238 protein-coding genes, 1 tRNA gene, 2 pseudogenes and 2 riboswitches (2 of these 243 only partly in view) are annotated in these 218,482 nt (G+C 65.2%); of the genes and pseudogenes, 119 read left to right on the top strand and 122 right to left on the bottom strand.

The genetic code is table 11. The features are described 5' to 3' along the window. The 6 genes from IPK75_05435 to ruvB form a co-directional block, all read left to right on the top strand. A protein-coding gene (locus IPK75_05435) for an alpha/beta hydrolase (protein ID MBK8197794.1) crosses the window boundary here: on the top strand, window positions 1-717 show its 3' portion. The gene continues 174 nt to the left of window position 1, outside the view; 717 of the gene's 891 nt are visible here — the last part of the coding sequence; its start codon lies beyond the left edge, outside the window; it ends in the stop codon at window positions 715-717. A gap of 124 nt (window positions 718-841) precedes the next feature. Then, the gene (locus IPK75_05430; GenBank protein ID MBK8197793.1) at window positions 842-1,417 is read left to right on the top strand and encodes a fasciclin domain-containing protein; all 576 of its coding nucleotides are present in this window, start codon (window positions 842-844) and stop codon (window positions 1,415-1,417) included. 110 nt (window positions 1,418-1,527) lie between these two features. Continuing rightward, window positions 1,528-2,232: an RNA methyltransferase gene (locus IPK75_05425; GenBank protein MBK8197792.1), complete on the top strand. Its 705-nt coding sequence runs from the start codon at window positions 1,528-1,530 to the stop codon at window positions 2,230-2,232. 45 nt (window positions 2,233-2,277) lie between these two features. Next, window positions 2,278-2,784, top strand: coding sequence for a crossover junction endodeoxyribonuclease RuvC (ruvC, locus tag IPK75_05420; protein MBK8197791.1), 507 nt, complete (start codon window positions 2,278-2,280; stop codon window positions 2,782-2,784). Then, on the top strand, window positions 2,781-3,404 hold the full coding sequence (gene ruvA, locus IPK75_05415) for a Holliday junction branch migration protein RuvA (GenBank protein ID MBK8197790.1): 624 nt from the start codon (window positions 2,781-2,783) through the stop codon (window positions 3,402-3,404). Before ruvC ends, ruvA begins: the two co-directional genes overlap by 4 nt. Further along, a complete protein-coding gene (gene ruvB / locus IPK75_05410; GenBank protein ID MBK8197789.1) occupies window positions 3,401-4,432 on the top strand; it encodes a Holliday junction branch migration DNA helicase RuvB in 1,032 nt (343 codons plus the stop codon). Before ruvA ends, ruvB begins: the two co-directional genes overlap by 4 nt. Before the next feature lie 96 nt (window positions 4,433-4,528). Here ruvB and IPK75_05405 read toward each other — a convergent pair whose 3' ends face one another. Beyond that, window positions 4,529-4,882: a DUF983 domain-containing protein gene (locus IPK75_05405; protein ID MBK8197788.1), complete on the bottom strand. Its 354-nt coding sequence runs from the start codon at window positions 4,880-4,882 to the stop codon at window positions 4,529-4,531. A 76-nt stretch (window positions 4,883-4,958) separates the two neighbouring features. On the opposite strand from IPK75_05405, the gene IPK75_05400 reads away from it, so the two are divergent. Continuing rightward, window positions 4,959-6,092 carry a DUF3137 domain-containing protein gene (locus tag IPK75_05400; GenBank protein ID MBK8197787.1) on the top strand — a complete coding sequence of 378 codons (1,134 nt, stop codon included), beginning with the start codon at window positions 4,959-4,961 and terminating at the stop codon, window positions 6,090-6,092. Between the two features lie 5 nt (window positions 6,093-6,097). Here IPK75_05400 and IPK75_05395 read toward each other — a convergent pair whose 3' ends face one another. After that, the gene (locus IPK75_05395) at window positions 6,098-7,984 is read right to left on the bottom strand and encodes a TIR domain-containing protein (GenBank protein ID MBK8197786.1); all 1,887 of its coding nucleotides are present in this window, start codon (window positions 7,982-7,984) and stop codon (window positions 6,098-6,100) included. 84 nt (window positions 7,985-8,068) lie between these two features. Here IPK75_05395 and IPK75_05390 point away from each other — a divergent pair, with 84 nt between their 5' ends. The 11 genes from IPK75_05390 to IPK75_05340 all read left to right on the top strand — a co-directional run bounded on the left by IPK75_05390 (window position 8,069) and on the right by IPK75_05340 (window position 18,131). After that, window positions 8,069-8,521 (top strand): YbgC/FadM family acyl-CoA thioesterase, encoded by a 453-nt coding sequence (locus IPK75_05390; GenBank protein ID MBK8197785.1) that lies wholly within the window; start codon window positions 8,069-8,071, stop codon window positions 8,519-8,521. Between the two features lie 261 nt (window positions 8,522-8,782). Next, window positions 8,783-9,496, top strand: coding sequence for a MotA/TolQ/ExbB proton channel family protein (locus tag IPK75_05385; protein ID MBK8197784.1), 714 nt, complete (start codon window positions 8,783-8,785; stop codon window positions 9,494-9,496). 6 nt (window positions 9,497-9,502) lie between these two features. Beyond that, window positions 9,503-9,940 carry a biopolymer transporter ExbD gene (locus tag IPK75_05380; protein MBK8197783.1) on the top strand — a complete coding sequence of 146 codons (438 nt, stop codon included), beginning with the start codon at window positions 9,503-9,505 and terminating at the stop codon, window positions 9,938-9,940. A gap of 16 nt (window positions 9,941-9,956) precedes the next feature. After that, entirely contained in the window at window positions 9,957-10,871 is a 915-nt protein-coding gene (locus tag IPK75_05375) for a cell envelope integrity protein TolA (GenBank protein ID MBK8197782.1), read from the top strand. 32 nt (window positions 10,872-10,903) lie between these two features. Next, window positions 10,904-12,259 carry a Tol-Pal system protein TolB gene (gene tolB / locus IPK75_05370; protein ID MBK8197781.1) on the top strand — a complete coding sequence of 452 codons (1,356 nt, stop codon included), beginning with the start codon at window positions 10,904-10,906 and terminating at the stop codon, window positions 12,257-12,259. Window positions 12,260-12,466: 207 nt separating this feature from the next. After that, window positions 12,467-13,006, top strand: coding sequence for a peptidoglycan-associated lipoprotein Pal (gene pal / locus IPK75_05365; GenBank protein ID MBK8197780.1), 540 nt, complete (start codon window positions 12,467-12,469; stop codon window positions 13,004-13,006). Between the two features lie 117 nt (window positions 13,007-13,123). Then, the gene (gene ybgF, locus IPK75_05360; protein MBK8197779.1) at window positions 13,124-14,077 is read left to right on the top strand and encodes a tol-pal system protein YbgF; all 954 of its coding nucleotides are present in this window, start codon (window positions 13,124-13,126) and stop codon (window positions 14,075-14,077) included. Further along, entirely contained in the window at window positions 14,065-15,216 is a 1,152-nt protein-coding gene (tilS, locus tag IPK75_05355; GenBank protein ID MBK8197778.1) for a tRNA lysidine(34) synthetase TilS, read from the top strand. The genes ybgF and tilS overlap by 13 nt, the downstream gene beginning before the upstream one ends. Beyond that, on the top strand, window positions 15,213-17,120 hold the full coding sequence (gene ftsH, locus IPK75_05350) for an ATP-dependent zinc metalloprotease FtsH (GenBank protein ID MBK8197777.1): 1,908 nt from the start codon (window positions 15,213-15,215) through the stop codon (window positions 17,118-17,120). Before tilS ends, ftsH begins: the two co-directional genes overlap by 4 nt. A gap of 51 nt (window positions 17,121-17,171) precedes the next feature. Further along, window positions 17,172-17,759: a hypothetical protein gene (locus tag IPK75_05345; GenBank protein ID MBK8197776.1), complete on the top strand. Its 588-nt coding sequence runs from the start codon at window positions 17,172-17,174 to the stop codon at window positions 17,757-17,759. 3 nt (window positions 17,760-17,762) lie between these two features. Further along, on the top strand, window positions 17,763-18,131 hold the full coding sequence (locus IPK75_05340) for a hypothetical protein (protein MBK8197775.1): 369 nt from the start codon (window positions 17,763-17,765) through the stop codon (window positions 18,129-18,131). A gap of 428 nt (window positions 18,132-18,559) precedes the next feature. Here the strand turns inward: IPK75_05340 and IPK75_05335 are convergent, their stop codons facing one another. Beyond that, on the bottom strand, window positions 18,560-19,114 hold the full coding sequence (locus IPK75_05335; GenBank protein MBK8197774.1) for a hypothetical protein: 555 nt from the start codon (window positions 19,112-19,114) through the stop codon (window positions 18,560-18,562). 481 nt (window positions 19,115-19,595) lie between these two features. Here IPK75_05335 and IPK75_05330 point away from each other — a divergent pair, with 481 nt between their 5' ends. Beyond that, complete coding sequence (locus IPK75_05330; GenBank protein ID MBK8197773.1) at window positions 19,596-19,973, top strand: hypothetical protein; 378 nt, start codon at window positions 19,596-19,598, stop codon at window positions 19,971-19,973. Window positions 19,974-20,150: 177 nt separating this feature from the next. Next, the gene (locus tag IPK75_05325) at window positions 20,151-20,417 is read left to right on the top strand and encodes a hypothetical protein (protein ID MBK8197772.1); all 267 of its coding nucleotides are present in this window, start codon (window positions 20,151-20,153) and stop codon (window positions 20,415-20,417) included. A gap of 40 nt (window positions 20,418-20,457) precedes the next feature. On the opposite strand, the gene purH is transcribed toward IPK75_05325, so the two are convergent. From purH to IPK75_05305, 4 genes are all read right to left on the bottom strand, one after another. Next, entirely contained in the window at window positions 20,458-22,044 is a 1,587-nt protein-coding gene (gene purH, locus IPK75_05320) for a bifunctional phosphoribosylaminoimidazolecarboxamide formyltransferase/IMP cyclohydrolase (GenBank protein MBK8197771.1), read from the bottom strand. A gap of 132 nt (window positions 22,045-22,176) precedes the next feature. Next, window positions 22,177-23,898, bottom strand: a complete 1,722-nt coding sequence (locus IPK75_05315; GenBank protein ID MBK8197770.1) for a heparinase II/III family protein — start codon at window positions 23,896-23,898, stop codon at window positions 22,177-22,179. Between the two features lie 27 nt (window positions 23,899-23,925). After that, window positions 23,926-24,594 carry a ribulose-phosphate 3-epimerase gene (locus tag IPK75_05310; GenBank protein ID MBK8197769.1) on the bottom strand — a complete coding sequence of 223 codons (669 nt, stop codon included), beginning with the start codon at window positions 24,592-24,594 and terminating at the stop codon, window positions 23,926-23,928. A 64-nt stretch (window positions 24,595-24,658) separates the two neighbouring features. Beyond that, a complete protein-coding gene (locus IPK75_05305; protein MBK8197768.1) occupies window positions 24,659-25,567 on the bottom strand; it encodes an AraC family transcriptional regulator in 909 nt (302 codons plus the stop codon). A 101-nt stretch (window positions 25,568-25,668) separates the two neighbouring features. Between IPK75_05305 and IPK75_05300 the strand changes: the two genes are divergently transcribed. Next, entirely contained in the window at window positions 25,669-26,412 is a 744-nt protein-coding gene (locus IPK75_05300) for an SDR family oxidoreductase (GenBank protein MBK8197767.1), read from the top strand. 72 nt (window positions 26,413-26,484) lie between these two features. Here IPK75_05300 and IPK75_05295 read toward each other — a convergent pair whose 3' ends face one another. From IPK75_05295 to htpX, 3 genes are all read right to left on the bottom strand, one after another. Then, on the bottom strand, window positions 26,485-26,973 hold the full coding sequence (locus IPK75_05295; GenBank protein MBK8197766.1) for a hypothetical protein: 489 nt from the start codon (window positions 26,971-26,973) through the stop codon (window positions 26,485-26,487). 99 nt (window positions 26,974-27,072) lie between these two features. After that, window positions 27,073-28,353 carry a methyltransferase domain-containing protein gene (locus IPK75_05290; protein MBK8197765.1) on the bottom strand — a complete coding sequence of 427 codons (1,281 nt, stop codon included), beginning with the start codon at window positions 28,351-28,353 and terminating at the stop codon, window positions 27,073-27,075. A 19-nt stretch (window positions 28,354-28,372) separates the two neighbouring features. Next, window positions 28,373-29,287, bottom strand: a complete 915-nt coding sequence (gene htpX / locus IPK75_05285; GenBank protein ID MBK8197764.1) for a zinc metalloprotease HtpX — start codon at window positions 29,285-29,287, stop codon at window positions 28,373-28,375. Window positions 29,288-29,389: 102 nt separating this feature from the next. Between htpX and IPK75_05280 the strand changes: the two genes are divergently transcribed. After that, window positions 29,390-29,596: a DUF1674 domain-containing protein gene (locus IPK75_05280; GenBank protein MBK8197763.1), complete on the top strand. Its 207-nt coding sequence runs from the start codon at window positions 29,390-29,392 to the stop codon at window positions 29,594-29,596. Between the two features lie 62 nt (window positions 29,597-29,658). On the opposite strand, the gene IPK75_05275 is transcribed toward IPK75_05280, so the two are convergent. Beyond that, entirely contained in the window at window positions 29,659-30,489 is an 831-nt protein-coding gene (locus tag IPK75_05275) for an alpha/beta hydrolase (GenBank protein ID MBK8197762.1), read from the bottom strand. Between the two features lie 237 nt (window positions 30,490-30,726). Between IPK75_05275 and IPK75_05270 the strand changes: the two genes are divergently transcribed. Further along, a complete protein-coding gene (locus IPK75_05270; protein MBK8197761.1) occupies window positions 30,727-31,197 on the top strand; it encodes a MarR family transcriptional regulator in 471 nt (156 codons plus the stop codon). Window positions 31,198-31,210: 13 nt separating this feature from the next. Here IPK75_05270 and IPK75_05265 read toward each other — a convergent pair whose 3' ends face one another. The 3 genes from IPK75_05265 to IPK75_05255 all read right to left on the bottom strand — a co-directional run bounded on the left by IPK75_05265 (window position 31,211) and on the right by IPK75_05255 (window position 34,234). Further along, window positions 31,211-32,233: an aldehyde reductase gene (locus IPK75_05265; protein ID MBK8197760.1), complete on the bottom strand. Its 1,023-nt coding sequence runs from the start codon at window positions 32,231-32,233 to the stop codon at window positions 31,211-31,213. Between the two features lie 106 nt (window positions 32,234-32,339). Then, the gene (locus tag IPK75_05260; GenBank protein ID MBK8197759.1) at window positions 32,340-33,692 is read right to left on the bottom strand and encodes an MFS transporter; all 1,353 of its coding nucleotides are present in this window, start codon (window positions 33,690-33,692) and stop codon (window positions 32,340-32,342) included. Next, window positions 33,689-34,234 carry a hypothetical protein gene (locus tag IPK75_05255; protein ID MBK8197758.1) on the bottom strand — a complete coding sequence of 182 codons (546 nt, stop codon included), beginning with the start codon at window positions 34,232-34,234 and terminating at the stop codon, window positions 33,689-33,691. The genes IPK75_05260 and IPK75_05255 overlap by 4 nt, the downstream gene beginning before the upstream one ends. Before the next feature lie 113 nt (window positions 34,235-34,347). On the opposite strand from IPK75_05255, the gene IPK75_05250 reads away from it, so the two are divergent. Next, window positions 34,348-35,253 (top strand): LysR family transcriptional regulator, encoded by a 906-nt coding sequence (locus IPK75_05250; GenBank protein MBK8197757.1) that lies wholly within the window; start codon window positions 34,348-34,350, stop codon window positions 35,251-35,253. A gap of 3 nt (window positions 35,254-35,256) precedes the next feature. Here the strand turns inward: IPK75_05250 and IPK75_05245 are convergent, their stop codons facing one another. Continuing rightward, window positions 35,257-36,216 carry a DMT family transporter gene (locus IPK75_05245; GenBank protein MBK8197756.1) on the bottom strand — a complete coding sequence of 320 codons (960 nt, stop codon included), beginning with the start codon at window positions 36,214-36,216 and terminating at the stop codon, window positions 35,257-35,259. On the opposite strand from IPK75_05245, the gene IPK75_05240 reads away from it, so the two are divergent. Further along, window positions 36,215-36,499, top strand: coding sequence for a hypothetical protein (locus IPK75_05240; GenBank protein ID MBK8197755.1), 285 nt, complete (start codon window positions 36,215-36,217; stop codon window positions 36,497-36,499). The genes IPK75_05245 and IPK75_05240 overlap by 2 nt on opposite strands. Here the strand turns inward: IPK75_05240 and IPK75_05235 are convergent. The 8 genes from IPK75_05235 to rpmJ all read right to left on the bottom strand — a co-directional run bounded on the left by IPK75_05235 (window position 36,490) and on the right by rpmJ (window position 41,514). Continuing rightward, a complete protein-coding gene (locus IPK75_05235) occupies window positions 36,490-37,374 on the bottom strand; it encodes an SDR family oxidoreductase (GenBank protein MBK8197754.1) in 885 nt (294 codons plus the stop codon). The two genes, IPK75_05240 and IPK75_05235, sit on opposite strands and share 10 nt — an antisense overlap. Before the next feature lie 97 nt (window positions 37,375-37,471). Continuing rightward, the gene (locus tag IPK75_05230; protein ID MBK8197753.1) at window positions 37,472-38,353 is read right to left on the bottom strand and encodes an SDR family NAD(P)-dependent oxidoreductase; all 882 of its coding nucleotides are present in this window, start codon (window positions 38,351-38,353) and stop codon (window positions 37,472-37,474) included. Window positions 38,354-38,379: 26 nt separating this feature from the next. Continuing rightward, window positions 38,380-38,865 (bottom strand): hypothetical protein, encoded by a 486-nt coding sequence (locus tag IPK75_05225; protein ID MBK8197752.1) that lies wholly within the window; start codon window positions 38,863-38,865, stop codon window positions 38,380-38,382. A gap of 38 nt (window positions 38,866-38,903) precedes the next feature. Next, complete coding sequence (locus IPK75_05220; GenBank protein MBK8197751.1) at window positions 38,904-39,170, bottom strand: DUF2312 domain-containing protein; 267 nt, start codon at window positions 39,168-39,170, stop codon at window positions 38,904-38,906. Between the two features lie 41 nt (window positions 39,171-39,211). Further along, the gene (locus tag IPK75_05215) at window positions 39,212-40,156 is read right to left on the bottom strand and encodes an alpha/beta hydrolase (GenBank protein MBK8197750.1); all 945 of its coding nucleotides are present in this window, start codon (window positions 40,154-40,156) and stop codon (window positions 39,212-39,214) included. A 5-nt stretch (window positions 40,157-40,161) separates the two neighbouring features. Beyond that, a complete protein-coding gene (locus IPK75_05210) occupies window positions 40,162-40,695 on the bottom strand; it encodes a tetratricopeptide repeat protein (protein ID MBK8197749.1) in 534 nt (177 codons plus the stop codon). A 53-nt stretch (window positions 40,696-40,748) separates the two neighbouring features. Continuing rightward, the gene (locus IPK75_05205; protein MBK8197748.1) at window positions 40,749-41,357 is read right to left on the bottom strand and encodes an HAD family phosphatase; all 609 of its coding nucleotides are present in this window, start codon (window positions 41,355-41,357) and stop codon (window positions 40,749-40,751) included. Between the two features lie 31 nt (window positions 41,358-41,388). Continuing rightward, on the bottom strand, window positions 41,389-41,514 hold the full coding sequence (gene rpmJ / locus IPK75_05200) for a 50S ribosomal protein L36 (protein ID MBK8197747.1): 126 nt from the start codon (window positions 41,512-41,514) through the stop codon (window positions 41,389-41,391). Between the two features lie 144 nt (window positions 41,515-41,658). On the opposite strand from rpmJ, the gene IPK75_05195 reads away from it, so the two are divergent. Further along, window positions 41,659-42,966, top strand: a complete 1,308-nt coding sequence (locus IPK75_05195) for a lytic murein transglycosylase (protein ID MBK8197746.1) — start codon at window positions 41,659-41,661, stop codon at window positions 42,964-42,966. A 6-nt stretch (window positions 42,967-42,972) separates the two neighbouring features. Here IPK75_05195 and IPK75_05190 read toward each other — a convergent pair whose 3' ends face one another. Further along, a complete protein-coding gene (locus IPK75_05190) occupies window positions 42,973-44,247 on the bottom strand; it encodes an MFS transporter (GenBank protein ID MBK8197745.1) in 1,275 nt (424 codons plus the stop codon). A gap of 97 nt (window positions 44,248-44,344) precedes the next feature. Here IPK75_05190 and IPK75_05185 point away from each other — a divergent pair, with 97 nt between their 5' ends. From IPK75_05185 to IPK75_05175, 3 genes are all read left to right on the top strand, one after another. Continuing rightward, complete coding sequence (locus IPK75_05185; protein MBK8197744.1) at window positions 44,345-44,815, top strand: hypothetical protein; 471 nt, start codon at window positions 44,345-44,347, stop codon at window positions 44,813-44,815. A 3-nt stretch (window positions 44,816-44,818) separates the two neighbouring features. Further along, complete coding sequence (locus IPK75_05180) at window positions 44,819-45,226, top strand: MotA/TolQ/ExbB proton channel family protein (GenBank protein MBK8197743.1); 408 nt, start codon at window positions 44,819-44,821, stop codon at window positions 45,224-45,226. Between the two features lie 72 nt (window positions 45,227-45,298). Beyond that, on the top strand, window positions 45,299-45,835 hold the full coding sequence (locus IPK75_05175) for a hypothetical protein (GenBank protein ID MBK8197742.1): 537 nt from the start codon (window positions 45,299-45,301) through the stop codon (window positions 45,833-45,835). Window positions 45,836-45,947: 112 nt separating this feature from the next. Here IPK75_05175 and IPK75_05170 read toward each other — a convergent pair whose 3' ends face one another. Further along, window positions 45,948-46,667, bottom strand: a complete 720-nt coding sequence (locus tag IPK75_05170) for a M48 family metallopeptidase (GenBank protein MBK8197741.1) — start codon at window positions 46,665-46,667, stop codon at window positions 45,948-45,950. A gap of 53 nt (window positions 46,668-46,720) precedes the next feature. Here IPK75_05170 and IPK75_05165 point away from each other — a divergent pair, with 53 nt between their 5' ends. Continuing rightward, the gene (locus IPK75_05165) at window positions 46,721-48,484 is read left to right on the top strand and encodes a hypothetical protein (GenBank protein ID MBK8197740.1); all 1,764 of its coding nucleotides are present in this window, start codon (window positions 46,721-46,723) and stop codon (window positions 48,482-48,484) included. 88 nt (window positions 48,485-48,572) lie between these two features. After that, window positions 48,573-49,397 carry a YmdB family metallophosphoesterase gene (locus IPK75_05160; GenBank protein MBK8197739.1) on the top strand — a complete coding sequence of 275 codons (825 nt, stop codon included), beginning with the start codon at window positions 48,573-48,575 and terminating at the stop codon, window positions 49,395-49,397. A 7-nt stretch (window positions 49,398-49,404) separates the two neighbouring features. On the opposite strand, the gene IPK75_05155 is transcribed toward IPK75_05160, so the two are convergent. After that, window positions 49,405-50,028 carry a sulfotransferase family protein gene (locus IPK75_05155; protein MBK8197738.1) on the bottom strand — a complete coding sequence of 208 codons (624 nt, stop codon included), beginning with the start codon at window positions 50,026-50,028 and terminating at the stop codon, window positions 49,405-49,407. A gap of 160 nt (window positions 50,029-50,188) precedes the next feature. On the opposite strand from IPK75_05155, the gene IPK75_05150 reads away from it, so the two are divergent. The 3 genes from IPK75_05150 to IPK75_05140 are packed head-to-tail and all read left to right on the top strand — an operon-like array spanning window position 50,189 to window position 51,842. Next, window positions 50,189-50,944, top strand: coding sequence for a YebC/PmpR family DNA-binding transcriptional regulator (locus IPK75_05150; GenBank protein MBK8197737.1), 756 nt, complete (start codon window positions 50,189-50,191; stop codon window positions 50,942-50,944). Window positions 50,945-50,964: 20 nt separating this feature from the next. Beyond that, a complete protein-coding gene (rpiB, locus tag IPK75_05145; GenBank protein MBK8197736.1) occupies window positions 50,965-51,402 on the top strand; it encodes a ribose 5-phosphate isomerase B in 438 nt (145 codons plus the stop codon). A gap of 5 nt (window positions 51,403-51,407) precedes the next feature. Continuing rightward, the gene (locus tag IPK75_05140; GenBank protein MBK8197735.1) at window positions 51,408-51,842 is read left to right on the top strand and encodes a GNAT family N-acetyltransferase; all 435 of its coding nucleotides are present in this window, start codon (window positions 51,408-51,410) and stop codon (window positions 51,840-51,842) included. A 7-nt stretch (window positions 51,843-51,849) separates the two neighbouring features. Here IPK75_05140 and IPK75_05135 read toward each other — a convergent pair whose 3' ends face one another. Both IPK75_05135 and IPK75_05130 read right to left on the bottom strand, forming a co-directional pair. Further along, window positions 51,850-52,968, bottom strand: a complete 1,119-nt coding sequence (locus tag IPK75_05135) for a CoA transferase (GenBank protein MBK8197734.1) — start codon at window positions 52,966-52,968, stop codon at window positions 51,850-51,852. Window positions 52,969-53,097: 129 nt separating this feature from the next. Then, window positions 53,098-54,492, bottom strand: coding sequence for a YdiU family protein (locus IPK75_05130; GenBank protein MBK8197733.1), 1,395 nt, complete (start codon window positions 54,490-54,492; stop codon window positions 53,098-53,100). Window positions 54,493-54,711: 219 nt separating this feature from the next. Here IPK75_05130 and IPK75_05125 point away from each other — a divergent pair, with 219 nt between their 5' ends. Further along, window positions 54,712-57,648 carry a TonB-dependent receptor gene (locus tag IPK75_05125; protein MBK8197732.1) on the top strand — a complete coding sequence of 979 codons (2,937 nt, stop codon included), beginning with the start codon at window positions 54,712-54,714 and terminating at the stop codon, window positions 57,646-57,648. A gap of 127 nt (window positions 57,649-57,775) precedes the next feature. On the opposite strand, the gene IPK75_05120 is transcribed toward IPK75_05125, so the two are convergent. The 11 genes from IPK75_05120 to IPK75_05070 all read right to left on the bottom strand — a co-directional run bounded on the left by IPK75_05120 (window position 57,776) and on the right by IPK75_05070 (window position 71,963). Further along, window positions 57,776-60,136, bottom strand: coding sequence for a TonB-dependent receptor (locus IPK75_05120; protein MBK8197731.1), 2,361 nt, complete (start codon window positions 60,134-60,136; stop codon window positions 57,776-57,778). Window positions 60,137-60,306: 170 nt separating this feature from the next. Next, window positions 60,307-61,266 carry an alpha/beta hydrolase gene (locus IPK75_05115; GenBank protein MBK8197730.1) on the bottom strand — a complete coding sequence of 320 codons (960 nt, stop codon included), beginning with the start codon at window positions 61,264-61,266 and terminating at the stop codon, window positions 60,307-60,309. A gap of 90 nt (window positions 61,267-61,356) precedes the next feature. Beyond that, window positions 61,357-63,210 (bottom strand): AMP-binding protein, encoded by a 1,854-nt coding sequence (locus IPK75_05110; protein ID MBK8197729.1) that lies wholly within the window; start codon window positions 63,208-63,210, stop codon window positions 61,357-61,359. 96 nt (window positions 63,211-63,306) lie between these two features. Next, window positions 63,307-64,647, bottom strand: a complete 1,341-nt coding sequence (glmM, locus tag IPK75_05105) for a phosphoglucosamine mutase (GenBank protein MBK8197728.1) — start codon at window positions 64,645-64,647, stop codon at window positions 63,307-63,309. A gap of 17 nt (window positions 64,648-64,664) precedes the next feature. Further along, the gene (gene cysQ / locus IPK75_05100) at window positions 64,665-65,453 is read right to left on the bottom strand and encodes a 3'(2'),5'-bisphosphate nucleotidase CysQ (protein ID MBK8197727.1); all 789 of its coding nucleotides are present in this window, start codon (window positions 65,451-65,453) and stop codon (window positions 64,665-64,667) included. A gap of 6 nt (window positions 65,454-65,459) precedes the next feature. Then, window positions 65,460-66,260, bottom strand: a complete 801-nt coding sequence (locus tag IPK75_05095; GenBank protein ID MBK8197726.1) for an FKBP-type peptidyl-prolyl cis-trans isomerase — start codon at window positions 66,258-66,260, stop codon at window positions 65,460-65,462. A 225-nt stretch (window positions 66,261-66,485) separates the two neighbouring features. Next, window positions 66,486-67,712 (bottom strand): threonine ammonia-lyase, encoded by a 1,227-nt coding sequence (locus tag IPK75_05090; GenBank protein MBK8197725.1) that lies wholly within the window; start codon window positions 67,710-67,712, stop codon window positions 66,486-66,488. Window positions 67,713-67,791: 79 nt separating this feature from the next. Then, window positions 67,792-68,154: a response regulator gene (locus IPK75_05085; GenBank protein ID MBK8197724.1), complete on the bottom strand. Its 363-nt coding sequence runs from the start codon at window positions 68,152-68,154 to the stop codon at window positions 67,792-67,794. A 15-nt stretch (window positions 68,155-68,169) separates the two neighbouring features. Continuing rightward, complete coding sequence (locus IPK75_05080; protein ID MBK8197723.1) at window positions 68,170-69,213, bottom strand: PAS domain-containing protein; 1,044 nt, start codon at window positions 69,211-69,213, stop codon at window positions 68,170-68,172. 108 nt (window positions 69,214-69,321) lie between these two features. Next, entirely contained in the window at window positions 69,322-71,157 is a 1,836-nt protein-coding gene (locus IPK75_05075) for an ABC transporter ATP-binding protein (GenBank protein MBK8197722.1), read from the bottom strand. Between the two features lie 125 nt (window positions 71,158-71,282). Next, window positions 71,283-71,963, bottom strand: a complete 681-nt coding sequence (locus IPK75_05070) for an OmpW family protein (protein MBK8197721.1) — start codon at window positions 71,961-71,963, stop codon at window positions 71,283-71,285. A 274-nt stretch (window positions 71,964-72,237) separates the two neighbouring features. Between IPK75_05070 and IPK75_05065 the strand changes: the two genes are divergently transcribed. Further along, window positions 72,238-73,371 carry an iron-containing alcohol dehydrogenase gene (locus IPK75_05065; GenBank protein MBK8197720.1) on the top strand — a complete coding sequence of 378 codons (1,134 nt, stop codon included), beginning with the start codon at window positions 72,238-72,240 and terminating at the stop codon, window positions 73,369-73,371. Window positions 73,372-73,385: 14 nt separating this feature from the next. Then, window positions 73,386-74,060, top strand: a complete 675-nt coding sequence (locus IPK75_05060; GenBank protein MBK8197719.1) for a DNA-3-methyladenine glycosylase I — start codon at window positions 73,386-73,388, stop codon at window positions 74,058-74,060. Here IPK75_05060 and IPK75_05055 read toward each other — a convergent pair whose 3' ends face one another. Continuing rightward, window positions 74,061-75,119, bottom strand: coding sequence for a phytase (locus IPK75_05055; GenBank protein ID MBK8197718.1), 1,059 nt, complete (start codon window positions 75,117-75,119; stop codon window positions 74,061-74,063). 147 nt (window positions 75,120-75,266) lie between these two features. On the opposite strand from IPK75_05055, the gene IPK75_05050 reads away from it, so the two are divergent. Next, window positions 75,267-78,110: a TonB-dependent receptor gene (locus tag IPK75_05050; protein MBK8197717.1), complete on the top strand. Its 2,844-nt coding sequence runs from the start codon at window positions 75,267-75,269 to the stop codon at window positions 78,108-78,110. Between the two features lie 58 nt (window positions 78,111-78,168). On the opposite strand, the gene IPK75_05045 is transcribed toward IPK75_05050, so the two are convergent. Beyond that, window positions 78,169-79,038: a CHAD domain-containing protein gene (locus IPK75_05045; protein MBK8197716.1), complete on the bottom strand. Its 870-nt coding sequence runs from the start codon at window positions 79,036-79,038 to the stop codon at window positions 78,169-78,171. A 141-nt stretch (window positions 79,039-79,179) separates the two neighbouring features. On the opposite strand from IPK75_05045, the gene IPK75_05040 reads away from it, so the two are divergent. After that, window positions 79,180-79,602: a hypothetical protein gene (locus tag IPK75_05040; protein MBK8197715.1), complete on the top strand. Its 423-nt coding sequence runs from the start codon at window positions 79,180-79,182 to the stop codon at window positions 79,600-79,602. On the opposite strand, the gene IPK75_05035 is transcribed toward IPK75_05040, so the two are convergent. Continuing rightward, a complete protein-coding gene (locus IPK75_05035) occupies window positions 79,599-79,982 on the bottom strand; it encodes a hypothetical protein (GenBank protein ID MBK8197714.1) in 384 nt (127 codons plus the stop codon). The genes IPK75_05040 and IPK75_05035 overlap by 4 nt on opposite strands. A gap of 200 nt (window positions 79,983-80,182) precedes the next feature. On the opposite strand from IPK75_05035, the gene IPK75_05030 reads away from it, so the two are divergent. Further along, window positions 80,183-81,469 (top strand): polyhydroxyalkanoate depolymerase, encoded by a 1,287-nt coding sequence (locus IPK75_05030; GenBank protein ID MBK8197713.1) that lies wholly within the window; start codon window positions 80,183-80,185, stop codon window positions 81,467-81,469. On the opposite strand, the gene IPK75_05025 is transcribed toward IPK75_05030, so the two are convergent. Further along, a complete protein-coding gene (locus IPK75_05025; GenBank protein MBK8197712.1) occupies window positions 81,466-82,539 on the bottom strand; it encodes a PLP-dependent cysteine synthase family protein in 1,074 nt (357 codons plus the stop codon). The two genes, IPK75_05030 and IPK75_05025, sit on opposite strands and share 4 nt — an antisense overlap. A gap of 113 nt (window positions 82,540-82,652) precedes the next feature. Here IPK75_05025 and IPK75_05020 point away from each other — a divergent pair, with 113 nt between their 5' ends. Further along, the gene (locus tag IPK75_05020) at window positions 82,653-83,111 is read left to right on the top strand and encodes an Lrp/AsnC family transcriptional regulator (GenBank protein MBK8197711.1); all 459 of its coding nucleotides are present in this window, start codon (window positions 82,653-82,655) and stop codon (window positions 83,109-83,111) included. 12 nt (window positions 83,112-83,123) lie between these two features. Here the strand turns inward: IPK75_05020 and IPK75_05015 are convergent, their stop codons facing one another. Next, a complete protein-coding gene (locus IPK75_05015) occupies window positions 83,124-83,945 on the bottom strand; it encodes a ZIP family metal transporter (GenBank protein ID MBK8197710.1) in 822 nt (273 codons plus the stop codon). Window positions 83,946-84,091: 146 nt separating this feature from the next. Between IPK75_05015 and IPK75_05010 the strand changes: the two genes are divergently transcribed. The 5 genes from IPK75_05010 to IPK75_04990 are packed head-to-tail and all read left to right on the top strand — an operon-like array spanning window position 84,092 to window position 88,070. After that, window positions 84,092-84,682: a DUF2796 domain-containing protein gene (locus IPK75_05010; protein ID MBK8197709.1), complete on the top strand. Its 591-nt coding sequence runs from the start codon at window positions 84,092-84,094 to the stop codon at window positions 84,680-84,682. 7 nt (window positions 84,683-84,689) lie between these two features. Continuing rightward, on the top strand, window positions 84,690-85,385 hold the full coding sequence (locus IPK75_05005) for an ABC transporter ATP-binding protein (protein ID MBK8197708.1): 696 nt from the start codon (window positions 84,690-84,692) through the stop codon (window positions 85,383-85,385). Then, window positions 85,382-86,650 carry an ABC transporter permease gene (locus IPK75_05000; GenBank protein ID MBK8197707.1) on the top strand — a complete coding sequence of 423 codons (1,269 nt, stop codon included), beginning with the start codon at window positions 85,382-85,384 and terminating at the stop codon, window positions 86,648-86,650. The genes IPK75_05005 and IPK75_05000 overlap by 4 nt, the downstream gene beginning before the upstream one ends. A 56-nt stretch (window positions 86,651-86,706) precedes the next feature. Next, on the top strand, window positions 86,707-87,438 hold the full coding sequence (locus IPK75_04995; GenBank protein ID MBK8197706.1) for a DUF3299 domain-containing protein: 732 nt from the start codon (window positions 86,707-86,709) through the stop codon (window positions 87,436-87,438). Beyond that, window positions 87,435-88,070 carry an HAD-IA family hydrolase gene (locus tag IPK75_04990; GenBank protein MBK8197705.1) on the top strand — a complete coding sequence of 212 codons (636 nt, stop codon included), beginning with the start codon at window positions 87,435-87,437 and terminating at the stop codon, window positions 88,068-88,070. Before IPK75_04995 ends, IPK75_04990 begins: the two co-directional genes overlap by 4 nt. 1 nt (window position 88,071) lies before the next feature. Here IPK75_04990 and soxR read toward each other — a convergent pair whose 3' ends face one another. Beyond that, on the bottom strand, window positions 88,072-88,521 hold the full coding sequence (gene soxR, locus IPK75_04985) for a redox-sensitive transcriptional activator SoxR (GenBank protein ID MBK8197704.1): 450 nt from the start codon (window positions 88,519-88,521) through the stop codon (window positions 88,072-88,074). A gap of 95 nt (window positions 88,522-88,616) precedes the next feature. Here soxR and IPK75_04980 point away from each other — a divergent pair, with 95 nt between their 5' ends. Continuing rightward, the gene (locus IPK75_04980; GenBank protein MBK8197703.1) at window positions 88,617-89,003 is read left to right on the top strand and encodes a VOC family protein; all 387 of its coding nucleotides are present in this window, start codon (window positions 88,617-88,619) and stop codon (window positions 89,001-89,003) included. A gap of 141 nt (window positions 89,004-89,144) precedes the next feature. Here the strand turns inward: IPK75_04980 and mscL are convergent, their stop codons facing one another. The 6 genes from mscL to IPK75_04950 form a co-directional block, all read right to left on the bottom strand. After that, entirely contained in the window at window positions 89,145-89,555 is a 411-nt protein-coding gene (mscL, locus tag IPK75_04975; protein MBK8197702.1) for a large conductance mechanosensitive channel protein MscL, read from the bottom strand. Window positions 89,556-89,662: 107 nt separating this feature from the next. After that, window positions 89,663-89,962: an integration host factor subunit beta gene (locus IPK75_04970; GenBank protein ID MBK8197701.1), complete on the bottom strand. Its 300-nt coding sequence runs from the start codon at window positions 89,960-89,962 to the stop codon at window positions 89,663-89,665. 97 nt (window positions 89,963-90,059) lie between these two features. After that, window positions 90,060-92,054, bottom strand: a complete 1,995-nt coding sequence (gene rpsA / locus IPK75_04965) for a 30S ribosomal protein S1 (GenBank protein ID MBK8197700.1) — start codon at window positions 92,052-92,054, stop codon at window positions 90,060-90,062. Window positions 92,055-92,185: 131 nt separating this feature from the next. After that, window positions 92,186-92,824, bottom strand: coding sequence for a (d)CMP kinase (locus IPK75_04960; GenBank protein MBK8197699.1), 639 nt, complete (start codon window positions 92,822-92,824; stop codon window positions 92,186-92,188). Between the two features lie 201 nt (window positions 92,825-93,025). Continuing rightward, window positions 93,026-93,808 (bottom strand): SDR family oxidoreductase, encoded by a 783-nt coding sequence (locus IPK75_04955; GenBank protein ID MBK8197698.1) that lies wholly within the window; start codon window positions 93,806-93,808, stop codon window positions 93,026-93,028. A 39-nt stretch (window positions 93,809-93,847) separates the two neighbouring features. Next, on the bottom strand, window positions 93,848-94,930 hold the full coding sequence (locus tag IPK75_04950) for an NADH:flavin oxidoreductase (GenBank protein ID MBK8197697.1): 1,083 nt from the start codon (window positions 94,928-94,930) through the stop codon (window positions 93,848-93,850). A 172-nt stretch (window positions 94,931-95,102) separates the two neighbouring features. Between IPK75_04950 and IPK75_04945 the strand changes: the two genes are divergently transcribed. After that, window positions 95,103-95,717, top strand: coding sequence for a hypothetical protein (locus tag IPK75_04945; GenBank protein ID MBK8197696.1), 615 nt, complete (start codon window positions 95,103-95,105; stop codon window positions 95,715-95,717). Between the two features lie 88 nt (window positions 95,718-95,805). On the opposite strand, the gene IPK75_04940 is transcribed toward IPK75_04945, so the two are convergent. The 3 genes from IPK75_04940 to aroA all read right to left on the bottom strand — a co-directional run bounded on the left by IPK75_04940 (window position 95,806) and on the right by aroA (window position 97,830). Beyond that, window positions 95,806-96,018 (bottom strand): helix-turn-helix transcriptional regulator, encoded by a 213-nt coding sequence (locus tag IPK75_04940; GenBank protein ID MBK8197695.1) that lies wholly within the window; start codon window positions 96,016-96,018, stop codon window positions 95,806-95,808. After that, a complete protein-coding gene (locus IPK75_04935; protein MBK8197694.1) occupies window positions 96,002-96,433 on the bottom strand; it encodes a hypothetical protein in 432 nt (143 codons plus the stop codon). The genes IPK75_04940 and IPK75_04935 overlap by 17 nt, the downstream gene beginning before the upstream one ends. Before the next feature lie 71 nt (window positions 96,434-96,504). After that, complete coding sequence (gene aroA, locus IPK75_04930; GenBank protein MBK8197693.1) at window positions 96,505-97,830, bottom strand: 3-phosphoshikimate 1-carboxyvinyltransferase; 1,326 nt, start codon at window positions 97,828-97,830, stop codon at window positions 96,505-96,507. A 124-nt stretch (window positions 97,831-97,954) separates the two neighbouring features. Here aroA and IPK75_04925 point away from each other — a divergent pair, with 124 nt between their 5' ends. The 4 genes from IPK75_04925 (at window position 97,955) to IPK75_04910 (ending at window position 99,720) form a co-directional block, all read left to right on the top strand. Continuing rightward, a complete protein-coding gene (locus IPK75_04925) occupies window positions 97,955-98,470 on the top strand; it encodes a TIGR02300 family protein (protein MBK8197692.1) in 516 nt (171 codons plus the stop codon). Between the two features lie 57 nt (window positions 98,471-98,527). Continuing rightward, window positions 98,528-98,603: transfer RNA gene (locus tag IPK75_04920), tRNA-Ala, on the top strand. 32 nt (window positions 98,604-98,635) lie between these two features. Next, window positions 98,636-99,301: a methyltransferase gene (locus IPK75_04915; GenBank protein MBK8197691.1), complete on the top strand. Its 666-nt coding sequence runs from the start codon at window positions 98,636-98,638 to the stop codon at window positions 99,299-99,301. A gap of 179 nt (window positions 99,302-99,480) precedes the next feature. Next, window positions 99,481-99,720: a DUF1150 family protein gene (locus tag IPK75_04910; GenBank protein MBK8197690.1), complete on the top strand. Its 240-nt coding sequence runs from the start codon at window positions 99,481-99,483 to the stop codon at window positions 99,718-99,720. A 71-nt stretch (window positions 99,721-99,791) separates the two neighbouring features. On the opposite strand, the gene IPK75_04905 is transcribed toward IPK75_04910, so the two are convergent. Next, entirely contained in the window at window positions 99,792-100,325 is a 534-nt protein-coding gene (locus tag IPK75_04905) for a DUF3617 family protein (protein ID MBK8197689.1), read from the bottom strand. 177 nt (window positions 100,326-100,502) lie between these two features. On the opposite strand from IPK75_04905, the gene IPK75_04900 reads away from it, so the two are divergent. The 8 genes from IPK75_04900 (at window position 100,503) to rpoN (ending at window position 107,469) form a co-directional block, all read left to right on the top strand. Then, window positions 100,503-101,708 (top strand): right-handed parallel beta-helix repeat-containing protein, encoded by a 1,206-nt coding sequence (locus tag IPK75_04900; GenBank protein MBK8197688.1) that lies wholly within the window; start codon window positions 100,503-100,505, stop codon window positions 101,706-101,708. A 3-nt stretch (window positions 101,709-101,711) separates the two neighbouring features. After that, window positions 101,712-102,737, top strand: coding sequence for a hypothetical protein (locus tag IPK75_04895; GenBank protein MBK8197687.1), 1,026 nt, complete (start codon window positions 101,712-101,714; stop codon window positions 102,735-102,737). After that, on the top strand, window positions 102,737-103,201 hold the full coding sequence (locus IPK75_04890; protein ID MBK8197686.1) for a YaiI/YqxD family protein: 465 nt from the start codon (window positions 102,737-102,739) through the stop codon (window positions 103,199-103,201). Before IPK75_04895 ends, IPK75_04890 begins: the two co-directional genes overlap by 1 nt. A gap of 46 nt (window positions 103,202-103,247) precedes the next feature. Beyond that, window positions 103,248-103,862 carry a ribonuclease D gene (locus IPK75_04885; protein MBK8197685.1) on the top strand — a complete coding sequence of 205 codons (615 nt, stop codon included), beginning with the start codon at window positions 103,248-103,250 and terminating at the stop codon, window positions 103,860-103,862. An 84-nt stretch (window positions 103,863-103,946) separates the two neighbouring features. Next, window positions 103,947-104,621 (top strand): hypothetical protein, encoded by a 675-nt coding sequence (locus IPK75_04880; GenBank protein MBK8197684.1) that lies wholly within the window; start codon window positions 103,947-103,949, stop codon window positions 104,619-104,621. Then, window positions 104,608-105,138, top strand: a complete 531-nt coding sequence (locus tag IPK75_04875; GenBank protein MBK8197683.1) for an OstA family protein — start codon at window positions 104,608-104,610, stop codon at window positions 105,136-105,138. The genes IPK75_04880 and IPK75_04875 overlap by 14 nt, the downstream gene beginning before the upstream one ends. 90 nt (window positions 105,139-105,228) lie before the next feature. After that, window positions 105,229-105,963 carry an LPS export ABC transporter ATP-binding protein gene (gene lptB / locus IPK75_04870; protein MBK8197682.1) on the top strand — a complete coding sequence of 245 codons (735 nt, stop codon included), beginning with the start codon at window positions 105,229-105,231 and terminating at the stop codon, window positions 105,961-105,963. An 18-nt stretch (window positions 105,964-105,981) separates the two neighbouring features. Next, the gene (gene rpoN / locus IPK75_04865) at window positions 105,982-107,469 is read left to right on the top strand and encodes an RNA polymerase factor sigma-54 (protein ID MBK8197681.1); all 1,488 of its coding nucleotides are present in this window, start codon (window positions 105,982-105,984) and stop codon (window positions 107,467-107,469) included. Between the two features lie 709 nt (window positions 107,470-108,178). On the opposite strand, the gene IPK75_04860 is transcribed toward rpoN, so the two are convergent. Beyond that, window positions 108,179-109,423, bottom strand: coding sequence for a hypothetical protein (locus IPK75_04860; GenBank protein ID MBK8197680.1), 1,245 nt, complete (start codon window positions 109,421-109,423; stop codon window positions 108,179-108,181). Continuing rightward, window positions 109,420-110,202, bottom strand: a complete 783-nt coding sequence (locus IPK75_04855; protein ID MBK8197679.1) for an enoyl-CoA hydratase/isomerase family protein — start codon at window positions 110,200-110,202, stop codon at window positions 109,420-109,422. Before IPK75_04855 ends, IPK75_04860 begins: the two co-directional genes overlap by 4 nt. A 341-nt stretch (window positions 110,203-110,543) precedes the next feature. Between IPK75_04855 and IPK75_04850 the strand changes: the two genes are divergently transcribed. The 4 genes from IPK75_04850 to IPK75_04835 are packed head-to-tail and all read left to right on the top strand — an operon-like array spanning window position 110,544 to window position 115,035. After that, window positions 110,544-112,625, top strand: coding sequence for a S8 family peptidase (locus tag IPK75_04850; protein MBK8197678.1), 2,082 nt, complete (start codon window positions 110,544-110,546; stop codon window positions 112,623-112,625). Between the two features lies 1 nt (window position 112,626). After that, window positions 112,627-113,259 carry a hypothetical protein gene (locus IPK75_04845; protein ID MBK8197677.1) on the top strand — a complete coding sequence of 211 codons (633 nt, stop codon included), beginning with the start codon at window positions 112,627-112,629 and terminating at the stop codon, window positions 113,257-113,259. Between the two features lie 4 nt (window positions 113,260-113,263). Next, on the top strand, window positions 113,264-113,905 hold the full coding sequence (locus IPK75_04840; protein MBK8197676.1) for a hypothetical protein: 642 nt from the start codon (window positions 113,264-113,266) through the stop codon (window positions 113,903-113,905). Beyond that, window positions 113,905-115,035: a peptidoglycan DD-metalloendopeptidase family protein gene (locus IPK75_04835; protein ID MBK8197675.1), complete on the top strand. Its 1,131-nt coding sequence runs from the start codon at window positions 113,905-113,907 to the stop codon at window positions 115,033-115,035. Before IPK75_04840 ends, IPK75_04835 begins: the two co-directional genes overlap by 1 nt. A gap of 4 nt (window positions 115,036-115,039) precedes the next feature. On the opposite strand, the gene IPK75_04830 is transcribed toward IPK75_04835, so the two are convergent. Continuing rightward, a complete protein-coding gene (locus IPK75_04830; protein ID MBK8197674.1) occupies window positions 115,040-115,384 on the bottom strand; it encodes a P-II family nitrogen regulator in 345 nt (114 codons plus the stop codon). Window positions 115,385-115,446: 62 nt separating this feature from the next. Continuing rightward, window positions 115,447-116,190 (bottom strand): class I SAM-dependent methyltransferase, encoded by a 744-nt coding sequence (locus tag IPK75_04825; protein MBK8197673.1) that lies wholly within the window; start codon window positions 116,188-116,190, stop codon window positions 115,447-115,449. Window positions 116,191-116,233: 43 nt separating this feature from the next. Here IPK75_04825 and gloB point away from each other — a divergent pair, with 43 nt between their 5' ends. From gloB to IPK75_04810, 3 genes are read left to right on the top strand one after another with little or no spacing between them, the layout of a single operon-like run. Next, the gene (gene gloB, locus IPK75_04820) at window positions 116,234-117,004 is read left to right on the top strand and encodes a hydroxyacylglutathione hydrolase (protein MBK8197672.1); all 771 of its coding nucleotides are present in this window, start codon (window positions 116,234-116,236) and stop codon (window positions 117,002-117,004) included. Next, on the top strand, window positions 117,004-117,450 hold the full coding sequence (locus IPK75_04815; GenBank protein ID MBK8197671.1) for a cupin domain-containing protein: 447 nt from the start codon (window positions 117,004-117,006) through the stop codon (window positions 117,448-117,450). Before gloB ends, IPK75_04815 begins: the two co-directional genes overlap by 1 nt. A 54-nt stretch (window positions 117,451-117,504) precedes the next feature. Beyond that, window positions 117,505-117,951, top strand: a complete 447-nt coding sequence (locus IPK75_04810; GenBank protein ID MBK8197670.1) for a hypothetical protein — start codon at window positions 117,505-117,507, stop codon at window positions 117,949-117,951. On the opposite strand, the gene phbB is transcribed toward IPK75_04810, so the two are convergent. Then, entirely contained in the window at window positions 117,948-118,673 is a 726-nt protein-coding gene (phbB, locus tag IPK75_04805) for an acetoacetyl-CoA reductase (GenBank protein MBK8197669.1), read from the bottom strand. The two genes, IPK75_04810 and phbB, sit on opposite strands and share 4 nt — an antisense overlap. Before the next feature lie 149 nt (window positions 118,674-118,822). On the opposite strand from phbB, the gene phaR reads away from it, so the two are divergent. After that, complete coding sequence (phaR, locus tag IPK75_04800) at window positions 118,823-119,401, top strand: polyhydroxyalkanoate synthesis repressor PhaR (GenBank protein MBK8197668.1); 579 nt, start codon at window positions 118,823-118,825, stop codon at window positions 119,399-119,401. Between the two features lie 74 nt (window positions 119,402-119,475). Here the strand turns inward: phaR and IPK75_04795 are convergent, their stop codons facing one another. After that, complete coding sequence (locus tag IPK75_04795) at window positions 119,476-119,946, bottom strand: hypothetical protein (GenBank protein ID MBK8197667.1); 471 nt, start codon at window positions 119,944-119,946, stop codon at window positions 119,476-119,478. A gap of 197 nt (window positions 119,947-120,143) precedes the next feature. After that, window positions 120,144-120,518, bottom strand: coding sequence for a DUF983 domain-containing protein (locus IPK75_04790; GenBank protein ID MBK8197666.1), 375 nt, complete (start codon window positions 120,516-120,518; stop codon window positions 120,144-120,146). A 119-nt stretch (window positions 120,519-120,637) separates the two neighbouring features. Here IPK75_04790 and IPK75_04785 point away from each other — a divergent pair. Further along, window positions 120,638-121,574, top strand: a pseudogene (locus IPK75_04785) (prephenate/arogenate dehydrogenase family protein). Window positions 121,575-121,716: 142 nt separating this feature from the next. Here IPK75_04785 and IPK75_04780 read toward each other — a convergent pair. Both IPK75_04780 and IPK75_04775 read right to left on the bottom strand, forming a co-directional pair. Next, a complete protein-coding gene (locus IPK75_04780; protein ID MBK8197665.1) occupies window positions 121,717-122,289 on the bottom strand; it encodes an ActR/PrrA/RegA family redox response regulator transcription factor in 573 nt (190 codons plus the stop codon). Between the two features lie 57 nt (window positions 122,290-122,346). Beyond that, on the bottom strand, window positions 122,347-123,714 hold the full coding sequence (locus IPK75_04775) for an ActS/PrrB/RegB family redox-sensitive histidine kinase (protein MBK8197664.1): 1,368 nt from the start codon (window positions 123,712-123,714) through the stop codon (window positions 122,347-122,349). 62 nt (window positions 123,715-123,776) lie between these two features. Here IPK75_04775 and IPK75_04770 point away from each other — a divergent pair, with 62 nt between their 5' ends. Further along, window positions 123,777-124,388: an SCO family protein gene (locus IPK75_04770; protein MBK8197663.1), complete on the top strand. Its 612-nt coding sequence runs from the start codon at window positions 123,777-123,779 to the stop codon at window positions 124,386-124,388. Window positions 124,389-124,396: 8 nt separating this feature from the next. On the opposite strand, the gene IPK75_04765 is transcribed toward IPK75_04770, so the two are convergent. Both IPK75_04765 and IPK75_04760 read right to left on the bottom strand, forming a co-directional pair. Beyond that, window positions 124,397-124,957, bottom strand: coding sequence for a DUF1993 domain-containing protein (locus IPK75_04765; protein ID MBK8197662.1), 561 nt, complete (start codon window positions 124,955-124,957; stop codon window positions 124,397-124,399). A gap of 13 nt (window positions 124,958-124,970) precedes the next feature. Continuing rightward, on the bottom strand, window positions 124,971-125,702 hold the full coding sequence (locus IPK75_04760) for a glycosyltransferase family 2 protein (protein MBK8197661.1): 732 nt from the start codon (window positions 125,700-125,702) through the stop codon (window positions 124,971-124,973). Between the two features lie 147 nt (window positions 125,703-125,849). Between IPK75_04760 and IPK75_04755 the strand changes: the two genes are divergently transcribed. After that, entirely contained in the window at window positions 125,850-127,880 is a 2,031-nt protein-coding gene (locus tag IPK75_04755) for a glycosyltransferase family 39 protein (GenBank protein MBK8197660.1), read from the top strand. 5 nt (window positions 127,881-127,885) lie between these two features. On the opposite strand, the gene IPK75_04750 is transcribed toward IPK75_04755, so the two are convergent. The 5 genes from IPK75_04750 to ftsE form a co-directional block, all read right to left on the bottom strand. Next, window positions 127,886-128,449, bottom strand: a complete 564-nt coding sequence (locus IPK75_04750) for an HNH endonuclease (protein MBK8197659.1) — start codon at window positions 128,447-128,449, stop codon at window positions 127,886-127,888. A 140-nt stretch (window positions 128,450-128,589) separates the two neighbouring features. Then, a complete protein-coding gene (locus IPK75_04745) occupies window positions 128,590-129,234 on the bottom strand; it encodes a DNA-3-methyladenine glycosylase 2 family protein (GenBank protein MBK8197658.1) in 645 nt (214 codons plus the stop codon). After that, window positions 129,231-129,974, bottom strand: coding sequence for a 1-acyl-sn-glycerol-3-phosphate acyltransferase (locus tag IPK75_04740; GenBank protein MBK8197657.1), 744 nt, complete (start codon window positions 129,972-129,974; stop codon window positions 129,231-129,233). The genes IPK75_04745 and IPK75_04740 overlap by 4 nt, the downstream gene beginning before the upstream one ends. Window positions 129,975-130,012: 38 nt before the next feature. Beyond that, window positions 130,013-130,885 (bottom strand): cell division protein FtsX, encoded by an 873-nt coding sequence (locus tag IPK75_04735; protein MBK8197656.1) that lies wholly within the window; start codon window positions 130,883-130,885, stop codon window positions 130,013-130,015. After that, window positions 130,882-131,634, bottom strand: coding sequence for a cell division ATP-binding protein FtsE (ftsE, locus tag IPK75_04730; GenBank protein ID MBK8197655.1), 753 nt, complete (start codon window positions 131,632-131,634; stop codon window positions 130,882-130,884). Before ftsE ends, IPK75_04735 begins: the two co-directional genes overlap by 4 nt. A gap of 45 nt (window positions 131,635-131,679) precedes the next feature. Between ftsE and IPK75_04725 the strand changes: the two genes are divergently transcribed. Beyond that, window positions 131,680-132,390 (top strand): zinc-ribbon domain-containing protein, encoded by a 711-nt coding sequence (locus IPK75_04725; GenBank protein ID MBK8197654.1) that lies wholly within the window; start codon window positions 131,680-131,682, stop codon window positions 132,388-132,390. Window positions 132,391-132,419: 29 nt separating this feature from the next. Continuing rightward, on the top strand, window positions 132,420-132,941 hold the full coding sequence (locus IPK75_04720) for a hypoxanthine phosphoribosyltransferase (protein MBK8197653.1): 522 nt from the start codon (window positions 132,420-132,422) through the stop codon (window positions 132,939-132,941). A 12-nt stretch (window positions 132,942-132,953) separates the two neighbouring features. Here IPK75_04720 and IPK75_04715 read toward each other — a convergent pair whose 3' ends face one another. The 6 genes from IPK75_04715 to IPK75_04690 all read right to left on the bottom strand — a co-directional run bounded on the left by IPK75_04715 (window position 132,954) and on the right by IPK75_04690 (window position 137,036). Beyond that, the gene (locus IPK75_04715; GenBank protein ID MBK8197652.1) at window positions 132,954-134,036 is read right to left on the bottom strand and encodes an SMP-30/gluconolactonase/LRE family protein; all 1,083 of its coding nucleotides are present in this window, start codon (window positions 134,034-134,036) and stop codon (window positions 132,954-132,956) included. A gap of 114 nt (window positions 134,037-134,150) precedes the next feature. After that, window positions 134,151-134,543 carry an MAPEG family protein gene (locus IPK75_04710; protein ID MBK8197651.1) on the bottom strand — a complete coding sequence of 131 codons (393 nt, stop codon included), beginning with the start codon at window positions 134,541-134,543 and terminating at the stop codon, window positions 134,151-134,153. 138 nt (window positions 134,544-134,681) lie between these two features. Beyond that, on the bottom strand, window positions 134,682-134,990 hold the full coding sequence (locus tag IPK75_04705) for a DUF1344 domain-containing protein (GenBank protein MBK8197650.1): 309 nt from the start codon (window positions 134,988-134,990) through the stop codon (window positions 134,682-134,684). A 185-nt stretch (window positions 134,991-135,175) separates the two neighbouring features. Continuing rightward, complete coding sequence (locus IPK75_04700; GenBank protein MBK8197649.1) at window positions 135,176-135,649, bottom strand: VOC family protein; 474 nt, start codon at window positions 135,647-135,649, stop codon at window positions 135,176-135,178. Then, the gene (locus IPK75_04695; protein MBK8197648.1) at window positions 135,646-136,104 is read right to left on the bottom strand and encodes a hypothetical protein; all 459 of its coding nucleotides are present in this window, start codon (window positions 136,102-136,104) and stop codon (window positions 135,646-135,648) included. The genes IPK75_04700 and IPK75_04695 overlap by 4 nt, the downstream gene beginning before the upstream one ends. A gap of 47 nt (window positions 136,105-136,151) precedes the next feature. Beyond that, window positions 136,152-137,036, bottom strand: coding sequence for a methylated-DNA--[protein]-cysteine S-methyltransferase (locus tag IPK75_04690; protein ID MBK8197647.1), 885 nt, complete (start codon window positions 137,034-137,036; stop codon window positions 136,152-136,154). Between the two features lie 139 nt (window positions 137,037-137,175). Between IPK75_04690 and IPK75_04685 the strand changes: the two genes are divergently transcribed. Together IPK75_04685 and IPK75_04680 are read left to right on the top strand one after the other, a co-directional pair. Continuing rightward, window positions 137,176-138,123: a glutathione S-transferase gene (locus IPK75_04685; GenBank protein MBK8197646.1), complete on the top strand. Its 948-nt coding sequence runs from the start codon at window positions 137,176-137,178 to the stop codon at window positions 138,121-138,123. 59 nt (window positions 138,124-138,182) lie between these two features. Then, window positions 138,183-139,154 (top strand): cyclase family protein, encoded by a 972-nt coding sequence (locus IPK75_04680; GenBank protein ID MBK8197645.1) that lies wholly within the window; start codon window positions 138,183-138,185, stop codon window positions 139,152-139,154. Here the strand turns inward: IPK75_04680 and IPK75_04675 are convergent. Further along, complete coding sequence (locus IPK75_04675; GenBank protein MBK8197644.1) at window positions 139,151-140,041, bottom strand: alpha/beta hydrolase; 891 nt, start codon at window positions 140,039-140,041, stop codon at window positions 139,151-139,153. The two genes, IPK75_04680 and IPK75_04675, sit on opposite strands and share 4 nt — an antisense overlap. 115 nt (window positions 140,042-140,156) lie before the next feature. Further along, on the bottom strand, window positions 140,157-142,643 hold the full coding sequence (locus tag IPK75_04670; GenBank protein ID MBK8197643.1) for a TonB-dependent receptor: 2,487 nt from the start codon (window positions 142,641-142,643) through the stop codon (window positions 140,157-140,159). A 178-nt stretch (window positions 142,644-142,821) separates the two neighbouring features. Between IPK75_04670 and IPK75_04665 the strand changes: the two genes are divergently transcribed. Further along, a complete protein-coding gene (locus IPK75_04665) occupies window positions 142,822-143,637 on the top strand; it encodes an SDR family oxidoreductase (protein ID MBK8197642.1) in 816 nt (271 codons plus the stop codon). On the opposite strand, the gene IPK75_04660 is transcribed toward IPK75_04665, so the two are convergent. Beyond that, entirely contained in the window at window positions 143,634-146,015 is a 2,382-nt protein-coding gene (locus tag IPK75_04660) for a hypothetical protein (protein MBK8197641.1), read from the bottom strand. The two genes, IPK75_04665 and IPK75_04660, sit on opposite strands and share 4 nt — an antisense overlap. A gap of 149 nt (window positions 146,016-146,164) precedes the next feature. Beyond that, window positions 146,165-147,364, bottom strand: a complete 1,200-nt coding sequence (locus IPK75_04655; protein MBK8197640.1) for a hypothetical protein — start codon at window positions 147,362-147,364, stop codon at window positions 146,165-146,167. A 239-nt stretch (window positions 147,365-147,603) separates the two neighbouring features. On the opposite strand from IPK75_04655, the gene IPK75_04650 reads away from it, so the two are divergent. Together IPK75_04650 and IPK75_04645 are read left to right on the top strand one after the other, a co-directional pair. Further along, complete coding sequence (locus tag IPK75_04650; protein MBK8197639.1) at window positions 147,604-149,304, top strand: acyl-CoA/acyl-ACP dehydrogenase; 1,701 nt, start codon at window positions 147,604-147,606, stop codon at window positions 149,302-149,304. 103 nt (window positions 149,305-149,407) lie between these two features. Further along, window positions 149,408-151,045 (top strand): DUF389 domain-containing protein, encoded by a 1,638-nt coding sequence (locus IPK75_04645; protein MBK8197638.1) that lies wholly within the window; start codon window positions 149,408-149,410, stop codon window positions 151,043-151,045. Here the strand turns inward: IPK75_04645 and IPK75_04640 are convergent. Further along, complete coding sequence (locus IPK75_04640; protein MBK8197637.1) at window positions 151,042-151,929, bottom strand: N-acyl homoserine lactonase family protein; 888 nt, start codon at window positions 151,927-151,929, stop codon at window positions 151,042-151,044. The genes IPK75_04645 and IPK75_04640 overlap by 4 nt on opposite strands. Before the next feature lie 35 nt (window positions 151,930-151,964). Further along, window positions 151,965-152,366, bottom strand: coding sequence for a phosphoribosyl-AMP cyclohydrolase (gene hisI, locus IPK75_04635; GenBank protein ID MBK8197636.1), 402 nt, complete (start codon window positions 152,364-152,366; stop codon window positions 151,965-151,967). 113 nt (window positions 152,367-152,479) lie between these two features. On the opposite strand from hisI, the gene IPK75_04630 reads away from it, so the two are divergent. From IPK75_04630 to IPK75_04600, 7 genes are all read left to right on the top strand, one after another. Then, window positions 152,480-153,310 (top strand): enoyl-CoA hydratase, encoded by an 831-nt coding sequence (locus IPK75_04630; GenBank protein ID MBK8197635.1) that lies wholly within the window; start codon window positions 152,480-152,482, stop codon window positions 153,308-153,310. 5 nt (window positions 153,311-153,315) lie between these two features. Beyond that, a complete protein-coding gene (locus IPK75_04625) occupies window positions 153,316-154,212 on the top strand; it encodes a hydroxymethylglutaryl-CoA lyase (GenBank protein MBK8197634.1) in 897 nt (298 codons plus the stop codon). 71 nt (window positions 154,213-154,283) lie between these two features. Continuing rightward, a complete protein-coding gene (locus tag IPK75_04620) occupies window positions 154,284-154,574 on the top strand; it encodes a hypothetical protein (protein ID MBK8197633.1) in 291 nt (96 codons plus the stop codon). A gap of 70 nt (window positions 154,575-154,644) precedes the next feature. Then, complete coding sequence (locus tag IPK75_04615; protein MBK8197632.1) at window positions 154,645-154,890, top strand: YdcH family protein; 246 nt, start codon at window positions 154,645-154,647, stop codon at window positions 154,888-154,890. A gap of 12 nt (window positions 154,891-154,902) precedes the next feature. Continuing rightward, window positions 154,903-155,040, top strand: a complete 138-nt coding sequence (locus IPK75_04610) for a hypothetical protein (GenBank protein ID MBK8197631.1) — start codon at window positions 154,903-154,905, stop codon at window positions 155,038-155,040. 104 nt (window positions 155,041-155,144) lie between these two features. Further along, window positions 155,145-155,480, top strand: coding sequence for a YkgJ family cysteine cluster protein (locus IPK75_04605; protein MBK8197630.1), 336 nt, complete (start codon window positions 155,145-155,147; stop codon window positions 155,478-155,480). Window positions 155,481-155,532: 52 nt separating this feature from the next. After that, the gene (locus IPK75_04600) at window positions 155,533-156,003 is read left to right on the top strand and encodes a DUF4440 domain-containing protein (protein ID MBK8197629.1); all 471 of its coding nucleotides are present in this window, start codon (window positions 155,533-155,535) and stop codon (window positions 156,001-156,003) included. An 861-nt stretch (window positions 156,004-156,864) separates the two neighbouring features. Here IPK75_04600 and IPK75_04595 read toward each other — a convergent pair. Both IPK75_04595 and IPK75_04590 read right to left on the bottom strand, forming a co-directional pair. Beyond that, window positions 156,865-157,497 (bottom strand): hypothetical protein, encoded by a 633-nt coding sequence (locus tag IPK75_04595; GenBank protein MBK8197628.1) that lies wholly within the window; start codon window positions 157,495-157,497, stop codon window positions 156,865-156,867. Between the two features lie 15 nt (window positions 157,498-157,512). After that, a complete protein-coding gene (locus tag IPK75_04590; GenBank protein ID MBK8197627.1) occupies window positions 157,513-158,550 on the bottom strand; it encodes a hypothetical protein in 1,038 nt (345 codons plus the stop codon). 92 nt (window positions 158,551-158,642) lie between these two features. Between IPK75_04590 and IPK75_04585 the strand changes: the two genes are divergently transcribed. After that, window positions 158,643-159,368, top strand: a complete 726-nt coding sequence (locus IPK75_04585; GenBank protein ID MBK8197626.1) for a hypothetical protein — start codon at window positions 158,643-158,645, stop codon at window positions 159,366-159,368. 32 nt (window positions 159,369-159,400) lie between these two features. On the opposite strand, the gene thiC is transcribed toward IPK75_04585, so the two are convergent. From thiC to IPK75_04570, 3 genes are all read right to left on the bottom strand, one after another. Next, entirely contained in the window at window positions 159,401-161,368 is a 1,968-nt protein-coding gene (gene thiC, locus IPK75_04580; GenBank protein MBK8197625.1) for a phosphomethylpyrimidine synthase ThiC, read from the bottom strand. After that, window positions 161,365-161,928, bottom strand: a complete 564-nt coding sequence (locus IPK75_04575) for a hypothetical protein (GenBank protein MBK8197624.1) — start codon at window positions 161,926-161,928, stop codon at window positions 161,365-161,367. Before IPK75_04575 ends, thiC begins: the two co-directional genes overlap by 4 nt. Window positions 161,929-161,945: 17 nt before the next feature. Then, window positions 161,946-162,044: riboswitch (TPP riboswitch) on the bottom strand. Window positions 162,045-162,100: 56 nt separating this feature from the next. Beyond that, the gene (locus IPK75_04570; protein ID MBK8197623.1) at window positions 162,101-162,859 is read right to left on the bottom strand and encodes an SDR family oxidoreductase; all 759 of its coding nucleotides are present in this window, start codon (window positions 162,857-162,859) and stop codon (window positions 162,101-162,103) included. 106 nt (window positions 162,860-162,965) lie between these two features. On the opposite strand from IPK75_04570, the gene IPK75_04565 reads away from it, so the two are divergent. Together IPK75_04565 and IPK75_04560 are read left to right on the top strand one after the other, a co-directional pair. Further along, window positions 162,966-163,391, top strand: a complete 426-nt coding sequence (locus tag IPK75_04565; protein MBK8197622.1) for a helix-turn-helix transcriptional regulator — start codon at window positions 162,966-162,968, stop codon at window positions 163,389-163,391. A gap of 64 nt (window positions 163,392-163,455) precedes the next feature. Next, a complete protein-coding gene (locus tag IPK75_04560; GenBank protein ID MBK8197621.1) occupies window positions 163,456-163,677 on the top strand; it encodes a hypothetical protein in 222 nt (73 codons plus the stop codon). Between the two features lie 12 nt (window positions 163,678-163,689). Here IPK75_04560 and IPK75_04555 read toward each other — a convergent pair whose 3' ends face one another. The 5 genes from IPK75_04555 to IPK75_04535 all read right to left on the bottom strand — a co-directional run bounded on the left by IPK75_04555 (window position 163,690) and on the right by IPK75_04535 (window position 167,308). Continuing rightward, window positions 163,690-164,823 carry a hypothetical protein gene (locus tag IPK75_04555; GenBank protein MBK8197620.1) on the bottom strand — a complete coding sequence of 378 codons (1,134 nt, stop codon included), beginning with the start codon at window positions 164,821-164,823 and terminating at the stop codon, window positions 163,690-163,692. Between the two features lie 83 nt (window positions 164,824-164,906). Further along, on the bottom strand, window positions 164,907-165,773 hold the full coding sequence (locus IPK75_04550; GenBank protein MBK8197619.1) for a hypothetical protein: 867 nt from the start codon (window positions 165,771-165,773) through the stop codon (window positions 164,907-164,909). A 105-nt stretch (window positions 165,774-165,878) separates the two neighbouring features. Next, a complete protein-coding gene (locus tag IPK75_04545) occupies window positions 165,879-166,220 on the bottom strand; it encodes an ArsC family transcriptional regulator (GenBank protein ID MBK8197618.1) in 342 nt (113 codons plus the stop codon). A 93-nt stretch (window positions 166,221-166,313) separates the two neighbouring features. Next, entirely contained in the window at window positions 166,314-166,553 is a 240-nt protein-coding gene (locus IPK75_04540; protein MBK8197617.1) for a DUF2164 domain-containing protein, read from the bottom strand. Continuing rightward, on the bottom strand, window positions 166,550-167,308 hold the full coding sequence (locus IPK75_04535) for a phosphodiester glycosidase family protein (GenBank protein MBK8197616.1): 759 nt from the start codon (window positions 167,306-167,308) through the stop codon (window positions 166,550-166,552). Before IPK75_04535 ends, IPK75_04540 begins: the two co-directional genes overlap by 4 nt. A gap of 179 nt (window positions 167,309-167,487) precedes the next feature. On the opposite strand from IPK75_04535, the gene IPK75_04530 reads away from it, so the two are divergent. Both IPK75_04530 and IPK75_04525 read left to right on the top strand, forming a co-directional pair. Further along, entirely contained in the window at window positions 167,488-168,081 is a 594-nt protein-coding gene (locus IPK75_04530; protein MBK8197615.1) for a PadR family transcriptional regulator, read from the top strand. A gap of 190 nt (window positions 168,082-168,271) precedes the next feature. Beyond that, window positions 168,272-170,692 carry an EAL domain-containing protein gene (locus IPK75_04525; GenBank protein ID MBK8197614.1) on the top strand — a complete coding sequence of 807 codons (2,421 nt, stop codon included), beginning with the start codon at window positions 168,272-168,274 and terminating at the stop codon, window positions 170,690-170,692. Window positions 170,693-170,698: 6 nt separating this feature from the next. Here IPK75_04525 and rlmN read toward each other — a convergent pair whose 3' ends face one another. Continuing rightward, the gene (gene rlmN / locus IPK75_04520) at window positions 170,699-171,859 is read right to left on the bottom strand and encodes a 23S rRNA (adenine(2503)-C(2))-methyltransferase RlmN (protein ID MBK8197613.1); all 1,161 of its coding nucleotides are present in this window, start codon (window positions 171,857-171,859) and stop codon (window positions 170,699-170,701) included. 190 nt (window positions 171,860-172,049) lie between these two features. Here rlmN and IPK75_04515 point away from each other — a divergent pair, with 190 nt between their 5' ends. Together IPK75_04515 and IPK75_04510 are read left to right on the top strand one after the other, a co-directional pair. Further along, on the top strand, window positions 172,050-172,688 hold the full coding sequence (locus tag IPK75_04515) for an OmpA family protein (GenBank protein ID MBK8197612.1): 639 nt from the start codon (window positions 172,050-172,052) through the stop codon (window positions 172,686-172,688). Between the two features lie 158 nt (window positions 172,689-172,846). Further along, entirely contained in the window at window positions 172,847-173,479 is a 633-nt protein-coding gene (locus IPK75_04510) for a 1-acyl-sn-glycerol-3-phosphate acyltransferase (GenBank protein ID MBK8197611.1), read from the top strand. A 4-nt stretch (window positions 173,480-173,483) separates the two neighbouring features. Here the strand turns inward: IPK75_04510 and IPK75_04505 are convergent, their stop codons facing one another. Continuing rightward, complete coding sequence (locus tag IPK75_04505) at window positions 173,484-173,972, bottom strand: hypothetical protein (GenBank protein ID MBK8197610.1); 489 nt, start codon at window positions 173,970-173,972, stop codon at window positions 173,484-173,486. A gap of 263 nt (window positions 173,973-174,235) precedes the next feature. Between IPK75_04505 and IPK75_04500 the strand changes: the two genes are divergently transcribed. Beyond that, the gene (locus IPK75_04500) at window positions 174,236-174,757 is read left to right on the top strand and encodes a sigma-70 family RNA polymerase sigma factor (protein MBK8197609.1); all 522 of its coding nucleotides are present in this window, start codon (window positions 174,236-174,238) and stop codon (window positions 174,755-174,757) included. 84 nt (window positions 174,758-174,841) lie between these two features. Further along, on the top strand, window positions 174,842-175,516 hold the full coding sequence (locus tag IPK75_04495) for a cupin domain-containing protein (protein MBK8197608.1): 675 nt from the start codon (window positions 174,842-174,844) through the stop codon (window positions 175,514-175,516). A gap of 1 nt (window position 175,517) precedes the next feature. Here the strand turns inward: IPK75_04495 and IPK75_04490 are convergent, their stop codons facing one another. The 3 genes from IPK75_04490 to IPK75_04480 are packed head-to-tail and all read right to left on the bottom strand — an operon-like array spanning window position 175,518 to window position 177,227. Beyond that, on the bottom strand, window positions 175,518-176,036 hold the full coding sequence (locus IPK75_04490) for an RNA methyltransferase (protein MBK8197607.1): 519 nt from the start codon (window positions 176,034-176,036) through the stop codon (window positions 175,518-175,520). Window position 176,037: 1 nt separating this feature from the next. Continuing rightward, a complete protein-coding gene (locus IPK75_04485; protein ID MBK8197606.1) occupies window positions 176,038-176,358 on the bottom strand; it encodes a hypothetical protein in 321 nt (106 codons plus the stop codon). Next, the gene (locus IPK75_04480) at window positions 176,355-177,227 is read right to left on the bottom strand and encodes an isoaspartyl peptidase/L-asparaginase (GenBank protein MBK8197605.1); all 873 of its coding nucleotides are present in this window, start codon (window positions 177,225-177,227) and stop codon (window positions 176,355-176,357) included. The genes IPK75_04485 and IPK75_04480 overlap by 4 nt, the downstream gene beginning before the upstream one ends. A gap of 98 nt (window positions 177,228-177,325) precedes the next feature. On the opposite strand from IPK75_04480, the gene IPK75_04475 reads away from it, so the two are divergent. Continuing rightward, entirely contained in the window at window positions 177,326-178,315 is a 990-nt protein-coding gene (locus tag IPK75_04475) for an NADPH:quinone oxidoreductase family protein (protein MBK8197604.1), read from the top strand. 1 nt (window position 178,316) lies between these two features. Further along, the gene (locus IPK75_04470; protein MBK8197603.1) at window positions 178,317-178,718 is read left to right on the top strand and encodes a DUF1801 domain-containing protein; all 402 of its coding nucleotides are present in this window, start codon (window positions 178,317-178,319) and stop codon (window positions 178,716-178,718) included. A gap of 56 nt (window positions 178,719-178,774) precedes the next feature. Here IPK75_04470 and dnaK read toward each other — a convergent pair whose 3' ends face one another. Next, window positions 178,775-180,667, bottom strand: coding sequence for a molecular chaperone DnaK (dnaK, locus tag IPK75_04465; GenBank protein ID MBK8197602.1), 1,893 nt, complete (start codon window positions 180,665-180,667; stop codon window positions 178,775-178,777). A 348-nt stretch (window positions 180,668-181,015) separates the two neighbouring features. Here dnaK and IPK75_04460 point away from each other — a divergent pair, with 348 nt between their 5' ends. Together IPK75_04460 and IPK75_04455 are read left to right on the top strand one after the other, a co-directional pair. Further along, window positions 181,016-181,852: a sterol desaturase family protein gene (locus IPK75_04460; protein ID MBK8197601.1), complete on the top strand. Its 837-nt coding sequence runs from the start codon at window positions 181,016-181,018 to the stop codon at window positions 181,850-181,852. A 59-nt stretch (window positions 181,853-181,911) separates the two neighbouring features. Then, a complete protein-coding gene (locus tag IPK75_04455) occupies window positions 181,912-182,799 on the top strand; it encodes a hypothetical protein (GenBank protein ID MBK8197600.1) in 888 nt (295 codons plus the stop codon). Here IPK75_04455 and IPK75_04450 read toward each other — a convergent pair. The 5 genes from IPK75_04450 to IPK75_04430 all read right to left on the bottom strand — a co-directional run bounded on the left by IPK75_04450 (window position 182,796) and on the right by IPK75_04430 (window position 187,226). Further along, complete coding sequence (locus IPK75_04450) at window positions 182,796-183,362, bottom strand: nucleotide exchange factor GrpE (GenBank protein MBK8197599.1); 567 nt, start codon at window positions 183,360-183,362, stop codon at window positions 182,796-182,798. The two genes, IPK75_04455 and IPK75_04450, sit on opposite strands and share 4 nt — an antisense overlap. Next, the gene (hrcA, locus tag IPK75_04445; GenBank protein MBK8197598.1) at window positions 183,362-184,450 is read right to left on the bottom strand and encodes a heat-inducible transcriptional repressor HrcA; all 1,089 of its coding nucleotides are present in this window, start codon (window positions 184,448-184,450) and stop codon (window positions 183,362-183,364) included. The genes IPK75_04450 and hrcA overlap by 1 nt, the downstream gene beginning before the upstream one ends. A gap of 42 nt (window positions 184,451-184,492) precedes the next feature. Then, window positions 184,493-185,200, bottom strand: coding sequence for an SdpI family protein (locus tag IPK75_04440; protein MBK8197597.1), 708 nt, complete (start codon window positions 185,198-185,200; stop codon window positions 184,493-184,495). Continuing rightward, window positions 185,197-185,493 (bottom strand): winged helix-turn-helix transcriptional regulator, encoded by a 297-nt coding sequence (locus IPK75_04435; protein ID MBK8197596.1) that lies wholly within the window; start codon window positions 185,491-185,493, stop codon window positions 185,197-185,199. Before IPK75_04435 ends, IPK75_04440 begins: the two co-directional genes overlap by 4 nt. A gap of 62 nt (window positions 185,494-185,555) precedes the next feature. Next, window positions 185,556-187,226 carry a formate--tetrahydrofolate ligase gene (locus IPK75_04430; GenBank protein MBK8197595.1) on the bottom strand — a complete coding sequence of 557 codons (1,671 nt, stop codon included), beginning with the start codon at window positions 187,224-187,226 and terminating at the stop codon, window positions 185,556-185,558. Between the two features lie 101 nt (window positions 187,227-187,327). Between IPK75_04430 and rph the strand changes: the two genes are divergently transcribed. Further along, a complete protein-coding gene (gene rph, locus IPK75_04425) occupies window positions 187,328-188,041 on the top strand; it encodes a ribonuclease PH (GenBank protein ID MBK8197594.1) in 714 nt (237 codons plus the stop codon). Window positions 188,042-188,044: 3 nt separating this feature from the next. On the opposite strand, the gene IPK75_04420 is transcribed toward rph, so the two are convergent. The 5 genes from IPK75_04420 to IPK75_04400 all read right to left on the bottom strand — a co-directional run bounded on the left by IPK75_04420 (window position 188,045) and on the right by IPK75_04400 (window position 190,694). Further along, window positions 188,045-188,542 (bottom strand): CreA family protein, encoded by a 498-nt coding sequence (locus IPK75_04420; GenBank protein MBK8197593.1) that lies wholly within the window; start codon window positions 188,540-188,542, stop codon window positions 188,045-188,047. Between the two features lie 66 nt (window positions 188,543-188,608). Next, window positions 188,609-188,920 (bottom strand): hypothetical protein, encoded by a 312-nt coding sequence (locus IPK75_04415; protein MBK8197592.1) that lies wholly within the window; start codon window positions 188,918-188,920, stop codon window positions 188,609-188,611. Window positions 188,921-189,004: 84 nt separating this feature from the next. Next, the gene (locus IPK75_04410) at window positions 189,005-189,745 is read right to left on the bottom strand and encodes an autoinducer binding domain-containing protein (GenBank protein MBK8197591.1); all 741 of its coding nucleotides are present in this window, start codon (window positions 189,743-189,745) and stop codon (window positions 189,005-189,007) included. Between the two features lie 198 nt (window positions 189,746-189,943). Continuing rightward, the gene (locus IPK75_04405) at window positions 189,944-190,183 is read right to left on the bottom strand and encodes a helix-turn-helix transcriptional regulator (protein MBK8197590.1); all 240 of its coding nucleotides are present in this window, start codon (window positions 190,181-190,183) and stop codon (window positions 189,944-189,946) included. Window positions 190,184-190,199: 16 nt separating this feature from the next. Then, window positions 190,200-190,694, bottom strand: coding sequence for a DUF2975 domain-containing protein (locus IPK75_04400; protein MBK8197589.1), 495 nt, complete (start codon window positions 190,692-190,694; stop codon window positions 190,200-190,202). 162 nt (window positions 190,695-190,856) lie between these two features. Between IPK75_04400 and rdgB the strand changes: the two genes are divergently transcribed. Beyond that, the gene (gene rdgB / locus IPK75_04395) at window positions 190,857-191,474 is read left to right on the top strand and encodes an RdgB/HAM1 family non-canonical purine NTP pyrophosphatase (GenBank protein ID MBK8197588.1); all 618 of its coding nucleotides are present in this window, start codon (window positions 190,857-190,859) and stop codon (window positions 191,472-191,474) included. Continuing rightward, window positions 191,471-192,643, top strand: coding sequence for a radical SAM family heme chaperone HemW (gene hemW, locus IPK75_04390; GenBank protein ID MBK8197587.1), 1,173 nt, complete (start codon window positions 191,471-191,473; stop codon window positions 192,641-192,643). Before rdgB ends, hemW begins: the two co-directional genes overlap by 4 nt. A gap of 3 nt (window positions 192,644-192,646) precedes the next feature. Here the strand turns inward: hemW and IPK75_04385 are convergent, their stop codons facing one another. Continuing rightward, complete coding sequence (locus tag IPK75_04385) at window positions 192,647-193,546, bottom strand: tyrosine recombinase XerC (protein ID MBK8197586.1); 900 nt, start codon at window positions 193,544-193,546, stop codon at window positions 192,647-192,649. Between the two features lie 120 nt (window positions 193,547-193,666). Here IPK75_04385 and opgC point away from each other — a divergent pair, with 120 nt between their 5' ends. Further along, window positions 193,667-194,869 (top strand): OpgC domain-containing protein, encoded by a 1,203-nt coding sequence (gene opgC, locus IPK75_04380; protein MBK8197585.1) that lies wholly within the window; start codon window positions 193,667-193,669, stop codon window positions 194,867-194,869. Here opgC and IPK75_04375 read toward each other — a convergent pair. The 4 genes from IPK75_04375 to IPK75_04360 all read right to left on the bottom strand — a co-directional run bounded on the left by IPK75_04375 (window position 194,866) and on the right by IPK75_04360 (window position 196,140). Beyond that, window positions 194,866-195,336 carry a YcgN family cysteine cluster protein gene (locus IPK75_04375; GenBank protein MBK8197584.1) on the bottom strand — a complete coding sequence of 157 codons (471 nt, stop codon included), beginning with the start codon at window positions 195,334-195,336 and terminating at the stop codon, window positions 194,866-194,868. The genes opgC and IPK75_04375 overlap by 4 nt on opposite strands. Beyond that, complete coding sequence (locus IPK75_04370; protein ID MBK8197583.1) at window positions 195,315-195,593, bottom strand: N-acetyltransferase; 279 nt, start codon at window positions 195,591-195,593, stop codon at window positions 195,315-195,317. The genes IPK75_04375 and IPK75_04370 overlap by 22 nt, the downstream gene beginning before the upstream one ends. After that, complete coding sequence (locus IPK75_04365; protein MBK8197582.1) at window positions 195,590-195,877, bottom strand: N-acetyltransferase; 288 nt, start codon at window positions 195,875-195,877, stop codon at window positions 195,590-195,592. The genes IPK75_04370 and IPK75_04365 overlap by 4 nt, the downstream gene beginning before the upstream one ends. 89 nt (window positions 195,878-195,966) lie before the next feature. Further along, the gene (locus IPK75_04360) at window positions 195,967-196,140 is read right to left on the bottom strand and encodes a CsbD family protein (GenBank protein MBK8197581.1); all 174 of its coding nucleotides are present in this window, start codon (window positions 196,138-196,140) and stop codon (window positions 195,967-195,969) included. 116 nt (window positions 196,141-196,256) lie between these two features. Between IPK75_04360 and mnmC the strand changes: the two genes are divergently transcribed. Continuing rightward, complete coding sequence (mnmC, locus tag IPK75_04355) at window positions 196,257-198,107, top strand: FAD-dependent 5-carboxymethylaminomethyl-2-thiouridine(34) oxidoreductase MnmC (protein ID MBK8197580.1); 1,851 nt, start codon at window positions 196,257-196,259, stop codon at window positions 198,105-198,107. Between the two features lie 6 nt (window positions 198,108-198,113). Here mnmC and IPK75_04350 read toward each other — a convergent pair whose 3' ends face one another. The 4 genes from IPK75_04350 to pspA form a co-directional block, all read right to left on the bottom strand. Then, complete coding sequence (locus tag IPK75_04350) at window positions 198,114-198,299, bottom strand: hypothetical protein (GenBank protein ID MBK8197579.1); 186 nt, start codon at window positions 198,297-198,299, stop codon at window positions 198,114-198,116. Between the two features lie 56 nt (window positions 198,300-198,355). Further along, entirely contained in the window at window positions 198,356-198,772 is a 417-nt protein-coding gene (gene pspC / locus IPK75_04345) for an envelope stress response membrane protein PspC (protein ID MBK8197578.1), read from the bottom strand. A gap of 12 nt (window positions 198,773-198,784) precedes the next feature. Continuing rightward, window positions 198,785-199,051: an envelope stress response membrane protein PspB gene (gene pspB, locus IPK75_04340; protein ID MBK8197577.1), complete on the bottom strand. Its 267-nt coding sequence runs from the start codon at window positions 199,049-199,051 to the stop codon at window positions 198,785-198,787. Between the two features lie 116 nt (window positions 199,052-199,167). Continuing rightward, entirely contained in the window at window positions 199,168-199,848 is a 681-nt protein-coding gene (gene pspA / locus IPK75_04335) for a phage shock protein PspA (protein ID MBK8197576.1), read from the bottom strand. A 367-nt stretch (window positions 199,849-200,215) separates the two neighbouring features. Here pspA and pspF point away from each other — a divergent pair, with 367 nt between their 5' ends. From pspF to IPK75_04315, 4 genes are all read left to right on the top strand, one after another. Beyond that, a complete protein-coding gene (pspF, locus tag IPK75_04330) occupies window positions 200,216-201,256 on the top strand; it encodes a phage shock protein operon transcriptional activator (protein ID MBK8197575.1) in 1,041 nt (346 codons plus the stop codon). A gap of 54 nt (window positions 201,257-201,310) precedes the next feature. Beyond that, a complete protein-coding gene (locus tag IPK75_04325; GenBank protein MBK8197574.1) occupies window positions 201,311-202,066 on the top strand; it encodes a WecB/TagA/CpsF family glycosyltransferase in 756 nt (251 codons plus the stop codon). Window positions 202,067-202,166: 100 nt separating this feature from the next. Beyond that, a complete protein-coding gene (raiA, locus tag IPK75_04320) occupies window positions 202,167-202,757 on the top strand; it encodes a ribosome-associated translation inhibitor RaiA (protein MBK8197573.1) in 591 nt (196 codons plus the stop codon). 21 nt (window positions 202,758-202,778) lie between these two features. Then, complete coding sequence (locus tag IPK75_04315; protein ID MBK8197572.1) at window positions 202,779-203,243, top strand: PTS sugar transporter subunit IIA; 465 nt, start codon at window positions 202,779-202,781, stop codon at window positions 203,241-203,243. A 75-nt stretch (window positions 203,244-203,318) separates the two neighbouring features. On the opposite strand, the gene IPK75_04310 is transcribed toward IPK75_04315, so the two are convergent. The 4 genes from IPK75_04310 to IPK75_04295 form a co-directional block, all read right to left on the bottom strand. Continuing rightward, window positions 203,319-205,502: a M3 family metallopeptidase gene (locus tag IPK75_04310; protein ID MBK8197571.1), complete on the bottom strand. Its 2,184-nt coding sequence runs from the start codon at window positions 205,500-205,502 to the stop codon at window positions 203,319-203,321. A gap of 81 nt (window positions 205,503-205,583) precedes the next feature. Continuing rightward, complete coding sequence (locus IPK75_04305; protein ID MBK8197570.1) at window positions 205,584-206,522, bottom strand: nitronate monooxygenase; 939 nt, start codon at window positions 206,520-206,522, stop codon at window positions 205,584-205,586. Window positions 206,523-206,593: 71 nt separating this feature from the next. Continuing rightward, the gene (locus IPK75_04300) at window positions 206,594-206,941 is read right to left on the bottom strand and encodes a DUF3088 family protein (GenBank protein MBK8197569.1); all 348 of its coding nucleotides are present in this window, start codon (window positions 206,939-206,941) and stop codon (window positions 206,594-206,596) included. Window positions 206,942-206,971: 30 nt separating this feature from the next. Continuing rightward, a complete protein-coding gene (locus tag IPK75_04295) occupies window positions 206,972-207,409 on the bottom strand; it encodes a CBS domain-containing protein (GenBank protein ID MBK8197568.1) in 438 nt (145 codons plus the stop codon). A gap of 191 nt (window positions 207,410-207,600) precedes the next feature. Here IPK75_04295 and IPK75_04290 point away from each other — a divergent pair, with 191 nt between their 5' ends. The 12 genes and pseudogenes from IPK75_04290 to IPK75_04235 form a co-directional block, all read left to right on the top strand. Beyond that, window positions 207,601-208,413 (top strand): enoyl-CoA hydratase/isomerase family protein, encoded by an 813-nt coding sequence (locus tag IPK75_04290; protein ID MBK8197567.1) that lies wholly within the window; start codon window positions 207,601-207,603, stop codon window positions 208,411-208,413. Window positions 208,414-208,417: 4 nt separating this feature from the next. Then, the gene (locus IPK75_04285; GenBank protein MBK8197566.1) at window positions 208,418-208,909 is read left to right on the top strand and encodes a hypothetical protein; all 492 of its coding nucleotides are present in this window, start codon (window positions 208,418-208,420) and stop codon (window positions 208,907-208,909) included. Then, a riboswitch (SAM riboswitch) is annotated at window positions 208,909-208,986 on the top strand. (Overlaps the previous gene by 1 nt.) A gap of 66 nt (window positions 208,987-209,052) precedes the next feature. Next, complete coding sequence (locus IPK75_04280; protein MBK8197565.1) at window positions 209,053-209,985, top strand: homoserine O-succinyltransferase; 933 nt, start codon at window positions 209,053-209,055, stop codon at window positions 209,983-209,985. Window positions 209,986-210,143: 158 nt separating this feature from the next. Further along, window positions 210,144-211,415, top strand: coding sequence for an ammonium transporter (locus tag IPK75_04275; GenBank protein ID MBK8197564.1), 1,272 nt, complete (start codon window positions 210,144-210,146; stop codon window positions 211,413-211,415). 46 nt (window positions 211,416-211,461) lie between these two features. After that, window positions 211,462-212,625, top strand: a complete 1,164-nt coding sequence (locus IPK75_04270) for an acyl-CoA/acyl-ACP dehydrogenase (protein ID MBK8197563.1) — start codon at window positions 211,462-211,464, stop codon at window positions 212,623-212,625. Beyond that, window positions 212,622-213,512 (top strand): lysophospholipid acyltransferase family protein, encoded by an 891-nt coding sequence (locus IPK75_04265; protein ID MBK8197562.1) that lies wholly within the window; start codon window positions 212,622-212,624, stop codon window positions 213,510-213,512. The genes IPK75_04270 and IPK75_04265 overlap by 4 nt, the downstream gene beginning before the upstream one ends. 83 nt (window positions 213,513-213,595) lie before the next feature. Next, window positions 213,596-213,982, top strand: a pseudogene (locus IPK75_04260) (GNAT family N-acetyltransferase). After that, on the top strand, window positions 213,979-215,094 hold the full coding sequence (locus IPK75_04255) for a DUF3667 domain-containing protein (protein ID MBK8197561.1): 1,116 nt from the start codon (window positions 213,979-213,981) through the stop codon (window positions 215,092-215,094). Before IPK75_04260 ends, IPK75_04255 begins: the two are co-directional and overlap by 4 nt. A gap of 35 nt (window positions 215,095-215,129) precedes the next feature. After that, complete coding sequence (locus IPK75_04250; protein ID MBK8197560.1) at window positions 215,130-216,872, top strand: amidohydrolase; 1,743 nt, start codon at window positions 215,130-215,132, stop codon at window positions 216,870-216,872. Next, complete coding sequence (locus IPK75_04245; GenBank protein ID MBK8197559.1) at window positions 216,869-217,216, top strand: MmcQ/YjbR family DNA-binding protein; 348 nt, start codon at window positions 216,869-216,871, stop codon at window positions 217,214-217,216. Before IPK75_04250 ends, IPK75_04245 begins: the two co-directional genes overlap by 4 nt. 30 nt (window positions 217,217-217,246) lie before the next feature. Continuing rightward, the gene (locus tag IPK75_04240; protein MBK8197558.1) at window positions 217,247-218,407 is read left to right on the top strand and encodes an acyl-CoA dehydrogenase family protein; all 1,161 of its coding nucleotides are present in this window, start codon (window positions 217,247-217,249) and stop codon (window positions 218,405-218,407) included. Between the two features lie 74 nt (window positions 218,408-218,481). Next, on the top strand, window position 218,482 holds a 1-nt sliver of the coding sequence (locus IPK75_04235; GenBank protein MBK8197557.1) for a glycosyltransferase family 2 protein. Its footprint extends 1,112 nt past the window's final position; just 1 of its 1,113 coding nucleotides falls inside the window; the start codon is cut by the window's right edge — 1 of its three bases falls inside, at window position 218,482; the stop codon falls past the right edge of the window.

Raw genomic sequence — 218,482 nt, 5'->3', positions numbered from 1 at the left:
CCGCCCGGTTTCGAGGAAAGCCGCGCGCCCGGCGCGATCCTCTACGTGCTCGACGGCGCCCTCGATCAGGACTTCAAGCACATCGCCGGCCTCGGCGAACTCTGCGCCCTGTCCTGGACCTGCGAGACCACGATCATCGTCGGTATACAGACGAAAGACCGCCAGCATGAGCTGACCCCTGCCGCCACCGATCCGCGCTTCCGGAAGGGCTTCCCGCAGGCGGGCGGCGCGGCAGACTTCCGCCGCTTCCTCGCCGAGGAAGTGCGCCCCTTCGTGGAAAAGCGCTACGATCCCGCCCCGCGGAGCGCCGTCATGGGCGAAAGCCTCGCCGGTCTCTTCGTTGTCGATACGCTGCTCGAAGCCCCCGGCCTCTTCGACGATTACATCGCCATTTCGCCGAGCCTCTGGTGGGATGCCGGCCGCGTCTCCGCCGGGGCGCCGGCAAAGCTTGCCGCGCCTGCCGTCTCCGGCCGGCGTCTCTACATGGCGATGGCGAATGAGGGCGGCACGATGGAGCAGGGCATCGCCGCCCTGCGCGCCGCCATCGCGTCGTCCGCGCCGCAAGGCTTCGGCTTCACCTTTTCGGACCGCAGCGCCACCGAAACCCACGCCACCATCTACCACGCCGCCGCGCTCGATGCCCTGCGCACCCTCTACGCCATGCCGCCTTGGGAGGGCGAGACGCCCTGGTGGATGAGCGCCGACGGCGAGCCATGAATGCGCCGCCCCAAAATTGCCTACATAAAATGTAATTCATGAAACTGGCCGGGTGGGACATTCGTTCCAAGTCACTTGGGCGCGCATTCCTTGCGCGCACCTGACTCAAAAAGGACCTGACTCCATGAAGACCTTATTCTTCGCTGCTGCGGCCAGCGCGTTCGCGCTCGCCGCCTGTACGCCCGCCTCCGAACCCGCGCCCGCGCCTGCACCCGTTCCCGTTGAAGAAACGGTGGCCGAGCCGGAAGCCGAGCCGCCTGCCCCTGTGCCGATGACTGTCGTCGATGTCGCGATGGCGAACCCGGACTTCTCGACCCTCGTGTCCGCCATCAGCGCAGCCGGCCTCGCCGAAACGCTGTCCGGCCCCGGTCCGTACACGGTGTTTGCGCCGACCAATGAGGCTTTCGCCGCCCTCCCGGCGGGCGAACTTGACGCGCTGCTCCTGCCCGAGAACAAGGACAAGCTCGTGAAGATCCTGTCCTACCACGTCATTCCGGGCACGGTGATGTCGGCCGACATTCCGCCGGAAGCCGATGCCGGCGCCACCGCCTCGATCAACAACCTCGATCTCTCGGTCCGAATCGCGACGGATGGCACGCCGATGGTCAACCAGGCCAAGATCACCCAGGCCGACATCCCGGCCTCCAACGGCGTCGTCCACGTGATCGACACCGTCATCCTGCCGCGCATGGACGAATAGGTTCCATCAGAGCCTTCCAACAAGTGGGCCGCAATCCGAAAGGGTTGCGGCCCATTCCATTCTGATGTGCATTGCAATTCACTCGGCAGGCGGGCATCAGTCGCGGCAAGATGACAGAAGCCTCCGAAACCCCGACCCCCAAAACGAAGTCGTCAGTGCGCCAGCGTGCTGACGCCATCAAGCATTTCCGTTGCCGGAACCTCATCGCGGTTCTGGAACACCCGGACAATCCAAAAAATATCGCGACGGTGATCCGGAATGTGAACGCTCTTGGGGTCGAGAAAGTCTATGTAATCGACCCGGACAACGTGGTTCCGGACGATTGGCAGGAACTTCGCGAACGGCGGGATTTTTCGAAACTTTCGGCATCCGCTGTGAAGTGGACATTTGTTCGGAAGTTCACGTCGACCGACGAGTGTTTCGACTATCTTGAATCGAAGAACTTCACGTCCATCGTCACGTCGCCGCACGTCAAAGGCAAGAAAAGTGTCTACCTGCACGAAGCCGACTACACGGAGCCGCCGAAACTGGCTGTGTGGTTCGGCAACGAAGGCGCCGGCATAAGTGAGCGAGCCGTCGAGCGCAGCGACATGTGCGTAAGCATTCCGATGTTCGGCCTGATAGAGAGTTTCAATCTTGGGACAAGCTCGGGAATCGTTCTCTACGAAATCACCAAGCAACGCCGGGAATACCAAAGCCGTTACATCAAGCGAAACAAGAAGGGGGAGCGCGCGGAACCGCTTCCAACCGTGTTGCCCCCCAAACCCCGCGCTGCGCGCCCCGGACGCGGGACGGCGCCCGCGAACAAAAAGTGAAACTTCAAGGTGCCGTTAACGCTTCCCCCTGCTAGGGTGGCGGCCATGACGGCAACGATTCGCATCCTCGGCATCGACCCCGGCCTGCGCCATACCGGCTGGGGCATCATCGAACAGTCCGGCATGCGGCTCACCCATGTCGCCCACGGTGTCATTTCTGCCGCCACGGACATTTCGATGGCCGAACGCCTCGCCGAAATCTTCGAATGCGTCGGCGAACTCGCCCGGCATCATGGCCCCCACGCCGCCGGCGTCGAGGAAACCATCGTCAACGCCAACCCGCGCTCCGCCCTCAAACTCGGCCAGGCCCGGGGCGCTGCCATGGCCGCCCTCGCCATGGCCGGAATCCCGGTTTCCGAATTCGCGCCCAGCCAGATCAAGCTCGCCGTCGTCGGCACCGGTTCGGCCGACAAGGACCAGGTCAAGTTCATGGTCCGCCGCCTGCTGCCGCGGGCAGGAGACATGAAGCTCGACGCGGCCGACGCGCTTGCCTGCGCCATCTGCACCGCGCACCACCTGCCGCCCGCCCTTCGCCGGAAGGGCGCCGCATGATCATCGGCCGTCTCACCGGCGACGTCGCCGCCCTCGGGCTCGACCATGTCCTGATCGACGTGAATGGCGTCGGCTATGTCGCGCTCGCCGGCACGCGCCTGCTCGCCCGCCTGCACGCGGGTGACCGCGTCACCGTGCACGTAGAAACCCGCGTCACCGAAAGCTCGATCACCCTGTTCGCCTTCGCCACGGATGAAGAGCGCGCCTGGTTCGTGCGCCTGCAGGATGTGCCGGGCGTCGCCGGCAAGTCCGCCCTCGCTATCCTTGACGGGCTCGCGCCCGCCGAGATCATGGATGCCATCGCCCTCGGCGATGCAGGCGCGTTCACCCGCGCCAAGGGGATCGGCAAGAAGCTCGGCGAGCGCATCGTCACCGAACTTGCCGGCAAGGCGCCGCCCATGGGCCGCTTCGGAAAATTCGAAGCCGCCGCAGTCGCCGGCCTCGCCTCGCAGCCTGTCGCGGCCTCCACCGGACCGCGCGCCGAAGCGATCAGCGCTCTGACGAACCTTGGCTACACCTCGTCCGAAGCCGCCCGCGCCGTCGCGGCCGCCGCCAAGGACGGCGCCGCCGATGACGTCTCCGCCCTCGTCAAGGGCGCGTTGAAAGAGCTCGCACGATGAGCCGCAAGGATTCCCTCGCCGATTCCAATGCCCAGGCGCCGGACGCGCTCGACCGGGCGCTGCGTCCCCAGACGTTCGAGGACTATGTCGGCCAGCGCAAGGCGAAGGCCAACCTGAAAGTCTATGTCGATGCCGCCCGCGGCCGCAGCGAGGCGCTCGACCATGTCCTCCTGTTCGGCCCGCCCGGCCTCGGCAAGACAACGCTCGCGCAGATCCTCGCCCGCGAAATGGGCGTCGGCTTCCGCGCCACCTCCGGCCCGGTCATCGCAAAGCCCGGCGATCTTGCTGCGATCCTGACCAACCTCGAAGCCAACGATGTCCTCTTTATCGACGAGATCCACCGGCTCCCCGCGATCGTCGAGGAAATCCTCTATCCCGCGATGGAGGACTACGCCCTCGACATCGTCATCGGGGAGGGGCCTGCCGCCCGTTCCGTCCGGCTCGATCTCGCGCCCTTCACGCTCGTTGGCGCCACCACCCGTGCCGGCCTCCTCGCGACGCCGCTGCGCGACCGGTTCGGCATCCCGCTGCGCCTTGATTTCTACGAGCCGGAAGAACTCGCCCGCATCGTCATGGCCGCTGCCCGCAAGCTCGGTGCTCCGATCACGGAAGATGGCGCCATCGAGATTGCCACCCGTGCGCGCGGCACGCCCCGCATCGCGCTGCGCCTCCTGCGCCGTGTGCGCGACTTCGCCGACGCCGAAGGCGCGGCCATCGACAAGGCCGCAGCTGACCGCGCGCTGAAGCGCCTCGAGATCGACACCGACGGCCTCGACGCGTTGGACCGGCGCTACCTGCACGCCCTCGTCAAAACCTATGCCGGCGGCCCGGTCGGCGCCGACACGCTCGCCGCTGCGCTCAGTGAAGCGCGCGACGCGGTCGAGGACGTGATCGAGCCTTACCTGATGCAGAAGGGCTATGTCGCCCGCACGCCGCGCGGCCGCGTCGCCGCCCCGCTCGCCTATGAGCGTCTCGGCCTCAAGGCCCCGAACGGTCAGCAAAGCGCTCTGTTCACGGACGAAGACTAGCCACAAGCGCACCGCTCATCCTCGCGAAGGCGGGGACCGTGTCAGGCAAATCCCGCGCGAGATCCCCGCCTTCGCGGGGATGAGCGAAATCCGGGTTCAATCCTTGCTTCGCATTCCCCAGAGCGCCCCGATCAGCGCGCCCTTTATCCGAGGTAGGAGGACAAGCACGGCTCCAATCGCAATCATCCCGAGCCCCGCCAACCGCGCCCAGAGCGGCCAGGCTTCGTGCCTCGCCGAGATGAAAGTCAGTGCCGCCAGCGCTGGCCCCAGCAGCAGCACGGTCAGCCAGGGCGGCCCGTCCTCCGCTTCGATCTCGCCGGTCTTCGCCCCGCAAACGGCGCACGCCGGTGCCTGCTTCAGGTAGCCGGCGAACAGCCGCCCCCGCCCACAATCCGGGCACCGCCCGCGCAGGCCGCGCAGCACGCAAACGAGGGAAGGGGCCAGCGCCATCGCCCCACACTCGCACGCCGCGCGCGGCGCCGCGAGGCGGGATGACGCCGCAGCCGGTCTCTGCTAACCGGGGCAGATGAGCTGGGACTGGGACCAAATCGAAAAGCAGCCGGGTTTCGCCGGCGCGCGTGCCCGCGCCGAGCGCGACGTGCGCCCGGTGCTCGAAGAAATGAAGTCGGACCCGATCGATGCCCGGCGCCAGCAGAAACTGCTCTCGGGCTTCTTCTTCGGCGGATTTGCGTCGTTCATCGTGATGTTCACCGTGGCCGAGACGCTGCTGCCGGATGGCGGCGTCTGGGAAGCGTTGAAGTTCATCCTCTTCCCCGTCCTGTTCTTCTTCAATATCGGGCTCTGCCTGTTCCTTCTGCGGGGCCGGCTGGCGAAACTGTTCGTTGAGGCGCAGGCCCGCCTCGGCCTCAAGGCGAAGGCGATGACGCACATCGCCGCTCCCCTCGGCCTCGCCTATGTGCCCGCGCCGGGCGGCGCGCCGAAAGGTCTCGAATGGCTGGCGAAGCAAAGCTGGGCGCCCGCCGCCCTGCGCCAGGCCACCGATGCGCTCAATGCCGTGGGCGGCATGGACAAAGCCGTTGCCACGGTGCGCGATTGCGGCCTGTTCATCGAGTCGAACGTCTACGTTGTCGGCTCGGCCGAGCAGAAAGCGAAATACAACGAGCTCGCCGCCGGAAACCGTCAGATCGAAGACGGTTTCGAAGGCGAGCGCGGCGGGCTGCACTTCTCGATGTTCGAATGGATCGAGAAGGTCGAGGACGCGCCCGATGTGCCCCACCTCGTCATCGTGCTCGAGGCGCCGTTCGCGCTGCACGGCGTCACCCAGCTCCGCGCGCGCAAGACCAGCTGGCCGCAGGACCCGCAAGGCCGCCCCCTGCAGGAGGTCGACCTCGGCCCGAAGGCGTTCGACGCGCTCTACCGCCTGCGCGCCTCAGACCAGGTCGAGGCACGCGCCCTCTTCAATCCCGCCGTCATCGAGCGGGTGATTGCGCTGGCGCATGGCGGCAAGTTCCGCGCCGTCGCGCAGGGCCGCAACCTGGTGTTCGACTTTTCGGGCGGGCCCAACCGCTTCCAGCTGATCGACCTGCTCACCGGCGTCTGGAACGAGGAAACGATCCTGCAGACCCATACCGACCTCGCCGAAACGCTCGCCCTCGTCGAAGTCCTCGGCCACGCCTTCATGCTGGCCAGGCGTCCGTAGACGGATTACCGGTTGAGCGCCTGCACCAGCGCGCTGTCGCTCCACCGGCCCGCGGAGCGCATCGTGCCATCGCTGTTCCACATCACGCCATAGCCGCCATAGCGGTTGGCACTCCACTGGCCTTCGTAACGGCTCCCATCCGGAAAGGTCATCACGCCATATCCCTGCTGGATATTGGCATTGTACTGGCCAGCATACACGTTGCCGTTCTTCCACTTGTACACGCCGCCGCCGTGATAGCTGCCTTGTGCAAAGCTGCCCTCATAGCGATCGCCTGCGCCGGTGCCAGTTGCCGCCGCGAAATCCATCACACCATACCCGCTGAGCTGGTCGAGGGCCCATTGCCCCCGGTATACCGCGCCCTTGGACGGACCCTTCACCATCCACTGCGCCCCGAGCCCCGAGCGTTTGCCGTTCCCGACCTCTACCTCGTAAGTGGCATCGCCGATATCCTGCCGGGTCAGACCCGTGCCGGACGTGCGGAAGGCGGTGATCTTGGCATCAACCTCCCAGTAGATGCGGTTGGCCTCGGCCGCATTGGCGCGCGCGGTCGTGGCGGCGTTGCGTGCCTCCAGCACGGCAGCGCGCACATCCGCCTGCAGCAGGTCCGGGTTGAACGCCTTCAGGCGCGTCAGTTCGGTCCGCGCGCTGGCGGCGTTCCGGCCATAGGGATAGCGGGCGAGGTAGGCTTCATATCCGTCTACGGATTTTGCGCTGCGCGCAATCTGCCAGGCGCCGTCATCGGCCTGATCGGCGAGCGCCTGGCCCTGCTGCGCGCTCTGGGTCAGCGCGGCCGCATCGCGTTCCGTCTGCAGGCGCTGCGCTGCCTCCAGCTGTTCGCGCAGCGCCCGTTCGCGGTCGGTTTCGCCCGCCGCTTCGGCGGCCGGTGCGGCTTCTTCGGCGGGCGCAGCCGCCCAATCCATCGGGGCTTCCTCCGCGGGTGCGGCCTCGGCCGCCGCTTCCTCGGCGAAATAGGATGCCTCGGCAGCTGGCAGGACCTCGCCGAACCAGCCGAACGGATCCATGAATACGGCGCCCGCGCCGCCCGCCAGCACCAGCGCGCCGGCCGCGATCAGGCCCGTCCGCCAGCCCGGCCCGGCCGCCGCCGGCGCGCTGCCCGCTGCGGCCTTGCGCTGCGCCGCCGAAGCGCGCCGCATCACCTTCACCACATGCGCGTCCAGCGCGGGAAACAGTTTCGACTTCTCGAGCGCGCCGGCCCGGAAAGCGGCCACCGCGTTCGCATCGGCCGTATCGACGGCGGCCCAGTCGGTCAGCTGGCGCAGCCGCTTGCGTGCCTCGGTCGATTGCTCCGCGCCCGGATGATGGGTGAGGAAGTCCTCATAGTCGCGCGGATCGAGGCTCTCGGCAATCGGCGACCAGAGCGCGGCCGGGGGAGGGGTGTTCACCTGCGTCCGCGGGGCCTGCGATCGCGGCGGCGGCAGCGGCGCGACACGGGGCAGCGCCGCCAGCTGCTCGCGCACGAACCCCGGCAGGTCGTCCGGCTTGCCGAGGCGCACGCAGATCCGCCGCAGGTAATCCATCAGTGCGGGGCTGTTGATGTCGCCGTCCCAGCTTTCCAGGTGCGCCGCATGGATCGCCTCGAAGGCCGTCGGCGGCGCCACCGCCTGCAGGCGCGCGGGGAACAGCTTGTCCTTGCCAAGCTCGGCCTCCATCAGCACCCAGGGCGAGGCAACGCTCTCCTCGCACCAGAGCGGCATCACGATCCGGGCTGCCGCCATTTCCCGGGTGATCTGCTCGCGGTAGCTGTCGCCCGCGTCGAGGCCGTAATCCCACCAGACGCTGATCTTGTGCGCGTCAAGGATATAGGCGAGCCGGGCCACGATCGCGCGCCGGTCGGGCAGGTTGCGATAGCTGAGGAAAACGTCGGCCAACGGCTGATCCCCCACGGATTGGAACCGATGTTACCGCCGGGCCTGCCTGTTGGAAAGACGCGCCGCCTCTGATACGCCCGCCCCATGAGCCTGCCGCCCCTCGACGCGCAAAACTTCGACGCCGCCCGCCAGCACTGGCTGGCCGTGCGCGTCTACTACGAGGATACCGACTTCACCGGCATGGTCTACCACGCCAACTACCTGCGTTTCTTCGAGCGCGGCCGCTCCGACCATCTGCGCGATGCGGGTGTCTCCCACCAGTCGCTGCTCGCCCGCGAAGACCCCGCCGCCTTCACGCTCACCAATGTCAACGTCACCTACCGCAAGCCCGGCAAGGTCGACGACCTCCTCCACATCCGTACCCGCTATCTCGGCATGGACGGCCCCCGCATCCGCTTCTCGCAGGCCTGCCTGCGCGGCGGCGAACTCCTCGCCGAAGCGGAGATCACTGCCGTGATGATCCATGCCGACGGGCGCCTGCGCCGGCCCATCAAGGAAATCTCGGAACACCTTGAGGCCTACCGGTGGCAGGGCTGACCCGTCGGGATGCCTGCAACGCAGGCAAGGCTGCCCCCGGAACGCCGGTCAGGGTTAACAATTTGCCACGAAGCCTTAACCCTTGGTGTTTAAGCCATAACTGACTGCGCAAAGCCCGGTACACGCCGTGTTTCTGCCGGATTTGGACTCGAAAGAAGGTCGTGTACACGCGGCCTTTGCGCATTGCCCGGGACCGAATCCTATTACCGCCTAACCCGCGGGCGCCGGGCGCCCTGATGAAGCTTGGGAGACTTTTCGTTCATGGAAAACGAATCCATCGGCACGGTTGCACACAGCGGCGACTTCTCGTTGTTTTCGCTGCTGGGAGATGCCGACCCGGTCGTCAAGGTCGTGCTCGCCATCCTGCTGCTCGCCTCGATCTGGTCCTGGATCGTGATCGGCGAAAAGCTGTTTTCGCTCGGCGCGCTGAAGAAGTCGTCGCGCGCCTTCGAGGAAGCCTTCTGGAACGGCCGCGCCGGCGACTTTGACCTGCGCCCCGGCCAGGGCGCCAAGGATCCCGCCAGCCGCGTCTTCGTCTCCGCCTCGCGCGAATGGCAGGATGCCGGCAAGTCGCTGCCCACGCCGGCTGAGGCCTCGGCCATCGTGATGCGCGCCGAACGCTCGATGCGCGCCGCCGTCGACCGCGAAGTCGGCCGCGCCGGCAACGGCCTCTCCGTCCTCGCTACCATCGGCTCGGCCTCGCCCTTCATCGGCCTCTTCGGCACCGTTTGGGGCATTATGAACGCCTTCCTCAACATCGCCGAAGCGCAGGATACCAGCCTCGGCACCGTCGCCGGCCCGATTGCCGAAGCCCTCTTCGCCACCGGCCTCGGCCTCGTCGCCGCCATCCCGGCGGTCATCTTCTACAACAAGTTCACCTCCGACCTGACCAAGCTCGGCGACCAGCTCGACACCTTCTCCCAGGACGTCCTCGTGCGCCTCTCGCGCCGGGCTTCCGATGCAACGCGGGACTAGGGCGCCATGGGTCTCATCCTCGGTTCCGGCGGAAAAGGTGGGCGGCGCGGCCGGCGCGCCCTGAATGCCGAGATCAACGTCACGCCCTTCGTCGACGTCATGCTCGTGCTGCTCATCGTGTTCATGGTCACCGCGCCGTTGCTGATCCGCGGCGAGGAGGTCAACCTGCCGAAGACCACGTCCGCGCCCCTCAAGTCTGAGGCGAACGACGCGCCCCTGACGCTCTGGGTCCGCGAGGACGGCACGGTCCTCATCCAGCAGACCGAGATCCGGCCCGAAGACCTCGCCGCCCAGCTCTCCGCCATCGTCGGCGAGGGATATGACAAGCAGGTCTACCTCTACGCCGACCAGGACGTGCCCTACGGCGTCGTGATGGAAGTGACCGCCGAAGTCCGCCGTGCGGGCTACACGCGCATGTCCTTCATCACCGAACAGAAGAAGTAAGGAGCCCCGGCGCCCGATGATCCGCGGTTTCACCGTCTCGACGCTCGTCCATGCCAGCGTGCTGGCCATGGCGATGATGTCGTGGCCGTCGCCGTCATCGGACTGTGACCGCGCGATCGAGAAGCTGCGCCGCGAGAACCCCGGCATCCGCTCCATCGAGATCGTCATGCAGTTGCCGGAGTGCGCAACCTCCGCCGAACTGCCGATCGACTTCGAGGATGTCGGCCTCGTCTCCAACGTGTCCGAGCTGCGCAAGTCGCCGGACCCGAAGGAGGAGGCCGTGACCCCGCCGGAGGAGGAGATCGAGCCCCCGGTGGCAGAGCCGCCCGAGGAAGAGGTCGCCGAGCCCGAAGAGGAAGTCCCGCTCCCGCAGGAGAAGCCAGAACCGAAGGTGCCGGAAAAGAAACCCGAGCCGAAAAAAGAGCCGGAAAAGAAGAAGCCTGATCCCCTGATCAAGAAGGACCCGCCCAAGAAGGAGCCGAAGAAGGACGACCTCGACTTCCTCAACGACTTCGACAAGGCCCTCCAGGACCGCCGCGCCGACCGCGCAAAGACGCCTCAGGAGGCCGACGACCGGCCCGCCCTCGGCAATGCCGACCGCGACCGCGAAGGGGCAGGGGACAAGACCGGCAGCACCGCGTCGCTGCAAGCCGCGTTGAAGCGCCAGATCGGCTATTGCTGGCGCCCCAGCGACGACCTTCCGGAGGCGGACCAGATCGATGTCGAGATCCGCCTCTCGCTCAACGCCGACGGCTCGCTCGATGGCAATGCCACGGCCGTCAGCCCCCGCTCGCGTCCGGTCGGGCGCGCCGGCCTCGTCTACGACCGGGCCTTCCTCGCGGTGCGCAAGTGCGCCCCTTACAAGCTGCCCCCAGAATCATATGATGAATGGAAAGACATCGTCGTGACGATTGGTCGGCCCACTGACTGATCGCGCGACACTCAGAAAAGGAGTTTGATGGTATGATGCATTATTTCCGGCACGTCCTCGCCGCAGCGCTGATCGCGCTCGGCCTCGTTGCCCCGGCCTCCGCGCAGCTGCGCGTCCGGGTCGACGAAGGCAATTTCCAGCCCACCCCCATCGCCATCCCGGACTTCCAGGTCACCGGCGCCAACTCCGAGATGGCGAAGCAGATCGTCGATGTCGTCCGCGCCGACCTTGCCTCCACCGGCCTGTTCGACCTGCAGAACCCGGCCTCCTTCATCCAGCGCGACCTCAACATTAATGCCGAGCCACGCTTCGCCGACTGGAAGATCATCAAGACCGAGGGCCTCGTCGTCGGCACCTTCGAGGAACAGGCCGACGGCAAGGTCGCCGTCTCCTTCCGCCTCTGGGACATCTATGGCGGCGAACTGATGCGCATCAACGGCGAGCCCGGCCGCCGGCTTACCACGACGCCGGAGAACTGGCGCCGCATCGCCCACAAGATCGCCGACTCGATCTACACGCGCCTCACCGGCGAGGACCCGTACTTCGACACGCGCATCGTCTACATCGCCGAGACCGGCCCCAAGACCGAGCGCGTCAAACGCCTCGCGATCATGGATTCCGACGGCGCCGGCCAGCAATACCTCACCTCCGGCCGCTCCACGGTGCTCACCCCGCGCTTCTCGCCCTCGGCGCAGGAAATCACCTACATGTCGTATGAAGGCGGCAAGCCGCGCGTCTATCTCTTCAACATCGAGACCGGACGCCAGGAACTGCTCGGCAACTTCCCCGGCATGACCTTCGCTCCGCGCTTCTCGCGTGATGGCCAGTCGGTCCTGCTCAGCCAGGCCCAGCGCGGCAATACCGACATCTACATCATGAACCTGCGCACCCGCGAATCCGACCGCCTGACCGACCATCCGGCGATCGACACCTCGCCCTCGATGTCGCCGGACGGCAAGTCGGTGGTCTTCAACTCCGACCGCGGCGGCACGCCCCAGCTCTACATCATGAACACCGACAAATCGAAGCGCACCTGCCCGGGCGGCGGCAGCGACACCGCCTGCCGCATCACCTTCGGCAAGGGCCGCTACTCGACGCCCGTCTGGTCGCCGCGCGGTGACCTGATCGCCTTCACGAAGCAGGAAGGCGGCAAGTTCTACATCGGCGTCATCGGCACGGACGGGAAGGGCGAACGCCTCCTCACCGAAGCCTATCTCGACGAAGGTCCGGACTGGTCACCCAACGGTCGCGTCATCATCTACTTCCGCGAGGCACGTCCTGGCGCGAGCCCGCAGCTCTGGTCGGTTGACCTCTCTGGCCGCAACGAACGCCGCGTCACAACGCAGACGGACGCATCGGATCCGGCATGGTCTCCGCTGCTGCAATAACTGCACATTACCGGGAATTAAGCAGGCGTACTTTGTTGCGCCTGCTAACCCGTGCACGTAGCCATGATTCTGCCTGATTTGGTGCGCCATGCGATTGTCGTCCCAATTTGGCCGGATTATGGAGTAAGTGTTGGATTGTTCAGGGGTCGGAAAGCATCTTCTCCTAACACGCCAATCGCATCGTCCATTCCTTAGGAGCCCCGACACATGCAAACATTCCTGAAAGTCACTGCTGCCGCCGCGCTTCTCGCCACGGGCGCATGCGCCTCGAAGCCGAAACCGGTCGAAGAAACCAAACCGGCCGAAGTCACCAAGCCGGTCGAAGAAGTCGTTGAAACCGTGAAAACCGATCCGGTGGTCGAATCCTCGATCGCCCCGGGTTCGCTCGAAGATTTCCGCGTCAACGTCGGCGAGCGCGTGTACTTCGACCTCGACCAGTACCGCCTCGACTCGGAAGACCAGGACATCCTGAAACGTCAGGCCGCCTGGCTGGCTTCCTACCCGAACGTCCGCGTCCTGATCGCCGGCAACTGCGACGAGCGCGGCACGCGTGAGTACAACCTCGCCCTCGGCGAGCGCCGTGCCAACGCGGTGAAAGAATACCTCGTCAGCCTTGGCGTCAGCGCTTCGCGCATCGACACGGTGTCCTATGGCAAGGAGCGTCCGGTGGTTGCCGGCTCCAACGACCAGTCCTGGGCCCTGAACCGCAACGGCTGGACGCAGATCGTTTCGGGCGCCACCAGCTAACGTCTGGACTGCCAAAAGCAGATGATTCGGGCAGCCGGGCGCCATAATTTGGCCCCGGCTGTTCCATTTAATGACGTGCTCCCTGCCCAGTTCGCTTATCGCCGGAGGCTTCCCGCCATGCTGAAAACCGCCCTGACGAGTCTTGCCGTTGCCGGCCTGATGGTCATTCCGTCTACCGCGCAGACGGTCACCTATCCGGCGCGCGGCGCGCCGATCTCGAAAGGTGTCACCACCGGTGACCTCTCGGTTCAGGTCGACCAGGCCCGGCAGCAATCGGCAGACATGCTGGTGCAGTTCAACCGGCTCGAGGAACAGGTCGGCACGCTCAGCGGCCGCGTCGAGGCGCTCGAATACGAGCTCGGCCAGGCGCGCGATACCAACAACAACCTGATGAGCGACAACGAGACCCTCGCGCGTGACGCCGCCGCCATGCGCGAGACGCTGGACCGTCAGGCCCGCGCCATCACCGGCCTGCAGGTCATGCTCGGCATAGAGCCAGAGCCGGAGCCCGAAACCTATTCCTCCGCCGATACCTCGCCGCAAACCCCGCAATATTTCGGGCAGGGCGGCGTGCCCGCCAATGGCCGCGGCGTCGACAGCTCGGGCCCGGCCCAGCTGGCGCCCACCGGCTCCAGCCTGCCGGAAGGCTCGCTCGGCACCCTGCCGGCCACGGCGCTTCCGGGTGAAGCCGGCCCGCTCTTCGCCGAAGCGAAGGCCCGCCTGATCCGGCTCGACTATGCCGGCGCCGAAGAGGCCTTCCAGTCTTTCATCGACAAGTTCGGCAAGGATCCGCAAGCCGGCGAGGCCTACTTCTGGCTCGGCGAAGCGCTCCACCAGCAAAAGGCCTACGCCGATGCCGGCGCGGCCTATACCACCATGATCCGTTCGTACCCGGATGATGTGCGCGCGCCGGATGCGCTCGTGCGCCTTGCCCGCGCCATGCGGTTCGTCGGCGAGACTGACAAGGCCTGCACGGCGCTGGACGCGCTGCCGAAGCGCTATCCCGACGCCTCCAAGGTCGTGCGCGATCTCGCCGCGGTCGAGCGGACAAGGTCCGGGTGCAAGAACTAGGACTGACGGCCCGCTTCGACGCCGCGCTTGCGGCGGTCCCTGAAGATATCCGCGCAGGCCCCATTGGCCTTGCCGTCTCCGGCGGCAGCGATTCAATGGCATTGCTTCACCTCGCGCATGACTGGGCACGAGCGCGCGGCGCGGCTCTCGCCGTTTTCACGGTCGACCACAAGCTGCGTCCGGCTGCCGCCGCCGAAGCCGAGGCGGTTGGTGCCGTTTGCCAGGGTCTCGGGCTCAGCCACCGCACGCTGGTGTGGGCCGCACCTGTCCTCCGCCAGTCGGCGGCCCGCCGCGGCCGCCATGCCTTGCTCGCCGGCGCACTGAAAGCTGCGGGCGGCCGCCTGCTGCTCACCGGCCACACTGCCTCCGACCAGGCCGAAACCTTCCTGATGCGGGCCCGGCAAGGCTCAGGCTGGTACGGCCTCGCCGGCATGCGCCGGTTGTCCCTGTCCCCCGTCTGGCCGGAGGGCGACGGCATCTGGATTGCGCGGCCGCTGCTCGGCGAAACGCGGCCGGACCTGCGGGGCTGGCTGGCAGGGCAGGGGGCCGTCTGGGCCGAAGACCCATCGAACGAAGATCCGGCCTTCGAGCGCGTCCGCGTCCGCGCGCTGCTGGCGGCCCATCCGGGCCTCGCCGAACGTATAGCGGCCTGCCAGGGCCACCTCGCCCGCCTGCGCGCGCTCGAGGATGCCTTGCTCGCCCGCTGGATGGACGACGAGGTCGCCCCTTTCCTCGCGCCCGGCCTGCGCGCCCGCTTCAACGGCCTCTCGCCCGAACGTGCCGCCCGCGCCCTCGGCATCCTCATCCAGTGCGTTTCGGGCCGCGAAACACCGGCCCGTTCGGAAAGCCTCGCAAACCTTTCAATCCGTTTGTTGGACCCAGCCAACTTCAAAGGCGCCACCCTTGCCGGAGTCCGGGTGCGCAAGACGGGCGACCGGATGTACCTCACCGACGAGGTCGCGCGCGCCGGCGACCGCCAGACAACCACCCAGATCGCCAGCCGGCTCGCCGCTTTCCGGCGTCTTTTCCTCAATTCTGCGAAAGAAACTGAAAGTCGCAGCGGAAAGGAGTCGTTTTTAAAGGCATTGGTGCCTATCTTCACCGGCGAAACTGTATCTTCTGATCGGGACGATCCATGAACATTCGCAACCTTGCCGTCTGGGGCGCGCTCGCCCTCCTCGTTATCGGGATGGCCGTGATGATGGGCGGCAATCCCGACGTCGCCCGCGCCGAGCCTGCAAGGCTCTCGGAAATCTACAAGATGGCCGAGCAGGGCAAGCTCCAGGATGCGACCCTCGGCGATACGAAGCTCATGGTCACCACGACCGAGGGCAAGAAGCTGATCTCCGAGATCCGCCAGCTCGACATGACGACCGAAGAAGTGCTGCGCGAGAACAACGTGCCCTTCAAGATCGAAGCCGATGTCGGCCGCAACAATGTGGCCTCGGTTCTCCTGTCCCTCCTTCCGATCGTGCTGATCGTGGCCTTCGTGTTCTTCATGATGCGCCAGATGCAGGGCGGCGGCACCCGCGGCGCCATGAGCTTCGGCAAGTCCCGCGCCCGTCTTCTCACCGAGAAGCATGGCCGCGTCACGTTTGACGATGTCGCCGGCGTCGATGAGGCCAAGGAAGAGCTGCAGGAAATTGTCGAGTTCCTGCAGGACCCCTCCAAGTTCCAGCGCCTCGGCGGCAAGATCCCGAAAGGCGCGCTGCTCGTCGGCCCGCCCGGCACCGGTAAGACGCTGCTCGCCCGCGCGGTTGCGGGGGAGGCGGGCGTGCCCTTCTTCACCATCTCCGGCTCGGACTTCGTCGAGATGTTCGTCGGCGTCGGCGCGAGCCGCGTGCGCGACATGTTCGAACAGGCGAAGCGCTCCGCACCCTGCATCATCTTCATCGATGAGATCGATGCCGTCGGCCGTTCGCGCGGCGCCGGCCTTGGCGGCGGCAACGATGAGCGCGAACAGACGCTGAACCAGCTCCTCGTCGAGATGGACGGCTTCGAAGCCAACGAAGGCATCATCATCATGGCGGCAACGAACCGCCCAGACGTGCTCGATCCGGCGCTGCTGCGTCCGGGCCGGTTTGACCGCCAGGTCACCGTGGGCAACCCCGACATCATCGGCCGGGAAAAGATCCTGCGTGTCCACATGCGCAACGTGCCCCTCGCGAAGGACGTTGAAACCAAGACGATCGCGCGGGGCACGCCCGGTTTCTCCGGGGCGGATCTTGCGAACCTCGTCAACGAAGCCGCACTTCTCGCTGCCCGCCGCGGCAAGCGCGTTGTGGCGATGGCCGAGTTCGAGGACGCAAAGGACAAGGTCCTGATGGGTCCGGAACGCCGCTCGATGGTCATGTCGGAAAAGGAAAAGATCCTCACCGCATGGCACGAAGCCGGCCACGCCATCGTGGCGATGAAAGTCCCGGCTGCCGACCCGGTCCACAAGGCGACGATCATTCCGCGTGGCCGCGCCCTCGGCATGGTCATGCAGCTGCCGGAAGACGACAAGCTGTCGATGTCGAAGGTCGAGATGACCTCGCGGCTCGCCATCATCATGGGTGGCCGCGTCGCCGAAGAACTGAAGTTCGGCGATGACAACGTGACCGCAGGCGCCGCCTCCGATATCCAGCAGGCGACCCGTCTCGCCCGCGCGATGGTGACGCGCTGGGGCTATTCGGACATCATCGGCCCGGTCGACTACGGCTCGGACCAGGGCGATGTTTTCCTTGGCCAGCAGCTGATGCAGTCTTCGCACATCTCGGAAGAGACCTCGCGCAAGATCGAGGAAGAAGTCCGCAAGCTGATCGAACAGGGCAAGGAAGACGCCCGCAAGATCATGACCGAATCGCGCGCCGATTGGGAAGCCGTGGCGACCGCCCTGCTCGAATACGAGACGCTGTCGGGCGACGAGATCACGAACCTCCTGAAAGGCACGCCGCCGTCGCGGCCAGACTCGTCGGACGAGGACGCCGGCCCCGCCTCTGCCGTGCCGGTGATCGGCAAGCGCAAGCGCCCGGGCATCGACCCCTCGCCAAATCCGGCCTGACGCGCCGCCCCCATCTTTCCTTTGAAGCCCGGCCCTTCTAGGCTGGGCTTCATGCTTTTCAGACTGGCTGTTGCCCCCGCCTTTGCCCTTGTGATCACCGCCTGCGCGAGCGGGCCGGAGGCGCCTTCTCGATCCGGCTTCGAGACGGCGCTGGCGCCGCTGTGCGGCGAGGCCTTCGAGGGGCGGATCGTGACGACGGACGCGGCCGACGACCCCTGGCGGGCGGAGCGGGTGGTGATGCATGTGCGGGGCTGCGAGCCCGGCCTTTTCGAGATCCCCCTGCATGTCGGCGAGAACCGCTCGCGCACCTGGGTGCTGATGCAGGTGGGCGAGGCATGGGAGCTGCGCCATGACCACCGGCACGACGACGGCGAGCCCGACTCCCTGACCCTGTATGGCGGCTTTTCCGCCTCGCCGCCGGACGCGCTGCGGCAGGAATTCCCGGCCGACGAGGCGACCAAGGCGCTGTTCGATGCCGAGGGCATTCCGGTGTCGAAAACGAATGTCTGGGCCATCGAGATTGATCCGGGTGCCAACGTATTTGCCTATGAGCTGAAGCGGCCGGAGCGACACTTCCGGCTGGAGTTCGACACGTCCCGCCCGGTCGATGCGCCGCCGGCGCCGTGGGGGTGGGACTAGCGCTTGCGCCTGCGGCTGGAGCATGTGCCGGACTCGCCGCGCACGCCGGTGAGCCGGTTCGTGCACCGGGGCGTGGACGCCGGCCATTACAGCGCGACGGTGTTCGACCCGCCGTTCCCGGCGCCGGTCCCGGGGAAGGGGTATCCGCTGTGGACGCTCGAACATCGCGGGCATGAACTCCATTTCGCGAGCCCGGAGGAGATCGCGCATGTGGTCGCGGTCCTCGGACAGCGCGTGCTGCCGAAGCCGAGGGTGCTGGGCGCCGAACAATCGGCGGTGAATTCGCACTGGCTCTCCCGCATGGACAAGGCCTGGCTCAGCTGGAAGGTGCGGCAGGAAATCGTCCGTAAACTGATGGAAGCGCTTCCCTGAGGCATCACCCTGGCAGCACCTCTTCCATTGAGGGGGAGACGGCGAGGGATGGGCTGGCCGGAGGGGCGCTTCAGGCATCACTCTGGCAACGTCTTCTCCGGGGCAGCGTGGCTTCCGGACCGGAGGGGCGCCTGGGGCGTCACTCTGGCGGCACCTTTCCCAAACAGGGGAGAGGGGAGTGCTCCGTGGCCGGTGGGCTGCGAGGGGCATCACCCTGGCAGCACGACTTTCCTCCTTGGGGGGGCAGGAAGGGTGCCTTGGGGGCAAGAAGCGCCGCGCCGGGTCTGCGGACGGCTCATCCTGAGCGGCGTTCGGCAGGCTCGGGATGAGGGCCGTAGGACGCGCCGGGCTGCTGCAGCACGGCGTGGCCCATCCTTCGACTTCGCTCAGGATGAGCGCGGGCCCGTGTTGCGGATCGGACGCGAAAGCTAGGACGTGTCCGGGGCGGTGAGGCGGGCTTCGAGGTGGGTGACGAAGGCGAGGACCGGTGGCGGCAGGCGCGCCGCAAAGTGAGGGCCGAAGGCCGGGCGCCTGAGGCGTGCGGCGGAGGCGGCCCAGCGGCGCGCGAGGCGCCTTGCGATGCGGCGGCGGGCGCGCCAGGCGGCGGCGAGGTTTGACATGCGCGAAAGGAAAAGCGCGTGGGCGAAGTCTGCCGGATCGGGCCGGGCGTGCGGACTGGCTTCGCGCTTCGGGCGCGGCGGCGGCTCTTCGTGCAGGCGGAAGTGGTAGCGGCGGGACGCCGGCGGGCCGGTCTCGGCGCGCGGCAGGTCCGTCCGTTCACGGAGGGGCGCCAGCACTTCCTCGCGGGCGAGCAGATGGATCAGGCGGCGCAGGCTCGCGGCGAAGGCGGCGAGGCCGCCGAGGGCGAGGCGCCGCACGGCGGCCTCATGCCAGCGCGCGGCCTCGCGCAGCGCATAGCCTTTCACGGCCATGAACAGCTGGGCAGCAGCCTCGCAGAGGACAGGAAGGGACGGCGCACTCATCAGCCGCAGAGGATAACCCCGCCAGATGTCCCGCCGGATTCGGATGTGTGCAGAAAGTCTGCCGGCGGCGCCGTCCCGGCCCCGGGCCGCAGGACACGGGTGGCCGGGGCGCGGCGGCAGACGTTGTTTTTTCTGGGCTTTCCGGGCCTCAGGTCTTCGCTTTCAGCGAAACCGGGATGATGACGAATTTTCTTTGGAGTGAGACGGAGGGTGCGGATTTCATTGCGTTCGCGCGTTTCTATGCAACGAGAAGTGCGTTCGCCGCGTCATTCTGGAAAGCAATCGAACTCGTGCTTTGACGAAGCCTCTCGCATTTTTAATGATCCCGATGCGGAATGTCTAAAATCGCGCTATCAGGGAGTAACCCTGATAGCGCGATTCGAAGCGTCTTTCAACTGGTTGATTATAATGGAAAATTCGGTCGATGCGACGCTAGTCGAAAGCGTTTGCATCGCAAAGTCCGTATACATATCTTCTTGGCATGACCCGAGCCGATACGAACCTCTCAAAGATCGACCAACGCTTACGCGAGATCAATCGCAAAATTGAAGCGCTTAAGCAGGAGCAAGCAGAGCTGCGTACAATGCGGGGTGATCTTCATATTACCTTGGCTGCTGCAGGCGACATCGGTCCCGGCACGAAGAACATCAAGAAGCTGCAAACACTCGGGAGAGTTCGATCCGTGCTCTCTGAAGTAAAGCACCCAATGTCCACGACAGGACTTATGTCGATGCTTAAGCAGGCTTCGCCAACCAACTTTCAAGCGGTGACCATTCGCAGTCACCTTAGGCGTCTCAGATTGGAGGGCGAACTCCAGTTCGACGATGAGCAGAAGGTTTGGCTGCCTCCAGAGGAGTAGGATGCAAAAAGAATAAGGCGGGCCGAAACCCGCCTCATCCCCTTCAAGCCCACGTTGCCAGGGCTTGAAACTTGAGAGACCGAAGGTGCCCCAAGCGTTGCAACTTCAGGCTAGCGTTCGGTGTCTCGTTGTTCAAGGCAACAGAGCAAAGAAAGGTGGTCTATGACTGCTTACATTGTGACCTACGACCTGAAGCAGGCAGGTCAGAACTACGCCTGTATTTCGAAGAAGCTCGAAGCTTATCAGGCTCACTGGCATATGCAGGGATCAGTCTGGATTATCCAGACCTCCAAGAGCGCCGCACAGATTCGCGACGAACTGAAGGCATGCCTCGATCAGAACGATACGCTCTTCGTTGCGCGCCTTGAGGGCGAGTCAGCTTGGCACGGCTTCTCGGATAAAGCCGGCGTTTGGCTCAAGTCGAAGCTTGAATCCAAAGTATGACCAACCGGAGCAGCCCGGCCTCGGTTGGGCTGCTTCTACCTCAGTGCCTAAAGTGCCGCATCCCGGTGAACACCATCGCCAATCCGGCCTCGTCCGCCGCCGCGATAACTTCGTCGTCGCGGATGGAGCCGCCGGGTTGGATGATGGCGGTGGCGCCGGCGCTGGCGGCTTGCAGGAGACCGTCCGCGAACGGAAAGAAAGCGTCTGAGGCGGCGACGCAGCCCGCCGTGCGGGGCGTCGCCCAGCCAGCGGTTTCCTGCGCGTCTTCGGCCTTGCGGGCGGCGATGCGGGCCGAGTCGATGCGGCTCATCTGGCCGGCGCCGATGCCGGCGGTGACGCCGTCTTTCGCATAGACAATCGTGTTCGACTTGACGTGCTTGGCGACGCGCCAGGCGAAGAGCAGGTCTTCGAGTTCGCGGGCGGTCGGCGCGCGTTTGGTCACGACTTTCAGGTCTGCTTCGGTGATGCGGCCCGCGTCGCGGTCCTGCAGGAGGAAGCCGCCGGCGACGGTCTTGGCGAAGAGGCCCGCAGCGGCGGGATCGGGCAGGCCTTCGGTGATCAGCAGGCGGAGGTTTTTCTTCTTCGCGAAGACGGCCTCGGCGGCGGCGTCGGCGCCGGGGGCGATGACGACTTCGGTGAAGATTTCGGTGATGACTTTGGCTGTCTGTTCATCGAGCGGGCGGTTCAGCGCGACGATACCGCCAAAGGCGGAGGTGGGGTCGCAGGCCAGCGCGCTCTGGTAGGCGTCGATGATGTTGGCGCCGAGGGCGACGCCGCAGGGGTTGGCGTGCTTGATGATGGCGACGGCGGGGACGGCATTGCCGAGTTCGCCGATCAGCTCATAGGCGGCGTCGGTGTCGTTGATGTTGTTGTAGGAGAGTTCCTTGCCCTGCAGCTGGCGCGCGGTGGCGACGCCGGGGCGCTTCTCGCCGGTGACGTAGAAGGCGGCCTTCTGGTGGGGGTTCTCGCCGTAGCGCAGGGATTGCTGGAGGCGCCCGCCAAGGGCTGCCCAGTCGGGCGCGCTCTCGCCGTTCTGGCGGGCGTACCACTGGGAGATGGCGGCGTCGTAGGCGGCGGTGCGCGCATAGGTCTTGGCGGCGAGACGGCGCAGGGTCGTGTGGGAGACTTCGCCGTCGCGGTCCAGTTCGGCGAGGACGGCCTCGACATCGGAGGTGTCGGTGCAGACGGCGACGAAGGCGTAGTTCTTGGCGGCGGCGCGCAGCATGGCGGGGCCGCCGATGTCGATGTTCTCGATGCAGGTCTCGAAGTCGGCGCCGGAGGCAACGGTGGCCTCGAAGGGGTAGAGGTTGACGTAGATCAGGTCGATCGGGGCGATGCCGTGGGTGCGCGCGTCGGCGACGTGCTGGTCGTTGTCGCGCAGGAAGAGAAGGCCGCCGTGGACCATCGGGTGGAGCGTCTTGACGCGGCCGTCCATCATTTCGGGAAAGCCGGTGAGTTCGGCGACGTCCATGACGGGGAGGCCGGCATCCTTGAGGGCCTTGGAGGTGCCGCCGGTGGAGATGAGGTCGGCGCCGTGGGAGCGCAGGCGTTCGGCCTGGTCGATGAGGCCGGTCTTGTCCGACACGGAGATCAGGGCGCGGCGGATTTTGAGGGGGGCGCCGGACATGGGGAGTCTCCGTGGTTGGCTTCGCGCGGGGCGTATCACGGAAGGCGCGGGGGTCAAGCGGCGCGGATGCCGCGCATTATTCGTGGTCGCGGCGTCTTTCCGAAAACCGGTGCCCACTTTTCGGGCCGCCGCTCACGATTCGCGGACGAAGGCCCAGCGGATGGCGTTGGGGGGCTGGGAGCCGTCGCCGTTGGGGTCTGCGAAGCCGGCGAGGACGATCTGCTCGGGCTGCTCGACGATGCCGCGGGCGAGGTAGACGGTCTTCTCGAGGCGGGCACCCTCGTGGCTGGTGCGGAAGCGCCAGACGGCGCCGCTGTCGCAGAACAGGCGGATGGCGTCCTTGCCCATGTGGGCGGTGACGGTGGGGTGGAGGTGGAAGCGGATCTCGAAGGGGATGTGCTTCTTGTCGTCGTTGGGCGCCTGGGCGACGGGGCGGACGAGGGAGTCCTCGCCGGTCAGGCGGTCGCCCTCGCCGGAGATGAAGATGCGGCGGCGGTGGAGGAGGCCGTAGGCGGCCTTGTAGCCGGCGTGCTGGGCGTCGAGCCAGATCTCGGCGGCTTCCTCGAGGCGCTTGGCGGCGATGCCTTCCGGGCCGATCAGGGCGCGCAGGCGTGTCTCATCATTGACGATGAAGGCGCCGGAATCGCGCCCGCCGAGGATGAGGGTGGAGTGCGCCGAGGTGCGCCGGACGGCGGCTTGCCAGTCGACGTTGACCTCGGCGGAGTAGCCGCAGGAGGTGACGATGCGGGCGGGGCCGTCGGAGAGTTCGAAGCTGAGGGCGCCGGCGCGGGCATGGTCGCCGAACGGGCGGGGCGGGGCCTCGCCGCAGTCGAGCACGAGGCGCAGGCCGCCCTTCTCGACTTTCTGGAAGCCGGACTTCGGCGCGAACATGAACTTGCGGGGCGGGGCGGGCAGGCGGGCGAGGGCGGCCTCGATCACTTCGGGGCGGGACTCGTCGCCGTCATGGAAGGTGTTGAGGGCGCCGTCGCCGGCCTGGAAGAACGCGAGCATGGCGCCCATGCGCGGGATCCACTTGTCCATCCAGTCCGGTACCGGACGCCCGGCGCGGGTGAGGGCGCCCGCGAGCGTCTGCAGGTGGAGGAGGGAGGAGAGGAGGTGGCTGGGGCTGCGGGTGACGTGGCCGCCATCGGGCAGGATCTGCGCGGTGGTCTCGGATTCGAGACGCTCCAGCGCGTCGCCGAGGCCGGAGCCGCCGCGCAGGCAGAGCGCGTTGGCGACGAGGACGACGGCGCCGAGCCAGCGCGACTTGGGGTCGTGCACGGCGCCCATGGTCTCGTGGATGTAGCGCAGCTGGCGCGACAGGGAATCGATGCGGGCGGTGCGGGCTTCGTCGCTGCCGGCTTCGAGCAGGCCGGGGCCGCAGCGCAGCCAGTTCCAGCAGCGGCTGGCGGTCGGCTCGAGGCGCCAGGCAAAGCCGTGGAACTTGCCGAACCTGGCGACCCAGTCATCGGTCAGCGCGATCGCGCGGGCGAGGCCGGCCTCGCCCTGGCCGAGCAGGTCCGGCGCCCAGGCGAAACGGTGGACGCGGTCGGCGAAATGCCGCGACGGCATGTCGGTGGCCCAGGGCGCCTGGCCGGGCTGCAGCACGAGGCGCTGCTGGCCGATGCGCCAGATGTCCTGCATCAGCGCTTCGCCGCGGCGGTCGTCCGGCGGGGCGAGGTTTTCAAGGTGCAGGCTGAACTTGTCGGGGCCGTGGCCGGTGAGCTTCAGTTTCTGGAGCGCGGAGACTTTCGCATCCTCACCGGCGACGCCGCGGAAGCGACGCCAAAGCGCGGCGTCGTCACCGCTCGTCCGTGTGCGGTCTGCCTGGAAGTCTTCGCCGATATCTGACAAGTCCTTGCCGTCCAACTTGTGCGCCGCTCAGACCCGGACCTTGGGGCGCAGGGCGCGGATGTTCTCCGCATAGGCGGACGGGCCGCCCTGGAAGACGGCGGAGCCCGCGACGATTGCCGTGACGCCGGCCGAGATGGCCTTCGGCGCGGTTTCGGCGTTCAGGCCGCCGTCGATCTCGAGGATGATGTCGCGTCCGGTCTGGTCGATCATGCGGCGCAGCTGTTCGGTTTTCTTCAGCTGGCTGGTGATGAAGCTCTGGCCGCCAAAGCCGGGGTTGACCGACATCACGAGCACGAGGTCGATGTCGTCGATCACCGGCTCGATCACGCTGGCGGGCGTGCCGGGGTTGAGGGCAACGCCCGGGCGCATGCCGGCGGCGCGGATGGCCTGCAGCGTGCGGTGCAGGTGCGGGCCGGCTTCGGGATGCACGGTGAGGATGTCGGCGCCGGCCTTGGCGAAAGCGGCGATGAAGGGATCCACCGGCGCAATCATCAGGTGCACGTCGAACGGCTTCTTCGTGTGCGGGCGCAGCTTCTCGATGACGGGCGGTCCGAAGGTCAGGTTCGGCACGAAATGGCCGTCCATCACATCGACGTGGATCATGTCAGCACCCGCCGCATCAATCGCGCGGATTTCCTCGCCCAGCTTGGCAAAATCGGCAGACAGGATGGAGGGAGAAATGAGGACCGGAGACATAGCCAATCCCTAGAGGGAAACGGGGTGATTGTGAAACGTGAAATTCCCGCCGGAGACGGTTTTGTCACGCCGCCGGGGCAGGCGAACGGGCGAAGCGGCCGGGCGGCTGGCCGACATGCCGGCTGAATGCGGTGCTGAAAGTACTGGCCGAACCATATCCGACGCGCCGGGCTACTTCGTCGAGCGACAGGGCGCCGCGCCGCAGCAGATCCTTTGCCAGGGCCATCCGCCAGGCAAGCAGGTATTCCATCGGCCGCAGACCTACCGCACGGGAAAAGCGATCGAAAAAGGCGGAGCGGGAGAGTCCGGCGGTGCGGCACAGTTCCTCCGCCGTCCAGGACCGCTCCGGCGCGCCATGAATCTGGCGCAGGGCGCCGGCCACGCGGGCGTCCGCGAGGCCGCGCAGAAGTCCTGGCGGCGCGCTGGCAACATCGGCGGCGCGCAGCGCTTCCACCAGCAGCACTTCGACGAGCCGGGTAAGGACAAGTTCGCGCCCGGCCCGCGTGGCGGCTGCTTCCTCGCCGAACAGGCTGACTAGCGCCGTGAGCCTTGCGTCGCCGTGGATATGGATGACTGACGGCAGCAGGGAGACCAGCAGCGCGGCGTCAGGCGAGCCGAACATGAAATAGCCGCCCTGCATACGCACGTCCGGCGGGCCGTCCTGCCGGCCATGGCGGACTTCTTCGCCGGGCGAGGGCGACAGGTTCGGGTCGAGCCGTTTTGGCATGGCAGGCTCGAGCCCCGACATCGTGAAGGCGGGTGTGGCCGGCAGCAGCACGAAATCCCCCGCGTTGAGCAGGATCGGGGCAGCGTCCGCGACCGCGAGGCGGCACTGGCCTTCCAGCACCGCACAGAAGCCCGGATGGCCGAAATCCGAATAGCGCACAGCCCAGCGACCGGCGCCGCTGATGCCCTTCGAGAACATCGCCTGGGGCTTGAGGAGTTCGATAACCTGGGTCAGGGGATCGGCCATTCCGGACTCTTGCAAACAAAAACTGGATCATTGATTGATGATCGTCCAGTCTGGCGCCGGTATCTTCGTCTTGTCAACCACAAGGACAGAAGGAACCCGACATGCAAACCATACTGATCACAGGCTGCTCGTCCGGCTACGGACTCCAGACGGCGCGCCATTTCCTGGCGAAGGGCTGGACCGTCGTCGCCACGATGCGCACGCCGCGCGAGGGCCTGTTGCCGCCATCGGAGCGGCTGCGCCTGTTGCCGCTGGACGTGACCCGCGCAGACAGCATCCACGCCGCGCTCGATGCGGCCGGGCCGGTTGACGCGCTGGTGAACAATGCGGGCATCGGCGTGGTCGGCGCGTTCGAGGCAACGCCGATGGCGCATGTCCGCAAGGTGTTCGAGACCAACACGTTCGGCGTGATGGCGATGACGCAGGCGGTGATCCCGCAGATGCGGGCTCGGCGCGCGGGCGTGATCGTGAATGTCACCTCGAGCGTGACGCTGGCGCCGATGCCTCTGGCGGCGGCCTATACGGCGAGCAAGCAGGCGATTGCCGGCTTCACCGGATCGCTGGCGCATGAACTGGCCTATTTCGGTGTGCGCGCCCGCCTCGTCGCACCGGGCTATGCGCCGACGACGCAGTTTGCTCAGAATACGGAGGTTCGGGTGGAAGATCTCATCCCCGAGGCCTATGCCGGATTTGCGCGCCCGGTCTTCGAAGGCTTTGCCCGTCCCGCCATGATGACGACCGAGGCCGATGTGGCCGAAACGGTCTGGCGGGCGGTGAATGACACTTCGGAGCAGATACTCTTCCCGGCCGGGGCGGACGCCGAGGCGCTTGCACGCGGGACCTGAACCCGGCTCCAAAGCAAACAGCCGGCTACACAAGGCAGCCGGCTGTCCGTTTGTCTGGCTTTCGCCCGGCGTTTACCGGGGGATCAGCTTCCAGCCGTCGGCGCCTGCGATGGCGCTGACCGGGGTGCCCGGCTGGATGTAGAGGTCGGCGCCCTGCACGATCTCTTTCACTTCGCCATTGTCGAAGCGAACGATGTAGGCGTAGCCGCGCTGGGTGCCGATGGCCTTGCCGGCTGCGTTGCCGGCGATGCCGCCGACCACCGCGCCGCCGATGGCGCCGGCGGTCTGGGCCTTGTCGCCGCCGCCGAGTTCGGAGCCTGCGAGGCCGCCGAGGACGGCGCCGGTCGCGGTGCCGATGATCGAGCGGTCAGGCTTGATGATCACTTCCCGGGCCGAGGTGACGACGCCGGTGTAAACGGTGGAGGCCTGGCCGACCGAGCGCGAGCTGGTGGTGCCGGTGCCGTACGAGTTTGCACAGCCGGCAAGGGTCAGGGTGAGGGCAGCCAGCGCGCCTGCAATCGCTTTACGCGTGGCCGATTGAGCAGAAAGCTGCATCATCATGTCGAGTTCTTCCTTTCGCATTGCATACCTGCGATGGGCTCATATAGCGATTTGGCGGCTGAATAGGACATGAATTTCCGGAGAGAAATCCATTCAGCTTCAATCCCCGAGCCCCGGAAGGCCCAGCCGGGCGACATAAAAGGCGTCACAATCGCGTGACTCCGACGGCAGGGTGAGGACATCGCCGTCGCCGGTGATGCAGTCCTCGAAGCCGGGGCATTCTGCGGCCGAGACAGGCCGGCGGACCAGTTGTCCGCTGGTTAGCGCGGCATTGACCACATCGCGGCCTTCAGCGGCGAGCGGGCTGCAGACGCAGTAGACCAGCGTGCCGCCGGGGGCGAGGCGGCCGGCGGCTGCGGCGAGGAGGCGCGCCTGGACGGCCGGGAAGCGGGCAACGTCGGCGCCGGTCTTGATCCAGGCCCCTTCGGGGTGGCGGCGAAGGGTGCCGAGCGCCGAACAGGGCGCATCGAGCAGGATCCGGTCGAACCGCGCACCGGACTCCCAGGTCTCGCCATCGGCGGTGACGACCTCGGCGGTGAAGCCGGTGCGGGTGAGGTTTTCGCGCAGTCGTTCAAGCCGGGGCGCGGACCGGTCGAGCGCGGTGACGTGGGCGCCGGTGGCGGCGAGCTGCAACGTCTTGCCGCCCGGGGCGGCGCAAAGGTCGAGCACCCGGTCGCCGGGGCTGGTGCGGAGGAGTTTGGCGGGCAGCGCGGCGGCCTGGTCCTGCACCCACCATGTTCCCTCGGCATAGCCCGGCAGGTCTTCGACTGAGCCGGTGGGCACTTCGACCGAGCCCGAGGCGAGCAGCGTGCCGCCCGTGGCGGCGGCGACCGCTTGCGGTGTGTGCGCCGCGGTCAGATGCAGCGGCGGCTCGGCGCGCTGGGCGGCGGCGAGGGCGCGCGCACCGTCCGTGCCCAGACTTTCGCGCATGGCCTTGGCGAGCCAGTCTGGCCAAAGCGCTTCCGGCGCATGGGTGGTGGCGGGCGAGGCAGTTTCCGACACGCGGCGCAGGGCGGCATTGAGGAAGCTGCCGCCGGAGCGCGAGCCGCGCGACAGCCGGGCGGCATCGACCGTGGCATTGACGGCGGCGTGCGGAGCGACGTCCATGAACCAGACCTGCGCGGCGCCGGCGCGGATCAGCGCCCGGATCTCGATGCCGGTGGCGGCGAGGGGGCGTGACAGGAAAGGCTGCACGGCCGCGTCGATCCAGCCGAGATGGCGCAGGGCCGAGGAGGCGATGGCGCGGGCAAAGCCGCGGTCCGAGCCTTCCAGCCCGTTGAAGCTTTCCGACAGCGACATCGCCTCGTCGAGCGTGCGGCGCTTGTCGATCGTCAGGTGCAGGAGTTCGGCGGCTGCGAACCGGGAGTCGGCGCCGCTCATCGGATGGAGGCAGTCAGGTTCAACCCCATGGACCAGTGGCGCGGCGCGGGGCCGGGCTGTCTTCACGCATCGAAGCGACGCCCATTTCGCTGGCCATGCGGCGCAGCGCTTCGACCCGGTTGGCGGTCGACGGGTGGGTCGAGAAGAAATTGTCGACGCCGCGGCCGTTCAGCGGGTTCGAGATGTACATGTGCGCCATGGCGGGCGTACGCTCCGCATACGGATTGAGTTGGGCGCGGGCGCCGCGCTCGATCTTTTCCAGCGCCGAGGCGAGCCAGAGCGGGTTGCCGCAGATTTCGGCGCCGCGCGCATCGGCTTCGTATTCGCGCGAGCGGCTGATGGCCATCTGCACGAGGCCGGCGGCGAGCGGCGCGAGGATCATGATCGCGAGCCCTGCGATGGGGTTGGAGCGGCCTTCGGAATCGCGCGGACCGAAGAACAGCGCGAAGTTTGCGAGCATGCCGATCGCGCCGGCGAGGGTGGCGGTGACGGTCATGGTCAGCGTGTCGCGGTGCTGCACGTGGGCGAGCTCGTGCGCCATGACGCCGGCGACTTCCTCGCGGGTCAGCGCGCTGAGGAGGCCGGTGGTGGCGCAGACGGCGGCGTTGTGCGGATCGCGGCCGGTGGCGAAGGCGTTCGGCTGGGGCGTGTCGATGACGTAGATTTTCGGCTCCGGCAGGCCGGCGCGGTCTGCCAGGCGCGCGACATCCTGGCGGAAGGCGCGCAGCATCGGGTTCTTCGTGTCTTCCGGAACAGCCTGCGCGCCCTGCATGCGCAGCACGACCTTGTCGGAATTCCACCAGGCGAACACGTTCATGCAGGCCGCCACGGCGAAGGCGATGGCCATGCCGGCAGCGCCGCCGATCAGGTAGCCGATACCGACGAACAGGGCGGTCAGCGCGGCCAGAAGGACGAAGGTCTTGGCAGTGCCCATGGGGCGGAGAACTCCATTCGGTTGCGGTCTTTTGCCTGCCGGGCGGGCATTGCCGCCGGCGCAGATTATATGGGAAACAATAAACAGAACGGGAAGAGCGTGATGGCCGATAACGAGCCTGTGATCTCAGCGCAAGAAGAGATGCGCCGCGCGGCGCTGCCCGAGGCAGCAAGGCGGGCGCTGGAAGAGGCGGACGCGCGCAAGAAGGCGGAGGCCGCGCTGCCGGACGGCGAGCAGGGCGGGCCGAAAGGCATCGAGCCCACGCGCTATGGCGACTGGGAACGCAAGGGAATTGCGTACGATTTCTGAGGAGCAGAGAAAGATCCGGACCGCCCTTTGAGCGGCCCGGATCAGGTACGATCTGGCAGGACCTAGTTCTGGATGAACGTCAGAAGGTCGGCGTTGATCAGGTCGGGGTGTGTGGCGAAGAGGCCGTGCGAAAGGCCTTCATAGACTTTCAGCGAACCATTCGGCAGCAGGGCGGCAGCGCGGCGAGCGGTCTCGTCGACCGGCACGATCTGGTCGTCGCCGCCATGCATCACGAGAACCGGTACCGAGATGGCCTTCAGGTCTTCGGTGAAGTCCGTCTCTGCGAACGCCGTGATCGTGTCGAGCTGCGCCTTGGCGCTGCCCTGCATGCCCTGGCGCCACCAGTTCTGGATCATGCCTTCGCTGACATTCGCGCCTTCGCGGTTGAAGCCGTAGAAGGGGCCCGAGGGGATTTCGCGGTAGAACTCGGCGCGGTTTTTCGCGAGGGCGACCTTGAAGCCTTCGAAGACTTCCAGCGGCACGCCGGTCGGGTTGCTCTCCGTCTGGCCAAGGATCGGTGTGATAGCGCCGATCAGCACGGCTTTCGACACACGGCCCGGCTCGGCGCCGGCCACATACCGGGCGACAACGCCGCCGCCGGTCGAGTGGCCGATATGCACGGCGTTCTTCAGGTCGAGCGCGGCGACGAGGTCAGCCGTGTCGGAGGCGAAGGTGTCCATGTCATGGCCGATGTCGGTCTGGGTCGAGCGGCCCTGGCCGCGGCGGTCGAAGGCAACAACGCGGTAGCCTTCCGAGAGGAAGAACAGCATCTGCGCGTCCCAGTCATCAGCGGTCAGTGGCCAACCGTGGTGGAACACGATGGGCTGGGCGTCTTTCGGGCCCCAGTCCTTGTAGAAGAGCTGGGTGCCGTCTTTGGTGGTGATGGTGGACATCTGAATTTCTCCTTGAGCGGTGGTTTTGAGGGCTGGGTTGGTGGGCGAAAGCTGGCAGGCCGCGATGGCCGAGAGGGCAACGGCGGAGAGCAGGGTCTTCATCATGGGCGGCTCCTTTTGTTTATTGCGATATTCATTATCGCGATAAACGTCAGATAGGCGATTGCGATTTTCTCGTCAATCGTTATTTTTATCGCGATAACGATTTTTTGTTGCCCTGCCCTAAAGGACCTACCGATGCCCAGACCCGACCCCGCCCCGGTGCCGCCGCCGCCGCTCGAGGCGCATATCTGCCGGACAATCTACGCGACCAACCTTGCCATCCAGCGGGTCCACAAGGTCGTCCTCGACGAGCTCGGCATCACCTACCTGCAATACCTCGTGTTCAATCTACTCTGGGACCGGGACAATCAGTCGGTCAGCGAACTGTCCGGCCAGCTGGAGCTGGAACCCAGCACGCTGACCCCGCTGCTGAAGCGGCTGGAGACGGCGGGCTATCTCAGCCGCGTGCGCAATCCGCAGGACGAGCGGCAGGTCCTGATCGGGCTGACGGACAAGGGCCGCGATCTGAGAAACATTGCAGGCTGCGTGGGCACAAACCTGGCGGAGCGCTCAGGGATGACCGGAGAGGAGCTGCAGGCGCTGAATGCAGCCATCCGCGTGCTGCATGACAGGCTGGTCAACTTCGGTTCCGGCAAAGGCGCGTAAAGGCGCCGGGCAATCAGACCACCTTGTGCGCGATCAGACTCTGAGCGCCGGCGATGATGGCTTCTTCGGCGGTGTGCGGTTTCCAGCCGAGGACGCGTTTGGCTTTTTCGCTGGTGGTGTGACGCTCGCGGCCGAGTTCTGGAATCAGCTGCTTGGCAGGCGGGTTGACCATGGCGATCAGCTTCACGGCCCAGTCGGGAAGTTCGCGGGTCGGCACTTTCGAGGCATAGGCCGGGAAGTTGTCGCGCAGGACTTTCGCGACGTCCGAGAACCACATGAACTTGTCGCCGGCGAGGAAACGCTCGCCGGCTGCGCCGGGGTGGGTCATGGCGAGGACATGGGCCGAGGCGACATCGCGCACATCGACGACGACGAAGCCGGTTTTCGGCGTGCCGGGCAGGCGGCCGGACATCAGCTGGGTGAGGATTTCGACCGAGGCGGAGAAGTCTCCGCTCATGACGGGACCCAGCACGGCGACGGGATTGATGACCGAGAGTTCGAGACCCTTGCCCTCGCCGTTGACGTAATCCCAGGCGGCGCGTTCGGCGACGGTCTTTGAGCGGATGTAGGGCGAAACTTCCGGCAGGTCGTTGAGCTGCGTCCAGTGCTCCTCGGTCACCGGGTTGGGCCGCTTGTCGCCCCAGCCATAGGCGCAGGCCGCCATCGAGGAGGTCATCACGACACGCTTGACGCCGGCGGCCTTCGCCGCCTCCAGCACGCGCAGGGCGCCGTCGCGGGCGGGGATGACCAGCTCGTCGGAGTGTTTGGGCACAGTTGTCGGGAAGGGCGAGGCGACGTGGTGGACATAGTCCATGCCCGCGCAGGCTTCGGCCCAGCCGGCGTCCGCAGACAGGTCAGCGGCGCGGATCGGGATGCGGATTTCCTTTCCGGCATAGGCACTGAGCGTCTTGTTGAGGGCGTTGGCCTTGGACGCGGACCGGGCGGTTCCGGCGACTTCATGCCCCGCTTCAACGAGCTGGTGAATGACATGTCCGGCGATGAAGCCGGTCGCGCCGGTAACGAGAACTTTGGCCATTCAACCCTCCCTGAGTTCTGTGAATACTAAACGATCTGTTCTGTGTTCACAAGGGGGCTTGCGCGTCGCCGAGGCTGGATCCTTTTGCGCTTGTTTGACCTGATTGTCAGGCACGCTCGTCCGGCAAGCGGCGGACTGCTGGCTGGCCGAAATAGCTGAGCAGCGCCGCCGCCCCGGTAAAAACGGCGCCGATGGCAAACGACGTGCGATGGGCGACGGGGGCTGTCAGCGCCGCGAACAACAGGCCGGCGAGAATTGCGCCGCCTGTCTGGCCGGTGACGCGCGCCAAGCCCTGCAGCGCGCCGGCGGCGCCGCTCCGGGAGAGAGGCGCCGAGAGGAACATGCTGCGGTTGTTGGCGACCTGGAACACGCCGAACCCTGCACCGCACAGGCCGATTGACAGGACGAGGGGCAACGGGCCGCCGCTGAACGGCGACACCCAAAGCCCCAAAAGTCCCGCGGAGAGAAGCGATCCGCCTACTGAGCAAGCAAGCCGGGTGGGCGCGGCCGAAATCCAGCGGCGCGCCGCCGTCGTCATCAAGGCAACGCTCAGCGGCCAGATCGTGAGCAGGCTGGCAGCAACAGGCGCCGGCAGGCCGAAACCGGATTGAAGGTGAAATGGCAGGGCGATCAGGGCGATGCTTTGCCCCGTGAAGCACGCCGCCGAAGCCATGACCGAGACACGGAAAGGCTGGCCCGCCAGCAGGTCAACCGGCAGGAGCGGTCTTGCGCTCGACCGGTCACGCAGGATGAGCACTGCCAGCGCGGCGGCGCCTGCAGTCAGCAAAGCTGGCCAGAGCAGGCTGGCGCTGCGGATGCTGGCGGCGCCGGCGATCAGACATCCGAACGCGGCCGCATTCAGGCCGAGCCCGGGCAGGTCGATGCGACCCGGCTGACTGTGTGAGGCGGGCAGGGAGCGCGCGCATGCGAGCGCCGTCGCCGCCGCTGGCAGGGTTGCAAGGTAGATCCAGTGCCATGACGCCGCCGACATCAGCATCCCGCCGAATGCGGGCGCAGCGGCGGCGGCCAGTGCGACGGTAAGTGCGTTCCAGCTGATCGCCTCACCGAGGCGCGACTCGGCGACCGCGAACCGGATCAGCGCTATGCCCAGCGCGAGGACGGCCGCGCTGCCCACGCCCTGCGCGAAGCGGGCCGCAACGAGAACCGGAAACGAGCTGGCCATCGCAGAAACGAGCGAGGACATGACAAACAGGGCGAGCCCGCAGGTAAACAGGCGGCGATAACCGAACCGCTCGGCGAGCGCGGCGGCCGGAAGGAGCGACATCACCACGGCGGCCTGATAGGCAGAGACGACCAGGATGGACCGTGCGGGCGTGATCTCGAAATGGGCCGCCATCGATGGCAGGGCCACGATGGTCATGCCTGCGTCCAGTACGACTGTGGCCATCGCTGCCAGCACGGCGAGCACGCCGGCGCGGGGATTGTTGAAGCGGGTCATGGTTCGCCGACCGTCCACACGCCGCCGCGCCGGACATAGCGCGTGAGACGGCCGAACTGCTTGTCCTCGGCGCGCAGGTCGCGTTCGCTGAAGCGCAACAGGGTGGCCGTCGGCGAGAGGCACTCGGTCTGGTGGATATCTCCCGGCAGGTAGACCTGAACCTCGCCGGCCCGAACACGCGCCGCATCGCGCTTGACCAGCCGCACGCCGCCGGACGGCGATATGATGCGGGCGAAGGTCGTCATCTCGACCTCCCCGTCCTGGACCCCGTAGATGACCCAGCTGAGGCCATGATCATGGGGTGTACGGATGGTGCCGGCGCGCTCGACATGGGCTTGCAGGACGAACCCGTGGGCAGGATCGCGGTACAGTTCACGGCTTTCGGGCTGGTCGGCCCTGAGGCTGGCGAGCCAGGGCTCGGCGGGCTCTGCGGCCAGCAATCGGTCAAGCTGGGTCCGGGTTACCTGAACGAGATCGCTCGAAAGCTCCCCCCAGGCTGCGCGGACGGCGGTGGTAAACGTATCAAGAGCAGAATTGGCCACGACATTTCCTTTCATCAGGCTGTGACGCCAAAGATAGCGGGGCAGCCTGACATGGCGGAAGACGCACGGTTTGCAGGGTATCACTGCATGAAACGCCATGTTATGTCCGGGCCATGGCGCTTCCTGATCTGAACCTGCTTGTGACGCTGGATGTTCTCTTGTCGGAGGGCAGCGTGGCAGGGGCAGCCAAGCGGCTGGGTCTGAGCGGATCGGCCATGAGCCGGGCGCTTGCCCGCCTGCGCGTCGCCACGGGGGATCCCTTGCTGGTGAGGGCAGGACGCGGCCTTGTGCCGACGCCGCGCGCGCTGGCCCTGCGGGAAGAAGTACACGATCTGGTGCTCGCGGCAGAAGGCGTCCTGAGTCCCGGCGATGCGCTCGACCTGGCGGCGCTCGACCGGGTGTTCACGCTGCGCACCAGCGACGGCTTTGTCGAAAGCTTCGGTGCTGGCTTGGTGGCGAGGGTGGCCCGCGAGGCTCCCTATGTCCGGCTCAACTTCGTGCAAAAGACCGACAAGGACAGCGCGCCGCTCAGGGAAGGGCGGGTCGACCTCGAGACCGGAGTTGTCGATGCCGCACTTGGGCCCGAGCTGCGCAGCCTCGCCCTGTTCCGCGACCGCCTGATCGGAGTCGTGCGGTCAGGCCATCCGCTGGCGGCTGGTGGCGTCACCGCCCAGCAGTATCGCGCAGGGGCGCATGTGATCGTCTCGCGCAGCGGCGAGGCGCGCGAAGCAACCGATCTGCCGTTCGCACCTGAAAGCGCTCAGCGTCGGGTGGCGACAATCGTCGGCGGCTTTTCTGCGGCGCTTGCACTCGCCCGACATACTGACCTGATCGCGACCGTGCCGAACCGGCATACGGAAGCGCTGCGAGGCGACATGCATGCTTTCGCACTGCCGGTGGCGTCGCGTCCGTTCGTGGTGTCGATGCTGTGGCACCCGCGTATGGATTCCGATCCCGCGCATCGTTGGCTGCGCACGTGCGTGCGCGAGGTGACGGCGCGGCCGTCCGGAAAGCCCTGAAGATCAGATCTTCGGGGGTTGGGGCGGTTTGAGGCGGTTTAGGACGTGCTCGCGCCAGGTGATGTAGAGCGTCGAGAAGACAATGATGCCGGCGCCGGCCCAGACGAAGACGCCCGGCAGCGCGCGGATCATGATCCAGTCCGCGGTCGCGCCCATCGGCAGGCGCAGGTAGTCCATCGGGGAGAGGAACGACGCGTCGCCAACCGACATGCCCTTGATGAAGCAGAATTGCGCCACGACGCCGAAGAACGCCATCGCGGCGATCTGCATCCACTCGGCGCTGCTGGGCACGGCCCAGACGGCGAGCGCGGCGGGGAAGATGAAGATCGAGGACAGGAAGTTTGCCCAGATCAGCAGGGCGAGGGGCTGGTGCACGCCGGTCAGAGACTTCACCAGCACGATGGTGAAGGCGAAGCAGAGCGACGAGAGGATGGCGAACACGCTGCCGACGTTGAAGTGCGCGCCGCCCTCCTGGCCGAGGATCGCGGGCAGTGCGGTCATTACCAGCACGCCGATGAAACCTACGATGACGGCCGTGGAGCGATGGACGCCGACTTTCTCGTGCAGCAGGAACATCGCCAGAAGGGTGACGAACAGGGGCCGCGTGAAGCTGAGGGCGTTGAACTCGGCGAGCGGCAGGCCGAATTTCGGCCAGATGGCGATCAGTCCGAACACGAAGCCGGCCGAGCCGATCAGGCTGCGGCTGAGGAGCGCGCCGAACCGGGCCGTGTGGATGCGCACCTTCAGGAAATGGATCAGCGGGGCGGCAAACAGGAAGGCGAGGAAGCTGCGCCAGAACGCGAGGAAGACCGGGTGGATGTCGCCGGTGATGTCCTTGGCGAGCGCGAGGTGGAGTGTGTAGCCGACGCCGGAGGCGATCATCCAGAGCGCGCCCTGAAGATTGCCGGAGAGGCCGGGCCGACTTATGGAGGAGGAGTCCTGGGGGGACGGGTCACTGCGCATGCCGAAATTTTCACCCGAAGACATTGACGAGATCGACCGGCTCTGGCGCGGCCTGCCGGCCGATCACATGTGGTCGGGCTGGGCGGCGGCCGGCGAGCGGCCGGATACAGTGTTCATCTTCCGTGTGCTGACACATTGGCGGCGGTTTCCCCTGACCCGGACCGAAACAGGCTACGCCCTGAGCGACGATCGCGGCAACCTGTTTCGGGAGGCGGCCACGCTGGAGGAGCTGCTGCGCGCGGTCGAAGCGGTGCCCCGCCGCGCGGAGACCGCTCAGGACTGAGCGGCGGCCTGCTGGGCGAGGCGCATCTGCTCGGCCTGCTCCGGGGTGATGCCAAGCGATTCCAGCACCGGGCTGGCGGCGGTCTCGTCCCAGCTGTGGCGCGGGCCGACGGTCATGCCGCCATCGACGAGGAATTCGCCGCCGGTGATGAAGCCGGCGGCGTCGGACGCGAGGAAGGCGGCCATTTCAGCAATGTCATTGCCGCGGCCGACGCGTCCGGCGGGCTGCATCTTGCCGCCGGCCTGGGCCAGCATTTCGGCCATCTGGTCGGCGACTTCGCGCGGCAGGCCGAGCGAGGCACCGAAGATGGAGGTGGCGATGAAGCCGGGCAGGATCGAGTTGACGCGGATCTTGTATTTCGCGAGTTCGGCTGCGGCGAGTTTCGAGAAGTGGGCAACGCCCTTCTTGGCGACGGAGTAGGTGATCGGCGCATAGCCCGCGCACACGGCGCTGATGGAGGAGGTGTTGATGATCGCGCCGCCTTTTTCCTTCATGTGCGGAATGGCGAACTTGGTGCCCGCGAAGACCTGTTTCAGCAGGAGGTTCATCGTGTGGTCGAAGCCGTCGAGGTCAAGCTCCTCGACCGAGGTGGGCGTGCCGCCATGACCGGCATTGTTCCAGACGATGTCGAGGGAGCCGAAGGCCTTTGGCGCTTCGTCCATGATCGCCTTCAGCTGGTCCATGTTGGTGACGTCGCAATGCACGAAGCGGACCTTGTCCTTGCCGAAGCGGGTCTCGAGCGCCTTTCCCTTTTCGTCCTGGATGTCGCCCGCGATGACTTTCGCGCCGGCGGCGACGAAGACCTCCACGCCGGCGAGCCCTATGCCGCTTGCTGCGCCGGTGATGACGGCTACCTTGCCTTTGAGATCTGCCATGTGTTCCTCCCGTTTTGCGGCGACATGCGCCGCCCTTCCGCGAGGGGCGTCAAGGGCAAAGGTGACGGCGGCGTCAGGATATCGGCCGCCAGGCGGATCAGCGCCGCTGCAGGCCGAAGCGCGAAATGAAGATCTTGTCGAGCAAGCGCTTTGGCAGGTGCGTGGGGATGATGAAGTTGGTCAGCTTCTGCGGCACCGGTGCGTAGCGGGCGCGGGGCCTCGTATCCGACAGCGCAGCCTCGATGACACGCGCGATGCGCCCCGGCTCAAGGCCCGTGCGGCCGCCGTTCAGCATCACTTCCTGGAAGGTCTGCAGCGGTTCGGCCCAGTCGCTGGCATCATACGGACCGCTGGAATTGTCCTTCTCGGCCTTGTCCCAGATGGGTGTCCTCACGGAGCCGGGGCCAATCGCGATGGCGTCGACACCGTAGATGTTGAGTTCGCGGCGCAGCGTGTCGGTCATCGCCTCGTTGGCGTGCTTGGTGGCGGTGTAGGCACCGAGGAAGGGCGCGGCGATGCGGCCACCGACCGAGGTGATGGTGACGATGCGGCCCGGCGCGCCTTCGCGGGCAGCGTCCGAGCCCAGCAGCGGGAGCGCGGCCTGCGTCATGCGGAGCATGCCGAACACGTTGACTGCGAAATGCGCTTCGAAATCCTTCAGTGGCTGGAGGCCGAGCGGTCCCATCTTGGCGATGCCGGCATTGTTGACGAGGCCGGTCAGGCGCCGGTTGCCGAGCGCGGCGGCGACGGCGGCAATCGCCGCGTCGACCTGCTCTTGCTTTGTCACATCAAGGATCAGCGGGCGCAGGTCGCCCTTGGCCTGTCCGGCGAGCGCGGCGCCGTCATCTGCGGAACGCACGCCGGCGAACACAGTCCATCCCTTGGCGGCGAGATGGGTGGCGGCGGCGCGGCCGATGCCGGTGGACGCACCAGTGATGATGACGGAGCGGGCGAGAGCAGGCGCGGATGTGGGGGTCATGCCCCTCTATACGCACGAATGCCCGATCAGTTTTCAGTTTTCTTTCCGCCGCCCTCGATGACGGTCAGGCGCGGCTTGGCCTTGCGCAGGGCGGTGACGTTGCCGGCGCCGGCGAGGCCGGCGGCGGGCACAAGCGCGGGGCGGGTCTTTGCGGGCGGGGGAGGAGGGGGAGGCTCGGATGCCGCCGTGTCTTCCTCACGGGGCGCGGGCGGGCGATGTTTCTGGCCCATGGGCCGGCGTGCCTTGAGGCCCTTCGGTTCCTTGCCGCGCGCCTTCTTGTCGATCTGCTTGAGCTTCAGTTGCTGGAGGCCGGACAGCGCTTCGCCCTCCGCGCCTTTCATGGGGTCTGCGAAGGCAGAGCCGTACTTCTCGATGCGGGCCTCGACCTCTTCAAGAAAGGCCGTTTCCCAGTCAGTGAGCGGCGGGCCAAGGCCCTGGGCGGCAAGATCGGCGGCCCGGCGCAGCTTCCGCAGCGCGGCGCGCTTCTTGCGCTCGTCGACCTCTCTCGGCATGGCCTCAACCTAAGTCGATTTGCCCGGGCTCTGCAATCTCAGGCCTCGCCGAGGGCGATCAGGTAGGTCTCGAGGATCATTTCCTGTTCCTCGCGTTCGGCGCGCTCGATCTTCCGCAGGCGGATCACCTGGCGCAGGGCCTTGGTGTCAAAGCCGATGGCTTTCGCCTCGCCGTAGACTTCCTTGATCTGCTCGGCGACTTCTTTCTTCTCCTCTTCCAGACGCTCGATCTTGGCGACGGTCTGGCGGAGTTTTTCCCGGGTGGTCTCGTCGATCTTGGTGATCTCGACTGTGTCGTCAGCCATGGTGCGTCCTTTCCGGGGTGTCTCTAGCGAAGCGGAGGCTCTTAGCGGGTCTCGGGCACGAGCGCCAGACGGCGTATCGCGTAGGCGACCGCCGCGCCTTCGCCGTGATGCGGCATGTGACCTTCGTCGGGCAGGATGACCAGGTCGACGGCGACCTGCTTCTTCAGTTCGCCGACGTGTAGCTTCGGCGAGATGACGGTGTCCTGGCTGCCGGAGAAGACGACGATCGGCATCTCGAGTTCGGGATAGCGGGCCGACTGAGCTCCGAGTTCGCTGCGCAGGCCGGTCATGTCGCGGGCATTGGACTGGAAGTTCGGCGGGCGGAACAGGAGGCCGATGGCGGAATTTTCGTAATAGCCATCGGGGGCGGGCGCAGGGTCGAAGACGCTGCTGATGCCGGCGCGCACCTGCGTGGGGCCGACCAGGGGCAGCAGCTGGCTGAAGACGTCGCCCAGAACCGGCGGCGCAGCGAGCCGGTTGTACCAGGCAGTGCCACCGGAGCCCCAGTCATGCGTCACCGGGGCGAGCAGAACGAGACCGGATACGAGGTCCGGACGGTCGAGCGCGAGCCGCAAGGCAACCGCGCCGCCGAAGGAATGGCCGACGACGACGGCCTTCTCGCCGGGTGCGAGCGCGTCCAGCACGCCGGCCATCTGGCGGGCCTGTGCGCCGAGCTCGTCGGCGCCCTCGAAGCGCTCGGAATAGCCGTGCCCCGGCCGGTCGGCCATCAGCACGCGCATGTCGCCGGCCAGGCGCGGCGCGAGCGTCCAGCTGAATTCGCGCGCATTGGCGCTGGCCCCGTGGATCATCAGCACGACCGGTCCGGTCGAGCCCTGCCGGAGGACATGCACCCCGTGGCCGTCGACCGGGACGACCGTGCCGGTGGCTGGATAGTCGCGCTCGATCTGCGAAGTATAGCGGATGCTGGTGACGCAGGCGCCCAGTCCGAGCGCCGAGACTGCGGCGGCGGTCACGACCGTGATCATGCGTTTCAAAGCTCCTGGCCTTCTGCCTTTTTGGCGAGGCGGCTGGCGGCCGAGCGTGCCTGCGGCAGCAGCGGATAGATGGCGAGCGCCTCGCGGTAGCTCTCGAGTGCTTCCTTCTCGCCGCCGAGCGCCTCGAGCATCACGCCCATGCCCAGCCAGGCGCCGAAATGGCGTGGCTCGAGTTTCAGCGCTTCGTTGAGGTCGCGAAAGGCTTCGGGATAGTTTTCGGCGTCAAGGAAAAGGCCCGCGCGGCGATGGTAGGCTTCCGGATAGTCCGGCTTCAGCAGGATCACACGGTCGAGCAGTTCATGCGCGGTCTCGGTATCCCCGCTTTCCAGGGCGATCCCGACGCGCTCCATCAGCAGGTCGACAGTCGGCGAGCCGGATTCGAGCCAGGTTGCCCAGATGTCTGCGGCGACGTCGGCGGCCTCGGCCTCCTCGGTTGCGGCTTTCAGGCGGGCGAACATGTCGTCGGTCGGCGCTGCGTGCGCAGCGGGGGTGAGCCAGACCAGGGCAGCAACGAGGGCGTGCTTGAGCATGACAGGCAATATGGAACGATGGGCCGTGCGCGGCAATGCGGCCTAGGCGGTTGTCAGAGCAGGCCGTCGACGATCAGGGCGCGTTCCAGCCCGGCGGCGCCGCGGAAGAGGTGGGTGCGGAAGCCCAGCGCGTCGGCTGTGGCGACATTCTTCGGCGAGTCGTCGATGAACAGCACTTCGTCGGGGGAGGGGCCGCCCATCTTGGCGAGCGTGTAGTGGAAGATCTTCGGATCCGGTTTCACCAGCTTGATCTCGCCCGACACGATGGTCTGGCGAAAGCGGCTGAGGACCGGGAACGCGTCGCGGGTCATCGGCCAGGCCTCGGCCGGCATGTTGGAGAGGGCGTAGAGAGGGCGTTCACGCCCGGCGAGACCTTCGATGAGGCGCTCGACGCCCGCGATGCAGCCGTCAAACATCTCCATCCAGCGCCCGCTCCAGGCGCGGATCTGGTTTTCATATTGTGGGTATTGGGCGATCAGAGGCGCCGCATTTTCGGCAAACGAGGTGCCGGCATCATGGCGCATGTGCCAGTCCATCGTGCAGACGGACGTCAGGAACCGCTCACGCTCGGCGGCATCACTGAAAATCTGGCTGTAAAGGCGCGCCGGCGACCAGTCGAGCACGACGCCGCCAAGATCAAAGAGGGCGATGCGAGCTGCCATTCTGGCGCCTCATTGCCCGTTCATCAAAGGCTCAGCCTTGCTTTGCTTTGAAGCGCGGGTCAGTCTTGTTGATGACGTACACCCGGCCTTTACGGCGAACGATCTTGCAGTCGCGGTGGCGCGACTTCAGCGATTTGAGGGACGAACGGACTTTCATGGGCCTGGCCTGGTACGGTTAGGAATTGGGAAAGCGGAGCGCGTAATGAATCCGATTGGCCGAGTCAAGGACGAGGGCTGTAATGTTCAGCCCCTAAAAGGAGCGACCGACATGGTTATTGCAGGATTAGCCCGCTCCCGCTGGATGCTGACGGCGGCGGTCTGCGGCCTTCTGGCCTCCTGCGCCAATGGACCGCCGAGCGTTCCTTCGCCAAAACCCGGTATCGAGCAGCCGCCAGCGCCCGAAACGGGGCCGATCCGGTACACGTCGTCCGGCCATGCCGGGATGGACGCCTGGCGCGACGACTTCTCGAACCGGGCCATGGCCGCCGGACACAACCGGGCGCTCGTGAAATCCCTGTTAGAAAACATCCGCCCGATGACGCTCTGGCTGGGCGCCGAGGTGCAAACCGCCACCGCGCCGAGCGCGCAGGCCGAATTTGCCAAGCCGATCTGGGACTATCTGAAGGTTCCGATGGGGGCGACCCGCATTTCGACCGGCCAGGCCAAGCTGAATGCCCTGAGCCCGACGCTTGCTGCCATCGAGGCGCGCTACGGCGTCGATCGTCAGGCATTGCTCGCCATCTGGGGCATGGAGACGAGCTATGGCGGGTTCATCGGCACGGACGATGCGCCGAACGCTCTGGCCAACATGGCGGTCGAAGGCCGCCGGCAGAAATTCGCCGAAGATGAGCTCTACGCCCTGATGACGATCGTTGAGAAGGGGTATGCGCGCCGCGACCAGCTGGGTTCCGGCTGGGCCGGGGCGATGGGCCAGACCCAGTTCATGCCCTCGACCTATATTGCCCATGCCGAAGACTTTGATGGCGACGGCAAGAAGGACGTCTGGAAGAGCGAAGCCGATGCGCTGGCCTCGGCCGCCAACTACCTCGCCCATTCCGGCTATGTGAAGGGCCAGCCCTGGGGGCTTGAGGTACGCTTGCCGGACGGGTTTGATTACAGCCTTGCCGATGGCAGCGAACGGCGCATGGAGACCTGGATGGCGGCCGGCCTGACGCCGATCATCGGCGGCAATTTCGAAACCGGCGGGGCTGAGTTCGCAGAACTCTGGGTGCCGTCGGGCCATCTCGGGCCGAAATACCTGCTGTTCAAGAACTTCAACGTCTACAAGACCTACAACCGCGCGGACTCTTACGCTTTCGCGGTCGGCCTTTCGGGCGATGCGATCATGGGCAAGCGCGGTCCGCTGACGCCCTGGCCGACGCAGCTGGTGCCGCTGACGGTGTCGGAAATCCGTACGATGCAGGCTGCCCTGAATGATCGCGGCTTCGATGTCGGCACGGTCGACGGCATTGCAGGGCGTCGCACGAAGCTTGCCGTGCAGGCCTTCCAGAAGACGCAAGGCCTGGTGGCGGACGGCTATCCGACGAAGCAGGTGCTGGAGCTGCTGACATCGCCGGATCCGGTGACGTCCGTGACGGGCGGGAACTGACGCGGGCTAGTCGTCGCCCTCGCGGATCTCGCCGATGCCGTCCTTCATGGCGAAGCGCGAGTAGAAGAACATCGCCACCAGCATGCCCGCGCACAGGATGAAGGGCAGGTGGCGGTCGACATATTCGTACACGAACAATCCGAACAGCGGCGTCACGATATAGCCCATGCCGTTGGCCGAGATGACGAGGCCGGCGACGTTGCCTTGCAGCTGCGGGGGAACGGCGAGCGAGGCGCCGCTTGAAAAACCTGGCCGGGCAAGACCCTGGCCGAGGCCGATCATGAACTGCGACAGGATCAGCGTCGCGTAGTTCTCTGCAAAGATCATCATCACCGCGCCCGCCAGAAGCGGCAGGCAGCCGAACCACATCAGCGTCTTGTTCTTCAGGCGCAGGCGCGGGATCAGCACAAGTTGGGCAAGCAGCACGGCCACGGCGCCGACCGTGAAGGCGGGGCCTGTATAGGCAGCCGCCTCGCGGCCAGACACATTCATCTTGTCCATGACGGCGAAGACGAACACCTGGGTCAGCACGCCGGTGACCAGTGACAGCGCGACGGCATAAATGAGGAAGGGCAGCACTCGCTCGGCGCGCCAGAGGTCCTTGCCGGCGGCTTCCGCTTCGATGCGGACGGCATCGGCGACCGGGGCGCGTGTTTCCGGCAGGCCGAACCAGATGACCGCCGACATGATGCCCGCGAGCACCGCCGTGAACAGGGCAGGCGACAGGATGCCGAACGAGGCGGCCAGCGCCGCAGCAAAGGCCGGGCCGATGACCGTGCCAACGCTGAAGCCCGACGAAAGGAACGCGATCTCGCCCTGGCGTTCTGCCTTACTGGTCCGGTCAGCGACATAGGCCTGCGCAGCCGGGTTCGCGGCCGAGCCGATGAGGCCGAAGAGCGAGCGCGCGAGTGCGAGGCAGACGAAGACGAGGTAGATGTTGGTCATGATGCCAGCGAGGGCCAGCGTACCTGTCAGCCAGAGCAGGAACATCGAAAGGGCGTAGCCGCCGAGCCCGGCTGCCGCGACGCGGCGGCGGCCCCAGAGGTTTGATCGCTTGCCCCAGAAGGGCGAGGTGATCGACCAGAGCAGGGCGGACAGCGAGAACACTGCGCCTGCCATCCAGTCCGGCATCGCCATTTCGCGCGTCAGCTGCGGCAGCACGGCGGCAAGCAGCATCGTGTTGCCGGCGCCAATCGCCATCAACGCAAAGAACAGGAGGATGAAGGCGCTTCGCCGGTCGGGTCTTGGTCGATCGGGAAGTCGTTCGGTCTCGCCAGCCATTCCAGCGTCTTCCCGCCAGCCGCAGCAAATGTCCAGACGCCACGTTGGGGCAGCGATGAAACGCCGCCTTAAGAAGCCTGGGGCAGGGTGGAGAGACGTGACGGTATGGAGAGCGCGCCCCGTGTTGCAGATGGCCGGCCTTGTGATTGTTCTGCTGCTGGTCGGCGGCGGACTCGTCGTCACCGGCGGCCCGGCGACGATGGAGGCGCTGCCGTTCGAACTGGCGCTGATCGGCGGCGCGGCCTTTGGCACTGTCCTGATCGGAAATTCGCCAGACGTGGCGCGTGAAGCCTTCAGCGGGTTTGGCCGCGCCTTTCGCGGCGCGCGCTGGCAGAAGGGCGATTATGCCGACCTGTTCACGCTGCTGGGCGGGCTCATGCGCAAGGCGAAGCGCGGCGGCTTCGTGGCCATCGAGGCCGACATCGAGAAGCCGGGCGAGTCCGAGCTGTTCGCGGCGGCGCCGAAGATCCTGGAAGATGATGCGGCCCGGACGCTGATCTGCGATGTGTTCCGCTTGATGGGCCTCGACCTTGTCGATCCGGCGCGGGCGGATGTCCGCATGGCGTAGGCGATCGACGCGCAGTTCGAGCGGCGCCTGAAGGCGGTCGGTGCGCTGAACACGCTCGCGGATGCGCTGCCGGCGCTCGGGATCGTGGCAGCCGTGCTCGGCATCATCCGCACAATGGGCGCCATCGACCAGGAGCCGGCCATTCTCGGCGCGATGATTGGCGCGGCGCTGCTCGGCACCTTCCTCGGCGTGTTCCTCGCCTATGGGCTCGTGGGTCCGATCGCGGCCCGGTATGCGCAGATCGTGGAAGAGGAGGCAGGCTTCCTCGAAGCGATCCGCGGCGTGATCAGCGGCTTCGGCGAAGGCATGGCCCCGACGCTCGCCATCGAGCTCGCCCGCACGGCGGTGCCGCCCCGCCTGCAGCCGGACCCGGCGCCGGCCTCGCCCGTGAAGCTGCACCGCGCAGCCTGAGCGGCGGGATTTGAAGCCGCCGGCAATCCGGTCTAGCCTCGCCGGCTCTCCCACCTGCAAGGTCGCGCCCGCATGTCCCGCTTCGAAGAACTGATCCAGACCGTCGAGACGTACGAAGCACTGGCGGAAGAGAATTACAGCCGCATCCGGCGGCTTGCCGAGGAAGTCCGCGGCGGCCTCTGTGACTATATCGGCGCGCCGGACGGTATCTGCGTGCACCTGGTGCCGCCGGTGGGCGAATTCGAGCCACGCCCGTATGGCGACGCCGCATTTTCCATTCCGCCGCGGGGGTTCCGTCCGCTCGGGCCGGTGTCATTCGGGCTGGCGGTCAGGGTGTCGAAACAGGCCGACTGGCTGCGCCTGCGCTTCGAATGCCGCAAGACCGGAGACGCCTTCGTCGTGGCGATCGAGGACGGCGCCGAGTACACGTTCACGCTACCGATCCAGGATGGCGATTCCGAGCCGTTTTATGCCCACATCTACCAGCACATCCTCGGCTGGTTTCAGGAGAATATCGAGAGCTACCGGGAAGGCGCGTATGGCAGCCGGGGCATCGGCTTCGATCTGGCAGATGAACTCAGCCCCTCTGAGAATGAGCCTGCATCCTGAGTTCAGATAGTTTGTAATTGAACTCAGCTACCTAGGTGTTTTATTTGGACTCGTCCGTAGCGCGAGTAAATTTATTTTTGCCGCGACGAGGCAAAAATCGTCTTGACACGGATTATTCGCCGGCGGCCTGCAGCTCGGTGCCGTGCAGGCGCAGCCAGGCGCGCTGACGCTGCCAATCCGGGCAGCAACGGGCCACCAGGCCCCAGAACTTTGCCGAATGGTTCATTTCCCGGAGGTGGGCGCATTCATGCGCGGCCACATAGTCCAGAACCTCGGGCGGGGCCATGATCAGGCGCCAGGAGAAGGCGAGCTTGCCGTCCGCCGTACACGAGCCCCAGCGCGAGCGCGTATCCTTGACCGAAATGCCTGTCTGGGTGACCCTCAGGGTCTCGCAATGGCGCTCCACCGAGCGTGTCAGGTCGGCTTTCGCCTGCTTCTTGAGGAAGCGGACGACGCGGGCATGAGTGGTCTCAGGATCCCCGGGAACCGAGAGAATACGGGGGTTTCCAGGGTAAAGCCGGGCAATCCGGCCCTCGCCTTCCAGGGATATGAGGCAATCCTCACCCCGGTACTGGATGATTTCGCCGTCCTCGAATCGCGTTACGTCGGGCAGATGCTGAAGCCGCGTCGAAATCCAGTCGACCCGCTCGGCCGCGAAGGCGGCTGCGGCCTCGATCTGGCGGGACGTCGGGGCAACAGCCACGGCTTCACGGCGGCGTTCGTCGAGGCGGATGATGAGACGGCGCGCCTTCGCGTTAACCTCAAGGCGCACCTTCACGCGGTGGCCGCCGCGGGCACGCAAGGTCATGGTCTGGCCATCATTCAAACGCATGTATACAACACCTGTCAGGTCGCACGCGGCCAACACCATCTGAGGGACCAAATATGAAATATCTGCTCACGGGCATGATCGCGCTTACATTGCTTACGGGCTGTGGGCAGAAAGACAAGGCGGGCGCCGGGGCGTCTCCCGCGTCAGTTGTATTCAGCGCCGCTGATTTGCCGGAAGTCTCGCTCCGTAAAGGGGACCCAGCTACGGCCGGAGCGGCCCTGTCGGCTTTCTCGCTGGCTGAGTCCGGTTCGGGCCGGTTGAGCTTCGCCGGCAGCAAGGTCGATGGCGACAAGGCCGTTTTTAACGATGTCATCCTGTCGATCCCGGCCGACACTTCGGCGCCGGCCGAGTCCGCCTACACGGATGAGGATGTCGCCGAGATGTTCTCGTATATGGACATGGACGGCGACGGCACGGCCGACGATGGCTCGGGCACGACCCTGGAAAGCCTGAAGGCGGAACTGCAGGCGCCGGTTACGCCGGACGTGCCGCCGGTCGTGAAGGCCGCCAAGATGGAGTTCGACGGCCTCGGCATGATCGATGGCGCGGCGAACTTCTCGCTGATGAAGCTCTCGGACATCACGATCACGCCGGCTGAAGGCTCGGAAGAGCAAAGCTCAGGCAAGATCGCCTCGATCGAACTGGTCAACCCGTCGCCGGAAACGGCCGCCTGGGTGGCGAGCCTCCTCGGCAAGGGCGAGCCTGCTCCGTTCCCGGAAGGCAAGGCGCTGTCGTTCGACCGCTGGATGGTCAACGGTGTGAATTTCGACATGTCCGACGCCAGCGGCAAGGGCCTGTTCACGATCGACTCGATGCACATCTCCGACCTGAAGGAAGAGAAGGCCGGCCTGATCGGCCTGTCCAACCTGAAGTTCGACTTCACCGAGGCCGAAGGTACGGACGTGAAAGTCTCGCTCGAAGGCTTCGGCATCAAGGGCATCGACTATGGCCTGTTCAGCGAAGCCGTCAGCGCCGGTGCGGGCGCCGCGACGGATCCGGCCGCTCTCTCGGCCGCCATCCAGTCCGATCCGGCCAATCCGGGCTATGACGTGCTGAGCATTAAGGCGTTCAAGGCCGATGTCGTGGGCGCGAGCGTCGACATGGCATCGCTTGCTTCCTCGGTCACCCGTGACAAGCAGGGCCGCGCCACGAAGGTCGTCACCGAGCCGTTCACGATCACCGTCGGGTCGCGCGACAATGCTGATGGCGAACAGTTCGCCAGTGCGCTGGCGACGATGGGCTACGAGACGCTGACCTTCTCCGGCCAGGGCGAGTCGCTGTATGATCCGGATGCGGACATTGTCACCCTGCCGAAAGGCAAGAACTTCTGGAAACTGAACGACGGCTTCAAGCTCGACTTCTCGGCCAAGTATGCCGGCCAGAAGGCGATTGCCGCTGCGCAGCTCACCACGCTTGAAGAAGAAGCCGATCCGGAAGCGATGCTGAATGCCATGATGGACAGCCTCGTTGTCCACCAGATCGAGTTCGCGCTGGATGACGATGGCATCCTTGACCGTGCCCTGAATGCGTATGCCGCCCAGTCGGGTGAAGACCCGGCCGCCGTGCGCAGCCAGCTGTCCGGCATGTTCGCCATGGCCCCGATGTTCGCGGCCAGCACCGGCATCGACACGGCGGTTGTCACCGAACTTGCCACGGCGCTGTCGAGCTTCGTAACCGAGCCGAAGACGCTGACGATCACGCTCGCACCGAAAACTCCGTTGAAGGCGCAGGCCTTCGTGGATGCGATGAATGCGCCGCAGGATCCAACGAAGAAGCTGACGAAGGAAACGCTCGGCTTCGCGGCTGGCAACAAGTAAGCGGCAGGTCCGGCCATATCAGGGGCGCGGCGGCTTCGGCTTCCGCGCCCTTTTCTTTGCACGCATGAAAAGGCATAGGCTTCTGCCCATGAAACTCGCCTTCTTCGGAGATGTCGTCGGAAAGCCGGGCCGCAGCGCGGTGCAATCGCACCTGCCCGGCCTCAAGGCGCGGCTGCGGCTCGACTTCGTCGTGGTCAACGGCGAGAACGCCGCGGGCGGCTTCGGACTTACAAGCCAGATTGCGGAAGAGTTCTTTGCCGCCGGCGCCGACTGCCTGACGCTTGGCGATCACGCCTGGGACCAGCGCGAGGCGCTGACCTATATCGAGCGCGAACCGCGCCTCCTCCGCCCGCTGAACTATCCTGCGCACGCCAAGGCGCCGGGGAAGGGCGCGCAACTCTTCACCCTCGCGGACGGACGCCGCGTCGGCGTGGTCCAGTTGCAGGGCAATGTGTTCATGCGCCAGTCGCTGGCGTGCCCCTTTGCGGCGGCCGACGCCGCGCTCGACCAGATGCCGCTGGGCGCGGTGGCCGATGCGCTGATCGTCGACATGCATTGTGAGGCGACGAGCGAGAAGATGGCGATGGGCCATCACTGCGACGGGCGCGCGAGCCTCGTGGTTGGCAGCCATACGCATGTGCCGACGGCCGACACGATGATCCTGACCGGCGGCACCGCCTACCAGACCGATGCGGGCATGTGCGGCGATTATGACTCGGTCATCGGCATGCAGAAGGAAGGCTCGCTCTACCGCTTCCAGTCGCAGTTGCCCGGCGAGCGCTACCAACCGGCTCTGGGTGAAGGCACGCTCTGCGGCACGTATGTCGAGACGGATGACCGCACCGGCCTCGCGGTACGCATCGAGCCGATCCGCATGGGTGGCCGGTTGAGCGCGCAGGTGCCGGCCGGCTGATCCGCGTTCAGGTCGCGCCGCGAGCCGCCATGCGGGCCTGGAACTGTTCGGTGGTGTTGTCGTGCGGATACGGCTGCGCCGGAACCGGAACGCCGAGGAAGGCACACAGCGGCGCCCAACCGTCTTTCGGATCGAAGACCAGCAGCTTGCTGGCAGGGATTTCGGACGTCACCTCTTCGAGATTGCGCCGGTAGGCCGCGAGGCAGACTTCATCATCGTCGGCCCGGCCGCCGAACACGCGGTCATTGATCATGGCGCGCGCCATCGCCGCCCAGCCGGGCGGGCCTTCGGCTTCGCCCATGACGCCGCGCTGGATGGTGGACTTGAAACTCTTGAGCCAGGCGTCTTCCGGTCGCTGGGTATGGATGAACTTCGCCGCCGGGTAGGCTGCCGCCAGTTCGCGCCACACGGCCGAGCCTGGCCAGTCGCAGATCGATTGGTAACCCTCGAATACACCCGCCCAGTCCACTGGCCAGCCGTGCGCGGCCTCGGTCCAGACCGGGATGTGCCCGGGGTTCTGGAACACTTCGAACATGTGGTAGCACTTGCCGAAGCCGAGTTGTTCCAGCGCGTTCTTCAGGCTGCTGGTACCCGTGCGGCCAAAGCCGGTGCCGATTACCTTGATGGTCATGTCGCTGCGTCCCGTTGATCCGGCGGGCACACTAGGCCGATTGCGCCGCGACGCAATCTTGCGGGCGGCCGGGCGAGCTTTGTGGCGGGGCCGGGTTGCCCCGCGCCGGGGCGATGGGCTAGAGCGCAGGGCTTCGAACTTCCAGCGTCAGGAGCCTTACATGGCCGGCCACAGCAAATGGGCGAACATCCAGCACCGCAAGGGCAAGCAGGACAAGAAGCGGGCGGTCCTGTTCTCGCGCCTCTCGAAGGAGATCACGGTCGCCTCGAAGATGGGCGGGCCGGATCCCAACATGAACCCGCGCCTGCGCCTCGCGGTCCAGAACGCCAAGGGCGCCTCGGTGCCGAAGGACAATATCCAGCGCGCCATCGACAAGGGCCAGAGCGGCGGCGGCGCCGATTATGCCGACATCCGCTATGAAGGTGTCGGCCCTGGCGGCGTCGGCATCATCATCGAGGCGTCGACCGACAACAAGAACCGCACCGCCACGGATGTGCGCTCGGCATTCACCAAGAGTGGCGGCGCGCTTGGCACGACGGGGTCGGTGTCCTTCAACTACGACCAGCTCGGCGAAATCGAATACCCGGTCAGTGCCGGCACGGCCGATGAAGTGATGGAAGCCGCCATCATGGCCGGCGCCCAGGACGTGGAATCCGACGGGGAAGGGCATTGGATCTATACTGCGCGCGAGGACTTTGCCGCGGTCTCGGCCGCGCTCGCCGAAGCTTTTGGCGGCAAGGTCGAACCGGTCTCTGCCAAGATCATGTGGAAGCCGAAAGTCACCGTGCCCGTGGCCGGCGACAATGCCGATGCACTCATGAAACTGCTGGATGTGCTCGACGAGCTGGATGACGTCCAGAACGTCTATGACAATTCTGAGCTTTCCGAAGAGGAAATGGCGCGCCTCGCGGGATAGGCGTCGCCGGGGAGGGGATCATGAAGATTGCCATCGCGTCAGATCATGCGGCTGTCGCCCTGAAGGCGATGCTTGCCGACTGGCTGCGGGCTGCAGGCCACTCGGTTGAAGATCTGGGTACGGACGGTGAGGCCAGCGTTGATTATCCGGATTTCGGCTACCGGCTTGCCCGCCATGTCGCGGACGGCAAGGCTGAGCGCGGCGTCGCGCTGTGTGGGACCGGAATCGGAATTTCGATTGCGGTCAACCGGAACCCTCTCGTTCGCTGCGCCCTCGTGTCAGAGCCGCTCTCTGCCACCCTGTCGCGCGAGCACAATGATGCCAACGTGATCGCGATGGGCGCGCGCATCATCGGCCCCGAAATGGCGAAGGCCTGCCTTTCCGCGTTTCTGGCGACCCCGTTTGGCGGCGAGCGGCATGCGGGCCGGGTGGCGAAACTGGCACGGCCGCAGGAGTAGCGAGCATGACGCATCTGATTGCCACGGAACAGCCTACGCCCGCCGACATCGACATCCTGCATCCGTTGTTGCGCGAGAGCTACTGGTCGCCGGGTATTCCGCGCGACACCGTAGAACATGCCTGTGCGCATTCGAAATGTGTGATCGCGCGCGATGCAACCGGCGGGCTCATCGGTTTTGCGCGCGCCATTACCGACGGCGCGGTGTTTGCGTGGATCTGTGACGTGATGGTGGTTCCGGAGCGCCGCGGGGAAGGTATCGGCCGCGCCCTTGTGAGCGAGCTCGTCTCACATCCGGAGTTGAAGACTGTCAGGCGGTTCATGCTCGGAACGCTGGATGCACATGGCGTCTATGCCGGGATCGGCTTTGGCCCGATCAAGGCGCCCGAGCGCCTGATGGAAATCCTCCGGCCGGCGCACTACGCGCCGCCGAAGGCTTGACCGCGCTTCAGGCGCCGAGGCCGAGGCTCTCAAGGATGGTTTCGTTGTCTGCACCGAGGTGCGGCGGGGGCAGGCGAAGCTCCGCCGGGGTTTCGGAAAAGACGACGGGGTGGCGCATTGTGCGGTACTCGCCGGCGTCCGGGTGCGTGGCCTTCTCGAAGAAGCCGGTTGCCACGAGGTGCGTGTCGGTCAGCACTTCCGGCAGCGTGTTGTAGCGCATCGCCGGGATGTTCGCCTTGTCCAGCAGTTCCAGCCATTCATCCGTAGACCGAGTGGCTGTGACGTCCTCGATCAGGGCGTAGAGTGCGCCGGTATTCTCGGTGCGCGCGGCATAGGTGCTGAACCGCGGATCCTTGAAGACGTCCGGAATGCCGCCGATCTTGAAGAACTCTTCCCACTGGGCGTCCGAGTACGGAACAAGTCCGATAAATCCGTCGAGGGTGGGGTAGGGGCGCCGGTTCGGATTGACCGAGCGGGTATAGGCGAGCTTGCCGTTGCCGGGCAAGAAGGTCTCGCCGTAGAGGTTCTCCACCATGTTGAAGAAGGTGAAGCATTCCAGCATCGGCACCTGCACGAACTGGCCTTTGCCGCTGCGCGCTTTGTGGAACAGGGCCGCGAGGGTCGCATAGGTGGCAAACAGGCCGGCCGTCTTGTCGGCGACGAGGGACGGGGCATATTCCGGTCGGCCGCCGGAGCGGATGGCGTTGAGGTCGGCAAAACCCGAAGCGCCCTGGATCAGGTCGTCATAGGCCTGACGGTGCGTGTACGGACCACCTTTGCCGAAACCGGCGCAATGGACATAGACGATGTCGCTCTTCAGCGCCTTCACCTGCTCATAGCCGAAGCCCAGTCTCTCCATGCCGGCGAGGCGGACGTTGTGGAAGAACACGTCCGCCGTCTTCAGGAGTTCCGTTAGCGCCGCCTTGCCCTCGGGCGTCTTGGCGTCGAGCGTCATAGAGCGTTTGTTGCGGTTGAGGGCCATGTAGATCGGACCGAGGTCGCCAGTCGGGGAGGCGCCGGCATAGCGCATCGTGTCGCCCTTGCCGGGCGGTTCAATCTTGATCACTTCGGCGCCGAGATCAGCAAGGATCATGGTGGCGAAGGGACCGAGCACAACTGTGCTCATGTCGATGATGCGGATGCCCGATAGCGGTCCCTTCGGCGTGGTCACGTCTTGCTCTCCTGTTCGGTCTGCGGGGCTCTGATGCGCAGGAATGAGGCGCGGATCAAGTGCAAACTAATGACAATAGATTATCTACAGCAAGGCCTGCCGTGCTGCTTCGATATGTGCGGTCTTGGCGGCGAAGGCCGACCAGTCATCCTCGGCGGCAATCGGCGCCCAGAGCGCTTCCACTTCCTCGATGACCAGGCTGACGGGGGCGGGCTCCTGGAAATAAGAGGCAGCGAGGCGGCCCGGGCGGATGGGCGCGCGCGCGTTCAGGGCGGTATGGACGGGGCCGAAGGCGGCAGCGGCATAGAGATGCGCCTGGGGCGAGGCGGCGGCACGCTGGCTGCTTGCTTCGCCGCCGAACCAGTCGAAGAAGGTCTGAGCCCAACCGGCGCCTGACTGGGTCATCCAGCCATAAAAGGCCTGCAGGAACCCGAGGTCACTGGCGGCGTCGCCGGTGGGGACGAGGCCCAGGAGCGCGTGGGTGTGGTCGCTGAAGCTGTCGCGATAGGCCGCTTCATAGGGCACGAGCGCTCTTGCGAGATCGTCGGCGCCGGCAAGCGGCAGCAGCGCCGAGGCCAGCTGCTGCAGTGCCCAGCCGCCTTGCACGGGCTGGCGGCCAAACCGGTAGAGACCCTGCTGGTCGAAATAGGCGGCGGTGAAGTTCGGGTCCGACTGCGCCATGAAGCGCCACGGGCCGAAGTCGAAGGTCTCGCCGGTGATGTTGAAATTGTCGGTGTTCATCACGCCGTGGACAAAACCCGCTGCCATCCACTGTCCGATCATCCGGCCGGTCGCGAGGGCGACGCGTTCCAGCAGCGCGCAGGTCTTGCGGGACATGTCCGGATCGTCAGCCTCAGGGTGGAACTCCGCGACGCAATAGTCGACTAGCCGGGCGAGCGCTTCGCGGTCGTCCAGGTAGGCGGCGCGCTGGAACGTGCCGAACCGGATATGGCTGTGCGACAGCCGGACAAGCACCGATGAGCGCGTCGGCGACGGCTCGTCGCCGCGCTGCAGGGCTTCGCCGGTCTCGACGAGGCTGAATGCCTTCGACGTGTTGACGCCGAGCGCCTCGAGGTAGGACGCCGCGAGGATCTCGCGCACGCCGCCTTTCAGGGTGAGCCGGCCGTCCCCGTTGCGGGACCAGGGGGTCTGGCCCGAGCCTTTGGTGCCGAGGTCCAGCAGGCGCCCGGCGAGATCGCGCAGCTGGGCGAACAGGAACCCGCGCCCGTCGCCGAGATCGGGATTGTACACGCCGAACTGGTGGCCGTGATAGCGCATCGCGAGCGGCTGCGGCAGGTTGCCGGGCAGGGGCCTGAACGCTGCAAAATGTTCCAGCCAGGCTGTCCCCGACAGTTCGCCCAATCCGACCGCTTCGGCCCATCGCTGGTTGCGCCAGCGCAACACTTTTTCTGGAAAGTTTGCAGGGGCCACCGGATCAGCGAAATCCGATGCCATCCGAGAGAATGGGACCGGGCGCATTCCATTTTTGAACTGATCAGTATTTGCAGGTTGTCTCAAGAAATTGGCACCTTCCGTGGCGGCATCTGCGCGGTGTTGAGGTTCTGAAACGGTATGCAGCGGTGCAGCACACAACCCCTCTTTGCGAGACATATCAGACGCTTAAGGATGGTACTCGGTCAAAATCATGACAAGCGGCAAAAGCTTGCGCCAGGCCACAATAGTTTCGGGAGGAAACACATGAAAACTTTCAAAGGAATGCTGTTTTGCGCCTCAGCCATTGCGCTGGGCGGCTCACATCTTGCGTTTGCGCAGGAAGACGAAAGCGAGCGCAAGCTCGGTACGGTGACGGTCACCGGCTCACTGATCCAGGGCACGCCGGAAGATGCCGCGCTGCCGGTTGACGTGCTGTCTGCGGAAGACCTGCGCCTGCAAGGCAACCCGTCCGCGCTGGACATCATCAAGTCACTGCCGGTTTCGAGCGGCGTGCTGGGGGATACCAACCAGTTCGACGGACGGGCCCAGGGCTCGGAAGGCTCCGGCACGGTCAACCTGCGCGGCCTTGGTTCTTCACGCACGCTCGTGCTGCTTGACGGCAAGCGCCTCGCGCCGAACCCCTTCGCCTTTGCCGGCAACGGCTCGGTTGACACCAACATCCTGCCGCTGGCCGCCATCGGCCGGATCGAGATCCTGAAGGACGGCGCGGCCGCGACTTACGGTTCTGACGCTGTGGCAGGCGTCGTCAACTTCATCACGCGCACGGACTTTGACGGCTTCGAAGTCGGCGGCGACTACACGGTCGTTGATGGGTCTGACGGCGACTACAAACTCAACGCCGTGGGTGGCTGGGATACGGACTTCGGAAACTTCCTGCTCGCAGCCGGCTACCAGCACCGGTCCGAACTGGCGACGACCGAGCGCGACTGGGCGCTGAAACCCTTCCTCGACAACCCGCAGGGCGGCTGGTCGCTGGTTGGCAACCCCGGCGCATTCCTGCCTGTCGGCGCGGCGTTCACCCCGGTTCAGGGCGTGACACGTGATCCGGGCTGCGGCGTCATTGGCGGTATCCCGCTGCTCAGCGGGGCGACCCCGGTGTGCAGCTTCCAGTTCACGCCGTTCGACAATATCGTCGAAGAAGACAACCGCTACCAAGTGCTCGGCAAGGCCGACTTTGACCTGAGCGACAAGCATCGCCTGTCGGTGCAGGGCTTCTATTCGGCCACAGAAGTTCCGCGCATTGCCTATTCGCCGTCCTTCCCGCCAGTTGGCGGCGCAAGCTCGCCGACGGCAGACGCCTCGCTGGTGCCCGGCCAGTTCTATGTGCCCGCCACCAACCCCGGCTTTGCCGCATTGGTTGCCCAGAACCCCGGCCTCGTCTCGCCGGCTGCGACGGGCGCCTACCTTATTGCCACGCGCCCGCTGGGCTATGCCGGCAACGCCCTGGAAGGTGGACGCGGTTCTGAACGCAGCTACCGCGAGTATGAGCACTTCCGCATTTCAGCAGACCTGAAAGGCGAACTGACGGACTCGATCAACTACACCCTTTCGGCACTGACCGGTTCGCAAACCGGCCGGCGCACCAACGAAGACACCGTCGTCAACCGCTACGCCCTCGCGCTGCGCGGACTTGGCGGCGACACGTGTAACGTTGCCGCGAACACGCCGGGCCTCAACGGTTGCCTCTGGTTCAACCCGTTCTCCAACGCGATCACGGCCAATGCCGTTACCGGACAGGCGAACCCGAACTCGATCGGGGCCAACTCGATCGAAGTGCTTGATTTCATTCTCGAGGACACGTTCACCGAGCAGGAAATCAAACTGACCGTGCTGGAAGGTGTTCTTGACGGGCAGCTCCCGATTGCCCTGGGCGATGGCAACATCGGCTGGGCCTTCGGCGGTCAGTACCGGAAAGAAGAGTTCGACCGTCAGTACAATGACATTGCCAACCTGGACGTGACGCCGTGCATCGCGACGGTCACGACTGGCGCAACGAACTGTGCCCAACCCGTCGGCGCGCTCGGCTTCCTTGCCGGTTCGCGTCCACTCAGCGCCGAACAGGACATTTACGCCCTGTTTGGAGAGCTGAGCCTGCCCTTCACCGAAAACTTCAACGCCTCGCTTGCGGCGCGTTATGAAGATTACGGCGGCGATATCGGTTCGACCTTCGACCCCAAACTGTCGGTCCGTTGGCAAGTTGCCGAACCGCTGGCCTTCCGCGCCTCGATCGGCACCACGTTCCGTGGTCCGGCCCTGACCCAGGTTGCAACCGGTTCCCTGACTTCGCTGCAAAGCGTCGGCGGCACCTTCCGCGCCGTGGACATCGCGGGCAACCCCGGCCTGAAGCCTGAAAGCGCGCTGACCTATAACGTCGGCGGTATCTTCAAGACGGGTAACTTCAACCTGAACGTCGACTACTGGAGCTTCGACTTTGACGATTCGGTCGTGACCGAGCCAGTGGCCAGCATGGTCGCCGCCATGTTCCCGACCGGGCTGCCGAACAATTGCGGAAACCCGGCGTTTGCTGCCCTGCAAGCCCGCTTCACGTTCACCGGCCCCTGCGCCGTGGCCAACGTGTCGCGCCTGTCTACGCAGTACACGAACGGTCCGAACATCAAGACGTCGGGTATCGACGTCCTGACGGACTACACGTTCGAGGACGTGTTCGGCCGCGGTGTCGATCTCGAACTCGGCGGTAGCGGCAGCTATGTGCTGGAGTATGAAGTTGGCGAAGTGACCGTGGAAGGCATCGCCGTCGGCGCGCCGTTCTCGGCGGTCGGCTTCCTGAACTTCCAGACCATCGCAACGCCGCTGCCGGAACTGAAGTTCGAGGCCTATGCCAACGCATCGACCGAGAACGTCAACGCCCGCCTGACGGCGCGCTATATCGGCGAGTATGAAGACCAGCGGACGGGTCTGTTCACAGTGGGCAACCCGAACTTCCCGACGCCGGGCATCATCCTGCCGCAAGGCCAGACGATCAAGTCGCAGGTCACGTATGACGGCACGGTTGTCATCCAGATGCCCTGGGACTCGACGATGTCCTTCTCGGTCGAGAACATCCTCGACACGAAACCGCCGTTTGCCCGCCTTGAGCTGAACTATGATCCGTACACGGGCGACGCCGTCGGCCGCACGTTCAAGATCGGCTTCACCAAGCGCTTTGGCGCTGGCAGCTAGGCCGGACACTCAGTCCAGACTGGAGGCGGCCCCCGGAAACGGGGGTCGCTTTTTTTGTCCGGAAGTTGGTCAAAGAAAAAGGGCAGGCCCGGGGGCCTGCCCTTTCCTGTTGGTACTTGCCCGAAGCCTAGCCGCGGATCGTGAACTCGATGCCGATCGTGCGGCCCGGTTGCAGCGGCTGGAACGTGCCGGCAGCCGGGTTCGGATCGAACGGGGCGTTCACGCCGTTCGACAGGTTCTGGCCATCCGGAACCGCGCCGGCGAGGGCGCCGCCAAACGGAACCTGCGTGTCACCGCCGGCAACCGCTTCGTCGAGGAGGTTCTTGCCGAACAGCGAAACCGAGAAGCCGTCATACGGCGTGTTCCAGGTGAAGTTCGCATCGACCTGGTCGGCCTCATCGACATAACCGAAGTTGTTGTCGGTGTAGGCGAACTCGTCGCGGTGCTGGAAGCTGACGCGCGAGACGAGCGAGCCGCGTGCACCGAGGTCGAGGTCATGCAGGGCGCCGACGCCATAGGTCGCTTCCGGCACGCGGGGGAGGGCGAGGGCGAGGTCTTCCGGACCCACCGTGCCGTTACCCGAAATGTCGAAAATGACGTTGGTGTATTCCGCGTCCAGCAGGCCGATATTGGCGGTCAGCAGGAGATTGTCGGTGACGGCGTAGCGGCCCTCGACTTCGAAGCCGAGGATTTCGGCATCGGCCGTGTTGACGATCGTCTGTGCCACGCCGGAGGTCGGCGAGGACAGGTTCAGTTCGCGCTGCATGTCCGTGATGTCGTTGAAGAACACAGCGGCGTTGATCTGGCCGCGGCGGTCGTCGGTTTCATACTTGAAGCCGAGTTCGTAGGCGTTGACCTGCTCTTCGTCGAAAGCGCGGCTGCCGCCCGGAGGGAACAGGGCTTCGAAGGCTGCAGCATTGGTGATGCGGAAGTTGTAGCCACCCGAGCGGACGCCCTGGGTGTAGTGGCCGTAGACCTGCATCAGGTCGCTGAAGGCGTACTGGAAGCCGATCTTCGGGTTCAGGTTTTCCCATTTCTGCGAGTCGGAGAAGCCGTTTGGCTCGCCAGGTACGAACGGGTTGGTGCCGGTGGTCGGGCAGGTGCTGTCAACGACCGAGCAGAACGGACGCGGACGCACGTAGGTGATGTCCACGTCTTTCTCTTCCGTACCGTAGCGCAGGCCGAAGATGCCGGTCAGTTTGTCCGTGAACGCATAATCGAGCTGGCCGAACACGCCGTAGACCGTGTGGTCCTGGAAGCCGCCGCCGTTGAACTGCGCCGCAGTCACGGTCGGCAGGTTGCGGCGCTCGGTGTAGCCGATCTCCTGGTTGAAGTAGAAGACGCCGGTCGTGATGTCGGCCTTGCCGAACGTGCCGGCATAGCGCAGCTCGTTCGAGATCTGCTCCTGAACCAGTTCGGTGTCCGAGTGGAACAGGAAGAGCGGCAGGGCGTCGATGTCACCGTTCGAGGTGGAATCGAGGTCGCGGTAGCCGAAGATGTTGGTGATGCGGCCATTGCCGAAGTTCACATCATAGTCGGTGCGAAGCGACGCGAAGATCGTGTCGTTCTTGTAGCTGCCGACATTGTCGACGGCGATGTCGAAGCTGTCGCGGTCGTAGACGCCGGAGTTGCGGGCGGCAGGGCCGTCCGTCTGTGTGCTGAAGGCTTCGATCTTGCCGAGGAAGGTCAGGTCTTCCGTCGCCATGTACTCGAGCGCGCCGCGCAGGATGAAGGTCTGGGCTTCGCCGATGTTGTCGTTGGTGAACTTGTTGAGGAAGTAGCCTTCGTCATAGTTGTAATAGGCGCCGAGCTTGCCGTTCAGCTTGCCTTCGACGATCGGGCCGGAAATGCCGGCTTGCAGGGTCGAGGACGGGCCGCCGCGATCATCATCGATCGGGCCTTCGTATGTTGCCTTGGCTTTGTACTGGAACGTGTCGGTCGGGTTGCCGGTGTTCAGCAGGATCGCGCCGCCGGTGGTGTTGCGGCCGAACAGCAGGCCTTGCGGGCCGCGCAGGATCTCGACGCTGTCGAGGTCAAACAGGTCAAGCACGACGCCGTTGTTCACGCCGAGGTAAACGCCGTCAACGAACACGCCGACGGTCGGGTCGATGGACGGAATCGAGGAGTTGATGCCGAGGCCGCGGATCGAGAAGTTGGCGGTGCCGCGTGCGGTGCCGACGTCTTCAAGCTGGATGTTCGGGGCCGAGTAGGAAAGGCTGGAGACGTCGCGAACCTGAAGGGCTTCGAGCGTCTCGGCGTTGAACGCCGTGATGGCAACCGGAACCGACTGGACGTTCTCGACGTCCGCTTTCTTGGTGGCGGTGACGGTGATCGTGCCGAGGACGCGGTCGATGGCCGACTCGCGCTCGGCGGTGGCTTCCGGCGTTTCAACGGTGACAGTGTCCGTGCCGGTTTCTTGGGCGTAGGCGGGCACAAATGCGATCATTGCCGCCGATGCCGACGACAGCAGGAGTTTGCTGAATTTCATTACTGGGAGTTTCCTCTACTCGGTTTCTGCGGGGACGGTGGATCCCCGAGGCCGCACATAGAGTGGTTTTGGCCTTATTGAATATTAATAAGGCCGACCCTTGAAAGTTTACAGATTTGTGTTGCCGCAACGACACGCAGCCGTCATGTGCAACGTTGTCATGCTCGATTTCAGAGCGCTCCCAGCGCACGCCCGGTGACTTCACCCACCTCGCGCGCAACTTCCCGGGCGGTCGACGAAATATGGGTCAGGTTGAGGAAGCCATGCACCATCGAAGCATACTCGCGGTGGGTAGCTTTCACACCGAGGCCGCTGAGCTTGGCCGCATAGGCAAGTCCCTCGTCATGCAAGGGATCCCATCCGCAGACGATGATATGGGCCGGCGGCAAGCCGCGCAGCTGTTCCATCGGCGCGAACAGGGGAGAGATGCGCGGATCCATGTAGGACGCGGGGTCGGGAAGGTAGTGGCCCCGGAAGAAGTCGAACAGGCCGGCCGAGATGAAGAAGCCGCTCTCCTGAGGGGTCATCTTCTTTGAGCGGATGTCTGCGAACTGCAGCAACGGATACAGCAGCAGCTGGAACGCCGGCTTCGGTCCCTTCACGCGCACCATTTCCTGCGCGAGGTAGGCTGCAATATTGCCTCCTGCGCTGTCCCCGGCAACAGCCACGCGCGCCGGGTCCATGCCGGCTGCCTTCGCACCCTTCTCCTGCACCCAGGCCCAGGCCGCGAGGGCGTCGTCATGGGCGCAGGGAAAGCAGTTTTCCGGCGCAAGGCGATAATCGATGGCGAGGACGCGGCAACGTGAGCCTTCGGCCATGCGCCGGCACAGCATGTCGTGGCTGTCGAGATCGCCGAGCACGAACCCGCCGCCGTGGAAAAACAGGATGCCGGGCCCGGGCGGCACACCCGCGCCAAGCGGCACGTAAAGCCGCGCCTTGATCGGGCCGCCTGCGCCGGGGATGATCAGGGCGCGGACTTCTGCCAGCTCCGGCGCGTCGGGTTCGGCGCTGTAGTCGATCTTGAGGAACTGTTGGCGCAAACGGTCAATTGGCAGCTTCAGGTCAAGCGGCTTCAGTTCCGGGAGATTGAACCGGCCCCTGAGGTTGCGAAGGGCATCATCGAACGTCATTTGCCCGCCACTGGCTGCCAATTCCGGCTATGTGATGGCAGCCGGTAGCGATGCAAGGGGCGGGCCAGCGGGGGCCGTGAAATCAGGCAATCAGAGCTGGATGACGCCCTGTGCAGGCGGATCGAGATACAGCTGCTGCACCAGGTTTGCCCGGCGGGAGATGACCAGCCGCTGGTTCACGTAGCCCTTGTCGGTGATCTCCCCGGCATCGATGCTGGGCGCTTCGGTCAACACCATGAAGCGCTTGATCCGGCGCGAAGAGCCCTGTTCCGACGCGTTGAAAGCGGCGGCCTTGCGGGTCAGGTCGCTGGTCAGCGCCGCCAGTCCCTTGGCGGCATCACCGGCCGCCTTGACGTATTGCTCGGCGGTTGCCGGCGACGGCCAGACAAGCGCGGTCGCGTAGTCCTTGTCCTGGCCGCAGATCACGGCGTCGAAGATCAGCGGCGAACAGGCGGCCACAAAATCAGGGCGCAGCGTGCCGACCGAGACCCATGTTCCCGAGGACAGCTTGAAGTCTTCGCCCACACGGCCATCGAAGATCAGGCCCTTGTTCGCGTCATTCTCGTCGACGAACTTCACGGCGTCGCCGAGACAGTAATATCCTTCTTCATCGAAGACTTCAGCGTTCTTCTTGGGGTCGTTGTGATAGCCCGGCATGACGGTCGGGCCCTTGACGCGCACTTCCAGCTTCTCGCCGTTGGGCACCAATTTGAGCGTGGTGCCCGGAAGCGGCAGGCCGACCAGGCCGACGCGTTCGACTTCCCAGTGGACTACCGTCACGCCTTGCGTTTCGGTGGCTCCGTACATGGTGACGATCGGGATGCGGCGGCCGGTTGCCTTGATGGCAAGGTCCTGAAGCCGGTCGTAAAGGTCATCCGACAAGGTGGCGCCGCCATAGCCGATTGACCGCATGTTCTTGAAGAAGGCCTTCAACAGGGTCTCGTCCTGCTCCATCGCTTCGGCGAGCATCGACAGAGCGATCGGCGCTGTTCCGAACACGGACGGACTGCAATCGCGCACATTGGCGATCGTCTGATGGAAGAGGGCAGGGGTCGGCTTGCCGCCATCGATCCAGAAGGTCGAGCCGCTCCAGAGCGCGCCGTTGAAATTCACGTTGGAGCCGGAAATGTGGTTCCAGGGCAACCAGTCGAGAAAGTTCTCGACCTTGTCGGGATCATGGTCCGGATCACGCGACGGATCGCGCAGGCCTTCCTGGCCGGCGATCAGGGAACACATGGCGCCTTGAGTTTGCGGTACGGGTTTCGGCAGTCCGGTGGAGCCCGAAGTGAAAAGGTACTTGCCGATGCTGGCATCGGTAAGGGCGTCGCGTGCCCGGGTCACCGCCGCTGTCGCCTCGGTCGCGGCCAGGGCGTCATATCCGAGTACGGAATTGTCGCCGCCGGTTTCCGCCGAGAAGACCTTGAAGGCGCCGGCCGGCAATGCGTCGATGGCCTTCTTGAAAGGTGCGAGTTGCTCTGCAAACACGACGGCGGGTTTCACCGAATTGAAGCAATGACGCAACTTCTCAAAGTCGGATGACATCGTCGAATAGGGCACGGAAATTGGCGCGGCAGGCGCCCCGATCTTCTGGGCCGCAAGGATCACCATGGCGGCGCGGATGGAGTTCCCTGAGAGCAGCATGACGGGCGCATCGGGGCCGGCGCCGAGATCGAGGAAAGCCTGCGCAAGGCTGTCGGTGATTGTTTTGGCTTCGCCGTAAGTCAGCGTCACCCATTCATCCGTGGCCGGATCACGTTCCCGCAGGAAAGGGCGGTCGGGGTGAAGCGCGACCCGCTCGTCGAGGGCATGAGGAATTGACTTCGGGCGATCACCGGGCTTCTGACGAGCCGAGATGTAGATGGCCTCGCCCTTCCGCGTCATGGAGACGTCAGGGGTCTTCTGCGGCAGCGGGCGGAATGCAGGCAGGGTCTGGCCCTCAGGCATGGCGGGTCTCCTCCGGTGTCGGAAATTTATCGTATAACCGACGAATAGAGCCTGCAGTATGCCATGCAACCGGTGACGCCGGGAGAGGTCGCCGGTTCAGGCTTCGGATTTTACAGCGTCGGCAACAAGCGTGAGGGCCTTTTGCATCAGGTCTGCGTCCAGTGCTTCGGCCATCACGCGGATCAGGGGTTCGGTGCCGGACTTGCGCACAACCATCCGTCCACGAACACCGAGCAATGCATCTGCCGCAGCGAGCGCTGACTTTACCCTATCAGATTCGATAGGGTTGGCGCCGGTATAGCGGATGTTGACGAGCTTCTGCGGTGCGGGTTCGAACACGCGCAGCATGTCCGACGCCTTGCCGCCACGCGCCGCGAGCACGGCGAGCACCTGCAGGCCGGCGAGCAACCCGTCGCCGGTCGTGGACACATCCGACAGGATGATATGGCCGGATTGTTCGCCGCCGAGATTGAACCCATGCTGGCGCATGTGTTCGCCCACATAGCGGTCGCCAACCTTGGTGCGCGCCAGTTCCAGTCCAAGTGTCTTGAGGTATTCGCCAAGCCCCATATTGGACATCACGGTGGCGACCATGCCTCCACCCTTCAGCCGCTTCGTGCGGTGCATTTCCGACGCGATGAGTGCCATCACCTGGTCGCCGTCGGCTTCCTCGCCGGTCTCGTCCACCACGATCAGCCGGTCGGCGTCACCGTCGAGTGCGATCCCGATATCCGCGCCGCGCTCCAGCACGGCGGCCTTGAGCGCGCCGGTCGCCGTCGAGCCGACACCGGCATTGATGTTCACGCCGTCCGGCACGTTGCCTATCACGGTCAACTGTGCGCCCAGCCTGAGCAGCGCCTCGGGGGCGGTCTCGAAACCTGCGCCATTGGCACAGTCGAGCACCACCTTGAGCTTCGAGAAATCCTGCCCCTTGCCGATCGTCTCGAGGCAGCGCCCGATATAGCGTCGGCCGGAGCCCGCCATGCTTTCTGGTTCGGAGATAGCGGCAGGCGCAGCGAATTCTCCTTCGAAAGCCGCGGCCATGGCCGTTTCAAGCGATTCCTCGACGTCATCGGTGAACTTGACGCCTTCCGGGCTGAAAAGCTTGAGGCCGTTGTCTTCGTACTTGTTGTGGCTGGCCGACACCATGAAGCCGAGCGCCGCGCCCGTCTCGCGCGCGATCAGCGCCACGGCGGGCGTCGGGACCACGCCCAGCAGGACCGGCTTGACACCCATCGACGTGAGGCCGGCGATCAGGGCCGCCTCGATCATCTCACCTGAGCGGCGGGTGTCGCGGCCGATGACCACTTCGCGCCCGCCTTCCGGTGCGAAAGTGCGCGCCGCTGCAATGGCGAGGCGCAGGGCAGTTTCTGCCGTCATCGGACGTTTGTTGATCCGTCCACGGATACCGTCGGTTCCGAAATACTGCCGGGCCATTGCGATCCCCTGCGCCGCTATCGCGGCGTCACATCACCATAGACTACAAAATCAGGATTGTCGTAGCCGCGCTCACGCTTACCGTAGAGCAGGGGCGCGCCGTCCAGCGTGAGCACACGCCCGCCAGCCGCTTCAACAACGGCCTGGCCGGCGGCGGTGTCCCATTCCATCGTCCGGCCGAGTCGCGGATAGACATCTGCCTCACCGGCCGCAATCAGGCAGAACTTCAGTGATGAGCCGGCCGCAACGATTTCGCAGACCTTGTAGTTGGCGAGCCAGGCATCCGTTTCGGGCGAGCGGTGCGACTTGGAGGCAACCGCGGCAAGCCCGGCCGCCGGCGCTCGGCGAATGCGAAGCGGATTGCGTTTGGACGGGGGCGGACCATCGGGGGCAGCCTTTGCTTGCCACGCCGACGAAGGGCTTTCGGCAACGAACAGGCGGTGAAGAGCAGGCGCATACACCACGCCCATGACCGGGCGGCCGTGTTCGATTATGGCGATGTTGACCGTGAACTCACCGTTCTTCGCGACGAACTCCTTGGTGCCGTCGAGGGGGTCGACGAGCGCGAAACGCGCACCATGCTCGGGGATGATGCCGCCCGCGACGGATTCCTCCGCGATGACCTGCAGGTCAGGCTCCGCCTCGGCCAGACCCTTGAGGATGATTGCCTCTGCAAGGCCGTCCGCTTCGGTCAGCAGCGAATCGTCGAGCTTCTTCTCGACCGAAAAATCGGTGCGGTAGATGCGCATGATTTCCTGCCCCGCAGCGAGGGCAAGGCTGGCGAGCGTGTCCGGCGTGAGCGCCATCCGGGACTACTGCATCACGCTGAGCAGCTCGACCTCGAACTGGAGCGGCGCGTTCGGCGGGATCGGCCCGCCCGGCGTTCCTTCTGCGCCGTAGGCAAGCTCGGCGGGGATCCAGAGCATCCAGCGGTCGCCGGGCTTCATCATGGACAAAGCCTCGACCCAGCCGGGAATCAGGCCGTTCGACGGGAAGGCTTCGGGGTCGCCGCGCTCGTAGGAGGAGTCGAAAGGCGCGCCGGTTTCGGCAAGGCGCCCGTCATAGTGGACCAGCACGAACTGGCCGTTGACTGGCGGCTGGCCGGACGCGTCGCCACTGGCGAGCACCACGTATTGCAGGCCGCTTTCGGTTTTCTGCACTTCGGGCAAGTCGGGGTTCCAGGGGAAGTATTTCTTCCAGGCGGCGGCATCGGCCGTTTTCGGTTCCTCGATTTCGAGCAGGTGGACCAGGAAGACGAGATCATCGCCGGCCTTGATCACATCGCCGCGCGGCTGGTTGCCGTAAGCAAGCTCGCTCGGAATGTAGAAGAGGTATTCGTCGCCGGGCGACATCTGTTGCAGGCCCATGGTCCAGCCCGGGATCACCTGGTTCAGGCGGAATTGGGTCGGCGCGCCGCGGTCGAACGAGGAATCGAATTTTTCCCCCGTGGCGAGGCGTCCTTCGTAGTTGACGCTGACGCGGTCGGTCGCGATCGGTTTCTTTCCGCCTTTGGGGCCTTCCTTCAGCACGATGCATTGCAAGCCCATGCCGAGATCCTTCACGTCCTTGGCGTTCGGGTTCCAGGGCAGGTGCTTCTTGAAGGCTGCGGGCATGATGTCATCCGATGCTGAGGCAAGTGCTGAGGGCGAGGCGGCGCCCGACGTCGGCGCAGAATTCGAGCGGACGAGATAGCTGGCAACGAACAGGGCCGCGATCAGGAACAGCACGAGCGCCATCGGCGAGCCGCCATCGCGCGCCGGTGCGCCAGAACTTCTTTCGTCAGAACTCATGTCGTTGCCCATCCCTTTTCAGTTGTTTCGAATACAAGCAGCGGCGCGTCAGATTGCGCGCGGCGGATACCCGGCCTGCGCGAGCGCGTCGATGACTTCCTGCGTGTGCTGGCTGTCACGCGTTTCCATCAGGATGTCGAACTCGGCGCCCTTCGCCGGCACGTCCAGCGCGATGCGGTTGTGGGCCACTTCCATGATGTTGGCGCCATTGTCGCCGATGATTTTCGAAACGAGTGCCAGAAGGCCGGGCCGGTCGTCGCCGACGATGCGGATGCGGGCGAGGCGGTTCTCGCGCACGAGCGCCCGCGTCAGTACCGAGGCAAGCAGGCGTGTGTCGATGTTGCCGCCGCAGAGAACGAGGCCGACCTTTCGGCCATAGAAGCGGGAGGGGTGGGCGAGCAGGGCCGCGAGGCCGGCCGCACCGGCACCCTCCGCAATTGTCTTTTCGACTTCCGCAAAGAGGGTGATCGCGCGCTCGAGGTGCTCTTCCTCAACCAGCACAATGTCGTCCAGCAACTGCTCTGCAATTCGCCGGGTGATCTGCCCGACCTCTTTCACCGCGATGCCTTCGGCAATGGTCGCGCCGCCCATCTTCGGCGACTTGCCACGCAGCGCGGCGTGCATGCACGGATACATCGCCGCCTCGACGCCGATGATCTTGATGTCCGGCTTCAGCGCCTTGGCCGCAACCGCGATGCCGGAGATCAAACCGCCCCCGCCGATCGGCACGACGAGTGTATCGAGTTCCGGATTATCCGCCAGCATCTCCAGCGCGATCGTCCCCTGACCGGCGATGATGTCGAGATCATCAAACGGGTGGATGAAGACGAGGCCTTCCTTCTCGCCGAGCTTCAGCGCGTAGTCCTTGGCCTCGTCGAAGATCATCCCTTCAAGGATGACCCGCGCGCCGTGGTCGCGCGTGTGCTCGACCTTGTTGAAGGGGGTCGTCTCGGCCATCACGATCGTGGCCGGAATGCCGAGGCGGCGCGCATGGTAGGCGACGCCCTGGGCGTGGTTGCCTGCGGAAGCCGCGATCACGCCGCGGCGCTTCTCTTCGTCCGTCAGCTTGGAGAGCTTGTTCAGGGCGCCGCGTTCCTTGAAGGCGGCCGTGAACTGGCGGTTCTCGAACTTGACCCAGACATTGGCGCCGGTGATCGCCGACAGCGTGCGCGAGTGGCCGAGTTCGGTCCGCTCGATGTTTCCCACCAGCACCTTGGCTGCGGCCTGCACATCGGCAAGCGTCACGGGGAGCTCGGGGAGAAGGGTATCGGGCATGGGGCAGGGTCCGGCTGAAGCGCGCGCACCCTATGCGGGGCGAAGCCTGAGGGCAAGGCGGGGACCTGCGCCCAGCCGCCTATTCGGGCGGGCGAAGCGCCTGGGCAAGGGCCTCAGCCAGTTTGGCCTCGTCGTAGGGCTTCTGAAGTACCTCGAACCCGGCAAAGCGGTCGGCGAGGCCGCGTGTGCCATAGCCGGACACAAAGATGATCGGCACACCGGCGGCAATGAGATGGTCGGCCACGGGGTCGCTTGCGATGCCGTTCAGGTTGAGATCGAGCAGGGCAAGGTCAGGCTTCATGCCAGAAGAAAGCTTGGTTATGGCTTCATCGACGTTGGAGGCGCTGCCTGCCAGTTGATAGCCGAGGTGGCTCACCAGATCTTCGAGGTCGCAAAGCAGGATCGCTTCGTCCTCGAGAATGAATATCTGCTTCGGCGCCATGGTTAGCTCCTCTTCTCAGTTCCTGTCTTCGAGCCACCCCTCCATTCTGCAAATCAGCCCGTCCAAATTGTATTCCAGCGATATCTCGCCGTTGATTTCCTGCGCCAGTATGCGGGTCAACATGGTCGTCCCAAATCCTTGCCGCGTCGGTTGGCTGACTTCGGGTCCGCCGGCTTCCCGCCAGACCAGATCGAAGTGCGAGCCATGTGACTTATCAAACGTCCATGTCACGTGCACGGTTCCCCGGTCGTCGGACAGGGCACCGTACTTGGCCGCGTTGGTGGCGAGTTCGTGCAGGGCCATTGCAAGCGCCTGCGTCTGCTTTGCCGTGATGCGCACGAGCGGACCTGCAAGCTGTATGCGGCCATCCTTATCCTGCTCGTAGCCGAAGGGGATGAGCGCGTTGGCCAGCACATCGCCCACCGTCGAACCTTGCGCGTTCCGGTCGATGAGGAGGTTCTGGGCTTCTGACATCGCGCGGAAGCGTCCGAGCAGGTCTTCCTTCGCCGACTGGACAGACTTGGCTTCAACCAGCGACATCCGCGTCACGGCCTGCACGGTCGCGAGCGAGTTCTTTACCCGGTGGTCCAGTTCGCGCATCAGAACCTTGTTTTCCTGTTCGCGTGCAAACTTCGCGGTCACGTCCACGGCGTTCTGCATGATGAAAGCGATCTCCCCATCCGCACCGCGCACCGGCAAATGGGTGCAGGTCCAGATCAGCTCGCGGGTTCCGCCGCCGTCGACGGGGATGGCGAACGGCTCGGTCGTCAGCACATTCGGGGTACCCGCGAGCGCAAGTTCAAACGCCGACAAGAATACCCGCGTGCGCTCTTCGGTTTCCGGAAAGGCCTCGAAGACGTATCGGCCCTGGATTTCGCTCAGCGCGCAGAAGGTTGTGGTGAGATAGGCTGCGTTGGCAAACCGGATGACGAAGTCGCGGTCCATGATCATCAGCGGCGTAGGGATCACCGAGAAGACGCTTTCGAAGTCGATGTCCGCGGGCGCGGGCCGATCAATCCGGCCGGTTTCGACAGGGCTGTAAGGCCTGACTTTATGCATCTTGATCGCCCGCCTGCGCCCGCAAGGGCCATTTTTCCAGTGAAAAGTGTAGCTTTGCGCCCGCTGGACACAATCTGAATCTATGGAACGCAGTTGACAGTAGCGGCGTCAGCCAGCGAGCAGCGCACTGGCGCCGCCGACGGCGTCATGCTCCGCCACCCAGTGTCCAGGACCGACGGGGATCAGCTGGGCCTGGTATTGCTCGGCTTCCGGGTCGTCGATGACTTTCGACTTCAGGAAGCGGAGCGCTGCGCGGCTGTCGAGCGGGCTCGGCAGGTCCCCCGTCAGGCGGAGGCGTTCGCGGGCGCGTTCACCCTTCGGGTCTGCATTCGGAACGGCAGCGATCAGCGCCTTCGTGTAGGGATGGCGCGCCTCGGTGTAGATCGTATCGCGGCCAGCGAGCTCGACGACGCGGCCGAGGTAGAGCACCATGATGCGGTGGCTGATCTGGCGGACGACGGCGAGGTCATGGCTGATGAAGATCATCGCCAGTCCGAATTCTTTCTGCAGCTCGATCAGCAGGTCGACCACCTGCGCCTGCACTGACACGTCGAGCGCCGACACGGCCTCGTCGCAGATCACCAGCTTGGGTTTCAGGATCATTGCGCGGGCGATGCCGACGCGCTGGTTCTGGCCGCCCGAAAGCTCATGCGGGTACCGGTTGATGAGGTTCGGGTTGAGGCCGACACGGGGCAGGATTTCGCGCACGCGGGCTTCGCGCTGGGTCTTCGACAGGCCGGGCTCGTGCACCTGCAGAGGTTCGGCAATCGAGGCCCCGATGGTCATGCGCGGGTCGAGGCTGGCCAGCGGATCCTGGAACACGATCTGCAGGTCGTCGCGCAGCGCGTCCATCTCGCCGCGGCTCGCCTTCGAAATATCCTTGCCGAGCCAGGCCACGGTGCCAGCCGTCGGCGGGATCAGCCGCAGCACGCCGCGCGCCAGCGTGGACTTGCCGCAGCCCGACTCGCCAACCACGCCCAGCGTTTCACCGGGGCGGAGGTCGAAACTCACCCCGTTGACTGCCTTCAGAGGTTTCAGCTTGCCGAACAGGCCGCCTTTCACCGGGATCGGGAAATGCACCTTCATGTCATTCACTTCGAGCACCGGTGGAACGTCCGGGGCAGGGGCGGGCGACAAGGCGGCGCGCCCGGGCGGGTCGGGCAAGTCGATGCGCGGCACGGCGGCCAGGAGCATCTTCGTGTACTCGTGCTGCGGCGAATAGAAGATGTCGTCGGTCTTGCCCTGTTCGACGATCTCGCCATGGCGCATGACGATGACCCGGTCGCACATGCGGGCCACGACACCCATGTTGTGTGTGATCAGCACGATGCCCGTGCCGGTCTCGCGCTTCAGCTCGTCCATCAGTTCGAGCACTTGTGCTTGTACGGTCACGTCGAGGGCAGTCGTCGGTTCGTCGGCGATCAGCAGCTTGGGGCCGCACAGCATTGCAATCGCGATCATCACGCGCTGGCGCATGCCGCCGGACAGCTCATGGGGAAACTGGTCGAGGCGGCGCGCCGCCTCCGGGATGCGGACGTGTTCGAGCCACTCAACGCAGCGCCGGGTCGCCTCTTCGCCCTTGATGCCCTGATGCAGCGCGAGGATCTCGCGCATCTGCGCGCCCACGGTCATGTGCGGAGTGAGGCTGGTCAGCGGGTCCTGAAAGATCATCGACATTTCGGCGCCGCGGATGGACCGCAACTGGGCCTTGGTGGCGGTGATCATGTTCGTGCCGTTGAACAGGATTTCGCCTGACGCGCGACCATTCTCCGCCAGAAGGCCCATGGCGGCGAGCGCCGACTGGCTCTTGCCCAAGCCGCTTTCGCCCACGATTCCGAGGCATTCGCCGGCGGCAACCTCGAACGAGATTCCCCTGACAGCGTTTACTTGCCCGTCAGCAGTTTCGAAATTTACGGCGAGGTCTTTTACGGTCAGGATTGTCATGCCCAACGAGTAGCGGCCACAGTCCAGCGCGCAAGGGGCGTGCCGCAGAAACAGATGCGCCGCGCCGGGCGGGACCCAGGCGCGGCGCTACTGACAAGCGAAGGGAGCTTCTGCCCCCATCACCCTCAGTACTTGTAGGCGAGACCGACCCCGACCACCAGCGGATCGATGTCGACATCAGCATTGACCCGGGCGCCGAGGGCGGTCGTGAAATCGACCGTGACGTCCGAATTGATCCAGATCTTCTTGACGTCGGCGTTGACGGCCCAGCCGCCCGCCTTGCCATCGAGATCATAGTCGAAGCCGACCTGCAGCGCGGGGCCGAAGCTCGGGTCGTAGCTGATGCCGTCGGCGACCGGGCCTTCGTCTTCATTGAAGAAGAAGGTCGCGTTCACGCCAGCGCCCACATACGGCTTGAATTTGCTGCCGGTGTCGAAGTGGTATTGCAGCGTCAGCGTGGGCGGCAGCAGCCAGACATCGCCGAGGTCCACTGTTGCATTCGTCAGGGCGCCCGGCACGGTCACGTTGACGGCGCTGACATCATGCGGGGTCACCGCGAGGATCAGTTCAGCCGCAATATGGTCGGTGAAGAAGTAGGAGATGTCGAGTTCCGGCACGTACTGGTCGCCGATGTCGGCATCGCCCTGCAGGTGGGCGCCGCCGACTGAGAGCTTGGCGGACTCGTCGGGTTGCACGGCCAGCACGCGGGCGCGCAGCATCCACGGATTGTCTTCGGCGGAGGCGGACGCGCTGAGGCCGGTCCAGGCAGCGCTTGCCATGAGGGTCGCGAGAAGGATCTTTTTCATTGGTATTGTCCTTGTTTTCCAGGAGGGATGGCTTTCCTTACGCCTCTGTAAAATAAGACAAAATCGGCCACCTTGCCGCGCGTCGGCGCGTCGCGCGGCACGTGCGCGCGCTTAGGTAATCGTCCGTATTGAGACAAAAATCAGGGCAGCACAGATTGGCGGGATATGCCGGAAGCCAGGCGCGCCGCCGCAATGCCCCAAGGAAAGGCTTGAACTTGCCGGCGGCAGTTGGGAAACATGCCCCAGTTTCCCGAACCCGCCAGGAGTGCGCCCGATGCCCGTCATGAACTTCCTCACCCAATGCGTGTTCGACTCCGGCGCGCTGAAGCAACTCGCTGCGCTTGCCAAGAAGAACGGCATCACCCGCCCGTTCATCGTGACGGATGCGGGCATCAAGGCGTCGGGCATCCTGGCGAAGGTCGAGGACGCGCTGGGTGTCGCGCCTGCCGGCGTCTTCGCAGAGACGACTTCCAATCCCACCGAAACGCAGACCAAGCTCGCGACACAGGCCTACAAGGCCTCGGGCGCCGACGGCATCATCGCCGTAGGCGGCGGTTCTTCCATGGACCATGCCAAGGCGATCGGCCTGCTCGCGTCCCATACCGATCCGCTGGAGACCTATGCTGCCATCATCGGCGGCGCCAAGAAGATCGGAAAGATCCCGCCGCTGATTGCCATCCCGACGACGGCCGGCACGGGCTCGGAAGTGTCGGTCGGCATGGTCATCATTATGGAGAATGGCCGCAAGGAGACCTTTGCCTCTCCCAACCTCATTCCGGTCGTGGCGCTGTGCGACCCCGACCTGACCCTCGGCCTGCCCGCCGGGCTCACTGCGGCTACCGGCATGGACGCCCTGACGCATTGCATTGAGGCCGTGCTTACCCCCTCGATCAATCCGCCTGCGGAAGGTATCGGCTATGATGGCGCCCAGCGCGCCTTCGGAATGGGAATGCTGAAGCGCGCCGTTAAGGACGGCTCCGACGCGGAAGCGCGCTGGCACATGATGATGGCAAGCTATGAAGGCGCGCTCGCTTTCGTCAAAGGCCTTGGCGGTGTACATGCCCTCAGCCATGCGGCTGGACGGCTGGAGCAGAAGAAGCTGCACCACGGCACGCTGAACGCCGTGTTCCTGCCGCACATCCTTCGCTTTCATCAGGGTGCGGCGGACGAAAAGTATGTCCGTATGCGGCAGGTCATGGGCCTGAAGGCCGGCGCCGATCTCGCGGATGCGATCCAGGATCTCAACAACGACATCGGAATTCCGAAGAACCTCTCCGCCATGGGGCTTGAAGCCTCCGATGCGCCAGGCATTGTCGACTATGCGCTGAAAGACCTTGCCCACTTCGGCAACCCGCGCCCGATGAGCGCGGATGATTATGCCAAGGTCTACGAAACGGCGCTCAAGTAGGGAAGGCTGGTGCGATGGCGCGCAAGTTTGCGCCAATCCTGAAAATGGCTGCCGGTCACCATGGCGGCGAGAAGGCCGTGCTCGCGAAGTCGGCGAACACGCACGCAGTTCGTAATCTCGCCAAGGTGCCGGCGGACCGCCTGCTGTCGGAGATGACGCGCTGCGTGTTCAACGCAGGCTTCAACTGGAAGGTCATTGAGGCGAAGTGGGCAGGCTTCGAAGCCGCCTTCGAAGGCTTCGACCCGGCCAGGCTCGCCTTCTTCGGCGACGAGATGCTCGACCGTCTGGTGTCGGATGAGCGCATCGTGCGCAATGGCCAGAAGATCAAGGCCTCGCTTGAAAACGCGCGCTTTGTCGCCGAGGTCGAAGCGAAGGAGGGGGGCTTCGGCAAGTTCCTTGCGACCTGGCCAGCCAGCGACCAGATCGGACTGATGGAGGTACTTAACAAGCGGGGCGCGCGCCTCGGCGGGGCAACGGCGCAGTACTTCCTGCGCTTCGCAGGTTGGGACGCCTGGATCGCGTCGGGCCATGTTTGCGCGGCTCTGGCGCGCGAAGGCGCGCTCGCCAAGCCGCAGGCCACCAGCAAGCGCGACCTTGCCGCGCTGCAGGCGGCGATCAACGACTATCACGACGACAGCGGCCTGCCGCGCGCGCAGATCAGCCGCCTGCTGGCGTTCAGTGTCGGCTGATCACTCGGCTTCCAGCACTGGCAGGCCCAGCGCCGATTCGACATCGGCCCAGTTTACCACCTTGAAATTCTGGTCGCGTCCGGATTGCGGATTTCCGTCGTCCTGCACCATCAGGATGCCGCGCGGATATTGGGGCAGGGCGCCCGAGAAAACGTCGAGGCCGTCCGTGTGCGTCACTTCGTCGATGCCGAGCGCTTCATTGGCGGCGACCGAGAAACTTCCCTTGGCCGTGTGCGGCGCTTTGCGATCATAGACCACGAAACGATTGTCCGTCTGCGCGGAAACCACGATCCAGCCGGCGCCGTCCTTGCCTCTCCAGATCGACACGCCTTCGACATCCGCCACGAGGCCGGCTGCGCCGCCGATCACGTCAATGATCTCGGGCGCGGGCTGTGAATCCCGGTACGCGATCTTCCAGAGGCCGCGGTTCTCTTCGCCGACGAAGAGGAGGCCCTGCGTCTCGTCGAACACGCAGCCTTCAAGCTGCGAGCCAAGCTGGACAGTGGTTACGAGGTCTGCGCCGAGCGCGCCCGCTGCAACATTCAGCTGCCAGATCTGGACGAGACCGTCCTTGTACGTCACGCCGGCGAGGTCCACGCCATTTTCACGGCCTTGGCAGATGCCGTAAGGTTCGACCGTCTGCGTCGCGAGATCTCCGGCATGGGTCACCGTGCCAGTCGTCCGGTCAACGAAGAACACGGAGATTGCGTTCACCTGGTCATTGCTGGCGACCGCGACATCAAACGCACGGTCCGCAGACTGACGGATATCCACGTTGTTGATGCGGCCTATCGGCAACCGCTGCTTCTCGGTGCCGTCGAGCGTATAGACGACCAGTCCTTCCTGCTTGTTGGTGCCGAGAATCAATGACTGCGACGCATCCGCCGGGTTCAACCAGAACGCCGGATCATCGGCGGCGTCGCCCGCCGCGCCTGCGGGCGCCGTCTCCACGGCGGCCATCACCACGACCTGTCCATCGATCATCGGAGCGGTGTGCGTGGCGCAGGCGCTGATCAAGCCGAGGGCAGTCGCTGCCGCTGCAAGGGAGAGACGATTCATGGGCCGAATCCTTCAGTAAGCCTGGATGAGCGGCCCCATAGCGCGCAGCTGTGACAGAAAAGCGACTGTCACAAATCTTGGATCAATCCGTCACTCGGTTGCGAAGAACCGGTGGTAGCGCCCGCTCTGCAACAACTGGGGTCTACCATGAAAACCAAGCTCAACCTGCTCACCGGCGTGAGCCTCGCCACACTCTGCCTCGGGGGCGGATTTGGTGCAGCGCATGCCGACACCGTGCGCGGCGCCATCAAGGACGCCACGGGCACCGCGCCGCTTGAAGGCGCGCTCGTCTCCATCGACGAAATCGGCCGCACCACTTCTTCTGATCGCTTCGGCGCTTTCCGCTTCGCAAACGTGCCCGCCGGTGACTACACGGTTACGGTCTCGTATGTCGGCGCGCCGCGCGTCACCCGCGAAATTACGGTGGCCGAAACAGGCGAGGTTGTGCTCGATCTGGCAGTCGGTGAAGACGTCCGTTATCTCGACAACATCCTCGTGGTTGGATCGGCCGCGGCCCAGGCCGGTGCGATCAACCAGCAGCGCGCCTCTGACGCCATCATCTCGGTGATCGACTCCGACGGCCTCGGCAATTTCCAGGACACGACGGTTGCCGATTCGCTGTCGCGCGTGCCGGGCCTTTCCATCGAAACAGACCAGGGCGAAGGCCGCTACGTTTCGATCCGCGGCATCAATACCGATCTTATCGCGTCCTCGATCAACGGCGTGCGCACGCCGTCGCCGGAAGACCGCCGCGGCGTTCTGCTGGACGGCGTACCGTCGGACCTGCTCGACTCGATTGAAGTGCAGAAATCGCTGACGCCCGACGTCGATGCCGATACCCTTGGCGGCATCGTGAACATGCAGACGATCTCGGCCTTCGACCGCGGCGGCCGCTTCGTGCGCGCCAAGCTCGAAGGCGCCTACAACGACATAACCGAAGACGTTTCGCCGAAAGGCACGCTGACTTATTCGGACGTGTTCGGTGAACGCCTCGGCGTTGCGCTTTCGGTCAACTACCAGAAGCTCGGCATCCAGGCTCATAACAACGAGACAGGTGGCTGGGGCGAAGTCGACGGCGCTGACTTCCTCGTGCCGCAAGCCGGCACTTATATCGTGCCGAACGATGACTATGAGCAACGCTTCTACGACCTGACGCGCGAACGCCTCGGTTTCGTTGGCAACGTCGACTTTCACGCGACCGAGAATACCGACCTCTACGCCCGCGTGCTGTGGAACCGCTACGTCGATGACGAAGTCCGCAACCTGTTCGAGTTCCGGGAGTTCGACGAAGAGGTCGTTGCGGCGACCGACAACACGGTCTCGATCCGCCGCGGCGAGGTTGATGCCGCCGTCCGCCAGCGCGAGGAAGTGCGCCGCCTGCAAACCTACGCCCTCGGCGGAGATACGGTCACCGGCGACTGGAAGTTCGACTACGAAGTATCCTACGCCTATGCCGAGGAAGACGACTCCGACAACCACGACACAACCTTCCGTTCGGCGCCCGAATTCCGCGACAACCTCGTCGGCGCGATAACCTACGACTACTCGAACCCGCAGCGGCCGATCATCTCGGGCCCGGCGCTCGCCTTCCTCAATGATCCGTCGAACTATGTGATGGATTCCTACGAGCGCGAGTTCACGACCACGGAAGACAGCGAATGGGGCGCGAAGTTCAACGTCAGTAAGGATTCGGTTCTTGCCGGCGTACCGGTCACCTGGAAAGGCGGGCTGAAACTGCGCGACCGTGAAAAGGTCCGTGACCAGAACGTTGTCTACTACGACCTCGGCGGCCTCCAGCTGACCGACTTCATCACCTCGACCAGCCCGCTGTCCAACTGGCGGATGCGCAACCCGATGTACCAGTGGCCGGATGCCGGCCTGACGGCTGCGCTGCGCGCGACGCTCACACCGGCCGACATCATCGAGGAAGACACTGCGCTGGACAGCCTGTCGGGCGACTACACGATCGACGAGCAGATCCTCGCCGTCTACGGCATGGGCACATTCGATTTCGGCCCGATGACGGTGGTGGCCGGCCTTCGTTCGGAGACCACGAAGGTCGACGCAACCGGAAACATCTTCACCGAGGGCGATACCGCCGCAACCGTGGCCAAGCGCAACTATTCGGATGACTACACCCATCTCCTGCCGAGCGTGAACGTGAAGTACGCGTTCAATGACAAGCTGATCGGCCGCGCGGCGTACTACGCCGCCGTGGTCCGCCCGGCATTTGGCGAGATGGCGCCGCGCGTCCTGTTCAACGAAGACCGCGACGCCATCGAACTCGGCAACCCGGATCTCGATCCCTACGAAGCCGACAACTTTGACCTCTCGATCGAGTTCTATCCGACGAAACTGTCCGTCCTCTCGGCCGGTGTGTTCTACAAGCAGATCGACAACGCGATCTTCCCGGCGACGTTCGATATTGCCGATGTGCCGGCCAGCATCGACCTGTCTTTCCTGTCGGTGGCAGACCTTGCGGGGCTCACTGAGATCTCGACCTATATCAACGCCAACAAGGCCGAGCTGTATGGAGCAGAGTTCAACTATGTCCAGCAACTCGACTTCTTGCCGGGCCCATTCGACGGCTTCCTCGTTTCGGCCAACTTCACGCTGACCGATTCGGAAACGACGCTGCCGGATGGCCGCGAAGTGCCGCTCCTGAAGCAGACCGACACGACATGGAACGTCGCTGTGGGGTATGACAAGGGACCGTGGGACCTGCGCGTTTCGGCGAACTTCCGCGGAGACTATCTCGACGAGCTGTTCGGCGAGACGAGCTCCGGCGTCAGTGTCGATCGCTACACGGACGACCGCCTGCGCCTGGAAGCGTCGGCCAAGTACGATATCAACGACGAGATGCAGGTCTTCGTTGAAGGCAAGAACCTCACCGACGAACCGGAATACTACTATCACGGCGATGAGCGCCGGCTGTCGCAGTATGACGAGTTCGGCAAGACGATCGTGTTCGGCGTACGCCTGACCTACTGATCCGTCAGCAGAGCGATAAAACGGGCGGGCCGCAGCAGAACGCTGCGGCTCGTTTCCGTTACCTGGCGGCTTTCCACCATGCCTTCAGGCGGGCGGCGTGGTCGCCGGGCGTTTCCCAGGCGAGTCGTGCAGCGATCCGGAAGGCCCGGCGAAGCGCGCGGCGGCGAGCCTTGGCAATGCCAGACAGCGTGGCGGACAACTGGTCTGCAGGCAGCACATGCGCGGGCAGGGCGCCTACTGCCTCTTCGAGCAGACCGAGATCACGCCAGAGGCCGAGATCGTTTCCAAGCCGCTCGCCCGCCTCTGCATAGGCTTCCATCATTTCCGGGAATGCGGCGCGCAGCAGCAGCGTCTGATACCAATGGTCCTTCGCCCGCTTGCGGAACTCGTGCACCGGCTCCTCCGATTTCGCGGATCGTGCGACCGCCATCGATCTTCGAAGGCGATGCTGGCATCGCTTCACACCGGGTGCCAGCGCCTTCCAGCCTTCCGCTTCCAGCGTCCAGAATTCGGCGCGCGCAGCAATCGTCTTCATGTCGCGCCCGAACGCCGCCAACAGGCGGCGCTGGCTGGCGGCCGATACCGAGGTGGATGATGCGAGCGCCTCGCTGAGCGCACCTGTCACCGCGGCGCCAAGCTCCAGCCCGGCCAAGGTCTCCTGTAACGCGCCCTTGTCACGCAGGGCGGAGAGTTGGCCGGCTGCCGCACGCAGCGCCGCGATCTCGTCGTGGGCGCCGGGCAGGACCGGAGCTGTCAGGCGCAGCAAGGCGCGCAACCGTTTGGTGGCCTTGCGTCCTTCATGCACTTTTCTGTCGAGCGGCAGGGCCTTGTCGGCCAGCGCCGAGCGGACATGCGCGAACTCTTCCGCCGCAATGCGGCGCACCGCGTCGGTCATCGACCTGTCGCTTCGCGCGAACCTGTAAGCCATCGTCCCGGCCGCCTCCGCCCGTCAGATTGCACAGCCGCCGGGTTGCCGCCAACGCTCTCGCGCGGGCGGCGACTACAGGAAACTGGAGGCTGGATTTCAGGCCTTCCCGGCGCCCCGCGAATCCGCCGATAAAGAGCGACCATGTTCGAAACGCTGAAGCCCTACCTGAACAATCTCGCCCTGATCACTTGCGCGCTGGCGATCGGCGCGTCCTGGGTGGCGGCGGTCGTGTCGCCGAACCTCAGCTTCGACAAACTGACCGGGGCGCGGGCCGACGGTCATGTCCGCGAACTGATCCACCGCTGCAGCCCGCAACTTGGCTTCCTGATGGTGGTGTCCGGCGCGCTGTTCCTGTTTGCGGGCAGCCTGATTGCCGGGATCGTCGCATTGGTCGCGGCTTTCGGCTTCTATGCGACGCGGATGATGCTGGCACCCAAGGAAGGCAAAAATGCCCCCGGCGTACGCACCCGGCGCAAGGAACAGCGCGGCACATCGGTCGCCCTGTTCCTGACCTTCACGCTCGCGGCGTTGATCGCCGCCGGGCTCGGCTTCTTCGGCGTCTAGTCTTTCACCAGCCAGAGACAGCCCATCTCGTGCAGCTGCCGGAAGCTCTCGGTCGAACGTTCCGTGGCGGCGCGGGCGAGGCGGCCGGCCGTCTTGCGGTTCGCGGCAAGGGTCAGCACGCAGACCAGGACGCCGACGCCGGCAGTCCACCAGCCGACGGGCATCGCCGCCAGCACGCCCAGCAGGCAGGCAAGGTAGGCCAGCGCGTCGAGCACGCGCATCCGGACATCCAGCCAGCGGCCAAAGGGCTTCAGCAGTTCAGGCTGGCGGTGCAGCGCTTCGGCGTCGATCGCAAAGTGGGTGCCCGGGGTTTTTTCGAAGACCAGCGCCCGGGTCATCCGGCCGTTGTCGTGAGGGTTCGGATGGCAAGTCAGGAACATGGCAGATTCCTTCTGTTTCGGCCCAGCCGAGCCAGAAATAGCAGTCAGGCCTGAGCCGAATGTTCGCGCGACAGGAGAAAATTAGCGCTTCATCAATACCTTGCGTTAACCTTTGAAAATTGCAGGCGCGGAACTGAAGGCATTGCGGGATCGTAATCCCCGGCTTACGCTGCACTGCAACATGAAGGGTGATGAAGACGATGCTCTACTCACTTGTCGAAATGAACCGGGTCGCCATGGCGCCCATGCGGTTGATGGCCAGGGCCGGGCGCGCAGCGCTGGCCTCGCCCCTGAACCCCATGGGCCAGACCAGCTATGGCAAGTCGCTCGCCGCGATGGCCGACGTGTTCGAGAGCGCCACGCGCTATTACGGCAAGCCGGAATGGCGCATCGACTCGGTCCGCCTGAACAGCGTGAAGATCCCGGTCACGGCCGAGGCCGTCTGGCGGTCGCCCTGGTGCAGCCTCATGCACTTCCGCAAGGATCCGGAACTCCTTGCCTCGTGCCGCCGCCCCGGCGCGGCGCCGCTCCCCCGCCTGCTGATCGTTGCGCCGCTGTCGGGTCACTACGCGACGCTGCTGCGCGGCACGGTCGAGGGCTTCCTCGAGACGCATGACGTCTACATCACCGACTGGACCGATGCGCGCATGGCCCCGGTCTGGCTCGGCCGCTTCGATCTCGACGACTATATCGACCATGTCCGCAAGATGCTGACCCATCTCGGCGGTGGCGCGCACGTGCTGGCGGTCTGCCAGCCGGGCCCGCCGGTACTCGCGGCCATCTCGATGATGGCCGAGGAGGCAGACCCCGCGCTTCCGGCCACGATGACGTTCATGGGCTCGCCGATCGACGCCCGCCGCTCGCCGACCATTCCCAACAAGCTGTCGGAAGAGCGCCCCTTCTCCTGGTTCGAGGAGAACATGATCCACACCGTGCCGGCGCCGTACCCGGGCGTGCTGCGCCGCGTCTATCCGGGCTTCGTGCAACTCGCCTCGTTCATGAACATGAACTGGAACCGTCACGTCGACGCGCACTGGAAGTTCTTCAACCACCTCGTCGACGGCGACGGCGACAACGCCGGCAAGCACCGCGAATTCTACGACGAATACCTCTCGGTGCTCGATCTGACCGAAGAGTTCTACCTGCAGACCATCCAGCGCATCTTCCAGGAGCACCACCTGCCGCGCGGCATCTACCGCTACCGCGGCGAGCGTCTCGTGAAACCGTCCGAAATCCGCAACGTCGCGCTTATGACGGTGGAAGGGGAGAAGGACGACATCTCCGGCATCGGCCAGACGCAGGCTGCGCACGACATCTGCACCAACATTCCGCAAGACATGCGCACCGACTATATCCAGCCGGGCGTCGGCCATTACGGCGTGTTCAATGGTTCACGGTTCGAAACCGAGATTGCGCCGCGCGTCACGCAGTTTACCCGCCGCTTCGCCCAGAGGTCGGCAGACGAAGCTGCCGCCGCGAAGCGCTAGGCGCAACAAGAAGCGTCAAAATCGAGTAACTCGATCTCGGGGCCGAGGTCGCTGTCCTTGACCGGCTCTTCGCCGGCAAGCGCAGTCGACAGGTATTTCTTGTTGTCGTCGCAGAACACGGTCGCCACGCAGGCGTCTGCGCCCAGCCGGTCGGCGGCCATCACTGCGCCGATCAGGTTCGCGCCGGACGAAATGCCCACGGCCAGGCCCAGTTCGCGCGCCAGCCGCTGCGCCATCCGGATCGCGTCGCCGTCCGACACGGCAATCACATCGTTCAGTTCACGGAAGTTCACCAGCGCCGGAATGAAGTCATCCGAGATGCCCTGGATGCGGTGGCTACCCACCTTGTGGCCGGTAGAGAGGGTGGGGGACTCCTTCGGCTCCAACGGATGGATGCGCACATCCGGGTGAGCCGCGCGCAAGGCGGCGCCAACGCCCATCACCGTTCCCCCCGTGCCGACGCCGGCCACGAAGGCGTCCGGGACCAACTCGCGGCACGCGAGCTGTCGCAAAAGTTCCGGACCGGTTGTCTCGAGATGTGCCCGAGCATTGTCGCCATTCGAGAACTGGCAGGGCAGAAACACGTCATTGCGGGCGGCCGCCAACGCTTCCGTCGCCGCAATCGCACCAAGGAATCCGCCGGCTTCTCGGCTTACGAGGTTGAGGCGCGCATCAAGGCTGCGCAGCAGGCATTTGCGCTCCTCGCTCATCCAGTCCGGCATGAAGATTTCCACCGGATGACCGAGCGCCCGGCCCAGGGCCGCCAGCGCAATGCCGGCATTTCCGCTGGTCGCTTCCGCAATCGTGTCACCCGGTTGCAGCGCGCCCGACCGGTAGGCGCGCGTCAGGATCGACAGCGCCATCCGGTCCTTGATCGAACCCGTCAGGTTGTAGTGTTCGGCCTTGGCGTGGATCACATGCTCCCGTCCGCGAAAGCGCAGGCGCAGCGAGATCAGGGGCGTACGCCCGATCAGTGCCGCAAGGCTGCGCAGGCGCGCAGGCTCCGGAAACTGGCCCGGAAACCGGGATTCGGACGCCGGATCGAAAGCTCTGGCTGGAAGGGCTGACATGGAACGCTCCGTCTGGACCATTCCAGCATGCTTTCACATACGCGCGGTTTCATTGCGGAATTTTGCCGATATTCGAAGATTGTAATCAGTATTTTCGTGTCTTATGGGAATTTATGGAAAATATTGATGATACGGACCGTGTCCTTCTCCGCGCCTTGCAGGCGGACGCCAGCGAATCGCTTGAGGCGCTTGCCGCCCGGGCCAGCATTTCTGTGAATACTTGCTGGCGCCGGGTGAAGCGTCTTGAAGAGTCCGGCGTGATCCAGAAAAGGGTGGCACTTGTCGATCCCGAGCAAGTGGGGCTCGGCCAGACCGTCTTCGTCTCCATCCGCACCCGTGAGCATTCCGCAGACTGGGTCGAGCGTTTTGCGCGGGCAGTCCGCTCAATTCCGGAAGTCGTCGAGTTTTACCGGATGGCGGGCGATGTCGACTACCTGCTCAAGATACAGGCGGGCAGCGTGAAGGATTATGACCGCGTCTACCGCACGCTGATCGCGCGGATCGACCTCGCGGATGTCAGTGCGACCTTCGCGATGGAGTGTATCAAGAACACGACCGAACTGCCGGTCTGACGGCGGCGGCTTTCAGGGCGGCTGGCTGCCTGCCGACGCGAGTTGTGGATACGCCGCGACCGCGTGATCATGGCCATCCCCATGGTTATCGAGCACGCCTTCGTCGTGGATCGGCAGGGACAAGATCGCCAGCGCGAAAACCACGCCAACACCCAGCGCGCCCATTGCCCGCACAGGCGACGTTTCGCTCAGGGGCTCCATCATCGGCCCGGTTGCAACGTAGATCAGCAGTCCGGCTGAAACCGCATAGAGCAACGTGATGGTTTCCGCGCCCAGGCTGTTGACGAACAAGCCGGAAACCAGCGCGCCGAGCGGCGTCGTTGCCGCCGCCGCGAGGAAGGCCCAGACGAGCGCTTCCCGGATCCGGAAACCGTGCCGCGACAGGATGGCGAAGGCGATGATCCCCTCGGCGAACTCGTGCAGGATAAGGCCGAGCGAAGCATAGACGCCGGACTGGAAGCTCGCGGCAAACGAGACCGAATAGATGACCCCGTCGAAGAAGGAGTGCACGGCCACTGCGAGCAAGGGCGTGAAGGCTTGCGCGCGGACCATGCCCGCGTGCTCCGGAAACAAAGTGCGCATCGTGAAGCTGAGCAACAGCCCGCCGAAAAATCCGCCCAGCACGAACCTTGCTGCCGAACGGCTCGCGGCCATCGCTTCCGGCACAATGTGCAGCAGGCTTATGGTGATCAACATGCCGGCCGCGGATAACGCGAACAGGCCGGACTGGCGCGCCGACCATTCGCTGCGCATCGCCACGGCTACGAGGCCAAGCGATGTGACGAGGGCCGCCAGCAGGCCAAACGTTACGGAGGCCTGCAAGGCGACGGGCATTTCTGGCATTGTCCTGCGGTATGAACGTGGCGGTCTGCGACAGCGCCGGAACGCTCTTGCACGAATTGTTATAATGTTTCAATATTGACTTGGCGAGCGGATTCTTCTGGTGCGCCGAGTTTTGCCTTTGCCGCCCGGAGATGCGCATGACCCAAGTCACCCTTCGTGCCGCGCTGCTCGCGGCATCTGCCTTCCTGCTTGCAGCGTGTGGCGGATCAAAAACCGAGCCGGTTCCCACGCCGGCGCCTGTCGCCGATGTACCCGAAGTCGCATCCGAGCCTGCCCAAACAGATACGGAGGCCGGCCATGAGGAGCACGACGAGGAGTCGGCGGGCGGCGGGCCGCATGTGCACGGCCTCGCTGAACTCGCGGTCAGCCGAGAAGGCAATCGTCTCCTCGGCGAACTCGTCTCGCCGATGGCCAATTTCGGCCTCGCGGAATCGGATGCAACGTACACGGATGTCGTGACCGCTGAGCTCTCGGGCCTGGTCGAGATCGAGGGCGGCACGTGCGATGCAGCGGCGCCGCACCCCACAACAAATGTGCAGGCCGGCCACACCGACAGCATTGTCCACTTCACTTGGACCTGCGCGAAGCCTGATGATGTGCGGGCCATCAGGTTTGCCGGCTTCGAAGCTTTCCCAAGCTTCGAGACCGTCAACACTATTTACATCACCGATACACAGCAGCGCGCTGCTGAACTCACGCCATCGGCCCCCGAGCTGGCGGTCAAGTAAGGCGCGCATGAGCCAGCCCGTCATCGAAATCGAAAACGTTACCTTTGCCTGGAAGCAGGGGCCGCGGGTGCTGGATGTGCCCGCGTTTCGCATGGATGCAGGCGAGCGCGTCTTCCTGCGCGGGCCGTCCGGCTCGGGAAAATCCACGCTGCTCGGGCTGATCGCCGGCGTGCTTGCGCCGCAGTCCGGCGAGGTGCGCGTGATGGGCCAAGACATGGCCGCGTTGACACCGGCGCGCCGGGACCGTCTGCGGGCGGATCATGTCGGCGTCATCTTCCAGATGTTCAACCTCGTCCCCTACCTCTCGGTCACCGGCAACGTGCTCCTGCCGCTGCGTTTCTCGGCGGCCCGTCGCAAGGCGGCTGGCAGCGATCCTGAAGGCGAAGCCCGCCGCCTGCTCGCCCGACTTGGCCTCACCGACGACGCCCTGCTGAAGCGCCGCGTGTCTGATCTCTCGGTCGGTCAGCAGCAACGCGTCGCCGCCGCGCGCGCCCTGATCGGGGCGCCCGGCTTGATCATCGCCGACGAGCCCACCTCAGCGCTGGACGCCGATGCCCGCGACCGGTTCATCGCGCTGCTTTCGGAAGAGGTTGCCAACTCGCAGGCCAGCCTGCTCTTCGTCAGCCATGACGCGAGCCTCGCCCCGCTGTTCTCGCGTGCGGTCGATCTCGCGGCGATCAACCGGGCAGGGACGCCTGCATGACCGCGCTCCTGTCACTCGCCTGGTCCAGCCTTCTGAACCGCAAGGGCTCCGTCATCCTCACGATCGTTGCGGTCGCCCTGTCGGTTGCCCTGTTCCTCGGCGTGGAAAAAGCCCGCAGCGGCGCGCGCGAGGGTTTCGAAAACACCATCTCCGGCACCCACCTGATCGTCGGCGCCCCGACCGGTTCGGTGAACCTGTTGCTCTATTCCGTCTTCCGGATGGGCAATGCCACCGCGGAAGTGTCCTGGCCGACCTATGAGAAGATTGCGGCCCGCGGCGACGTCGCCTGGGCCGTCCCGATTGCCTTGGGTGACAGCCATCGCGGGTATCGCGTGATGGGAACGACGCCGGCCTACTTCGAACGCTACAAGTATAGCGGCGGCCAGCCGCTTCAATTCGCGCAAGGCAAGCCGTTTGACGACTTGTTTGACGCGGTCATAGGCGCCGACGTTGCCCGCGAACTGGGTTATGGCATCGGGGATCCGCTCACGCTCTCCCATGGGCTCGGCAACGCGGAGCTCGGCTCGGGCCACGACAACCGCCCGTTTCGGGTTGCCGGCATCCTGAAGCCCACCGGCACGCCGGTTGACCGCACGGTACACGTCTCACTGGAGGCGATCACCGCCATTCATGTCGGTTGGGAGACGGGCGCCAAAAACCCGCTTGCCGACACCATCTCCACCGATACGATCCGGTCGTTCAATCTCACGCCCAAGACTGTCACCGCGATCTTCGTCGGCCTGAAGAAACCGGGCTCGATTCTCACCACGCGACGGGAAATCAACACCAACAAGGGCGAGCCCTTGATGGCCATCATTCCCGGCGACGCCCTGCGCGAACTCTGGAGCGTCACGGCCGTGGCCGAACGCGCCCTGCTGGCGGTGTCCGCCTTCGTCATTGCTGTTGGCCTGGTGTCGATCCTGACCTCGATCCTCACCAGCCTGAACGAGCGTCGGCGCGAAATGTCCATCTTGCGAGCAACCGGCGCGCGACCGCATCACGTGTTCCTGCTGCTCGTGCTGGAAGCCGGCCTCGTCGGCTTCCTTGGCGCCTTGCTCGGGATTGTCCTGATCCACGTCCTGATCGGCGTTCTGGCGCCGCTGCTGCAGGCCCAGTATGGCGTCTCGTTCGGCGCGGGTCTGCCCGGGCCGGTCGACGCAATCGTGCTCGGCATCGTCACCACCGCCTCGCTGCTGATCGGCGCGGTGCCCGCCCTCACGGCCATGCGCCGCTCGCTGGCCGATGGCCTCAGCGTGCGGCTGTAAGTCATGGCATTTGTCACTGGTGCCGGCGCCGCGCGCCGATTATTTAGGATCGCATGATGAAAACGCTCCCCGCTTCCGCCCTTACCGCCGCCCTGATGGTCGCCCTTGCCGCCTGCGGCGCCGCCTCCACCTCCGAAACCGCCGAAGCGGCACCCGCACCCAAGGCGGCTCCCGCCGCGCCGGCGGTCACCGTCGCCGAGAACACGGCCGGTCCGCAGGTCGGCGACAAGATCGGCGAGACCGCCGCCGACCGCGCCGCCGCGCGTGAGGCGAAGGCGGCCGAACGTGCGGCTGCCACCAAGAAGAAGGATGCGGAACTCGCCGCCAAGGGCATCGAGCGTATCGGCTGGGAAGACCTGATGCCGGAAGGCGAGGAGGAACGCCTCGCCCAGATGTATCAGGCGCAGATGGCGATGCTCTATTCCGGCGCCGGTGTTGCCGAAGGCTCGGCTGCCGACACGGCCGTGCAGGTCGGCACCTTCAACACCGTCAAGGAACTCAACGGCAAGAAGATCCGCATCCCGGGTTATACGGTTCCGTTCGAGTATGGCGCCGACGCGCAGATCAAGGAGTTCCTGCTGGTCCCGTATTTCGGCGCCTGTATCCACTCGCCGCCGCCGCCGCCCAACCAGACCATCTTCGTCATCGCTGACAAGCCGATCAAGATGAAGGACCTCGCCCAGGCCGTCTGGATCGAGGGCACGATCTATACCCAGACGCAGGAGAGCGAACTGGCCGACGCGGCCTATACGATCAAGCTCACCTCGGTCGAGGAATACGAGTATTGAGCATTCACGACCCAGCCGCCGTCGAGGTCGTCGCCTGGGACTTTGACGGCGTCCTGAACCGCAATGTCCAGGACGGCAAGTTTGCCTGGTCCAGGAATTTCGAGCGCGATCTCGGCCTGTCGATCACGTCGTTCAGTGCCCACCTGTTCGGCGGCCGGTTCCAGAAGGCGATGGTCGGGGAGGCCTGCCTCGTCGAGATCGTCACCGACTGGACCCGCAAGCATGGCCACCATGGCCGCGAGACGGAAATCCTCGATTACTGGTTCAGCCAGGACAACCTGCCCGACGACGACACGCTGGCGATTGTCCGCGCGCTGAAGACCCGCGGTGTGCGCAGTGTCATGGCCACCAACAACGAGATCCACCGAACCAACTATATCGAGACCGACATGGGCTTCCATGCGCATGTCGAGCGCATCTTCGCGGCCGGCCGGATGAAGATCGCAAAGCCTGACACCGCCTACTTCGCGCATATCGAAGACGAACTGCAGGTTGCGCCCTCGGCGCTCCTGCTGGTCGACGACATGCACGAGAACATTCTTGCCGCCCGCGCGCGCGGCTGGCAGGCCTTCCACTTCACCGAAGGCGCACACGGGGCGCTTGCCGAAGCGCTCGGCGTGGCGGCCGCCTGACCTACGGGTTTTCGCCCAGCACGTAGCGCGGGCCGTTGCCTGTTGCGGCGATCCTGTCGCCCGCATTGTAGAGCGCGCATTTCTTCAGCGACAGGCAGCCGCATCCGATGCACCCGTCCAGGCGGTCACGCACCTGGGTCAGCGCCGAGATCCGGGCGTCCAGCGAGGCGCGGATCGATCGGCTGATACGTGCCCAGTCTTCGGCCGTCGGCGTGCGCTGGCTCGGCAGCTTCGCCAGTTCATCGCCGATGGTCTCGATCGAGAGGCCCAGCTGCTGCGCGATCCGGATGAATGAGAGCCGCCGGATATCCGCACGCCTGAAACGTCTCTGGCCGCCCGGGCTGCGGATCGGCGCGATCAGCCCGCGCGCCTCGTAGAAGCGGATGGCCGAAACGCTGAGCCCCGTGCGTGCGGCCACATCCCCGATCAGGAGCACGTCATCATGGCGCATGCACATTCTCTCGCATCGGCTATTGACCTCAATCTAGGTTGAGGTTTCAGGAGAGGGGCGTCAACCCTCTGAAGCTCCGGAAAGGACAAATGGACATGACGCAGGTCAGGATCGAACACGTCAATATCACCGTCAGCGACCCCGCGCGCACCGCCGCGATGCTGCAGGCACTATTCGGCTGGCATATTCGCTGGCAGGGCAGGGCTGCCTCCGGCGGGCACACGATCCATGTCGGTTCGGACACGGATTATCTCGCCGTCTATTCCATGCATCCTGACAGTTCAGGACGCGCCGGCTTCGCAAAAGGTGCGCCGCTCAACCATGTTGGTATCGAGGTCGATGATCTGGGCGCCATCGAGCGAAAGGTGATCGCGCAGGGCCTCGTCCCGTTCAGCCACGGCGACTATGAACCGGGTCGCCGCTTTTATTTCTTCGACCTCGACGGCATCGAATACGAAATCGTCAGCTACACCCGCGCCTGAGTGGTTCAGGCACCGTCCCGGCGCTTACGGACAAAAAAGAAGGGCGGCCTTTTGGCCGCCCCTCACTACTCTACGCGTACTCTACTGTTCACAAGAATGCAGGTGTAATCCCTAACACTCGATGAACGCCTTGGCGCACCTCTAGCTCTGCTTGGCGAGCAGGTTGCGGATTTCCTCAAGCAGCACTTCCTGGCGCGGCGGGGCCGGCGGCGGGGCTGCTTCTTCCTTTTTCTTCAGGTTGTTCATGCCCTTGATCAGCATGAACATGACGAAAGCGACGATCAGGAACGAGATCACGGCGCTGATGAACAGGCCGATTTCCATGATGGCCGCCGGCTTCACGACCTCGCCCGCCGAGTCCACGACGGCCGGCACGATCGTTACCTTCAGCGACGACAGGTCGATACCGCCCATGATCGGCGCCAGGACCGGCAGGAAGACGCCCTGGATGAAAGCAGTGACCACAGTTGCAAAGGCGCCGCCCATGACAAAGCCCACGGCCATGTCGATGAGGTTGCCCTTCATCGCGAACTCTTTGAATTCCTTAAGCATATTTGCCCCTTTCTTCGCCCCGGAGCGACGAAACTCCGTGTCCAGATTGCGGGGTTTGGACTCAGCGTCAAGCAAAGCCTGCATGAAGTCGCGGCAATGCAGGGGCGCTAGCGGGCTTCCGGGTCGTCGCCGCCATTGACGCGGGCCCGCAGTTCCTTGCCGGCCTTGAAGAAGGGCACAGCCTTGGCAGGCACCTTCACCGGCTCGCCGGTACGGGGGTTGCGCCCTTTGCGGGCATCGCGCTTGCGCACCGAAAACGCCCCGAAGCCGCGCAGTTCAACACGGTCGCCGCGCGACAGCGCGCCGCCGATTTCATCGAGGATGACGTTCACGACCTTTTCCACGTCTTCGTGACGCAGGTGCGGATATTCGGCCGCGAGCTTGTCGATGAGTTGAGACTTCAGCATCCTGTTGATATTAAACGCATTTGCGGCGGAAGCGCTAGGCCCCCGCCGCAAACATTGCCTGAATTTTAGAAGGCCTCCGGTCGGACGCCCTTCTGGATCAGCCCTCGGACATCAGCTCTTCAGCCTGTCCCTTCCAGTCATCGCGCTCCATCCGGCCCTGGAAGGCAAGTTCTTCCTCGAGGCTGTGGACCTGCTCGTCGCTCAGCGCGGCGATCTGCCAGAAGTGGAAGATGCCAGCTTCGTGCAGCTTCTTCTCGAAGGCCGGACCGACGCCCTTGATCTTCTTCAGATCATCGGCGTCGCCTTGGGCAGCCGTCAGGCGGCCGCGTGCGTCGAGCGACTTGGCGTCGCCTTTCGCAGCCGGGGCAGCTTTCGGAGCCTTGGCCTTGGAGCCCGACGAAGCGAGCGCTGCGCCGAGGATGTCGCCGAGCGAGGCACCGGCATCGGCCGAGCCATACTGGGCCACGGCTTCCGCTTCTTCCGCGATCTCGAGGGCCTTGATCGACAGCGAGACACGGCGCGAGGCACGATCGAACGTCACGACCTTGGCATCGACCTTGTCGCCGACGGCGAACCGCTCGGGGCGCTGGTCGGCGCGGTCACGGCTGAGGTCCGAACGGCGGATGAAGGTCTTGATCGGCGGGGTGCCGAATTCGACTTCCAGGCCGCCCGAGGAAACCTCGGTGACGGTGCAGGTCACGGTCGAGCCGCGCTTGATGCCGCCGCCTTCGCCGCCGCCCGTGCTCGCCGCTTCAATCGGATCGCCCGACAGCTGCTTGATGCCGAGCGAGATGCGTTCCTTGTCGACGTCCACATCGAGGACTTTCGCGCGGACGCTGTCGCCCTTGGTGAAGGCTTCGATTGCCTGGTCACCGGGCTTGTCCCACGAGATGTCGTTGATGTGCACCATGCCGTCGAGGTCGGGGCCGAGGCCCACGAACAGGCCGAACTCGGTGATGCCGCGCACTTCGCCCTCGATTTCTGAGCCGACCGGGTGTTCGGCGAGGAAGGCGTTCCACGGGTTGTCCATGGTCTGCTTGAGGCCGAGCGAGATGCGGCGCTTGTCGCTGTCTACGTCCAGCACTTCCACTTCGACTTCCTGCGAGGTCGAGAGGATCTTGCCGGGGTGAACGTTCTTCTTGGTCCAGCTCATTTCGGAGACGTGGATCAGGCCTTCGACACCATCTTCCAGTTCCACGAACGCGCCGTAGTCGGTGATGTTGGTGACGGTACCCTTCAGGCGGGCGCCCGATGGGTAACGAGCCGAGATATTGTCCCACGGATCCGAACCCAGCTGTTTCATGCCGAGCGAGATACGTTGGGTTTCCGGGTTGATCTTGATGATCTGGACTTCGACTTCCTGGCCGACTTCCACAACCTGCGACGGATGGTTGATCCGCTTGTAGGACATGTCGGTGACGTGCAGCAGGCCATCAATGCCGCCGAGGTCAACGAACGCACCGTAATCGGTGATGTTCTTGACGACGCCCTTGCGCACATCGCCTTCCTTCATGTCGGAGACGATTTCGGCGCGCTGTTCGGCGCGGCTCTCTTCGAGGATCGCGCGGCGCGAGACAACGATGTTGCCGCGGACGCGGTCGAGCTTGAGGATCGCGAACGGCTGCACTTCGCCCATCAGCGGGCCGACATCGCGCACCGGGCGGATATCGACCTGGCTGCCGGGAAGGAAGGCGTTGACGCCGCCGAGGTCGACCGTGAAGCCGCCTTTGACGCGGCCCGAGATCGCGCCCTTGACCGGTTCGGTCTTGGCGAAGCTGCGCTCCAGCTTGACCCAGCGCTCTTCGCGGCGGGCCTTGTCGCGGCTGAGAACGGCCTCGCCGAGGGCGTTCTCGATGCGGTCGAGGTAAACGTCGACGATATCGCCGGGGGCCGGCTGCTTGTCTTCGAGGGCGAATTCCTTGACCGGGATGCGGCCTTCGGTCTTCAGGCCGATATCGACGACGATCGCGTCATTGTCGATCCGCAGCACGGTGGCCGGGATAACTTGGCCTTCCTGCATGGCGCCGGCCGCAGCCGAGCCTTCGAACATCGCAGCAAAATCGGCGGGGGTGGGGTTCATTGACTTGTTCATTGGATCTCCGGGGAGGGGCATATCGAATGGTTCAAGGCAGGCGTGCACCATTGCAGCCTGCGGACATCCGGCCCCTTGGGGTGGTCTTGTTCTGTTGCGGCGCCGCCTGTTTGGATTGAGCCTTTCGGCCCTCAGGCGGTCTTTCCACGGGCGAGGGCGGCCTCAACGGCAGCCAGCGCCTTTTCCACAGCGGCGTCTATAGTCAGATCAGTGGTGTCGATCAAGATGGCATCGGCGGCCATTGCCGCCGGCGCATCGGCCCGGCCCTGGTCGCGTGCATCGCGGATTTTCAGCTGTTCGATGACGCTTTCCAGCGTCACCTGTTCACCATGACCGATCAGTTCCTTCCAGCGGCGTACCCCGCGCTGGGTCACGTCGGCGTCCACCCACAGCTTCACGTCGGCGTCCGGAGCAATCACCGTGCCGATATCCCGCCCGTCCAGCAGGGCGCCGCCTTCGCGGGTTGCAAACGCCCGCTGCAGTTCGAACAGGGCCTGGCGCACCGTCGGGATCGCCGCCACCACGCTCGCCGCCTTGCCGGCTTCGGCCGAGCGCAGTTCGTGTTCGATGAAGTCGGTCAGGTCGAGTGTCCGGGCGATGTCGGCCAGCGGCCCGGCGGCGTCCAGCGGCACGCCCTGCTTCAGCGCTGCCACCCCCACCGCACGGTAGAGCCGCCCGGTGTCCATGTGCGGCAGCCCGAAATAGCCCGACAGCCGCTTGGCGATCGTGCCTTTCCCCGAAGCCGTTGTCCCGTCAATCGCAATGATCATCGCGCCGGGGAGTGGGGCAGGGCTAATGGGGAGTCAAGTTCTCCACCCCCTCTCCCGGGACGGGGTCGCTCGGGAAATCGTATAGGATTTCCCGTCCTCGCGACGGGCAGGGGTGAGGGACTTTGCCACAAATGCTACCTCGGGTGAGAGGTTGCACCCCCTCACCCCCGACCCCTCTCCCAAGGGAGAGGGGAGAAGTTCTTACCTCGGCGCCATGCGGATGCCGCCGTCGAGGCGGATGCACTGGCCGTTGAAGTAGGAGTTCGTCGCCAGCTGCAGCGCGAGCGAGGCATATTCTTCCGGCTTGCCGAGGCGTTTCGGGAACGGCACCGAGGCGGCGAGCGAGTTCAGCACCTTGTCCGAAGCGCGCAGCATCAGCGGCGTGGCGAAAATGCCCGGCATGATCGAGTTGACGCGAATGCCGATATCCATCAGGTCGCGCGCCATAGGCAGCACCAGGCCGTTGACGCCGGCCTTGCATGATCCGTACACGACCTGTCCGATCTGGCCGTCCTGCGCGGCGACCGACGCCGTCAGCGTGATCGAGCCGCGCTCGCCGTCTTCCAGCTCCGGCAGGTAGGCCATGCCCTCCGCCGAGAGCGAGGCGATGCGGTAGGAGGCGACCAGCACGCCTTCTGCGCCGAATGCGTAGTCTGCCGTCGGCAGGCGCTTGTACTTCGCGTTTTCCTTGTCCCAGCTCAGCGTCTTTCCGCCTTTCGCGGCCATGGCGCAGTGCACGGTGATCCGCTCCTGGCCATGCGCCTTGCGCGCCTTCTCGAAGCCGGCAACGCAGCTCTCTTCGCTCATGATGTTGACGTTGCAGAAGATGCCGCCGATTTCCTTGGCGGTCGCTTCGCCTGCTTCGGTATTGATGTCGAAGATGGCAACCTTTGCGCCGGCCTTGGCGAGGGCGCGGGCGGTGGCCTGGCCGAGGCCGGAGGCGCCGCCGGTCACAACGGCAGCGGTGTCTTTGGTGATCTGCATGATGGGTCTCCCTTTGAATATATATTGTTTGTGGGCGGATCAGGTCTCGGCCGGTTCGGCGACGAAGGTCTTCCAGGTCTTCATGTAGGCAATGAAAGCCGGCCCGAGCCCTTCGGCGACAAGGTGCGACTCCGAGACCGGCAGGGCGATCGGCTCGAACGCCGCGTTGGCGGCCACCTTTTCCGGGAAGTCATGGTGCAGGATCGCGCTGCGGCCGATGACCACGAAGTCGAGCCCGGCATCGAGCGCTTGCTGGCAGGCCGCGCCCGACGTGATCTTGCCCGCCGCGCCGAGCCGGCATTTGCCGCGCGGCAGCGCACCGAACAATTCTACCAGCGTCTTGCCTTCGGCGCCGACCGGCGGCTTGAAACAATCCCACAGCGACATGTCGAGATAATCGATCCGCTCGTCCTTCAGCAGCGCGCCGGCAAGCCCGATGATCTCGCCAAGGTCCATGCCGAACCGCTCCGGCGAGAGGCGCACGCCCAGCGAGAAATCCTTGCCGCACGAGGCCCGTACGCCCTCGATACATTCATACAGGAATCGCGTCCGGTTCTCGAAACTGCCGCCATACTCGTCTGTCCGCTTGTTCACTTCGGCTGAGAGGAACTGGCAGATCAGGTAGCCATGCGCGCCGTGCAGCTCCACGCCGTGGAAGCCGGCCTTCTCGGCGCGAACCGCTGCGGCAATGAACGCATCGCGCGAGGCTTTCACTTCATCGAGGCTCATCGCCCGCGCGCTGAACTCGTCATTGGCAGACGGGCAATGCGGCGCCTCGCCGATCAGGTCGGCCGAGCTGCGCATGCCGGCATGGTGCAGCTGCACCACCGAATGCGTGCCGGTCTTGTTCAGCGCCGCCGCCAGCCGCGTCAGGCCGGGCAGGTGCTTGTCATCCCAGATGCCGAGCTGCCCGGGGAAGCCCTGTCCCTTCGCCTGCACATGCGCGGCGCAGGTCATCGTCACGCCAAAGCCGCCTTCGGCGCGCTTCGTCAGCCATTTGAATTCGTCATCGCTCAGCGTGCCGTCGGCATGGCTCTGCATGTTGGTCAGCGGGGCCAGCATGAAACGGTTCTTCAAGGCGGGGCCGCGCGCGAAAGTCAGGGGGGAATGGAGATCGGTCATGCCGCCACAATGGCGCCGGGACGCGCGCCGTCAATTCTGCCGTGGGGGCAGGGCGCACGATGGCGATGTCCCCTCAGATTGCCCTTGCGATGCAATTTATAGTTGGCATAACTCAGACCGTCCGGATGCAGGGAATTGACCCTTTGTCATTTTTGGGGTCGGGGAGCTAAAATTGAGAAAGTCATTGGTTGCGGCGTTTGTGGCGCCGTTCCTCCTTGCGGCTTGCGTCACGCCTGTGCCGTATGTCGATCCGAAGTACGATGCAGCGCCCATCACGGTGCCGGCCGAAGTCGCTGACATGCAGGCGGTTCTGAATGTCGAATTCTACCGCAACGGCGAGCGCGCCAAGTCGGTCGACAAGCCAATCCGCAAGGTCGTCGTGGCGGCCTTCGAAAAGCGCGGCGTGGAAATCAACGAAACGGCGACCACGAGAATCAACGTCTCCATGAACAATATGGCGGACCTTGGGGATGCCGCAGCCAGCGGCTTCGGCACCGGGCTCACCCTGGGTCTCGCGGGCTCCACCGTGTCGGATTTCTACAAGGCAACCGTCACCATTGATGACGGGGCAAAGGCGTTCTCGCAGAGCTATGATCACGCCCTCCACACCACCATCGGCCGGGTCAAGGAGCCGCCGATTGCTGGCGTGCTGCCCGCGGGCAACGTGCAAAGCGCGATCGCGTCCTTGGTCGGAGATATCATCGATCAGGCGCTGTTCGACTATGTTGCCGCGAAAACTCCGGCAGAAACTTCCGTGCCCGTGGCCGCCGAAGAGACAGCCTCCTGATTGGCGTCCGCCTTCTTGCGTATGGATTGGCACCAGCCTTGCGAAAGGCTGGTGCTTTTTTTGGCCCCGGTGTCGCCCTTCGCCTCCGCTAGGTTTCTTCCCAGTAGAACACGCGCTCCAGCGGCACCTTGAACACTTCCGCGATCCGGAACGCCGTTTCCAGCGACGGCGAATACTTGCCCTGTTCGATCGCGGCGATGGTCTGGCGGGTGACACCGATCTGCGCGCCAAGGTCGGCCTGGGTCATTTCGCCCGCAGTGAACCTCAGCACACGGATCTCGTTCCTAAGCTGTCTGGGCATTCAGGCCCCGGCGGTAGCCAAAGAGGATGACCGCGTCGCGGACCACCTCGGCCAGCACCACGACGATCAGCGCCGTGTTGATGATCTTGTACGGCGGCTCGGTGAACGGCATCACCATGCCCACCAGCAGCAGGCCGGTCAGCAGCACCATGTAGGCAAACGACGTGCTGCGCCGTTCAATGGCGCGGTCGCGTTCGTCCGGAAGTTCCTTCTTCTCGCCTGTGAAGTTCAAGATGGTGTATCCGGCCAGCACGACCAGACCGTGCACGGCCCCGACCGGACCATAGCTCCAGACAATATCCAGCAGCCGGTGCTTTCCGAACGCCACAGCCGGGCCGAAAATCCCGAAATAGGCGGTTGCAGCAATCAGCAGCGAGGTCAGCGTCAGCCAGGAAAGCTTTTCGCGGTAGGGCATGGCAGAGGTCTCCGGTCGATGAGAGTCATGTTAAGCAAACATAACATCGAGTCAAGAGACTTTAACATGCCTCACCCCTCCGAAATATCCGCTCCCAACGTCTTCATATGCCCGAGGAACTCTGGATAGCTCGTGTCGATCATCGAGACGTCGTCGACGCTGACGGGTTTCTGCGCCGCCGTGCCCATCACCAGCGCGCTCATCGCGATGCGGTGGTCGTGGCGCGTCTCGACGAGGCCGCCGCCCGGCACCGGCCCGCCGCAGCCCTGCACGGTAAAGCCGTCTTCGGTCTCCTCGACCTCCACGCCGTTCACGCGCAGCATCGCGACGATCGCCTTGATCCGGTCGCTCTCTTTCACGCGCAGTTCGTCCGCCCCGGTCACGCGCGTCTCGCCGCTCGCAAAGGCTGCCAGCACGGCAAGGATCGGGAACTCGTCGATCATCGAGGCGACGAGGCGTTCCGGCACCGCGATGCCTTTCAGCCCCGCATAGCCCGCATGCAGGTCGATCAGCCGCTCGCCCGCCGCTTCGCCGCGCTCCTCGGCGCCAAGATGGGCGCCCATCAGGTTCGCCGCATCGTAGAAGCCGGACCGCGTCGGGTTCGACATCACGCCTTCCACCATCACATCCCCCTGCGGGGAGAGGATACCGGCGGCGATCAGGAAGGCGGCTGAGGAGGGGTCGCCCGGGATGTCGGCATCGAGCGCAAACAGCGGCTGCTTGCCGGCGATCGAGATTTCCGTCCCGCCGCTGCCCGGCCGGGTCGAGAAGCCGAGCTTGGCGCCGAAGCCCTGCAGCATGCGCTCGGTATGGTCGCGCGTCGGCTTCGCCTCCAGCACGGTAGTCGTGCCCACCGCGTTGAGGCCGGCCAGCAGCACCGCCGACTTCACCTGCGCGCTTGCCTGCGGGGGCTTGTAGTAAATCGCTTCAAGAGCCGCCGAGCCGGTCAGCGTGAAGGGCAGGCGCCCTTCCTTGCCGGCCGTGTCGCGCAGGCCCATCTGCCGCAGCGGGTTCAGCACCCGGTTCATCGGCCGGGAGGAAAGGGACGCGTCCCCGCACAGCTCGGCGGTCAGGTCGAAGCCGGCCATGACACCCATTATCAGGCGCGAGCCGGTCCCCGAATTGCCGAAGTCCAGGACGCCCGTGGGCGACTTCAGGCCGCCAGCGCCGACGCCGGTCACTTCCCAGGCACCGGGGCCGGTATTCGTGACCTCGGCACCCATCGCCGCCATGGCCCTGCCGGTGCGGATGACGTCGTCGCCCTCCAGCAGGCCACTGAAGCGGCTGGTGCCGGCCGCAAGGCCGCCAAAGATGAGCGCGCGGTGGCTGCAGGATTTGTCGCCCGGCGCGCGGATGGCTCCGCTCAGGCGGCGGACGGGTCGGCTGGTCCAGACCATTTCGAAGGCCCTGTAATTAAGGAGTTCAAGTCGGCATTCGGGCTTTGACAGCGCCGGGCGTTCATGGCAAGCGCCGCGCCAACTTCAAATTGGTCAATCCACCTATAAAAAGGAGCGCGTGCCCGTGTCCAAGGACAAGCTCGGAACCAAGCAGGTCTGCCCGTCCTGCGAATCGCGATTCTACGACCTCAACAAACGCCCGGCCGTCTGCCCCAAGTGCGGCGAGTCGTTCGATCCCGAAGACGAGGTGATCCGCACCACCATCACCAAGGTGAAGGCGAAAGCCGCTCGCGCCGCCGTCAAGGCCGTCGATGACGACGAGGACGAGGCCGAGGAGGAGGAGGACGCCGTCATCCGTGACGACGAGGCCGAAGACGATGCCGAGGTCGAGGACGAGGCCGAGGACGACGAGGAAGAGACCAAGGAACTCGTCGGCGAAGACGATGACGTGATCATCGAGGACGCCGAGGATGAAGAGGAAGCCCCCGCCGCCGGCAAGGTGCCGACGGGCTTCACCGAAGAAGGCGCCGACGACGACGATGACGTGATCATCGCCGATGACGACGAGGAAGAATTCGAGATCGATGACGACGAAGACGGCGACGACGATCTCGCGCTGGACGACGAAGACGAGGACTAACTGAAATAGGACTTGAAAGCGCGAGAGGCTGAGATTAAGCCTCCCGCTTCCCGGTAAGGGGCCATAGCTCAGATGGGAGAGCGCTTGCATGGCATGCAAGAGGTCGTCGGTTCGATTCCGTCTGGCTCCACCAGGAACTTCCCACCCCCCCGCCGGGCCGCGCCGTTGATCGACGCCGAAGCCGTGGCGCGCCATATCCGCGCCCATCTTCCTCTGACGCCGGTCCCGACCGTTCCCGAAATCCTGATCCACAAGGCCGGCCCCCGCAGCGGCTTGGCCGAGCTCGCGCGCCTGTGCGGCGACGGTTTCCAGACGCCCTACTGGGCCAGCTGGTGGGGTGGCGGCGCCGGTCTCGCCCGCCACCTGCTGGACCATCCGGCGCTCGTCAGCGGCAAGACCGTGCTCGATCTCGGCGCCGGCTCGGGCCTGGCAGGCATTGCAGCAGCGAGGGCCGGCGCGGCGCGCGTGTTCGCCTCCGACACCGATCCCGCCGCGCGGTTGGCCGCAAGCCTGAATGCCGCCGCCAACGGCGTTGCGCTGGAAGCCCTCGCCGGCGACCTGACAACCGGCCCGGCACCTGCCGCCGACCTCGTCCTCGCAGGCGACGTTTTCTACGAAGCCGCCCTCGCGCGGCGCGTCACGGCTTTCCTCGACCGCTGCCTCTCTGCCGGCCTCGACGTTCTGGTCGGCGATCCCGGCCGGGCTGATCTGCCCTTGCTGCGCCTGCAGCTGCTCGGGGTCCATGAAGGCCCCGACTTCGCGACCGGCGGACGCCCTTCCTCGCTCAACCGGGTCTACCGATTCGTGCCCGAAAGGCCGCCGGCGCCCTGATTTTCGGGCAATGCGGTCAAAAACCGGGCATTCAGCCCGGCTACACGCGCCTGTGAGGCCTTGCCGCGCGATTGCCGCATCCCGGTGCTTGAACCGGACACATTCGGGGCCCACCTTCCGGTCATGGCAGAGCACCAGCCTGCCAGCGACCCCTCCGGGGCGCGGAAAGGAGTGGACCCATGACGACTGGCCTGAAAACACCTGACTCCGAAGGCAATGCCTTCGTGTACATCCGTCATCTCGATGACGGGGAAATCCGCAGCCTGTTGCCGCCCGATGCGCTTGCAGACGTGGACGATCCTGACGACCTGTTCGTCGTCGCGTCCGCCGATGGCCAGCGCCTGGCAATCGTCGAGGGCCGCGAGGCCGCCTTTGCCGCTGCCTGGGCAAATGATCTGAGGCCGCTCAGCGTCCACTGATCCGTCCCGGGAGGATGACAGGTTTTCGAAGCCCCGCCGTGCGCACGCCCGGCGGGGTTTCTGTTTGGCGCTCAGCAGTCGCCGAGGCGCTTCGCGCTCGCGACCATGTGCATCGACGACATGCCCGGGCGCGGCGGCGGGTCGAAGCTCATCGTCATGTCGCTCGTATAGGCGCTCGTCAGGTCGCCGGTGACCACATTGTCCATCACCGTCTTCATGCCGTCAGACGAGGTGCAGACCGCGTGGATGCGGATCGTGCCGCCGCTTCGGTCGACCGTCTGTTCGGAACAGGTCGTGCCTTCCGGCGTCTCCGCCAGCGCCGCGAGCGTCGACTGCGAATAGCAGACTTCCGTTGCCGGCAACGTGCGCCCGTCCATGGTAGCCTCGATCTGCCATTTGCCGGCGGCGGGGCCCGGCACATCGTTCAGGCTCAGCGGCGCGGCGGGTTCTGCCGGCGTCTCGGCCGCGTCAGGCAGGGCGGTCTCGAGCGGCGTCGCGGTATCGGTGGCCGGCGCCGCCGCCGGGGCGTCGTCGGTTTTCGAACAGGCGAGCGTTGCCAGCGGCAACAGCAGGAGGGCGGCGAAGGCGGGGGCGCGATATTTCATGGTCTGCTCCGGGCTGCGGGCCGGGCTGGCCCGTCGGCAACCTGCGCCCAAACCGGCGGCACGTAAACGCGCAACTCGCTTGCATTTGCCGGCGCGGAAGTTGACACTCGCGTCAACGAATCCGGGGAGGTCACCATGAAGATCCTGCACGCTGCTGCGGCTGTTCCGCTTGTCCTGATGATGGCCGCCTGCGCGCCGAAAACGGAAGGGCCGGCCCCCGGCGCGCCGTCGCTGCCGGCTCCGCTGTCCGCCGAAGGCGACTTCGGTGCGACCCTGCAGGCGGCCCTGATCTCGGCGGCTCCCGGCGATACGATCGTCATGCCGGAGGGCACCTTCGCGCTCGCCGATCCGCTATCGCTGGATGTCGACGGCGTCACCCTGCGCGGGGCAGGGCAGGGCAAGACCGTGCTCGATTTCGCCCAGCAATCCGGCGCCGGCGAGGGCCTGCTCGTCACCTCCGACGATGTGACCCTGATGGACTTCACGGTGCGCGACACGAAAGGCGACGGCATCAAGTCCAAGGGCGCCGACCGGATCACCTACAAGTTCCTGACCGTTGAATGGAGCGGCGAGCCGGACGAGACCAACGGCGCCTACGGCGTCTACCCGGTCGAGTCGAAAGACGTGCTGGTGGAGAACGTCACCGTGCGCGGCGCCTCCGATGCCGGCATCTATGTCGGCCAGTCGTCGAACATCATCGTGCGCAACTCGATCGTCGAGTTCAACGTCGCGGGCATCGAGATCGAGAACTCCACAGCCGCCGATGTCTACGGCAACATCGCCCGCAACAATACCGGTGGCATCCTCGTGTTCGACCTGCCGGGCCTGCCGGTCTCGGGCGGGAACTCGACCCGCATCTTCGCCAACGAGATCCAGGCCAACAACACGCGCAACTTCGCGCCGGCCGGGAACATCGTGGCCGGCGTGCCTTCGGGTACTGGCGTCATCATCATGGCCAACCGGAATGTGCACGTCTTCGACAACAAGTTCGAGAACAACCGCTCCGCCCATGTCCTGATCACGGCCTATTCCCTTCCGATCACGGATGAAACCTACAACCCGCTGCCGCGCGATATCGTGGTGCGCGACAACCACTATGCCGGTGGCGGTGAAGACCCGCAGGGCGATCTCGCGCCGCTTGCGGCAGCGCTCGGCGGCAAGCTGCCACCGATTGTCTGGGACGGCGTCACCTCCTGGCCGAACGCGCCCGAGCCGACAGACGTGAACCTCACCATCGGCGAGGCCGAGGATGTGCTGTTCCTCAGCATGGGCATCCCGGCCTATCCGATCGATCCGGAAGCCTTGCGCCCGTCCGGTTCGCGCCCGGCGAGCAATCCGCCTGCCGAACCGCCCGCAATCGACGTGCCGCAGGACGGCGGCTGAGCCTTGCGCTGGCCGGCGCTCCTTTTCGCCGCGATCCTCGGCGCCTGCAGTCTGAGCAAGGCGGCGGGCCCGGACCTTGATGTCATCCTCGCGGACAAACCGGCCGAGACATTGTCGGCCTACGGATTGTTCTCGGACCTGGCAGGCGCTGTGCCGGCCGGCGGCGTCGTGCCCTACGATCTCGTCAATCCGCTGTTCTCGGACCACGCCGCCAAGCACCGCTATGTCTTCGTGCCCGGCGGCAAGGCGGCCGCCTACAGCGCCGATGACGTGTTTGCCTTCCCGGTCGGCACGGTGCTGGTCAAGACTTTCGCCTTTGCGCCCGACATGCGCGCACCGGACGAGGGAAGTTACCGCGTCGAGACGCGCCTGCTGATCCACAAGGAAACCGGCTGGGCTGCGTTCCCCTATCTCTGGAACGCCGAGGGCACCGAGGCGGTGTATTCGCCCGTGGGCGGCCATCGCACGATTGAGACGATCAGCCCGGCGGGTGCTCCGCTCACGATCAATTATTCCGTGCCGAACCAGAACCAGTGCAAGACGTGCCACCAGGCCGGCGATGCGCTGTCGCCCATCGGCCCGAAGGCGCGCAACCTCAACCACAATGACCAGCTCGCCCACTGGGCGGAGCTTGGCATCCTCGATGGTCTCGCCGCAGACGCGCCGGCGGCCCCGGCGGTTTACGACGTGTCGCTGCCGGTCGAGGCGCGTGCCCGCGCCTGGCTCGACATCAACTGTGCGCATTGCCACAAGCCGGACGGCTCGGCCTCGAATTCGGGCCTGTTCCTCGCGTCGACCGAAACAGACCTTGCGCTTGTCGGCGTCGGCAAGCATCCGGTCGCTGCGGGACGCGGCGCGGGCACACTGTTCCAGGTCATCGTGCCGGGCGCGCCGGACCGTTCGATCATGGCCTATCGCATGGCGTCGACCGAACCGGGCGTCGCCATGCCGGAACTCGGCCGCAGCGTTCCAGACCCGGACGGCCTTGCGCTCGTGCGCGAGTGGATCGCCGGCATGGACGCGGACTGATGCCGGTACGCATCCTCGTCGACGCCGATGCCTGTCCGGTGAAGGACGAGATCTACCAGGTCGCGCTGCGCCATGACGTGCCGGTCGTGATCGTCGCCAATTCCTACATCCGTATCCCGGAGCACCGTTTGGTCTCCCGCAAGATCGTCAGCGACGGCTTCGATGCCGCCGATGACTGGATTGCGGGGGAGGCGACCGATGCGGACGTTGTCGTCACGGCGGACATTCCGCTGGCGGATCGCTGCCTCAAGGCGGGTGCGCGCGTGCTGGGCCCCACCGGCAAGCCCTTCACCCCCGATTCCATCGGCGGCGCCCTCGCCACCCGTGCCATCATGGCGGACCTGCGCGTCGGCGTTGCCGGCATCGGCGCCAAGGGCCCCGCGCCCTTCTCGAAGGCCGACCGGTCGCGCTTCCTCTCGGCGCTCGATACGGCGATTGTAGCGGCCAAACGGGCGACGGGCTGACCGGCGCACACTTGCCCTTAACGGGCACCGTGCTAAGGGGCGGCGCATGAGCCAGATCACGCTTCACAAGGGGGATCTCCCCAAGGGCCTCGATTTCGGACCGGTCGTTGCGGTCGATACCGAGGCGATGGGCCTTAATCCGAACCGGGATTACCTGACGCTTGTCCAGCTGTCGGCCGGCGACGGTACGGCGCACCTCGTGCAGCTGACCCGCGATTTCGACTGCCCGAACCTGAAGGCGCTGATGACCGATCCCAAGGTCGAAAAGCTTTTCCACTACGCTCGCTTCGACATTGCGATGATGCGCAAGTGGATGGGCGTCACGGTCTCGCCGGTCTGGTGCACCAAGATCGCCTCGCGCCTCGCCCGCACCTATACCGACCGTCACGGCCTGAAGGACGTCGCCCGCGAGATCGCCGGCATCGACATGTCCAAGGCCCAGCAAAGCTCCGACTGGGGCGCCGGCACGCTGAGCGATGCGCAGATCCAGTACGCCGCCTCGGACGTGCTCTACCTTCACCAGATCAAGGCCGGCCTCGAAGCCATGCTGGTCCGGGAGGGCCGCATGGGCCTCGCCCGGGCCTGTTTCGATTTTCTCCCCGTGCGCGCGCAGCTCGACCTCGCCGGTTGGGGCGAGGAAGACATCTTCGCCCATAGCTGACCGCCCTGCGAGGCGCGCTTTCACTCCGGCCCCATCGCGGCTAAGCATATCGCCTGAACGTATCGCAGGATCAGGCCCGCCCGCATGGAAGCCAGCCTTCACCACGACCCCGCCACGCTCTGGGCCCCCCGGCGCCAGCTGACGCTGGAACAGGCGCGGCGCCGGTCCGAACGCGTACGCTACCTGCGGTACGCCTTTGTGGGGGCGGCGGCCATCTCGATCGGCCTGTTCCTCGGATTCGTCTTCCGTAGCGCCCTCAGCCAGGATGCCCGCCCGCCATCGGTGCGCGATGACGACGCCGTCACCATGATCAACCCGCGCTTCACGGGGCGCGATTCGGATGGCCAGGTGTTCACGATCACCGCCGATGCCGCCCAGCGCCGGCGCGCCGAAGCCGGGGTGGTCGACCTCGTCAATCCTGTCCTGCGCGATGCCAAGGGCGCCGAACTGAAGGCCCCGACCGGCTTCTACGACCGCGAGAAGGGGGTGCTGGAGCTCTACGAAGCCGTCAACATCACCGACAGCGCAGGCTATTCCTTCATCAGCAAGGGCGCACGCCTCATCCTCGGCGAGGACCGGGTGGAGGGTTTGTCACCGCTGGAAGGCAAGGGCCCCCTTGGCGACATCCGGGCAGACTCGTATGAAATCCTCGACGGTGGAAACCGTATTGTCTTTGAAGGCAATGTGCGCACCGTGATCTATCCCCAACCGGCCGATGAGCCTGAAACGACTGAAAGTGAGCAAGATGTCACGCCTTAAAGCCGCCGGCGCAGTCCTTGGCCTTGCCCTGTGCGCCATGCCGGCCCTTGCCCAGATCTCGTCCGAGGGTGGTCCGATCTATATCAACTCGGCCCGCACCGAGAGCCTTGAGAGCGAACGCAAGGTGCTGCTGATCGGCAATGTCGATATCCAGCAGGGCACCGCGCGCCTGCGCGCCGATACCGTGACCATCCGCTTCACCGGCAAGCCGGCCGCTGAAAACAACTCGAGCATCGTCGGTGGGTTCGGACAGGTTGAGAATATCGTCGCCGAGGGTAACGTTTATTACGTGACGCCTGAGCTGAAAGCCAAAGGTGACCGCGGCGTTTACGAACTCGCCACCGACACGATAACGATGACCGGCAAGGTCGCCCTGATGCGTGAGCGCGATGTCGCCGAGGGCGAGACACTCCGCATGGAAATCAAGAATCGCCGCACGACGCTGGAAGGGGGGTCCGGCCGGACGCGCATGGTGATCGACCCGTCGAGCCAGCCCGGGCAGGGCCAGAACCAGTGAATTTGAACGGACCGGTGAAACCGATCTTAAGCAAGCTCCATTAAGGCTAAGTCAGGCCGGAAAACCGGCCGCGGAAGGATGGACAACGGGATGACCGAAGCGGCCGAAGGCCTGGTAGTCAGCAATCTTGCCAAGTCATTTGGCAAGCGCCAGGTCGTACGCGACGTGTCCCTGTCCCTCGCCCGCGGCGAGGTTGTCGGCCTGCTTGGACCCAACGGGGCCGGCAAGACCACCTGCTTCTACATGATCATGGGACTGATCGGGGCCGATTCCGGCGCCATCAGCATCGACGGCGAGGATGTCACCCGCCTGCCGATGTACCAGCGTGCCCGGCTTGGCGTCGGATACCTGCCCCAGGAGGCCTCGATCTTCCGGGGCATGAGTGTTGAGGAAAATGTCATGGCAGTTGCGGAACTGGTCGAAAGCGACCGCGCCGCCTGCCAGGCTCAGGTCGACAGCCTGCTCAGCGAACTGCACGTGGAACACCTCCGCAAGCAGCCGGCGACTTCCCTCTCGGGCGGTGAACGGCGGCGGGTGGAGATTGCGCGCGCACTCGCATCTCGTCCGAGCTTCATGCTACTGGACGAACCGTTCACCGGCATCGACCCGCTCGCCATCTCCGACATTTCCGATCTCGTTCGCTTCCTGAAGCAGCGCGGTCTCGGCGTTCTGATCACGGACCACCAGGTCCGCGAAACGCTGCAGATCGTCGACCGGGCCTATGTGATGTATGATGGCGCCGTCCTGTTCAACGGCACGCCGGACAGCGTGCTGAAAAACGAGGACGTTCGCAGGGTCTATCTGGGTGAGCAGTTCGCCGCTTGATCTCAGGGGGCGCGGCCTATGGCCATGAAACATTCACTCGACATGCGCCAGGGCCAGTCCCTGGTGATGACGCCGCAGCTTCAGCAGGCGATCAAGCTGTTGCAGCTGTCGAACCAGGAACTTGCCGAATTCGTCGAAGCGGAACTCGAGCGCAACCCGCTGCTCCAGAAAGTCGAGGATGACAGCGGCGCCGAGGCCGGCGAGCCGGCGCGCCGCGAGGAACTCTCGCTGGATGACCGTTCGGGGCAGGGCGATGCCCGCGAGCAGCTCGATGCGCCCGGCGAGGACGTCTACGAGCCCGGCACCGGCTCGGACGCGGCGCTGCCCGCCAATGCGTCCGGCCCCTCGGCGAAGACTGACTGGTCGACGGCGGGCGGTGGTCAGGCGTCGGAGGATTTCGACTATACCGCCAACCTGTCGAGCGACATCACGCTGCAGGAACACCTGCACACCCAGCTGAATTTTGCCGGCCTTTCGGACGCTGACCGGCTGATCGCCGCGCGCCTGATCGACGAGACCGACGAGGCGGGCTACCTGCGCGCACCGCTCGATGATGTGGCCAAATCGCTGGGCGCCGACATTGCCAATGTCGAAGCGGTGCTCGGCGTCTGCCAGGGTTTCGACCCAACCGGCGTCATGGCCCGCTCGATTCCCGAATGCCTCGCGCTGCAACTGAAGGACCGGGGCCGCTTCGACCCGGCCATGCAGGCGATGCTCGACAATCTCCACCTCGTCGCCAAGCACGACATGAAAGCCCTGATGGATGTCTGCGGCGTGGACAAGGCCGACCTGCAGGACATGCTGGCCGAACTGCGCCAGCTTTCACCGAAGCCCGGCGCAGGATTTTCCAGCGACACGACGGTTGCCGTGGCGCCGGATGTTTATGTCCGTGAACTGCCGAACGGCATGTACGCGGTGGAACTCAACTCCGACACGCTGCCGCGCGTGCTGATGGACAAGGCCTATTATGCCGAGGTCACGGCCCTGCCGATGCGCGACAAGGAGAAGGAGTTCATCTCCGAATGCGCCGCCTCGGCGACCTGGCTGATCAAGTCGCTCGACCAGCGGGCGCGCACGATCCTGAAAGTGGCGAGCGAAATCGTGCGCCAGCAGGACGGCTTTTTCGCGCACGGCGTGGCGCACCTGCGTCCGCTGAACCTCAAGCAGGTGGCCGACGCGATCGAGATGCACGAATCGACCGTCAGCCGTGTGACGACGAACAAGTACATGGCGACGCCGCGCGGCCTGTTCGAGCTGAAATACTTCTTCTCCGCCGCGATCCCGGCGACCGGCGGCGGCGAGGCCCATTCGGCTGAAGCCGTCCGTCACCGGATCAAGCAGCTGATCGATGACGAATCGGCCGAGGACGTCCTGTCGGACGACCAGATCGTCGAGATCCTGACCGGCTTCGGCATCGAGATTGCCCGCCGCACGGTCGCTAAGTACCGCGAGAGCCTGCATATCCCGTCGAGCGTGCAACGCCGCCGGATGGGCAAGGTGGGCTGAATTTCAACGCAGCGCTTTGGGCCGGACCGGCAGGGCCGTCCGGGTCCGGAGGGATTGGCGCCACCAGGGTGGAGCCGCGCGCGGCGGACGCCCGCAGCGTCCGGGAAGAAAAGTGTATTGCGGAGGGACGCCTCACGTCCGCCGCGCCCGGCCCGGGGCTTCGGGCAGTTCTCGGGATGACTTCGGCGCCGCCAGGCCTTGGCTGCTTACCCGCTACGGACCCGGCCCTGAGGGGACCGGATGGCCAGAGGGATTCTCCACCGGCATTTGCTCCGGCTTGCCTGGGTCGACGTCCCTAGGGCGAAGGTGGGCCGTTACCCCACTTGCGCCCACACCCGGGCCGGTCCAGCGACAACCGAACGGTACCGGCCCGGCTCCTGTCGCTGGATGAGGGGAGATTACACCCGCTGCGGACCCCGCCGGATTGGTTTGGGTGATCTTTTTTGCAGGGCGCGGAAAAGGTTCTGGATTTTGCGGACCGGGGGGCGCGTTTGGTTGCGCAGGGCGGAATTTGTGCAACAAAATCCGGGCGCGACCTCTCCGCAGACCCCTGCGTCCTTCGACTTTGCTCAGGATGAGGGCAGGGGTCCAGTTCGCAGCATTTGCGGGGAGTCTAGGTCCCTGCCTTCGCAGGGACCTGCGGAGAGGGGGCTTGTGTGGGCCTGCTTTCGCAATCGCCTGCGGTGAAATTGGGTTGTCGCAAAATTGGTCAGAGGCGGCGGCGCATGTCGTCCCAGGCATTGGCGAGCGAAGTGCGATGCGCCGGGTCTGCCACTGCGATGAGCGCCGCGGCGCGGGCGTCGAGGTCGAGGCCGCGCAGGCGGGCCGCGCCGTGCTCGGTGATCACGACATCCATGTCGGCCCGTGTGACGGTGGTGGCATCCGGTGCGAGGCGCGGCACGATACGGCTGAGCTTGCCATCGCGCGCGCTGGAGACGAGGGCAACGATGCCGGTGCCGCCCGGCGAGGCACGCGCCCCGCGCAGGAAGTCCGTGAGGCCGCCAGTGCCCGAGACCTGCCGTCCACTGATGAATTCGGCGTTCGCCTGGCCGAACAGGTCGACCTCGACGGCGGAATTGATGGCGGTGAAGCGCGGCAAGGCGGCGAGGCGGGCGACGGCGTGGGTTTCCGAAACCGGCAGGAAGCGCACGCGCGTCTCATGCGCGAGCCGGCGGTAGAGCGCCTCGGTGCCGACCGCGACGCCGGTAGCCACCTTGAGGCCGGGATCGGCGTCCAGCATGCCGATGACCGGGTCGGAGACGATGCCTGACCAGATGGCGAGGCCCTTGCGGCCGCCCAGTTCCGTCAGCACGGCCTGCTGCACGTTGCCGATTCCGAACTGCAGATGCGCGCCCTCGGGCACCAGCGCGCCGACATGCCGGGCAATTGCGGCGAAGGCGGGTGCCAGCGGCGCCGGGGCAACCTGCACGAGGGGCCGGTCTTCTTCGGCCACCAGCGCAAAGCGCGACAGCGGCACCTTCACGCTGTGCGGCACAGCCGGCATCTGCGGGTTTACCAGTGCCAGCACCGGCACGTCCGTCCGTGCAAGGATCACCGGCCCGAAGTCGGGGCTGACCCCCAGGCTGACATTGCCTTCGGCATCCGGCGGCGAGACGAGCATCAGCGCGCCGTCGAGCGGTGTGGAGGCCAGCCAGTCCCAGGAGTGCGAATAGGCCATTGGCAGGATGCGTGTGCGCCCGTCCTCGAAGGAGGGGCGCAAGGCCGGCGGCAAGAAACAGGTTTCGGCCGAAGCGTCCGGGTGGAGGCTCGCCCAGTCCGTGTGGTTGATGCCGGGCACCCATTGGCCCACGAAAGTGAGGCCGGCCGCAAGATCCGGCGCCTCGCGGAAGGCTTCGACGAAGCCGAGCGGCTCGCCGCTGCAGCCGCCGGTGTAGAGGCGTGCCCGCGCGGGCAGGCGGGCGCGGAACCGGCGCAGGGCCTCGGCGGGTGTCACGTCACTTTCCAGTCCGGCCGGCGCTTCGCGAGGAAGGCATCGACGCCTTCGGCGAAATCCGGATTTGCGAAGCCGTCGAGGAACAGCGTTTCGGCTTCGGGCGAGGTCGGCGCCATGCCGGCCTCGAAGCCGCGCATCATCCGTTTGGTGGCGCGCACCGACCATTGTGAGACGCCGGCAATTTCCTGCGCCAGGGCCCGCGCGGCGGGAAGGATCTCCGCGCCCGCGGCCACTTCATCCACGAGCCGCATCTGCAAGGCGTCGGCAGCGCTGAAGATGCGGCCGGTGAACAGCAGGCGTTTCGCCGTGCCGGGGCCGACCAGCCGTTCGAGACGCGCGATGTCGGCCGGCGGATAGACGAGGCCGAGCTTCGCCGGCGTGATGCCGAACGAGGCGGTCGAGGCGGCGATGCGAAGGTCCGCCGCGACGGCGAGACTGACGCCGCCGCCGACGCAGGCGCCTTCGATCGCCGCGATCACCGGCTTTTCGCTGGCTTCGATGGCGTCGAGGGCGCGCGCGATGGTGCGTCCGGTTTCGCGGGCGACCGCCGGCGTGCCGTAGACGACCGGGAACTCGGATATGTCGGCCCCGGCGGCAAATACGCCGCCGCCCCCGCCATGCAGCAGGATGACCTTGACGCGCGGATCGGCGTTCGCGGCCGCAATGAGTCCCGGCAGGCTGGCCCACATGGCGAGTGACAGCGCATTTCGCCCTTGCGGCTGGTCGAGGATGACTTCCGCGAGAGGCGGCAGGGTCTCCAGTCGGATGGTCTGGCTCAAATCACGCTCCGGCGTGTCAGGGGGTTGGACAAGGGACCCGTCCTCGTCATAATCTCAACACAGCGTTAACCTATGGGACTGGGGCGTTCATTGGCAATCGCATGGGGACTACCAACATGTTGAAACGTCTCACGGACCGGCGCCTGCGCCCGGTTATCCTGTCTGCCCTCGCTGCAACAGTGGTACTGGCTGGTTGCGACAAGATCACCGAGCGGATTGATCGCGCCAAGGAGGTTGCCGACGCGTCAGCGGGCCAGATCAGCGGCGAGACCGTGGTGGACCCGAGCGCGCGCAACCTCCAGACGGCCTCGGTGGCAGACCGGGCGCTGGCCGGGACCGTGATGGCCGAGTTCGTGGTCGACGAGGAAGAACGCCCCCTGTTCGCGGTCGGCTCGATCATCGCCAAGCCGAAAGACATTCCCGCCGAGGTTTCGTCCGCCGTCGATGATGTCGCCGCGGTGGACGCCGAACTCGAATATTTCGAGGACGAGTATTACGAGGAAGCAGCGCCTGATCAGGGGCTGGAATCCCTGCCCGCACCGTCAGCGCCCAGCTCCGGGGCGAGCGCCATGGAGGCGCCGGTGCGTACCGAGAAGGTATTGTCCAAGATCACGCTCGATCCGCGCGCGGTGTCGAAGACGGCCGAGGATGTCGCCCAGGTCAACAAGGATGTCGACAAGATGGCGGGCGAGGAGCCGGTCCTCGAGCGCCGCATGAAGCGGATGACGCGCGACGAGTTCAAGGCGCTGCCGGTCGAAGAGAAGGCCGAAGTGCGCAAGCTGGCGCGCCGTGCGCCGATCAACCGGGAGGCGGTCCAGAAACAGCTCGATGCCAATGGCGTCATGCTCGAGACGATGACGAAGTATGGTATCGGCGGCGAAGTCGCGCTGTCGCGGCAGGGCCAGATGGTGATCCAGATCGGCGGAGACGGCGCAAGCCCGACCCAGTTCCGCGCGGGTGCCACCAGCCCCGGCGAGTTCCTGGCGCGCGCCGATTCTGCGGAATGCCCGGACGGCATGCAGCCGGCGGAGATCGGCGACGACCTGGCGCTGGCGACGGCCTGCGTGGTGCGCGACCTGCGCGCGTCCGGCCAGTTCGAATATGTCGAGCCGGACTTCATCTTCCAGAACCAGTTCGTGCGCCGCACCAAGGACGCGCCGCCGCCGATGGGCACCGGCAAGCCGCCGGCTTCCTCCGGCTCGACGGGGTCGACGACCACGCCGCCGTCGACCCAGCCGGCGAGCTTCAATCCCGACGATCCGCTGTGGACGCTGCAATGGCATTTCCGTGACCGGGGCACTGCCGATGGCCGCACCGCTGGCGGCGCCGGGTTCGAGACGTTCTGGAACCGTCAGGGTACGGCCGGTTCGCGCAGCGTTGTGGTGGCTGTGGTCGATACCGGCCTGCAGATGAACCATCCGGACATCGCCGGTTCGCCCAACATCATGCCGGGCTGGGACATGGTCTCCGATCCGCGCATGGGTAATGACGGCGATGGCCGCGACAGCGACGCGAATGATCCGGGCGACATGTGCGACCCGACCAAGCCTTACGCCGCCGACAGCTTCCACGGCACGCACGTGGCCGGCACGGTCGGCGCCGCGGCGACCAATAACGGCTCCGGCGTCGCGGGCGGTGCCTGGAACGTGCGCATCGTTCCGGTGCGCGCGCTCGGCAAGTGCGGCGGGCGCCTGTCGGACATCAACGACGCGATCCGCTGGGCCGCCGGCATCATCCCGGCCGAAGGCCCGGACGATACCGAGGTCTGGAACGAGAACCCGGCCGATGTGATCAACCTGTCGATCGGCCTGCTTGGCGCCTGCCCGGCCTCGCTGCAGGACGCGATCGATGCCGCCACCGCAACCGGCGCCATCGTCGTCTCGGCGGCCGGCAACGCCCGGATGTCGACGAGCTTCTACGCCCCGGCGGGCTGCAGGGGTGTCGTCACCGTGGCGGCGAGCGATGCGCGCGGCCAGCTGACGCCTTATTCCAACTATGGCCCTGAAGTGATGCTGCTGGCTCCTGGCGGCGACCTGACGCGCGATGACAATGGCGACGGCAAGCCGGATGGGGTGTTGTCCACGAAGGCCGCGTCGAACTGCTACGACCCGGTCACCGGCGCCACGGTGGAGAACTGCTTCTATGCCTACGAGCAGGGCACTTCGATGGCCGCGCCGCATGTCTCGGCGGCGCTCGCCCTCCTCAAGGCGCGCACGCCGACGGCGACCCGTGACGAGCTGATCGCAACCCTGCAATCGGCGCTCGATCCGCGGCAGGCCTTGCAGTGTTCGGGTCTCTGCAGCCAATATCCCGGAACAACTGCCCTGTCCGGCAATCCCGACATGTGCGCTCGCCCATGCGGAACCGGGCTGCTCAACCTTGCCAGCATACCCGCCAAGCCGACTGGCGGAGGAGGACGCTAACATGGCTCAATCCCGCGCGCCCTTGCATCTCGGAGGACCGCTTGGCGCGATCGGGCTTGGCTGTGTCGGCGGCGCGGTCGCGCTTGCGATCGCCGCGCTGAACAATGACTCTGGCGGCAGCGAACCCTTGCCCGAGCGGCCGGGCGCGCTGTCGGTCGAGATCGAATCGCCGGCGGCGTCCGGGCCCGCCCGTGTCGAGACGTCGCCAGAATTCGCCGCGCCCCGTCCCGATCCGGAAGCACCGTTCCAGGTGGCAGAGGCAGGCGGTGGCGGTAGCGGACCGGCGGCTTCGCAGGCCCCCATCGAGCGCCCGGCGCGCGCCGAGGGCACCGAGGTACATTTTATCGTCCGCCTGAAGGGCGCCGAGGAAATCGATACCATTACCCGCAACTTCAAGCGCGATCCGGAAGCGGCGCAGGCGGCCTGGCGCGACCTGACGGCGCGCGTGCCGGCGCTGTCGGATTTCACGTTGGCAGGCGCCAGCTATTCCGGCGAGATCAAGCTCGCCTACCAGATGCCGCCCGGCGCACCGGCGACGCCTGAAGACATCCGCGCTGTACAGGACCGCCTCCTGAAGATCGAAGGCGTCTCCTATGCAGACCCCGACTATGTAGCACACCCCGGCAAGGACTGACTTGATGAACCGACCTCTTCTTCTCTCCGGCCTGCTGCTGGGCGCCCTTTCGGTTGCGGCCTGCGACCGCGTGTTCCAGCGTCCGGCAGACACCGATACAGCCAGTGTCGATATCGCAGACGTGACGGATGCCGAGCCTGCCGAGGCCGAGGCCGAACTGCCGGTGCGCGCCGAATCGACATCCGCGGGCGCAACGATTGACTGGGAAGCGGCGCGCCGCGATCTGGCATCGCGCTCGCTCGACGAGCGGGAAGGCAGCTTCCAGGTGGCCTCTGGGGGCGATGCGCCGCCGGTGCCGGTGTTCCTGCCGTCGGGCCCGGTGTCCGCGCAGGGCGGCGAGACGGCGATCCGCTTCCAGCCGACCAGCGACGGCTATTACGCGTTTTTCCCCGGTGAAGCCTATGACATCATCGTCAATGGCACGAATGTCGTGATCGCCGAGCCGGGCGCAACGGCGGCGCCGCGCGGCGATGATTACCGGTTCCAGCCCACGACAACCGGGGCACAGGTCGCCTTCTCCAAGTATGGCGCCGACTACCTGATCGAATTTGAGTGCAAGACGCTGGTCGATGACCTGCCGGCCTGCGTGACCGAGGATGAGGCTGTCGGGTTTGCCCGCAGCCTCGAGATTTCAGGAACACGCTGATGCGACACTTCCTTGCTGCGGCAGCCGGCGCGCTGCTCCTGACTTCGCTCGCGGGCTGCGACTTCGTGCGGTTTCCGGGGGATGGCGGCCCGCCGCCCCAGCCGCCGGAAGAAGCGCCCGCCACGCCGCCCGGCGCGCCCGGCCCGCCGCCGCCGGATGTCGACGATTCCGAATTCGAAACACCGGTCGAGACCACGCCCGGCGACACCACGACGCCGGACGCTGATCCGGTGGACGCGACTGACACCACTGAAAACCCGCCCGTCGATGTGCCGGTTGACCAACCCGTGCCCGATGGCGGCGATACGCCAACCGAGCCCGGCACGGAGACGCCCGTGGAAACGCCGGTCGACACGCCCGTCGATACGCCGGTGGAGGCCGAGGCGCCCGTGGTCGAACCAGTGTTCAGCTATTTCGCGCCCGGCGCACTGCTTGCCGGCTCAGGCGGCGGCTTTGCCGACCAGGTCGTGCACGCGCCCGGCATGGTCTTCCCGATCAAGTCCGCGCCTGCCTTCCTGCAATCGCAGGTATTCAGTTTCGGCGGCGGTGTCGCCGGCGGCGACCAGTGCGATGCGCGCAACTATGCCTATCCGTGGCGCGACAATTTCTGCGAAACGCGCTCAGCCAACCGCAACACGCCGTTCTGTCCGGTGGCGAAGATCCACCAGGGCCAGGATATCCGGGTCGGCACGGCGGCCGATTGCAATGCCCTGCGCAAGCAGAAGGTGGCGGACCGGGGCCTGCATGAAGTGGTCGCCGTGGAAGACGGCGTGATTTCGTCGATCGGCTCCTACACCGTGAAACTGCGCAGCGCCGGCAGCATCTACAACTACATGCACATGAACATGTCGCGCCTTGCGGTGACCGCTGGCCAGAGCGTCAAGGCGGGCGACCTGCTGGGCTATGTCTCGAACGATTTCGGCGGGTCGGCGACGACCATGCACCTGCACTTCGAGATCATGCAGAACACCGCCGAGCATGGCTGGGTGCATGTGCCGCCCTACCTGTCGCTGGTGGCGGCCTATGAACGCCGCGAGAATGGCCCGGGCGAAGAGCTCGAGCCGCAGATCGGCGTCGCTTCGGTGGACGATGTGTTCGTGATCCCGGAAGGCTACGAGATCATCGAGTAGGCGATCAGCCGGTGATCGCCTGGTCGTCGCGTTCGCCGGTGCGGATGCGCAGGATGCTTTCGAGGTCGTGCACGAAGATCTTGCCGTCGCCGATCGTGCCGGTGTTGGCCGCCTGGGTGATCGCTTCGATGAGGCGTTCGACGTCGTCGCCGGAGCAGGCGAGCTCCACCTTCACTTTCGGCAGCAGGCGCACTTCGTATTCGGCGCCGCGGTAGACTTCCGTCTTGCCCTGCTGGCGGCCGTAGCCGCGCACTTCGGTAACGGTAAGGCCGGTGGCGCCGGCTTCCGAGATGGCTTCGATCACTGCGTCGAGGCGGCTCGGTTTGAACACGGCAGTGATGAGTTTCATGGGTTCGGTCCTCGGATCAGGTGTTTGCTGCAGGTGCGAAGTTATAGGGACATTGCGGCGCGTCAATGCTCTTCGCGCCGGGAAGCCTGCGCGGGACGGGCGAGGCGCATGCGTTCAGTCACCGGCGCGGCGGCGCCGCCCCCCGGCGGAGCGTAGAGCCGTTTGACCGCTTCGATCAGCACGACCCCGCCAAGACCGGGGGCAAAGGCGCGTCCGATGACTTCCCAGCCCTCGGCGGCGGAGGTGACCAGACCCGTGCTGAGCGGCGGCATGTAGAGGGCGCTGCTGGACGCTGTGACCTGGAACAGGCCGCCCGACAAAAGGTTCGACAACTGGTTGCGGGTCCAGGGCCGGCCGAAGCCGAACGGGGTCTGCGTGGCGCGGGCCCAGAGACCGGCCCGGTTGGCGGCAGCCAGCACGATGCGGCCCTCGGGCGCCGTGACGCGCCAGATCTCGCGCAGGTAGGCGCGCGGATCGCCGGTCTCCTCCAGCCCGTGCAGCACGATCACCCGGTCGAACTGGCCGTCCGGGAAGGGCAGGCGGGCATCGCCGACCGCGACCGAGGCATTGCCGCGCTCCGAGGCGGCCCATTGCACCGGCCCGTGATCGAAGGGAATGGCGGCGACGATTCGCCCCGGCGCGCCGCCGAAGGCGTCGAGAACGGGCACGGCATAGCCGAGCCCGAGCATCGACACGCCCCTGGCATCGCCCCAGAGGTCGACCAGCTTGCCGGCCAGCACGCGCGCCGCTGCCCGGCCGAGCGGCGAGGCGTAGAAGCGTTCAAGGGTGACGGCGTCCTGACGCATGGTCCAAAGTCGGCTCTCAGATTGCAGAACGGAAAACAGGCACATGGACATCAAGATCGACATACACCAGTTTCCCTGCCTCAATGATAATTACGGCTATCTCGTCCACGAGCACCAGTCCGGCCAGACGATCGCGGTCGATACGCCGGATGCTGACCGGTATCTCGAAGAAGCCGCGCGGATGGGCTGGCAGATCAACGAGATCTGGAACACGCACTGGCATCCGGACCATGCGGGCGGCAACCTGCGCATCAAGGCGCAGACCGGCTGCCGCATCATCGGCCCGGCCGGGGAAGCGGCGAAGATTCCTGGGATCGATCTCGCCGTGAAGCAGGGCGACGTGCTCGAATTCGGGCGGGCGCGGGCAACCGTGCTGGACGTGCCCGGCCACACGCTCGGCCATGTCGCCTTCCACTTTCCGGACCAGCAGGCCGCCTTCGTCGGGGACTCGGTGTTTGCGCTCGGATGCGGGCGGGTGTTCGAGGGCACGATGGAGATGATGTGGAACAGCCTGAAGCGGATCAAGGCGCTGCCGCCGGAAACGCGACTCTACTGTGCGCATGAGTACACGGCCTCGAATGCGAGGTTCGCGGTTACCATCGAGCCTGAGAACAAGGCGCTGAAGGAATACGTGGCCTGGATCGAGAAGCGCCGGTCGGACAACCTGCCGACCGTGCCGGCCTTGCTGGAGCGCGAGCTGGCGACGAACCCGTTCCTGCGGGCCGACAAGCAGGCGATGCAGATCGCGATGGGCCATCCGGGAGACGCGGCCGCGACCTTCGGGGAGATCCGTAGCCGCAAGGACCGGTTCTGATGGGCCTCGCGCGGGCAGGCGACCTCGGTGCGAATGAAATCATCCGCCTGCTGAACATGCAGCCCCACCCGGAGGGCGGCCACTTTGCCGAAACCTTCCGCTCGGCCGGCGGCGGGCGCGCGGCGATGACCGCCATCTACTACCTGCTGCAGGCCGATGAAGTTTCCGCCTGGCACAAGGTGGACGCGGACGAAGCCTGGCTCTGGCACGCCGGCGGCCCGCTTGCGCTCACGGTGTCGCCGCCGGACGGGGACGGCGCGGCGCGCCGCGTGCTCGGGCCGGACCTGCGGGCCGGGCAGCGCCCGCAAGCGGTGGTGCCGGCGCACCACTGGCAGGCGGCCGAGACGCTGGGCCACTGGACGCTGGTTTCGTGCACGGTTGCGCCGGGCTTCGAGTTTTCCGGCTTCACAATGGCGCCCGACGGCTGGCGGCCGCGCACCGGTTAGCCGGAAATTGACGACTCCGGGTCAAGTTGCCCGGTAGTTCGGGAGCATCATGCCATGCTGGGCAGACGGCCAAGATATGACGACACGTTCGGTGTGCGGATGGACCTCGGCGCCGACCGGAAGGATCCGCTGGCGCAGCGCCCGGTGCCGCGGGTGGCGCCTCGCAGCGCCAAGTCGGCGGTGATCGTCAGCCAGCCGAAGCGGCTGATCGACTGGCTGAGGCCGGACAAGGTGGCGGTTGAGCCGGCCAAGTCGATGTGGCGCTTGCCGGCCGAGCCGGTGCGGACGACGGCGCCCGGCCCGGCGCCGACGCATTCGGCAACGCTGCGCGCCGTCGAGGACTGGGCGAAAGAACGCTGGCAGCGGATGACGCCCGGCAACCGGGTTGGCTTCGGCGCATTTATCTTCTGGGTGCTGATGGCCACTGGCCTTTTCTTGCCGGCGCTGGTCGTCGCCATCGCGTATGCGGTGATCCGCCAGTCGAAACCGGACGGCCGTTAGCCCGCGATATATTGCGCGCCGTTCACGGTCATCGTTGCGCCGTTGATGAACGCCGCTTCGTCCGAGGCGAGATAGGCGCACATCGAGGCGATCTCTCCGGCCTTGCCGAGGCGGCCGACCGGGATGGTGGCGATGATGCCATCGAGCACTTCCGGCTTCACGGCGGCCAGCATCTCGGTGTCGATATAGCCGGGGGCGACGACGTTGGAGGTGATGCCCTTCTTGGCGCCTTCATAGGCGAGCGCCTTGGTGAAACCGATCAGGCCGGCCTTGGCAGCGGAATAGTTCGCCTGCGTGAACTGGCCCTTCTGGCCGTTGATCGAGGAGATGTTGATGATGCGACCGTAGTTCCGCTCGCGCATGCCATCCCAGACCTGGCGGGTGACGTTGAAGGCGGACGTCAGGTCGACATTGATGACCTCGTTCCACTGGGCGAGGCTCATCTTGTGGAAGGGGGCGTCGCGCGTGATGCCCGCATTGTTAACCACGATGTCGATCGGGCCGACCTCGGATTCGATGGCCTTGAGGCCTTTGCCGACCGCGTCATAGTCCGCGACGTCGAACTTGAAGACCTTGATGCCGGTCGCCTTTGAGAACTCAGCTGCTGCCGCGTCATTGCCGCCGTAGTTGGCCGCCACGTTGTAGCCCTTGGCCTGCAGCGCTTCGCTGATTGCCTTGCCGATACCCCGGGTACCGCCCGTAACCAGTGCCGTCCGCGCCATGTGCCAATTCCTCCCACGTTTCTGTTAAGCGTTGCCCTTGGGTGCAACTTCAATACCGCATTGGTCAAGCCGCTCTTTTGTGCGACTATTTCGCACTAGCACAATAATTGCTTGCGCGGCACGGACCGAGTGAGCGGCGAGGCGAGGACATGGCCAAGGCAACCGGATCGGCTGGACCGATCATCATCAAGAAATACGCGAACCGGCGTCTCTATGACACGTCGACGTCTTCCTACGTGACCCTGGACCATCTGTCGGACCTCGTGCGCGAGGGGCGGGACTTTGAAGTCCGCGATGCCAAGACAGGTGACGACCTGACCCGGCAGGTCCTTACGCAGATCATTTTCGAGCAGGAAACCAAGGGGCAGGGCGCCCTGCCGCTGAATTTCCTGCGCCAGCTGATCGGCTTCTATGGCGGCGGCGCGCAGACCTTCCTGCCGGCGTTCCTCGAGATGTCGATGAACTCCTTCGCCGATGCCCAGAAGGAATGGCGCAAGGCAGCGAACCCGATGAACCTGTTCGAGGCGCAGGCGAAGCGCAACATGGCGATGTTCGAGCAGGCGATGAAGATGTTCATGCCGACCGTGTTCCAGGCCAGCCGCACCGAGCGCCAGTCGCCGATGCCGTCGAATCCGTTCCTCGAATACCAGGCCGAAGCCATGGCCGCGATGCAGGAACAGATGGAAGCGATCCAGAAGCAGCTGAGCGATCTCGCCCGCAAGGACTGAGCGCGCCGCGCCGCACAAACGAAAAAGCCGGAAGCTTGCGCTTCCGGCTTTTTGTTTGGGCGTTGGTCCTGGGCTCAGACGTCGCCGGCGACGCCGAAGTCGCGCCGCGCCGAGACGATGGTGACGATCACGCCGGCCAGCACGTCGAGCAGGGTCATCGACATCAGGATGAAGAAGGTCGACGTCGCGAAGTTCGGCATCAACAGGAACTGCACGAGGCAGATGATGAAGAGCAGCAGCGAGATGCCGTGATTGATGATCGTCGCGGTGCCCGTGCTCGTCGACTTGAGTATCTCGAGGAAAAGGAAGGTGACGGCCAGCAGGACGATGGCGTCGCCCTTGGTGAGCACCCATTCGACGCCGGAGATCATCGGCAGGCCGAGGAAGCGTTCGTTGAGCAGGCCATTGATCGGCGCCTGGACCGAGGAAATCAGCTGACCCGCCGCATTGGTGGTTTCAACCGAGCCACCGCCGACGAGGGCGATCAGGTTGTACAAGATCACTGGAATGACCAGCAGCGGGAAAATTCCGAAAATCAAGCGCATTGGCGACCCCTGTCTATGCTTGCCGTCTTCGCCCCCGCGCTTCGCGCGGTCGCGCTCCATCTTGGCGACAGCTGCGGCGGTCAGGGCAATCTTGGTGTCCCGAGAATCCACGTCTGTCCCCTGAAGTGATCGACTTCACGAGGTCGTGTTTAACGTATCGCCGCGCGGGTGGCGAGTGGATTTGCAGCGCCTGTGTTTCAGCTGTCCCGCTGCTCGAATTCGGCCTGCCCGGCCTTGTGGTGCAGCTGGAGGTTGAGAAGGATTCCCTTGGCCACCGGCAGCAGCCACATCGACAGGCCGGTGATCACCAGCGCCAGCGCCAGGATCGCAGCAACCTTGGCCGCAGCCGGCAAGGGGCTCATCGGGATGAGGAACAGGAACGGCGCGGTCAGGATCAATACCCCGAAGCCGACGAAGAAGGCTGGCCCGTCGGCCGTGTCGGCGGCCCGCATGTCGCGGCCGCAATGCGGGCAGGCGGTGTTGAGCTTCAGGTAAGAGGAAAACAGCCGGCCCTTGCCGCAGGCGCCGCAGCGCTGGCGCAGGCCGCTGAGAATGGGGGAGGGCTGGGTCATGCGAGCTAGATAAGCGCCGCGTGCCCTCGCCGCCAGCGCGGCAAAGCCCCGCGCCCCTTGACGGGGCCGGGCCCTTTGCCCACCAAGCAGCCGCGCGCATCCCGACGAAAGACTGCCCTATGCCCGACCCCGTGTTTTCCCGCCTCGCCATCATCGGTGCCGGCCTGATCGGTTCATCGATCGCACGCGGCGCGCGCGAGTATGGCGCGGCAGGCGAGATTGTCCTCTATGACGCGAACGAGGACGTGCGCGCGCGGGCCGCCGCCATCGGCCTTGGCACCGTTGCGGCCAGCCTTGAGGCCGCCGTGCGCGAGGCAGATTGCGTGATCCTGTGCGTGCCGGTAGGCGCGCTGGGCGCGGCGGCGGCCGGCGCGGTGCCCGAGATGAAGGGCGGCGCGATCCTGACGGATGTCGGCTCGGTCAAGGGCGAGGCCGCGCGCGCGTTGGCGGCGGCGGCGGATGGACGCATCCATGTCATTCCGGGCCACCCGATTGCAGGCACGGAGCAGTCCGGACCGGAGGCGGGCTTCGCGACGCTGTTCCGCGGCGCCTGGCATATCCTGACGCCGGTGGAAGGCCCGGCGCCGGGGGGCGGACGAGGCGCTGGCCCGGCTGACGTCTTTCTGGCAGGCGCTCGGTGCCAAGGTCGAGACGATGGATGCCGGCCGGCATGACCGCGTTCTGGCGATCACCTCGCACCTGCCCCACCTGATCGCGTTCAACATCGTCGCTACCGCCTTCGACATGGAAACCGTGGAGCAGGGCGAAGTCGTGAAATATTCCGCAGGCGGATTTCGCGACTTCACACGGATTGCGGCCTCCGATCCGGTGATGTGGCGCGACGTGTTCCTGAACAACCGTGAGGCGGTGCTGGAATGTCTCGGCCGGTTCTCTGAAGATCTCGCCGCCCTGCAACGCGCCATTCGCTGGGGCGACGGCGACATGCTGATGCGCGAGTTCACCCGCGCGCGGACCATCCGCAAGGCGATTATCGACGCGGGGCAGGATTCGGCCTCGGTGAACTTCGGGCGGAATGTTCCGAAGGCGGAGGAGTAGAAACATTCAAGCCCCTTCTCCCTTGGGAGAAGGGGTTGGGGATGAGGGGGAGTTACGCCCTTTCGCGTCGATACCGCTGAGAACGCAGCGCCCCCTCACCCCTGCCCCTCTCCAAAGGGAGAGGGGTGTGTCGCGTTCTTCCTCAGCGCGGTGCGCGCTTCGCCAGGATGCGTTGCAGTGTGCGGCGGTGCATGTTGAGGCGGCGCGCCGTTTCCGAGACGTTGTGGTTGCAGAGCTCATAGACGCGCTGGATGTGTTCCCAGCGCACCCGGTCTGCCGACATCGGGTTTTCCGGTGGGGCAGGGCGCTCGTCCTGCGTCGCCGTCAGCGCGCGGATGATGTCTTCCACATCGGCCGGCTTGGAGAGGTAGTCCACGGCGCCGGCCTTCACGGCGGCCACAGCGGTCGCGATGGCGCCATAGCCGGTCAGGATCACCGCGCGGGCCTCGGGGCGGGACTTCTGCAGCACTTCGACGACGTCGAGCCCGCTGCCATCTTCGAGGCGCAGGTCCAGCACGGCGAAGGCGGGCGGGTTCAGGCGGGCGATGTCTTTGCCCTCGGCGACCGTCGAGACGGCGGACACCACAAAACCACGCTGGGCGAGCGCGCGGGCGAGGCGCTGCACGAAGGGGCCGTCATCGTCCATGACGAGACAGGTCTTGTCCTCGAGGGCTTCGAGGCTTGGGTGCACATTCACGGGGGCCGGACGTTCCATGCGGCGGTTCCTAAGCGCAATTCGTTATCAAACGCAAATATAGGGCCAAACACCGCCCTAGTCCAAGCTTCGCGGGATGAGGGCGGCGAGCGGCCAGACGGCCTGCACGACCGCGCCCGTTGCAGGCGGCGTGCGGTTGCGCGAGGCGATGCGGCCGCCCGTGCGCTCGATCAGCGTCTTGGCGATGAAGAAGCCGAGGCCCATGTCGCCGCCGCCGAGGCGGGCCTCGGAACGGTCGGAGATATAGGGCTCGCCCAGCTTGGGGATGATTTCGGCCGAGAAGCCGGGGCCATCGTCAACGATGGTGATCATCACCTGGTCGCCGGTCCAGCTGGCGGTCGCTTCGACCTTGCTGGCTGCAAAGCTGACCGCGTTCTCGATGAAGGCCCCGAGCGCGTGCAGGATTTCCGGGCTGCGCTCGATCACGGGCGGGCGCGCGGCGCCGCCTTCGCCCGGGCTCGCGTGCACGATGACTGCAACGCCAAGGCCCTTCATGGGCGCGGCGGCTTCTTCGACCAGCGCGTCGAGCGGCATGCGGGCATGCACGATGTCGGCGGCATCACGCGCTTCGCGGATGGCGGAGAGGATCGACCGGCAGCGGTCGGCCTGCTCGGCGATGAGGCGGATATCCTCGGCATGCGGATCGTCGGGCGCGAGGTCGCGCACCATTTCCTTGGCGACGAGGTGGATCGTGGCGAGCGGCGTGCCGAGCTCATGCGCAGTCATCGCCGACATGGCGCCAAGGGCGGAGAGTTTCTGCTCGCGCGCCATGACGACGCTGGCCGCATCGAGCGCACGCACGAGGCGCGCCTCGTCCTGGCTGACGCGCCCGGCCGACACGGTGAAGAACACAGTGCCCACGGCGAGGGCTGCGAACTGGCCCCATTGGAACAGGATCGGCAGGTGTGTGCCGGTCTGTTCCAGCCAGGGCAGGGGCAGGCTGGCAAAGGGCATCGTCGCCGCCAGCGCGAGGGCCAGAACGGCAATGATGCTTGCGCGCACGAGGCTGAGGCTGAGCGCGGCCACCGTGACTGGGGCGAGCAGCAGCAGGAGGAAGGGGTTCGACAGGCCGCCGGTCACCGCAATCAGCGAGGCCAGCTGGATCGTGTCGAAACTGAGCTGCAGCGCAGCTTCCCAGCTTCGGGTCAGGCGCTGTGAGGGAAACGCGAAGGACAGGAAGACGTTGAGCCAGGCCGAGCCCGCGATGATCGCGAGGCATACGGCGAGCGGCAGGTGGAAGCCGAGCCCGAAATAGACCAGCAGCACCGCGCTCGTCTGGCCGGCCACCGCCAGCCAGCGCAGCGTGATGAAGGTGCGCAGGCGCGTGCGGCCGAGGGCGGACTGGGCCGAGCCGAGGCCTTCCGGCGCCAACGTGAAGATGGCATCCTCGAATCCGGACCGTGAATCGCGCGCCGCTTCTTCCATGCGCCGCTTTATGCGGCAGGCTGTCGCTTGCGCCAAGCGAAGGATTCGCGCCTTATGCCGGCATGCGCCTGACCGCCCTTGCCCTCTTCGCTGCCGCCGCGCTCTCTGCGTGTGGTCCCGCCGCCGACACGGCTGCGCCAACTTCTGGCGGCACGCAGTCCGGCTGTCTCAGCCGCGCCTATCCGGAAATCGGTGGGCCGATCTCGCTGGTCGCCAGTACCGGCGGGCGCGTCACGGAGGAAACCTTCAAGGGCCGGCCCACGCTGATCTATTTTGGCTTCACCTATTGCCCGGATGTCTGCCCCCTGACGCTGACCACCGTGGCGGCCGCCTATCGCAAGCTGCCGGAAGGCATGACGCCGCCGCAGACCCTGCTGATCAGCGTCGACCCCGGACGCGATACGCCGGAGGCCCTCGCCACATATGTCGCCAACAAGGCGTTCCCGGCAGGGCTGATCGGGCTCACCGGCACCGAAGCCGAGGTGCGCGCGGCCGCCGATGAATTCAAGGCGGATTATTCCCGCGTCGAACAGCCCGACAGCATGGCCGCCTACACGATGGACCATACGAGCCTGCTCTACCTGATGGACGAGAACTGGCAGTTGAAGACCTTCTTCACCCACCAGGACACGCCGGACACGATCGCGGCCTGTCTTCAGGAAGTGATGAAGTAGCCGCCGCTTCAGCCGGCCGGGGCGGTGCCCGGGCGCAGGTAGGCGAACATGTGCTGGACATAGTCTGCCTTGCCGAGGGCGATGCCCTTGTGGCGCAGGATCGCGTAGGCCGTCATGACATGGAAATAGAACTGCGACAGGGCCCAGTCGCGTGCGTAGATGTCGCCGTCGAGATCGAAGGCGATGCCCATTGGCAATTCCAGCGCGAGCGGCTTGCCGGCGCCGCCGTCGAGCGCATCGTCAGGCAGGCTGGCAAGGTAGGCGAGCGTCTCGTCGATACGGGCGAGCGCCTGAGCCATTGTGCCGGGCTGCTCGCCGCCATTGCGGCCTTCATCCTGCAAGGCTTCGACCTCCGCCGGAATCGTTTCGTGGCGCAGGCGGTGGCCGCCTTCGTACGCCTGCCGGCAGGCGAAGCGGATCTGGGTCGAGAGAGGGAACATGTCGGGCGCGAGCCGCGCGGACATCAGTGCATCGGCGTCTTGCGTCTGCGCTTGAGCCTTCTTCAGCCAGCCCGCCAGAGCCTGCAGCATCTGCCGGTAGGTCGGCACGAGGAGTTCTGTCAGCGTCATCCGGATTGCCTTCCTAGAATTCGTCCGCGCCGCCCGGGTTCCTCCGTCGGCGGATCAACCACATGACGCCGCGCAGGTCGGACAGCGCATCGCGCAGGCGGCCGAAATTGGTGTAGTTCGACTTGCCCTCACCGCGCGGGCGGTGGTTCACGTTTCGAAACTCGACATTGTGGCCTTCGGCCTTCATCAGCGCCGGCATGTAGCGGTGCATGTGATCGAAATAGGGCAGCATGACATAGGCAGCGCGGTCCATGACGTTGATGCCGCAGCCTGGTTCTTCGCAGTCGTCGCGCAGCATCCGCCTACGGATATTGTTGGCGAAGCGGCTGCCGAATTTCTTCCAGGCCGAATCCTTGCGGCTGGCGCGGCGGCCCATCACCATCTTCAAGCCGTGCGGCGCATCGGCCCGGGTCAGGGCGCGGTAAAGGTCCGGCAGGTCGGCGGGGTCGTTCTGGCCGTCACCGTCCAGCGTGCCGACGACCGGCGCGCGGGCAGCGAGGATGCCGGAGCGGATGGCGCGGCTCTGGCCGGCATTCGACCGGTGGCCGAGCACGCGCAGCATCGGGTACTGCGCCTTCAGGGCCATCAGTTTCGCGCGGGTGTCGTCGGTTGAGGCGTCGTCCACGAACACCATCTCGAAGGCGCGCCCGTCGAGGGCGGCGGCGATCTCGCCGACCAGGGTGGCGACATTGCCGGACTCGTTATGCACGGGCACGACAACGGAGAATTCGGCTGCGTCGGTCAAAGGCTTGATCCCTGTCTGGGCACGGCAATAAACGGCGCGTCATACCGGGCATCGACCGCAAAATCGAGGGCCTCATCGCATTTGGCGGGGGCGGGCTTCGGCCAATTATGCAAGACGCCCCGGCAAAGCTGCGCTAAATGGCCCGCCATGACCGTTCTCGACCGTATCTCGACCGGCTGGAAAGCCTGGATCATCCTCTTCCTGCTGACCTTTGGCGCTGCGGCGCCGGGCGTTTTCCTGCTGCCGGCGCTGGACCGGGACGAGAGCCGCTTCGCGCAGGCCTCCAAGGAGATGCTGGAGGAGAACAACTACATCCTGATCCAGTACCAGGACGAGCTGCGCAACAAGAAGCCGGCGGGCATCCACTGGCTGCAGGCGGCCTCGACCGCGATCTTCACCGGGCCTGAGGCGAAGCAGATCTGGACCTACCGGGTGCCGAGCTGGCTGGGCGCGGCCTTCGCGACGCTCGCCTGTTTCTGGGCGGGCATCCCCCTGATCGGTCGGCGCGCCGCTTTCCTCGGCGCCGCGATGTTCGGCGCGACGCTGCTGCTCACGTCCGAAGCGCACATCTCGAAGACGGACGGCGTGCTCGTCTTCCTCACGACGCTCGGCATCGGCGCGCTGGGCCGGCTGTATCTCGGCACGGAGAAGCCGGGGCGGATGGCCTTGCTTGTCTGGCTGACCGTCAGCGCGTCCTTCCTGATCAAGGGGCCGGTGACGATGATGGTCGTCGCCTATGCCGGTCTTGGCGCCTGGGCCTGGGACCGCGCGCGCGGCGCGCCCCGAACGAATTGGTGGCGTCCGCTCACGGACTGGAAGGGCCCGGCACTGTTCGTGGCGATGGTGCTGCCCTGGTTCCTGTGGATCCAGGCGGCGACGAACGGGCAATATATCGAAGGCGCGGTCGGCAAGGACCTGAAGGACAAGTTTACCGGCGCCTCGGAGGGGCATGGCGGCTGGCCGTTCTATCACCTGACGCACATTCCGGCCTGGTTCTTTCCGGCGACGCTGCTCGTCATCGCGGGATTTGCGGCCTCGCTTCGCAAGGTCGCCGGACCTGGAGGATTTCGCTCGGCGCCCTTCCGCCGCTACAGCCTCGCCGCGATCGGCCTCTTCGCGCTGCTGCTGGCGCTCAACTTTGTCCTGTCCCTGGTGCCGCCCTTCGCGCCGGGCAGCGTGGCTGAAACGCTCCGTTCCCTGAAATTGTTGCCGGCCTGGCCGTTCGCGTTCATCGCGCTCACCGTCTGGCTCGCCGGGCGCGCGCCGGCGACGCACACGGCGCCGCTCTCTGATGAAGACAAGGGCCTGCGCCTGATCCTCGCCTGGGGCCTGCTTACCTATGCCTTCTTCGAGCTGATGCCGACCTTGCTCAGCCACTATATCCTGCCGGCCTATCCGGCGTTCGGGCTGTTGTGCGGTTATGGCGCTGCCCGCCTGCTGGACGGTGCACGCCTGCCTGTCTCGAACGCGCTCGGCATGGTGCTCTTCGTCATCGGCGCAGGCTTGCTGCTGGCCGCCTCGTTTCCGGGCGTGACAACCTGGTTCATGGCGGAGACGGCGGGCGATTTCCGCACCGTCTCGGCGGGCGAAGTGCTCGCTTCCTGGACGCCTTACCGTGACTATCCGCTCGTTCTCTGGTGGGCGGGTTTCGTCCTTGCCGGCCTCGCGCTGGTCGAACTGGCGCGCCGGCATGTCTCCGTCGCCATCGGCCTCGCCATCCTCTCCAGTGTCGCGCTCGGCTGGCATATCCGTATCTTCATGCTGCCCTCACAGGTCTGGGTGCAGCCGACGGAAACCGCGCGGCTCGCACTGGAAGATGTATGCGGTGTGCCGGGGGAGGGCGCGCTCTGCAATGTTCCGGCCCCGGAGCGTGTGCTGGCGCTCGGCTATGCCGAGCCGTCCTACATCCTGACGCTCGGCACGCAGAATGCGCACCCGCCGGAAACGCCGCTCGACCTGCCGGCAGATGCGGCGGCCTATCCGGTCGTCTACCTCCTGAACTTCGAAGACCGCAAAGCCGACGAGCCGATCACGGAGACTGCCGCGCGCCTGCGCGCCGAAGCCGAACGCCTCGGCGCCTGCCTCACCGAAAGCCCGTCCTACTATGCGCTGAACTATTCAAATGGCGACCCGGTACATTTCCGCGCCTGGCGGTTCGACTGGGGCGGGTGTCCGTAGGCGGACTATCCCTCCAGCTCCACATCCCAGTAGAGATAGTCCATCCAGGTCTCATGCAGGTAATTCGGCGGGAATTTGCGGCCGATGCCCTGCAGTTCGTAATTGTTCGGACGGAATGGCCTGCGGCGCAGGTCCATATGGCTTTCCTTCAGCAGGCGGCTGCCCTTGGCGAGGTTGCACGGGCTGCAGGCGGTGACGATGTTTTCCCAGGTCGTGCGTCCGCCGCGCGAACGCGGCACGACATGGTCGAAGGTCAGGTTGTCATGCGCGCCGCAATAGGCGCAGGCGAAGCCGTCGCGCAGGAACACGTTGAACCGGGTGAAGGCGGGCGGGCGGTCCTGGCGCACGAAATCGCGCAGCGCGATGACCGAGGGAAGGCGCATCTCGAAGCTCGGGCTGCGCACGACATGGTCATACTCGGCAACGATATCCACGCGGTCGAGGAAAACGGCTTTCACCACTTCCTGCCAGGGCCAGAGCGAGAGCGGATAATAGGAAAGGGGCCGGAAATCCGCATTCAGCACGAGCGCCGGACGGCCGTTCGGGGGAGTTGCAACGATCTCAGGCATGCGGGCCTCCCGCACGGGCTGAGCGCTGTGTATCGTCGAACGTGCTACAGAAGACGGCTGCTCCTTCGCTGTCTGGAACGCTGTTTAGGCGATTCCCTTCATAAGATTATGACAGCCGGACTTGAACGCAAGAGGGCCTGTCAGCCGCCTGCCGGGGCTGCGGCGCGGGCCCGGTCCATGTGCAGCCAGGCCCAGAGCAGGTGCGTTGCCACACCCCGACAGGGCCGCCACAGCTCCGCGTGGCGCGTGAAGGCCTTTGATTCCATGCGGGTTTCATAGGCGCTGAGCTTGTGGTGCGCCGCCATCAGGCCGACATCGCCAGCCGGGAATGCATCCATCGCGCCGGCCGCGTAGAGCAGGAACAGCTCCGCCGTCCACGGCCCGATCCCGCGCACCGACAGCAGTTCCGCCCGGGCCTGATCAAGCGGGGCGGCGAGGACGCGGGCGAGGTCGAGCTGCCCGCTGCTGATGGCGCTGGCGATCGAATAGAGGTGCGCCACTTTCGGGCGCGACATGCCGCAGAGGCGGATCGCTTCGGGATCGGCGGCCAGCATAGCCTCGGCGGTCACCTCGCCGAGATGGTCTTCGACGCGCGCCCAAATCGCGGCGGCTGCGCTGAGCGAGATCTGCTGGTGCGAGATCATGTTGCCGAGCAGGGCGTAGCTCGGCGCACGGGCGCGCCACAGCGGCACCCCCACGGTTTCATAGGCTTGAGCGAGGGCCGGATCGACCCGGGCCAGATCCTCGCAGGCGCGCTTGAGGGCGCGCCGCGGCGGGGCGGTCACTTCACGCCTCGCTGCGCCTGGATTTCCCGGCCCTCGGCAATCAGGCGGTTGGAGGCGGTTTCAAGGTCGTGCTCGAGGCGCGCCATCAGCGTCTTGCGATCAAGGCCGCCGGGGATCGCGGGCAGGAATTCGTAGACGATCTTGCCGGGCCGCCGCCGCGCGCCCTTGGCAGGCCAGCAGAGGCCGGCATTGGTGGCCACCGGCAGGATCGGCACCGAGAGGGCCTTGTTGAGCGCGGAGATGCCTGCCGGCTGGTAGTCGGGCGGGTCGTCCGGCGCGCGGCGTGTGCCTTCCGGGAAAATCACGATTGTGCGCCCGTCGGCGGCCCGCTTTTTTCCGGCAGCGATGATGCGTTTCAGGGTTTTCGACGAGCCTTCGCGGTCGATCGGGATCATGCCCGTGCTCATCGCGTACCAGCCGAGGAAGGGCGTCCAGATCAGCTCTTCCTTCAGGATGTGGCAGGAGTCGCGCACCGTGATGAACGGGACGAAGACGTCCATCATGCAATGATGCTTGCCGGCATAGATGGCGGGGCCCGGCACGATGTGCTCGCGCCCACGTATTTCCATGTCGATGCCGCAGATCAGTTTCAGTCCGGCCCGCACGATCTGGGCGTAGAGGCCGATCGCGCGCTGCGTGACCACGCGCGGGAACACGATCGTCGGGATGTAGAGCACCCCGCAGATCGCCATCCAGCCATAGAGCCAGGCCAGGAACAGGTAGGATCGCACCATTTGCATCGCGCCGAGGGCTGTAGCGTCTTGTCGCGGCGGCGTCACTACATGACGGACTTGAGCGAGCGCATGACCGTGATGCTGGCCGCAATCCGGGCAGCGAGGCCCGCGATGACGGGCGTGACCACCAGCACGGCAAGATCCCAAAAGTCGAGGCTCAGCTGCGGCAGCAGACCCGTGCGCTCGGCGCCGGAGCGGCCGGCGGCGATCAGTACCGCGACACTGGCGAGCGCGACCAGCGCCCCGACCGTGCCCGCCCGCAGGCCCAGCAGCCAGAAGCGGCGCTCGAACAGCCCGGCGATGAACCGGTCGCGCGCGCCCGCGATATGCAGCACGTCGACGATGTCCCGCCGGGCCAGCAGGGCCGCATGGGTGGCGAACGCGATCACGGCAACGGCGGTCGCCGACAAGAGCGCGACGATCGACAGGGCGACAAGGCGAGAGACCGAGAGCATCCGGCGCACGTCACCTGCCCATTCGGCGTGCGCGTCGACGGCGGCCTGGTAGCCGGCCTCGTGCAGCGTTTTGCTGAGGCGGGGGCCGAGGTCATCGGCATCTGCTTCGCCGGTCACCGCGATCAGGCGCGGCACGGGCAGGTCAGCGGGCAGGCCGCTCTGGCCGAAGTTCGGCTCGAGCAGCGCGTTGATCTCGGCATCGCTGAAGGCACGGGCTTCGCGCACGCCTTCGACCTGCGACAGCAGGCGGGCGGCGGCATCGGCCGCGGTCGCATCGGCGCCCGAGAGCGAGACAGTGAACTCGCCTTCCACTTCGGCGGTCCAGGCGCGGGCCGCGCCATAGGTGGATTTTGCCGAGAGGGCGGCGAGCGCGGCGAGGAAGCAGAGCGCGCCGACAACGAAGAACAGCGCCGCCTCGCGGGCGTCTTCCAGCGGCAGGAGGGAGCTTTCACGCGCTTTCATGGCATCGCCTTCAGCGGATCGGTGCGCCGGCGGGCGGCCGGTATCTTCTCGCCGCTTTCCTGCACCAGCAGGCCGTCCGCCAGCCGGTAGACGGGTGCATCAATTTGACGGATCAGGCCAAGGTCGTGTGTGGCGATCACGACGGTGGTGCCGAGGCGCTTGTTGAGTTCGAAAAACAGCCGCATCAGGCGCGCCGCCATGTCGGGATCGACGTTGCCGGTCGGCTCGTCTGCGATCAGAAGGTTCGGCTGGGTGACGACGGCGCGGGCGATCGCCACGCGCTGCTGCTCGCCGCCGGACAGGGTCTCGGGGCGCTTGTTCAGCCGCTCGCCGAGCCCCACCCAGGCCAGCAATTCCTCCACATCGCGCCGGTACTGCGACTCCTTGCGGCCCATCACGCGCAGGGGCAGGGCGACGTTCTCATAGGCCGTCAGGTGGCCGAGCAGGCGGAATTCCTGGAAAACCACGCCCACTCGGCGCCGTAGGGCCGAGAGTTGGTCGCGCGGAAGGCGGGAGGTCGGGCGGCCGAACAGCGAAACTTCGCCCCGGCTGGGCGGCTGTGCCAGGTAAAGCAGCTTCAGCAGGCTTGACTTGCCCGCTCCTGAGGCGCCGGTCAGGAAGCTGAAGCTGCCGGGTTTCAGGACCAGATCAATCCCGCTAAGGATTTCCTCGGACGAATCGTAGCGAAGGGACACGCCATCCAGGCGGACGGCGGCTTCTTCGAACATGTCCGGGCGGAGCTGGGTCATGGGGAAAAGTCCGGGGTCCAGGGTTGGTCGAGCGGGGCGAACAGAATGATCCTTACCTGTCCTTCGTGCAGCACCCATTATTTCGCCGATGACTCAACAATCGGTGAAAGCGGGCGCACGGTGAAATGCGCAGCCTGCGGGCATTCCTGGTTCGTGCAGCCGAAATCGGTCGCCGACGAGAAGCCGGCGGCGCCTGCGCACGAGGTCTACCGCGAGCGCCTGCGCGAACAGCGCCGCGAGAAAAGCCGGTTCGCTGCCGTGTTTTCCTGGCTGTTCACCGGCAGCCTGTTCGTGGCTGCGACGATCGCCGCCTTCGTTTTCCGCAACGACGTCGTGAAGGTCTGGCCGCAATCGGCCGCAGCCTACAAGATGGCCGGCCTTGAAGTGAACCGTTTCGGCATGGATTTCGCCGACATCGAGCGCGCCCGGACGTTCAACGACACGATCCCGATCGTCACGGTCACCGGCCGCGCCGTCAATGTCGCCAATACGGCAGTCGAGACACCCGGCGTGCGGGTCGACCTGCGCGACGAGGCGGGCAAGGTTGTCGCCACCCGCTACAGCTTCGTAACTCCGCGCGATCTCGAGCCCGGCGCGTCCGGCCAGTTCGGCGTGGTGGTCGAGCCTGCCCCGGTCGAGAGTTTCGAGATTGTCGTCAGTTTCGTCGAGCGCTCCGCCGTTCCGAATGAGCCGCCTACGGAGGAATTGCCGCCTCTGCAGGAAGAAACACTGCCAGATGCCGAGGATCCGCTCTGACCATGAATGCACCCACCCCGCACGTTCCGATGCCCAAGATCGATGTCGTCCTGTCCGAAGCGGACCTGATGGCCCGCGTCGACGACCTCGCCGAGCGCCTTGCGCCGCGCCTTGCCGGCGACTGGACGGCGGTGTCGATCCTGATCGGGGCAACGCCCTTCACCACCGACCTGATGAAAGCGCTCGCCCGGCGCGACGTGCACCCGGTGCTCGATGTGCTGTGGCTGGAAAGCTACCGCGATGCGCGCGAGAGCTCGGGCCGCGTCGTGGTGCGAGCAGATGTCTCGCGGCCTGTCGAAGGGCGCGGCATGCTGCTGATCGACGATGTGTTCGACACCGGCCGCACGCTTGATTTCGCCAAGCAGCACCTGATCGCCAAGGGCGCGCGCGAAGTGCTCACCGTGGCGCTGACGCAGAAGCCTTGGGCGCCGCGCGGCGCCGAAGGCGTGGACTTCTGCGCCTTCGATGCGCCGGGCCGCTTCCTCGTCGGCTATGGCATGGACGATGCCGGTCTCTACCGAGGCCTGCCCTATATCGGTGCGCTGGACTGAACGGCGGGCCGCCTATTCCTCGATCTTCAGCAACGCATCGCCAAGTCCGGACACATAAACCGGGCCACCGCCCGGCGTGTGGATCACGCCGGTCACGAGGCCCGGCAATGGCGCCCAGACATCCGGCGCCATCAGTTCGGCGCGCGGCTCGCCCGCTTCGCCGCGCCGAACATATTCAGCGGCGACTGCAGCGCCCGTTTCGGTCTGTGCCGAAAAGGCGACCCGGGTTTCCCCCGTGTCCGGATTGATCTCGAGCACCTGATTGGCCATCGGCGACGCAACCCAGAGTGCACCATCAGCCGCCTGCTCGACATTGTCGGGCGACAGGACGGTTGCCAGCAGCGCCCGGTCAGTCAGCGCGCCGGTGCCAAGGTCAACCGTGTAGCTGAGCACGTTTCCTGCCACTGTTTCGGCGATGAAGAGTTTGCCGCGCGTCTCGTCGATCGCAAAGCCGTTGGCGAATTGCAGGCCGGTCAGCATTTCCTGCGGCGCGCCCAGCGGTTGGCCGTCGGGCGTGGGTGCAATCCGGAACAGTTTGCCGTCAGGCAGGGGCGTATCCAGGGCTGCGAAGAGGCGCGCGTTGGATCCGGGCGGTGCATTCTCGGTCGACTGGGTGAACCACAACGCCCCCGTGGAATCGCGGTGCGCGTAGTTGATGCCGAAGGGATGCTGATAGATCTTCGTGGTCGTGCCCGTTTGCGTGTCGGTGCGCCAGAGGCTGCCCGTGAACACGTCAGCAGTCAGCAGGTGGCGTCCATCCGGTTCGAAGGACACGCCGTTCGGGCCGGAGGGATTGTCCGGCGGCGAATGGGTGAAGCCTGCGGCGGCGAAACTGCCGTACGGGCTGACCGAGCCGTCCGGTGCGATGGCGGTCAGTCCATTGACCTGGTCCACCACAACCACTGTGCCATCGGCAAGCACCACGCCGGATTCCGGACGCACAAGGGTGCGACCGGCCGGGAAGATGACGCCGTCCTCGAAGGTCCAGGTCGCTTTTTCAGTTGCCGCGGGCGCCGTTTCCTCAACCGGTACGGAAGTGTCGGCGGGTGCGGACGAAGGCGCGCAGGCCGATAGCCCGAGCGCGGCGGTGGCCAAAAGTAGATTCCTGCACATCGAGACGTCTCCCCTCACAATCCTGCGCTGCGACTCCGGCGCGGCTCAGCGGACGTTAACACGCATGTGAGGACGATGACAGCGCGCCATTCGGGCTCAGGCGAGGGCGTACCAGATACAGGCTGCGGCCGTGGCCAGGAGGACGATCAGGGAAAGCAGCGTGCCGATCAGGCGGCCGACGCCTGCGCCGGCGAGGCCGCCAAGGCCGACCGCGTGCAGGATCCGCGCGAGCAGGAACGTGCTGCCGAGACTGTGGATCAGGATGACCGGCGCGCCGAGCAGCGCGAGGCCGACAAGGCCGAAGAGGACAACCGGCACATCTTCCACCGCGTTGCCCTGAACCCGGATGGCGCGCTGCATGGAGTCGTCGCCGCCGTCGCCGAGATTGATCTTTTTCGACGAGCGCACACGCCCGACATTCATCTTCAGGATCAACATCAACAGGCCGAACAGACCGATGTAGAGCGTCGTGGCAGCAACAGGCGTCATGGAAATTCCCTTCCGATTCGGCGAAACACTACAGCGCTTCGCGGCGCGGTCACGCAGTTTCGCGTGTCCAAAAAAATGCCCCGCAGCGGAGGGAACGCTGCGGGGCCAACACTCGGAAGGACAGGGGTATTCAGGGGCTCAGTTCAGGGTGTTCACCTCCTTGGCGACACGCTGGTCGCCGACCCAGCTCCACTCGAGCGATACCTTCTCGCCGGCCTTCAGGCCGGATGCGGGCGCGTTCGCGGGCAGCACGAAGGTGCGCCCGTCGTCGAGCGTGACGGCGTTGGCCTTGGTATCGACCGAATGGATGACGCCGCGCAGTTTCGCATAGTGGGCGCCGGCCTGGCTTGCCGCGGGATGGGAAGCAGGGTGGCCCGGCGAGGCGGCTGCAATCGGGGCAAGCGTCATCATCGCGGCAAGCGCCGCAGGGAGCATGTATTTTCGCATGGGAGGTCCAAACCTTGTCCTGCGCCGGGGGCTGTCCGGCGCGTCTTGAAACCGTCAGGCTTGTCGGGTCGCGGAGGTCCGTTCGGGGTCCGCCGGCACGTCCCGGTTTCAGGACAAGGTATTGCGCCGCTCGGGCGCAAAGGAAACTAAAATTGTGATAATATTACCTAACAACGCCGAGGAGCTTACCACGCCCCGATATTCGGCGCGCTGGCCCAGGGCTCGACCGGCGCTTTCGCCTCGCCCTTCTGCAACAGCTCGATCGAGATGCCGTCCGGTGAGCGGATGAAGGTCATCCGGCCATCGCGCGGCGGGCGTGAAATCGTCACGCCGAGATCGGCGAAACGCTGGGTCGCGGCGTAGATGTCGTCGACCTGGTAGGCGAGGTGACCGAAATTGCGCCCGCCGGCATAGTCCTTCTCGTCCCAGTTGTGGGTGAGCTCGACCATCGGGAAGTCCATCTCGGTCGGCCGCTTGCCTTTAGGCACGCCGCCCATGCGCGCAATGTCGGCGGGGGACGCGAGGAAGACCAGCGTGAAGCGGCCGGCTTCGTTGTCGAAGCGTCCGATCTCGGTGAGGCCGAGGCCGTCGCAGAAGAATTTCAGCGCCGCATCGATATCGCCGACGCGCACCATCGTGTGCAGGAACTGGACGCTCATGAATGGGCCTCGCGCAGGTTGCGGATCACCTGTTTCAGGTTGGGGGGCATCAGGGTGTAGTAGCGGTGCATCGCCGCCGCGAGCAGGGCAATGCCGACGCCCATGATGACGAGGAAGAAGCTGAACGTATGGATCAGCGTGCCCTGCTCGAACACGGGCGACTTGCCCGTCATGGCCCAGAGCGTGTCCCAGACCGCGTTGAACATGGTCGACAGCGGCGCCAGCGCCAGCGTCATGATCGCCGCGCAGGCGAACACATAGGTGCCGGAGCGCGGACCTTCGGCGCGCAGGTAGAGGTCGGTGAATTCCTCGGGCGCGATGCCGGGTGGCAGCTCGCCGCTCTCCTGGCGCAGCCGCAGTAGCTCGGGCGCAAATTCGCGGGCGCGTTTCCAGCGCAGCGCGAGGTGCGTGCCCCAGGCAACCACGGCAAGGACGAGGGCGATGTAGACAAACATGGCAGGCAGGCGATCCCGGGCTCGGCGCCGGGCGGCTCCGGAAGGGATCAGGCCACGTGCGCGCGTTCGTAGACGAGCATGGCGCGTTTGCGCGCCACACCCCAGTGATAGTTATGCAGGCGGCCATCGGCTGCAAGGGCCCGGTGGCAGGGGATGAACCAGGCGATCGTGTTGGCGCCGATCGCGGCGCCGGCCGCGCGGGCGGCCTGCGGATGGCCGGCGGCGCGCGCGACCTGCCCATAGGTCCAGGTCTCCCCGGCCGGAATATCCATCAGCGCGCGCCAGATCTGGCGCCGGAACGGCGTGCCGTAGAGCGCCACCGGCAGCGCCTCGCGCCGCTCGAAGGCCCGTACCGCCCAGCGCTGCGCCTCGGCGTCATCGCGGCGGATGTCGGCCCCGGGATAGCGCGCCGCGAGATCGGCGAAGACGCGCTCCTCGGTATAGCCCGGATGCACGAAGCCGGATTTTGCGGCCGCGCCGTCATCGGCAAAACCGAGACCGCAGAGCCCGCGCGGCGACGTCAGGAATATGCCGCGCCCGAACGGCGTCGGCGCCGCGCCGATGCTCAGGTCCGCGCCCTTGCCGCCGCCTTTCGCCTCGCCGGGGGAGAGGCCTTCATGCGCCACGAAGAGGTCATGCAGCCGGCCGGGGCCCGACAGGCCCGTCTCAAGCGCCGCGTCCAGCACGCTGGCGCCGCCGCGCAGCAGCTCGCCGGCTGCCGCATGGGCCAGGGTGCCCTGGTATTGCTTCGGGCTGATGCCGGCCCAGCGGGTGAATTCGCGCTGGAAATGGTGCGGCGAAAGGCCAACCGCAGCGGCGGATGTCTCGAGGTCCGGCCAGTCGGCCCAGGTCTCGCCCATCCAGTCGAGAGCCTTGGCCATGCGCCCATAGGCGGCGGCGCGTTCGGAGAGGGGAGCAGGTGTCTGTGTCATGACGCCAAAATGGCCCTCCCGGACGCCCGGCGCCACCCGTTTCTTGCGCCGTCCGGAGGTGCCTAAATTAGCCCTTTACCTTCGCTTGCCATCACGCGCAGAGTGCACCGCTTGCTTACGGGGAGGTTCGCAAAGCTACATGGCCGACGCTCGCAGCATCATCCTTCACGAGTACCCGTCTTCGCCCTTCTCCGAGAAGGTGCGCCTTGCCCTTCGCCTGAAGAACCTCGCCTATGCGCGCGTCGAGATTCCGATGATCATGCCGCGCCCGGACCTGATGCCGATGACCGGCGGCTACCGGCGCACCCCGGTCATGCAGATCGGCGCCGACATCTTCTGCGACTCGGCCATCATCCTGCGCGAACTCGAGGCGCGCTATCCGATCTTTGCGCTGAAGCTGCCCGGCCATGAAGGCCTCGCGCAGATCGTTGCCGGCTGGGCCGACTCGCGCTGGTTCCAATCCTCGGTCGCCGTCATCTTCGGCCACATGGGCGACAGCGTGCCGGAAGCCTTCATCAAGGACCGCGAACAGCTTTCCGGCCGTCCGTTCAATGTCGAGGGCATGAAGGCCGTCGCCCCGATGATGAAGGACCAGTGGCGCGCCCGCCTGATGCTGATCGAGGAGCGCCTCGCGGGCGGGAAGGGGGCGGGCTCCGGCCTGTACCTGATCGGCGCGAAGCCGGGCCTCGTCGACGTGCATGCCTACATGAACGTCTGGTGGATGAAGAATGCGGTGCCGGAATTTGCCGATGCCTGCCTCGAGAGTGCGCCGCTGACGGCCGCCTGGTACCGCCGCATCGCCGAGGTCGAAGGCCAGGTGCCGGAGACGATCACCTCGCGCGAAGCCCTCGCCATCGCCAAGGACGCCGCGCCGCGCCTCGTCGCCGCGACGACCCGCAACGAGCCGCAGGAATTCTCGCCCGGCGAACAGGTCGCCGTCGCGCCGGATGATTACGGACAGGTCTGGGTGGAGGGCGAACTCGTCCACGCCGACTCGCAGCGCATCATCCTGCGCCGCTTCACGCCTGAGGCCGAGACGATCCACGTCCACTTCCCGCGCGCCGGCTTCCTGGTCCGCCGCGCCTGAAACGCTTGCCAAGCGGCCGGGCGCCGATAGGCTCCTCCCAAAACCAGAGGGAGGAACACATGAAACGCATCCTGATCACGACGAGCGCGCTGCTCGCCGCCTGCAGCAGTCTGTCGAACGGCGTGGCCGAACAGCCGGCGGCCGCCAAGACCGAAGTGATATCCGAAGGCTGGTATCCTTCGCGCTATGGCGCAGACGACCGGCTCGGCGCCATGAACAACCTCTCCGCCGAAAAGACTGCCGAGGCCGCCAAGCTCATCACCACTGGCAAGACCTACGCGCTCGGCCAGGTGACCGGCGCGAAGACGCCCGCTTACGGCCCGCGCAAGTTCAGCATGACGATCCTTCAGCTCTCGGACGGTTCGGGCACGCCGCTTGGCGAGAACAAGGCAGTCGGCAATGATGATCTCGTCAACACCTATATCGGCATCGGCAGCCAGATCGACGGCCTCGGCCACATGGGCATCGATCACCGGTACTATAACGGCGTTCCGGTCTCCGAATTCGTCACCACCGGCGGCCTCACGCAGTATGGCACGCACACGATCCCGCCGGTCGCCACACGCGGCATCCTGCTCGACATGACGAAAGCCTTCGGCAATCCGGTTGCTCCGGGTACGGCGTTCAACCGCGCTGAGATCGAGGCGGCCGCCAAGGCCGCCGGCGTCACCATCGGCAAGGGCGACATCGTGCTTTTCCATACCGGCACGATGAAGGCCACCGAGAATGATGCGGAACTCTCGCCCGTCGAGCCGGGCCTCGGCGTCGAGGGCGCGCAGTACCTCGCCGATCTCGGCGTCGTGGCCATCGGCGCCGACACCTGGGCAATCGAAGTGATCCCGTTCGAGAAGGAAGCGCGCCCGTTCGACGTGCACCTGACGCTGCTCGCGAAGAACGGCGTCTACATCCTCGAAAACATGGTCACCGACGAACTCGCCGCTGATGGCGTCACCGAATTCTTCTTCACCCTCGGCGCGCCACGCCTCGAAGGCGCGGTGCAGGCGATCATCAATCCGGTGGCGATCCGCTAGGCCTTCAGGAACGGCACGATGTCCGACACCAGCGTGTCGGACATCCTGTCCGCCAGGTCGTGGCCCCAATGGGGATAGGCCTTGAACACCGCGCCCGGGATGCGCTTGGCGATGTCCTCGCCGGCAGCCGGGCGCACGAGCGGATCTTCCGCCCCGTGCAGAACCAGCGTCGGCGCCTTCACGTCGCCAAGCCGGTGATGCCACCGCTTCTGTGCAATCACAGCGCCGTTCTGGCGCAGCATGCCCATCGGCCGGTCGGAGCGATGGAAATCCTCGATCGCGCGTGCACGGATGACTTCTGCGGAATTGCGCAGCTCCGGATGCGAACCGATGCCGTGCTGGGCCAAGATGGCGATCTCGCCGATCGCCTCGGCCGTCCGCTCGGCCGGCAGCGCGCTGAGCGCCGCCATCGCTTCCGGCGCCGGCAGGGGCAGGGAAGGGTTACCTGAGGTCGTCATCATCAGCACGAGCTTGCGCACCTTCGCGGCATGGTCGAGCGCCATCAGCTGCGCGATCATCCCGCCCATCGACATGCCGATGATGTCCGCCTGCTGAATGCCGAGCGCGTCCAGTAGCCCGGCCGTGTCGGCGGCGAGATCGTCCAGCGTGTAGGGCACCATGTTCGCGGCGTCCTTGCCGGCCATCACCGCCTGCATGACTTCCATCGCCGTCGGGGGCGTGAAATGCGAAATCTCGCTCGACAGGCCGATGTCCCGGTTGTCGAACCAGATCACCCGGTAACCCGCATCCGCAATGCCGCGCTTCAGCGCCTCCGGCCAGCGCGTCATCTGGAAGGCAAAACCCATGATCAGCACCACCGCCGGATCGTTCGGGCTGCCCATCGTGTCGTATTCGAGTTCTATTCCGTTGCTCTTCACGCGCGGCATGGACGTCCTCCGTCTGCGCCGCCGACACTAGGCGAGGCGCCCGCGCAATCAAGCCGCCATGAAAAACGCCGCCCCCTTCCGGGAGCGGCGCGATTTCAGGTCCGGTTTGTCCGGATCAGAAGTTGACCGTGGCCTTCGTGTAGACGAAGCGGCCCGAATAGCCGAACGGCGAGTAGGTCGAGAACGGCGTGTTGGAGGTCGAGTTCAGGCCGAGCGGCGCAGCATCCGGGTATTCGTCCAGGATGTTGTCTGCGCCGACGGCGAGCGTGACCATGTCGTTCCAGGTGTAGCGGGCCTCAAGGTCGATGATCGTCTTGGGGCTGAGGTTGTAGTCGGTTGCGGAGGTCGTGCCCGGCACGAGCACTTCACCGTAGCGCACGGCGCGCAGGGTGCCCTCGAACGGACCGTTTTCCCAGTTCAGCTGGCCGGTGAACTTGTCCTTCGGTGCGCCTTCCTCGAGGGTCAGCACGTTGACACGTCCGAACAGCGTCGGCGCCGGAGACAGGGCTGCAAGCACCGGGATGGCCGGAACCTTGGTTACGTCTGTCTTGTTGAAGTTGGCGCCGAAGGTGGCGTTGAACGATCCGATCGCCGTTTCCGGGAACGCATAGTTTGCGATCACGTCCACACCGGTGGTTTCAGTGTCCACACCGTTGAGGAAGAAGCGTCCGCCGCCCGAGCCGATGAAGCCCTGGCTGACGAGGTAAGCCTGCACGTTCGCCGCGGTCAGGTTTTCCGACAGGACGATCCGGTCGGTGACGTCGATCCGGTAGGCGTCGACGGTGACGTTGAAGGCGCCGGTCTGGAAGACGGCACCGACCGCGTAGTTGGTCGACGTCTCGGCATCGAGGCTCTTCGCACCCAGCGCCTGGGCGATCGGGTCGTCCACGGTGAAGGTCGTCACATCGAACGGCACGCCGCCGATGAAGTTGGTCGACGTGGTGGTGAAGAACTGCTGCTGCAGCGACGGAGCGCGGAAGCCGTTCTGGACCGAGGCCCGCAGCGCGAAGCTGTCGGTCAGGTCATAACGGGCTGCGAGCTTGCCGGTCAGGGTCTCGCCGAAGTCGGAGTAGGACTCTGCCCGCACCGCGCCCGACACCAGGAGCGCGTCGGTAACGTTCGCTTCGAGATCGACATAGGCACCGATGGCGCCGCGCGACTCGTCGCGTTCGTTGGCTGGCTGGAAGCCCGGGAACACCTGTGCGCCCGAAGCGGTCGAGTTGCCGTTGCCGAGCAGCACGCCGCCATTGCGATAGGAGTCCGGCTCGCCCGCGAAGATCTTGTAGTTCTCGCGGCGGCCTTCGATGCCCCAAGCCACGTTCAGCTCCGAAGCGAGGCCATCGACGTCGAAGCCTTTGACCATGTTGAGGGCTGCAACGACCTGCGAGCTCTCGAAGCCGCCGGCATCGAACTCGGTGCCCGAAGCGACGCCAAGCGAGCGGTTCAGCGTGTTGCTGATCACGAAGTCCATCTTGTTCTTGCCGTAGCCGACAGAGGCGTCGGCATCCCAGCCGCCCCAGTCGAAGCGCACGCCGCCGAGCGCGGAATAGTCCGTGGTCGTCGGATTGATCAGCGGCAGGAAGCCGTTGGGGTAGATCTGGATGACGTTGCGGTCATCGAGCGCGCGGCGGAAGAAGCCGGCCGAGGTGGTCTGGCGATCCTGGTAGCTGGCCCAGCCGTAGAGTTCGGCCTCACCGACATCCATGCCGGCGTTGGCGAAGAGCGTGACCTGCTCGAGGTCCGGTTCGCCGGTCCAGGCATTGTAGCGGCCGATTTCGGCTTCGGCATCCGGCTGCGAACCCGGATACTGCTGACGGTGGTCATAGCCGGTGCGGACCGTGTGGTTCTGGTCCTTGTATTCGCCGGTAACGGTCAGGAAGCCGTCTTCGCCGAGATGGAAGCCTTTCCAGCCCGCCACGGTGTAGGTGTGGCCGTCCGAACGCTTGCGCGACACCGACGAGCCGGGGTTGGGCACGCCGGGCGTGGTCGGCGTGATCACGGGCACGGTATATTCGGTTTCGCGCCAGCCATAGCTGGCGGCGACCTGTCCGCCCTCAGCCGCTTCGCGCAGGCGCACGTTCACCACGCCGGCGATGGCGTCGGAACCGTAGAGCGCCGATGCACCGTCGCGCAGCACTTCAACGCCGCCGACCGCGAGGTTCGGAATCGTGTTGAGGTCGACCGACGAGGCGCCGCGGCCGATGGTGCCGTTGACGTTGACCAGCGAAGCCTGGTGGCGGCGCTTGCCGTTGACGAGGACCAGCGTCTGGTCAGGCGCGAGGCCGCGCAGGGCGGCCGGGCGCACGGAGTCGGTACCATCTGCCAGGGCAGGGCGGGGGAAGTTGAGTGCCGGCAGGTTCACCGAAAGGGCCTGGTTCAGCTCGCCAACGCCGATGTTCTGGATCGACTCGGCCGAGACCACGTCGACCGGCGCAGCCGTGTCGAGCGCCGACCGGTTGGCCACGCGTGTGCCGACCGTGACGACGGTGTCGAGCGTGCGGGCCGACTCGTCCGGCGCGTCTTCCTGTGCCCAGGCGCTGGAGGCGCCGATCGAAAGGGCCGCAGTGGCTGCAGCCGCAAAAAGTATGCTCTTGAATTTCATGATGTCTGTCCGCTCCGTGAATTCAATGATGACTGGGCTTCGCCCGCGCATTGTTGTTTCCCCTACAGAACCGTAAGGTGCGCATGTCTTGCGGCGCAACAAGAGAGCCGGACTCTCGTCACACTTAAGTCCGGCCTTTGTTGCATTTCGGTCACATTTTCGCATCCGAGGTGAGTTTTTGAACAATAATCGCCGAACTTGCCTCATCACGGGCGCCTCTGCCGGCATCGGCGCGGAGTTCGCCCGCCAGTATGCCGCGCTCGGATGGAACCTCGTTCTCACCGCCCGCCGGGCCGACCGGCTTGAGGCGCTCGCGGCAGGTCTGCGCGAGGCGCACGGCATCACCGCCACGGTCCTCGCGGAAGATCTCGCCGATCCGGCGGCGCCCGCGCGGCTGGTCACCCGGCTCGCCGAGCATGGCCTTGAGGTCGATGCGCTCGTCAACAATGCCGGCTACGGACTTCCGGGCACCTTCTTCTCGACGCGCTGGGAAGACCAGGCGGCTTTCGTACAGGTCCTCTACACGGCGCCCTTTGAACTCACGCACAAGCTGCTGCCGGGCATGGCGGCGCGCAAGTATGGCCGCATCATCAATGTCGCCTCGCTCGCGGGTTATGCCGCGGGCAGCGCCGGCCACACCCTGTACGCGAGTGTGAAAGCGGGGCTGATCAAGTTCTCGGAAAGCCTGAATGCCGAGTGCGCGGCGCTGGGGCACACGGATATTCATTGTACGGCGCTCTGCCCCGGCTTCACCTGGAGCGAATTTCACGACGTGAACGGCACGCGCGGCGAGACCAACAAGATGCCGAAGTGGATGTGGATGGACGCGGCCCCCGTGGTGAAGGCGGGCATCGACGCGGTGAATGCCGGCCATCCGGTCGTGGTGCCCGGCGCTGCCAACAAGGCACTGGCCACGCTCACCCGCATCCTCCCGGAACCCCTCGGCCGCGCCCTCGTCGCCGGCCAGTCCAGCCGCTACCGGCGCATGGACTAGGCGTCTTCGTCCGGTGGATTTTTGAGTGCTTTCCGGATTCGTTCAGCAGCGGCCTTGGCGGCCTTCTGACCTGTGATCGCCCGATCACCGCCGGTGATTACGAGCTGCGATTTGACTTTGCAGAACTCCAAGGCGTCTTGGGCGACCCCTCGGGACTCAGGCGTTCCATCTTCCGCGGCTCGTTCGCCAAGAACGGCAATCGAGTTGTAGACGGTTGCGCGCACCCCTGCCAAAGTTGATCCAAGCTTGAGGTTTCCGCAGCCCGGTCCCAGCAGGTCTTCAAGCTCCGGGTGAGCAGCAGGGGATGATTGTGTCATCAGTTTCAGCACTCTCAGCGCATTGGCCGTGTGCAGACGTTCCAGCACTGATGTGAGTGCAATCTGCGAGACCGGTATATCAGCCACGCTTGCCGTGAGCCTCAGGAAGGCGCCGATGTCGACGTCAGTTATATCTGAGTCGGACTGGCTGGCGTCGGCCAGGACGCGGTTGGTCGCCGTCACGCGCTGCGTGATCTCACTCGGGGTTTCTGCGTCTTCAGCGCCTTCGCGCTGACTGACACTGTTGCGGAAGTCAATTTGGTTCAGTCTGTGGCGCGGACTGCCGGCCAACAGGTGATACTTTTCGACCATCCATTTCGCTCCGGCCTGAAGGTCGTCCCGATCATCGTCAACCAGCTGGTCCAGCCGTTCGCTGGCATAGGGACGCGCAGCGCCTTGGTCCCTTTGCCGGTCGACGTGATCTTGAACACGTTTGAGAAACGCAGGCTTGGCAGTGAAGTAGACACCGTCCCGAAGTTCGACGACAGGGTTCACTTTTTGCTCATCGAGAGGCAGTTTCTGCCAGCCTTCGAACGCCGCCTTGTTCACACGGATCATGCCGGTCTCGAAAAAGTCTTCCTCCGAGATCGGATCAAGCACATCAAGCTGCCCTGAATCGTAGAGTTTTCTCTGAGTTTGGTTGCGCTGGAAAATGGCGATGGCTTGGAACAGCGCTGCCATCACGACGAAATCGACCAGCACTCGCGATCCGAAAATCAGATGCTGCGGTACATCGCTGTTCGAGGCCGGCAGCAAGGGCGGCGGCGGCTTGAAGTCGTAGATTTCCGCCCAGTCGACGAGCGGAACGGCTTTGAATAACTCAAGCCCGAAAAACGATATCCAATCGAAGAAGTCGCCGTCGCCAGCTTGCGTCAGGCATTTCGGAGTCTCTTTGGCACGATCGCTGACGCAAAAGGCATGCGTCATGTCATTCAGCTGATACAACGTGAGCGGGACAAGCACGAACAGGAACGCGTACCCGAGCAGCGCTTCGTCGCGAAGGTCGTTCGAAAAACCCACATGAATGTCCTTGCTCTTGGTCGTGCGCAGGCGCGATGCCGTTTCACGGTCGCCTTCGACCCAACTCCACCGCCTTCCGATGGACAATGCGAACAAGAATGCCCCGGCAATGGGTATCAATCCCCAAGGCTGAGGCATGGCGTATCCCAGCAATGTCAGGGGCGCCATCACGCCAATGATCAAGACATGGTGCCAGCCGAGCCCATGACGCCCGTCCGGCGCTTGCACGGCGCCGGTCATCGGCGCGACGATCCGGACAAGGACGGAGTCGATCCAACTCGCCAATGTGGTGAAGGGTATGGCCGGTGCGAACGCAGCCTGAGCTGTGGCTTCGCGCTCCTGGAAAAGATTTAGCCCGCGCGTAACCGACGAAAGCACGATAAAGAACACGAAAGCGAACATCACGAACAGAGTGGCAATTACACCGATGTTTTCTCCGAGGGCGCTGAAGGCATTGTGCGCCGCAGCCCAAGCGAGAATGACGATCAGCAACATGGCAAATGCGCCAAACAGCAGTGATCCGCCGGATATTGCATCGCCCCGAAGTATTGCCTTGTCGGCCCGTCCTTGAGCCTGCAGCTTCTCGCTGCGCCAGACCCCGACACCCGGCGGGACAAACGTCGCAGCCAAAAGTGCCAGAAAGAAGAGCAGGCCATTGGCTGTGTTTACGTCCAGCAAGCTGAGCGCGCCGGCATCGGGCTTCAAAAGCGCAACGGCGCAAAGCCCCGCCAGTGACACGAGCAGCCAGACGAACATCTCCGTCATCATCAGACGGCGCCGCTCTGGCGTTTCGCCCGCTTGGTCGGTGCAGATCCGGAAGAGCCGGGCGCCCTGGAACAGGAACCACCCGAATACGCCAAGCCCCAGCGCCGTCCAGTTTTCTGCCGCCGTCTTTGCGGCATCTCCCACAGGCCAGCCAATGGCGACCGCGAGTAGCATCAGGGCGCCGGCTTCAAAAGCGACCAGCGCCGTCAGGTTCCTGAGCGTGAAATGCCGGCGCCAGCCCGTCGCCTTCGCCGCGTCCTGTTTGTCCCCCGCCATACCGCGCCCCTGTTAAAGTTCTGTTTACTTTAGCGCAGGGTTGAAAAGTGCAAAGCGTGGAATCGGTCTTGCCGCGAAATTTCCGGTTGGGGGCGCAAAAAAAAGGCCCCTCCGGGAGGAGGGGCCTTCGGGTGGTTTGGGGCCAGGGGTCAGCGGCGGGCGTAGCGGTGGCGGATGCGGGGCTCATCTTCGGCCTTTGGTTCGTCTTCGGTCTCGTCCGCGATTTCGTCCTCGTCGCCGGTCTCGGCTTCGATGAAGTCGTCTTCCTCCGCTTCGGCTACGTCTTCTTCTTCGTCCTCGTAGGCGTCATCGTCGACCTCGATGTCTTCGTCCCCGGCGTCTTCCTCGAGCAGCACCTCGTCTTCAAAGTCGTCGTCGGTCTCGGCCTCGTAGACGACCTCGTCCTCGATCTCGTCTTCTTCCTCGAAGGTGTCCTCTTCTTCGGCTTCAGCCATGCCGGCCATCATCCGGGCACGGATGCGGTCGGCGGTCGGGGTTGTGTCCTCCTGGCGCCAGTCGCTGGCGCGGCGGCGCGCGACCACGGTGCCGGGCTCAGGCACATTGTCCGGATCGCGGCGCTCGATGAAGGGTGTGCGGCGCGTCTCGGTGACCACCACGACCGGTCGTTCGTTCTCGGGCAGCCGTTCGGCGGGCGCGTCTGCGACGACGCCGAAGAACAGGTTCCAGTAGTGGGCCACGACTTCGCCGCGCTGTTCCAGTTTCCTGAGGCGGCGGCGCTCGGACCACCGGGTCAGCTTCACGCCTTCAATCTGGAAGCGGCGTGTGCTGCCGGCAGCGACGCCGAAGCCGGCAACGGAGCGCGGCGCGCCGCGGCGCTGCTCGAACATCAGCTCGCTCGTGAACTGGGCCTGGTTTCCGGCGCCGTCCGGCATCAGGGTCCGGTAGGCACAGCTTAGCACCGGCCCGTCCAGTTTCGACCAAGCGATGATGCGGTTGCTTTCGATCTCGTTGTCCTGGTTCAGGCTGTAGGCGGACAGTTCATATCCGGCCCCCGCCGCGCGCAGGTGCATCACGGTCAGGCGCTCGGTGCCGGATGGGCCGCGTTCGGCCTGCAGCCAGGTGCCTTCCACATAGTCGCGCCCCAGCACCAGCTTGCGCAGCAGGCTCCACTGGAACAGGGCAGGCAGCAGCGCTTCCGTCAGCAGCAGCGAACCGGTGACGGTCAGGAGCGCGGCGATGCCGACGCCGGCCCAGTAGGCCGCCGTCACGCCGCCCGCGGCCGCCGCGAGCATGCCGGACGCGGCCGGCCAGAGCGCGCAAAGGCCGCCGGCAACCAGTGCGGCGGCAAGGAAGTTGGTGACAAGCCTGAAACGAGAATACGGGTTCATCCGGCGGGCGGCTCCTTGGGGGATCACGGCAATGTTTGGGGAAATAGGGCTTCTCGCACCAATTTTCTGTTAACTTTCTGAAGGTTAACGAGATGCTAATCAACCGCCTCGTGGTTAATGCGCGCTCAGCTTTGGTTAACCTTTTGCCCGTGTTGTTGCGCCGCACAAAACGGACTCGCCACGGGGCGTCGCGCTCCTATAATCAAGCGGGAACAAGCCTGTCCGGAGGGAGCGGATCCATGAGCGCCAGCAGCACCGTTGACGAGAAACCTGCCGTCCGTATGAGCGGGCTGACCGCTGCGATGGCCGAGGCCGTTACCGCCGTCGAAGCCTATGTGACCGCCGCGACCCGCGCCGCCCGCGCCAGCCTTTCCGGCGCCGACGGCAAGCCCGACCGCGGCGCCTTCGAGCGCCACCAGCACCGCGCCCATGGCCTCTCCTGGGTCACCACCTATCTCGAAACACTGCGCCAGACGTCCGGCTGGGCCGCCCGCCTCGAAGCCGATGGCAAGTTCGGCGACATCGAAGCGCTGCTCTGCCAGGTCCTGTTCGGCGAATACTGCGCCCAGCTGATCGGCGGCATCCCGATGAACCAGGGCGAGATGGTACGCCCGGCCGATCTCGGCTGCCAGATGGCGGACATGCAGCTCTTGTTCGCCGCGCCGATCCAGCGCTTCATCAACGAAGGCAAGACGCCGGAGGTGATGGCCGCCGCCGCTGCGCTGCTGCCGGACGCGTTGTCGCGCAACACGGCCGAGTTCACCGGCCTCGACGAGACGATGGAGATGGTGCGCGACCAGTTCGCGAAGTTTGCCTCGACGCGGATCAAGCCCTTCGCCCACGGCTGGCACCTGCGCAACGACTACATCCCCATGGATGTGGTCGGCGAAATGGCCGAGCTCGGCGTCTTCGGCCTCACGATCCCGGAAGAGTTCGGCGGACTCGGCATGGGCAAGACGGCGATGTGCGTCGTCTCGGAGGAACTCTCGCGCGGGTATATCGGCACCGGCTCGCTCGGCACCCGTTCGGAAATTGCCGCTGAGCTGATCCTGATCGGCGGCACGCCGGAGCAGAAGGAAAAGTGGTTGCCCGCCATCGCCTCCGGCGAGATCCTGCCGACCGCCGTCTTCACGGAACCGAACACCGGTTCGGACCTCGGCTCGCTGCGCACCCGCGCCGTGAAGTCCGCAGACGGACAATATTATGAAGTGACCGGCAACAAGACCTGGATCACGCATCCGGTGCGCGCTGACCTGATGACGCTGCTCGTGCGTACCGACCCGGCCACGAACAATTTCTCCGGCCTCTCGATGCTGCTCGCCGAGAAGCCGCGCGGCACGGACGAGAACCCGTTCCCCGCAAAGGGCATGACCGGCGGCGAGATCGAGGTGCTCGGCTACCGCGGCATGAAGGAATACGAGATCGGCTTCGACGGTTTCAAGGTGAAGGCCGAGAACCTGCTCGGCGGCGCGGAAGGGCAGGGCTTCAAGCACCTGATGGCGACCTTCGAGAGCGCCCGCATCCAGACCGCAGCGCGCGCCATCGGCGTCGCCCAGAACGCGTTCGAGATCGGCCTGCGCTACGCGCTCGACCGCAACCAGTTCGGCCAGCCGATCTTCAAGTTCCCACGCGTCTCCAACAAGCTGGTGATGATGGCCGCCGAACTCGTCGGTGTGCGCCAGCTGACTTACTTCTCGGCGCGCCAGAAGGATGGCGGCAAGCGTTGCGACCTGGAGGCCGGCATGGCGAAACTGCTCGCCGCCCGCGTCGCCTGGGCGGCGGCTGACAATGCGGTGCAGATCCACGGCGGCAACGGCTTTGCCCTCGAATACCCGGTCAGCCGCGTGCTCCAGGACGCCCGCATCCTCAACATCTTCGAGGGCGCGGGCGAAGTGCAGGCGATGGTCATCGCCCGCCGCCTCATCGACGGCGGGAACTGACGGCCCGCTGCACCGTTCAGCATCCGCTGTTTCCGCCGCGGCCCGGCTCGCCTGCCGGAAGCCTCCCTATCGCCAGCGATGAAACATCGTTAGGAGTTGCCGCATGAGTGAGACGCATCTCCCGCGCCGCGCCAAGCTGCCCGAATGGCGGCGCCGGCTGCGTGTGGCTCGCTGGCGCGGCATCCGCCAGATCCACCACAATGAAGTCGTGCGCCACGTTCACGATGAGGGCACGCTGACCGGGCGCTATATCTTCATGAATGTGATGTCGTGCGGCATCGCGATCCTCGGCCTGCTCCTGTCCTCTCCGGCTGTCGTCATCGGCGCGATGCTGATCTCGCCGCTGATGGGCCCCATCATGCTGATGGGCTTCTCGCTCGCCATCCTTGAGCTGGAAGCGCTCCGGCAGGCGGTCGTCTCGCTCGCCGTCGGTACGCTGGTTGCGCTGGCGACCGCCTTCCTGATCGTCTTCGTTTCTCCGCTCACGGAGATAACCACCGAGATCCTTGCGCGCACCCGGCCGAACTTCTTCGACCTGCTCGTCGCCGTCTTCTCCGGTCTCGCAGGCGGCTATGCCGTGATCCACCGCAAGGGTGAGACGATCGTCGGCGTCGCCATCGCCACGGCCCTCATGCCGCCGCTTGCCGTCACCGGCTTCGGCCTTGCCACGGCCCAGTTCCAGATCGCCGGCGGCGCGTTCTTCCTGTTCATGACGAACCTGCTCGCGATCGCGCTCGTCGTCACGGTGCTCTCGCGCTTCTACGGCTTCGGCGAGCGCCACAGCCCGCGCCATACAGCCTGGCAGAACGCGTTGGTGATCAGCGTCTTCGTCGCCCTGTCGATCCCGCTCGGCCTGTCGCTGCGCGACATCGCCTACGAGGCCCGGGTGCGCGATGTCTCGCGCGACATGTTGCTCGCGCCCTTCAACAACGAAGAGGCGCGCGTCACTGATTTCGACGTGACCTTCCCGCGCACCGGTCCGCACCGGATCAAGGTGCGCGCGACCGTGCTGACCCCCGTGCGCGTACCCGGCGCCGAAGCGCAGCTTGCCGGCGACCTGTCCGAACGCTTCCGGCGCGATGTGGCGGTGGTCGTCGACCAGGTGATCATCGACGATGACCTCGCGTCGGAAACGGCGCGCCTTGCCGCCGTGGCCGAGTCCTCCTTCGGCGCGCCAATGCGGGCGCAGGGCGCGCAGCTCGATGCGCTGGCCGCCGAACGGCGCACCGCGCGGGAGTTGCGGTCGGCCTTTCCGTATGGCCTGGCCGGCGCTGATATCGATGTCGCCGCCCGCGTGGCGCACTACACGGCGGCGCCGACCGAAGGCATCGGCCTCGTGGCTTATCACCGCCTGGAGGAAGGGATTTCAGCGAACTTCCCGGAATGGGAGATCCGCGTCGATCCTCCGAGGACGGAGCTTCCGCCGGTTGCTTTCGAGGCCGACAGCGACACGCTGGGCGAAGCCCGGACGGCTTTCGCCGCTGACCTTGCCTGGGCCCTGAAGCGCTGGGGTGTCTCCGAAGTGGAAGTCGTGGCCTACCTGCCTACGGCGGCTGCGACCCAGCGGTTCAACGCGCAAGCCCTTGGCCATCGCCGGGCAAGCGCGGTTGCCGCCGAGTTGACCAAGGCGGGCCTCACCGCCACCATCGCCGGAGACTACCGCGCGCCGGGCGACACGGCCGCCTCCCGCGCTGCCGCCGAGCGGCGCCTCAACGAGATCTACATCCGGCCGGTGGGCTAGCGGATGACGCCGCCGAGCGGCGCAATGTCGGCCGGCTCATGCTGGATGACCACCTTGGCGCCGAGCGCGGCCGCACGGGCCTCGAACGCCGCCATCGAGGCGGTCGTGTCCGGCTCGCTGCTGTTGAACCGCGGCACGCGCGACAGGGCGCGGCTCTCGCTGCGATGGTAGAGGTCGCCGGTCAGCAGCACAGGTCCGCTCTCCGGCATCTTCAGTTGCAGCGAGGAATGGCCGGGCGTGTGGCCCGGCGTCTCGAAGATCACGACCGATCCGTCGCCGAAGACGTCATACTCATCCGGGATGATCTGGCGCTTCATCGGCTGGAACAGCGCATAGACGGGCGCGAGGCTCGGATCGAACAGCGGCGTACCCTCCGGGGGGAACATCGCGTCATGTTCTTTCTGGTTCACCAGCCAGGTTGCGCCGGTTACCTGATCGACCTGGCCGACATGGTCGAAATGGCTGTGCGAGATGGCGACATAGGTGAGGTCCGCCGGTGTCAGGCCGAGATCGGCGAGCTGGTCAGTGATCGAGCGCTCTACCGAGACCGTGAAGATCTGCTGCGTGAACGGCGGCTGGCCGACAAGTTGCGAGGGCAGGCCGAGATCCCACAGCAGGCGCCCCTTCGGATGGTTGATCAGGTAGCAGGTGTCGGTCAGCTGGTCGGCCTGCCCGGCATAGTCGCCGGCCGAGGAGAAGGCATCGAGATCGGAAACACCGATCGAGCCGCAATCGAGCACGTTGACTGTCAGCGGGGCCACCTCGGCGACTTCGGCCACTTCCTCTGCTTCGGGCGCCGCCGGAGCGTCGGATTCCGTCTTCGGGGCGCAGGCGGTCAGCAGCACGGCGCTCGCGGCCGTGGTGAGGAGGAGGGCGAGGCGCATGGCGTTTCCTTTGCGTGGTCTGGTTTGCGTCTAGTTTAGTTCGCTTCGGGTCCACCGGCCAGCGTCAGGCCTCCGGTTCCGGCGATCCGGTAGAAGCAACTTGTCCGGCCCGTGTGGCAGGCGCCACCGGTCTGCCGGACCTTGAGCAGCACGGCGTCCTGATCGCAATCGACCCGGACTTCGACGACCTCCTGCACATGCCCGGACGTCTCGCCCTTGACCCAGATCTCGCCGCGCGAGCGCGACCAGTAGGTGGCGCGTCCAGTCTCGAGGGTTTGCTGGAGCGCGTCGGAATTCATCCAGGCGAGCATCAGGACCTCGCCCGTGGCGGCGTCCTGCGCGATGGCGGCGATCAGGCCGGCGGCGTCGAATTTCGGGCGCAGCTCAATGGTCTCGTCCTGGGCGGCGCCGGGGAGGGGAGGGGCAAAGTCGGTCATGGACATGAGGCGTAGGAGCCGCTTCCCGGCGGGTCAAGCGGCGGCGCGGGCGGCTGACAAGCGCGGGCAAAGGGCGCTATAGTCGAGTGAAGACAAATCCGAGGAGACGAGAGATGGCCCAGTACCGCGAAATTCTTGCCGCGACGAAGGACGGGGTGCTGACGATCACGCTGAACCGGCCCGATCGGCTTAACGCCTGGACGGGCATCATGCAGACCGAGGTGGAGACCGCCATCCGGGCCGCGGGCACCGACGATGCCGTGCGCTGCATCATCCTCACCGGAGCGGGGCGCGGCTTCTGCGCCGGAGCCGATATGAACGGCCTGCAGTCGATCCAGGCGAATGCCGGGGCGACCTATAGCGAGCGGACGCCGGACCTGAAGCCGAAGACCGTCAGCGCGCTGGAACAGACGTTTCCCGGCCGGTTCGGCCACATGTTCGCCTGTCCGAAGCCGATCATCGCGGCGATCAATGGTCCGTGCGCCGGCATCGGCCTGATTCTCACCCTCTTCGCCGACATGCGCTATGCGGCAGCGGATGCGAAGTTCACGACCGCCTTCTCGCAGCGCGGGCTGATTGCCGAGCATGGCATCGCCTGGCAGCTGCCGCGGCTTGTCGGCGAGGCCAATGCGCTCGACCTGCTGTTCACCGCTCGGAAGTTCTCCGGCGCCGAAGCGGAGAAGCTGGGTCTCGTCAACCGGGCGCTGGCGCCGGAAGAGCTGATGCCGTTCGTCTATGACCTCGCCAATCATCTTGCGACGCAGGTGTCGCCGCGCTCGGTGGCGATCATGAAGCGTCAGATCCGCGAGAGCTATTTCCAGTCCTATGCCGACTCGCTATCGACGGCGGACAGGGAGATGGAAGCCAGCTTCGCCACCCATGATTTCAAGGAAGGGGTGGCGAGCTTCGTCGAGCGGCGCGCCCCTGCCTTCACGGGAAAATAGGACGTATGCAGAAGATCCACATTGTCGAAGTCGGTCCCCGCGACGGGTTGCAGAACGACCCGGCGAACCTGACAGTCGAGCAGAAGCTGGAGTTCATCGCGCGGCTGGAAGCTGCGGGCGTGACGCGGATGGAGTCGGGCAGCTTCGTGTCGCCCAAGGCCGTGCCAAAGATGGCCGATTCGCCGGCAGTGTTTGCCGGACTGACGCGGGGCGGACGCACCAGGCATATCGCGTTGGCGCTGAACGAGACGGGCGTGCGCCGGGCGATCGAGGCGAAGGCAGACGAGATCAATTTCGTGCTGGTGGCCAGCGAGACGTTCGGGCGCAAGAACCAGGGCATGAGCCCGCAGGACAGCGCCGACATGCTCGCGACGTGCGCGCCCCTTGTGCACGAGGCCGGTATTCCGTTGTCGGCAACGATCTCGGTGGCATTTGGCGATCCGTATGACGGCGACGTGGACATTGCCGTTGTGGGCAATCTTGCTGCGCAGGCGCAGCGCGCCGGCATCGCCGAGCTTGCCCTCGGCGACACGATCGGCGCGGCAACGCCGTGGCACGTGCGGCGCGCCATCGACCGTGTGCGGATCGAGGCGCCGGACGTGACATTGCGGATGCACTTCCATGACACGCGCGGCGCGGGCCTCGCCAACGTGTTTGCAGCCGTGGAAGTGGGCGTCGATGTCATCGATTCCAGCTGCGGCGGGATTGGCGGCTGCCCGTTCGCGCCGGCCGCCACGGGCAATGTGGCAACCGAGGATGTCGTCTGGATGCTGGAGCGGGCCGGCTATGATACCGGCATCGACCTTGGTCGGATGATCGAGACGGCAAAGTGGCTGGAAGGCGTGCTCGGCCACAAGGTGGCATCGTCCATCAGCCGGGCAGGGGTTTTCCCTATCGCGTAGGGACTTGTCCGTATCGCGCCGGGCCTCGCGCACTGCTAGGGTGTGGTGGTTGCTCAAGAACGGTGACCTCCATGCCAGGGCACTGGCCGGTTCTCAACGCGGACGATCCTGAAGCTGCAGAGAGGCTGCGAGAGCTCTTTGCTGCTGACCCGCATTTCGTTCAGCTGTCGGAGCAATACGAGGAGGTGAACCGTCAGATCGAAGCGGGCCTGACGGGCAACGATCCGGCTTCTGCCGCGCTCGACGCAGTTCTTCGCCGTAAGCGGCAGATGCTGCAATCCGAACTGCACGCACGCCTCAAGGCTGCCCTTTCCGATGTGGGCGACGACGAGCGGCGGGGTACTCCGGGCAGCCACACGTAAGTATTTGCCCCGATGGCGCAAGGCGCGCTTCGCTTGCAGGATCAGATTGTAGCAGCCGGAGCGACCGACCATGACCCATGTGCCCCACAGGCTCACTGATGAGTTTCCAGAATCCACCGAACGCCTGCGCGCGCTGCACGGCGCCGACGCCCACTTTGCAAGACTGGCCGACCTCTACGAGACCTTGAACCGGCAGATACACCGTATCGAGACGAACGTGGAACCGGCGAGCGAGCAGTTCGAGACAGCGCTGCGCCGCAAGCGCCTCGCGCTGAAGGACGAGATCTATGCGCGGCTGAAGGCTGCGGCCGACTAGGAGGGCGACTCGATGATGTCGATTGGGGGGATGACCGTGGATTCGCTGGCGCTGGCGGCGCTGGGCGGCTTCGGGGCGTTGGTACTGGTGGTGCTGGCCATCACGGTATGGTTCGTGCGGCAGGCGGCGAAAAAGCCGGGCGAGAAGTGACGCCGCCCGCAGGGCTTGCGGGAACAATCGCGGCGCAGTAACACGCCGCCGCCGCCGACCGCTGCGATGGGCACAAACGGGCGGCGGAGCCGGCCTTTCCTCCCATGCAAGATGTGTCGTTCGACTGTGTGTCCTGCGGCGCGTGCTGTTTCAGCCGCAACCCGAATTACCTTCAGCTGCTGGCCTGGGACGCGGGCCGCACCCTGCCGCCGGAGAGCCTGTTCACGCAGGACGGGCGCACCTATGTGGATTTCTCCTGCGGGCGCTGCGTGCACCTCGACCTGTCGGGCGGCAAGGCCGTCTGCGGCGTCTATCAGGAGCGGCCCGAAGCCTGCCGGGCCTTCCGGGCGGGCAGCTTCGAATGCGTCAAGGCGCGCCGGGCGAACGGCATCCTTGGCGCCAATGTGCGCCGGCCGGAAGGCGAGCCGGCGGGCGTTTGACAGGCGGCTGGAACAGGCAGATCGTGGCAGCCTTGATCCTTGGGAGGGACGAATGCGGACAATGTTGATGGGCCTCGGCGCGCTGGCGCTGGCAGGCTGTGTGTCGGTGGACGTGCAGGAGGAGTATGCCGCGCCGATGATGACGAATGCCGAGGCGAAGGCGATTGTCGAGGCGGCGAATGCCGAGTTCGAGAAGCGGTTTGCGGCCAACGATGCGGCGGGCCTCGCGGCGCTCTACACGGCGACCGCGCGGGTCATCCCGCCGGATGCGCCGGACCAGGTCGGCCGCGAAGCGATTGCGGCCTATTGGGGCGGGGCGGTTGCCGCGCTCGGCACCGTGAAGCTGACGACGGTCGAGGCGATTGCGGCGGGGCCGGGCTACATCACCGAGCGCAGCCATGTGACGCTCTACACGGATGACGGCACGGTGGCCGGCGGCGGCAAGGCGACGCTGCTCTATGCCTACGAGGACGGCGCCTGGAAGATGCAGTGGGACACCTGGAACACCGGCCCCACGGAATAGCGCCGCGCGCCGGACCGGCGGAGCCGTCCGGGTACGGATGATATGGAGCCGCACGCGGCGGACGCGCCAGACGTCCGGGAAAGAAAGGTGTTTGGCTTTGGACGCCACTCGTCCGCCGCGCGCCCCCGGAATTTCGGGCAATTCTCGGGATGACTTCGGCGCTGCCAGGCCTTGACCCCTTACCTCGATTACGAGGCCCTGCGCACGCGCAGGGCGGGCCAGTCGGGATTCTCCACCGGCTTTTGAACCGGCTCGCCTGGATCAACGTCCCTAGGGTGCCGGCGGGCCGTTACCTCCCGCCAGCCCCCATCCTCCGGGGCGTCCCTCCTGAAACCGAACGGTACCGGCCCGGCTCCTTCAGGAAGGATGAGGGGAGATTACACCGGCGCGGTACCCGGCCGGATTGGCGCGGCTGTTTTTTCTTGGGTCCGCGCCCCCGGATCTGTCATCCCGGCGCAGGCCGGGACCCGGCAGAAGCTTGGCGCAGCTTGATTTTTCCGGGCCCCGGCGTTCGCCGGGACGAGCGGAAAATAATTTGCGGGCGCGGGGTCAGGGGGCCGGTTTTTGTTGCGCAAGGGCATTTGAACGCGACAAAATCCGGGCGCGATGTTGCCGCAGACCCCTGCGGAGAAGGGCGCCGGTTTCTTTGTGCGCTGGGTCCCGGCGTTCGCCGGGATGACACGGGGCGGGCGGCGGGATTGTGGGCGAATGTGTAGGGTGGGTTGAGCGGAGCGATACCCACCGCGCCAAGCAACAAAGGTGGGTATCGCTCCGCTCAACCCACCCTACGTTTGCTGGGCGGTTTCCGGTGATCTTCATGATCTCGATCGTGGCGGCGCTGGGGGCGGGAGGGTTGGTGGTCTAGGAGGCTTTTAGGCGGCGAAGCATTTGCCTCGCGAGCTTGAAATCGATCTTCGACGACAACGCTTCCACGTCCAACCCGTGACATTTTCTGAGTGGCAGTTCAGATCCGCAAGGGCAAGAAAAATGCCCTTTAATGTGTGGGTAGGAAAGTATTGTCAGATATCGCACCACTCCTTGTTCGGACTTCGAGATACCCAAAACTTTCGCAAACGCGACGATAACGCCTTTCATTCCGTGCGGCAGTTCACCGAACGGCCAGTCTTCGCCTCTATCGACCAACGCTTGGCCCAGAAAATAGTCTGATACTGGTCCGTTCATGAAACCGGCAAACGATCTGTCGTCCGTCTCGGCAAGCCATGCTTCCCAAACCGTTATGCAACATTCGCCGTTGTCTCCATTCATGTGCCTTGCTGGCGTTCGAGGAATTCGGCCGGCAGTTTCAAAAACCTTCGCCTCCTCTTCCGGGAAATTTTCTGTAACGAAGATTTGAACTTCAAACTGATCGGACGGGATGCCTTTTGCATAGACCACGAACGTCCCAAACATGCGGAAGCCATTGTCTGAGCGGGCTAGCGTTAGGTTCGGCTGCTCGGCATTGAGAAACTCCGCTATCTCTTCCAACGTAACCATTGTCGAACTGAGTGTTTAACGACTCCACGGCGAACTGCGTAATCCAGAACTTTGCCTTTCTCTAGCCTCTTCTTTCAGCCGGTCGAGAGCACTGTCTGAACTCCCCTTCAATGGAACTGCAGACTTGGTTTCCTTTTTGGGCTCTTCAAAATACGAATGCCGAAACACTTTCTTCCAAGCCCAACGCGCAGATGAGTCATCAACATCGTCCGCATCAAGTCCATCGAGGTGCTCAAGCATTTTCTTTGCGTCTTCGATAAAACGCTCGAGTCGGACAACATCGTTGTCATCAGAAATTTTGACGCCGTTTGCGTAAACTGGAGACAGAGAGCTCCGCTGACTGATGCTCCTAATCGTTTCCCGTAGAGACCAATCGTCTCGGCCCGCTTCGGCTTTATAGCTCTCAATGGCGAGAGCGGTCGCAAGCAGGCCACTTGGATGTTTCTTCGACGAGTGGAAAGACCGGACTTTTGCGATGTACTTCACAAATCGGATGATGCGGCGAAGCTGGTAGCCATCATCCGAATCTGGACTGAGATCTTCGATTTGCTTTTCAATCCACTGATTCATGGATGTCGGATCAGACTCGACCCATTCGTCTGAGGCTGAGAGTTCGTACTTCCAGTTTTCGCCGCTCTGAGTCCTTCGAAAAACTGGAAAGTCGCATTGGTAGCCATCTGCATAAACCACGCGAACGCACTTGGGTTTGCATTCGGGATCATACTTTAAGTTTGTCGCTTTTTCAGCGATCGCGTCTCGGACCCAGCCCCTGGTTGTCTTTGCGCTTGCAGAGTCGGCGTTCTCGAAAACTAGGCCCATATCGATGTCGTAGAGCGTCTCAAAGTCGCCTTCTGGCGGTTGCACCATCGTCTTTTGGGCATACCCTCCTTGGTTGATCGTATCCACCAAAGCGGGTTTCTTTAATTCGTCGAGCCCGTCGCAAACGCGCTTGTGGTTGGCCTGCCTCCGGCGACGCATTTCGGCGCGCTGCGCGTTTGTCAGACGTACATATTCATCATGAAAAATCTTCAGATTCTTTGAAAAATCGAACATAATGCGACCTCACCTAAGGTAATCTACTACCACATCTTGATTGGCACTGTATACTACCGAGTGCCAATAAGCAAGATCAAATGGAGAACGCCATGTATCCGCTGTTCGACCGCAAAGCTTGGGTGTTTGCAATGACACTGATCCTGCTGTTTTCTGTCGCTCTTTTCAGCTCATCGGAAAAGTTGAACTTAAGTCTCTCGGATTGGCGCGTTGCCTCTTTGGGGGCGGCAGCCTTGATCGCCTGCGTAACGCTTAGTGTTGGCAAACATTGGCACCTATCGCCATGGCGCTTCGTTTGGCGAACGGTGCCCGCGCTAAACCGGTGGGTCTTCCCCGACATAAATGGAGTTTGGGTCGGAACATGGAGTTCTAACTGGCCAAAAATTCAAATGATGAGTGAACTGGCGCAGTCACAAGGCGCCATTGAGGCAGCCGATCTAGATCGCATTGCGGAACAAGAAGGTCGGATCGTCCTTGAAATTCGCGCGTCTTTTTTCTCGGTTCGTATCAATGCGTACAGTGAGCAGACCCGGAGCCATTCGAAGTCTCTAACTGCGCGCCCAATTCGTTGCCCGGACGATCAGGTAAGGCTTGTCTATGTTTACCTCCAAGAGGTGTCCGACCCGCAGTCGTCCGACGATTCAGTTCACTTGGGAGCGGCAGAACTCGAATTCCATGACCATGATTTGGAAAAAGCTGACGGCATCTACTGGACCCGACGAAAGTGGAAGCAGGGTTTGAACACAGCGGGCAAGATTGACCTTCGAAGAGTTTCCCATAGTCGGAGTTCGAGCAGATCGCTTAAAAGCTATCTGTAACTGTCAATTCTCGTGGCTGTAGCTCTGCCAACTCAATCAATCGCCTCTCTCTTCCGTCCGTCTGCGGACAGATAAATCTCGCCGCCCTTGTCCATGAACTCCTTGGACTTCTCTTCCATGCCTCGCTTTGCTTCGGCGGCCTGCCGTTCGAGGCTCAGGCGTTCGTTTTCGGTCATGCCGGCGGCGTAGTCGCGGACTTCGGCGGTGATTTTCATGCTGCAGAATTTCGGGCCGCACATGGAGCAGAAGTGGGCCACTTTATGCGCGTCTTTCGGCAGGGTCTGGTCGTGGAAGTCGCGGGCGGTTTCGGGGTCGAGGGCGAGGTTGAACTGGTCTTCCCAGCGGAATTCGAAACGGGCGCGGGAGAGCGCGTCGTCGCGCAGCTGGGCGGCGGGGTGGCCCTTGGCGAGGTCGGCGGCGTGGGCGGCGATGCGGTAGGTGATGACGCCGACTTTCACATCGTTGCGGTCCGGCAGGCCGAGGTGTTCCTTCGGCGTGACATAGCAGAGCATGGAGGTGCCGAACCAGCCGATCATGGCGGCGCCGATGCCGGAGGTGATGTGGTCGTAGCCGGGGGCGATGTCGGTGACGAGGGGGCCGAGCGTGTAGAAAGGCGCCTCGCCGCAGAGGGCGAGCTGCTTGTCCATGTTCACCTTGATCTTGTGCATCGGCACATGGCCGGGGCCTTCGATCATCACCTGGCAGCCTTTGGCGTGGGCGACTTTCGTCAGTTCACCGAGGGTTTCGAGTTCGGCGAACTGGGCGGCGTCGTTGGCGTCGGCGATGGCGCCGGGGCGCAGGCCGTCGCCGAGGGAGAAGGAGACGTCATAGGTCCGCATGATGTCGCAGATTTCGCCGAAATGTTCGTACAGGAACGATTCGCGGTGGTGGGCGAGCATCCATTTCGCCATGATCGAGCCGCCGCGCGAGACGATGCCGCAGACGCGCTTGGCGGTGAGGTGGATATAGGCGAGGCGGACGCCGGCATGGATGGTGAAATAATCGACGCCCTGTTCGCATTGCTCGATGAGGGTGTCGCGGTAGACCTCCCAGGTGAGATCTTCGGCGACGCCGTTCACTTTTTCGAGCGCCTGATAGATCGGCACGGTGCCGATGGGGACGGGGGAGTTGCGGATGATCCATTCGCGGGTGTTGTGGATGTTGCGCCCCGTCGAGAGGTCCATCACATTGTCGGCGCCCCAGCGGATGGCCCAGACCATTTTCTCCACTTCCTCCTCGATGGAGGAGGCGACGGCGGAGTTGCCGATATTGGCGTTGATCTTGACGAGGAAGTTGCGGCCGATGATCTGCGGCTCGAGTTCGGCATGGTTGATGTTGGCCGGGATGATGGCGCGGCCGCGGGCGATCTCTGAACGGACGAATTCGGGGGTGATGTGTTCCGGGATGTCGGCGCCGAAGGAATTGCCCTGCGCGATTGTGGCGGCGGCGGTGGCGAGGGCTTCGCGGCGGCCAAGGTTTTCGCGCTCGGCGACGTAGATCATTTCCTTCGTGATGACGCCGGCTTTCGCGAATTCGTATTGGGTGACGAGGGGCCTCCCCTCGGCATTGACCGGCGGGTCGAGGTCCATCGCGCAGGGCGAGGAGGCGCATTCGACTTTCTGGATGCGGGCCATGCCGCGCAGGGGGCGGTGCTTCACAGGGAACTCGCGGGCGAGATACTTGCCGGTGGCGCCGCCATTGTCTTCCGGCTTCACATCGCGGCCGTCGTATTCCTCGACGCCGCCGCGCTCGAGCACCCAGTCGCGGCGCGTGCGGGCGAGGCCCTTCTCGACGTCGATGGTGACGGCGGGGTCGGTGTAGGGGCCGGAGGTGTCATAGACCGGCAGCGGCGGTTCGTTCGCAGACGGATGAAGGTCGATCTCGCGGTGGGGGACGGACACGCCGGGCGCAGGGGTCGTGTAGACCTTGCGGCTCGCGGGCAGGGGACCGGTCGTGACGGTCGGCGGGGTGAACTCGGCGGGGTTGGTCGGCTTGTTCATTTGAGTGCTCCGCAATTGGAATGAGCCTGCCGACCGTGTTTCGCCAACACAGAAGCAAACAGATCAGGGTTCTTGATGTTCGAAAGAATTGTCCGGTTCATGAAAGGTAGCAGGGAGGGAAGCCCCGCGGCAGACGGACTGGATTTTAACAGCACGTTGGATTGGCCGTTCTGGCGTCGTTCCAAACGCAAGTTGTCTATCGGGCCAATTTTCAGGCTGTAGTTGCGCCATCTCGTGTTCGTCAGAATCAACCGCTTCTGGGTCAGCACGTGAACGGAGTTCTTCAGCGCTTTCAGGAGCTCAAGCGATCCCAAAACGGGAAGCAGAGTCACTGCGCCAATGACGATCACACTCCAAGCCCATACCCACCATGGATGGGAAGCAGGCGTTCCAATTGAGAGCCCGATCAAGAAACCCAGCAGAATGATTGCTGACCAGAGAATTGAAATGCCCAAACACGAGAAGGCGAAATACGTGATATCCGGCGATCCAAACCTGCGTTCCTGAAACCAGAGGATTTCTTCGCCGGCTCCGAGGAGCTGCGAGAAATACGCGTTCATCTTTGGATCTGTCAGGCAGCCCACAAATTCTCCGTCCCTCGCGCCGGCATGACCCGGATCAGGTTCAAAGGGTAACTCTCAGCCCGGCACCATGCCGGACACCCCTCGGATGCGATGCAGTCTAGGCGGTTTTGGCCGGCGCGCCTAGGGGGCGCCGGCCGGGCAGGCCGCGTCAGCCCTGGTAGTTCTCGTTGAGCATCTTGAAGGTCGCGTCGAAGCGGCCTTCGGCTTCGGCGTTGCGGAGGAATTTCACCTGGCCTGTCAGGTTTTCCTTCGTCTCCGGCAGGGGGGTGAAGTTCGCCATCGTCTCGGTGATATAGTCCTTCAGCGGCATGTACTGGCTGCGCTTCGACTGGCCGGGGGTGAGTTCGGTCTGCACGCCGGGCGGGGCGATCTCGATCACCTCGACGGAGGTGTCCCGCAGGACGTAGCGGAGCGATTGTGTCCAGGAATGGAGGGCAGCCTTCGAGGCGCTGTAGGTGGGCGTCGCCGTCAGCGGGACGAAGGCGAGGCCGGAGGTGACGTTCATCACGGCGGCGGCGGATTGCTTGCGCAGGTGGGGGAGCAGGGCGGCGGTGAGGCGGATGGGGCCGAGGATATTGGTGGCGACGATGGCTTCGGCGACGGCGAGGTCGACGGGGTCGGCGAGCAGGTCCTCGCGCGCCATGATGCCGGCATTGTTGATGAGGACGTTGAGGGCGGGGAAGTCGCGCGCCAGTTCGGCGGCGAAGCGCTGGATATCAGCGGCGTCGGCGGCGTCGAGTGTGCGGGCGTGCAAGCCGGAGCGGCCGTCGATGGTCTCCTCGAGCGATTTGAGCGTGCGCCCGGCGACGATGACAGTGTTGCCGAGGGCGTGGAATTCGCGGGCAAGCTCGCGGCCGATGCCGGAGCCGCCGCCGGTGATGAGGATGGTGTTGCCGGTCATTTTCATGGGGAGTTCTCCTTGGCTGCGGTGTTGAGCGGAAGATGGGAGTGTGCTCTCCTGATGAAAGAAGGCACCCGAAAGAATTATACTTACCGGAAAGAGAGTGTGGGCGATGGCGCGCGCGAAAACGTTTTCAGCTGAGCAGGTTGCCGAGGCGGAGGCGCATCTGGATGCGCCGTCACCGGAGTCGGACCCGCGCGTCGATGCGCTGGTCAACGAGCTGATCGGGCGGGTGGCGGACAAGTGGACAATGCTGATGCTGGAAGTGCTGCAGGAGGGCGGCGTGATGCGCTTCTCCGAAATTGGCCGGAAGGTGGACGGCATCAGCCAGAAGATGCTGACGCAGACGCTGCGGCTGATGGAGCGCGACGGGCTGGTGACGCGCACGGTCTATGCGGTGGTGCCGCCAAAGGTGGAGTATGCGCTGACGCCGCGGGGCGAGAGCCTCAGCGCAGCGTTCTGCGGCGTCTGGGTCTGGGCCGAGCGCCATCTCGCGGAGATCGAGGCGTCGCGCGCGGCGTTCGACGCGCGGACCTGATACGGGAACCCCGGCGCCAGGCGAGGCGTTGCGGTGGCATGAACTTCTCGAAAGGAGCTCCGCCATGAGATTCCTGCACGCCGTCGTCACCCTCGTCCTCGTGCTGTTCTTCGTCAGCATGGTCGCCATGCGGCTGACCTACGGTTCGTTCGCGGTGGCGGGCGCCGTGATGGACCGGTGGATGGGCGTCACCGCGGAGGAAGTCGGCAGCGCGGCCGAGGACGTGGCCGACAAGACTGACGAAGTGGCCCGCGACATTGCCGACGGGCCCGACGACGAGAATTAAGCGGCGCGCCCCCTATGGCTCGCAGTAGAGCGTGCCGGTGCCGAGATCGAGGACGAACTGGTCGTAGAATGACTGGACCTCGTTGAAGAATTCGTCCGGACACTGCATGTTGTTCAGGGTCGCAAAGGTATCGCGCACATTGCCGCAACCGCGCTTGAACGGCTCGACGGCGTAGTTGGTGCCATAGCGGCCGGTGGCGGCCCAATTCAGGGCCATGCGGTGGGCTTCGGCCATATTGCCGCCCGCGCGCTCGAGGCCGGCAGCTGCGGCGGTGTCGCAGCGGGCATAAAGGTCGCCCAGCTCGCGCTCGGCCTGTTCGCGGGCGCGGGATTCATCTGCGGCGCGGGACGCGGTGGCCGCATTCGACAGGTACAGGGCGTAGCGTTCCGGGCCCATCAATTGGGCGCGCTGCGGGTTGATCTCGGCGACGCCGCCGTTGGCCGTGGCGATGCAGCGGTCGGCCATTGCGGTGAGGCCGTCCTTGCCGATCCTGTCATTGTAGTGGTTGGCACGCGCATCGAAGAGTTCAGTGCCTTCGGTCAGCGAAGAGTCGGTCGCGAGGAAGGCCTGCAGGTAGCGTTCGCTGGCCTCGCCCGTGGCATAGCCCCAGGCCAGGGCGAGCGCGACACGGCAGTCGATCCGGTCTTCTGTTCCGGGGCGTGGGTCGGGGTAGATTTCCGCGGACGTCCAGATGCGCTTGGGCGCAGGAGGCGCCGTGTCGGCCGGCGGCGCTGCAGACGGCGGGGGCGCCGGGTGGGCCTCGGCGTAGCGCGCCAGCATCAAGGCCGTTCCCTTCGAGAGGTCGATGTTTTTCTTGCCGCTCGCGGCGGAGACACAGAGTTTGGCGGGGTTGGCGAGTTCCTTTTCCGTGAACAGGCCGAGGACCTCGCTGGCATCCGGATCGAACTTGACCAAGCCCTTGCGGCTGGCCTGGTCCGACCACCAGAGAGAGGCGTCATCGAAGGTCTTCGCACCCTTGCCGCCGCGCAGGTTCAGGAAGTGTGCATAGGTGTATTCGCGGCAGGCGTTCATGTCGTCCTGCGTCCAAGCGACAGGCGGCGTGTCGGCGCGGCCGGGGGTGGTGAGGGCGGCAAGGGAAAGGCAGGTAGCCGCGGCCAATACAGGCAGCAGGAGGCGGGCGCGCATGAAGTCTCCGGGAGGTCAGATGCGGCGCAAAGCTAGCGCGGCACGGTCCGGGGCGGCAACAGGGTTTCTACGGAGACAAACCTTCAGCGCTGGCGTTCGAAGAAGGCCAGCAGTTCGGCCTCGATCCGGTAGTCGGTCTGCGGACGGGACGGCCATTCGTGGCCGCCTGTGTCTGCCGCGGTGGCGACCAGTTCGGATCCGCCGGCGCAGCTGCGCGTGGTGGCGGTGAGGCCAGATGGCGCGGGCAGGGGCGCGGCCGGGCCGCAGGATTTTAGTTCGGAGACTTTCGCTTCGGCCTTGAGGAAGCCGAGATGCGGTGCGGTGCGCCAGCGTTCGGCCTTGTCGTCCGGGTTGCCATCGAAGCTCAGAACCTCATCATCCTTGGCGTGGTACATGAACACGGAGGTGCGATCCGGCACGTCGGGCTGGTCGGCGAAGATGGCGCCGCTGATCGGGGCGATGGCGCGGGGGGTGACTTTCATCTGGCCGGCGAGGCGCCAGGAGAGCATGGCGCCATTCGAGTGACCGGTGAGGAAGATCCGTGAACGGTCGATACCGATTTTCTTGTCGATCGCCTCGACGGCGGCGTCGGCATAGGCAGCCTCGTTGACCTTCTGTCGCTGGGCATAGGCGCAGCAATGGACGGCGTTCCAGGTGCGCAGCTTTTCGCCGTCGCGGCGGGCCGAACCGTTCATGTAAGCGACGGCGTAGCCGGCATCATTGAGCGTGCGGGTGAGCTCGCGCGATTTGTTTGCCATCCAGTCGTCGCCGCCGCCGCCGCCATGGAACACCATGACGAGCGGCACGGGGCCTTTGGCTTTCGCCGGGGCGTACAGGATCAGTTCGCGGTCGGTCTTGCCGGCCTTGACGGTCAGCGTTTCGGGCGCGGCGAAGGCGGGCGAGGCGAGCGCGATCAGGGCGAGGGCAGCGAGAAAAAGGCGGCGCAGCATGGGTCAGACTCCGGGAGGCGTTTCCGGGGTTCAACGCCTGCGATTCCGATTTCCGTCGTTTGTGATCCTGTGTCCCGGCTTTCGCCGGGATGACAGACGGGCCGTCTAGCCGAGGCGCGCCTTTGTCTCGGCGGTCCAGCCGATGAAGATTTCGCCGTCCGCTTCGATGACGGGGCGTTTGATCAGGGTCGGGTTGCCGAGCAGGAGGCCTTCAAGGCTGGAGCCGGAGGCGCGGGCTTTGTCTTCGTCGGAGAGACCGCGCCAGGTGGTCGAGCTGCGGTTGACGAGCTTCTCGCCGGCCGCCGCAATCCAGCGGGGCAGGAGGGAGGGCAAGTCGGCCTCGGCGCGGATGTCGACAACCTCGCACGTCTCGCCGGAGGCTTCGATTTCCTTCACCGCCTTCTTGCAGGTGTCGCAGTTCTTCAGGCCGAACAGTTTGATGGACATGGGCACGATCTCCTCGGCTTGCGAGCCTCGCAGGTAGGGGTTCACACGGCCGCGCGCAACGGACTAAGGGGCCTGTTGAGCGCGGCTAAGGGGTCAGGCCGGGTCGTCGACGTAGACTTCGCCGCCGAGATCGTCGAGGCGGCCCTGAAGATGCGCGCGCACATCCTCTACGGCCTGGTTGTAGACGCCTGGGCCGATCAGGGCGACCATGCGGTCGACGAGTTCGCCGGCGCGGAAGTCGCTGAGGGATTCGTCGAAGTCTTCCGCGAACATCTTGCGCACATGATCGATCAGGCGCTGGCGGCGTTCGGGCGAGAGCTTCAGCGCCTTCATGGCTTGAGGTTGGGACGGACGACGCCAACGATGGGGCCCATGTCGAGGCCGGACTCGTTGCGCTCGAGCGAGGGCGCATAGACCTTGGAGACGGCGCCATCGAGATAAAGCGCGTTCGGCACGTCCAGCTCGTCGCGGAACAGGCGGGCGAAGGTGTGGAAGTTCACGGCCGCATCCGAAATGACGAAGACGACGCGGTGACCGTCGGCGCTGACGCCGACGCCGTTGCGGCGGCGCACGCTGGTGCCATCCGGATTGAGCACCGGGTGCAACTCGCCGTCGACGACGAGCATCGGGCCGGACTGGGTCGCGAAGCGGGGCGGGTCGTCCTTGAAGCGCTCCGCGTAAGCAAGGGTTTCGGTCACGCCGGCCTCGCCGTCATCGATCCAGAAGACGCCGTTCGGGAGCATGCCGAAATTGCCGGGGCCGGCATTGGTGACGAGGCCCATCTCGGACTGTTCTTCCTCGACATAGAGGCCGACCGGGCGGCGGTCCTCATGGTACATGCCGGCGTTCATCGCGAAGACGAGGCTGCCGCCCTTGCCGGCGACGTAGTTCGCGAGCCGGTCGAACTGGCCAAACGGCGCGCCGGTATCGTCGCGCAGGAACAGGCGGATATCGTCCGTCTGCGTGTCGAAGCTGCAGACCAGGTAGGGCGTACTTTCATAGGTGACCGTCTCGCACGGACCTTCACTGGCCTGGGTGCAGGCAGACAGGACGGCCGCTAGGGCCGCCAGGAGGAACCGGCGGAACATGGAACATACCTAATGGGCAGCGGGGGATTCGCAAACAGCGCAGACCTGACTGGGGTGTGGAATGGCGTTGCGCGCGGCGGCGCCGGGCCGGCGATCTGATATTTTAGATATATCGATTCTTGTCATTTCGATATATCGGAACAATATGCGTTTCCGATATATCGAAAGGAGTGAACTTCATGTATCGCAAGCATCATCATCACGGCGGATCCTCGATCCGCATTTTCGTCGGCGAAGGCCGGGAGGGCTGGCATATGCGCCACGCACGCGGGCATGGCAGAGGGCATCGGCATGGCCGGGGCGGTAACCGCCGGGCGCTCGACCATGGCCACCTGCGCCTGCTGCTGCTGCAGTTGACCGCGGAGGCGCCGCGCCATGGGTACGACCTGATCCGCGAGATCGAAAGCCGTACCGGCGGCGCCTATGTGCCAAGCCCGGGCGTCATCTATCCGGCGCTGGAGACGCTGCTCGACCTCGGTTGGGCGGCGGCGGAGACCGAAGGCTCGCGCCGCAGTTTCCGCATCACGCCGGAAGGGGAGGCGGAACTCGCGGCCCAGGCAGAGCACCTCGCGCAGATCAATGCGCGGCTCGGTGCGCTCCAGGCGAGCGATGCCCCTGAAGACCCCGAAGACGTTCGCGGCGCCATGCGCCGGTTGCGGCACGCGGTGATCTCGGCTTACCGGGAACGTCCCGAAGACGGCAAGCGCCGCAAGGCGATCGCCGACATCCTGACGGATGCACAGGACCGGATCGGCAAGCTCGCGGACGACTGACCGTGTTTACTATCGAAGGAGGGAGGGGATATGCTTTTCCCTCCTTTTTTGTCGGTCAGGCGACTGAAAAGCGCGCGGGGAGGCTGGATGCGAGAAGTTTCACCGATCGGCTTAAACGAATTTTCGAGCGCCTCTGATACCGGTGCCAGCCAGCGATATGGCGACGTCGCGCGGCAGGGAGGCCGGGCACTTGAATCTCTGGCGGAAAGAAGCGCGCGAAGAGCGCCTGCGCCTGTCCAACCTCAAGGTTGAGCACGCCGCGTTCATCCGCGGCAAGCAGCTCTATACCTTTCGCGAATTGCTGCCTTTCGGGCTGACTTCCAGTTCGGCCAATGCGTCGCTGGTTTTCACCTACCTCGCGTTTCATGCGCCGTCGCAGGCCTTGTGGCTCTGGGGCACGCTGATGGCGCTCATGGGACTGCTCGGCTTTCATGCCAGCTACCGTGTGATCCGCCACAAGAGCGAGCCGCGGCCACGCACCGCGAGCGAGCTCTACCGGCCGATCGTCGAGTCGACTCTGCTCGGCCTCGCCTGGTCGATCTTTCCGGTCCTGTTCATCCCTGTACTGAGCGGTTTCGACCTTGCCATCGTGCTCTGGGTGTGCGCCGGGATGATGACGGGCGCCGCCTTCGTGCTGTCGACCTTGCCGGCCGCTGCGATCCCGTTTGTCGCCTCCCTGTCTTTCGGTACGGCCTTGGGCATACTTCGCTCGGGCAGCGGTCCGGCCCAGCTCTGGCTGCTGTTGCTTCTGGGAATCTTCACCATCGTGATGATCAAGGCTACGTCCTGGAACTATGCGAGCCATGTGCGCTCCTGGCTGCAGCGCGTGAAGCTGCGCGACCAGACGCGGGAGCTGGAGGAGAACAATGCGGTCATCAGCCTGCTGCTCAACGAGTTTGGCGAATCGTCCTCCGACTGCCTGTGGGAGCTGGATTCCGAGCTGCGCCTGACACGTCCGTCAAAGCACCTTTCCGAACGCACAGGCATGCCGGTCGAAATGCTCGACGGCGCGCCGATGCTGAATTTCTTCGACAAGGACGTTCCGGAAGCGCGGACCGAACTGGCGCGCCTCGCCGAAGCGCTTGAAGCGCACGACTCCTTCCGTGAGATCCGCCTGCCGGTGAAGCAGCCGGGCGGTACGGTCTGGTGGGAGATGTCGGCCAAGCCGGTGTTCAACGACCTTGGCGGGTTCGAAGGCTACCGCGGTGTCGGTACCGACATCACGGAAAAGCGCTCGGCCGAGAAGAAGATCGAATTTCTCGCACACCACGATTCGCTGACCGGCGTTCCCAAGCAGCATGTATTGCTCGAAGCCCTGCAGGCCGCGGCCAGTGCCTTTGCCGACCGGTCCGAGATATTCGCCCTTCACTGCATCGACTTCGACCGGTTCAAGACGATCAACGACGTACACGGACATGCGATCGGCAACGCCGTGCTGCAGGCCGGCGCGCAACGCATCCTGAAGGCGATCGGACCAAATGATATCGTCGCCCGCTTTGGCGGCGATGAGTTCGTGATCCTCCAGCGCAACATTTCCGGACCGGGAGAGGCGATGGCGCTCGCCCTGACGATCCAGGAAGAGATGACGCAGCCGATCTTCACCGAGACCGAAAGTGTGCAGACGACCGTCAGTGTCGGGATTGCCCTGTTTCCGGATCATTCGGGTGATGCAAACGAGCTGTTCCGGTTCGCCGACATGGCGCTGATGGCGGCCAAGGACGGCGGACGCGCGGCGGCGCAGTTCTTCGAATCGAGCATGAACGATGTCGTGCGCCGGCGCACGTTGATGGAATCGGACCTTCGCGGCGCGCTGGCCAACAACGAGTTCTGCCTGCATTACCAACCCATCGTGGACGCCAAGTCCGGCGAAGTGCGCGCCTATGAGACGCTGATCCGCTGGAACCATCCGAAGCGCGGCCCGGTAAGCCCGGTGGAATTCGTGCCAATCCTCGAAAAGACGGGCATGATCTGGCAGGTGGGCAACTGGATCATCCGCGAGGCGCTGGCGGAAGCCTCAACCTGGGATCCGTCGCTGCGCGTCTGCATAAACCTCTCGCCCTTGCAGGTGCAGAACCGGTCGCTGACGATGATCGTGACGCATGCGCTGGCGCAGACGGGCGTTGATCCCCGGCGGGTCGATTTCGAGATCACCGAGACGGCGCTGTTTGACGGCGCCGAGGACAGCCTCAGCGTCATGCATGCCCTGCACGACCTTGGAGCAACCGTGTCGCTCGACGATTTCGGAACGGGCTATTCCTCGCTCAGCTACCTGCGCAAGTTCCCGTTCAACAAGATCAAGATCGACAAGTCCTTCGTCGACCAGCTTGAAACGAGCCCCGAATGTGCAGCCATCGTCGAAGCGGTCGTCTCGCTAGCCGGAAAGCTCGGCATGCGGACGACGGCAGAAGGCATCGAAAATGCCGAACAGGTGCGGCGACTGGTCGAGGAGGGCTGCACCGAGCTGCAAGGCTACCATTTCAGCCGTCCGGCTTCTGCCGTGGAACTTGAGCGGCTCGGCCTGCTCAAGCGGCGCAGCGCCGATCCCGCGCCGGTCCCGGAAAAGGTGGCAAACGACGACAGGCCGCCCCTGCGTCTCGTGCACGCGCGCTGAGGCCTTTCAGGCCGGCGGCGTGCCTTCAAGCGACTGGCGGCGCAGCTCGCTCGCCCGCACCTTCACACTCTCGGAGCGCAGCTGTCCGCAGGCGGCGAGGATGTCGCGTCCGCGCGGCGTGCGGATCGGCGAGGCATACCCGGCGCGGTTGAGAATCTCGGCGAAGGCTTCGATCGTATCCCACCCCGAACATTCGTAAGGGCTTCCGGGCCAGGGGTTGAACGGGATCAGGTTGATCTTCGCAGGAATACCCTTCAGCAGGCGGACGAGATCGTGCGCTTCGGCAACCGTATCGTTGACGCCTTTCAGCATGACATATTCGAATGTCACGCGCCGCGAATTGCCGACGCCGGGATAGGCCCGGATCGCGTCGAACAGTTCGGCGAGATTGTACTTGCGGTTGATCGGCACGAGCTCGTTGCGCAGGTCGTCGTTGGTGGCATGCAGCGAGATCGCGAGCATGGCGTTGGTGCGTGCGCCAAGCTCGGGAATTTTCGGGGCGACGCCGGCTGTAGAGACCGTGATGCGGCGGCGGCCGATGGCGAGCCCGTCGCCGTCGGAGATCGTGTCGATCGCTTCGGCGACGTTGTCCAGATTGTAGAGCGGCTCACCCATGCCCATGAAGACGATGTTGGTGAGCAGGCGGTCTTCTTCCGCGCTCGGCCACTCTTCCAGTGCGTCGCGGGCAATCAAAACCTGCTGGACGATTTCAGCGGCCGTCAGGTTGCGCACGAGGGCCTGGGTGCCGGTATGGCAGAAGGTGCAGTTCAGGGTGCAACCCACTTGCGACGACACGCACAGCGCGCCGGCCTTGCCGACGTCCGGGATGTAAACGCTCTCGCCTTCGACGCCGGGGGCAAACCGCGTCAACCATTTCTGGGTGCCGTCCCGCGAGACCTGATGGTCGGCGATCTCGGGCCGCGCGATCACATAGGTGTCCGCCAGGCGGGCCCGCAGGTCCTTCGCAATATCGGTCATCACCGAGAAATCACGGGCTCCGAAATGGTGAATCCACCGGCGCAGCTGCTTGGCGCGCATGCCGGCCTGTTTAGGATCAAGTCCAAGACCCTCCATCTCGGCTTTGAGGGCCGGGATCGACAGACCCGCGAGCGTTTTCGGGCCGGAAGGGGGCGTGGAACGCCTGGAGAGATCGAGCGTTGTGGTCATTCGCGGGCCTATAGCATGCAGGGGAAATTAAGGAAAACCGCTCCGCACATGGATGGAATGTAAGATGGCAGATGCTTGATCCTGCCTTCTTTTTGTCGCCGAATTGCGGGAACTGACCGGCTGTTGGCGTATATTCATACGGGTTGCCGCAAAGAGCGGCCCATCAAGATCATGAAAAGGGAGTCACCTCATGAACAAGCCTATGATCCTCGTCGCGGCCATGGCGCTGCCGCTGTTCCTGCAAGCCTGCCAGACCGGCCCCAGCCAGCGCGTCCTGACGGGCGGCGCGGCCGGTGCCATCCTCGGCGCCGGTGCCGGCATGATGGCCGGCGGTGACGACAAGCGCAACGCCGCCATCGGCGCGGCTGTCGGCGCCATCGCAGGGGCCGCCGTGGGCGGCTACATGGATGAGCAGGAGCGCAAGCTGAAGGAAGCGACCGCCGGGACGGGCATCGAAGTCGACCGCGTCGGCGACCAGCTGCAGCTCACCATGCCGTCGAACGTCACTTTCGCGGTCAACAGCGCGACGATCCAGCCGGGCTTCTACGGCCCGCTGAACGACGTCGCCGCAACGCTCGTCGAGTATCCGTCGACCGCTGTCGACATCATCGGCCATGCCAGCTCTGACGGCGCCGACGACTACAACATGACGCTGTCGCAGCAGCGCGCGACGTCGGTGCGTACCTACCTGATCAACCAGGGCACGCAGGCTGTCCGCATCAATGCGATCGGCATGGGCGAGACGCAGCCGATTGCCGACAACTCGACCGCCGAAGGCCGCGCGGCCAACCGCCGGGTCGAAATCATCCTGACGCCGATCACGCAATAAGCGCGCGATCCCGTCAGGGCGAATGACAGGTGCGGGCGGCGGTCGATGGATCGCCGCCCGCATCGCGTTCGGGGGCGGGTGCCTCGGAAGCGGGTTTTCAGCAGGAATTCGCGCAGCGGTATATGGTGTTCGGCGGCGAAACACCGATCGTGGCGCCCATGACAAAGACTTCTCCCCCGGTCCGGGCAAAGGGCCCCTTCGCCCGGAGCGCGCCGTACCGGGGCCTGTTCTCGGAGTTCATCCGGGGGCTGTCCTGGCTCTACCTGAAGGCCACGGGGTGGCGCGTCGGGTCCGACTGGCCGGTGCACGTGCCGAAGTCCGTGATTGTGGCTGCGCCGCATACGTCAAACTGGGACGGGCTGACCATGGTGGCCGTGGCGGGCTGGTACCGGGTCAAGCTGAACTGGATGGGCAAGGCGGCGCTGGTGCGCGGACCGCTCGGCTGGCTGGTCAAGCGGTCAGGCTGCATCCCGGTTGAACGGTCGAGTTCGAATGACGTGGTGGAGCAGATGCGCCAGGCCTTCGCGGCCCGGGATGTCATGCACCTCGCGGTCGCCCCTGAAGCGACCCGCAACGCCAATCCCAATTGGAAGACCGGCCTCTACCATATTGCCCGGTCGGCCGGGGTGCCGCTGCTGATGGCGGTGCTCGACTACCGCACGCGGGTGCTGCGGCTGGACGGGCCGCTGGAGCTGACCGGTGACATGAAGGCCGACCTAGCGAAGGTCATGGAGAGCTACGCGGAAGCCGACGGGAAATACCCGGAACGGTTCGTACGCCCGGACTGGTAGGCGCCTACCGGCAAGCCTCGGCTGCCTTGTCGATCGCGGTTGCCGAGCCGCTCAGCGAGAACTTGTAGGACACCTTGGTGCCACGCGCAGATGTGCCGTCGACGACCAGGTTTGCGCCCTTGCGCAGCGCCTCGACGATGGCGGGATCGTCCGCGTCTTCGGCGAAGGCTTCGGGCCCTGCGGGGAACAATGTCCAGGAGGAGCGGCCGACCTTGGCCTTCGGGCTTGAGCCCGACTTGAAGTCGAATCCGACCTTGATCGACGGCTGGGCCTTTGCCTTGCCGGACTTCCAGCTGGTCACATAGTACCAGACGGCGCCGTGGTTGGCCTTCGAAGGCGACTTAGTCAGCGCCTCGGTTGCGGCGTAGCAGATCAGGTCGTCGCCCGATTTCTCGGTGAACACGGCCCAGTCCTTGAACCGGCCGACAGCGGTGGGCTCGGCGACGGCCGGGGCGGCAGACACGGCCGACGTGATCACGATTGCGAGAACCAGGCGGCGGAGAAGAGTTGCGTGTTGCTTGCTCAAGGTATCATTCCCATAGTCGGTGCACGGCGAGACATTAGCGGTTACTGCCTCAGGCAGCGACCACGCGAAACACTTATAGCGGGTTTCATCCGGAAAGTTTAAGCGTGATGGCGGCGTTCGAGCGAGACAAGCCAGAAACAGGGCGCCGCAGTGCGGGAATGGCCGGAAAAACTTTCGAAAAACCTGTCTACACGGTTGATGCAGCCCTGCGCGCGCATCATGCCGCCTGCATGGCCGCGATCGCCGAAAGCCGCTCGAAGGCCGCATTTGCCGAACTGTTCGCTTTTTTCGCCCCGCGCATAAAGAGTTACATGCTGCGGCTCGGCGCCAGCGACAGCGAAGCTGAGGAGCTGGCGCAGGACGTGATGATCACCGTCTGGCAGAAGGCCGGCATGTATGACGCCGCGCTGGCGTCGGTATCGACCTGGATCTTCCGGGTGGCCCGCAATCGCCGGATCGACGCGCAGCGGCGAACGCGCCGGCCAGAACTGGCGGCGGAAGACCCGATGCTGCGCCCGCCCGAGATTGAACAGCCGGACGAGACCTTCCTGCGCGGTGAAATGGAAGACAGCGTGCGCGCAGAGCTAGAGAAGCTGCCGCCGGACCAGCTGATGCTGGTGAGGGCGGCGTTCTATGATGGTCTCTCGCACTCGGAGATTGCGGCAGCGTTCAATTTACCATTGGGGACGGTCAAATCGCGTATCCGGCTGGCCTTTCTGCGTCTCAGGGGGCCGCTTGAACGTGAAAACTGAGTGTGAACGGGCAAAATCAGCGCTTCGGCTTGACCTGCGCCCGAACCGGCCAATCTTCCGGAAACAAACGGGAAGCCTGACCAGATGAACGCCGCGCCAACTGAGCATTTCAGCGAGCTGTACGCCGCCTATGCGGCGGGTTGCCTCGACCCGGCCTTTGCGCTGATGGTCGAGACCCAGAGCGTGCTGCGCCCGGACGTGCGCCGGTCGATCGCGGTCAGCGACATGATCGCAGGCGCGGTGCTCGAGACGGCCACGCCGGCGGTGTTGAGTGACGGCGCACTGGCCCGGACGCTGGACGCCATTGAAGCGCTCGAGACCGACGCGCCCCTCGCCGTTGCGGCGGGACGGGCAGCCGGGAAGGGACTTGGCGAGATGCTGGCCCTGCCGGAGCCCTTGCGCGGCGCGGCGCTGGACGCGGTGGGCTCGGCAGGCTGGAAATCCCTTGGCCGCGGCATCACCCGCCTGAAGATGGGTGTCAGCCGCGGAATGGAAACCGAACTCTACCGGATCGAGCCGGGCGCCAACATTCCCCGGCATACCCACGCGGGGCGCGAGTACACGCTCGTCGTTGCGGGCGGCTTCACCGACGAGCGCGGCAGCTTCGGGCCGGGCGACGCCGTGCTGAACCAGGCCGGCGACTATCACACGCCGGTCGGCGACGAGGGCGAGGTCTGCTTCGCGCTCGTGATCCGCGATGGCGGCTTGCACTTCACGGGCGTCTTCGGATTGCTTCAACGCCTGCTCGGCCAGCGCTGACCTAGCTCCGGTCCGGACCCGGAACATGCTTGCGGCGCGGTGCGTCCGGTCCGCCCGGCATGATCGGGCGCGGGGCATGCCCGCCCATCGCCAGGTGGCGGTCGTACATGACGAGCGCCCCGGCGAGGCTGACATTGATGCAGAACTTGGTCGGGATCTTCACGACATGCGCACAGCGATCGAGGATCGCTGGCGACAGGTTCCCCTTCTCGGGGCCGAGGATGTAGGCGGCCTGTGGCGGATGCCGGAAGGAAGGCAGCATGACGGCGTCGTCCGTGAGTTCCACACCGACCAGCTGGCAGCCGCGCGGAAGCTGCATCTCGTCCACGCTGTCCCATTGGTAGAACGGAATCTGGCCCTCGCTCTTTGACGTGTCAGCCCAATGGCCTTCCCGAATGTTCTTCGCTGCGTCGATGGAGAACACGAAACTGGCGCCGAAGGCATGACCCGTGCGCATCAGCGCGCCAAGGTTCATGGGTTTCGAGATGCGCTCAGCGCCGATGGCAAAGAATCCGCGCATGTCAGATCACCTTCAGTGCATAGCGGCCCGCGAGGAAGACCGCGAGCAGGAGGGCAGGGGCGATCAACGCGACACGGCGGGCGAGCGCGAGGTGCGCAAGCGGGCGTGGATATTCCGTGGACAGATAGACGGTGTCCTCACTTGCGGGGGCGCCGCGACCGATCTCGTAGAGAGCGGTGCGGTAGCGCGCATCCGTGTGCTTGCCGCCGAACTTTTCGGCGAGCGCGCGGCGAAGCACGATCGACAGCAGGATGCGCATCTGTGCGGCCAGCAGGATGCTGAAGCCGAGCAGCGCGACGAGGATCCAGAACAGGATGGTCACAGGAAAGTCGCCACTTCAAAGCGTCCGCGCCAGTCTGCAAGGCCGCGCTTCAGGCCGGAAGAGTTGAACCCCCAGGCGAGTTCGCCGCTGGCGGAGACGGCGATCATGCCGCCGTTTCCGCCGAGGCGTTTGACGTCGTCGAGCGCGCCGTGGACGGACGCTTCGAAGGGCTGGTTGCCATAGCGGATGCGCGCGGAAACGTCGGCGGCCGCATTGGCGCGGATGAAGTATTCGCCGAGGCCGGTGCAGCTGACGGCGCAGCGCTCGTCGGCCCAGGTGCCGGCGCCGATGATCGGGGTGTCGCCGATGCGGCCCGGCGTCTTCGAGAGGACGCCGCCGGTCGAGGTGGCGGCGGCGAGGTCGCCATAGACGTCGAGCGCGACGGCGCCGACCGTGCCCATGTTCGGCGCGTCTTCCTGCACGGTGTCTTCGTCGACGGCGCCATAGTACGTTATCGGATCGGCCACGCGGGCGAGGCCGGCCGAGCGGGCGAGCGTCGCGGCGCCGTCGCCGACGAGGAGGACGTTGGGAGTGCGCTCCATCACGGCGCGCGCCGCCTGTACCGGGCTCTCAAAGCCCTGCAGCGCGCCGACGGCCCCGGCGCGGCGGGTGCGACCGTCCATGATGGCAGCGTCGAGTTCCCATTCGCCGGCGGTGTTCGGGCTCGCGCCCCGGCCGGCAACGTAAAGGCCGGACGCCTCCAGTTCCATCACCATCGCCTCGACCACGTCGAGCGCGGCTTCGCCCGCAGCAAGACGCGCTGCGCCATCGCGCAGCAAGCCGGCGATATGTGCCTCTTCGGGGCCATAGTCGCGTCCGAAGATCGGTCCCGCGCCGCCATGCAGCGCCAGCGCCCAGATTTTCGCCATGTCTTTTTGCCTCTTTCCCCTCGCGTCAGGCTTGGCGGGGGTGTGAGGCATGGCTACCGTCAGGGCGGACAAACAACAAGCCGCGAAGGGAGTGACGCATGAAAGCCGTGCTGTCGAAAACTGTAGGCGGGCCCGAGGCCCTGGTGATCGAAGACGTGCCGGTGCCGGCGCCCGGCAAGGGCCAGGTGCTGATCGAAGTGAAGGCCTGCGGCGTCAACTTCCCCGATTCGCTGATGATCCAGGACCTCTACCAGTTCAAGCCGCCGCGTCCCTTTTCGCCGGGCGGCGAGGTCGCAGGTTTTGTCTCGGCTCTCGGCGAAGGCGTCAGCCATGTGAAAAAGGGAGACCGGGTGCTGGCCTCCGTCGGCAGCGGCGGCATGGCGGAATATGTGGTGGCCGGCGGCCACGGCGTGATGCCGATCCCGGACAGCATGCCGTTCGAGGAAGCGGCGGCGTTCATGATGACGTATGGCACGTCCTATTACGCGCTGAAGGACCGGGCGAATCCCAAGAAGGGCGAGAAGCTGCTGGTGCTCGGAGCGGCGGGCGGCGTCGGCATTGCCGCCGTCGAGCTCGGCAAGGCGATGGGATTGGAAGTCATCGCCGCCGCCTCGACGCAGGAGAAGGTGGACTTCTGCCTCTCGAAGGGCGCCGACAAGGGCCTCGTCTATGCGGCCGAGCTGGACCGTGACGGGCAGAAGAAATTCGCGGACGACATCAAGGCGATCTCGGGCGGCGGCGTGGACATCGTGTATGACGGCGTCGGCGGTAACTATGCGGAGCCAGCCGTGCGCGCGCTGAACTGGGAAGGCCGCTTCCTTGTGATCGGCTTCCCGGCCGGCATTCCGAAACTGCCGCTGAACCTGACGCTGCTGAAAAGCTGCGATGTGCGCGGCGTGTTCTGGGGCGCGGCCGTGGCGCGCGATCCGAAAGCGCATGCGCAGAACGTCAAGGAGCTGTTCGCGCTGCACAGCGCCGGCAAGATCAAGCCGCACGTGTCCGCCACCTATCCGCTCGAGAAGGGCGGCGAGGCGATCCGTGAACTGATGGACCGCAAGGCAACCGGCAAGGTCGTCGTCGTTATCTGACATGGCCAAGGCGCCGCTTTCACCCGATACCGTGATGGCGGCGCTGGACCATCCGCTGAAGGCGGAGGCCGAGGCATTGCGGGCGATCCTGAGCGCCCTGAAGGCGCCGGTGCTTGAGCAGTCCGTCAAATGGAATGCGCCCAGCTATGCGCTCGGCGGCGTCCACTGTGTGACGTTCAATTTCAGCGACAGGAAAAGTGTACGCCTGATTTTCCATTGCGACACCGCGCGCAAGGAGACAAAGGGCGCGCCGCCCGCGATGGTCGATGAGAGCGGGCTATTGCAGTGGCAGTCCGATATTCGCGCCGTCGCCGCGTTCCGCAGCATGGCGGATGTCTCGGCGGCCGGAAAGGCCTTGCCGCTGCTAGTCAAACGTTGGATTGCCGAGGTTCTTCAAGGATAAGAAAAACCCGCCGAATTTCTCCGGCGGGTTTTGTCTGTGCACGGAGGAAGTCGGGCTTACGCGCGCTTCGCGTCGTCGACTTCTTCGAAGTCGGCGTCGACAACGCCGTCTTCCTTGGCGCTGTCAGCCTGGGCCGCTTCGGTGCCGGCCGCGGCGTAGATCGCTTCGCCGAGTTTCATTGCGGCATTCATCAGGGCTTGATGCTTGGCTTGGATATCCGCCGTATTGTCGCCGGCAGCGGCGGTCTTGAGGTCGGCGATGGCCTTCTCGATTTCCGCCTTGACGTCGTCGCTGACTTTCGAGCCGTGCTCGATCATCTGCTTCTCGGTCTGATGCACGAGCGCTTCGGCGTGGTTCTTGGCTTCGACCAGTTCGCGGCGCGACTTGTCGGCGCCGGCATTGGCTTCGGCTTCGGCCATCATCTTCTTGATGTCGGCTTCGGAAAGGCCGCCATCTGCCTGGATGGTGATCTGCTGTTCCTTGCCGGTCGCCTTGTCCTTGGCCGAGACCGAGACGATGCCGTTGGCGTCGATGTCAAACGTCACCTCAATCTGCGGCAGGCCGCGCGGGGCAGGGGCGATGCCTTCAAGGTTGAACTGGCCGAGCTGCTTGTTGTCGCTCGCCATTTCGCGCTCACCCTGGGCGACCTTGATGGTCACGGCAGGCTGGTTGTCCTCGGCGGTCGAGAAGACCTGGCTCTTCTTCGTCGGGATCGTCGTGTTGCGGTCGATCAGGCGCGTGAAGATGCCGCCCAGCGTTTCGATCCCCAGCGAGAGCGGGGTCACGTCGAGGAGGACAACGTCTTTCACATCGCCTTGCAGCACGCCGCCCTGGATCGCCGCGCCGATGGCGACGACTTCATCCGGGTTGACGCCCTTGTGCGGCTCCTTGCCGAAGAACTTCTTCACCGCTTCCTGAACGGCGGGCATGCGGGTCATGCCGCCGACGAGCACGACTTCGTCGATGTCCGCCGGGGTCTTGCCGGCATCCTTGAGCGCCTTCTTGCAAGGCTCGATGGTACGGTCGACGAGATCCTGAACGAGGCTTTCGAATTTCGCGCGGGTCAGCTTGATGTTGAGGTGTTTCGGGCCGGTCGCGTCTGCCGTGATGAAGGGCAGGTTCACTTCGTATTGCGACGTGGACGAGAGTTCCTTCTTGGCTTTCTCGGCTTCTTCCTTGAGGCGCTGGAGGGCCAGCTTGTCGGCCTTCAGGTCGATGCCTTGCTCTTTCTTGAACTCGGACGCGAGGAAGTCGACGATGCGGATGTCGAAGTCTTCACCGCCGAGGAAGGTGTCGCCATTGGTGGAGAGCACTTCGAACACGCCGTCGCCGATCTCGAGGAGCGAGACGTCGAACGTGCCGCCGCCGAGGTCGTAGACCGCGATCGTCTTGTTGCCGGACTTGTCGAGGCCGTAGGCGAGGGCCGCTGCCGTCGGCTCGTTGATGATGCGCAGGACTTCAAGGCCAGCAATCTTGCCGGCGTCCTTGGTGGCCTGGCGCTGGGCGTCGTTGAAATAGGCGGGGACCGTGATGACGGCCTGCGTGACCTTCGCGCCGAGATAAGCCTCGGCGGTTTCCTTCATCTTTGTGAGGATGAAGGCGGAGATTTCCTGCGGGGCGTAGTCCTTGTCGCGGCCTTTCACCCAGGCGTCGCCGTTCGGCGCCTTGACGATGCCGAAGGGGCTCATCGCCTTGTCCTTCTGCGCCGTCGGGTCATCGAAGGTGCGGCCGATCAGGCGCTTGATGGCGTAGAAGGTGAAATCCGGGTTGGTGACGGCTTGCCGGCGGGCCGGCTGGCCGATCAGGCGTTCGCCGCTTTCGTTGAAGGCGACGACCGACGGGGTGGTGCGGTTGCCTTCGGAGTTCTCGATGACCTTCGCTTCGCCGCCTTCCATGACGGCAACGCAGGAGTTGGTGGTGCCCAGGTCGATACCGATGATCTTGCTCATAATGTCTCTCTCTTCTGTAAGCCGCCCTTGGCTTTGTTTCGGTTCGGTCTGCTCAGCAGCCCCGGGATTGCCAATGGCTCTTCAAGTTGGTCCTTTTGAGCGGCGAGGACGGTCATTCGGCCGACTCGCCTGTTCGGTCTGCGATATGGGAAGAATACCCCCCGGCTCAAGGGGCCAACGCACATTTGGGCCTGTGTGACGCGGGGCAATCGGACGGGTCCGGGCGGCAAATGCAACGCAGTCGCGGAGCGGCCGGGCGGGCCGGCGCGCCGGATCAGGAAATGTTAAGCCAGTCCTGCTAGGCTCGCCCTCCTAAGGCTAACAAAAACAAGCCACTGGGTGATCGTGATGCAGGACGTCTTGGCGAGCTTCGCCTGGCAAGTCGCCTTTCTGGCCGGCCTGACGATCGCTTTTACCGGTCTCGCATTTTTATCGCGTGGGCGGGACGCGTTTCGCTGGCCGAAGGCCTTGCGCCAGAGCGCGCTCACCAACTTCCTGATCCTGCAGTTCGCCAGCCTGAACGGCGCGCTCTACCTCGTCCTGATTGCGCCTTTGGCGATGCTCTACACGTCGCTCGGTCTGCCCGTGCTGAAGGCCGAGGCCTGGGCCGGTGTGCCGATCGTGCTGAAGGCGCTCGCCGCGCTCGCCATCTATGATTTCAGCCTCTACTGGGTGCACCGTATGCTGCACACGAGCTGGCTCTGGCCTGCCCACGCCGTTCACCATTCGGATCCGGAATTGCATTTCCTGTCCTGGTCGCGCGGGCATTTCACCGAGCAATTCGTGATCGCCGCCTGCCTCGTGTTCACGTCGTCCTGGATGGGCTTCCGGCTTGAGGAGATTGCCGGTCTCGCGCTGATCAAGGGCTTGCACCAGTACTATGTCCACTCGAAGCTCGACTGGGATCACGGCATTTTCCGCGAGGTACTGGTCTCGCCGCAAATGCATCGCTGGCACCATGCCGCCGTGCCGGAGGCCTATGACAAGAACTTCGCCTCGATCTTCCCGGTCTTCGACCTGCTGTTCGGCACGTACTACAATCCGGGCTCCGCGATGGATGTGCCGACCGGCGTCGAGGACAATCCGCCGAACGATTTCATTTCGCAGACCCTGTATCCCTTCCGCAAATGGGCGGGGATGCTGAAGGCGCGCCGCGCGCCGCCCGTTGAAGTCAGCGCCGCCTAGGCTGGCCAGATCACGCGCGATGCGGCAGGGTCTTCGCTTCGGCGGAGGAGGAATGGTCGATGCGCGCACTAGCTGGATTTGCCCTGGCGGGCCTGATGGTCGCTGGCTGCTCCGCCAAGGAGGTCGAAGCGCCCGGATTACCGGCGGAGCCGGAGACGCAGGCGCCCGCTGAATCGGTACCCGGTTCGCTTGAACTCCTGTGGACCGCCAGCGGTTTTGAAGCGCCGGAGGGCGCCGCGCTGGCGCCGGAAGGTGGCTATTTCATCTCCAATATCGGCCCCGGTCCGGAAATGGAGAAAGACGGCAACGGCTATGTGTCGAAGCTGAATGCGGATGGCAGCGTGGCGAATGCCAGGTTTGCGACCGGCATGGACGCGCCCGCCGGCCTCGCGGTGAAGGACGGCGTCCTCTATGCGGCAGACCGCGACGGCGTTGCCATGTTCGATGCCGCGACCGGCGCTCCCAAAGGCAAGGCTCTGATCGAAGGCGCCGGATTCCTGAACGACATGACCGTATGGAAGGGTGACGTGCTGGTTTCCGATTCGGGGACGGCCACGATCTACAAGATCACCCCTGAAGGCGCGTCGGTGTTTGCGACCGCGCCGGAATGGGAGGGGATCAACGGCATCCTTGGCGACGGCGAACGGTTGCTGATCGCCACGATGACGAAGGGCGACCTGATCGATTTCCGCGGCACCGGCGCCGGAGATGTGCTGGCGACCGGCATGAAGGACGCCGACGGCATCGGACTCATCCCCGGCGGCGGCTACCTCGTGTCGAGCTGGCCGGGCGAGATCCACCATGTCAGCGAGGACGGCACGGTCACAACCGTGGTCGACACCAAGCCCGAAGGCATCCAGCAGAACGACCTCAACGTGTACGGCGACATCGTGATCGTGCCCAACTGGGCGCAGGGCACGGTTACGGCGTGGAGGATAAATCCCTAGTTCGCTGGGCCCAGGCTGACGGCAACCATCGCCGCGCGCAGGGTACGCTCGCCGATGCGCCAGCCGGGCTGGAAGAGTTGCGCAATTGTGCCGGCCGGGTGTTCGGAGGGGATCTGGGCGACGGCCTGATGCACGTTCGGGTCGAACGTGCCGCCGGGCGCCGCTTCGACGGGAACCACGTTGTAGCGCGTCAGGACCGTGTGCAGTTCCTTCTCGGTCATCTCGATGCCGCCCAGCAGGTTCTTGCCGGCATCGGTCAGCGTCTCGCGTTCGGCATCGGGCAGGGCGGCGAGCGCGCGGGCGAGATTGTCGGCCACGTTGAGCAGGTCAGCTGCAAACTTGCCGATGGCATAGACGCGCGCTTCGGAGACTTCGCGCTCGGCGCGCTTGCGGGTGTTGTCGAGGTCCGCATAGAGGCGGACATACTGCATGCGCAGTTCTTCCTTCTCGGCCTCAAGCTTGGCCAGTGCCTCTTCGGGCGTCAGGGCCGCTGGCTCTGCAGGGGCTGTTTCGGGTGTCGTCTCAAGGTCGGCAGTTTCGCCGGAATTCGTCGGATCGCTCATCACTTCCCATCCTTGCCGCGCCGGCCCGCGAGGATCTCGCCGACCACCTTGGCTGTATAATCGACCATCGGGATCACCCGGGCGTAGTTGAGCCGCGTTGGCCCGATCACGCCCAATGCCCCGATCACCTGTTTCGTGCCGCCCATATAGGGTGCCACAATCACACTTGAACCCGATAACGGGAAAAGCCTGTTCTCGGACCCGATGAACAGCCGGACGCCTTCTGCGCCGCGCGTCGTGTCGAGGATTTCGAGCAGGCTTTGCTGGCGTTCAAGCTCGTTGAACAGCTGGCGCACCCGGTCGAGGTCTTCCGCTGCCTTCGCGTCTTCCAGCAGGTTCGCGCGTCCGCGCACGATCAGGCTGCGGCCCCGGCCCGGCGCCTCGCCGCCCCATTGGGCGAGGCCCGCTTCAACCAGCGCCGAGGCGGCAGTGTCGAGCGCGGCGCGGCGGGTGCGCAGGTCCTCGCGCACTTCGCTGGTCGCCTCGGCGAGCGTGCGGCCCTTCAGGCGGGTGGAGAGGTAGTTGCCGGCTTCGATCAGCGTGGTGACGGGCAGGCCGTCAGGCACCTTGATGAACCTGTTCTCGACATCGCCGTCTTCCGTGACGAGGACGCATAGCGCGTCGCCGCCTGCCAGCGGCACGAATTCGACATGCCGCACGGGCGCATCCCGTGTGGGGGAGGAGACCAGGCCGGCGCCTCCGGTGAGGCCGGACAGGATGTCGGAGGCTTCTCCGAGCACGCCCTCGATGTCCGCCCCGGCGGCGGCAAGCCGGTCGTCGATCGCTTTCTTGTCGCCCTTCGAAGGTTCGCCATATTCGAGGAAACCATCAACGAAGAGGCGGAGGCCCCGGTGGGTTGGCGCCCGGCCAGCAGACACGTGCGGCGCGTCCAGCAGGCCGAGCTCGGTCAGGTCCGCCATCACGTTGCGGATCGAGGCGGGGGAGAGGTGGATGCCGCCTTTGGACAGGGTTCGGGAGCCGACCGGCTCACCGGTCGCCAGATAGCCTTCCACGATCTCCCGGAAAATGTCCCGGGAGCGCTGGTCAAGGCGCTGCATCAGGGATTCTGTTTCAAACCGCTCAGCCATGCTCTTGGAGTAGGCAGCCGGACGGCTCTATTCAATAGGGCATCAGACCGTCAAACCCGTGCCGTCGTCGCGGTCGTCCGCGCTTCTCCAGGCAAAGTAAGAGTAAACCACCGAAATGGTCGCGGCGATCAGCACGAGGGCGGACAGCTGGAGCGCGAGCCAGATGCCGTTCAGGAGGAAGGCGCCGGCGATACCGATCGCCCCGGCCAGCATGAACAACGGCCCGGCAAAGCGATGCGTCTTTTCCCAGGCAATGTCGGACGACAGGGTCCAGGGCGTGCGGATGCCGAAGAAGAAGCTCGAGCGCGTCTTCGGCAGGTAGTTCCCGATGAGGATGAATAGCAGGCCCGCGCCGGCGATGACCCACCGGACGAACTCGCCGGAGGTCGCGCCGGGACCGGCCGCCATCATGCGCGCAATCCCGCCGTGGACCAGTGTCTGCAGAATGATCGCGCCCAGCCAGGTGGCGAGGTAGGCACGACGGCCGGTTTCGATGTTGGCCTTGCGCGGATCCAGCGACGGCGCGAAGGCCAGAACCAGGCCGGTCAGCAGCATGATCACGGGCATCGCCATCAGCACGAGCCCGGCCTCGTTGCGGCCCGCGTAGCGATCGGGTTCGCCGTTGACGCCCCAATGAACCGGTATGTCACCACCTGCCGGCAGGCTCGACCAGGTGCCGGCCGAGATCAGCGCCATGATCAGGAATGCACCCACGGTCCAGATCAGTCCGGTCTTGATGTACGGTTTCATTCGGCAGCTTCCTTCAATCCATCATCGCCCTCGTCCCGGCCAAGCAGGCCGAGCAGGGCAGAGGCGGCGTCCTCGAGGACGCTGGTGTTGACGCGGTAGAGGATCTGGTTGCCCTGCCGCTCGGCGGTGATCAGGTCCGCCTCCTTGAGCACCGCGAGGTGACGGCTCATTGTCGGCCAGCTGGCCTCGAACTCCGCCGCCAGATCGCCGGCGAGGCGGGGGCCCTTGCGCAGCATCGCCAGCACCTGCCGGCGTGCCGGATGGGCCAGGGCTTTGAACACGGTATTTTCCATGCCCTCTAATTAGCAATAATGCTAATGAGCGTCAAGCTATTTCGAACTTTGGCTAAATAACCTCAGCTCAGCCCCTCGATCTGGCCGGCCGCATTCAGGTGCATGTGCTCGGCCGCCGGATGGCGCGGCAGGCCCGGCATGGTCATGATGTCCCCGCAGATCGCCGCCACGAACCCGGCGCCGGCCGACAGGCGTACTTCGCGCAAGCGCACCACATGGCCTTCCGGCGCCCCCAGAAGGGCAGGGTCGGTGGAGAAACTGTACTGCGTCTTCGCCATGCAGACAGGCAGGTTGCCGAAGCCGTCGCGTTCCCAGGCTTGCAGCTGGTTTCGCACGGTGCGGGTCGTCTCGACCCGGCCGGCCCGGTAGATACGCTTGGCCACAGTCTCGATCTTCTCGAACAGGGGCATGTCGTCCGGGTACAGAAGGGTAAACGGCTCGCGGCGCTGCGCTGTGAGTTCGACCACCGCCTTCGCCAGCGCCTCGGCGCCGCGCCCGCCTTCGGCCCAGTGCGTGCACAGCGCGACCGGAACGCCCAGCCGGCCGCAATAGGCTTCGATCGCCGCAATCTCGCCGGACGTGTCTGTTGTGAAGCGGTTTACGGCGACGACCACAGGCAGACCGAACTGGCGCAGGTTCTCGATATGCCGCCCGAGGTTTGAGAGACCGGCCTCCAGCGCGCTGTAGCTTACCGTTGCCAGGTCATCCTTGGCTAGACCGCCCTGCATCTTCAGTGCACGGACCGTCGCCACCAGCACGGCGGCGTCGGGCACCAGGTTTGCCTGCCGGCATTTGATGTTCAGAAACTTCTCGGCGCCAAGGTCCGCCCCGAAACCGGCTTCGGTGACGACATAGTCGCTCATGTGCAGCGCGGCGCGCGTGGCGATCACCGAATTGCAGCCATGTGCGATGTTAGCAAACGGGCCGCCATGAATGAGGCAGGGATTGTTTTCCAGCGTCTGCACAAGGTTCGGTTGCATTGCATCCTTGAGCAGCACCATCATCGCGCCGACGGCCTTGATGTCGGCGGCGGTCACGGCGACCCGGTCACGTGTATAGCCGACGATGATGCGCGACAGGCGCGCTTCGAGATCGGCGGCGTCACGCGCAAGGCAGAGGATGGCCATCACTTCGGAGGCGACCGTGATGTCGAAACCGGATTCGGACGGTATGCCGTTGGCCGGGCCGCCGAGGCCCGTGATCACGTTGCGCAGGCTGCGGTCGTTGATGTCCAGCACGCGCCGCCAGGTGATCCGCACGGGATCAATCTCCGGTGAGTGATGCCAGTGGATGTGGTTCTCGACCATCGCGGCGAGCAGGTTGTGTGCCGATGTGATGGCGTGGAAGTCGCCGGTGAAATGCAGGTTGATCTCGTCCATCGGGATGACCTGCGAGAGGCCGCCGCCCGTCGCGCCGCCTTTCATGCCGAAGCAGGGGCCAAGGGAAGGCTCGCGCAGGCAGAGCAGGGTCTTCTGCCCGATCCGGTTCAAGGCATCGGCCAGGCCGACCGACGTCGTCGTCTTGCCTTCGCCGGCGGCGGTCGGGCTGATGGCGGTGACGAGGATCAGCTTTCCAAGCGTCTGGGGGCGCAGATGGCGGATGTGGCGGGCCGACACCTTTGCCTTGTCGTGGCCATAGGGGATCAGCTCTTCGGCCGGGATGCCCATGGCCGCGGCGATCTCGCTTATCGGCCGTTTCTTCGCCGCGCGGGCAATTTCGATGTCACTCGCCATACCTGACCCCACTCCTTCAGCGCACCCTTTGGCTGGACACGCTGCACAAAACCCGCAAATCAGGCCCGAACCTATAAGGATTCCGTACCATGCCCAGCCTGATCCGTCCGTCCGGACGCGCATTTGACGCCCTGCGCCCGATTTCCCTCGAGACCGGTGTGACCCGGTATGCCGAGGGATCCTGCCTCGCCAAGTTCGGCCACACCCACGTCCTCTGCACGGCCAGTTGGGAAAAGGGTGTGCCGGGCTGGATGAAAGGCAAGGGCGAGGGCTGGGTGACCGGCGAGTACGGCATGCTGCCCCGCGCCACCCACACGCGCGGGCGCCGCGAAGCCGCGCAGGGCAAGCAGTCTGGCCGTACGCAGGAAATCCAGCGTCTGATTGGCCGCTCAATGCGCTCCGTGATCGACCTTGCCGCGCTCGGCGAAAACACGATCACCATCGACTGTGACGTGGTGCAGGCCGATGGCGGCACGCGTACGGCCTCGATCACCGGCGGCTTCGTCGCGCTCGCCCTCGCCTGCAAGTACCTGCAGCGGGAAGGGGTCATCAAGGCAGACCCGGTGCAGAAGCAGGCGGCCGCCATTTCGGTCGGGTTGTTCCAGAACCATCCCGTGCTGGATGTCGACTATCCGGAGGATTCGTCCGGCGAGGCCGACATGAACGTGGTGATGAGTTCGGATGGCGGCTTCATCGAAGTGCAGGGCACCGGCGAAGCCCGCCCGATGGGACGCGCCGAACTCGAAGAGATGCTGCGACTGGCCGAACTCGGCTGCAACCAGCTGTTCGCGGCGCAGCGTGCGGCCCTTGGCTAGGCATCAGCCGGGCGCGGGCTTGCCCTGCGTCCACGTGACGTCCCGGCCATAGAGCGGAACGGTCGAGAGGCTCATCTTCGCCGAGCCGTCGACGATCGTACGGCTGAAGGAGACGTACATCAGGCTGTCGGTGCCGGCGTCATAGATGCGGCGCACGGCGAGTTGCTTGAACACCAGGCTCTGGCTCTGGTCGAAGACTTCTTCGCCAGACTTGTCGAGGTCGATCCGGCCGATGGTGATCGGGCCGGACTGAAGACAGGAAATCGAGGAGTTCGACGGGTTCTCGAACCAGTTGCCCTTGCCGAGACGGTCCCATACGCCGCGGTCGAAGTGCGCCAGATGGCAGACGACGCCGTCGACCTTCGGATCGCTCAGCTGGATGATCTTGATCTCGTTGCCGGACCAGTCGTTCTTGAACTCGCCGACTTCCGGACTGCCATTGCCGCACGCGGCGAGAGCACAAGCGGCGAGCAGGCTGGCAAGAGCGGGTATGTGTTTCATCGCCGCTCAACGCGCGCGGGTATTGCCGCGTTCCCGCCGGATGCCCGGATGCAGTGAAAAGGGCGGTCAGCCCGCAGAGCGGAGCGGCGCCAGTGTGTCCCACTGGGCGATGCCGTGGGCTTCATCATCGCAGAAACCGCAGACATGCTTGAGCAGCTCGATGCGTTCGCTCGACGAATGGTCCGACAACGGACGAGCCTGCCGGTCGAGCAGGCGGAACAACAAGGCGCGGTCCGGGCCTGCGCCCAGATAGGACTCGAACAAGTCGCCGAGCGCCGCTTCGACCGCGAGATCGCCTTCCGCCGGGCTGCCGAGGGCAGCCGACGCGTACAGCCGCAGGCGCGGAAGCTCTTCATTTATCACGTGAATCCAGTTCATGCCGGCCATGTAATCCTTGCGAGAACTTCGCTTGCCACGGGAATCCATGACACCGGTCACATTCTGGCTGCGACATGCTGTCGTTCAGGCAACCAGCCCGAGCGCCAAGCCCCTCAGGCCGGCGGTGACCCGGTCGTTGACCTCCAGCTTGCCAAAGCAGCGGCGCACATAGGTGTCGACGGTGTTGGTCGAGATGTTGAGCCGCGAGGCGATCATCTGGTTGGAGAGGCCGCGAACCACGAAGCCGAGGATCTGGCGCTCCCGGTCCGAGAGCGTCACGGCGCCGGGCAGGGTACGCAGGATCAGGTCGCAGAACTTCAGGTGTACTGCCTGGCAGGCCCAATGGATTTCGGAGATGATGGCGTCGGGCGGAATCACGCCGTCCGGACCGAAGCCGATGGCGAAGTAGCCGTTGCGTCCGTGCGGCCCGAACACCGGAACGGCGAGGCCGTTGCCGAAGCCGGCCTTGCGGGCTTCCGCCAGGTACTTGCGTTCGGCGTCACTCAGAGCGGCGAGCTTCTCGATGTCCGACCAGACAAAAGGCCGGGTCTGAGTGGCCGCAACCTTCGGCATCGGGTCGGTCTGCAGGTAGTTCCGGGAACGGTAAAGCTCTACCCACTCGGCCGGGAAGCCATGTGTGTAGACCTGTATCTCGGGACCGAAATCCGACGCGCCGATGGGCGGATAGTGGTAGTAGCTCGACATCGTCGACCCCACCATGTTCAGGTAGGAATTCATCGCGAACCGGATCGCATTGATGTCCGTCGCGGTCGCAAGGACGCCGCGCAATCGCTCGAAGGATTCTGATTCGCCTTTCGGCCCCATGATCTTGCAAACGGTAACGGTGATCGACAGGGATTCAGAATGCCGGAATTTCCGTCCAAGTGGAAGCCCATTCTCCTGGCACCGCCAATGCGAATGCGTCTCAAGCTGCGGCAAGCACAACAGGTTGCGGCTGGAACGGGCTGCAGCAGGTTTAATTTTCAGGTTGGGTCGCTGAACACGCAGCGAAACACCGCCGGATTACTCCGCGGCGACGCGCCGTTCGCCCTCTTCGTCTTCGGTATCGAAGACCAGGATGTCACCGGGCTGGCACTTGAGCTCGCGGCACAGCGCCTCGAGCGTCGAGAAGCGGATGGCCTTGGCCTTGCCGGTTTTCAGGATCGAAAGGTTGGCGAGGGTGACGCCCACGCGCTCTGATAGTTCGGTCAGCGACATGCGTCGCTCCAGCAGCACTCGGTCGAGGGTAACGCGGATGGTCATGGCTTGGGAGCGCTCCTCAGATCGTCATTTTTTCTTCGTCGCGCAGGCGGGTGCCTTCACGGAAAACTTGGGAAAGCACAAACAACGCTGCAACCGAGATCCACAGTATGAACTGAGTCGACAAGCGTGGCGGTTCGTCGCCGACAAGTTTCGGCACCGTGCTGACGATCACTACGGTTGCGATGCGCAGGAGTTCCATGACGGCGATGGCGATGCCGATGCTGGAGAGGCGCCGCGCGTTCTCGGGTACGAAGGGGTCGCCGTCGGCAAGGGTGAACAAGATGCGGCGCAGCTGGAGGCAGATGAAGATCACGCCCGGCACGATCACCGTGAGACCCGCAAGGCCGATCACCAGCTGGCCAGGCATGACGCCGTCCGCCAGTGCCTTCATGCCATAGAATTCGGTACTTCCACCGGAGAGGCTGGCAGTCAGGCCGATTGCGAGGACCGGGATGCCGATGACGCCCATTGCGCCCACGACCCACATCGCGACCGTGACAAGCACGTTCATGATCTCAGCCATGGAGTTGTGTCCGGTGCGGGGCATGCCTAGTCTTTTCACCCTCTATCCTTGATGGTTCATGAAGCAGGGGCATGCCGCAGCAATGTCCCAAAATTACCGAATAACGATATATGAGTTCGCGCACAACGCAAGAATGGAGCCATACTGCTCGTGAAAACAGCTGAAACGTCCCTCCGGCTCGCGCCCGGGCGCCTTCTGGCGGCCACCCACAACCGCGGAAAGGTCGAAGAACTGAAAGCCTTGTTCGAGCCGCACGGGTTCGACGTGGTTTCGGCCCTCGACCTTGGACTTGAAGAGCCCGAGGAGACCGAAACAACTTTTGCGGGAAATGCCCTGCTCAAGGCACGGGCGGCTGTTGCGGTTTCGGGCCTTCCGGCCTTGTCCGACGATTCAGGCCTGGCCGTCTCCGCGCTGGGCGGGGAGCCGGGCATCTACTCCGCCCGCTGGGCCGGGGAACCGCGCGATTTCATGCGGGCGATGGAGCGGGTCGAGGCCGCGTTGAAGGCAACCGGGTCGGCTGACCGGTCGGCCAGGTTCGTCTGCGCGCTGGCCGTTGTCTGGCCGGACGGGCAGGAAGCCGTGTTTGAAGGGGAGGTGCATGGCCACCTGGTCTGGCCGCCGCGCGGCGAACGCGGCTTCGGTTATGATCCGGTGTTTATTGCTGACGGCGAAACGCAGACCTTCGGCGAAATGGACCCGGACCGGAAACATGCCATGAGCCACCGCGCAGATGCAGTGAAGAAACTGCGGGCGGCGCTGCTGCCGTGACCCGTGCACCTGCGCCTTTCGGCCCGCATTTCGGCTTCGGACTGTACGTGCACTGGCCGTACTGCACCCGCATCTGCCCGTATTGTGATTTCAACGTCTACGCCGCCAAGGACCGCGACAGCGCGCCGCTCGTCGCCGCGATCGCGGCAGATGTGCAGGCGCACAAGCCGCGCCTGCCCGAGCACGGCGCGCTCGACACGATCTATTTCGGCGGCGGCACGCCGGCATTGCTCAGGCCGGACGAACTCGGCAGCATCCTGCTCGCGGCGTCCGAGAGTTTCGGCATCAAGCGCGGCGCGGAGATCACGCTGGAAGCCAATCCGAATGATGTGCTGCGCGCAGACCTGACGGGCCTCCAGCGGGCAGGGGTGACACGCCTCTCCATTGGTGTGCAGTCGCTGCGCGACGCGTCGCTCGCCTTCCTCGGGCGTGACCATGACGCCGCCTCGGCGGCGCAGGCCGTACGGCGTGCACTGATGGTTTTTCCGTCCGTGTCGATCGACCTGATCTATGCCCGGCCTGGTCAGAGCCCTGCAAGCTGGGAAGCCGAACTGACGGATGCGCTGGCGCTCGGCGCGCCGCACCTCTCCCTTTATGAACTGACGTTCGAGCCGAAAACGCCGTTCGGCCTTGCCGTGAAGCGGGGCGACCTTGAGCCGATGCACGATGATGCGCAGGCGGATCTCTATGAACTGACGCAGAGCGTCACGGCGAAGGCGGGCCTTCCGGCCTATGAAGTGTCCAATCACGCGGCGGGAGCGGCGCACCAGTCGCGGCACAACCTGACCTATTGGCGCGGCGGTGACTGGATCGGGGTCGGCCCGGGTGCGCACGGCCGTCTCACCGTGGGCGGACGGCGCTATGCCAGCGAAGCGGAGCGCAGGCCGGATGCCTATTCGGCAAACGTGCAGGCCCTGCAGAACGGTTGGGGCGAAGCGGCGCAGCTCGAGCCCGTCGAGATCGCCCGCGAGTTGCTGGCAATGGGTCTGCGGGCGGCTGAGGGCATTGACCTTCGCCGGGTCGAGACCGTGTCCGGCGATACAGTGGCGCGCGACAAGATCGCGGTGTTCATCGAGAAGGGTTGGGCCGAGTTGTCGGGCGCCGAACTGCGCCTGACACCGAGCGGCCGCCTGCTCGCAGATGCAATCACGGCCGCCATCAGCCCCTGAAGGTCAGGCCCGCGGATGCGCCGCGGCATGCACCGCCCGCAGGCGGCTGGAATCGACACCGGTATAGACCTGCGTGGTCGACAGCGAGGCGTGGCCGAGCAGGGTCTGGATTGCACGCAGGTCGGCGCCGTTGGCGAGCAGGTGCGTCGCGAAGGCATGGCGCAAGGCGTGCGGCGTGGCCGTCTCCGGCAGCCCCAGGACTCCGCGCAGCACCTGCATCCGCCCCTGGATGATCCGTGGGCTGAGCGGTCCTCCCTTGGCGCCCCGGAACAAGGCGCCGGACTTCGTCAGGGCATAGGGGCACAGCTTGGCATAGGCGTCGACTGCATCCCGCACGGCTGCGATCAGGGGCACGATCCGGACCTTGCCGCCCTTGCCGGTTACCCGGAGGCGTTCAGGCGCCGGCAAATGAGCGCCCGTCAGGCTCAGTGCTTCCGATATCCGCAGACCCCCGCCATACAGGAGCGACAGGACAGCCACGTCACGCGCAGCGATCCAGGGTTCGGCGTCCGGTTCGGTATCGGCTTCGTGCAGGATGTCCTTCGCCGCTTCGACCGACACCGGACGGGGCAGGCGAGGGGCGCGGCGCGGACCCTGGAGGTAGCCGATCTCGGCATTCTCGATTCCGTGTGCACGGCTGAGCCAGCGATAGAGTGCCTTGATCGACGAGAGCAACCGCGCAATCGAGGCGTCCGAAAGGCCGTCCCGGCGGCGTGCGGCCAGGTAGGCACGAATGTCGCGCGCCTTGAGGCGCGAGAGCGCCTTCAGCCCGGGCTCTCCGCCGAGATGCTGGCGCATGAATCCGAAAAAGGCTGCAAGGTCGGAGCCGTAGGCCTCGACGGTCTTCTGCGCCATTCGGCGCTCATTCCCGAGATGGGACAGGAAAGCAGGCAGGACATCCATCCGTTTACCCTGACGCGTTCACCTTAAGTCCGCGTTTATCGCCTGCAGGCGCGGGGGAAAGGCGCTGATGGCGCTTAACTTGCTAGGGCCTCCCCGAAACAGGCCTGTCGCGGGGGATGCATGCGATATCTTGGAATTGACCTGGCGCGTTCGGTGGCGATCATCTTCGTGGTCGTCGGACATGCGCTGACAGCGTCCAACATGGGCGATGCCGGTGTCGCCGTTCAGGCCTTGAGATTTTTCCTCGGCCTGTCGCCGCCGGTTTTCTTCTGCCTGTTCGGTTGCATGTTGCAGCTCGTCTATGCGCGCAAGTATGCGGCGGGGCGTACGACCGAAATCGTCCAGCGCCTGCTGACCCGCGCGCTCCAGTGCTGGATGCTCTATGTCCTGTCGTGCGCCGCCTATTGCCTCGCGGCCGGGCTGCCGTTCACCTATTTCGTGCGCTGTGCGATGCTGCTCGGCGATACGCCGTTCACGGACATCCTGAAGTTCTACGCCATGCTGCTGTTGATCAGCCCGCTGCTGGTGCATGTCAGCGTGAAGCGTGGACTCTGGCCCTTGGTCGCTCTCGTCGCAGCGGTGCAGCTTTCCTATCCTTGGATCAGCCAGCTGCCGCCCATGCAGGGTTTTCCGGGCGCTGGCACGCTGTCGGCCTTCCTTTACGGCGGAAAATTCATCGGCCACACCGGCCCCTCGGTCATTCACGGTCTTGGCTTTGTCGTGTTCGGCATGCTGATGGGCCGCATCTGGCAGTCCCGTCCTGGCCGCGAATTCCTGCTTTCAGGGCCCGGGTACAAGGTTCGCGCCGCCGTCTGCATCCTGCTCGCGACGACGCTGGCCTGGATCTGGCTTTCAGATGTGAACCTGACCGTGCCGGCAGAGCGTATTCATCTTCGCAACACCAACCATCCGCTCTACCTGCTGTTCGGCTGTTCGGCGGCAATCATCTTCGTCGAAGTTTTCACGGTGCTGCGCCGCCTCACGGGCCTTGGCAACACGTCGACCTGGCTGGTGTTCGGGCGCACGAGCCTCTTCACCTTCTGCTTTGGCAACATCATCCTGTACTTCGCCCACCTCTGGAATCCGGAAGCGGCGCCTGACCCGGTCCGCTTCGTCCTGGCGGCCTCGGCGGCGCTGGCGCTCAGCATCGCGTACGGAAAGTTTCGTGACTGGAAGGGATTGAAATCCAGCCGCCCGCTCGCGCGCGCCTATCGCTGGACGGCGACAGATGCGGCGGAGTCGATCGTCCGGGCCCTGACTTCACCCTTCCTCAGGCCGGTCCAGATCAAGCGGGCGCCGCACATTGAACGGGTCGTGCGCTAGGGTTCGTTACCTTCCCAGTCGACGATCCAGTCTTCCTGGTCCTCGTCGAAGACGGTGTCTTCGGAAACGGTGCGGCCGAGGATCGAATGGCCCTCCGCGTGCACGCGCATCCGGTCGCCGCAGACGAGGTGATGCCATTCCGGCAGGTCCTTGCCCTCGTTGATCAGCCGGTAGGCGCACGTCTTTGGCATCCAGCGCAGCTCGTCGATCACGCCCGGCGTCAGCTGCACGCAGTCCGGCACGTGCTTCTGCCGGTTGGGATAGTCCGAGCACTGACAGGTGCCTGCATCAAGAAGCCGGCAGTGAAGCTTGGTGTAGGCAAACTCGCCGGTATCCTCGTCCTCGAGCTTGAGCAGGCAACACTTGGCGCAGCCGTCGCAGAGCGATTCCCACTCGCCCCTGTCCATCTCGGACAGTGACTTGGTTTTCCAGAACGGCGCATCGGTCATGCCAGGCGCCCGGACCATTCGGGAAACTTCTCGATCAGTCCGCTGGCAAACCAGCAGGACGATGACACCGTCTCGCCTTCGTCAAACACGTCCTGCATGATCCGCGCGACCAGCTTCTTTCCCAGCCCCCGCCCGCCCAGCACATCCGGCACGATCGTGTGGGTGATGTGGCGGTGGCCGGGCTTTGGCCGCTCATAGGTGAGGTAGGCTTCGGTGCCGTCGATCACGAGACTGTAGCGCCGCCGAGAAGCGTCATGCTGAATGGCGGCGGTCATGCGAGCACGTCCTGCCACTCGGCGTGCTTCTCTATCTGCGCCTTGGCGAACGGGCAGAGCGGAATGATCTTGATGCCCGCCGCCCGAGCATCTTCCACGGCGCGCTGCACCATTGCCTGGCCGGCACCCATGCCGCGCAGGGTGTCGGGCACACCGGTATGATCAATGATGAGGCGGCTGGTGCCGGCCTTGGAGTAAGTCATTTCAGCGGTGTGGCCGTTGATCGTGGCCGTGTACCGGCCGCCGGACGGGCCATCTTCACGTGTCACGACGATCTGGCTCATGCTGTGCTCCCTGCTTGCCCCAAAAGAGTGGGGGCACTGCTGTCAAACAGCAATGCCCCCGGCGGGATAGCACTTATTCCGGCGCTGGCTCAGCGCTTCTTGAACTGGTCCTTGACGTCACCAGCGGCCTTGCGCACTTCGCCCTCGGCCTTGTCGAACTTGCCTTCGGCTTCAAGCTTGCGGTTGCCCGACACCTTGCCGGCTGTTTCCTTGATCTGGCCTTCGGCTTTCTTCGCCGCGCCCTTGATGTGTTCCTTGTCCATGGAAATCTCCTTTCGTGTTCCCGCATCGACTGCGGTTACCTGATCAACGCGCGGCCTGTTGGCGCGTTCCTGCAGCGCCCCTACCCAAAGCAGGGAAGGCGGGTTAATTCCGCGCCATGTCGCGCCTGCTGTCCCACCCCGAAATCGACTGGAAGGATGACGGCGCGCCGGTCGCCCGGGCGCATGGAGACGTGTATTTCTCTGCCCAGGACGGGCTCGCTGAAACGCGCACCGTATTCCTGCGCGGCTGCGGTCTTCCTGAAGCCTGGCAGGGCCGCCAGCAGTTCACCGTTGCCGAAACAGGCTTCGGCACGGGCCTGAATTTCCTCGCCCTTTGGCAATTGTGGCGCGCGCATCGCCCGGCGCCCGGCGCGGAGCTCATCTTCGTCAGTTTCGAAGGCTATCCGTTGCGGGCCGAAGACGCCCGCCGCGCGCTGTCTGCCTGGCCAGAGCTTGCAGCACAGGCCGGCGCGCTGCTCGCGCAATGGCCAGCGCCTGTGCGCGGCGTTCGGCACATCCGGTTTGCCGAGGATGGTGTCCGCCTGATCCTGCACCTCGGCGACCTCCACGCCGCGTTGCCGCAGGGCAGCTTTCGCGCCGATGCCTGGTTCCTCGACGGGTTCAGCCCGGCGAAGAATGCGGAGATGTGGGACGCTTCGGTCTATCCGCTGATTGCCGCCCGCTCGGCGCCCGGCGCCCGGCTTGCGACGTTCACGGTCGCCGGCGCGGTGCGGCGCGGCCTCGCGGAGGCAGGCTTCGAGGTCACAAAGGCCGAAGGTCATGGCCGAAAGCGCGAACGGCTCGAAGGCCGGCTCATCTCGCCGCCGCCCGCTGCGCCGGACGTCTACGGACTGCGCCCGCCCGCCCGGCCAGCGCGGCGTGTGGCGATCCTCGGCGCCGGCATTGCCGGCGCCTCGCTTGCCCGCGCGCTTGCAGGCCACGGTGTCGCCGCCGAAGTGTTCGATCCGTCGCCGCAGCCGGCCAGCGGCGCCAGCGGGAATCCGATGGCCCTTCTGATGCCGCGCCTGGACGCAGGCGACACGGCGGAAGCCGCGCTGCTGCTCGACGCCTACCTCGCCGCCCGGAGCGCCTATGACGGCTTGCCCGGCACCGAGGCGGTCGACGTGCTGCAGGCGCCGCGCAATAAGATCGAGACGGCGCGTTTCGAAAAGCTGCTTTCCGATCCACCGCTTCCGCTCGACGATCTTGAGGCCGTGCGCGGAGGCGGCCTGTTGCACAAGCGGGCCCTGATCCTCCGTCCACAGATCCTGGTGAAAGCCCTGCTTGACGGCACTGTCTGCCATCTCGGCCGCAAGGTCGAGATTGATCTGGCGCATCGCACGGTCGGGGGCAGCGCCTTCGATGCCATCATCCTCGCAAACGGCATGGCCGCGCAGGAACTCGCGCCATCGCTGCCGCTCGAAGCCCGGCTTGGGCAGGTCGATTTCGTTCAGGTCGACGTAGCTGCTCCTCCCTCTGCGCTCACATCGGGCACTTACGGCATCGCCTCTGGCCGTGACCGGCTATGGGGGGCAACGTTCGAGCCGTCGGGGCCAGACTTTGCGCCGGAGGGCAGCGCGGCTGCCCGCGCTGAAAACCTCGCCGGCATCGAGCGGCTGTCGCCCTGGTGGGTGCGCGAGGCGAGGGAGGGAGACGTGACCTCACGTGCCAGCCTGCGCGCGACCACGCCCGATCGGCTGCCCTTGATCGGTGCGCTGCCCGACGCCGAAGCGGCAGCATCCGTGTTCGCCGGCATGCAAAAGGGGCGTACCGTGGATGCGGACGCCCCTCTGCTTGACGGTGTGTTTGTTGCGACCGGCTACGGGGCGCGGGGATTCACCTGGGCGCCGTGGGCGGCAGAGGTCCTTGCCGCTCGCCTCGTCGACGCGCCGGCGCCCGCATCCCTCGCGTCGCTGCGTGCGGTGTCGCCGATGCGCTTCGTGCTGCGCGCGCTGCGGCGCGGCTGACGCGGATCACGGCGCGCTGACGAACGAGACGAGCAGGCCGCCTTCCTGATGCGGCTGCACGCTCAGCGCCATTTCTCCGACTTCCAGCGAGATGCCGCCATGGGTCTGGGCGAAGTAGAGCGTCGCCACCAGCACGGTCAGCGCCAGGGCGCCAAGCAGCCGGTTGTTGCGCAGGAGTGTCCCCTTGGTCATTGGTCCGGTCCTTCATCGGATAGTCGTCGGGTTGAGAATTGGGCAAGCGTGCCCGGTCAGTTGCCTTTTTCGAGGTCGCGGAATTCCTGGCGCAGGCGCCATTCGTCGGATGTTACCGTGCGTTCGATGTTCTTCAGGCGCTCTTCGAGATCCATGAAGGTGTACTTGATGGTGCCGAAGGTGGCGCGCGGACGGTCCGACACGCCGCGCCAGAAGGCGTCTTCATCAGCGCTGAAGCTGCCATAGCCGGCCGGCGCATAGGGCGTGATCATGGCGACCACGAGGTAGGCGACGAAGATCAGCGGCCCGGCCACGAACACGAGCAGCAGGGCAGCGATGATCCGGACAAGGACGACATCCCAGCCGAAGCGTTCGGCGAGGCCGCCGCACACACCGCTGATCACCTTGTCATTGCGGGACCGGTAGAAGCGTTTCGGATTGGGGGAAGCATAGGGGTCGTAGGAGCGGGACATGGAGGTGTTTCCTCAGTCTTCAAAAGTGGAGCGGGAAGGGCGCGGCGGACGGCGCGGGGCTTCGGCATCGGACTTGTCGAGCAGCGCCTCGAGGGACTCGATGCGCCGCCCCATTGCCTTCGCAGACCGCCACAGGTCTTCGAGCATCCGCTCGTCATCGGGCTGCAGGGTCTTCTGCCGGCGCCACATCGTGACGTAGTGCAGGATCATGCCCGGCAGCACGATAAACAGGGCGACCGTGCCTGTGACGGCAATCAGGACGATGGAAGCCTCGTCCATCAAGCGTCTCCCTCAAGGCGGCGGGCGCGGGCCTCATCGCGGCTTTGTGCGATCAGGCCCGGGGTGCAGATGACCGCCAGGAAGGCGACCAGGCTGATAACTGACATCAACATTGATCAGCCCTCGGATTTCTTCGACGCGGCCTTGCCCTTGCGGGCCTTCAGGGCGGCGAGTTCCTTCTCGATCGCTTCGTCCTGCTCGAGGTCGGCGAATTCTTGGGCCAGGCTCGGCTCATGGCCGCGGATGGTGTCGGCGTAAGCCTCCATCTCGTCGACCTTGCGCTCCAGCTGGCTGTAGCGGAGGATCGCTTCATCGGCGCGGCCGTCATAGAGCTGGCTGCGCATGCGGATGCGTTGTTCAGCCGACTCGCGGCGCATCACCAGGGCACGGTGCTTCGACTTGGCTTCGTCGAGTTTCGCTTGCAGCTTGGTCAGGTCTTCCTGGCGCTTGGCGAACGCTTCTTCGGCAAAGCCCATCGCCGAGACGCGGCGCTCGATCTCGCTTTCGGCTTTCTGCTTGGCCAGCAGCGCGCCGCGGGCAAGGTCCTCGCGGCCCTTGTCGATGGCCAGCTCGGCCTTGGCGGCCCATTCGTCGCGCACGCTGGAGAAGTGGACGATATCGCGTTCCATCTCCTTCTTGTCGGCCATCGCACGGGCGGCCGAAGTGCGCACTTCCACCAGCGTGTCTTCCATTTCCTGGATGATCAGACGGGCAATCTTTTCGGGGTTCTCGGCACCATCAAGCATCGCGTTGAGGTTCGAGTTGATGATGTCGGAGAGGCGGGAGAACAGACCCATTTATTTATATCCTTTCTTGACCTGGCTCAGAAGAAGAAGCCGCCGAGGAACACGCCCGCGGCAAAGAAAATCCATGACTCGGCCGACCGCGTGGACAGCCAGCGGCCGAAGCGGCCAGCATCCGAGCGGGGTGGGTAGCGGTATTCACGGTCGTCCATTTTCTTCCTTGGTCCTTCGTTTGGGTTGGCAACGCCCGTCGCCTGATGGCTTTCCTGTTTTCAAGGACCGTGCCAGTTCAAAATTAATTCTATAGAGCGTTGAAAATAATGGATAAAAAAGTTTCCGCTGACGGCCTTGGCAAGAAAACTCAGCCAAAATCGCAAATAAAATAGTCGATTTCACAATCAATCTTGGCTAAATTGACCAAATGGTTGATCGCCCCACCCAACTCGTCGGTGAATCTCCTCCCTGGCTGTCGGCGCTCGAGCATGCGAGCCGCGTGGCGCCGCTGAACCGTTCGGTATTGGTGATCGGCGAGCGCGGCACCGGCAAGGAACTGGTCGGCGAGCGGCTTCACTTCCTGTCGAAGCGCTGGGAAGGGCCGTTTGTGAAGGTGAACTGCGCCGCGATGACCGAGACGCTGCTCGATTCCGAGCTGTTCGGGCATGAACGCGGCGCCTTCACCGGCGCCACCGAGATGCGCCGCGGCCGGTTCGAACTCGCCGATGGCGGCACGATCTTCCTCGACGAGATTGCGACCGCCGGAATGGCGCTTCAGGAAAAACTGCTCCGCGTGGTCGAATACGGCGAGTTCCAGCGCGTCGGTGGCTCCAAGGTCCTCAGCACCAATGTGCGGATCGTTGCGGCCACAAATGCAGACCTTCCGGCGCTCGCCGAGGCCGGAAAGTTCCGCTGGGACCTGCTCGACCGGTTGTCGTTCGACGTGATTACCCTGCCGCCGCTGCGGGCCCGGCACGGCGACAAGAGCCTGCTCGCCGATTTCTTCGCGCGCCGGATGGCGGTCGAGTTGGCGCAGGATTTCCCGGGCTTTGCACCGTCCGCGATTGCCGCGATCGAGGCGCATGACTGGCCGGGTAACGTGCGGGAGCTGCGCAACTTCGCCGAGCGACTTGCGCATCGGGCCCTGATGACGGCGCCGGACGATCTCGTGCAGTTCGACCCGTCAGCGTTGGACCCTTTCGCGTCGCCCTGGCGCCCGTCCGCGTCCCTGGCGCCCTCCACAAGTACTCCACAAAACACCCCTGTAGAGACGCCCGATTTATGGAGTGTCGGGGGCGGTTTCACGGGCGCCGTCCAGCTCTATGAACAGCGCCTGATCGATGCGGCCCTCGCGCGGGCAGGGGGCCACCAGGGCAAGGCCGCCGAAACGCTCGGCCTCACCTACCACCAGCTGCGCGGCCTCCTGAAGAAGCACGGGTATGCGAAGCCGGAAAAAGCCGGCCCCTGAACTGGAACGCGGCTTGCTTGGGTCCGGGCCTACGCCGCCAGTGCAGGGGCCAGCATGGTAAACACCGCCAACACCGCCCGGGCCGATTTCCTGGGGTTTGCCTTCGAGCCCATGGAGACGGCTGACGCCGTTCGCCGGCTCGCCGCAACCGCTTCGGCGGGCGGCCCGTTGCTGTCCGTTGTTACGCCCAATGCCGACCACAGGGTGCGCCTGGCGCGCGAGCCGGCGCTCTGGCCGCTGTATCATTCGGCCGGGCTAGTGCTCAATGACAGCCGCGTCCTGGCGCGCCTGGCGCGGTTTGACGGCATCGACCTGCCGGCTTCGCCCGGCGCCGATGTCGTCGCCGGCCTGTTCGAAACGGTCATCCGGCCGGACGAGCCGGTGGTGATCATCGGCGGCGTTGAGACCGATATCCGCGCGCTTCGGGCCCGGTTCGGGCTCGCCGATATCCGCTGGCACCAGCCGCCGAGAGGCTTGCGCGACAATGCGCGCGCCATCGACGCGGCGGCGGCTTTCATGGCGGCCAATCCGGCGCGCTTCCATTTCATCTGCGTCGGCAGCCCCCAGCAGGAGATGGTGGCCGACGCCGCCCGGGCGCGCGGCGACGTGCGCGGCGTTGCCCTGTGCTGCGGGGCGAGCCTTGAATTCCTGTCGGGCCGGGTCGCGCGTGCGCCGCGCTGGATGCAGGCGGCCGGCCTCGAATGGCTGTTCCGGCTCGCCGTGCAACCGCGGCGCCTCGCCCGGCGTTATCTCATCGAGGGCCCGGCCATCTTCCGGATCTGGATCGCCGCCCGCCACACAAAGGCTTGAAGGTTACAGATTTTTGCCCTCCCGCCGTCCTAATGGGGGTCGCGTCGGGGTTTACTTTGGGTCATACTTCACACCCGACATCCGCAAAGGAGAGACGCTCATGCAGATTCAGATCACCGGTAAGCACATGGATCTGGGTGAAGCATTGCGAGGGCGTATCGAGGAGGGACTGGAAGCGGCGGTCATCAAGTATTTCAACCGCACCGGCGAAGCGAACGTCTTCGTCTCTCAGCACGGCCCGTTCGTGGAAGTTGACTGCAATGTTCATCTGCCGTCCGGAATCGTGCTGCAATCCACCGGCCGGGCCGACGATCCCTATGCTGCCCTGGAAGTCAGCCTCGACAAGATGGAGAAGCGGGTCCGGCGCTACAAACGCCGCCTGAAGGACCACCATGCCGCTGCGCCCCAGCCGCTGCCGGCCTTTGCGGCGTCTGAATCGCTGATCCGCGTCACGGATACGGAAGATTCAGAAGATGAGGGTATTGAGGCAGGCAGCGCTCCCCTGACAGTTGCAGAAACGAGCGTTCAGATCCGTACGATGTCCGTTTCGGAGGCAGTCATGCAGCTCGAGTTGCAAGATGTCCCGGCATTGATGTTCAGGAATGCTGGCCATGATGGCCTGAATATGGTCTACCGCCGCCCCGATGGGCACATTGGCTGGGTCGATCCCGCCAATACCCCCCGCACCTGAGTGTCACGGAAACGTAGATTGATGGCTACAGATCTGAGTACCCTGCTTCAGGGCGGGGTAATCATCCCGCTCCAGGACGTGTCGAGCCGCAAGCAGGCGATCCACGTGCTGTGTGAAGCGCTCAGCGACGCGACCGGTATTGGCGCGCGGGCGATCGAGGATGCCGTGATGGAACGCGAACGGCTCGGCTCGACCGGCGTCGGCGAAGGCGTTGCCATTCCGCACGCGCGCCTGCCTGGCCTGGAAAAGCCCGTGGGCGGGTTCATGCGCCTGCTGCACGGCGTTGATTTCGAAGCGATCGATGAGCGCCCCTGCGACCTGATCTTCATGCTGCTGGCTCCGGATGGCTCGGGCGCTGACCACCTGCGCGCGCTGGCGCAAGTCAGCCGCGTGTTCCGCCAGAGCCCGGTGCGCGACGCGCTGCGCAAGGCGCGCAACGAAGACGACGTGCGCGCCGTGATCTGCAAGGAATCGGTGAGCGGCTGATCCCGGCCGTGAAGGCATAAAGAAAAAGCCCCGTCTCGATGAGGCGGGGCTTTTCCGTTTCGAGGCAGGGCTGGATCACTCTGCCGGGGTGGTTTCCAGGAAACCGCGGTCGCGCAGCAGCGGTTCGATCGACGGGTCGGCGCCGCGGAAGTTGCGGTAGAGTTCGTCGGTCTCGCGCAGGCCGCCCGACTGGTAGACCCATTGCTTCAGCTTCGCCGCGAGTTCCGGATTGAAGATGTCGCCGGATTCCTTGAAGGCCGCGAAACCGTCCGAGTCCAGAATGTTGGCCCAGAGATAGGCATAGTAACCGGCCGAATACCCGCCGGCGAAGATGTGGCTGAAATAGTTGGTCCGGTAACGCGGTTCGATGACCGACGGAATGTTGTATTTCGCCAGCACCGATTCCTCGAACGCCCGGGCATCGGTGACCTGCATCGCTTCCTCATAGGTGAGGCTGTGCCAGCTGAGATCGATCAGCGAGGCGGCGAGGAACTCGGTCGTGCCGAAGCCCTGGTTGAAGGTCGATGCCTTGCGCATCTTTTCGACCAGGTCCTGCGGGATCGGCTCACCCGTCTTGTAGTGATGCGCGTAGCCCGCCAGCACTTCCGGCTCACTCGCCCAGTGTTCCATCACCTGCGAGGGGAATTCCGAATAGTCGGGTCCGCCATAGGTGCCCGAGAAGGAGGCGTAGCGGATGTTGGTCAGCAGGCCGTGCAGGCCGTGGCCGAACTCGTGGAACATCGTCTCGACTTCGGTGAACGCCAGAAGGCTGGGTTCGCCTTCAGCCGGGGGCGTGACGTTCAGATTGTTGGTAATCAGTGGACGGATCGAAACGCCGTTGATATTGGATTCTTCGCGGTAGGCGCTCATCCATGCGCCGCCCTGCTTGGAGGGGCGGGCATAGATGTCGGCCAGGAACAGGCCGAGGAATTCGCCCGACGCCGTGTCGGTCACTTCCCAGGCTTCGACGGCCGGGTTCCACGCGGTCACGTCGACCGGCTTGAAGCTCACGCCGAACAGCTTGCTGGCCGTGTCGAAAGACCCCTTGCGGGCTGCACCGGCCTCGAAGTAGGGACGCAGCGACGACTCGTCGAAAGCGTACTTCTGTGCACGGACTTTCTCGGAATAGAACCAGTAGTCCTCGCCCGAAATCGTCAGCTTGTCGCCAGCAATCGCCTGCATGTCCGCGATTTCCTCGTTGGCGCGCTTCAGGCCGGGCTCCAGCACCTTCGCGAGGAATTCCATCGCGTTTTCCGGGGTCTTCGCCATCCGGTTGGCGATCACGTAATCGGCATGGCTCTTGTAGCCCATCAGCTCGGCCTTCTTGGCGCGCAGCTGGGCGATCTTGATGGCGATCGGGCCGTTGTCATACTCGCCGGTCGACGCGCGCAGGCGGTAGCCGTCGAACAGCGCCTTGCGCAGTTCGCGGTCTTCTGCGGTCTTCATCACGTCTTCGAACACGGCGCGGTCAACGCCGATCAGCCAGCGCTCTTCGCCCGGCACCTTCACGGCCGCGCGCACTTCCGGAGAGATGCCGGCGAGGCGTTTCTCGTCGGTCACTTCATACTTGAACGCCTTGGTGGAGTTCAGCAGGTTCTGGCCGAACTGCGTCGTCAGGGTCGACACTTCTTCGTTGATCTTCGCGACTTCGGCTTTCGCCTCCGGCGACAGTGCTGCGCCGGCGCGCACGAAGCCGCGGTGCGTCAGCTCCAGCAGGCGTGCATCCTGCTCGTCGAGGCCGAGACGGTCCTTGCGGTCGTAGAGGTCCTGGACCCGGGCAAACAGCCTGGCATTGAAGGTGATCGCGTCGCGCTCACGCGTCAGCATCGGATAGATTTCTTCTTCCAGCTTGCTGAGGTCGTCATTGGTGTCAGTGCTGGTGATGTTGCCGAAGACGTTCATCACCTTGTTGAGGGCTGCACCGGAGGTTTCGAGCGCGAGGATCGTGTTCTCGAAGGTCGGGGCATCCGGGTTGTTGGCGATCGCGGCGATCTCTGCGCGCTGCTCGATCAGCGCCTGTTTGACGGCGGGCAGGTAGTCGGTGACCTCGATGTCGGCAAAGGGCGGCAGGCCGTAGGGCGTGGTCCACTCTTCGCGGAAGGGGTTGCCCTCCAGCTCTTCGGCGGTGACCACGATTTCGGGTAGCGCGGGTTCGGCCTCTGCGGCGAACTCGGCGGGCGCCACGGGATCGGGGCTGGTGCAGCAACCGCTGACGGCAAGGGCAACAGCGGCGGTTGCACCTTTGAGGGCTTCGGTCATTTTCATCTTGGCTCCTTGGGAGAGAATTGGGTTGCGGCGGGTTTAGCCGCGCATTCGGCGCTTGGCCAGTCAGCGCGCCAGTCAGCGGGGCAGGCGGGCGACCACGCGGTGATATTCCTCCAGCGTTTCCTCGAATATCCGGGCGATCGGCTTCACGTCGTGGATGCGGCCGGCCACCTGGCCCGTGAGGGCGATTCCTGCCTCGAGGTTGCCGCCGAAATACACGTCCTGCGTGCCGGCAAACTCGCCGAATATGTTGGGGCTGCCCTCTTTCTCGAGCCGGGTGGTCCGCTCGGTGCGCAGGGCGCGCAGGGCAGGGCCAGGCCCTTGCCGGTTCAGGAAGACCGTGTCGGTGGAATCGGCGCCGACGATGGCCTCCTTCCAGTTGGTGTGCACCGGGCTTTCGGCCGAAGAGAGGATGCGTGTGCCCATCAGCACGCCTTCCGCGCCAAGCGCGAAAGCAGCGGCCATCGTGCGCCCGTCCATGATGCCGCCGGCGGCAACAACCGGCACCGAGACTTTCTCGCAGACCTGCGGCACGAGGACCATCGAGGCGACATCCTTCGGGTTCTTGAACCCGCCGCCTTCGCCGCCCTCAACGATGAGCCCGTCCACGCCCGCCTCGATGGCGCGCAGGGCGCCGGAGAGAGAAGGCACGACGTGGAAGACGGTGAGCCCCGCTTCCTTCAGCATGCCGGTATATTTCATCGGGTCGCCGGCGGAGGTGGTGACGAAGCGGATGCCCTCATCGATGATGAACTGCACGATGTTCGGATCGCGCACGAAGGCCTGTGCGACGTTCACGCCGAACGGCTTGTCCGTCAGCGTCTTCATCTTCTTGATTTCTTCGCGGATGGCCTCAAGCTCGCCCGACGAAGTTTCGATGATGCCCATGCCCCCGGCATTGGAGACGGCCGATGACAGCTGCGACCGGGCAATCCAGCCCATCGCGGCCTGGATGATCGGCTTTTCGATGCCAAGCATCTCGGTGATGCGTGTCTTCACGGGCGCTGCGGGCATAGGTTTCCTCCGGCGTTTTTGTTGACCGGAGTTAGAAGGACATGACGGGGCGCGACGCAAGGGGGCGCGCGTCAGCTGCCGCGTGGGACCGGTGTGCCGTGAATGGCGGCGAAGTGGCGGGCGATCAGGCGAGCCGAAGGAAGGCAGGCGCGGCCGTTCGCCTCGGCGTAGGCGATGCCGTCGACACGAGGGCTGCTCGCGTGCAGCACCAGTGTCGGGGCATTGTGGCGACCTTCGCCCAGCAGGGAAGTGATTGGTGCGCGCGGCTGGTCGATGCCGACATAGACAATCTCGACGGTCTCCTTCAGGGCTGGGTACCAGGAGAGCACGCCCCAGAGCTCGGCGCATTCGGGGCAGAATTCGCGCCGACCATTCGCGGCAAAGCCGGGGGGCAGCAGGAAGAGCGTATCGCGGGGCATGACGGGCGGACCTTTGAGTGTCCGCCTGTTCTAGCGCCGGATGACGGCGATGTCGCGCAGGACGCTGATCTCGAGTTCGTCGATCTCGTGGAGCTTCTTGAGGATGTCGCGTATCCCCACGACCGCGAGCGGGGCGCCCGATTCACCGGTCACCACAACGTGCCGGATCCGGTGGTGGGCCATCAGCTTCACGGCGGCTTCGAGCCGCGTGTCGGCCTTCACGGTGATCACGTTGCGGGTCATCCAGGTTTCCACGATCGAGTGGCTGACCGACCCGCCGCCCGCATAGAGCGCACGGATGATGTCCTGGTCCGACAGGATGCCGACAAGCTGGCCTTCCGGCCCAGTCACGGCGATGGCGTTCGAGCCGTCGGCAACGAGGCGGCTGACAGCGGTCATCAGGTGGTCGGATGGGCCGCAAGCGAGCAGTGGCCCGGGCTCAAGCCCGATAAGGGTCTGAATGGTCATTCGCGTCTGCTCCGTCTGGAACACGGACGCCGCCTCGCGGGATTGCAGTTCAGGCGGTATCCCATTCCGCAAGTCCGATGCTGCCACCAACGGCCAATCTTGGCAAGAAAATGCGGCGCCGGTCGCGCCCCCCGGTGACTTCTGCGCGCGCCGGGCTAGGGTGCGCCCAACTAGACGGCAGGGAGGCGCCCATGAGTGCAGGATATGACATTACGAAGGATACATGGGAGCGGTTCACCTTTGAGCGGAAAGGCCGTGTACTGACGGCCTTCATCACGTCCACGCATCCGGTGAACGGCGTCGATGAGCAAATGCATACGGAACTCGCGCTGGTCTTCAATTGCCTGCAGCGGGATTCGGAGAGCGACCTCATCATTCTTTCCGGCAAGGGCAGAGCCTTCTGTGCGGGCGGGGATTTTGACTGGTTCGAGGAGCAGATCAATCATCCCGAGCGCTTCCGGGCCATCGGCTGGGACGCCAAGCAGATCGTCGTGACCCTGCTGCAGATGGAGAAGCCGATTCTCTGTCGCATGAACGGCGCCGCGGCCGGGCTCGGCGCGACGATTGCGCTGCTGTGCGACGTGATCATCGCGGATGAGACCGCGAAGATCGGCGATCCGCATGTGAAGGTCGGCCTGGTTGCCGGCGACGGCGGCGCGCTGATCTGGCCGCAGCTGATCGGTTTCGCAAAGGCGAAGGAGCTGCTGATGACGGGCGACCTGCTGTCGGCGAAGGAGGCGCAGGCGCTCGGCTTGATCAACTATGCGGTGCCGGCAGCGGAGCTCGATGCCAAGGTCGACGAGATTGCGGGCAAGATCCTCGCCAATCCGAAATGGGCCGTGCGCTGGACCAAGACCACCGCCAACATCCCCCTGCGGGCGCTTGCGGCACAGCTGATGGATGCCAGCATCGGGTGGGAAAGCGCGTCGAACTATCTCGCCGACCGGCGCGAAGCGGTGACTGCCTTCAAGGAAAAGCGCGCGCCGAAACTGACGGGAGAGTGAGGCGATGACCTGGGGCGCGGAAGACTTCGTGGCGGCGGGCCTCATCCTTGGCTCAGTGTTTACGGCCTTCCTGCTGGCATGGCGCCGGTCCACCCGCATTGCTTACCTGATGGCATTCGCGGCAGGGCTGGGCGCGGCATTCCTGCTCGTCTGGGTATCGCTTGCGGTCGGCATCGTCGGCGAGCCCGGCCACGCCGCCAACCTTGTCTTCGCGGCTGTGCTCCTGGCGGCGGTCGCCGGCGCAGCGTGGTCGCGGCTCGAGCCCGGTCGTCTTTCGCGTGCGATGTGGGTTACCGCATGTGTGCAGGCAGCTGCCGGCATCTTCGCCGTGATCGTCACGGCGCGGATGCCCGGCGCGCCCGGCGTCTGGCTGGTTGCCGGGTTCAACGCCGGTCTTGCGGCGGTGTTTGCTTTCTCGGCATGGCTGTTCCGAGTAGAGGACGGCCTGCAGCGCGCCGCAAAGCAGGCATTTGACGGCGGGGCCCGCGCATACTAAATCGACCTCGTGGTGATTTGGCCGGCCGGCTTGCAGCCACGTTAAACAACTCGCTAAAGGGCCGAGATGCGGGGATTGCCTCCGCTTTTCCCCTTCATTGCGGCGTGTTTATTGTCCTCCAAGCGGGCCGATGAGGACGACCGATGCCGATCAAGATTCCGGATACGCTGCCCGCGCGCGAAACGCTGCTGAGGGAAGGCGTGGCGGTGATGCGCGATTCCGATGCGATCCGGCAGGACATCCGGCCGCTGCAGATCGGCCTCTTGAACCTCATGCCCAACAAGATCCGCACGGAAACGCAGATCGCGCGCCTGATCGGCGCCTCGCCGCTACAGGTTGAGCTGACACTCGTGCGGGTCGGCGGCCACCAGCCGAAAAATACGCCGGCCGAACACCTGATCAGCTTCTACCAGACCTGGGAGGAGATCCGTCACCGCAAGTTCGACGGCTTCCTGGTGACCGGTGCGCCGGTCGAGCAGCTACCCTTCGAGGACGTCACCTATTGGGAAGAGCTGTCGCAGATTTTCGACTGGACACGGACGAACGTACATTCGCCGTTCTATATCTGCTGGGGCGCCATGGCGGCGGCTTGGCACTTCCACGGCCTGCCGAAATACCAGCTCGGCCAGAAGGCCTTCGGCGTCTACCGCCAACGCAACCTTGCGCCGGCTTCGCCTTTCCTGTCGGGTTTCTCCGACGATTTCCTCATTCCGGTCTCGCGCTGGACCGAGGTGCGCAAGGACGACGTGCTGGCACGGCCGCAACTGGACCTTCTGGTCGATTGCGAGCGGACAGGGCCCAGCCTGCTCCATCATGCCGCGAGCCGCAGCTTGTTCATGTTCAACCATGTCGAATACGATTCCTTCTCGCTGAAGGAAGAGTATGACCGCGACGTGGCGCAGGGCGCCGAGATCGCGGTGCCGCACAACTACTATCCCGGTGACGATGCGACGCGCCCGCCGCTGAACCGCTGGCGGAGCCACGCGCACCTGCTGTTCGGCAACTGGATCAACCAGACTTACCAGTCGACGCCCTTCCTGCTGGACGATATCGGCCGGGTAGCGGTTTCCGCCTAGTCACCCGACCGGCGACCCAATCCGGGCTTGCCGTGCGCTGATTTTTTTGGTCACTCGCGCGCAAGCCTGCGGGATGACGGGCCAATCAGGACGCTTCGGGAGGGCGCCGTAAAATGACCAACGCAGTTTCTGGCCGCGCAGGCTTTGCGCGGGCCTTGATGGTGTGCGCCTTGCTCGGCGCAGGCGCGCCTCCGGCCTTTGCCGACACAGGCGATACGGCCTGGATACTGACCTCGACTGCGCTGGTCCTTTTCATGACGCTGCCGGGACTGGCGCTCTTCTATGGCGGCCTCGTGCAGTGGAAGAACCTGCTGTCGATCCTGTCGCAATGCCTGGCGATCGCCTGCCTCATGTCGATCCTCTGGGTCGTGGCCGGTTACTCGATTGCGTTCGGTGACGGCAATGGCGCGGCCGAAGGCACGGGCGCCGTGTGGGGCGGCTTCGGCAAGGCCTTCCTCGCCGGCGTCGGCACGGCGTCAGAGGCCGGCACCATCCCGGAATCGGTTTTCATCATGTTCCAGATGACATTTGCGATCATCACGCCCGCGCTGATTGTCGGCGCCTACGCCGAGCGTGTGAACTTTGCGGCGGTGCTTGGCTTCAGCGCGTTGTGGATGCTGCTGGTGTATGCGCCGGTCACCCACTGGGTCTGGGGCGGCGGCTGGCTCGCCGGTCTGGGCGTCAGTGATTTTGCAGGCGGCCTGGTCGTGCACGCAACGGCCGGCGTCAGTTCGCTGGTCTTTGTGCTGATGATGGGCAAGCGCACAACCTTCCCCCACGAACTTCGGCCTCCGCACAATCCGGCCTTCGTGATGCTGGGCGCGGCGATGTTGTGGGTTGGCTGGTTCGGATTCAATGCCGGCTCGGCGCTCGGCGCGAATGCGTCGGCAGGGCAGGCGATGCTGGTGACGCATCTTTCTGCCTCGACGGCCGCCCTCGTCTGGATGGCGATCGAATGGGTGAAGTACGGAAAGCCGACGCTTGTGGGCATTGCGACCGGCACCATCGCCGGGCTCGCCACCATCACCCCGGCGGCTGGCTCGGTCGGCCCCGCCGGCGCGCTGGTGATCGGCGCGCTGGCGTCGGCCACTTGCTACGGCGCGGTCATATTCGTGCGCGGCCGGCTGAAGATCGATGACAGCCTCGACGTGTTTGCTGTGCACGGCGTCGGCGGGATCCTCGGCACGCTGCTGATCCCCTTTCTCGCCAGCTTCGGACCCATGGCGCCGGGGCTCGGCGGCATGACTTTCGGCGGCAAGCTTGGCGCGCAACTGACAGGCGTGGTCAGCGTCAGCGCCTATTCGGTCGCCGTCTCGTTCATCCTCCTCGCGGCCCTCCGGCAAGTGATCCGGCTGAGGGTGAGTGCCGAGCATGAAACCAATGGGCTCGACACCTCAACCCACGGCGAGTCGGCCCATGGCCACGGATGATGCGCGGGCAAGTTGCTGAAGTCCCCGAACCGGGTCTAATTGCGCCATGTCCACGAGTTTTGCTGCCGAGCCCGATCATGTGACCGAAATCCGCCGCCAGCTGGCGCGCTGGGTAGCGGAAAAGATGCCGCGCGAGAAGCGGCGCGCCTGGGACAAGGCGGCGACGTGGGACCGGGACCTGTTCCGCGAGCTGGCAGCCATGGGCCTGATCGGACTGACGATCCCCGAGGAATTTGGCGGTCAGGGCGAGGATATCTACGCCGCTGCCGCGGTGATCGAGGAACTCTGCCAGGGCGGGCCCAGCATGGCCGGGCCGTTCATCCATGCGGCCTTCTATGGCGGGCTGAACATATCCGAGAACGGATCAAGGCAGCAGAAGGAAGCCTTGCTGCCGAAACTGGCGCGCGGCGAAATGTTCCTCTGCTACGGCCTGTCGGAGCCGAACGTCGGCGGCGACCTGCCGAGCGTCGAGACGCGCGTGGAGCGCAAGGATGGCGAGCTGGTCATCAACGGCGCAAAGCGCTGGTGCACCGGCGCCGACTGGTCGGACTACATTTACTGCCTCTGCCGGTCCGGTGAGCCGGGTGACCGCCACGGGAACCTGACGTTCGTCCTTGTGCCGACAAAGGCGAACGGCGTGACGATGCAACCCATCGAGCATTCCAACCTTCGCTATACACATTCGATGGATGTGTTCTTTGACGATGTCCGCCTGCCTGAGAGCGCGATCGTGGGCGGGCCGGAGAAATGGAACAAAGGCTGGGAGGCGCTGGCCGGGCGGGCGCTGGATGTCGAGAAGATCGAGATCACCGCAGTCGCCTACGGCATCGCGCGGGCCGCGCTTGAGGAGGCGTGGAAGTATGCCGGTGAGCGCGTGCAGTTCGGCAAGCCCATAGGCAAGCACCAGGCGATTGCGCACAAGCTCGTCACGGCACGTACGAAACTCGCGGCGTGCCGCCACATGCTCTATCATGCCGCCTGGCTCGCCGGGGAGGGAAAGCCCTGCTCGGCTGAAACCGCGATGGCTAAGCTGTTCGTCGCCGATACCGGCATCGAGATCGGCCTCGCCTGCCAGCAGGTCATCGGCGCTTACGGGCTGTCGGACGCCTATGATATCGAACGCAATGTGCGCGAATTGCTCAGCATGCCGATCGTTGGCGGCTCTTCCGACATGCAGAAAAACAACCTCGCGCGCATGTGGCGGCTTTGACCCAAGTCGAATCCGTCCCCGAGCTTTCCTATGCGGCCTATTTCGACGATCCGCTCAAACGGCGCCTTGTGCATGCGGTCGAGCGATTGTCCGGCCAGCCGAAGATCAAGCAGCTCTACGACCACTACCGCGCAGACCTCGCGCGGGATGTCCCGTTTTTCGAGGCGGCGATCCGCCTCCTGGACCTTGATGTCCAGTTCTCTGCCAGCCGCCACGCCGCCATCCCGCGCGAAGGACCGCTGGTTGTGGTCGCAAACCATCCTTTCGGCGTGCTCGACGGGCTGGTCATCAGCTGGCTGATCAGTTTGCGGCGCCCGGACTTCAAGGTGCTTACTAACTCTGTGCTCGACGGCGTGCCGGAAGCGCGGCCATACCTTCTGCGTGTCGACTTTGCAGGCACGCGCGATGCGATCGAAGCGAATGTGGCGATGCGCAAGGCGGCACTGGCGCACGTGAAGCAAGGCGGCTGCATCGTCGTGTTCCCCAGCGGCGGAGTGTCGACAACGCCCACGCCGTTTGATCCGCTCGCAGTCGACGACGAATGGAAACCCTTCACGGCCAAGCTCATCACGCAGTCGCGCGCGCACGTTACGCCCATCTTCTTCGCCGGGCAGAATTCGCGTCTTTTCCAGATCGCTTCGCACCTGTCGCTGGAGCTGCGCCTTGCACTCGTCTTCCGGGAAGTGCGCCGGCGGATCGGCAAGACCTTGCGCGTCGAGATCGGCGAGACGCTGACACCGGAAACGCTGGAAACTGCCGGCAAGCGCCGCGGCCTTATGGAGTTCCTGCGCGAGCAGACCTACGCGCTCGCGCCGGATGGCAAGGCGCCGCAATACCGCGCGGCCGGCGTGCGTTTCCAGGCCAACAAGCCGAAGATATTCAGGTGAACGGGCCTGTCCGGCTGCGCCGTGCAGACGCCGCCGATGCCCCCCGCATCGCGGCGATCCACCGCGAATCCCGCGCCGCCGCCATGCCCTGGCTCGCCGTGGTACACACGCCGGAAGAAGATCTCGACTTTTTTGCCAGGCAGGTATTGCCGCGGGCTTGCGTGTGGGTGGCCGATGTGGAGGGTGCCGTCGCAGGTTTCGCCGCCCTTGAGGGCAACCGGATCGAGCATCTCTACATCGATCCCGGATACTGGCGGCAGGGAGTAGGGCATCTCCTGCTCAGCCGCTGCCTCGAATAGGACGGGCCTCTTGAGTTGTGGACGTTCCAGCGCAATGAACGGGCAAGGCGATTCTACGAGGCGCACGGATTCGTTGCGGCGCAGATCACCGACGGGTCGGCAAATGAAGAGCGGGAGCCGGACGTATTATACGTCCTCGACCGCCATGGAACAGGGCGAGGCGCGCCATGAGTGATGAATTCGGCAATGCGATCGACGGCGCGATGGAGCATGCCGCCGCCGATGCGGCTGCAGGCCTGTCGCGCGGCCATGCCCATGCCGGCGAGGCGTGCCTGAATTGCGGCGCCGTCCTCACCAGTGATTTCTGCGCCGAGTGCGGCCAGAGCGCGGGCAGTATACGCCAGCCTTTCTGGACCCTGCTGGCCGAAAGCCTCGAGACCTTCTTCTCGATCGACGGGCGCATCGCGCGCACCCTGCCGGACCTGCTGCTGCGTCCGGGGCGGATGACCCGCGCCTATCTCGACGGCCAGCGCACGCGGTTCATTCCGCCGTTCCGGCTGTACGTTTTCGCTTCGCTGGTCTTCTTCGTGCTGATGCCGCTGGCCACCGGGCAGGGGCTTGGCCTCTCCACAGGGGGTGGCCAGACGATGGACGAGGCCCGTGCCCAGGTCGAGAAGTCGTATGCCGACGGTGACCTGACCGAGGCGGAATACCAGGAGGCGATCAACGGCCTCAACGAGTTTGAAGAAGCCTGGCGGCAGGGCATTCCCGGCTTTCTCGCGCCGGATCCTACGAAACCGGACCAGCCGGTGCCGCCCGGCACGCCAGATGACGCAGCTGCAGAGGCGACGACCGGCGGCGATTGGGCCGGGTTCATGCCGCAGGAAGCGCTCGATGCCATGCGGGCCAGCGGCGACCCGGAAGCCACCAGCTTTGCCGAGGCGATGGAAGACCCGAGCCGCATGGCCGACCGGACGCGCGAATGGATTCCGCGCCTCATGTTCGTCATGCTGCCGGTCTACGCGCTCTTGCTGGCCGCGACATATTTCTGGCGACGCCAATTCCTGTTTTTCGATCACCTGATCGTGTCGCTGCATTTCCACTCGGCGCTGTTCCTGGCCATGTCGGTCGGCATGCTCGCTGCGATGCTGGTCGGATATGGCTGGGTGTCGCTGGCCTTGCTGGTATTTTCAAACTGGTACCTCTACCGGCTGCACCGGGTCGTCTACCAACGAGGCCGCGTCGCCTCGGTCCTGCGCACGATGACACTGGATGTCGTCTATTTCGGCTTTATCCTCGCCGGGTTGCTGACCGCGGCCATTCTCGGGGCGTTGTCGATCTGAGGGCTTGCCCGCTTCGCGTGCCTCGCCGAAAGTGCATGCCAGTGCGCCGGAGGATACCGGTGGGGAGGAACGCCATGTACCGGATGATTGCGGCGGCCTGCAGCGCGGCCGCCTTGTTGCTTGGCGCGTGCGCAGCGCCGCCTGCGCCCCAAACGGCGCCGGGCGTGACCGTTTTCCTCAACGCCGACATCGTGACAGTTGACGACCAGATGCCTGCAGCGCGCGCGGTCGCCGTGCGTGAGGGGCGAATTCTCGCCGTGGGTACCGAGGCCGAGGTGTTGAAGACGGCGGGCGCCGGCGCGGAGCGGCGCGATCTGGGCGGCGCGACCCTTGTGCCAGGGTTTATTGACGCGCACGGCCACCTCACCATCATGGCCCAGTCCGCCGCCATGGCTGACCTGCAGCCACCGCCGGCCGGCACAGTCGCCTCGATCGCAGATATCCAGGCGCAGCTTGGGGCCTGGCAGGCCGCGCATCCGCAGGCGCCCTGGATCACCGGTTTCGGGTATGACGATTCCCTGCTGGCCGAGCGCCGCCATCCGGACCGGCACGACCTCGACCAGGTGAGCGCCGATATACCAGTCATGCTGGTGCACACATCGGCGCACTTCGTGACCTGCAACACCGCCTGCCTTGAGGCTGCCGGCATCACGGCCGACACTCCCGACCCGTTCGGCGGCGTGATCCGGCGCGAGGCTGACGGCAAGACGCCGAACGGCGTGCTTGAGGAAACGGCGCTCGCGCTCGTGATGCGCCACGTTCCTGCCCCGAACCAGGACATGCGCATCGCCGGCATGGAGGCCGCACAAGCGATCTACGCGCGCAACGGCATCACCACGGTGCAGGACGGCGCCAGCTCTCCGCAGCAGATCGAGGACATGCGCGCCGCAGCGGCGGCCGGAAAGTTTTATCTCGATGTCGTGGCCTACCAGCATTTCCCGGATGGCACATCGATCGGGACGGACTTTGCAACCTCGCCCGGCTATGACGGGCATTTCCGCGTTGGCGGCATCAAGCTGATCCTCGACGGATCACCACAGGGCAAGACGGCCTGGCTGACCAAACCTTATCTCGTTCCGCCTGCGGGCCAGGACACAGGATACTCCGGGTACGGCAGTTATAGGGATGAGGGACTGGAAAGCCTGCTGGCTGAGGCGCACGCCCGCGCCATCCAGGTCATCGCACATGTCAACGGTGACCGCGCGATCGACCAGTTGCTGGATATGGAAGCCGCCTCGCGGGAGGGAAGAGCGTCGGCCGATTTGCGCACCGTCGCAATCCATGCCCAGACCGCACGGGATGACCAGCTGGACCGCATGGGCTCGCTCGGGATCATCCCGTCCTTCTTCGCGGCGCATCCCTATTTCTGGGGCGACTGGCACCGCGACCAGGTGCTTGGCCCCGACCGCGCGGCCAGGATCAGCCCGCTGGCTTCGGCAACTGCGCGCGGGCTTGCCTATACGATGCACACGGACTCGCCGATCGTTCCACCGGACATGCTTCGCCTCATGTGGACAGCGGTGAACCGCGAGACGCGGTCGGGTGTCGTTCTGGGGCCAGACGAAAGAGCGCAGCCGCTCGATGCCTTGCGCGCGGTCACGATCAACGCGGCGCGGCAATATTTTGAAGAGGCCGACAAGGGCTCCATCACAGCGGGCAAGCGTGCCGATTTCGCGATCCTGTCGGCGAATCCGCTGACCGTCGACCCCGCCGCGATCAAGGACATACGCGTCCTCGCCACGATCAAGGACGGCAAAACCGTGTACGAAGCGCCATGATCAAACCGGACCGGCTTCGCGCAGAAGCACTGAAACTTCCTCGCGCACTGGAGCGGCCGCATTTCGACTGGGCGAGCTTCCGGGTTGATGCACCGAAGGGACGTATCTTCTGCACCTTGCCGCCGCACCACGAATTCTCGAACGTGTTCCTTACGCCTGACGAACAGCGCCTGCTGTGCGAGGCGGAGCCAGCAATCTTTTTCCCGGTGCCGAACAAATGGGGAGAGAAGGGCGCCACCTCGATCCGCCTGAAGGCGTGCGACCTCACCACCTTGCGCTCGGCGCTTGTCATGTCCTGGCGCCATGCGGCGCCGCCGAAGATCCACCCAGAACTGGCGCTTTGACCGCGTCCGGAAAGAGACTAGCGTTACACCATGCCTGATACCCACGCTCCGGCCGACGCCCTCGACGCGCTTTTGCCCGAACTCGCGGCGCGGGCCGGCGAGATGGAAGAGGCGCGCCGCCTGCCCGCTGATCTAGCCCGCAAGCTCGCGGCCACCGGCGTTTTCCGGATGGTGACGCCGCGCCGGTTTGGCGGACTCGAACTCAGCCCGCGCGAAATCGTCGAGACCACCGAGCGGATCGCTGCCGCCAATGCCAGCGCGGGCTGGTGCGCGATGATCGGCGCGACCACGGCGCTCAACGCAGCTTATATGGAGCCGCACTTCGCCGAGGAAATCTATGCCGACCCCGCCATCATCACGGGCGGTGTCTTCGCGCCTATGGGCCGCGCTGTCGTGGACGGAGACGACTACCGCGTCTCCGGCCGCTGGCAGTGGGGATCCGGCTCGGCAAACTGCACCTGGCTCTGCGGCAGCTGCACGATCTGGGAAAATGGCGAGATGAAACGCCTCGCCTCCGGTGCGCCGGACACGCGCATGATGGTGTTTCCCGCCAGCGATGCAGTCCTTCACGACACCTGGCACGTCATGGGTCTGAAGGGCACGGGCTCGGGCGACTTCGAAGTGAAGGACATTCGCGTGCCGCGCGGGCGGTCCGTCTCGCTGGTGACCGACACGCCGCGTGAGCCCGGCGCGCTCTACAAGTTTCCCGCCTTCGGCCTGCTGTCGCTCGGCGTCTGCGCCGTCGCGCTCGGCAATGCGCGTGGCGCGCTTGACGCCTTCCACGCGCTGGCCACTGTCAAGAAAAGCCAAGGCTCGTCCAAGACGCTCTCAGAGCGCCAGACCATGCAGGCGGATTATGCCCGCTGCGAAGCCGCCTGGCGCGCGGCGCGGGCCTACCTCTATGCCGAGATCGACAGGGTCTGGCAGGTCGCTCAGCAGACGGATGAAATTCCGGTACCGCTGCGCGCCGACCTGCGCCTTGCCTGCACGCACATGACACGCACCGGCGCCGATATCTGCCGCACGCTGTACGATCTTGGCGGCGGCGCGGCCCTGTTCGAATCGAACGACCTGCAGCGCCGCTTCCGGGACGCCCACGCCATCACCCAGCACATCGTCACGGCGCCGTCGACACTGGAGCTGGCTGGCCGCATCCTTTTCGGCCTGCCGACCGATGGTGGAATGGTTTAATCCCGACGTAGCGGCGCCCCGGCGCGGGCCGGCTCCCGGACGCCATCTGGCGCGAGTCTTGCTGTCAGGGGCGTA

The organism is Acidobacteriota bacterium, from assembly GCA_016712445.1.
Classification (GTDB): domain Bacteria; phylum Pseudomonadota; class Alphaproteobacteria; order Caulobacterales; family Hyphomonadaceae; genus Hyphomonas.
This window is presented reverse-complemented; position numbering and strand designations above follow the sequence as displayed.

Excerpts from the sequence above, each read along its gene's own strand:
- mscL (MBK8197702.1), bottom strand. The coding sequence starts at position 89,555 with ATGCTTAAGGAATTCAAAGAGTTCGCGATGAAGGGCAACCTCATCGAC.
- IPK75_05300 (MBK8197767.1), top strand. The coding sequence starts at position 25,669 with ATGCAAACCATACTGATCACAGGCTGCTCGTCCGGCTACGGACTCCAG.
- IPK75_04305 (MBK8197570.1), bottom strand. The coding sequence starts at position 206,522 with ATGCCCGCAGCGCCCGTGAAGACACGCATCACCGAGATGCTTGGCATC.
- IPK75_04795 (MBK8197667.1), bottom strand. The coding sequence starts at position 119,946 with ATGCGCTTGATTTTCGGAATTTTCCCGCTGCTGGTCATTCCAGTGATC.
- IPK75_05400 (MBK8197787.1), top strand. The coding sequence starts at position 4,959 with ATGAGCTGGGACTGGGACCAAATCGAAAAGCAGCCGGGTTTCGCCGGC.
- IPK75_04840 (MBK8197676.1), top strand. The coding sequence starts at position 113,264 with ATGAACCGACCTCTTCTTCTCTCCGGCCTGCTGCTGGGCGCCCTTTCG.
- IPK75_05040 (MBK8197715.1), top strand. The coding sequence starts at position 79,180 with ATGTTCGAAACGCTGAAGCCCTACCTGAACAATCTCGCCCTGATCACT.
- IPK75_04500 (MBK8197609.1), top strand. The coding sequence starts at position 174,236 with ATGGCCGCGATCGCCGAAAGCCGCTCGAAGGCCGCATTTGCCGAACTG.
- IPK75_05070 (MBK8197721.1), bottom strand. The coding sequence starts at position 71,963 with ATGAAAAAGATCCTTCTCGCGACCCTCATGGCAAGCGCTGCCTGGACC.
- IPK75_05080 (MBK8197723.1), bottom strand. The coding sequence starts at position 69,213 with ATGCATAAAGTCAGGCCTTACAGCCCTGTCGAAACCGGCCGGATTGAT.
- IPK75_04830 (MBK8197674.1), bottom strand. The coding sequence starts at position 115,384 with ATGAAACTCATCACTGCCGTGTTCAAACCGAGCCGCCTCGACGCAGTG.
- lptB (MBK8197682.1), top strand. The coding sequence starts at position 105,229 with ATGACCGAAGCGGCCGAAGGCCTGGTAGTCAGCAATCTTGCCAAGTCA.
- hrcA (MBK8197598.1), bottom strand. The coding sequence starts at position 184,450 with ATGGCTGAGCGGTTTGAAACAGAATCCCTGATGCAGCGCCTTGACCAG.
- IPK75_05165 (MBK8197740.1), top strand. The coding sequence starts at position 46,721 with ATGAAATATCTGCTCACGGGCATGATCGCGCTTACATTGCTTACGGGC.
- IPK75_04300 (MBK8197569.1), bottom strand. The coding sequence starts at position 206,941 with ATGCCCCGCGATACGCTCTTCCTGCTGCCCCCCGGCTTTGCCGCGAAT.
- IPK75_04845 (MBK8197677.1), top strand. The coding sequence starts at position 112,627 with ATGGCTCAATCCCGCGCGCCCTTGCATCTCGGAGGACCGCTTGGCGCG.
- IPK75_04440 (MBK8197597.1), bottom strand. The coding sequence starts at position 185,200 with ATGAAACCGTACATCAAGACCGGACTGATCTGGACCGTGGGTGCATTC.
- IPK75_05135 (MBK8197734.1), bottom strand. The coding sequence starts at position 52,968 with ATGAGCACAGTTGTGCTCGGTCCCTTCGCCACCATGATCCTTGCTGAT.
- IPK75_05280 (MBK8197763.1), top strand. The coding sequence starts at position 29,390 with ATGGCCGATAACGAGCCTGTGATCTCAGCGCAAGAAGAGATGCGCCGC.
- IPK75_04570 (MBK8197623.1), bottom strand. The coding sequence starts at position 162,859 with ATGAAAATGACCGGCAACACCATCCTCATCACCGGCGGCGGCTCCGGC.
- IPK75_04610 (MBK8197631.1), top strand. The coding sequence starts at position 154,903 with ATGATGTCGATTGGGGGGATGACCGTGGATTCGCTGGCGCTGGCGGCG.
- IPK75_04750 (MBK8197659.1), bottom strand. The coding sequence starts at position 128,449 with ATGCCTGAGATCGTTGCAACTCCCCCGAACGGCCGTCCGGCGCTCGTG.
- IPK75_04885 (MBK8197685.1), top strand. The coding sequence starts at position 103,248 with ATGAGCCAGATCACGCTTCACAAGGGGGATCTCCCCAAGGGCCTCGAT.
- IPK75_04475 (MBK8197604.1), top strand. The coding sequence starts at position 177,326 with ATGAAAGCCGTGCTGTCGAAAACTGTAGGCGGGCCCGAGGCCCTGGTG.
- ruvC (MBK8197791.1), top strand. The coding sequence starts at position 2,278 with ATGACGGCAACGATTCGCATCCTCGGCATCGACCCCGGCCTGCGCCAT.
- IPK75_04685 (MBK8197646.1), top strand. The coding sequence starts at position 137,176 with ATGGCCGACGCTCGCAGCATCATCCTTCACGAGTACCCGTCTTCGCCC.
- IPK75_04430 (MBK8197595.1), bottom strand. The coding sequence starts at position 187,226 with ATGGCGAGTGACATCGAAATTGCCCGCGCGGCGAAGAAACGGCCGATA.
- raiA (MBK8197573.1), top strand. The coding sequence starts at position 202,167 with ATGCAGATTCAGATCACCGGTAAGCACATGGATCTGGGTGAAGCATTG.
- IPK75_04325 (MBK8197574.1), top strand. The coding sequence starts at position 201,311 with ATGGTAAACACCGCCAACACCGCCCGGGCCGATTTCCTGGGGTTTGCC.
- IPK75_05190 (MBK8197745.1), bottom strand. The coding sequence starts at position 44,247 with ATGGCTGGCGAGACCGAACGACTTCCCGATCGACCAAGACCCGACCGG.
- rpiB (MBK8197736.1), top strand. The coding sequence starts at position 50,965 with ATGAAGATTGCCATCGCGTCAGATCATGCGGCTGTCGCCCTGAAGGCG.
- IPK75_05090 (MBK8197725.1), bottom strand. The coding sequence starts at position 67,712 with ATGCCCGATACCCTTCTCCCCGAGCTCCCCGTGACGCTTGCCGATGTG.
- IPK75_04670 (MBK8197643.1), bottom strand. The coding sequence starts at position 142,643 with ATGAAATTCAAGAGCATACTTTTTGCGGCTGCAGCCACTGCGGCCCTT.
- soxR (MBK8197704.1), bottom strand. The coding sequence starts at position 88,521 with ATGCGCCATGATGACGTGCTCCTGATCGGGGATGTGGCCGCACGCACG.
- IPK75_04350 (MBK8197579.1), bottom strand. The coding sequence starts at position 198,299 with ATGACCAAGGGGACACTCCTGCGCAACAACCGGCTGCTTGGCGCCCTG.
- ybgF (MBK8197779.1), top strand. The coding sequence starts at position 13,124 with ATGCTGAAAACCGCCCTGACGAGTCTTGCCGTTGCCGGCCTGATGGTC.
- IPK75_04770 (MBK8197663.1), top strand. The coding sequence starts at position 123,777 with ATGCGCCTGACCGCCCTTGCCCTCTTCGCTGCCGCCGCGCTCTCTGCG.
- dnaK (MBK8197602.1), bottom strand. The coding sequence starts at position 180,667 with ATGAGCAAGATCATCGGTATCGACCTGGGCACCACCAACTCCTGCGTT.
- IPK75_05225 (MBK8197752.1), bottom strand. The coding sequence starts at position 38,865 with ATGCCGAGAGAGGTCGACGAGCGCAAGAAGCGCGCCGCGCTGCGGAAG.
- IPK75_04700 (MBK8197649.1), bottom strand. The coding sequence starts at position 135,649 with ATGAGCGTCCAGTTCCTGCACACGATGGTGCGCGTCGGCGATATCGAT.
- IPK75_04590 (MBK8197627.1), bottom strand. The coding sequence starts at position 158,550 with ATGTTCGATTTTTCAAAGAATCTGAAGATTTTTCATGATGAATATGTA.
- IPK75_04660 (MBK8197641.1), bottom strand. The coding sequence starts at position 146,015 with ATGGCGGGGGACAAACAGGACGCGGCGAAGGCGACGGGCTGGCGCCGG.
- htpX (MBK8197764.1), bottom strand. The coding sequence starts at position 29,287 with ATGGGCACTGCCAAGACCTTCGTCCTTCTGGCCGCGCTGACCGCCCTG.
- IPK75_04995 (MBK8197706.1), top strand. The coding sequence starts at position 86,707 with ATGAAAACGCTCCCCGCTTCCGCCCTTACCGCCGCCCTGATGGTCGCC.
- pspC (MBK8197578.1), bottom strand. The coding sequence starts at position 198,772 with ATGTCCCGCTCCTACGACCCCTATGCTTCCCCCAATCCGAAACGCTTC.
- IPK75_04875 (MBK8197683.1), top strand. The coding sequence starts at position 104,608 with ATGTCACGCCTTAAAGCCGCCGGCGCAGTCCTTGGCCTTGCCCTGTGC.
- IPK75_04880 (MBK8197684.1), top strand. The coding sequence starts at position 103,947 with ATGGAAGCCAGCCTTCACCACGACCCCGCCACGCTCTGGGCCCCCCGG.
- phbB (MBK8197669.1), bottom strand. The coding sequence starts at position 118,673 with ATGGCGCGGACGGCACTGGTTACGGGCGGTACCCGGGGTATCGGCAAG.
- IPK75_04535 (MBK8197616.1), bottom strand. The coding sequence starts at position 167,308 with ATGTTCCGCCGGTTCCTCCTGGCGGCCCTAGCGGCCGTCCTGTCTGCC.
- IPK75_04955 (MBK8197698.1), bottom strand. The coding sequence starts at position 93,808 with ATGCAGATCACCAAAGACACCGCTGCCGTTGTGACCGGCGGCGCCTCC.
- IPK75_04270 (MBK8197563.1), top strand. The coding sequence starts at position 211,462 with ATGTCCACGAGTTTTGCTGCCGAGCCCGATCATGTGACCGAAATCCGC.
- IPK75_05075 (MBK8197722.1), bottom strand. The coding sequence starts at position 71,157 with ATGACAATCCTGACCGTAAAAGACCTCGCCGTAAATTTCGAAACTGCT.
- IPK75_04780 (MBK8197665.1), bottom strand. The coding sequence starts at position 122,289 with ATGGAACGTCCGGCCCCCGTGAATGTGCACCCAAGCCTCGAAGCCCTC.
- cysQ (MBK8197727.1), bottom strand. The coding sequence starts at position 65,453 with ATGGCGCTCACGCCGGACACGCTCGCCAGCCTTGCCCTCGCTGCGGGG.
- IPK75_05330 (MBK8197773.1), top strand. The coding sequence starts at position 19,596 with ATGACCCGAGCCGATACGAACCTCTCAAAGATCGACCAACGCTTACGC.
- IPK75_05250 (MBK8197757.1), top strand. The coding sequence starts at position 34,348 with ATGGCGCTTCCTGATCTGAACCTGCTTGTGACGCTGGATGTTCTCTTG.
- IPK75_04510 (MBK8197611.1), top strand. The coding sequence starts at position 172,847 with ATGACAAAGACTTCTCCCCCGGTCCGGGCAAAGGGCCCCTTCGCCCGG.
- IPK75_05015 (MBK8197710.1), bottom strand. The coding sequence starts at position 83,945 with ATGCCCGTCGCCTTGCAGGCCTCCGTAACGTTTGGCCTGCTGGCGGCC.
- IPK75_04360 (MBK8197581.1), bottom strand. The coding sequence starts at position 196,140 with ATGGACAAGGAACACATCAAGGGCGCGGCGAAGAAAGCCGAAGGCCAG.
- IPK75_04575 (MBK8197624.1), bottom strand. The coding sequence starts at position 161,928 with ATGAACGCGTATTTCTCGCAGCTCCTCGGAGCCGGCGAAGAAATCCTC.
- IPK75_04405 (MBK8197590.1), bottom strand. The coding sequence starts at position 190,183 with ATGACCATCCGCGTTACCCTCGACCGAGTGCTGCTGGAGCGACGCATG.
- IPK75_04295 (MBK8197568.1), bottom strand. The coding sequence starts at position 207,409 with ATGACCATTCAGACCCTTATCGGGCTTGAGCCCGGGCCACTGCTCGCT.
- pspF (MBK8197575.1), top strand. The coding sequence starts at position 200,216 with ATGGTTGATCGCCCCACCCAACTCGTCGGTGAATCTCCTCCCTGGCTG.
- IPK75_05405 (MBK8197788.1), bottom strand. The coding sequence starts at position 4,882 with ATGGCGCTGGCCCCTTCCCTCGTTTGCGTGCTGCGCGGCCTGCGCGGG.
- IPK75_04460 (MBK8197601.1), top strand. The coding sequence starts at position 181,016 with ATGCAGGACGTCTTGGCGAGCTTCGCCTGGCAAGTCGCCTTTCTGGCC.
- IPK75_04690 (MBK8197647.1), bottom strand. The coding sequence starts at position 137,036 with ATGACACAGACACCTGCTCCCCTCTCCGAACGCGCCGCCGCCTATGGG.
- pspB (MBK8197577.1), bottom strand. The coding sequence starts at position 199,051 with ATGGACGAGGCTTCCATCGTCCTGATTGCCGTCACAGGCACGGTCGCC.
- IPK75_05310 (MBK8197769.1), bottom strand. The coding sequence starts at position 24,594 with ATGTCTCCGGTCCTCATTTCTCCCTCCATCCTGTCTGCCGATTTTGCC.
- IPK75_04285 (MBK8197566.1), top strand. The coding sequence starts at position 208,418 with ATGACCTGGGGCGCGGAAGACTTCGTGGCGGCGGGCCTCATCCTTGGC.
- IPK75_04515 (MBK8197612.1), top strand. The coding sequence starts at position 172,050 with ATGAACAAGCCTATGATCCTCGTCGCGGCCATGGCGCTGCCGCTGTTC.
- IPK75_04255 (MBK8197561.1), top strand. The coding sequence starts at position 213,979 with ATGAGTGATGAATTCGGCAATGCGATCGACGGCGCGATGGAGCATGCC.
- IPK75_05170 (MBK8197741.1), bottom strand. The coding sequence starts at position 46,667 with ATGCGTTTGAATGATGGCCAGACCATGACCTTGCGTGCCCGCGGCGGC.
- IPK75_04365 (MBK8197582.1), bottom strand. The coding sequence starts at position 195,877 with ATGAGCCAGATCGTCGTGACACGTGAAGATGGCCCGTCCGGCGGCCGG.
- IPK75_04250 (MBK8197560.1), top strand. The coding sequence starts at position 215,130 with ATGCCAGTGCGCCGGAGGATACCGGTGGGGAGGAACGCCATGTACCGG.
- IPK75_05265 (MBK8197760.1), bottom strand. The coding sequence starts at position 32,233 with ATGGCCAAAGTTCTCGTTACCGGCGCGACCGGCTTCATCGCCGGACAT.
- IPK75_05295 (MBK8197766.1), bottom strand. The coding sequence starts at position 26,973 with ATGATGATGCAGCTTTCTGCTCAATCGGCCACGCGTAAAGCGATTGCA.
- IPK75_04645 (MBK8197638.1), top strand. The coding sequence starts at position 149,408 with ATGAGTGAGACGCATCTCCCGCGCCGCGCCAAGCTGCCCGAATGGCGG.
- IPK75_05055 (MBK8197718.1), bottom strand. The coding sequence starts at position 75,119 with ATGAATCGTCTCTCCCTTGCAGCGGCAGCGACTGCCCTCGGCTTGATC.
- hisI (MBK8197636.1), bottom strand. The coding sequence starts at position 152,366 with ATGACCGACTTTGCCCCTCCCCTCCCCGGCGCCGCCCAGGACGAGACC.
- IPK75_04560 (MBK8197621.1), top strand. The coding sequence starts at position 163,456 with ATGAGATTCCTGCACGCCGTCGTCACCCTCGTCCTCGTGCTGTTCTTC.
- IPK75_05385 (MBK8197784.1), top strand. The coding sequence starts at position 8,783 with ATGGAAAACGAATCCATCGGCACGGTTGCACACAGCGGCGACTTCTCG.
- IPK75_05140 (MBK8197735.1), top strand. The coding sequence starts at position 51,408 with ATGACGCATCTGATTGCCACGGAACAGCCTACGCCCGCCGACATCGAC.
- IPK75_05110 (MBK8197729.1), bottom strand. The coding sequence starts at position 63,210 with ATGCCTGAGGGCCAGACCCTGCCTGCATTCCGCCCGCTGCCGCAGAAG.
- IPK75_04600 (MBK8197629.1), top strand. The coding sequence starts at position 155,533 with ATGCGGACAATGTTGATGGGCCTCGGCGCGCTGGCGCTGGCAGGCTGT.
- IPK75_04765 (MBK8197662.1), bottom strand. The coding sequence starts at position 124,957 with ATGACGCTGACAGAACTCCTCGTGCCGACCTACCGGCAGATGCTGCAG.
- IPK75_05215 (MBK8197750.1), bottom strand. The coding sequence starts at position 40,156 with ATGATCACGGTCGTGACCGCCGCCGCAGTCTCGGCGCTCGGACTGGGC.
- IPK75_05050 (MBK8197717.1), top strand. The coding sequence starts at position 75,267 with ATGAAAACCAAGCTCAACCTGCTCACCGGCGTGAGCCTCGCCACACTC.
- IPK75_05425 (MBK8197792.1), top strand. The coding sequence starts at position 1,528 with ATGACAGAAGCCTCCGAAACCCCGACCCCCAAAACGAAGTCGTCAGTG.
- IPK75_04435 (MBK8197596.1), bottom strand. The coding sequence starts at position 185,493 with ATGGAAAATACCGTGTTCAAAGCCCTGGCCCATCCGGCACGCCGGCAG.
- IPK75_05275 (MBK8197762.1), bottom strand. The coding sequence starts at position 30,489 with ATGTCCACCATCACCACCAAAGACGGCACCCAGCTCTTCTACAAGGAC.
- IPK75_04950 (MBK8197697.1), bottom strand. The coding sequence starts at position 94,930 with ATGACCGATCTCCATTCCCCCCTGACTTTCGCGCGCGGCCCCGCCTTG.
- IPK75_04480 (MBK8197605.1), bottom strand. The coding sequence starts at position 177,227 with ATGGCGAAAATCTGGGCGCTGGCGCTGCATGGCGGCGCGGGACCGATC.
- IPK75_04410 (MBK8197591.1), bottom strand. The coding sequence starts at position 189,745 with ATGGGGCCGAAAGGCGAATCAGAATCCTTCGAGCGATTGCGCGGCGTC.
- aroA (MBK8197693.1), bottom strand. The coding sequence starts at position 97,830 with ATGGTCTGGACCAGCCGACCCGTCCGCCGCCTGAGCGGAGCCATCCGC.
- IPK75_04275 (MBK8197564.1), top strand. The coding sequence starts at position 210,144 with ATGGTGTGCGCCTTGCTCGGCGCAGGCGCGCCTCCGGCCTTTGCCGAC.
- IPK75_04910 (MBK8197690.1), top strand. The coding sequence starts at position 99,481 with ATGACGACTGGCCTGAAAACACCTGACTCCGAAGGCAATGCCTTCGTG.
- IPK75_04315 (MBK8197572.1), top strand. The coding sequence starts at position 202,779 with ATGGCTACAGATCTGAGTACCCTGCTTCAGGGCGGGGTAATCATCCCG.
- IPK75_05235 (MBK8197754.1), bottom strand. The coding sequence starts at position 37,374 with ATGGCAGATCTCAAAGGCAAGGTAGCCGTCATCACCGGCGCAGCAAGC.
- IPK75_04555 (MBK8197620.1), bottom strand. The coding sequence starts at position 164,823 with ATGCGCGCCCGCCTCCTGCTGCCTGTATTGGCCGCGGCTACCTGCCTT.
- IPK75_04980 (MBK8197703.1), top strand. The coding sequence starts at position 88,617 with ATGACGCAGGTCAGGATCGAACACGTCAATATCACCGTCAGCGACCCC.
- IPK75_05095 (MBK8197726.1), bottom strand. The coding sequence starts at position 66,260 with ATGCCCGCAGCCTTCAAGAAGCACCTGCCCTGGAACCCGAACGCCAAG.
- IPK75_04725 (MBK8197654.1), top strand. The coding sequence starts at position 131,680 with ATGATCCTTACCTGTCCTTCGTGCAGCACCCATTATTTCGCCGATGAC.
- IPK75_04470 (MBK8197603.1), top strand. The coding sequence starts at position 178,317 with ATGGCCAAGGCGCCGCTTTCACCCGATACCGTGATGGCGGCGCTGGAC.
- IPK75_05160 (MBK8197739.1), top strand. The coding sequence starts at position 48,573 with ATGAAACTCGCCTTCTTCGGAGATGTCGTCGGAAAGCCGGGCCGCAGC.
- IPK75_04565 (MBK8197622.1), top strand. The coding sequence starts at position 162,966 with ATGGCGCGCGCGAAAACGTTTTCAGCTGAGCAGGTTGCCGAGGCGGAG.
- IPK75_05290 (MBK8197765.1), bottom strand. The coding sequence starts at position 28,353 with ATGAGCGGCGCCGACTCCCGGTTCGCAGCCGCCGAACTCCTGCACCTG.
- rlmN (MBK8197613.1), bottom strand. The coding sequence starts at position 171,859 with ATGACCACAACGCTCGATCTCTCCAGGCGTTCCACGCCCCCTTCCGGC.
- IPK75_04280 (MBK8197565.1), top strand. The coding sequence starts at position 209,053 with ATGCCGATCAAGATTCCGGATACGCTGCCCGCGCGCGAAACGCTGCTG.
- IPK75_04735 (MBK8197656.1), bottom strand. The coding sequence starts at position 130,885 with ATGAAAGCGCGTGAAAGCTCCCTCCTGCCGCTGGAAGACGCCCGCGAG.
- ftsH (MBK8197777.1), top strand. The coding sequence starts at position 15,213 with ATGAACATTCGCAACCTTGCCGTCTGGGGCGCGCTCGCCCTCCTCGTT.
- IPK75_05035 (MBK8197714.1), bottom strand. The coding sequence starts at position 79,982 with ATGTTCCTGACTTGCCATCCGAACCCTCACGACAACGGCCGGATGACC.
- IPK75_04655 (MBK8197640.1), bottom strand. The coding sequence starts at position 147,364 with ATGAACCCGTATTCTCGTTTCAGGCTTGTCACCAACTTCCTTGCCGCC.
- IPK75_04415 (MBK8197592.1), bottom strand. The coding sequence starts at position 188,920 with ATGAACTGGATTCACGTGATAAATGAAGAGCTTCCGCGCCTGCGGCTG.
- IPK75_04595 (MBK8197628.1), bottom strand. The coding sequence starts at position 157,497 with ATGGTTACGTTGGAAGAGATAGCGGAGTTTCTCAATGCCGAGCAGCCG.
- IPK75_05380 (MBK8197783.1), top strand. The coding sequence starts at position 9,503 with ATGGGTCTCATCCTCGGTTCCGGCGGAAAAGGTGGGCGGCGCGGCCGG.
- IPK75_04905 (MBK8197689.1), bottom strand. The coding sequence starts at position 100,325 with ATGAAATATCGCGCCCCCGCCTTCGCCGCCCTCCTGCTGTTGCCGCTG.
- IPK75_04495 (MBK8197608.1), top strand. The coding sequence starts at position 174,842 with ATGAACGCCGCGCCAACTGAGCATTTCAGCGAGCTGTACGCCGCCTAT.
- IPK75_04705 (MBK8197650.1), bottom strand. The coding sequence starts at position 134,990 with ATGCGAAAATACATGCTCCCTGCGGCGCTTGCCGCGATGATGACGCTT.
- IPK75_04545 (MBK8197618.1), bottom strand. The coding sequence starts at position 166,220 with ATGTCCATCAAACTGTTCGGCCTGAAGAACTGCGACACCTGCAAGAAG.
- IPK75_04245 (MBK8197559.1), top strand. The coding sequence starts at position 216,869 with ATGATCAAACCGGACCGGCTTCGCGCAGAAGCACTGAAACTTCCTCGC.
- IPK75_05195 (MBK8197746.1), top strand. The coding sequence starts at position 41,659 with ATGCTGACGGCGGCGGTCTGCGGCCTTCTGGCCTCCTGCGCCAATGGA.
- IPK75_04625 (MBK8197634.1), top strand. The coding sequence starts at position 153,316 with ATGCAGAAGATCCACATTGTCGAAGTCGGTCCCCGCGACGGGTTGCAG.
- IPK75_05010 (MBK8197709.1), top strand. The coding sequence starts at position 84,092 with ATGACCCAAGTCACCCTTCGTGCCGCGCTGCTCGCGGCATCTGCCTTC.
- IPK75_04310 (MBK8197571.1), bottom strand. The coding sequence starts at position 205,502 with ATGACCGAAGCCCTCAAAGGTGCAACCGCCGCTGTTGCCCTTGCCGTC.
- IPK75_04450 (MBK8197599.1), bottom strand. The coding sequence starts at position 183,362 with ATGAGCGATCCGACGAATTCCGGCGAAACTGCCGACCTTGAGACGACA.
- IPK75_05030 (MBK8197713.1), top strand. The coding sequence starts at position 80,183 with ATGCTCTACTCACTTGTCGAAATGAACCGGGTCGCCATGGCGCCCATG.
- IPK75_04815 (MBK8197671.1), top strand. The coding sequence starts at position 117,004 with ATGGGCCTCGCGCGGGCAGGCGACCTCGGTGCGAATGAAATCATCCGC.
- IPK75_04710 (MBK8197651.1), bottom strand. The coding sequence starts at position 134,543 with ATGACGCCTGTTGCTGCCACGACGCTCTACATCGGTCTGTTCGGCCTG.
- IPK75_04680 (MBK8197645.1), top strand. The coding sequence starts at position 138,183 with ATGAAACGCATCCTGATCACGACGAGCGCGCTGCTCGCCGCCTGCAGC.
- IPK75_04375 (MBK8197584.1), bottom strand. The coding sequence starts at position 195,336 with ATGGTCCGGGCGCCTGGCATGACCGATGCGCCGTTCTGGAAAACCAAG.
- rpmJ (MBK8197747.1), bottom strand. The coding sequence starts at position 41,514 with ATGAAAGTCCGTTCGTCCCTCAAATCGCTGAAGTCGCGCCACCGCGAC.
- IPK75_04370 (MBK8197583.1), bottom strand. The coding sequence starts at position 195,593 with ATGACCGCCGCCATTCAGCATGACGCTTCTCGGCGGCGCTACAGTCTC.
- IPK75_05335 (MBK8197774.1), bottom strand. The coding sequence starts at position 19,114 with ATGAGTGCGCCGTCCCTTCCTGTCCTCTGCGAGGCTGCTGCCCAGCTG.
- purH (MBK8197771.1), bottom strand. The coding sequence starts at position 22,044 with ATGTCCGGCGCCCCCCTCAAAATCCGCCGCGCCCTGATCTCCGTGTCG.
- IPK75_04900 (MBK8197688.1), top strand. The coding sequence starts at position 100,503 with ATGATGGCCGCCTGCGCGCCGAAAACGGAAGGGCCGGCCCCCGGCGCG.
- mnmC (MBK8197580.1), top strand. The coding sequence starts at position 196,257 with ATGTCGCGCCTGCTGTCCCACCCCGAAATCGACTGGAAGGATGACGGC.
- IPK75_04620 (MBK8197633.1), top strand. The coding sequence starts at position 154,284 with ATGCCAGGGCACTGGCCGGTTCTCAACGCGGACGATCCTGAAGCTGCA.
- IPK75_04960 (MBK8197699.1), bottom strand. The coding sequence starts at position 92,824 with ATGATCATTGCGATTGACGGGACAACGGCTTCGGGGAAAGGCACGATC.
- IPK75_05025 (MBK8197712.1), bottom strand. The coding sequence starts at position 82,539 with ATGTCAGCCCTTCCAGCCAGAGCTTTCGATCCGGCGTCCGAATCCCGG.
- IPK75_05020 (MBK8197711.1), top strand. The coding sequence starts at position 82,653 with ATGGAAAATATTGATGATACGGACCGTGTCCTTCTCCGCGCCTTGCAG.
- IPK75_04385 (MBK8197586.1), bottom strand. The coding sequence starts at position 193,546 with ATGGATGTCCTGCCTGCTTTCCTGTCCCATCTCGGGAATGAGCGCCGA.
- IPK75_04240 (MBK8197558.1), top strand. The coding sequence starts at position 217,247 with ATGCCTGATACCCACGCTCCGGCCGACGCCCTCGACGCGCTTTTGCCC.
- IPK75_04530 (MBK8197615.1), top strand. The coding sequence starts at position 167,488 with ATGTATCGCAAGCATCATCATCACGGCGGATCCTCGATCCGCATTTTC.
- glmM (MBK8197728.1), bottom strand. The coding sequence starts at position 64,647 with ATGGCCCGGCAGTATTTCGGAACCGACGGTATCCGTGGACGGATCAAC.
- IPK75_04420 (MBK8197593.1), bottom strand. The coding sequence starts at position 188,542 with ATGAAACACATACCCGCTCTTGCCAGCCTGCTCGCCGCTTGTGCTCTC.
- ruvA (MBK8197790.1), top strand. The coding sequence starts at position 2,781 with ATGATCATCGGCCGTCTCACCGGCGACGTCGCCGCCCTCGGGCTCGAC.
- IPK75_05245 (MBK8197756.1), bottom strand. The coding sequence starts at position 36,216 with ATGCGCAGTGACCCGTCCCCCCAGGACTCCTCCTCCATAAGTCGGCCC.
- ftsE (MBK8197655.1), bottom strand. The coding sequence starts at position 131,634 with ATGACCCAGCTCCGCCCGGACATGTTCGAAGAAGCCGCCGTCCGCCTG.
- thiC (MBK8197625.1), bottom strand. The coding sequence starts at position 161,368 with ATGAACAAGCCGACCAACCCCGCCGAGTTCACCCCGCCGACCGTCACG.
- phaR (MBK8197668.1), top strand. The coding sequence starts at position 118,823 with ATGGCCAAGGCAACCGGATCGGCTGGACCGATCATCATCAAGAAATAC.
- IPK75_04650 (MBK8197639.1), top strand. The coding sequence starts at position 147,604 with ATGAGCGCCAGCAGCACCGTTGACGAGAAACCTGCCGTCCGTATGAGC.
- IPK75_04935 (MBK8197694.1), bottom strand. The coding sequence starts at position 96,433 with ATGCCCTACCGCGAAAAGCTTTCCTGGCTGACGCTGACCTCGCTGCTG.
- IPK75_04585 (MBK8197626.1), top strand. The coding sequence starts at position 158,643 with ATGTATCCGCTGTTCGACCGCAAAGCTTGGGTGTTTGCAATGACACTG.
- IPK75_04940 (MBK8197695.1), bottom strand. The coding sequence starts at position 96,018 with ATGCCCAGACAGCTTAGGAACGAGATCCGTGTGCTGAGGTTCACTGCG.
- pspA (MBK8197576.1), bottom strand. The coding sequence starts at position 199,848 with ATGGGTCTGTTCTCCCGCCTCTCCGACATCATCAACTCGAACCTCAAC.
- IPK75_04630 (MBK8197635.1), top strand. The coding sequence starts at position 152,480 with ATGGCCCAGTACCGCGAAATTCTTGCCGCGACGAAGGACGGGGTGCTG.
- IPK75_05000 (MBK8197707.1), top strand. The coding sequence starts at position 85,382 with ATGACCGCGCTCCTGTCACTCGCCTGGTCCAGCCTTCTGAACCGCAAG.
- IPK75_04775 (MBK8197664.1), bottom strand. The coding sequence starts at position 123,714 with ATGGAAGAAGCGGCGCGCGATTCACGGTCCGGATTCGAGGATGCCATC.
- IPK75_05375 (MBK8197782.1), top strand. The coding sequence starts at position 9,957 with ATGATCCGCGGTTTCACCGTCTCGACGCTCGTCCATGCCAGCGTGCTG.
- opgC (MBK8197585.1), top strand. The coding sequence starts at position 193,667 with ATGCGATATCTTGGAATTGACCTGGCGCGTTCGGTGGCGATCATCTTC.
- IPK75_04890 (MBK8197686.1), top strand. The coding sequence starts at position 102,737 with ATGCCGGTACGCATCCTCGTCGACGCCGATGCCTGTCCGGTGAAGGAC.
- IPK75_05240 (MBK8197755.1), top strand. The coding sequence starts at position 36,215 with ATGCCGAAATTTTCACCCGAAGACATTGACGAGATCGACCGGCTCTGG.
- IPK75_04490 (MBK8197607.1), bottom strand. The coding sequence starts at position 176,036 with ATGCGCGGATTCTTTGCCATCGGCGCTGAGCGCATCTCGAAACCCATG.
- IPK75_04455 (MBK8197600.1), top strand. The coding sequence starts at position 181,912 with ATGCGCGCACTAGCTGGATTTGCCCTGGCGGGCCTGATGGTCGCTGGC.
- IPK75_05130 (MBK8197733.1), bottom strand. The coding sequence starts at position 54,492 with ATGCGCCCGGTCCCATTCTCTCGGATGGCATCGGATTTCGCTGATCCG.
- IPK75_05060 (MBK8197719.1), top strand. The coding sequence starts at position 73,386 with ATGGCGCGCAAGTTTGCGCCAATCCTGAAAATGGCTGCCGGTCACCAT.
- IPK75_04740 (MBK8197657.1), bottom strand. The coding sequence starts at position 129,974 with ATGCAAATGGTGCGATCCTACCTGTTCCTGGCCTGGCTCTATGGCTGG.
- ruvB (MBK8197789.1), top strand. The coding sequence starts at position 3,401 with ATGAGCCGCAAGGATTCCCTCGCCGATTCCAATGCCCAGGCGCCGGAC.
- IPK75_05270 (MBK8197761.1), top strand. The coding sequence starts at position 30,727 with ATGCCCAGACCCGACCCCGCCCCGGTGCCGCCGCCGCCGCTCGAGGCG.
- IPK75_04615 (MBK8197632.1), top strand. The coding sequence starts at position 154,645 with ATGACCCATGTGCCCCACAGGCTCACTGATGAGTTTCCAGAATCCACC.
- IPK75_04720 (MBK8197653.1), top strand. The coding sequence starts at position 132,420 with ATGCCCAAGATCGATGTCGTCCTGTCCGAAGCGGACCTGATGGCCCGC.
- IPK75_04810 (MBK8197670.1), top strand. The coding sequence starts at position 117,505 with ATGCTGGGCAGACGGCCAAGATATGACGACACGTTCGGTGTGCGGATG.
- IPK75_04825 (MBK8197673.1), bottom strand. The coding sequence starts at position 116,190 with ATGCGTCAGGACGCCGTCACCCTTGAACGCTTCTACGCCTCGCCGCTC.
- IPK75_04400 (MBK8197589.1), bottom strand. The coding sequence starts at position 190,694 with ATGAACGTGCTTGTCACGGTCGCGATGTGGGTCGTGGGCGCAATGGGC.
- pal (MBK8197780.1), top strand. The coding sequence starts at position 12,467 with ATGCAAACATTCCTGAAAGTCACTGCTGCCGCCGCGCTTCTCGCCACG.
- IPK75_04755 (MBK8197660.1), top strand. The coding sequence starts at position 125,850 with ATGACCGTTCTCGACCGTATCTCGACCGGCTGGAAAGCCTGGATCATC.
- gloB (MBK8197672.1), top strand. The coding sequence starts at position 116,234 with ATGGACATCAAGATCGACATACACCAGTTTCCCTGCCTCAATGATAAT.
- IPK75_05430 (MBK8197793.1), top strand. The coding sequence starts at position 842 with ATGAAGACCTTATTCTTCGCTGCTGCGGCCAGCGCGTTCGCGCTCGCC.
- IPK75_04640 (MBK8197637.1), bottom strand. The coding sequence starts at position 151,929 with ATGCGCCTCGCCCTCCTCCTCACCACGGCCGCGAGCGCCGTGCTGCTG.
- IPK75_05305 (MBK8197768.1), bottom strand. The coding sequence starts at position 25,567 with ATGGCCGATCCCCTGACCCAGGTTATCGAACTCCTCAAGCCCCAGGCG.
- IPK75_05175 (MBK8197742.1), top strand. The coding sequence starts at position 45,299 with ATGTCCCGCTTCGAAGAACTGATCCAGACCGTCGAGACGTACGAAGCA.
- rpoN (MBK8197681.1), top strand. The coding sequence starts at position 105,982 with ATGGCCATGAAACATTCACTCGACATGCGCCAGGGCCAGTCCCTGGTG.
- IPK75_05260 (MBK8197759.1), bottom strand. The coding sequence starts at position 33,692 with ATGACCCGCTTCAACAATCCCCGCGCCGGCGTGCTCGCCGTGCTGGCA.
- IPK75_05155 (MBK8197738.1), bottom strand. The coding sequence starts at position 50,028 with ATGACCATCAAGGTAATCGGCACCGGCTTTGGCCGCACGGGTACCAGC.
- IPK75_05125 (MBK8197732.1), top strand. The coding sequence starts at position 54,712 with ATGAAAACTTTCAAAGGAATGCTGTTTTGCGCCTCAGCCATTGCGCTG.
- tolB (MBK8197781.1), top strand. The coding sequence starts at position 10,904 with ATGATGCATTATTTCCGGCACGTCCTCGCCGCAGCGCTGATCGCGCTC.
- IPK75_05210 (MBK8197749.1), bottom strand. The coding sequence starts at position 40,695 with ATGCTCAAGCACGCCCTCGTTGCTGCCCTGGTCTGGCTCACCCCCGCT.
- IPK75_05150 (MBK8197737.1), top strand. The coding sequence starts at position 50,189 with ATGGCCGGCCACAGCAAATGGGCGAACATCCAGCACCGCAAGGGCAAG.
- IPK75_05230 (MBK8197753.1), bottom strand. The coding sequence starts at position 38,353 with ATGACCCCCACATCCGCGCCTGCTCTCGCCCGCTCCGTCATCATCACT.
- IPK75_04675 (MBK8197644.1), bottom strand. The coding sequence starts at position 140,041 with ATGCCGCGCGTGAAGAGCAACGGAATAGAACTCGAATACGACACGATG.
- IPK75_04970 (MBK8197701.1), bottom strand. The coding sequence starts at position 89,962 with ATGCTGAAGTCTCAACTCATCGACAAGCTCGCGGCCGAATATCCGCAC.
- IPK75_04540 (MBK8197617.1), bottom strand. The coding sequence starts at position 166,553 with ATGAAGGCGCTGAAGCTCTCGCCCGAACGCCGCCAGCGCCTGATCGAT.
- IPK75_05390 (MBK8197785.1), top strand. The coding sequence starts at position 8,069 with ATGAGCCTGCCGCCCCTCGACGCGCAAAACTTCGACGCCGCCCGCCAG.
- IPK75_05005 (MBK8197708.1), top strand. The coding sequence starts at position 84,690 with ATGAGCCAGCCCGTCATCGAAATCGAAAACGTTACCTTTGCCTGGAAG.
- IPK75_05065 (MBK8197720.1), top strand. The coding sequence starts at position 72,238 with ATGCCCGTCATGAACTTCCTCACCCAATGCGTGTTCGACTCCGGCGCG.
- IPK75_04850 (MBK8197678.1), top strand. The coding sequence starts at position 110,544 with ATGGCCGAGTTCGTGGTCGACGAGGAAGAACGCCCCCTGTTCGCGGTC.
- IPK75_04605 (MBK8197630.1), top strand. The coding sequence starts at position 155,145 with ATGCAAGATGTGTCGTTCGACTGTGTGTCCTGCGGCGCGTGCTGTTTC.
- IPK75_05115 (MBK8197730.1), bottom strand. The coding sequence starts at position 61,266 with ATGACGTTCGATGATGCCCTTCGCAACCTCAGGGGCCGGTTCAATCTC.
- IPK75_04290 (MBK8197567.1), top strand. The coding sequence starts at position 207,601 with ATGAGTGCAGGATATGACATTACGAAGGATACATGGGAGCGGTTCACC.
- IPK75_05205 (MBK8197748.1), bottom strand. The coding sequence starts at position 41,357 with ATGGCAGCTCGCATCGCCCTCTTTGATCTTGGCGGCGTCGTGCTCGAC.
- IPK75_05220 (MBK8197751.1), bottom strand. The coding sequence starts at position 39,170 with ATGGCTGACGACACAGTCGAGATCACCAAGATCGACGAGACCACCCGG.
- IPK75_05120 (MBK8197731.1), bottom strand. The coding sequence starts at position 60,136 with ATGAAATTCAGCAAACTCCTGCTGTCGTCGGCATCGGCGGCAATGATC.
- IPK75_05085 (MBK8197724.1), bottom strand. The coding sequence starts at position 68,154 with ATGGCGCCGAAGCAGATATTCATTCTCGAGGACGAAGCGATCCTGCTT.
- IPK75_04550 (MBK8197619.1), bottom strand. The coding sequence starts at position 165,773 with ATGCTGCGCCGCCTTTTTCTCGCTGCCCTCGCCCTGATCGCGCTCGCC.
- IPK75_04695 (MBK8197648.1), bottom strand. The coding sequence starts at position 136,104 with ATGTTTGTCTACATCGCCCTCGTCCTTGCCGTGGTTGCCTGGGGCACG.
- IPK75_05045 (MBK8197716.1), bottom strand. The coding sequence starts at position 79,038 with ATGGCTTACAGGTTCGCGCGAAGCGACAGGTCGATGACCGACGCGGTG.
- IPK75_05345 (MBK8197776.1), top strand. The coding sequence starts at position 17,172 with ATGCTTTTCAGACTGGCTGTTGCCCCCGCCTTTGCCCTTGTGATCACC.
- IPK75_04790 (MBK8197666.1), bottom strand. The coding sequence starts at position 120,518 with ATGACCCAGCCCTCCCCCATTCTCAGCGGCCTGCGCCAGCGCTGCGGC.
- rpsA (MBK8197700.1), bottom strand. The coding sequence starts at position 92,054 with ATGAACAAGTCAATGAACCCCACCCCCGCCGATTTTGCTGCGATGTTC.
- IPK75_04835 (MBK8197675.1), top strand. The coding sequence starts at position 113,905 with ATGCGACACTTCCTTGCTGCGGCAGCCGGCGCGCTGCTCCTGACTTCG.